Below are 229,441 nucleotides of genomic sequence, written 5' to 3' on the forward strand. Positions count from 1 at the left end.
GCAGGACGGCTTCGACCTCTATCTGCACGGCTTCTTCGTCACCGCCGACGGCAAATGGACCGTGGTGCAGCAGGGCATGAATGGCGACGCCCGCCAGGCCCGGCGCTATCACTGGCATTCGCAACAGCTCGCGAGCTTCGTCGACGCTCCGCACAGCGCCATCGACGGTCCCGTCCAGGGCGAGATCGTCAACCTCACCGACAAGCGCGCCGCGCCGTCGCGCGACGCCCAGCTCGAGCTGCTCACCGAGCTCGGCCCCGACCGCGTCGTCGCCGAGTTCGCGCGGCTGAGCACGCCAGAGCCGGCGCAGGGCCTGCTGCCGCATCTCGTCATGCCGTCGCATCACGACGTCAGGCCGAAGGACGTATTCGCCCGCCGGCTGCATGGCACGCTGGCGGCTGCCGCCGAGCGCGGCCCGGTCGACTTCCCCGACCTGCTGCTGACGCCGGGCGTTGGCGCCCGCACCGTGCGCTCGCTCGCCATGGTCGCCGAGGTCGTGCATGGCGCGCCGTATCGATTCGGCGACCCGGCGCGGTTCTCGCTGGCGCATGGCGGCAAGGACCGGCATCCCTATCCGGTGCCGATCAAGGTCTATGACGAGACCATCCGCGTGCTCAAATCGGCCGTCGGCAACGCCAAGCTCGGCCGCGACGAGGCGCTGTCGGCGCTGAAGCGGCTCGACGACCAGGCCCGCCGGCTGGAGCGCAGCGCGACCGGCCCCTCGCTCGATGCCTACATCGCGACCGAGCGCGCCGCCTCGCCAGAGCTCGACGGCCGTTCGGTGTTCGGCTGGGAGCGTGACCTCATCCAGCGCACCGGCGAGGCGTAGCGGCATGCCGGCGCGCAGCGCGGGCGTGCTCGCCTTTCGCCGCACCGCCGATGGACTCGAGGTGCTGCTGGTGCATCCCGGCGGCCCGTTCTGGCGCAACAAGGATCTCGGCGCCTGGTCGATCCCGAAGGGCGAGTTCGGTGCCGGCGAGGCGGCCGAGGCGGTGGCGCGGCGCGAATTCGCCGAGGAGCTCGGCACGACGCTGACGGCGCCGCTCGTGCCGCTCGGCGAGATCAAGCAGCGCGGCGGCAAGGTGGTCGAGGCATTCGCCGCCGAAATCGATCTCGATGCCGACAGCATCACCAGCAACGCGTTCGAGCTCGAATGGCCGCCGCGTAGCGGCCACGTCAGGCGCTTTCCCGAGGTGGACCGCGCCGCCTGGTTCGATCTCGCCGAGGCGAGGGTCCGGATCAATCCAGCCCAGGCCGCGCTGCTCGACCGTGTCGTGGCGATCGGCGGAGGGTGAACTGTCACCATCCGCCGCCGACGTCACGCCGCGCGGACGTTGCCGAGGAATCGCCCGGTCTGGGTCTTGAGCTGATCCGACTGGCTGCCAAGCTGGGAGGCCGCGCTCAGCACCTGCGCCGCCGCGGCGCCGACCTGGCCGGACGCCTCGCGCACGCCGACGATGTGCTGCATGACCCCCTGGGTGCCCTGCGCCGCCTGCTGGACGCTGCGGGCAATTTCCTTGGTCGCGGCACCCTGCTCCTCGACCGCGGCTGCGATCGCGTCGGTGATCTCGTTCATCTGGCCGATGGTCGCGCCGATCTCGCGGATGGCGTTGACGGTGGAGCCGGTGGCGTCGCGGATGGCTTCGATCTGGCTGGTGATCTCCTCGGTTGCCTTGGCGGTCTGCGCCGACAGCGCCTTGACCTCGTTGGCGACCACCGCGAAGCCCTTGCCGGCCTCGCCGGCACGCGCCGATTCGATGGTGGCGTTCAGCGCCAGCAGGTTGGTCTGGCCGGCGATGGTCTGGATCAGCGCCATGACCTCGCCGATCTTCTGCGACGCGTGGACCAGCCGGTCGACCATCGCCTCCGTCCGCGTCGCCTGCCCGACCGCGTTCTGAGCGATCGAGGACGACTGCGTGACCTGCTTGGCGATCTCCTGGATCGATGACGACAGCTGCTCGGCGGAGGCCGACACCGTCTGCACGTTCTTGGCGGTCTGCTCGGCGGCCGCGGCCACCTTCGCGCTCTGGTCGGTCGTGCCGGCGACGATGCTCGACATCGATTGCGCCGAGGTCTGCAGCTCGCCGGCGGCGGTCGCGGTGGTCTGGATCACGCCGCCGATCGAGCGCTCGAACTCGTCGGCGATCCGCACCAGCACCGTGCGGCGCTCCTCGGCGGCCTGCTGCTTGGACTGCTCCTGCTCGGCCCGGAGACGCTCGCTCTCGGCGAGATGGTCCTTGAAGATCTGCAGGCTGCGCGCCATGCGGCCGATCTCGTTCCTGCGATCCGTGAACGGCACCTCGAGGCCCAGATTGCCCTTGGTCAGCTCGTCCATCACGGCGCAGGTACGGTCGAGCGGAACGACGACGCTGCGTCCGAGCCAGAAGGCGACGACCGCGGCCACCAGCAGACCTGCGAGCGCGCCGAAGCCGGCCCACAGCGCGCGCTGATAGACGACCGCATCGACGTCGTCGACATACACGCCGGCCTGGATCGCCAGCATCTTGTCGCCGCTGCCATAGGCGCCGACGTAGGACATCTTCGGCAGCTCGGTCGTCCCCCCCGCGCGCGGCACCTTGTACTCGACGAAGCCGCCGCCGGCGCGCGCCATGCGCACGATGTCCTGGATCAGGAGCTTGCCGGTGGAATCCTTGAAGTCCCAGCGGTTGACGTTGATGTATTTCGGGTTGGCGTGGACATAGGTCACGCCCGCATCCGACGATCCGGTTCCGTAGACGCCGAGATAGTCGTTGTACTGGCCCCAGCGCATTGCGCCGATCGCGGCGTAGGCCTGCTGCCGCGCCTGCTCCGGCGCCATCTTGCCGGCGGTTGCCGCGGCGTCATAATAGCTCAGCACCTTGACGGCGGACTCGACGAGGTTGCGGACCATGGTCTGCCGCTCCTCGAGAACGGTTCCGCGCAGCATCAGGATCTGCATGGCGGAGACGGCGAACAGTGCGATCGACATCACGGCGATGATCGCCGCGAGACGCTGATAGACAGTCAGGTGTCGCATTTTCTGGTTCTCGTTGCGTGGACTGTATGCACGATACCAACCGTACATTAATGGTTTGCTATCCGTGCCGTCCGAACACTGGCGAACTAATTAGTTTTTGGACAGATCATGTCCACTCACGCGAACTCAAGCCTGAGAACAACCAACCCGAGCTGGGGTGGCGATCGTTCGAATAACATGCGATAATCGAGGTATCATCCAAGGGGACGGCGTGGTTCCCTGCGAAGTTCCAGTGGGTTAGGTGTCGAGTTCCCACGGAGTTTCGTCGTCGCGACGCGTCAGGCGCCCGAGCTTTGTGCAGCTCAGCCCTCACCTCATCGAGGGCGCAGGGAAGACCAGGCATCGGCTGATTCCTGCGGCCCCCGTGCGGAAAGGAATGCACGGGGCAGGAACCACAGGTTCAGCCGGGTTTGCCCGGCCTTCCCTGCGCAATGGTGTTACGGCTGCTTCGCACTCTCCCCGGGGACCGGCGTTCTTGCCCCCGTTTGCGACAACGCGCCAATGGCACGCCACGCAGGCATCAGCGTCGGGATGCCAGGACCATGCGACTTGACCGTCCGTGCCGGCGCCGCTCGTCAGTCGGCGCCTGCCCGTCCATCACATCCCACCCCAACGCTCCTGACGATGCGCAGCGCCCCTCGTCGATGAGGCGGGACGGTGATAGAGAACCACGAATTCCGATAAAACGAAAGCTCAAAATTTGCGCAGGCGGGCGTGGCTGCGGCGATGCCGTTGAGGCAACGAACGAACTTCTTGTTTTTGCGCAGGACGGATGCGGCCTGTCCCCGCGGCCCGGCGCTCCCGCGAGCCCATGACCGGCCCGACGGGCGACTCGGTCGAACGCCTTAGGACGAGACCGGCGCGCGCGCCGGACGGCGCTGCCGCAGCAGCAGCAGGATGACCACGGCCGCGCACGAGCAGGCCAGGCTCAGCGCCAGCGGCGCGTTGCTGCCGTAGCGGGTCAGGAGCTCGACGAGGATGGGCGCCGACACCGCCGACAGCAGGTTGAGCGGCAGTCCGATCTGGGCGGACGCCTTGGCGAACGCCGCCTTGTCGTAGAACACCAGCGGCATCGTGGCTCGCGCCACGGCGAGCGCGCCACTGCCAAGGCCGTAGATCAGGATGAAGCCGCCGATCGCGGCGTGCGAGCCGTCGCTCAGCATCAGCAGCAGCATCGCCACCGGCAGCGCCAGCCCGGCGACGATCGCCGTGCTGATGCCGTCCCAGCGGCCGCCGCCGAGAAAATCGATGGCGCGGGCGCTGATCTGGATCACGCCCAGCATCGAGCCGAAGCCGACCGCCTCGGCCGCCGACAGGCCTTCGGCTTTCAGGAACTCGATCAGCACGGCCCCCATCCCGAACGCGACGAAGGCGTTGAGGCCGGAGGCGCCGACCAGCAGGAACTCAGGTCGCGATCCTACGTCCACCTGCAAATATCCAAAGTAACTGCTCCATAAAGTCGGCAAATATGGCTCGCCAGTCGCTCTTCCTTGTATGAGTTCTAAGGTCTGAAAGATGCCTGCCGTTGGATGCGATCTGATCGAAAATTTTGTCTCCGTATCCTTGAATTGATAGCTGGCCGATATCGAAGCCGATAAGCCTTAGTTTCGTTTCCAGCCAGTCTCTGTCATAGCCATTCGGGATGTTAGACAGGATCTCCTCCGAGATCCCTGCCTTCAAATCAACGAAAAGCCAAAAAGAGGTTACGCCTTCCTGACCCAGAGAGCGCTCTGCGTCGAAAATCTCAATAAAATGCTTGTTGCTTGAGTTTAGCTGTCCACTCTGAAGACCCATTACGACTTGCATTGGCAGGCAGTTCTCCGCCTCTCGACAAGGAGGAGAAAGAGCGAAAGCAAGAGGCCAATCCATTGCACCTGCAATTCGAACCATCGAGTCGCGCTTGGAGCACGAATTAGATAGCGGCGAATGTTGATCTGTATCAACAATACCGCACACGATCCGCCGGTTTTTAATCTGCTCGACAAAAACTGCCTTCAGATCTGCACCTCCCCCATGCATTGATTCACACGCCGGCTGAGGACAGCCATGCAAATCGAAATGCCCTCTCATCAGCTCGCTGTACAATAGTCCGTCGCGACGAACATTTTCAACCAAAAGCACAGACCTATCCAGGACGCGGGATTGAATTAGCTCGTCGAATGTAACAGATATTTCTCTCTGATTTTGCCCTACCTGCTTAGCAGGCGAGACAAGAACGAACCTGCTCGCGCGCCTTGGAAGATCAGCTCTCTGAGTAAACTCTAGTCCAATACGCTCCAAAATCGCTCTTTCCGCATTAGATAGGTCAGCACTATCAATCAAAAATTTACAGATCTTGCGTGGGATTACTATAGCGTGATCACCAAGCCGATAAGCTTTCAGCATTGCGCGCAAGGCTTCGTCGCGAGCAGATTGATCGCAACTTTCGAGACTCGGCAGATCGCAATTGAGATAGAATAACATTTACAGCATCGATGGCTGAAAGAATCCGTACGGCCAGTTAACTAGTTCTCCATCCTCGTTAAAGGAGGACGTCCGCACAGTAGTGACATGCTCTGAGGAGCCATCAGCTTCGAACAACACAATTTGTACATCAGAATGGCTGATCTTACCATTTCCAATCAACTCCCCCAGACGATTCACGAGTGTTTCGCTGTGAGTTTCTACCACAAAACGTATTCTTGAGTCCGGCGGGCGTCCATCAGGGGACGACTGAATTTCACCGACAAGAGCATCAGCCAAGAGAGCTTGATGAGCAGGATGCAAATGCAATTCTGGCTGCTCAATAGCCAACAAGGAGACCTGTCGCTGGCGCGATGCGGGCAACGGCGGCCGCGATCGCGCCCACCAGATCTGCCCGAGCACAGGCAGAATTTGCGAAACACCGTATCCGGTATCAACGATGTTTGATCTATGCCCATCAGACATAAGATCAATGCTTATATGACCGCCTTCTCTCCTAATGGAGATCCCATAACCAAATAGGCCCCTGATCCAATCGGACAACCTTTGTACTTGATAGTACGAAAGAGAGTTTAGGAACATCGGGAAGTTCTTCCCATCTGGATCGATCTCGGAAACAGAAAGATCCTGATATCGATAATATCTCTCGCTTCGAGCGCGGGCCGGCCCGATATACAGGACACCTGCGAGAATATTTCTTAGCTGCTGATCAACGCGACTGAGCAAGTCGGACAAAACGGCCACACCGATAAGGCTTCGCATCTTTTTATAGAAAATACTGTCTGCCTCATTAGAAATCATCGCATAAACGAAGTTTTTCCAACTTTTACTCTGCGACGCGACAGCCGATCGAATCTCTTCCTTTGTCAGAGACCTGCTCGCCAACAAGCTTAGGATTTGATCGGAGAGTTCAGATTCGTCTGCAACTCCCATTCTAGGAAGTATCAACTCCAGCAACGCACGACTAATTGTGCCATCACCCTTCCGTCTACGAGCAAAAGTACGAGACTCTTCTTCTTTCGTTACAAACAGAAGCTCGGGCAAGATTGTTCCTTGAGCAATTTGCAACGAAAGGCCCGGAAAATGCTCGATCACATCGAACCCATCGATACTGAGTTCCGTGATTCTTTGACGAGAATCGATAGACATCTCAAAGCTAATCTCCGGAACGACGCTCCTAAGAATAAGTCGCCTGACAGCGGTCCTCTCTGCCTCAGGTGGACGTGAAATTGTATGCTCAATCGGATTAGGCCCAATAACTATTTCAAATGAGACGCCTAAGTGCTCCCGCTCGGACGACTCATAATGACCATCCTCAGTCCAAAAGAACTCTGAATCAATTTTTACGCTATCAAGCTCAAACGAAAAAGACACTTCATTGGACTTCGAATTATTGGAGACAGCGGTCGAGTAGGTACCGAAATCGACAAGATCGCCGTACCAAAGTATCGGCGAACTTGTTCTTGTCATCAGAGATTGTCGCAGCAAAGGGAATAGACGGAGAAAGGAGCTCTTTCCGCTACTATTCCTGCCAACCAATAGAGTTATGGGCTTCAAATCGATTGGGGGAACATCGCGCAGACGGCGAACATTCTTGATACCGAACTTCACAATCAGCCCCGATTAAAAAATGGAGCTCGATTAATACGGGAATAACGACCTTCTCGCAATCGAGAATTTACGAGCACCATCAAAAGCAATGGTGAGAGCCGTTACGCTAAAGCTTGTCTCGATCCCTCAGACTAAACTACCAAGAACTGAATGCGGGAACTACCCGCCAGCCATCGCTCGGCCCGGACGGCGCCGCCGCAGCAGCAGCAGGATGACCACCGCCGCGCACGAGCAGGCCAGGCTCAGCGCCAGCGGCGCTTTGCTGCCGTAGCGGGTCAAGAGCTCGACGAGGATGGGCGCCGACACCGCCGACAGCAGGTTGAGCGGCAGTCCGATCTGGGCGGACGCCTTGGCGAACGCCGCCTTGTCGTAGAACACCAGCGGCATCGTGGCTCGCGCCACGGCGAGCGCGCCACTGCCAAGGCCGTAGATCAGGATGAAGCCGCCGATCGCGGCGTGCGAGCCGTCGCTCAGCATCAGCAGCAGCATCGCCACCGGCAGCGCCAGTCCGGCGACGATCGCGGTGGTGATGCCGTCCCAGCGGCCGCCGCCGAGAAAATCGATGGCGCGGGCGCTGATCTGGATCACCCCCAGCATCGAGCCGAAACCGACCGCCTCGGCCGCCGACAGGCCTTTGGCCTTCAGGAGCTCGATCAGCACGGCCCCCATCCCGAACGCGACGAAGGCGTTGAGGCCGGAGGCGCCGACCAGCAGATAGAACGTGCCGCGCGACGGCGTCGATGCGGGAGCCGACGCCGGCGGATCCGACGACGGCGGCAGATGATCATGGACGCGCCGCGGCAGCAGGAACACGAACAGCGGCAGCGAGACCAGCAGCAGCAGGCCGGCATAGACGAGACAGGTGCTGCGCCAGCCGATATGCGCGGAGAGGGCCGAGGTGACCGGCCAGAAGATGCTGCTCGACAGGCCCGTGACCAGCATCAGCGCGCCGATGGCGCTGCGCGCGCGCAGGCCCGCGATCTCGTTGAGCACGATGTAGGAGGCGGTCGAGAGGGTGGCGCTGCCGGCCACGCCGAGCAGCAGCCAGGCGGCATAATAAGAGAGCGGCCCCTGCGCCGCAGACAGCAGCGCGTAGCCCGGCGCCGCCAGCAGAGTGCCCGCGATCATCACCCGCCGCCCGCCATGCTTGACGAACGGTCGCGCCAGCAGCGGCGAGCACAGCCCCATCGACATGTACAGCACCGTCGTGCTGGCGAAGATCGCCGTCAGCTCCATCTCCAGATCCGCCGCCATGGCCCGGCCGATCACCGCCGGCAGGCTGAGCGTGCCCCAGGCGATCAGCTGGGTGATGGCGAGCACGATCAGGACGCGCAGGAGGGAGGGGTCGGCGATGACGGAGGGCATTTCGGACGGGGGCACTGCACGGAGGTGACGCGCGGCGCGCGTTGCAATCCTAATTCTAGAGCATTCGCGCCGAATCAGCCCCGCTGTTTCGGAATTGCGGCCCCGCCACCGGCGGGGTGCTCGTGCCAGTGCCGGCAACTGCACGCACGGCCGCCGGCCCGAGCAGGAACAGCATGAGCAGCGCCGCACGGGAGCAGCCGATCGTCAGCCCCCATGGGTCTCAAGGCGAAGCAAGAGCATCGCCTAACGCGCCGCAGAGCGGCGCTCCTCACCATGAGGGCCGCGAAAAAGACCCTCATCCCGAGAGGCCGCCTTAGGCGGCCATCGCGAAGGATGGCCGCGAAACGAGCGCTCGCCACAGCTTGTCGCCTCATATGCGATAGCCCCACCCTATCGGCGGAGCTCAAGCTTCGCGCGTCTGAAGGAGGTGTGATCGGAACCAGTCACGCGCAGCCGAGGATGATCGTTCGAAGTGCTCGACATAGGGCGCGAAATGCCCGCAAGGCAAACTGACAAACTGTTTTGGCTCGCCGGCGCGCGCGAACGCCTCCCGCGACGCCTCGATCGGCATCAGCATGTCGCCCTCGGCCGCGATCAACATCAGGGGCCGCGGCGCGATGCGATGCAAGAAGGCGACCGGCTCGAAGCTGAAGGTGAGCTCCAGGCTGCGCACGGTAACCTCGTTGCGCCACAGCGGCGAGATCTTCGCCGCCTCCATGCACCAGTCGTAGGCGTCCGATGTCCCCAGGATGCACGGCGTCGTCGCCGGATCCTGCGCCACAACCTGCATGGTCGTCGGCGGCTCGCCCGCGGCACGGGCCAATCGCTCGCCTACGAACAGCTGCGACAGCTGCGCCTTCGTCTCCGCCGGAATGTGGCTCCAGATCGCGCCGCCGCTGAGGAACGAGACCTGCACTGCCACGCAGCGGATGCGCTGATCGATCGCCGCCGCCTGGATGGCGACACCGCCGCCATAACTGGAGCCCCAAGCGCCGATCCTTCTGGGATCGACGCGCGGCAGGGTCATTGCGAAGGTGATGGCATCGCGGTAGTCGGCCAGCTGCTGCATCGGGTCGATCTCCTGCCGGACGCGCCCTTCGCTCTCGCCAAAATTGCGGGGATCATAGACCAGCGCGCCGAGACCGGCTGCGCTGAACGCGGCGGCATATTTGTCGAGATAGCTTTCCTTGAGCCCGCTGAAGCCGTGATGAAGCACGACGATGGGCGCTGTCGGCGCGTCCCCCTGCGGCGGCACGTGCCAGCCGCGCAGCACCGTACCATCGTCGGCCTTGAAGGCCACCTTCTCGAACCCAGCCCGCAGATCCGAACCGACCATTGCAACCTCCCTTTGCTCTCGTCTCTCCGCCTTGTCTGCACGGCGGTCACAGCCTAGGCTCTAGTCCAAGCGCGGCACCGACGTCCCGGACGGCAGCGAAAGCGAACCCGGACGACGGCGAAACGCGGGCGGACGCAGCCGCCGCAAGCGAGGGCCTCCGGGCGGCCAAGGGAAAGCGTTGCAGATGCCGAACGTGCAAGGGTTTGCCTCGCTGACCGCGCCCACGACGTCCCTCGACCCACTGCTCGGCTGGACCATTCACGAGGCCATCTCGCTCCGTCAGCAGTTGAGGCAGCTAGGCGATGCTCTCGTGATCGAAGCGCAGGTCGCACAGGGCTGCGCCGGGATGCGCCGCGCTTCCGATGCCGGTCTGGTGGTCGTGATGACCGTGATCGAAGGCCGGGAGCGCGGCGAGGACTCAACGGGCACGGTGCTGTTCGAAGCGGGCGACGTGATCGTCTGGAACACGCGCGAGACGCTCGCCTTCGCCACGCTCAGTCCGCTGCGCAAGATGATGATCGCCTGCCCTGAAGCCGTGATCCGGAATTTTCACCCCGACCTGATCGGACGCGGCCCCCTGCATCTGCCCGGCCGGCACGGCTTCGGCGCCGCCGTGTCCGGTTACTTCGAGGGCTTCGCCGGCACGCTGGCCGAGATGGACGACCGCGAGGCCCATGCCGCCGTCGATACCGGGCTCGAGATCGTCGCCAGGGCTGTGCGCCTCGTGCGCCGCGACGCTGCACCGCGCCGCTCATCCGCGCGGTTCGCGCGCATCATGAGCTACATCGACGCACAGCTGCACGACCCCGATCTCGACAGCGCCGAGATCGCCGCCCACTTCGGACTATCCGTCCGCTCCGTACAATTGTTGTTCGCCGAGCACGGCACCACGCCCTCGGAATGCATCCGCCAGCGCCGCCTCAACCGCTGCCGCCGCGACCTCCAAGCCGCGCGCCGAGCCGAGAGCATCACCGACATTGCCCTGCGCTGGGGCTTCAACGACCCCTCGCATTTTAGCCGCCTCTTCCGCCGTCGATATGGCGTGCCCCCGCGCACGCTCGTGCGGAAGAGGCCGGAGGGCTGACGGCCCGCAGCGATTTCATCTTCTCGCAACTGAACGGAATGGCTGGGATGGGTGACTGGCGGAGAGAGTGGGACTATCCGCCAATGCACGGCCAACCCCATGAAATTGCATGATTTCAGATGGTTATTGACTTGAAATTGGGGGACATATTGGGGGACAATTTGGGGGACACATCCCGAATCCTCCAAGGTACCGAATGCGCACCAAGCCCCGACTGGGAAGACACCTCGAATGGCACGGCAACCGTATTCGCGTGGTCGTAAGGGTACCCCCATCGCTTGTGCCGACGATTAAGCGGACCAAGTTGCGTGAGACGCTCGCGACCAACGACCCGCTGGAAGCCGAGCGCGAGAAGGTGGACGTGATCCGGCGGCTGAGAGGCGAACTGCGGGGCGAGCGCGTAACGATCGTCCAGAAACCACTTGCCGAAGAGGCACTGACGTGGAGGGAGGAGATACGGCGAGCGAAGGCAAGCGGTAGCGAAGGAACGATCGGATTCGCGCTGGATGCTCGTGTCGATCTCGTCAGGGCCGAGCACGGCCACGACGCTGCGGCGGCATTCGCATCCGTTGCGTCGGGCGCAGCTACGCCCGTTGCCGCGTTGCTGGACCGCATGTTTGCAGAGAAGAAGCTTTCGATCGGATACGAACAAGACATCCGCCGCTCTGTCGCTCGTCTGGAAACGTGGTGCCTCGGAGCCGCAAGGCCAGCCACCATCGAAGCGATAGGAACAGAGGTGGCTGGGTTATTCGTCCATGAGCACTATGTGCTGTCGGGAGCCGACGTCGGAACGGCCAACAAGGAAATCTCTTGTCTTCACTCGTACTGGAAATGGATGAAGAAGCGGGCAGGCATTCAAGAAAATCCTTGGATCGGACAGCGGCTCGCGGAAAAGAATTCGAGAGAGGCAGCGGAGCAGGATAGCGATAAGCGTCCGTTCACGGACGACGAGGTTCGGACCCTACTTGGCGGAATACGTCTTCGACGTGAGTGGGATATGTCGCTGTTGTCGGCGCTCAGCGGGCTGCGCGTTCATGAGATCGCTGCCCTCCGCGTCAAAGACTGCTCCGAGCGCAGGATCGCCGTGACCAAGTCCAAAACGCCGAGTGGCGTGCGAACCATCCCCGCACACCCTCTGTTGACCAAAATCATCGAGCGGCGCTCCGAGGGCAAGAAGCCCACTGATTACCTTTTTGATGAGTTGCCGGAGCAACGCCACGGCTCCAAGCGAGAGCGTTCAGCGCCGGTGAGCCAAGCATTCACCCGCGAACGACGACGACTCGGGATCGAGGAAAAGGGAAGCGAAAAGCAACGACAGTCCAATATCGACTTCCACAGCTGGCGGCGGTGGTTCGTTCGCCGGGCCGTTGAGGCCTTGGAGAGGGGCGGCGTCGGGTACACACCGTGGACCATCGCCCACGTTGTCGGCCACAAGGTGGAGGACGGCACGATCGAAGGTCAAGCGCTGCCGCTAGGGATGACGATGGGCGTCTACGCTGGGGCGGCTTCATGGGAGGCGATGACAGCATGCGTTCACGCCGTCACGCTGCCCAAGGATACCCTAGCGGAGCGGCACGACTTCGTCTTGGTCAAGCAAGGACGGCGCCGCCCCTCGACAAGCAGCGAGGGAAGGTCCCTCCCCCGTCCTGCAATTTCCATCGACGTGTAAGACGCGAGGGGCACAACCCTGATAAATAGGTTGCACTACTGCATATGCGCCCCCGGTTTACACCCTATAGGGTAACCGAAAGTGCAGGGTGGAGGGGGGTGATTGGTCGGTGAAGGCGATCTTGATGTCGGCCTAGATCATCATCCCCCATTAGAAGCCAAGCCAAGTAGATGCCCATCGAGAGACAACCCTCGAAGGGGTCTCGTAGAATGAGCGCCATCAGGGGCAACGCCTAGACCCCGACCTCCCCGACGCCGCTTCAGGGCCGCTGCATGCCCCCCACAGAGTCGCTGGGAAGCTCTCCCGAAGTAGCCGCCCGGTTTTGCCGCCGCTTAGTCTCTCCGCATCTACGGCCTTCGCAGCGCCTCTGAAGACGCCCGACTTTCTGACGAAAATCTTTGAAGGGGCACATCGACTGCAATTTCGGTCTAATGTCCCCCGCCCCGGCCGGTATCACACCGGTCTTGCTTCAGCTGGGTCGATCGACCTTCGTTATGCCCCGCCGTTGGCTGTTCGCACGAACCGCCCGATGGTCGTTGCCTCGTCCGACAATGCCGCAGCCCGAACAGGTGGCGCAGCCATGGCGGCGGTCGCAGAAGGCGCGGCTACGAGCCGCCGCCGATGAGTCCGATCTGTCGCTTTGCCGACGACAATCCTGAACATCGCCAGTCGGCGCTAGCTACCACGCTAGCCCGTCCAGCGCCTCCTGCAGTGGGGTCTGTCGCAGCTTGTCCGCTAGGGTTTAGGCTTGCGGACACAAACCAAGTTGGTCAAACCGCGTCCGATAGGGTTGACATACCTCAACGGACGCCCTATTCAACGGACATTACCCTATCGTACATGGAGGCCTGTAGTGGCTATCGTTCTCTACGCTCGTGTCTCGACCAAGGACCAGACCCTCGAACATCAGCGCATTCAGGCTGAGGCCGCAGGCTTTAAGATCGACCAAGAGTTGGCAGACCATGGGGTCTCGGGGATCAGCACCCGTCTTGCTGACCGCCCTGAAGGCAAGCGCCTGTTCGACATCCTGCGAAGCGGCGACACGTTGGTGGTGCGGTGGGTTGATCGGCTAGGCCGCAACTACAGCGATGTTTGCGATGCGATCCGCGAGTTTATGCGACGGGGCGTCATCATCCGCACGGTGATCAACAACATGACTTTCGACGGCGCGACCAAGGACCCTATGCAGATGGCCGTCAGAGACGCGCTGATTGCCTTCATGGCAGCAACGGCACAGGCCAATGCGGAGGCAATTAAGGAAGCCCAGCGGGGCGGGATCGCGCTCGCGAAGGCGACCGAGGCAGAGACCAAGTACCGGGGCCGGAAGCCGAGCTTCACAAGGGATCAGTTCCTAGCGGTCTGTGACATGCTCGACCTCTGCACAGGCATCGCAGCGATTGCAGCGGCGACCGGCCTGAGCCGCCAGACCATCTACAGGATCAGAGATGACCGAGCAGCGGCGGAGGCGTCTCTGTCGAACTGGGCGGCCTGAACACTCGCGCAACATTCCAATCCTTCGGTCCCGATCAGTGTTTTCTGTCGGCTGTGCTCGGTGCCCCGGCTATCATCTGAGATTGTAGCGATTCGGCATAACAACAAATAGCAGCAGACCGTGAACGCATCAGCGCCCCAAGCGGAAGCTTCTCCGAAGATCGACAAACCGTTCTGGTCAAGAGAACTCCCCACGTCTAACGACGTGATCAAGGGCGAACTCGCTGAACCCGGTGAATGGGTCGTCGCAAACATTCAGCCCGATGGCTCTTGGCCGGTCAATGCGCAGCGAGTTGAGTGGCGCGGGCATGCGATCTGGATCATCCCGCTGATGAAGAAGCACTATCCTGCCGTAGCGATGAAGGTAGTGCCGGGGGTTAGCCGATCTGATTGCGAAGAGTTGCTGATGCGCTTCGTAAGCAATCTGTCCTGGGTCGAGAGCTGTGGTCACATTGTCGTCGAGCTTTCACGCAGCAACCTGCCTGCTCCACTTGTCCTGCTTAGGGAAAAGGGCATGGTGACCTGCGAGAGCTTCGATCTTTCCTATTTCCCGACCCCGACCGACAGCCGGGCCCCGTTGGCGCTGGCCTTAATGCGTGAGGGGCGGGGCTTGAATCACCCTGCCTATTCCTTCCTGTCGTTCTTCCGTGTCCTTGAAGTCGTCTTCGGCCGCCACAAGTGGAAGAGATGGGTTGAAGCAGCCATTGACACCGTGAACGGCTACGGTGCCCAGGAGGTCGTGCGGATGCTCCGCGCGAAAGGCATTCAGGACATAGGCAACCACCTCTACAAGTCAGGAAGGTGCGCGATTGCCCATGCGAGCGAGCAGCCGATCGTAGACCCGGATAAGCCCGACGACTTTAGACGCTTGACCTCCGAAGCCCCTCTCATTCGCGCCCTGGCACAGAAGGCCATCGAAGAGGGACTAGGCGTCGAAACGCGCAACACGGTCTATCGCAATCACCTACACGAGCTTGCTGGGTTCAAGAAGATACTCGGCGCCGAGGTGATCGAATTGCTGCAGAAGAACAAGGAAGACGCTGTGCAGCGGATGATCGACATTCCCGACATCAACGTCGAGCTGTTCGACAAGCCACCTTACGAGCCGCTCAAGAAATTGACCCCGCGCGTCATGGAGCGTGACGACAAGTCGAGGCTCTACATCCTGTTCAGCTCCGCTGACGAGACGGTTCGGTTCCGCCTGGGTCTGGATTTCGCAGAAGAACGGCTGCTGTTCTCGCCATTCACCGATGTTGGCATCATGGACACCGGAAGTGCGGCATCAGCACGACGTGTGCGTGAGGTGCGACGATTCGAGCAAGAGCTATTCGGGAACGGGCGGCTTCGGATCGTGAATTCCGATACGGGCGAGATCATCAGTTGGAAGGGCGCCTACATCCCCGTTAACATGTTCCAAGATCTAGAGGGCTGCGCAGCCCAGCTCGCGATGTGGGACCGGACAGCAGCAAGGCGCCAGGACTACGAAGACCGCTATGGTGCTCGGCTCGCGTGGTACGCGCAGGGTTATACCATACAGGTCGTCCCGAAGGTGTAGCCGCCTGCGTCCTGGGGGACACATTGGGACTGAGCCTGGGGGACGCCACAATGCGACAGCCGACAACCCCCTGATTTGCTCGCCATCCAGGTCACACGCCTCCTGACGGTGCCTAAGCACCTCTTTCCGCCTTGGACCTAGCTTCCTTCTATTGGAACTAAAACCGTGACTTAGATCATCATCCGGCTGTACAAGAGCCTTAACTTGGAATTAACCTTTAATTAACCATATTTCCTCCCCGAACCTTTACCCATCCTCGGACATTCTAACGGTGCAACAATGCGGCTGATCTCGATGTCTGGCAAAGACGATTCGATGCTCCCCGGCGTACACACCCTTAGGTTTGTGGCGTCCTTTGCGCTGCTCGGCGCGGTTGTCAGCGGCATCGGAGTCGGCTGGATGGATCATTTGCCATTTGACCCGCGAATCTTTGGGGCACTCGGCGGAGCCGCATTAGCTATCGCCGCTAAGGCCGTGCATCGTGCCTGAACGTGGCTGCGTGGTGGGCTGACCTCGTAGGTGTATTTGACGGCAACTGGGTTGACGTGTTGACCCTACTTGTTGCCGTCGCTTACGCTGCCTATGAGTGTCACCGTGAGCCCGGTCAACGATATATCTCGAGAGAGACCGGTCAGGCTGTAGCTCATGGGGCCGCCCTGTTTCCTTTGGTGCTCCTCATGGGGGCTAGCGTATCGAGTCACGCCCTAGACGCGCTTCTCCACTCTCACAAGATCATACTCTCGGTGGCCGGCGCGGTCGCACTCCTTTCCATCTTGGAAGAAAGCCCGCCCTCCTAGGTACACGCCTCCCATTTAAAGCTGACGCACGACCATAATTCTTGCTCAACAATGCTCGCGTAGGAGTAGGCTCGACTTCCGAGGAAGCAGGTCATGAGCACTGAGTATCGCCTTCGCATCGACGGTGACTTGACGCCTGCCACCTTCCCGATGGAACGGCTGGGCGAGTATCTGTCCGCACTGGCCAAGTTGCTCGGAGAACCCCCCAACGTCCATTTCTCGGACCTAATCACTGGCTCCGCGATAGTCGCGGTCAAAGTCGATGACGCCGCCACCAAAACGGTTGTCGAGCGGGTTCGAGCGGTTCACGCGGGGCACGGCCCTTCCGATGCCCTGAAGGCTTACGGGCAGCTCGACGCCTTGCTGTGGCAGGACGGTGCAACAGCCACCCTCGTCAGCGAGGAGATGGGCATTGTGATCCCGTTCCGGGGGAAGGACCGGCCCGAGCCAGTCGTCTTCGGCCCCTTTAAGCAGGACGGCACTGTAGACGGACAGGTCATCCGGGTCGGAGGAACGGGCGACACGATACCTGTTCACCTGCGCGACGGCGACACGATCCATTCGCACCTCTACGGCTCCACCGACGTCGCTCGCAGGATCGCGCAGCACCTGTTCGGGCCTACAGTGCGGGTTCACGGAACAGGCACTTGGTTTCGGACTGCAGAGGGCATCTGGGAACTGAGGTCGTTTCGGATCACAGAGTTCGAGGTGCTCGGTGACGAGCCGCTCGCCGATGTCATTCGCAACATTCGAGCGGAGAGCGGCAGCAAGTGGAATGAACTGCCCGATCCCGTGCGGCTCTTGATGGAGCAGCGCCGCGACGAGGGCGACCTTCAATGACTGTTGTCTTCGACGCTTCCGTCCTGATCTACATCATTGACCCGAACGCCCCTGCCCCTATCGACACCGCTACAGGGCAGAGTGTGCCGCAGTGTAAGGAACGGGTTGAGCATCTCATCAACGAGCTGCAGAAGGATGGCGCGAAGATCATCATTCCGACACCGGCCCTCGGTGAGGTTCTGGTGCGTGCTGCAAACGCCTCCAAGATACTGACCCAGCTCACCTCCTCGAAGCACTTCAAGGTCGTTCCATTCGACGAGAAGGCCGCTGTCGAATTTTCGCTGATGCAATCCACGCGGACGACAAAGTCTACTGCAAGTCGGACTAAGGCCAAGTTCGATGACCAGATCGTCGCCATTGCCCGAGTTGAGAGGGCATCGGTCATCTACTCGGACGATGCCGACATCGCGAAGATGTCAGGCTCTTCAGTCGCAGTCATCGGGATCGCGGCTCTTCCGTTGCCTCCAGCCCCGAAGCCCCGAGACCCAGACCTATTCGATTTGGAGCAGCGCGATCAGCCGCAACCGGGTTCATAGCGGTCGCCGTGGGGGACACATTGGGGGGCTCCATGGGGGACACATCGATCCCGCGCCCACCTAAGTTATTGATTTTGTTAAGTGAGATAGCCATCTGGCGGAGTGGCGGAGAGAGTGGGATTCGAACCCACGGTACGGTTTCCCGCACACACGCTTTCCAAGCGTGCGCCTTAAGCCACTCGGCCATCTCTCCGGCGGCCCTCTCTTGGCGGGGTCGGCGCCGTTTTGCAAGCCGGGCGGGGGCCTCGGCGGCAAATTTCCCCCAAATCGCTGATAAAAATCATCAATCCGCCCTGGTTGCGGGCTCGGCCGGGGGCCGCCGCCGCTCGCCGGCCGATCGATGAACCGGCCGGCCGGGCGGCACGACCACTGATTTGCAGCCCGTCGGTCCGGCTGCGCACGAGGGACCTCGCGATGCCGTCATCCACCCCTGCCCGTCTCGCCGTGCTGCTGGCGGCAGCATTCAGCCTGACTGCCGCCGGCCCGGCGCGCGCCGATCAATGCACCAAGCAGGGCGTCGACGTGACCTGCGACGACGGCCGCAAGGGGATCTGGCAGGGCGATGCGATCCTGTGGCCGGACGGGACCAAGTCCAGCCTGAAGCCGCACCCGTCCGTCATCGTCGGCAACAAGGCATCGGTGGTGGTGGGACCCGGCGTGTTCGTCGGACAGGGCAACGGGATGGTGCCGATGGACAATCCGAGTTCGCCGAACAAGCTGCGCTGCGCCGTGCTCGACGGCGTCTCCTACTGCCATTGAGCCTCGCCGCCGTGCGGCGGCGAGGTGTAACGCCCGGTTCAGTGATAGCGCGCGCCGGGCGACAGCATGCGGCCGGCCAGAAAACCCGCCGGCGCTGCAGGCAGAGGCTCGATCTCGACCTCGGCCGAGTCACCGTCCTGCAGGGTCTCGACGAAGTCGGCAAACCATTGCTGGATCGAATGGCGGCGCAGCTTCGTCATCATGATCTCATAGCGCATGCGGCGCTCGTTGAGCGGCATCGACAGCGCCATCGCGATCGTCCGCGCCATGCCGTCGATGTCATGCGGATTGACGATCAGCGCCGCGTCGAGCTCGTTGGCGGCGCCGGCGAATTTCGACAGCACCAGCACGCCGGGATCGACCGGGCTCTGCGCGGCGACATACTCCTTCGCCACCAGGTTCATGCCGTCGTGCAGCGGCGTGACGACGCCGACCTGGGCGCTGCGATAGAGGCCGGCCAGCACGCCCTGACCATAGCCCTTGTTGAGGTAGCGGATCGGCGTCCAGTCGACCTCGCCGTGGCGGCCATTGACCTCGCTGACGAGGCGCGCGACCTCGCTCTGCAGATTGCCATAGGCCTCGATCGATTCGCGCGACGGCGTTGCGATCTGCAGCAGCGACACGGCGCGCAGCAGGCTCGGGTGCATCGTCCACATCCGGTCGAACGCGTTGATGCGGTTGACGAGGCCCTTGGAGTAGTCGAGCCGATCGACGCCGATGGCGAGCTTCTCGCCGTGCAGGCTGCGGCGCAGCCGCGACACGTCCGGATGCGCCACCGCCTTCGCCGCCTGCTGCGCAAACTTGTCGGCATCGATGCCGATCGGGAACACCGCCAGACGGGTGCGGCCGTGCAGCGACCTGACCACGCCGTCACGCACCTGCAAGCCGAGATCGGCGCGGATGCAGGCGGTGAAGTTCTCGCGATCGTCCTCGGTCTGGAAGCCGATCAGATCATAGGCGAGCATCGCGGTGACGAGATCGCGGTGATTCGGCACGCTGTCGATGACGCTGCGCGCGGGCCACGGCGTGTGAAGGAAGAAACCGATCGGGCTCTTGACACCGAGCGTGCGCAACTCCGCGCCGAGCGACAGGAAGTGATAGTCCTGGATCCAGAACAAGGTGTCCGGCTTCTGGAACCGGAGCAGCGCGCGCGCCACGAAGGCGTTGACCTCGCGATAGGACCGATAGTCATCATGCGAGACGCTGATCAGATCGCTGCGTGAATGCAGCGCCGGCCACAGCGCCGAATTGGCGAAGCCTTCGTAGTAGCCGGCATAGTGCGCAGCCGGCAGATCCAGCAGCGCGAGCGCGCCTTCACCGATCTGCTCGATCTCCGCGATCGGTTCCGTCTGCGCGCCGTCGCGCACACGTCCCGAAGATCCCACCCATACTGCCCCCGATTTCTCCACGATGGGCAGCAATGCTGCCGCAAGTCCGCCGGTCATTGGCTCGTTGGCTTTGCCACGTGCCACCCGATTCGAAACCACGACGAGGTTCACAGCTCCCTCCTGTTGGTCATGTCGGTTAACAGCTGTTCATCAATATGGTTCCAGGCCACCCTTTCAACCAAATGAAACCAAATTCGGGCATTCGCGCGGTGTAATCACAGCGTCAATCAAGTCAGAACGTTTCTAATCAAGAGCGACGCATGCAACATGCGAATGCATGGCGGATGGAACTAATAACGCGGCGATACCGAGCCACTGCGCGGACCGCTAGGTCGATGAATTAGTTCCGCCGTCGGCGAGGCGCGCCAGGAACGCGCGCACGTCGTCCGGAGCGTCGAAATGTCCGTCGACACCGAGCGCCCGACGGCCGACCGAGAACGACAGGCCGGCGAAATCCGGCATGATCGCGAACACCGTCTCGTCGGTGACGTCGTCGCCGATGAAGAACGGCTTGCGTCCCTTGAAGGGCGCGTGCCGCATCAGCTCGCGCACGCCGCTCGCCTTGGTGAAGCCGGCATGCTTGATCTCGCACACACATTTTCCGGGCAGCACCTCGATCGGCGCCTCCGGCAACTCGGCGCGGATGCGCGACACCTCCTCGTAGATCGCCTTCTCCGCCTGCGGCGCGAGGCGATAATGCAGCGCCAGCGAGTACCCCTTGTCCTCGAGCAGAATGCCGGGGCTGAGCTTGGCGATCGCAGCGAGCCTGCGCTTCAGCTCCTTGTCCAGCGGCGGCGCCTTGATCGCATCCGCCTCACCGCCGCCGCCGAGCCGCATCTCCGCGCCATGACCGCCGACGGCGGGGTAGACCTCCGGCGCGAAGATGAGATCGATGTCGTTGAGTGAGCGGCCCGAGACCAGCGCCAGCGCGCCGGAGGTTCGTTGCAGCAACGCGTTGAGTGCCTCGGCAAGGCCCGGCGGGACCCACACCTCGCGCGGTGTCGGCGCGAGATCGAGCAGGGTGCCGTCGATATCGAGCAGGATCGCCACCTCGCGAAGATGCGGCACGAGACTCACCGGCGTCGGAACGATCTCGGCGGGCTCCGCCGCAGGAGAACCGATCAGATCGGAGTTGTCGGACATCATCATCTACTCCATGACAGCGAGCGGGCGCGCCACCTGCTCGAGCGATTTGCGCTCGGCCGCGATGGCATAGCGCCAAGCGACGAGCGCCGCCACCAGCATCAGCGCGGCACCGAACAGATAGCCGCCGAACACCGCGCCGCGCGCCCCGCTGTCGAGCAGCGCGCCGAACAGCGCGGGTCCCGCCACGCCGCCGATCCCGGTGCCGATGGCGTAGAACAGCGCGATCGCGAGCGCGCGCACTTCCAGCGGAAAATTCTCCGACACGGTGAGATAGGCGGCGCTCGCCGCCGGTGACGCGAAGAAGAAGATCACCATCCAGGCCGCGGTCTGCGTCGCGGCGCTCAGCACTCCGATCGAGAACAGATAGCCGGTGAGCGCGAGCAGCACGCCGGAGACGCCATAGGTGAAGGTGATCATGGCGCGGCGCCCGAGCGTGTCGAATAGACGGCCGAGCAGCAGCGGTCCGAGCACGTTGCCGGCCGCGAAGGGCAGGATGTACCAGCCGACATGATCGGACTTGATGCCGTAGAAGTCGGTCAGCACCAGCGCGAAGGTGAAGAAGATCGCGTTGTAGAAGAACGCCTGGGCGATCATCAGCGTCAACCCGACCAGCGAGCGCTGACGATAGACCGAGAACAGCGTATGCGCGACCTCTCGTAACGGCGTGTGGCTACGCATCCGCAGCCGCATCCTCGGCAATTCCTTAGCGCGCGCCTCGCGGTCGTGGCCGGTGACGTCGCGTTCGATCTCCGCCACGATCCGATGCGCCTCTTCGGGATGGCCGTGAATCATCAGCCAGCGCGGACTTTCCGGAATCCACATCCGCATGACCAGCACGACCAGGCCGAGACAGGCGCCGATGCCGTAGGCCAGCCGCCAGCCGACATCCGGGCCGGCGACATCAGGATCAAGCAGCACGATGGCGCCGACGGCGCCGAGCGCGGCCCCCAGCCAGAAGCTGCCGTTGATCATGAGATCGGTCCAGCCGCGATAGCGCGCCGGCACCAGCTCCTGGATCGTCGAATTGATCGCGGTATACTCGCCGCCGATGCCGGCGCCGGTCAGGAAGCGAAACAGCGCGTAGGTCGCGACATTCCACGACAAGGCGGTGGCGGCCGTCGCGGACAGATAGAGCGCGAGCGTGATGAAGAACAGCTTCCGGCGGCCGATGCGGTCGGTCAGCCAGCCGAAGCCGAGCGCGCCGAGCACGGCGCCGGCGAGATAGGCGCTGTTGGCAAGCCCGATCTCGAGATTGGAGAAATGCAGCGCCGGGCTCTGCTTGAGTGCGCCCGACAAGGCGCCGGCGAGCGTCACCTCGAGCCCATCGAGCACCCAGGTGATGCCGAGCGCCAGCACGACGCGGGTGTGAAAGGCGCTCCAGCGGAGGTCGTCGAGCCGGGCGGGGATGTTGGTTTCGATGATTCGATCCTGGCCAGCCGTGTCGCCCGGCGGCGCGCTGGATTGCGGCGCTGACGTGATGACGCGGAGGTGCGGAAAGGATGCCTGTCGGGGTGCCATGGAATCCCAATGCGACGGCGCGGGTCGCACCGCATGCTCGACCGAGAGGATGAAGCAAATGCGGCAATGAAACCCTGCCGCTGCGACCCAACGTCTCGCCGCGCGCTGGGTTCCCGGAAGTGGGGCGGGGTTCGGCGCTCGACCCGCCCCGGGGGGGCGCAGCGTTTCCGGGGTGAGGCCCAGGCGCGCCTCATTTCAGGTGTCGTCCCGGGCAAGCGGGCGGAGCGAGCGCGATCCGGGATCCATACCGCGTGGTGCAAGATTGGGGCACGCGATCGATACCGCCCGCGACACATCTGCCGCGGCGTATGGATCCCGGCGTTCGCCGGGATGACAGCGGAGGGGTTGGCCGCGGGCTCGCCAACGCATCTGCGAGCGGCGTGAAGACCAGCCTGTCGCCGCAAAACTCACGCCGCGCGGATGTTCGCCATGAAGCGGTTGAGCTCCGCGCGCAGGCGGGCGCTTTCCGAGGACAGCGACTGGGCCGAGCGCAGCACCTCCTCCGAGGCCTCGCCGGTCTGGGTCGCGCCGCGATTGACCTGGGTGATATCGGCTGCCGCGGCCTGCGTGCCTGCCGCGACGCTCTGCACGTTCCTGGCGATCTCCTGGGTCGCGCCGCCCTGCTGCTCGACCGCGGTCGCGATCGACGAGGCGATGGTCGAGATCTGGCGGATGGTGCCGCCGATCTGCTTGATCGCCGTCACCGACTCCTGGGTCGCCGCCTGCATGCCGGAGATGTGGTTGGAGATGTCGTCGGTCGCCTTGGCGGTCTGCTCGGCCAACGACTTGACCTCGGAAGCCACCACCGCAAACCCGCGGCCGGCATCGCCGGCGCGGGCGGCCTCGATGGTCGCGTTCAGCGCCAGCAGGTTGGTCTGCTCGGCGATCGCGGTGATCAGCTTGACGACGTCGCCGATCTCCTGCGCTGCACGCGACAGCTTGCCGATGCGCCCGTCGGTCTCCTCGGCCTGGGCCACGGCTGACTCCGCGATGCGGCTGGACTCGCGGACCTGGCGGCCGATCTCGTCGACCGAGGCCGACAGCTCGTCGGTCGCGCTCGCCACCGAGTGGATGCGGCCCGTGGCCTGGTCGGAGGTGCCGCTCACGCGGCTCGCCAGCGACTGCGTGGTCTCGGCGGTGCGCGTCAGGGTCGAAGCCGCCTGCTCGAGGTGCTCGGCCGAGCTCGAGACGTTGGACACGATCGAGCCGACGGCGGTCTCGAACTCGTCGGCGAAGCGGATGAGCTCGGCCCGGCGCGCGGCGCCCGCAGCCTTGTTCTGGGCGTCCTGCGTCGCGGCGTCGCGCTCGGCCTTGGCCACCGCCTGGACCTTGAACTCCTCGACGGCGGCCGCCATCTCGCCGATCTCATCGGCGCGCCCGAGGCCGGGCAGCCGGACGTCGAAATTGCCCGAGGCGAGCTCGCGCATCGCCTTGCACATCGTGATCATCGGCCTGGAAATGCCGTTGCCGAGCATCAGCGCCAGCACGGCGCCGAGCGTCAGCCCGCCGATCGCCAGCATCGCGATCAGCCGTTCGATGTCCGCGATGGTGGTGTTGGCGGCGGCCTCGATGCGCTGCTGGTCGGAGGCGACCTCGGATTTCAGCCCGTTCGACAGCGCGATGATCTCGGTCCCGACGACGCCCATCTCCTGTTCGAGCTTGCCGAGCGCTTTCATGTTCTCCGACAGCTTGATGAAGGCGGCGCGGTACTGCTTGATCAGGTCGCCGAGCTCGGCGACGCGCTGGGTGATCTTCTCGTCATTGGCATAGATCGTCACCAGCGAGGTTTCCAGGAAGCGCGTGCGCGCGATGGCGCCGTCGGCCGTCTTGGCATCGGGCTTGGCGATGTAGGTCCCGACCAGCGCGGACACGGTCAGGTACTGGCCGGTGAGGTCCTTGGCCGTCGTCTGCACGGACGGCAGGCCGGCGAGCGCGGCGGTGTCCGCCAGATCATCGAACTTGAAGCGGATCTTGTTGCCGATGATGCCGATCTGGTCGGTCGCCAGCTTCGCGTTCTCGCGGGTCAGGGCAACGATGCTCGAGAATGTCTTGGCGAAGGCCTGAAACTGCGCCTGCAGCTTGCCGACCTGCGCCCGCCGCTCGGCGCCGGTCGCGGCCATCGATTTGTCGATCGCGGCCTGGAGCGCCTGCTGGGCAGCGGTGGCCGCCGCCTCGTCGTCGGCTTTGCCGGTCAGGGCATAGTAACGGGCGAGAGCCTGGTACGAGACCAGCTCGCGATCGATGGTGCGGGTGGTGTCGGCTTCCGCAACGCTGCTGCGATAGGCCGCCACCGCCGCGGCGACCCGCTCGAACCCCAGATAGGAGAAGCCGATGCTGACGGCGGAGATGGCCAGCACCACGGCAAAGCCCAGGAAGATCTTGCCGCGAAATCGCAGGGTCAGAAAATTGGCACGCCGCGACTGCGGCGCAAGCTGCGCAGACATTCCCACCCCCGACACGCCATTCTTTATATTGGCCAGAAACCAACCGCCCGGCAGCAACGCACCAGAGCGTGATCAAAACTACGTCACAATGGCTAAGGGGCGGTAAATGGGCGGCATCGGCCTGCGGCCTGCGCTCACCCGCGCCGGTGCCGCCTCGCGTGGCGTGCCACATGCGACCGAATCGCCGAGGCCGCGCGCAAGACGTCGCAATGACATCAGAGACGAAAATTCGAGTTGCAAAGTCCTGAGGGCGCTGTTTCTAATCAGAATAAGAAAAATTCATCGGGAGGTTACTCGTGTCGACAGTCAAACTGACGGTGAACGGCAAGGCGGTCTCGGTCGAGGCCGAGGATCGCACCCTGCTCGTTCACCTCCTGCGGGATCATCTGAACCTCACCGGCACCCATGTCGGCTGTGACACCAGCCAATGCGGCGCCTGCGTCGTCCATATCGACGGCCGTGCCGTGAAATCCTGCACCGTGCTGGCCGGCCAGGCCGCGGGCGCCAACGTCACCACCATCGAAGGCATCGCCAAGGGTGACGAGCTGCACCCGATGCAGGCGGCCTTCCGCGACAATCACGGCCTGCAATGCGGTTATTGCACGCCGGGGATGATCATGTCGGCCATCGACATTGTGCACCGCCACGGAGGCGAGCTCGACGAGAGCACGGTGCGTGAGGAGCTGGAAGGCAACATCTGCCGCTGCACCGGCTATCACAACATCGTCAAGGCCGTGCTCGACGCTGCCGGACGGATGAAGGTCGCGCAAGCTGCCGAATAAGGCCGGCGAGAGCCGCCGTTTACCGCAATACCGAGACCACGACCGCTGCGCGCGATGGCCGCGGCGGGACAATAGAACTCCGGTAGGGGAGAGATTCGCATGGGTATGGAAGGCATTGGCGCCAGCGTCGTCCGCAAGGAGGACAAGCGTTTCATCACCGGCAAGGGCCGTTACGTCGACGACGTCAAGCTGTTGGGCATGACCTTTGCCCATTTCATCCGCAGCCCGCACGCGCACGCAAAGGTCAAGAGCATCGACTCCTCGGCCGCCGAGGCAATGCCCGGCGTGGTCGCGGTGCTCACGGGCAGGCAGATCGTCGACGACAAGGTCGGCAATCTGATCTGCGGCTGGGCCATCACCTCGAAGGACGGCTCGCCGATGAGGATGGGCGCATGGCCGGCGATGGCGCCGGAGACCGTGCGATTCGTCGGCCAGGCCGTGGCGGTCGTGATCGCCGAGAGCAAGAACCTCGCCCGTGACGCCGCCGAGGCCGTCGTGGTCGAATATGAGGAGCTGCCGGCGGTCGCCGACATGCCCTCCGCGCTGAAGCCCGGCGCGCCGCAGCTTCACCCGGAGGCCCCCGGCAACGTCGTCTATGACTGGCATATTGGCGACGAGGGGGCGGTCAACGCCGCCTTCGCCAAGGCCGCCAACGTCGTCACCCTGGAATTGACCAACAACCGGCTGGCGCCGAACGCGATGGAGCCGCGCGCGGCGATCGCCGAGTACGATGCGGCCGAGGAGCATTTCACGCTCTATACGACGTCGCAGAACCCGCACGTCGCTCGCCTGGTGCTGTCGGCGTTCTACAACATCGCACCAGAACACAAGCTGCGCGTCATCGCGCCCGACGTCGGCGGCGGCTTCGGCTCCAAGATCTTCATCTATCCCGAGGAGATGGTGGCGCTGTGGGCCTCCAAGAAGGTCGGCCGTCCGGTGAAGTGGACCGGCGATCGCACCGAGGCGTTCCTGACCGACGCGCACGGCCGCGACCACATCTCCAAGGCCGAGATGGCGCTCGATGCCGACAACAAGATCCTGGGGCTGCGGGTCAAGACCCACGCCAATTTCGGCGCCTACATGTCGCTGTTCTCGTCCTCGGTGCCGACCTATCTGTACGCGACCCTGCTGTCGGGCCAGTACAACATCCCGGCGATCTATGCCGAGGTGATGGGCGTCTACACCAACACCACGCCGGTCGACGCCTATCGTGGCGCCGGACGCCCTGAGGCGAGCTACCTGCTGGAGCGGCTGATGGAGACCGCAGCGCGGCAGCTCAAGGTCGATCCGGCCGAGCTGCGGCGCAAGAACTTCATCACCCAGTTCCCGCACCAGACCCCGGTGATCATGGCCTACGACACCGGCGACTTCAACGCCTCGCTCGACGCGGCGATGAAGGCGATCGACTACGCCGGCTTCCCGGCGCGCAAGGCGGCCGCCAAGGCGCAGGGCAAGCTGCGCGGCCTCGGCTTCTCCTGCTACATCGAGGCCTGCGGCATCGCGCCGTCAAAGGCAGTCGGCAGCCTTGGCGCCGGCGTCGGTCTGTGGGAATCGGCCGAGATCCGCGTCAACCCGGTCGGCACCATCGAGGTGCTCACCGGATCACACAGCCACGGCCAGGGCCACGAGACCACCTTCTGCCAGCTGATCGCCGAGCGCCTGGGCGTGCCGATCAGCCAAGTCTCGATCGTTCATGGCGACACCGACAAGGTGCAGTTCGGCATGGGCACCTACGGCTCGCGCTCGGCCGCAGTCGGCCTCACCGCGATCCTCAAGGCGATGGAGAAGGTCGAGGCCAAGGCCAAGAAGATCGCAGCCCACGCGCTGGAGGCCTCGGAAGGCGACATCGTCATCGAGAACGGCGAGTTCAAGGTGACCGGCACTGACAAGTCGATCGCGCTGCCGATGGTCGCGCTCGCTGCCTACACCGCGCACAACCTGCCGGACGGCATGGAGCCCGGATTGAAGGAGACTGCTTTCTACGATCCGACCAACTTCACCTTCCCCGCCGGCACCTATATCTGCGAGCTCGAGGTCGACGAGGCCACCGGCAAGACGTCGTTCGTCAACTTCGTCGCGGCGGACGATTTCGGCCGGCTGATCAACCCGATGATCGTCGAGGGCCAGGTCCATGGCGGTCTGGTCCAGGGCATTGGCCAGGCGCTGCTCGAGCACGCAATCTATGACAGCAACGGCCAGCCGGTGACGGCATCGTTCATGGACTACGCGATGCCGCGCGCCGACGACGTGCCGTCCTTCAAGCTGAGCCACACCACGACCCTGTGCCCGGGTAATCCGCTCGGCGTGAAGGGCTGCGGTGAGGCCGGCGCGATCGGCGCATCCGCCGCCGTGATCAACGCGATCACGGATGCGATCGGCAACAACAAGCTGGAAATGCCGGCGACGCCAGACCGCGTCTGGCACGCGATCCACGGCAACGCCTGATCGAACGGAGGAGCAACCATGTATCAGACGACTTATCATCGTGCCTCCTCGGTCGACGAGGCGGCGGCGCTGTTCGCCAAGGGCAGCGAAGCCAAGTTCCTTGCCGGCGGTCACACCTTGATCCCGGTGATGAAGCAGCGCCTTGCTGCTCCGTCCGATGTCATCGACATCGGCAAGATCAAGGACCTGATCGGGGTGCAGTTGTCGGGCGACACGCTCGTCATCAAGGCCGCGACGACCTACTACGACATCATGACCAATGCCGATGTGAAGAAGGCGATCCCAGCGATCGCCCATCTCACCTCGGTGCTCGGCGATCCCGCGGTGCGCGCCCGCGGCACGATTGGCGGCTCGATCGCGAACAACGATCCGGCGGCGGATTTCCCGGCGGCGCTGATCTCGCTCGGCGCCACCGTGAAGACGAACAAGCGGTCGATCTCGGCGGATGATTTCTTCAAGGGCCTGTTCACGACGGCGCTGGAGGACGGCGAGATCATCACCCAGGTGTCGTTCCCGGTGCCGGAAAAGGCCGGCTACGCCAAGATGCGCCACCCGGCGTCGCGTTTCGCGCTCACTGGCGTGTTCGTCACAAAGACGAAGGGCGGCGACGTCCGCGTTGCGGCCACCGGCGCTTCGCAGAGCGGCGTGATGCGCGTGCCGGCGATCGAGGCGGCGCTGAAGTCGAACTGGTCGGCCTCGGCGATCGACGGGGTCACGGTGTCGGCGTCAGGTCTCTTGAGCGACATCCACGGCTCCGCCGATTACCGTGCCAATCTGGTGAAGGTGATGGCGCAGCGCGCGGTGCAAGCCGCGGGCTGACCTCACGACGCGGATCATTCCGCGCAACGGCACGACAAATTCCATGCGGCGCGCAGCGATGCGCGCCGTTTTGCTTTGCGGCATACGGCGTGCTTGCGTTGGCCTGATGCACGCGGGACAATCAAAGGATCAGGAAACGCATCGCGCGCGATGATGTTTGATTGATGCGGACAGCAGCCAAGCACACCCACCCTCCCCTGGAGGCGGAGGGGTGAAGGTCACGGCGACCACCGCTGTCCGATCGACCTCATCACGCGCGAAGCACCGCAGGGACAAGACAACGTGCTCGACAAGACCGCACCACAGACCGAGACCCGCGCCACCGGACCGCTCGCGGGCTTCCGCATCGTCGAGTTCGCCGGCATTGGACCGGGTCCGTTCGCCTGTATGCTGCTGGCCGACATGGGCGCGGAGGTGGTGACGCTCGATCGCGTCGGTGCGCGCAAGACCATGAAGTCGGTCGCCGGCCGCGGCCGCAAGGTGATCGAGCTGGATCTCAAGGACAAGGGGGTCATCCCCCAGGTGCTCGATCTGCTCGCCGGCGCCGACGCGCTGATCGAGGGTTTCCGGCCCGGCGTGATGGAGCGGCTCGGCCTCGGCCCCGAGGTCGTGCTCGCGCGTAATCCGAAGCTCGTCTACGGTCGCATGACGGGCTGGGGCCAGGACGGACCGCTGGCGCATGCGGCCGGTCACGACATCAACTACATCTCGATTACCGGCGCGCTGGCCGCGATCGGACCCAGGGAGCGGCCGGTGCCGCCGCTCAACCTGGTCGGGGATTTCGGCGGCGGTGCGCTCTATCTGGTCGTCGGTGTGCTTGCCGCACTGCTCGAAGCCTCGAAGTCCGGTAAGGGGCAGGTGGTGGATACCGCGATGTGCGACGGCGCGGCCTCGCTGCTCGCGATGTTCTTCGACCTCACCGCGATGGGCCGCTGGACCGAGGGGCGCGAGCGCAACTTCCTCGACGGCGGCGCGCACTTCTACGGCGTCTACGAATGCGCCTGTGGCAACTTCATCTCCATCGGCTCGATCGAGCCGCAGTTCTACGCGCTGCTGCGGCAGCATGCCGACCTCTCCGATCCCGCCTTCGACGCGCAGATGGACCCGCGCGCCTGGCCGGCGCTGAAGGAGAAGCTGGTCGCGGTGTTCAAGAGCAAGACGCGCGAGCAATGGTGCGCGATCATGGAGGGCACCGACATCTGCTTCGCGCCGGTGCTGACGATGTCGGAGGCACCGAAGCATGCGCACATGGCCGCGCGTGGCGTGTTCGTCGAGCGGCACGGCGTGACGCAGCCCGCGCCGGCGCCAAGGTTCTCGCGGACGCCGTCGAATATCCGCGAGCCGGAGGTGACGGAGATCGGCGCTGTGGTGAGCGCTTGGCAGGCAGGGCGGTAAAGCTCGATCGCTGCAGCAGCGCCGATCGAGCGCTGCTCGACTGTTCCGATGTCAACGAGTTGGCTACGCCGTCGCCTCAATCTCAGTGTCGTCCCCGCGAACGCGGGGACCCATAACCACCGGCCGTCCTGAAACGACGATTATCTGTCGCCGTGCCTCATCGACGCACCCTGCGGTATGGGTCCCGAGTCGGTGCCCAACGCCGCTTACGCGCCGTCGGGCTGGCCCGGGACGACAGTTGAGAGTTTGGCGGCAAACTGCCTCCAATCACGCCGTCATTGCCAGCGAAGCCAAGCATTCCAGGGACAGACGGAAGTCTGGATTGCTCGTCGCTCCGCTTCCCGCAATGACGGCCTGCTTCCTTCGCCTACTCCGCCGCCTCCACCTTCAGCACGCCGCGGCGGATCTGGTCTTCCTCGATCGACTCGAACAGCGCCTTGAAGTTGCCTTCGCCAAAACCGTCGTCGCCCTTGCGCTGGATGAACTCGAAGAAGATCGGCCCGATCGCATTGGCCGAGAAGATCTGCAGCAACACCTTGGTGTGACCGCCAGCGACGACTCCCTCGCCATCGATCAGGATGCCGTTTCTCTGCAGGCGGGTGAGGTCCTCGCCATGTTTGGGCAGGCGAGACTCGATGCGCTCGAAATAGGTGTCGGGCGGCGACGGCATGAACGGCAGGCCTGATGCGCGCAGGCCCTCGACGGTGGCGTAGATGTCGCGGGCGCCGCAAGCAATGTGCTGGATGCCTTCACCGCAATAGATCTTGAGATACTCCTCGATCTGCCCGGAATCGCCGGCATCCTCGTTGATCGGAATCCGAATCTTGCCGTCGGGGCTGGTCAGCGCGCGCGAGAACAGGCCGGAGGCGCGGCCCTCGATGTCGAAGAAGCGGATCTGGCGGAAGTTGAACAGTTTCTCGTAGAAGCCGGCCCAGACATCCATTCGGCCGCGGTGCACGTTGTGGGTCAGGTGATCGATGTAGTACAGGCCGGAGCCTACGGGGCGCGGGTCGCGCGCGCCGGTCCACTCGAATTCGAGATCATAGGCCGAGCCCTTGGCGCCGTAGCGATCGACCAGATACAGCAGGCTGCCGCCGATGCCCTTGATGACAGGAACGTCCAAGGTCTTCTGCGATGCAGGCAGGTCGGCCGGCTCGGCACCGAGCGCGATCGCGCGGTCGTAAGCCTTGTTGGCGTCGACCACGCGGAACGCCATCGACGGTGCACACGGCCCGTGCGCGGCGACGAAGTCGTGGCCGTGGCTGCCCGGCTCCTCGTTGACGAGGTAGTTGATGTCACCCTGGCGGTACAGCGTGATCGCCTTGGTCTTGTGGCGCGCGACCGCGGCGAAGCCCATCAGCTTGAACAGCGCGTGCAGCTCGCTTGCTTCGGGGTGCGCATATTCGACGAACTCGAAGCCGTCCGTGCCCATCGGGTTGTCGGCGGAGATGGTGGCAGGAGGCGCATCGTGCGGAAATGGACCCATCGGGGGAAGCTCCTTCAGCTTGATGTGCCGATCATCTCCCGAATTCCGCGCACAGGGCATGCAAACCATTGTCATTTTCGCCTGGATATGCACGATCCATGCACGACCAGAGGAAATGGCGCATGATTTCGGTCGACAGCTTCGATCTCCGTATCCTGGCCGCGCTGCAGGACGACGGCCGGCTCACAAACCAGGAGCTGGCCGACATCGCCGGCCTGTCGGCCTCGCAGTGCTCGCGGCGCCGGATGCGGCTGGAGCAGGACGGCGTGATCGCGGGGTATCGCGCGCAGCTCGCCAGCCAGGCGCTCGGCTTCGAGCTGATTGCCTTCATCCAGATCACCCTGGCGACGCATTCGCCCGACAATGCGCAGAAGTTTCGCGCGCTGGTCAACCGCGTCGACGACATCCAGGAGGCCTACGCGCTGACCGGCGATTCCGACTATTTGCTCAAGGTCGTGCTGCGCGATCTCAAGAGCCTGTCCGACATCGTCAACAACGTGCTGATGCCGCACCAGAGCGTGGCGCATGTCCGCTCGTCGATCGTACTCGACCGTCTCAAGGAGAGCACCAGGCTGCCGCTGGCGTTGCTGCCATCGAGCTGATCCGGCCTGGCGCAAATCGAGGGAAATCCGCCATTCAACATCGCTGGCACCTCTGCGACACTCACCTGTTTCAATCACCCGGCGAGACGACCATGGCCCTGCAGCTTCGTCCCAACTGCGAGTACTGCGACAAGGACCTGCCGCCACAGGCGCAGGACGCGCGCATCTGCTCCTATGAATGCACCTTCTGCGCCAACTGCGTCGAGACGAAGCTATTCAACGTCTGCCCGAATTGCGGTGGCGGCTTCGCGCCGCGGCCGATCCGCCCCGAACACGAATGGCGGCCGGGCGTCTGCGCGGTGAAACAAGTGCCGTCGGACAAGCGCGTGCATCTGAAATATTCGGCCGAGGATGTAACTGCCTTCGTCGCTGGCGTGAAGGACGTGCCGCCGGTGGAGCGCTAGGCCCTTCCCCCCGTCATTCCGGGGCGCGCGTAGCGCGAGCGCGGAATCCATACTCACAAGCGAACGTGTAGCTCGAGCTATTCGTGGCTATGCCCTCCATCCACACTCTCGATCGTGATTATGGATTCCGGGCTCGGCCCTGCGGGCCGCCCCGGAATGACTGCGGAGGGTATGGCGGCTATTCGGCTACGACGATCGTCCCTTCCACCTCGCCGAAGCCGACGCGATAGCCCTCGCCCTGACACCAGCCGCGCATCACCAACGAATCGCCATCCTCCAGGAATGTGCGCTTGATTCCACCCGCGAGCTCGACCGGCTCGGTGCCGTTCCAACTGATCTCCAGCAGGCTGCCGCGCTGGTGCTTTTCCGGACCGGAGATGGTGCCGCTCCCCAGGAGATCGCCGACACTCATGGCGCAGCCGGACGAGGCATGGTGCATCAGCTGCTGCACGCTCGACCAGTACATGTACTTGAAATTGGTCTGCGCGATGGTCTGCGCGGCGTTGCTGCCGGAGGCGCGCAAGGCCACGTCGAGGGAGAGATCGTAGTTCTGCGCCTCCTTCTGCCGCAGGTAGGGCAGCGGCGTCGGATCCTGCGTTGGCCCCGACACGCGGAACGGCTCCAGCGCCTCCCGCGTCACCACCCACGGGCTGATCGACGTCGCAAACGCCTTGGCCTGGAACGGGCCGAGGGGCACATATTCCCATTGCTGGATGTCGCGCGCGCTCCAGTCGTTGAGCAGCACGAAGCCGAAGATCATCGCCTCCGCCTGCGCCTCGGTCAGCATCTCGCCGAGCGGCGAGGACTGGCCGATGACGACGCCCATCTCCAGCTCGAAATCGAGCCGCTTGCATGGCCCGAAGCTCGGCACGTCAGCGCCCGGCGGCTTCAGCTGTCCGCGCGGCCGACGCACTCGGGTGCCCGACACGACCACGGTCGACGCGCGGCCGTTATAGCCGATCGGCATGTGCAGCCAGTTCGGCTGCAGCGCATTGTCCTTGCCGCGGAACATGACGCCGACATTGGTGGCGTGCTCCTTCGACGAATAGAAATCCGTGTAGCCGGCGACATGGAACGGCAGATGCAGCGTAACGTCGGAGCGCGGCAGCAGCGCCCGGCTACGCAACGGCTTGTCGTCGCGCAGCCGCGGATTGTCCTGGCGCAAGAGGGCGCTGATCGCAGCCCGCGTCTTCGACCACACGGCGGGGCCGAGCGCCATGAAGGCATTCAGCGAGGATTGCGCGAACACCTCATAGGCCGGCGCCAGATCGAGCAGGCCTTCGTCCTCGAGCACCGCGAGGTCGAGGACGACGTCGCCGATCGCCACGCCGACGCGCGGCTTCGGCGAGTCGGCGGCGGAGAACACGCCGTAGGGCAGGTTCTGGATCGGGAAGTCCGAGGCCGGATCGACCGGGATGAAGGAGCGGAGCGAGGGATCGTTGGGGTGGGGCACAGTTGTCTTCCTGAGTTCGGACCATGTCTCCGCTCGTCATTCCGGGGCGCGCGCAGCGCGAGCCCGGAATCCATAGCAACGGGCAGATGTGTGGGGCACAGTGGTTGTGGCCGAGCTTTGCATCCCCACGGCCGATCGTGGTTATGGATTCCGGGCTCGCCGCTGCGCGGCGCCCCGGAATGACGGCGGAGGTCGTGGCTACGGCCGGTTCGGATCGAAGCGCTTTTCGAGCCCGTTCCAGCAATCGGCATAGTCCGGCTGCAAGGTGCCGGACTCCGCCGCATGCTTCGTGATGCGCTGGGGAAAGCGCGTCTCGAACATGAAGGCCATGGTGCCTGTGAGCTTGACCGGCTTCAACTCGCCATTGCTGGCGTGATCGAACGCCTCGCGATCCGGCCCGTGCGGCAGCATGCAGTTGTGCAGGCTCATGCCACCCGGCACAAAGCCCTGCGGCTTGGCGTCGTAGACGCCGTAGATCAGCCCCATGAACTCCGACATGATGTTCATGTGATACCACGGCGGACGGAAGGTGTTGTCGGCCACCATCCAGCGCTCGGGGAAGATCACGAAGTCGATGTTGGCGGTGCCGGCCGTCTCCGACGGCGAGGTCAGCACGGTGAAGATGGACGGATCGGGATGGTCGAAGCCGATGGCGCCGACCGGCGAGAAGGTGCGCAGGTCGTATTTGTAGGGCGCGTAGTTGCCGTGCCAGGCGACGACGTCGATCGGAGAATGTTCGAGCTCGGTCTTGAACAGCGCGCCGCCCCACTTGACGTAGAGCTCGGTCGGGGTGTCCTTGTCCTCGTAGGAGGCGACCGGCGTCAGGAAGTCGCGGGCATTGGCGAGGCAGTTGGCGCCGATCGGTCCGCGCTCCGGCAGCGTGAAGGCGCCGCCATAGTTCTCGCAGAGATAGCCGCGCGCCGGCCCCGCCGGGATCTCGACTCGGAACTTGACGCCGCGCGGGATCACGACGATCTCGCCGGGCTCCGCATCGATGCGGCCGAACTCGGTGACGAGCTTGAGGCGCCCCTGCTGCAGGACGAACATCAGCTCGCCGTCGGCATTGTAGAAATGCTGGTCGACCATCGACTTGGTGATGACGTAGACATGCGCGGCCATGCCGGCCTGCGTCGCGGCGTCGCCGGCCGTCGTCATGGTCTGCACGCCCTGCAGGAACGTCACATCGCCCGATGGCAATGGTGTCGGATCCCAGCGCAGTTGCTGCACCGTGATCTCCTGCTCGTGGCAGGGCGCGGTGCGCCACAGCCCGGCATCGACCTTGGCGAAGCGGCCGGAATGCTTCACCGACGGACGGATGCGATACAGCCAGGAGCGCTCGTTGGACCCGCGCGGCGCGGTGAACGGCGAACCCGAGAGTTGCTCGGCATAGAGCCCGTAGGCGCAGCGCTGCGGCGAGTTGCGCCCGATCGGCAGCGCGCCGGGCAGCGCCTCGGTCTCGAACGAATTGCCGAAGCCGGACATGTAGCCCGGCGTCACCTGCCCGGTGGCGCGGTTGAGCTGGTCAGGCGATGTGTTGACGTTCATCATCCTTCTCCTTGCAAGCGGGCCCACATCTCGCGGTCGCGCTCGGCGGTCCAGATCACGGGATCGTCGATGCCGCTGGCCTCGTCATAGGCGCGCGACACGTTGAACGGCAGGCAGTGCTCGTAGATGGCGAAGCTCGAGAATTTCGGATCCATCACCTCGCGCGTCGCCGCCATCGACTCCTTCAGGCTGCGTCCCTTCGCGACCGACATCTCGGCCGCGCCATACAGCGACGTGACGAAGTCGCGCGTCATGGCGATCGCCTCGCGCACGGTGGCCTCGCCCTTCAGCGCATCGCCGCGACCGGGCGCGATCGCCTTGGGATTGAAGTCGCGGATCTCGTTCAAGGTCGACGGCCATTCGCGCAAATAGGCGTCGCCGCAATAGCAGGCCGAGTGATATTCGATCAGGTCGCCGGAGAACATCACCTCGGCGTCCGGCACCCAGGCGACGATGTCGCCGGAGGTGTGGCCGGCGCCGAGTTGGATCAGCTGCACCTCGCGCTTGCCGAGATGGATCGTCATCTCGCCCTCGAAGGTCAGCGTCGGCCAGGTCAGGCCGGGAATGCTCTCGGCGTCCTGGAACAGGCGCGGGAAGCGGCCGTATTCGGAGTCCCAATCCTGCTGGCCGCGCTCGACGATCAGCCGGCGCGTCTCCTGCGAGGCGACGATGCCCTGCGCATGATAGGCCGAGGCGCCGAGCACGCGCACGGCGTGATAGTGCGACAGCACGACATATTTGATCGGCTTGTCGGTCACGGTCCTGACCCGCTCGATCACCTTGTTCGCCATCGCCGGCGTCGCCTGCGCGTCGAACACGATGCAGCCGTCGTCGCCGACGATCACCGCAGAGTTCGGATCGCCCTCCGCCGTGAAAGCATAGAGATCCGGGCCGATCTCCGAGAAGGTGACCTTCTTCTCGGCGAGATCCGTGGTCGATGCGAAACCCTTCGCCATCACTTCATTCCTTGTGTGTGCAGCAGCCTATTGCTGCTGCTGTTGTTGCTGTTGGCCGGCATCCGCCATGCTGCGTTTCGCCAGCGCGATCGCCTCGCCCAGCACACCGATGTCACCGATGTGATTGGCGAGGATCAGGACCAACGCCGCATCGAGATCGGCGCTTTCGAGGTCCGAGAGGCCGCGATGCGCTTCGACAATGGCGCGGAAGGCATCGTCGGGCTTGGCGAAATTGGAAGCGGTCGAGAGCGTCATCGTTGCGGCTTCCTCAGTTCAGGCCGGAGGCGCGTGCGACCGCCGCCGCGATCGCGGCGCGGCTCGGGTGCCGGAAGCGCGCCGCGACATAGCCATCCGGACGCAGCAGATAGGAGGTGCCGGGTTCGGCCCCGTAACGCTTGCCCGCGAAACCCTCGCCATCGGCAAGTCCATTCGGACCGCCGATGCTGACGACACCGACATCGTCGGGTACATCGATCGCCTCACCATTGGCAAAAGACAGCAGGGTGAAACGCCGGCCCTGAGCATTGAATGCATCGGTAAGGTGAAGGTGCCGTCCGTCTGCCGTCTCGAGGGGCGCATCCGGCATCGATGTTCCCGGACGAGGGCCACTGTGCCAGGCCTCGTCGTCTTCGGTCGACAACGGCGTCTGGTAGACCGAGGGAACCGACAGCCGGCCGCCATTGACCATGCGCTTGCCGAATTCGGTGTCCCTGGCGAGCGCGAGCACCACCTTGCGCAGCCGCGCTTCCTGGTGCGAATTCGGCGCCATGAAATCCGTCGCCCGCGTGGATTCGCGAATGTTTTCGTCGGCGGCCGCGCTTCGCTCCAGATGGTAGGTTTCGAGCAGCGTCGCGGGCGAGGTTCCGCGCAGCACGCGATCGAGCTTCCAGGCCAGATTCTCGGCATCCTCCAGCCCCGAATTGGCACCGCGTGCGCCGAACGGCGAGACCTGATGGGCGGAATCGCCAGCGAAGACGACGCGACCATGAATGAAGCGCTCCATGCGCCGGCACTGGAATTTGTAGAGCGAGATCCATTCGAATTCGAACTGATCATGGCCGAGCATGCGCGCGATCCGGGGCCGCACATTCTCCGGCTGCTTCTCGACGTTGGGATCGGCATAGCGGCTGAGCTGCAGGTCGATGCGCCAGACATTGTCCGGCTGCCGGTGCAACAGCGCCGAGCGCCCGGCATGGAACGGCGGATCGAACCAGAACCAGCGCTCGGTGGGGAATTCGGCCGTCATCCTGACGTCGGCGATCAGGAACTGATCCTCGAACACCTTGCCGGAAAAACCCGCGCCGACCATCTGGCGCAGCGACGAGCGCGCGCCGTCGCAGGCGATCACATATTGCGCCGACAGCCGATAGGGGCCGTCCGGCGTCTCGATCGTCAGCACGACATGATCGTTGCGCTGTTCGAGCGCGCTGACCTTGTTGCGCCAGCGCAGCGAGATCGCCGGCAGCGCGTTGACGCGATCGACGAGATAGGCCTCGGCGTAGAACTGCTGCAGGTTGATGAAGGCCGGCCGCTTGTGCCCGGGCTCCGGCAGCAGGTTGAACTGATAGAGCTCGGACGGACCGTGGAAGATGCGGCCGACGTTCCACACCACGCCCTTGTCGACCATCCGGTCGCCAACGCCGAGGCGATCCCAATATTCCAGCGAGCGCTTGGAGAAGCAGATCGCGCGCGAGCCCTCGCCGATCCGGTCGGCATCATCGAGCACCACGACCGTATGGCCGCGCTGCGCAAGATCGATGGCAAACGACAGCCCGACGGGACCCGCACCCACGACGACGACCGGATGCGCGGCCGGCGTGGCCTGATCCTGGTCTTCGTGCCGATGATAGCCGAACTGAACCTTCGCCTGGCTCGCGCCCTGCCCCGGATTGGCCTGCACCATGGCTTGCTCGCCTTGTGGTTTTCTTGGACTTTCGAAGCGACGACTTTCGAAGCGACCGACATTTCCTCGGGCGAGGCATCTGGCCGTCTTGCCAGATAGTCTCACCTGCAACTATTCTAAAGCCGACGGCTTCGGCCGCGTCAACTCAAAAATCGGAGCGCGATCTTGGCGAAGCCATCTACCGCGGCGTCCAGGCGGCAGGCGAAGCCGGTCGAGGATGACCGAAATGCGGCAGTGCCGCAGGACGACGAGCGGCTCGACCTGTTCAAGTTCGCGCCATTTCGGCTCAACCGTCTGGCCGCCGAGGTGAGCGCGGCGCTCGCCGTCGAGTATCGGAAGCGCTACGGGCTCGACATTCCGGAATGGCGCGTGCTGGCGACGCTCGGCTTCCGCCGCGAGGCCTGCAGCGCGCAATATGTCGCAGCGTGCACCCGCACGCACAAATCGACCATCAGCCGGGCCGTGACGTCGTTGCTGGAGCGGCGGCTGATCGAGCGCGTCGAGAACGCCGAGGATCGCCGCGAGTTCCGTCTGCGCCTGACACGTAAGGGCAAGACGCTGTACGAGGAGCTGATCCCGCGTTTGCAGCAGCGCGAGCGCGAAATCATGGCATGCCTGTCCGCCGACGAGCGCAAGACGTTCGACCGCCTGATCGGCAAGATCGAGGCAAGCCTCGATCTGATCCAGACCAGCGAGGAGGCCGATGCGAAGCAGGCCTATTGAGCCGAGCTTCGTCGGGTGGCCAAAGCGCCGAAGGCGACCGGTGCCCACCACCCTTCGTCAAATGACAGCGATGGGCACGGGGGCGCGCGAGACTGCCGTCGACGACGAGCAAGGCGCCACGCGCCTTTGCCCGCCCTACTTGTTAGTCGCCGACGATCGCCGCCGCTCCTCGACTTCGACCACGTCGGCGCCCTCCCCCCGCCAGCGCAAGATCTCCATCGCCAGCACCGGGTGATTGAAGCCCTTGAGATGCAGGTCATCGATCGGCCTGGCATCGACCGACTGTTCGACGACGCCGAACACCCGGCGCGACACGATCACTTGGCCTGCCTTTGCCTCGTCGCACAGCCGCGAGGCGAGATTGGTGACGCTGCCGATCGCGGCGTATTCGAGCCGGTGCTCGAAGCCGACCTGGCCGAGCGTCGCATATCCCAGTGCGATGCCGACGCCGAACCCCAGGCTGTGGCCGCGATTTTTCCAGCGCTCCGTCAATTGGCCGATCTCGTCGCGCATTTCGAGCGCCATCTTCACCGCGCGCGTCGTGTGGTCCTCGAACGGGATTGGCGCATTGAACAGGATCATCACGCCGTCGCCGGCATAGCGATCGAGCGTGCCCTCATATTTGAAGATGAGCTTGCCGAGCGCGGCGTGATATTCACGGAGCACGTTCATCGCCTCTTCGGGCTCGGTCGTCTCGGTAAACGCTGTGAAGCCGCGCAGATCGCAGAACACCACCGTGACCTCGCGGCGGTGGCTTTCCAGCAGCGCATCATGGCCGTCCGACGACGCGATGATCTGCGCCACCTGCGGCGCCAGGAAGCGCTCCAGCCGCCTGATCCGCTCGATCTCCGCCAGTTGCTTCTCGACGCGCTCCTCGAGCGACTTGTTCCATTCGCGCAGCTGCTCGGTCTGCTCGGTGAGCTTTTCGGCCTGCTGCTGCACCGTCGCGTGGGTCAGCGCGAGCTCGCGGCCCTTCTGATCGACCTCGGTGAACAGTCGTGCGTTGCGCATCGCCAGCACGGCCTGGTTGGCGAACGTTCGCATCAGTCCGATCAGGTTCGGCGGGAACGTACCGGCCGACCGGCGGAGCACCACGAGCGCGCCGAGCACGCCCTGCTGATCGACCAGCGGCGTGAACAGCACGGCGTGAAAGCCGGCGGCAACCGCGACGTCGCGCAGCGGGTGATCGGGCGCGTTTTCCAGCTCGGCGATCGCGATCGGCTCGCCGCTGCGCACGGAGTCGGAGAGCAGGCTCGTCCGCTCGTCCAGCACATTGTGCGGGCCGTCCCGGTCGACGCCCTTGGCCTCCACCAGCCTGAAGCGGCGTTCGGCGGCCTCATAGGAATAGATCAGCACGGCGTCGGTCTTGGTGATCTCCAGTGCCCGGGCCGCCACCGTCGGCAGCACCGCATTGAGATCGAGCGAGGAGGCCACCGCGCGGCCAACCTCCTCGAGCACCTTCAGCTCATTGATCGACTGGGCCAGATCCCGCGTGCGTTCCTCGACCTTGGCTTCCAGCACGGCATAGGACTGCGCGAGCTGGCCGGCCATGCTGTTGAACTGATCGGCGAGCTCCTCCAGTTCGTCATGCGTCCTCACCTCGATGCGCTGGGCGAAATCGCCGGCGCCGAGCTTGCGCGCGCCGGCGCGCAACGCGGTGATCGGGACGAGCATGCGTCGCGCCAGCACCGAGCCCGCGAGGATCGCAACCGCAAGGCCGAGCGCGATCAACAGCGCACCGCGCAACAGCTGATCGCGGATCGGCGCCAGCGCGTGAGCCGTGGACTGCTCGAAGAACACGGCCCAGCCGAGCTTGGGCAGCGTCGCGGCCGCCGAGAGCACCGCGTGCCCCTCGCCGTCGGTGCCGGAGGCCAGCGGCTCGCCATCCGGCGTGAGCACCGCCGCGACCTGCGGCAGCTCGGAGAGGTCCTGACCGACCGCCGGTCCCCTCGCCGAGCTCGCCAACACCTGGCCCCGCGGATCGATCACGTAGGCGGTGCCGACCTTGCCGATCTGCGCCTCGGTCATGAAGTCTTCGAGAAAGTCGAGGTCGATGTCGGCCACAGTCACACCGGCATTGAAGCCGGAATGCGCGACCGAGATCGACATCATCGGCTGCGCGCCCTTGAAGGTCACGGCGGAGAAATTGCTTCCGTGCGTGACGGTGTCGGTGAAGCGCAGATCGCGTGACAAGTCGTTGCCCGAGGCAAACGAGATCGAGGTGCGCGACACGCGGAGCTGTTCCCGGCCCTGGCCGTCGAGCTGATACAGCTGCCGCACAGCCGGCGCCTGACTCAGCAGTTGTACATAGTCGGCGCGGCGGAGCTCCAGCGTATTGGCGCTCGCCCGCGTCACCCAGCTGATCTGTCGCTGCAGATCCGAGAGCGCCTGATCGATCCGCCGGGCGCTGGCGTTGGCCTTTTCGGCCATGGCGGCGGTCAGGCTCGCCTTGGTGGACTGATAGCTGATCCAGGTTTCGGTCGCGCCATTCACGGCCAGGACGAACACGACGAGCCCGACCAGCGACACGACGTATTTGGCGAACAGGCCCTGCCGCAACGACCAGCCTCTGTTCTCGACCTCGTTCATCCGGACCCCTCACGCGCATCATCGCCGAGGTCAGCCTCGGACAAGCGCGTCCGCTGCCGTCCTCGCGGCAGCAACACTTTGGAGGCGGGGCCGCTCGGGTGCGAGACGCTCCGTCGCCGGCACCCGTTTAGCACAGAATGGCATGCACAGCGGCGCCCATGCCGGGCGCCCCCGCGCCAACTCGTTATTGCTCGGCTGGCCCTGAATCGCATCCACCGCTCGGGGAGGTCCTCCGCGGGCTCGGTCGATCGCGGCTATATATTACCTATTGAAGATGCGCTTCAGAACGTCGTTCATCGGCTGGCTGTCCTGCGCACCGTCCTGCACGGGCTCGGCGGGAGCGGCCTCTGCCGCGCCCCGGCCGGCGTCGCCCGGAGGCCGAGAAACAGCGCCGTCCTGGGGCGCAACCAGCGTACGGCCGCGGCTCTTGGCTTGCGGCTGCGCGGCCTGCAGTCCTTGCTGAATCAGATTGCCGATCGCCGATCCGAGATCGCCGCCGAGCAGGTCGGATTGGCCGGCCGCCGGGGCCTGCGCATTCGGGGCTGCCGTTGACGGCGCGCCGTTCGGACCAGCAGCACCGGTGGGCGCAGAATTTCCGATGAGGCCGCCGATGCCGTTGATCAAATTGTTCAGCCCGACCCCGTCCTTGCCGAACAGGCCCTGGCCCATCTGCTTGAGCCTGGCGTAGGCAGCATCCGGATTGTCGAGGATGCCGGCCATGTCGGGGTAGAAGCGCGGCTGACTCCAGGGGCCGTCGATGACGACGGGAATCCCGAGGCCTATCGGCTCCGAGGTGCGGCCCTGCCCCTCGGTCGTCATCACGAGCTTCGGCTCGACCCGCATCGCCAGCGCCCGATTCCCCAGATCGATCGTCCCCGTACCGGCGACCTTGACCAGCGGTCCGACCAGGTTGAGGTCACTGGTGGCGGCCTGTCCCCGCTCGACCTGAAACGAGGCCGAGAGCTGCGTGAGATCGGTCGTCAGTTCCTTCGAATCCTGCCATCCCGACAGCGGATTGGACGTCAGTGAGCGGATCATCTGCGCAACGTTGATGCCGCGGATCGCGCCGTCCTGGAACAGCAGGAACGCCGAGCCGCTCAGGTTGCTCATGAGAGCCTGCTGGCTGGCGCCGCTGGAGCGCAAGGCCAGCTTGCCCTGCATCCGCGCTTCGAGCTTGTCGAATCCGGCGACGCTCGAGAGCAGCGGCAGCGCCCGGATGCCGACGAGATCACAGTGCATCGCATAGGCCGGATTGCCCGTGGAGGCGTCGATCACGACCTCGCCACTGGCCTGCCCCTCATAGGCGCCGAGATTGGCGACGGTCGCCTTCAGCAGGCCGCCGGCCAGCGAGGCTTCGAGATCGAGCGGACCGAGGCGAGCCCCGGAGAGAACGACATCCGTCGCCGACAGCTTCACGCGCGCATCGACGTAGTTCAGACCCCGCAAGTCGATTGCCGCCGTGCTCCATCCCGACGCGGCGGCAGAGCCCTGCGCGGCAGGCGCTCCCAAGTCGAGCCGGCGAACGTCGAGATCGACCTTCACCAGCGGCTTGCTCGCCAGATCGACCGAGGCCCAGCCGTTGAAATCGCCGTCGCCAAGCGTGCCGCTGAGGCCGTTGATCATCACCACCGGGCCATTCAGCCGAACGTCGGCGCGGCCGGCAAGACTCCCGCGGAATGCAGAAGCCATGTCGATCTTGAAATCGACCGGCAGCGTCTGGCGCTCAATAGGCAGCGCGGGCGCGGCCGCTGTGAGGTCGAAGGTCACCGGACGGTCGCCGGCCCGGGCCGTACCCGTGATCTTGACCTTGCCATCGGACAGAAACGCCGTCGCGCCGATGCCCTCGAGTCGATTCTCGACGCGGTCGCGCGGGTTGGAGAGGATGACGGCGCCGTCCCTGACGGTGATCCGTTCGATCCGGGCCGCAGGCGCCGCTTCCGACTTCGCCGAGGCACGACTGCGCGGCGCATTGTCCCGCAGCCGTTCGCGCAGCAGCGGCAGATAAAGTGTGGGCTTGTCGATGATGATCTCGCCGATGTCGGGCCGGCCGGACCACAGGCTCGACAGCGCCATGTCGGCCTGCAGCTTGCCGATCGTCAGCCGATTGTTGCCGTCCCGCTCCTTCGGATCCTGCAGGGTGATGTCCGTCAGGGTCGCATGCAGCGACGGCCACAGGCTGACGCTCGCCGAGCCGGCGATGCTCAGGCGATAGCCGGTGTCACGCTCGACGCGGTCCTGGATGGCCACCGTGAGGAAGCTCGCCGGAAGTCCAAAAGCCAGCGCCAGAGCCAGCACGACGATGACGGCGCCAATCAAACCGCCTGCGATCTTCAATGCCTTCATGTCGATGTCCCAAGCGCGAGGCGCGAGCGGTCTCCACGGGTTAGCGTGCGGCAATGCCGACCCGGTTCAATCCGAAATTTTCTCGGAACGAAGACCGCTCCCAGCGCGACCAAAATAGTCGGAAGCCCGTGCGTCATTATGTGACTTATGACACACTTCCGCCCGGGGGGTTTCTGTAACTGAGGCTTTGAACCGTTGCCGAAGGTATAGTGATGAGCAAGCAGGCCGAATTTGCGGTCATTCTGAAGATGAACCCGATGTTCGCCGACCTCGGCGCGGACGAGCTGCAGCGAATCTCGAGCCTCTGCCACACCCAGCATCTGTCGGCGGGCGAGGTGCTGTTCCAGAAGGGCGACCCCGGCAATGCCCTGTTCGGGGTGCGGCGCGGCCAGATTCGCATCGAGACCGGTGCCACCGACGGCAGCCGGCTGACGCTTAACTTCATGGGGCCCGGCGATCTGTTCGGCGAGGTCGCCGTGCTGGACGGGCAGGAGCGCACGGCCGACGCCACCGCCGGTGAAGCGACCGAACTGTTCGTGCTTCGCCGCGAGGATTTCCTCAGCTTCCTGGAACGTGAGCCCAAGGTGGCGATCAGGATCATTCAGCTGCTGTGCCAGCGCATCCGCTGGCAGAGCGAGCGAATGGAGGAATCGGTGCTGCAGCCGCTGCCGGTCCGGCTGGCACGCCGGCTGTGCGCCCTGGCGGAGGATTTCGGCTCCGAGGTTCATATCTCGCAGGAACAGCTTGGCATCTTCGTCGGCGCGGCGCGTGAAAGCGTGAACCGCCAGTTGCAGGCCTGGCGCAAGGACAAGATCCTGGATCTGCAACGCGGCCGCATCCTTCTGCATGACCTGACCAAGCTGAACACGATCGCACGCAACGACTAATTGGCCGAGCGCGCAGCGTCGCTCACCGCAAATTTGTCGATTGCGGGTCCGGTCCATGGCGGGAACCGCCCGCCATGCATCGTTTCGTATCAGCATCGGCCAAACATGATCGCAATTGGGCCACCACGCCTCACAATTTGCGACATGAACTCTTTTTAACAATTCTAACAGGGTTCAATCCGGCAGCGGAGAGTTCCATTTGCTCGCGCGCGGCGGCGCGCGGGGTGGAGCTTTGCGCGCCAGGCAAGCGTGGTTGGAAGTGACGTCATGAGTCTTGCGTTGCCGGCAATCGCCATCGAGGCCAGTGGTTCTGTTGGCCGTTGGCGCAGAGCTCTCGCGGTCTGGATCGACGCCGTGGAGGACGGCTGGGCCGTTCCGGCCTTGATCATCGGGTTCGTCGCGGTCTGGATGGTGTATTTCTCGATCGCCTATCTCGGGGGCGATCTCCACCAGGACGTGATCGAGACCTGGTCGCTTGGACGCAGCTTCGACTGGGGTTCGACCAAGCATCCGCCGCTGATGGGCTGGGCGGCGTGGGCCTGGACCACCGTGTTTCCGCTGACCAACTGGTCGTTCAACCTGCTGGCGCTGACCAACGCAGCCGTCGGCCTCTTCGCCGTCGACCTCATCACCCGGCGTTTCGCGCGCGGTGACAAGCGGCTGGTCGTACTGCTGTTGCTCATGCTGCTGCCGGTCTATCAACTGCATGCGCAGCGCTTCAACGCCAACGCCGTGCTGCTGTCGAGCTGGCCGCTCTCGACGTGGTGTTTCCTGCGCTCGTTCGAGACGCGTCACGTCGGCTGGGCCATCGCGGTCGGCCTGACCGGGGCGCTCGCGATGCTCGGCAAGTACTACTCGGTCTTCCTGATCGCGAGCTTTGCGGTCGCAGCGTTGTGCCACGGCGAGCGTCGGGCCTATTTCACCTCGCCCGCGCCGTGGATCGCGGCGCTGTCCGGCCTGGTCGCGCTGGCGCCTCATATCTATTGGCTGGCCACGACCGGCGCCCAGCCGTTCTCGCATGCAATCGAGCATCACGTCGGCAAGACCGCCGTGGCCGCCCTGGTCGAGGGCAGCGGCTTCCTGTTGGCGATGGCCGGCATCGCCGGTATCCCCGGCCTCATATGGCTCGCCATGACGCGGCCTCGCCCCACCCGCGTGCTGAACGATGCGCTCAGCCTCGACTCCGGACTCCGGCTGCTGGCGATGATCAGCATCGGGACCGTGGTGTTCCCCGCACTGGTCTCGATCGTGTTCGGCACCGACATGCCGCCGCTGTGGGGCCTGCAGGGCGTCTTCCTGTTCGTCATCGTGATCGTGTGTGGCGCGAGCTATCACGCCCCCCGCGACATCACTATCAATCTCGCCGTGGCGACGATCGCGATCGCCGCATTCGCGGCCACCGTCGTGGCGCCCCTCCATGCAGTGTACCGGAACTACGTTCCGTTGAACGAGGGTCGCAACTTCTATGAGCCGGCCGTGACCGAGCTGGACCGCCTGTGGCAGACGGCATCGAACGGCGTCCTTCCCGCCGTCGGCGGCGATGACGGCCTCGCCTTTGCCGCAGCGTTCTACAGTCCCGACCATCCGCACTATGAAATGGCGCTGGTGCACCCGCATGAGCTGCAACCTCCGTCCGAAGCGCTGACTGCGCAGGGCTGGGCGGCGCTGTGCTACGACACCGACATCTCCTGCATCTCCGGCATGCAAGCCGCGGCGGCGCAGGCGCGGCGTTCGGTGCGGGCCGATTTCACGCTCCGGACCAAGCTGTTCGGCCTGGAAGGCGCCAGCCAGGGCTTCGTTGCCCTGATCGTGCCGCCTGAGACCGCCGCGCCAGTCGACGGCGCCCCGAGCGGGGGTCTCGATCTCAGCGCACGCCGCCGCATGCCCTCGACCGCGAACTGAAACAGCTCGTTCTGGTACGTCATCTCATTCCGCTGCCGGCGACATCGCCGGCGGCGGCTTTGGCTGATGCGCCGGCTCCGACCCATGGCCGGACTGCGCCTCGTCGGCGGCATCGCCGGAAGAGACGATCAGCTTGCGGCCAAGGCGGGCGAACAACGCGCCGACATCGTCCATCACCAGGAACATCGCCGGCACGAACAACAGCGACAGCACGGTCGAGAACACCAGGCCGCCGATCACGGCGAGCGCCATCGGCGAGCGGAACTCGCCGCCGGCACCGACCGCGAGCGCGCTCGGCATCATGCCGGCGACCATCGCGATCGTGGTCATCACGATCGGACGGGCCCGCTTCATGCCGGCATCGATGATCGCCTCATCACGCCTGACGCCGGCATGAATCGCCTCGACCGCGAATTCCACCAGCATGATCGCGTTCTTGGTGACGATGCCCATCAGCATCATCATGCCGATATAGACCGGGATGGTGAGCTGCTTGCCCGTCAGCATCAGCGCGGCGATCGCGCCGCCGATCGACAGCGGCAGCGAGAACAGGATCGTGATCGGCTGCAGGAAGGTGCCGAACAGCAGCACCAGCACGGCGTAGACGATCATCAGGCCCGCCGTGATCGCCGTGATGAAGCCCGACGCCAGCTCGTTCAGGCTCTCGGCATCATCGGACGGGATCAGCTTGACGCTGGCCGGCATGCTCTTTCTGACCGGCAGCTCGTCGATCTGCTTGGTTGCATCGCCGAGCGCCGCAAGTCCGACGAGGTCGGCGGCGACGGTTGCCTGCCGCCCGCGATCGTAGCGGCTGATGCTGGTCGGGCCCTGGTCGAGCTTGATGTCGGCGACGACGGCCAGCGGCACGCCGCCCTTTTCGCCGTACTGCCCGAGCGGCACCCGCAACTGTTCGAGGATCTTCACGTCGCTGCGCGCCGCGTCCTCGAGCTGCACCCGGATCGGGACCAGCCGGCCGCCGGCGTCATACTTCGCCAGCGCAGGTCCAACATCTCCGATCGTGGCGACGCGGATCGTCTGCGACAGGCTTTCGGTCGACACGCCCAGACGTGCCGCCAGATCCGCGCGCGGCTGCACCCGCAACTCCGGCCGGTCGAGCGAAGTGTCCGACACCACGTTGGAGATAATCGGAATCCGCTTCATCTGCGAGGCGAGCTCGCTCGCAACGTTGTCGACCAGCTTGGGATCCGAGCCCGTCAGCACCAGCTTGATCGGGCGCAGACCATTTTCGTCGGTGAACCAGAAACGGATGTCCGGAATGGTTTCGAGATCCTTGGTGATCTCGAGCTCGAGCTCTTTCTGGGTAATCTTGCGCTCGGTCTTCGGCGTGTAGTTGACGATCATTCCGGCGCGACGAACCTCCATCGCGCCCTGAAGCCGGCCGCCGTCGACGAACACGCTGCGGACCTCGGGCCGCTTGCGCAGGCGCGCGACGATGTCCTCGGTGACCTTCTCGGTGTAGGCGAGCTGCGCGCCTGGCGGCAGCTCGATCGCGAGCAGCGATCGCGCCGCGTCCTGCGCCGGCAAGAACCCTTGCGACAGCAGCGTCGTGCTCCAGATCGAGGCAGCGAAGATCCCGATGCCGAGCAGCACCGTGACAAAGTAGTGCTTTACCGACCACGTCACGATGCGCTGATAGGCACGCAGGATGAACCCCGGCGGCGGATCGTCGTGCTTGTGGTCCTTGAGGAAGTAGGCCGCCAGCATCGGCGTGACGAAGCGCGCCGCCAGCAGCGAGAAGAACACCTGCACCGAGACGGTGATGCCGAACTGCTTGAAGAACTGTCCGGCGATGCCGGACATGAAGCTCGCCGGCGCAAAGATCGCGATGATGGTGAGGCTGATCGCGATGACCGCGAGCCCGATCTCGTCGGCGGCATCGAGCGCCGCGCGATAGGGCGACTTCCCCATCCGCATGTGGCGCACGATGTTCTCGATCTCGACGATGGCGTCGTCGACGAGAATACCGGTCGACAACGTGATCGCCAGGAACGACACCATGTTCAGCGAGAAGCCGAGAATATCCATCGCCCAGAAGGCCGGAAAGATCGACAGCGGCAGCGAGATCGCCGCGATCACCGTGGCCCTGAAGTCGCGCAGGAACAAGAGCACGATGATGACGGCCAGGATCGCGCCCTCGAACAGGGTCGAGATCGCCGCTTCGTAATTGCCCTTGGTGAAATCGACCGACGTATCGATCAGCTTCAGCTCGACGTCGGGATGGGCGGCCCTGACCTGGTCGATGCGCTTCTGGACCGCGGCGGCGACGACCACATCGCTGGCGCCCTTGGCGCGCTTGATGCCAAGCGCGACCACCGGCTCGCCGTTGAAGCGCGCAAAGGTGCGCCGATCGGCAATCGTGTCGGTGACCGTCCCGAGATCGGCGAGCCGGACCTCGCCGCCGCCGAACAAGGGAATCATCGTGTTGGACAGCTCGTTCAGCGTCTTGGCGCCGGCAAGCGTGCGGATCGCCTGGTCGTTCTTGCCGATCTCGGCGCGGCCGCCGGCGACGTCCACATTGGTGCCGCGCAGACTCTGGCTGACATTGACGGCGGTGAGACCCATGGCCTGCAGCCGGTCGGGATCGAGCGAGACCAGAATCTCGCGCTCGACGCCGCCGATGCGCTCGACCTGGCTGACGCCGCGCACGCCCTGCAGCTCGCGCTTGACGACGTCGTCGACGAAGAACGACAGCTGCTCCGGGGTCTTGCCCGGTGAGATCGCCGCATAGGTGACGATCGGCAGGCCGATCTTGTCGACGCGCGAGATCAGCGGCTCGGTGACGTTCTGCGGCAGGTCGGAACGAACCCGGGTGACGGCGTCCTTGACGTCGTTGATGGCGCGATCGGTGTTGGTCTCGAGCGCGAACGTAATCGTCGTCACCGACAGGCCGTCGGTGATCAGCGACTGGATGTGGCGCGCGCCCTCGACGCCGGAGACGCCGTCCTCGATGATCTTGGTGACCTGGGATTCAAGCTCCGACGGCGCCGCGCCGAACTGCGCCACCGCGACCGAGATCACCGGAATGTCGGCGTTCGGCAGCCGGGTGACCGCGAGCTTGGTGAAGCTCATCCAGCCCAGGATCAGCAGGATGATGGAGAAGAGGATCGACGGCAGCGGGTTCCTGATCGACCATGCCGAAATGTTCAGTGCCATCAGCGTACCCGCGTGCGATCGATGTCTTCGGCAAACATGGTCTTGATCTGGTCGCCATCGTGCAGCGAGCTGCCGGCGTCGGCCACCACGATTTCTCCCTCTGTCAGCCCGTCGAGGATCTCGCTCGCCGTATCCGACACCAGGCCGACCCGCACCCGGCGGGTCTCGATCGTGTTGCCCTTCACGACCTGGATGGTGAGATGATCGATCGCCGTATTGGGCACGGCGACGCCACAGCTTCGCCGGGCATCGATATTGGCGCGCGCGAACATGCCGGGCTTGAGCGACGGATTGCTGGTCAGCGCGATGCGCACATGGCCCAGCTGGGTGGTCCGGTCGACCTGCGGCGCCACCACGCGCAGGCGGCCGACAATGTCGGGTAGGTTGTCGCGAGTGATGCGCACCGGCGCGCCCGTGCCGAGCTTCAGGAGATGAACGCTCGGAACCTCGGCGTCGAGCTCCAGCTCGTTGTTCACGGCGATGCGGAACATCGGACCGGCCTGCGGCGAGGCCGGCGCACCGGCGATCGTGCGGACCTCGGTGACGAGTCCTGCGGCCGGCGCGCGCAGCGACACCGGCCGGTTCGCGGCCGCCGCCGGCGCTCCCGGCTGTGGCGGTGACGGCGTCAGGCGCGCCAGCTCCTGGTTCTCGGTAACGGTGTCGCCCTCCTTGACCAGGACGTCGATGACCCGCGAGCTTTCCTGATCGGCGCCGACCACCGCCTCACGGCGGGCCACGACGAAGCCGGTGACGCGCACCAGATCTGAGAAGCAGGCCTTCACCGCCTTGGTCACCAGCACCTGGGCCTGCATCGGCGGCTCCTCGGCGGTGTGATGGGGACGATGCTCATACCAGTAATAGCCGGCGAACAGGGCCACGAAGACGACCGCACTGGCCGCGGACTTGAGGGATTTTGGCAGCTTCATCGGCAGGGTGATCCGGTCGGCGCGAGATGCGGGTTATGGATGCTGCGAATTTGGCACGGGGCGCCCCGACAAGGCGATGCGCCCCGCAATCCTGCGGGACGCATCCGGCCACCTCGATCTCCGGCCACGCGACCTCCGACGGCGCTTGATGGACGCGACGCTACTTGGCCGCCGCCGTCTTGCTCTGCATGTTGACGACCTGAACGCGGCGATTCACCTCGGCGAGCGGCTGGCTCGGATCCTTCAGCTTGCTCTTGCCATAGCCCACCGTCACCAGGTCGGCGCCGGCGATGCCGAACTTCTCGACCAGATAGCGCTTGATCGAATCGGCGCGGCGCTCGGAGAGATCCTGATTGTAGGCCTCGCCACCGGCGGCATCGGTATGACCGGCGACGACGAAGGTCGACCCTTTCAGCTCGGCGTTGGTCAGCGCCCGGCCGAGCGCCTGCACCGACGGCAGCGACTTCTGGCTGATGTTGGCGGAGTTGTAGTCGAAGGTGATCTCGAGGTCGATGTTCGGCTTGGTCTTGGCGACCGCCGCGATCTCCTCGCGCTCGGCAGTGGACAGCGACCGCGTCGAGCGGCCGCGAATGCTCTGCAGGAACTTGTCCTGCTCCGGCGCGACCGCGGGTGTGGCCTCCGACGGCGGCGACATCGACAGTCCCCGCGTCAGCGGCTTCTTCTGCCCGGCCAGGGCGCGGACGATCTGATCCTCACTGACATCATCGGCCGCGAAAGCCGGCATCGTGCCGAACAAAGCGGCCGCGCTCAGGACCGTCGCGGCCAGGAGAGCCGTCAGGCCGGCGGTCATGGTCGAATTCGTTTTCGGTGCGGTCATTGCCAATCCCTCCTCACGCGAACTGATCGTCCCGGTCTCCGCCGCGCCCGGCGCGACACCCGGCTGTTCGCTGTTATGTCGGTCCGGCCTGCCGCATGGTTCGAGCCGGCCGGCCGACGCGCGCAACAAATCAGCGCACGCCGTAGGCTTCGAACTCGCGGACGATGTTGGGGTCCATCGCCTTGGCGTTGGCGATGTCGAGCGCGCCCTCCTGCGCGGCGCCGTTACGCTGCTTGGCGAGACCGCGGCCATACAATGATGACGTCAGGCGCGGATTGATCTTCAGCGCCGCATCGAAATCGGCGATGGCGTTCTTGACCGCGCCGCTCTTGAGGTTGACCAGCCCGCGGCTATCGAGCGCGTCCACGAAATTCGGCCGCAGCCGCAGCGCCTCGTTGCAGTCGCGCAGCGCAGGTTGCAGCTCGCCGACGACGGTGCGCGCCCAGCAGCGGTTGTTGAGCGCCTCGACGTCCTTTGGATTGATTCGGATGGTGTCGTCGAAATCGCGGATCGCCTGCGCGTAGGCGCCCTTGCTCGCATACACCTGGCCGCGTCGGTACAGCGCGCCGGCATCCTCCGGATTGGCCGCGATCTTGGCGCTCAGGCTCTTGATCGTCGGATCGTCGGCGAACGGATCCTGCGCGGGCGCTGCTGGGGCCGCGGGCGCAGCAGGCGCGGCGGGCGCGACGTTCGCGATCACGGGAGATGGCGCGGGCGCCGGCGGCGCCGGAGCAACCGGCGCGGGCGACGGGGTATCCACCTTCTGCACCGGCGTCGGCTGCGGCGCGGGCGGAGCCGGCGGCAGCGGTGACGGCACCGGCGGCGCCACCACGACCTGCGTCGGGGTCGGCGCAGGTACAGGTGCAGGCGCCGGCGCCGGCGCGGCATTGCTCTCGGCCGGCGGCGGCCTGACGCCATTGCCCGGCACGAAGGAGAAGTCCTCCGCCAACGACGACGAGATCCACGGCACCTGCTCGCTGCGCGAGGCGCGGGTGACGCCGACGCGGGTGCGGTTCAGCGTCTCCTCGGCGGTGAGGTCGGGAACGCGGATCTCCTTCAGGAGCTCCTGCACGAACAGGCTGCGATCGCGCCCGCCATCCGTCACGACAGCGGACAGCGCCGCCGAGTACATCACCAAAGTACCGCTCGGTGCGATGACCGGCGCGAGGCCGGCCGAGGCGGTGCGGAACCTGCGCTCATAGGGATTGCGCCGGGAAGCATCGAGCAGCGCGATCTTCACGCCGGCGCCGCGGCTGTTGATCTCCTGCAGCACCTGCTCGAGGCTGATGCCGTCGCGCCGCACGTCGGCCTCCTGCCAGATCTGCGCATCGACCGGGATCATGTAGCTCTGCCGGCTCGACTGGATGCCGTAGCCGGAGAAGAACAGCAGCGCCACCGAGCCCGGCTTGATCTTGCCATAGAGCCGATCGAGGCCGCGGCGCATCGCGTCGCCGCCGGCATTTTCCAGCGTCTCGACGCTGAAACCGTCACGCTTCAACTCGTCGGTGAGATCGCGGGCATCGTTGACCGGTTCCTTGAGCGGCGCGTCAGCATCCGGATATTTCGCATTGCCGATCACCAGGGCGAAGCGGTCGCCGGCCGCGTGCGCGGGCCAGGAGACAACGGCCGAGAACGCGACGGAGAACATCAGGCCGAGCGGCAACAGCAGGCGGAAAGTCATCACGATGGCGGTCCAGCGGTCAGCAATCAGGCGCCGTCCAGCTTGCGCCGCGGCGACCATATCCCACGCGTCAGGCATTATCAAATCGCCGTGACGGCACGTCAACCGCTTGCAGAGGTTGACGAATCGTCTGAGGCGGCGACCGCCCGCAGGAGCCTCTTGCGAGCTGCGGGCCATGACACGAGCGGACCATGCAACGATCCCGATGTCCTGCAATGTGAGATGCCTCACGCTGTGTCGCGGCAGCGCACCGTCCGGTTCGACCGCCACCGCGATTGGCGTCGATGCGATTGACCTCGATCCCCGCCGATGGCTCGATGACAGCCGCGCTCAACCAACGAGAAGGCCATCATGGGGAACGCCGCCGAGATCTACGCGCTGCGCTATGCGACGATGTCGCCGCGCACGCCGCATATGAACTTCCTGCAGCCCGATCCGCACGACAGCACGGCGCAGGACCTCGACTATTTCGTGTGGCTGATCCGCCGTGACGGGCGTGACATCCTGGTCGACACCGGCTTCAACGCCGCGGAGGCCGAGATTCGCCATCGTACCCTGACGCGCGATCCGATCGATGCGCTCGCTTCCTTCGGCGTTGCGGCGGCCGACATCCGCGACATCATCGTGACCCATCTGCACTACGATCACGCCGGCAATCTCGACCGCTTCCCGAACGCGCGCTTTCACCTGCAGGAGCGCGAGATGGCGTATGCGACCGGACGCTGCATGTGCAACGGCATGCTGCGCTACCCGTTCACGGTCGAGCACGTCACCACGATGGTGCGCCACGTCTATGGCGAGCGCGTCACCTTCCACAACGGCGACGGCGAGGTCGCGCCGGGCGTCACCGTGCACCGGGTCGGCGGCCATTCCGACGGGCTGCAGGTGGTGCGCGTCGACACCGCGCGCGGCCCGGTCGTGCTCGCCTCCGACGCCGCGCATTACTACGCCAACCTGCAGCGCCGCAGCCCGTTTCCGATCGTGCTCAACATCGGCGACATGATCCAGGGCTGGGAGATCATCGAGCGCCTCGCCGGGCATCCGGATCGATTCATTCCGGGCCACGATCCGCTGGTGACCGAACTCTATCCGCGCGTGAGCGAGGCGGCCGATGCCTACGCACTGCATGTGGCGCCGTCTCGGTCGTTTGCGAGATAGCGGCGCGGCAGGACCAAGTGACGTGACAGGAATGAGCATCGTTTCCGCCATCCCGAGGCGGTGCTGATTTTCTTCGCCGTCATCGCCCGGCTCGAACGGGCGATCCAGGACTCCGAGACGGACAGGCTCAATCACCACGGCCGCGGCGTACTGGACCACCCGCCTGCGCGGGTGATCGACGAAGCGCCGCGCGAACATGACACTTCGGTCTCGCGGCGCGTTTCGCGTCCGAGCTTTACTCATCGAGACACCCTCTTCTGAACAGAGGGCGCAGGGAGAGCCAGGCCTCGGCTGAGGCCTGCGGTCCGCCTGCGAGAAAAAATGCAGGCGGCAGAACCACAGGTACAGCCGAATGACCCGGCGGGCTCAAGCGGTGGTCGCAACACCAAGTGTTTTCATTCGTGACAGCAGCTCGTCAAGCGCTTCTGCTGGAGTTTTCCATCCTAGCGTCTTTCTCGGTCGGGAATTGAGCGCTGCGGCCACGGCGGCGATCTCGTCAGCATCGTAGACGCTCAGATCGGTACCTTTCGGGAAGTACTGCCGCAGCAGGCCATTCGTGTTCTCGTTCGTGCCACGTTGCCAGGGGCTTCTTGGATCGCAGAAGTAGATCTGAAGGTCTGTATCGATCTTGAGGTCACTGTGTTGAGCCATTTCGGTCCCCTGATCCCAGGTTAGCGAGCGGCGGAGTTCTTTGGGCAAGGTGACGATGGTGCGCGTGATCGCATCGCGTACCGCTTCAGCTCCGTGTCCGGAGAGCGCAGGCCCATCCTTCGTACGTGGGCCATCGTCAAACCCCGGCAGCCGTGGAAGGTGCAGGAGCATTGTAAACCGCGTGCTGCGTTCGACCAGCGTGCCGATTGCCGAGCTGGCGGAGCCGACGATCAGATCTCCTTCCCAATGTCCCGGCACAGCTCGATCCGCGACTTCGGCCGGACGCTCACTGATCATGATCTCTGGCGATATGAAGCCTTTGCTGCGCTTCCGCGTACGCGCTCGGGGCACGCGCAGCGCACGTCCCGTTCGCAAACAGGACGACAACTCGCGTTTCAGCGCTCCTCGGCCCTGAACAAAAAGCGCCTGGTAAATGGCTTCGTGGCTGATGCGCATCGCCTCGTCATCCGGGAAGTCGATCGGTAAGCGCCGGGCAATCTGCTCGGGACTCCACGCTTTCGTCCACCCCTGATCCTGGCTAGAGCCCGCACGACCGGCCTTCCGCCGAACGCCGCCTGGAGGTGCGACAAACCCTGCAAGCCGCTCTTCAACATAAGCGCGCAAGGCGGCGTTGCTTGCAAGCTTGCTCGGCTTAGGACGCCGGGCCGATCGATCTGCATGCCACTGGGCGGCCGTCGCCCGATAGGCCATCTTGCCGCCGTGCGTGGCCGCATTGCGATCGAGTTCACGGGAGATGGTCGAGGGAGATCGATTGAGACGCCGCGCTATCTCTCGTACAGAATGGCGCTGCGCATTCAGCAGCGCAATCTCTTCGCGCTCAGAAAAAGAGAGGTGCCGTCCGGAGAGCGGCTTCGCTGAAGGTCGGAACATTGCCGGTGCCACGCCGCCCGCTTTTCGAAATAATCGGGGGCCGACAGCATCCGATAATCCAGCAGCCAGCGCAGCATTCTCGCTGTTCAACCCAGCGGCAATCCCACGCCAAAATTTCTGCTGTTCCGCACGCCCCGCAACTGGTGGGCGCCCCAATGATCCCAGCTTGCCCCGCGTTGACCGTTTCTTTCGAATGCCCATCGCAACCTCCTCATCGAGTGTTGCGACGACCAATTGAATCCACCCCCGGCCCTCCCTGCGCGATGGCTTTACGATTTATACGCAGTCTCCTCGGTGACCGGCTTGTTTGTCACCGTGGCGACGACGCGCGCATCACGCGCGCCGCGCGGACCTCAGCGTCGGGAGGCCAGGACCCTGCGACTTCACCGTCCGCAGCATGGCGTACGTCCGCGTGCTCTCACGCTGCGCCCCGCCGCGGCCATCGCATCCCACCTCAACGCGTCGTGACGTTCGCGAAAGCGCCCCTCTTCAATGAGGCGGGACGGGCGGAAGTCTCCACCTGATTTGCCCGACGGCACAAGCGATTTCTTTTTTACCGAACATCTGGACAGCCCAGATCAAGTTGAGATGACTGAATAAATTGGCCGCTACGCGCAGATGCAGCTTGACGTGCTCCGTCATTGCGAGGAGCGAAGCGACGAAGCAATCCAACCGCCCCGGAATGATTGTGAACATTCAATGCAGCTCCACCTTCGCCTTCTTCGCCAGGTGGTCACCGAGGAATCGCACGTCCCAGTTGGTCAGCCGCACGCAGCCATGCGACTCCGACTTGCCGACCTTGGACGGCTCGGCCGTGCCGTGGATGCCGTAGCCGTTGCCGACCGACAGGCCGATCCAATAGGCGCCGACCGGGTTGTTCGGGCCGGGCTTGATGGTGAACGGCTTGCGCGACTTGACGCCCTTGAACTCGTAGTCCGGATTGTAGCGGTAGTTGGGATCGGCATCCCGCGAGGTGACCTTGAAGGTGCCGTCGGGCGTCGGCTTTTCGTCGCTGCCGACCGTGGCGGGAAACACCGCCACCAGCTTGCCGTCGCGGTCGAACGCCTGCACCGTGCCGGCGTCCTTGCTGATGTCGAGCCGCATGATGTCCGGCGACTTCTCGTCCGGCCTGATCACATTGGCGACGGCGATCTGCTCGCCCTCCTTGTCGAAGCTGGCCTTCGGATTGAGCGCCGACAGCAGCGCCTCGCTCATGTGGAATTTCTCGGCCAGCGCCTCGCGCGGCGAGGTGTAGCCGAGCGCCGGCAGGTCCTTCATATCCTCCATGTGCTGTGGCAGCTTCTTCAGGAACGGCCCTTTCACATCGTCGCGGGTGATCGTGTAGGAGACGATCGCCGGCGCCTGGTCGCCGCGCAGCAGCGCCTCCCACAGCTCGGGCGTCAGCTTCGCATCACCGGCAAGCTCCTTGGCGCGCGCGAACGCGGCGAGCGCCTTGCGCGCATTGTCGCCGAAGCGGCCGTCGATCTCGCCGGGAGAGACATGCGCGCGATCGAGCAGCACCTGGACGCGGATCGCCACCGGATCCATCTTCTCCTCGGCAGGCGGCCGCTTGCGCAGCTCGGCGCTGTTGACGGCGTCGGCGGTGAGCTCGGCGGAGAGCGCAGGCGTGACGACGACGGCGCAGAGCAGAAGCGGTATCCAGAGCCGAAGCATGGTCGTGAGTCCCAAGTGAAAGACGGCTGACATTCGGCAGCGTCAACGGCGACCCGGCCGAGAAGTTCGGCACCATCGGCTGAACGTCGCGGCATCCTGGCGCGACTACCAGGGACGCGGGTCGGCTGGCCCGGCGGCGGTGCGTCTGCTATCCCGGCGACAGCCGTGCAATGAATTGGGTTCGCGAGGATCGGTTTCGGATGGGACATGCCGCAATTGCCGCCACGATGCGCCGGATGCCGATGCTCGCCGCCGCCGGCCTGCTGGCGATGATCCAGGCTGCGGCAGCCGATGACGGCGCGCCGAAGGGCGCCGCGGTCAGCGTGCTCAAGGCGACCAAGGCCTGCTTCGACAACACGGTCGAGGTGTCCGGCATGGTGCTGGCGCGCGACGAGACCGCCGTCAGGCCAGATCGTCCCGGCCTGAAGGTCGCGGAGGTGCTGGTCGATGCCGGCGACACCGTCACGGCCGGACAGAACCTGGCGCGGCTGACGCCGCCGGAGGGCGGCACGATCATGATCCAGGCGCCGGTCGCGGGCACCATCCTGTCGTCGAGCGCCACCATCGGGGCGTTCGCCTCCGGTCGCGGCGAGGCGCTGTTCTCGATTCTCGCCCGCAACGAATATGATCTCGTCGGCCTGGTGCCGAGCGCCCAGCTCGGCAAGCTCGCAGTCAACCAGACGGCGCGGATCCGCATCGTCGGGGCCGGCGAGGTCGAGGGCAAGATCCGAAGGGTGGCGCCGACCGTCGAGCCGAACAGCCAGCTCGGCCAGGCCTTCATCGGCATCACCGGCACGGCGCGGTTGCTGGTCAATTCGTTCGGCCGCGCCGTGATCAAGATCGGCCAGAGCTGCGGCGTCGCGGTGCCGCTGACCGCCGTGCTGTACGATCCCGACGGCACGGTGGTGCAGGTGGTCCGGGCTCAGCGGATCGAGACCAAGCGGGTCGAGATCGGCCTGATGGCCGGCGGCCAGGTCGAGATCCGCGACGGCCTCGCCGAGGGCGACGTCGTCGTCACCCGCGCCGGCGCGCTGCTGCGCGAGGGCGACCCGGTGCGGCCGGTGATGGCGAGCAATTGAAAGACGCGACGCCGCAGGGGTCTGAGGGGCACGCGGCCCCACCCTCCCCCGGAGGGGGAGGGTCGTCGCGCGGCGCGCCAGCGTCGTGCGGCGGGGGGTGGAGCCAGGGATGACGGTGCAAGTGGAGAGATCACCCCACCCCGCCCCACGGTTCGCTTCGCTCGCCGTGAGGCGACCCTCCCCCTCCAGGGGAGGGTGGGAGGCCGCCGAGAGGGCGGAGCATCTCAGGCGCGGGACAGGCTAAGCTCAGCTGCCGGCGTTCGCGACGTCGGCGCTGAAGCGGATGTCCTCGACCAGCGAGGATGACACGGTCGGCACCTGCTCGCCGTCGGAGCTGCGGGCGATGGCGTTGCGGGTCTTGTTGAACACGGTCTCGGCGCTCGGGCTCTTGCCGAGCTGGTTCAGCAGCTCGCCGACCAGCACGCTGTTCTGGCCCTTCGGATCGTCCAGCACCTTGCCCGGTGTCGCCGACGACAGGATCAGGGCGTTGGCCGGCGCATTGATCGGCGCCAGGCCGTGCGAATAGGCGCGGAAGCGGCGCTCATAGGGATTGCGGCGGGCGGCGTCGATCACCACCAGCTTGGCGCGCGCGCCCTGCTCGCGGACGGTATCGAGCAGGCGCTCGATGCTGGTGCCGTCGCGACGCACGTCGGCTTCCCGCCAGATCTTGGCGTCGACCGGGATCATGTAGCTCTCGCGTCCGGCCTGGATGGCGTAGCCGCCGAAGAACAGCATCACGACCGAGTCGGGCTTGATCCTGGCCTTCAGGCGCTCGACCGCGCGGGCCATGTCGTCCTTGTTGGCATCCTCGACGACATCGACGTCGAAGCCGTCGCGGCGCAGCGCGCCGGTCAGCGCACGGGCATCGTTGATCGGCTGGACGAGCGGCGCGTTCGCGTCGGGATAGTGACCATTGCCGATCACGAGCGCGAGGCGCGCGCCGTTGCCGGTCGCCACGCTGCTCTGCTCGGAGGCCGCGGCCTTGGGCGCCTCGAGCGAACGCTTGTTCAGGGCAGCATGCGCGCCGATCGCGAGCGACACCGTGCAGAGAAGCGCGGCGGCGATCACGGCCGATCGGCGGGAAAGAGAAGGCTGCCTTGCGGTCATCACGTCAATCCTGGTCCGAGCCTGCCCATCGATGCCAAAGGGGTGCACCCTTTGGTCGCGCTGGCGCCTCTGAGGTTTGAGGGGTTGCGAGACGATGTGTCGTCTCAATGCGCGCAAATTGCGGCGCCGCAACGAAGAAAGGCTTAACCCGAACCCGCGTCCCAAGCAACATCGGAACACCATTGACTTTTCAAGCACTTGAAGAGAAACGCAAATTTAACCATGACGGCGATCTCCAAACGGCCCCGGACGGACCGCCGGGAGACCACATTGCCGCCAAATCCGCCTCCCGCGCCGTGACCGCCGTCACGTTGTCTTTGGCCGTCCAGCGTGTCAGTTTGCCCAATGCATGCGCGTGACGCGCCGTTTCCCGGGCGTCTCGAGCAACGCATGCCGCTCGTCCCGCCTTCGACAACCCGCGAGTCCTCGCTTGAGTTTCCAGTATTTCGCCGGCGCGGCCTGTCGCGCACTGACGGCCCGGAAGGATGGGCCCTCGCTGTACGAGGTCTGCGATCCCATCCTGCGCCGGCCCGGCAGCGGCGACCCGCATCTGTCGAAATTCTACCGGACCGCGCTCGGGAACCCGGCGCTGCGCGCATTGCTGCGCCGTGCCGGCCTGCCCGAGTTGAACGATCCCGCTGTTCTCAATGCGCTGCGCGACGCGCTGGTCCTTGCCCGCGACAATCCGACGCCGGACTGGGAGCAGGTCGGCCGCCCCGTCGCCGATCTGGTCGACAGCGTCGCCTTGCACCACCCTGCCCCGCCGCGCCGGACTGCGGCGGCGGCCATGCCGCCGGCCGGCGAGGTCGATCGCGTGATCCGGGCCTGCGGCGCCGACCTGCTCGGCTCGTTCAGGCGCAATGGCTTCATCCCGACCTATGCCGCCTTCAACCTGATCGGCGATCCCGACATGAAGGGCCGCGAGGTCAAGATGGCGCTGCAGGGGCTCGACGCCCGCGGCTACAAGAACTCGACCTTGCTGTTCAACCTCGCCCGCGTCTTCATCGCGCGATCGCCGGCGGCCGCGGTGATCAATCCGCCGTGGCGCGGCATCGCCGAGCCGATGTGGGAGCCGGTGCAGATCCGCCACCGCTCGGCCTATTACGACGCGTTCTTCACCGAGGCGCTGCTGAGCTATCTGGAGACGGGCCTCGCGTCATCGGAGCAGACAAGCGCGGCGCGCAGCGCCATCGCCGCCATGGTCGAGTTCTGCCTGACCATCAGCCGCGAGGAGGTGCGCGGCGCCGACGGCAAGAGCTACAATGTCGTCACCGCGCTGGCGCCGCCGCCGCATCCGCGCTTCTCGCGCTTCTTCACCCAGATCAAGCAGGACCTCGGCTTCGGCATCTACGTGCCGGATTGCGACACCACGGCGTGCTCGTTCTCGGCGGCGACGCAGGCCGGCTCGGACGATCCGATGTTGAGCCAGCCGCTGCTGGATTTCTATGCGGGCTACCAGGTGCGCGCCGGCGGCAACGAGCCGCGCGTGACGGTGCCGATCAACGACAACATCGACTATGAAGGCGGTGTCGCGACCTGGATCGACAGCCTGGCCGGCGAGCGGCCCTACGGCAATGATCTCGATCCGACGTTGAACCTCGACGTGCTCGAGGTATCGTTCCGCAATCTCGGGCGCTGGCAGATCCTGGAGACGCAAGCCCGGCTCGACGTCGTCAGGCGGATCGTCGGCTTCCAGCAGCGGCTGGTGCTGAGCGGGGCCTTCGCCGACCCCCGCTCGCACATCTATTATCTGCCGGAGCTGTACTGCGCCTATTTCGGCCGCTGCTACCACGCCTTCATGGCGCTGCCGCCGGCGGCGCGGCAGGCGATCGATCCCGACGGCGCGTTCGAGCTCATTCGCCTGCGCGTGCTGGCCTATGTCGAGGACGAGCTGATCGGCCGCGAGATGAACCCGTTCGACGCCGCGCTGGCGCTGATCGCGCTCGGCCATCTCGGCGGCGCTGCGGCGAGCTTCGCGCCCGCAGTGCATTGCATCGTGACGTCGTTCGGCGAGGGTGGCCGGCGGCATCCGTACCGCGCCTATGAGTGGAACAAGATGAAGACCCCGACCCGCATCCTCGTCGGCGGCCCCGAGGTCACCTCGGCCTTCGTGCTGATGGGCCTGGCGCTGGCAAAGCGGGTGGCGGTGAACTGATCGAGCGATATGTCAGCGGCCCCGGCGGTGCACTCCCCTCCCCCTTGCGGGGAGGGGAGCACAGCGACGCCCTGGCAATAGCTCGGCTCCTCCTTTCAGCCGCCATCGCGCGAAGTTGAGCGGCTCAGCCAATCACGGCGCTGGAACCGCGGGCCGATCCGCCGCACAATTGCTCCAGCCTTCCCATCCCCAAGGACGACCCGCGCCCGTTGATGTCGATGAAACCAGCTCTGCTCGCGCTCCTCCTGCTGCTGCCCTCCGTCGCGTCCGCGGCCGACATCACCGGGATTCCCAAGATCCGTGAGGCCGATGGGATCACGATCGGGACCACCCGCATCCGGCTCGGCGGCATCGACGCGCCCTCCGTGGATCAGCTCTGCCTCAACAAGAACGGCGAGCGCTGGACCTGCGGCGTGGCGGCGCGTGACGAGCTGATCAAGTACGTCGACGGCAAGAGCTGGACCTGCCATCCGCGCTCGATCGACCGCCGCGGCCGCCAGGTCGCGCGCTGCGACGTCGATGGCGAGGACATCCAGAAATGGCTGGTGCGCAGCGGCTGGGCGCTGGCCTATCGCACCCTCTCGCATGACTACGAGCCCGACGAGGCGGAGGCGCGCGCAGCCAAGGCCGGCATGTGGCAGGGCGCGTTCATCGCGCCATGGGACTGGCGCGTGCGCAACAAGAAGACTGCGATCCTCGGGGCCACCAACCCGCCGGAGGGCGCGCGCAAAATCCTGCTCGCCTCGGCCTCGGGCCCGGTCGCGCCCTCGCCGGACTGCACCATCAAGGGCAATGTCAACGGCGCCGGCGAGTGCATCTATCACACGCCGCAGAGCCGCTGGTACGCGCAGATCAAGATGCACGTCGCCAAGGGCACCCGCTGGTTCTGCTCGGTCGAGGAGGCCGAGGCCGCCGGCTGCCGCGAAACGAGGCGCTGACGGCCCGACCCGCCGGCCTGCCGGGGGCATGCCAGCCCCCCGGCTTCTCCGGCTTTTCTTAATGCGCCGCGCCACGTAAAACGACCATGGGCCGGCCGTGTGCGAGAGCCCGTCACCACCCTCAACCGCCAAACCACATCGCCGAGGACACTGACAATGACCGTTCGCGCGGGCCGGGAGTTTCTGGCCATCCCGGGACCCACCACGATGCCCGACGAGGTGCTGCAGGCGATGCACCGCCCGGCGCTCGACATCTACTCCAAGCAGATGGTCGAGCTGACCGACGGCATCATGTCCGATCTCGGCAGGCTGTTCGCCACCAAGGGCAAGACCTACATCTACATCGCCAACGGTCACGGCGCCTGGGAGGCGGTGCTCTCCAACGTGCTGGCGCGCGGCGACAAGGTGCTGGTGCTGGAGAGCGGCCGCTTCGCGATCGGCTGGGGCAATGCGGCGCGCGCGATGGGCGCCGAGGTCGAAGTGCTCCGCGGCGACTGGCGCCGCGCGGTGCGGCCGGCCGAGGTCGAGGCGCGGCTGCGCGCCGACAAGGAGCACAGCATCAAGGCGATCGTGGTGGCGCAGATCGATACGGCGTCCGGCGTCGTCAACGACGTCGAGGCGATCGGCCGCGCCATCAAGGCCGCGGGCCATCCAGCACTGTACATGGTCGACACCGTGGCCTCGCTCGGCTGCATGCCGTTCGAGATGGATGCCTGGGGCATCGACGTCGCGATGTCCGGCTCGCAGAAAGGCCTGATGACGCCGCCGGGTCTCGGCTTCGTCGCCGCCAATGACCGCGCACTCGAGGCGCACAAGCGCGCCAACATGCGCACGCCCTATTGGGACTGGAGCGAGCGCGAGGGCACCGAGCACTATCGCAAATATGGCGGCACCGCGCCGGTGCATCTGCTGTTCGCACTGCGCCAGGCCATGGACATGCTGTTCGCCGAAGGACTGCCGCATGCCTTCCGCCGCCATGAGCTGTTGGCTGAGGCCGTGCGCCGCGCGGTGGCGAAGTGGAGCGAGGGCCAGGTGATCGGCTTCAACATCGCAGACGCCGCCGAGCGCTCCAACACCGTGACCACTGTGCTGGTCGGCGAAGGTTATGATCCGGCCGTGTTGCAGACCTACTGCAAGGAGCAGTGCGGCGTCGTGCTCGGCACCGGGATCGGCGATCTCCAGGGCCAGGCGTTCCGCATTGCCCATATGGGCCATGTCAACGCGCCGATGGTGCTGGGCACGCTCGGCGTGATCGAAATGGCGCTGGTGGCGTTGAAGATTCCGCACGGCCGCGGCGGCCTCGACGCCGCGATCCAATGGCTCGGCGAGAGCGTGACCCCGTAAAGGACGACATGACCGACTTGAGCACCAAGGCGCCGGTGGCGCCGCGCCATCCGCACAGCTTCACCCGTCACGGCATCACCGTAAGCGACGACTATGCGTGGCTGAAAGACGCGCGGTGGCAGGAGGTGCTGCACGATCCGTCGCTGCTGGATGCTGATATCCGCGCCTATCTCGAGGCCGAGAACGCCTATGCGGAATCCGTGCTCGGCCACACCTCACCGCTGCAGAAGAAGCTCGTCGCGGAGATGCGCGGCCGCATCAAGGAGGACGATTCCTCGGTGCCGTCGCCAGACGGGCCCTACGCCTATTTCCGCAAGTATCGCGAGGGCGGCCAGCACGAGCTGTTCTGCCGGACGCCGCGCAACGGCGGGGCGGAGACGATCGGGCTCGATGGCGATGCGCTGGCGCGAGGCCACGACTATTTCAAGTTCGGCGGCAGCAGGCATTCGCACGACCACAAGCGCGTCGCCTGGAGCGCCGACACCAAGGGCTCCGAATATTTCACCATCCGCGTCCGCGACTGGGATAGCGGCAACGATCTCGACGACGTGGTCGAGGAGACCGACGGCGGTGTGGTGTGGTCACGCGATTGCACGAGCTTCTTCTACGTCAAGCTCGACGACAATCACCGCCCGATGCAGGTGTGGCGGCATAAGCTCGGCACCAGGCAGGCCGATGACGCGCTGGTGTACGAGGAGAAGGACACCGGCTGGTTCACCCATGTGCACGAGTCGACGTCGGGCCGGTTCTGCGTCATCGCCGGCGGCGACCACGAGACATCAGAACAACGGTTGATCGATCTCGATGCTCCCGAGGCGCCGCCGCGCCTCGTGGCCGCGCGCGAGAACGGCGTGCAATATTCGATCGCCGACCGCGGCGATGAGCTGTTCATCCTGACCAATGCCGACGGCGCCATCGACTTCAAGATCGTCACCGCGCCGCTGTCCGCGCCCGAGCGCGCCAACTGGCGCGACCTCATTCCGCACCGCGCCGGCATCTACGTACTGGACCACGATCTGTATGCCGGGCACCTCGTGCGGCTGGAGCGCGCCAATGCGCTTCCGTCGATCGTCATCCGCGATCTCGCATCCGGCGAGGAGCACGCGATCGCCTTCGACGAAGGCGCCTATTCGCTCGACGCGATGGGCTCCTACGAGTTCGACACCACCAATCTGCGCTTTGCCTATTCGTCGATGACGACGCCGTCGGAGGTGTGGGACTACGACATGGTGACGCGCGCAAAAACCTTGCGCAAGCGCCAGGAGATTCCGTCCGGGCACAATCCGGCCGACTACGTCACCACGCGCATCATGGCCAAGGCGGAGGACGGCGCCGAGGTGCCGGTGTCGCTGCTGCACCGGCGCGACCTCAGGGCCGATGGCTCAGCGCCGCTGCTGCTCTATGGCTACGGCTCCTATGGCCATGCGATGCCGGCCTCGTTCTCGGCCAACCGGCTGTCGCTGGTCGACCGCGGCTTCGTCTACGCCATCGCCCATATCCGCGGCGGCACCGACAAGGGCTGGGGCTGGTATCTCGACGGCAAGCGCGAGAAGAAGACCAACAGCTTTGACGATTTCGCGGCCTGCGCACGGGCGCTGATCGCGGCGAACTACACCAGCGCCAGGCGCATCGTCGGCCATGGCGGCAGCGCCGGTGGCATGCTGATGGGCGCGGTCGCCAACCGCGCGGGCGAGCTGTTCGCCGGCATCGTCGCCGAGGTGCCGTTCGTCGACGTGCTGAACACGATGCTCGACGATACCCTGCCGCTGACGCCGCCGGAATGGCCCGAATGGGGCAACCCGATCGAGAGCGAAAAGGACTTCCGCACCATCCTGTCCTACTCGCCCTACGACAACGTCGCGGCCAAGGAGTATCCCGCGATCCTCGCGATGGCCGGACTGACCGACCCGCGCGTCACCTATTGGGAGCCTGCAAAGTGGATCGCGCGGCTGCGCGCGACGATGACCGGCGGCGGGCCGGTCCTCCTGCGCACCAACATGGGCGCCGGCCACGGCGGCGCCTCCGGCCGCTTCAACCGGCTGGATGAGGTCGCGATCGTCTACGCGTTCGCGCTATGGGCGGTGGGTCTGGCAGATCGGAGCGTTTGAGCCATGATCGCGCCTGAACACCAATGTCGTCCCTGCGAACGCAGGGACCCATAACCACCGGCGGCAATTGTTGAGCGCGCTGGAGCTACGTCCCTCGTCATCACAACCGCCTGTGGTTATGGGTCCCTGTGTCTGGAAAGTCTGCCATGATGATGGTGGGCGGGAAGCCGTTGGGTCCTTGGCGCTAGACGCCGTGAGCCGGCTCGGTCTCCCGCCCGTTCCATTTATCAACCTGAACAGTTGCACGAGGCTGCGCCAACAGACCTCGCATCACAGGGACAGGCACCGTGATCGTACCTTTTCGTTGCGTCGGAATCGACGTTTGCAAACCCTATCTCGATATTTTTGATGAAGCCGTGGGGGCGCCGGAGCGCATCGCCAACGGGCCACAGGCCATCACACAGCTGGTGGCGCGTTGGGGATGCGATGTTCTGGTGGTCTTTGAGGCCACGGGTGTCTACGACCTCGAACTGCGCGAGGCCCTGCGTCGGGCGGGCATCCGCTTTGCGCGGATCAACCCGGCTCGAGCTCGCGATTTCGCCCGCGCCAGCGGCCAACTCGCCAAGACCGATCCGATCGACGCGCGAACGCTGGCAGCCTTTGGGCGCGCCATGCAGCCAGCCACCGAGCAGGCCATGACGCCTGCCCAAAGCGCCCTCGCCAGGCTTGCAAAACGGCGGGATCAACTGGTTGCCATGCGCGCCCAGGAAAAGAACCGCCGCAGCGAGGCCGAGGACCGCGCCATGGCCGAACGCATCAGCCGCCTGATCGAGGTCCTCAATGACGAGATCGTCGAGATCGAGGCCGAGATCAACGCGCTCATCAAAGCCGAGCCGGTGCTTGCGGAGCAGGCACAGCTGATGCGCTCCGTGCCCGGTGTGGGACCCGTCGCCTGCATGCAACTCATCACCCAGATGCCGGAACTCGGCCATCTCGGGCCAAAGGAGGTAGCCGCTCTTGCGGGCCTGGCTCCCTTCAATCGCGATAGCGGGGCGTATCGTGGCAAGCGCAAGATCGGCGGCGGCCGGAAGCGTGTCCGCGACGCCCTCTACATGGCCGCCCTCAACGCCGTCCGCCGCGCCGATCGCTTCAAGATCTTTTACAACCGTCTGCGCCAAGCCGGTAAACCCGCCAAGCTCGCCCTCATCGCCGTCGCCAGGAAGCTTCTAACCATCCTGAATGCCATGATGCGCGACCGAAAACCTTATGCGATCACTCCATCAACATAACAGTTGCCGGCTCAAGGCCGGGACGACAGCGGAGTATGGGGCCAATCTCGCCTCGCAATCGGCGTCGCATCCGCAACGACAGCCGAGGACGTAGCGGCTACCGGTTGTTCTTCGCGCGCCACGCCGCGAAGTCGGCGGGCGTCTGCGGATCGGTCGCCGGATAGAGGCCGAGGATCGAGCGGCCCTTGGCAACTTCCTCGGCAACGAAATCCTCGAACGCGGTCATCTCGAACGTCTCGTCCGCGATCTCGTCGGCGAGATGGGCGGGGATGACGATGACGCCGTCGGAATCGCCGAGGATGACGTCACCGGGAAACACCGGCGCGTCGCCGCAGGCGATCGGGCCGTTGATCTCGATCGCATGATGCAGGGTGAGATTGGTCGGCGCGCTCGGACGCTGGTGGAAGGCGGGGATGCCGAGCTTGGCAATCTCGGCGGCGTCACGGAAGCCGCCGTCGGTGACGACGCCGGCGACGCCGCGCTGCTGCAGGCGGCTCACGAGAATTGCGCCGGCCGAAGCGGCGCGCGCGTCCTTGCGGCTGTCCATCACCAGCACGGCGCCGGGCGGACAATCCTCGACGGCCTTGCGCTGCGGATGGCCGCGGTCGCGAAACACCTCGATGGTGTTGAGATCCTCGCGCGCTGGGATGTAGCGCAAGGTGAAGGCTTCGCCGACCATGGTCGGCTGCGCCGGGCTGAGCGGATGGACGTTCTCGATGCACTGGATGCGCAGGCCGCGCTTGAACAGCGCGGTAGCGACCGTGGCCGTCGAGACGGTCTTGAGCTTGTTGCGGGTGGCGGTGCTGAGTCTGGTCATGCGGTGCTCGTCGTTCTCCCCTCCCCCTTGCGGGGAGGGGTTGGGGGTGGGGGTCCACATCAACGGTGTCGCTTTGGGTACCCCCCTCCCCCGCAAGGGGGGAGGGAGCGCACCTCGATCGCGGAAACAGCGCGGGCTAACGCGGCGCTATGAACTAATAAATCGCGGGTTCCCCGACCGGCGCGCCGAAGCCGGTCTCCAGGAAGTCGAAGTCGCAACCGTCATTGGCTTGGCGGATGTGGCGGGCGAACATCCAGCCATAGCCGCGCTCGAAACGCGGCGCCGGCGGTGTCCAGGCGGCGCGGCGGCGCGCCAGCTCCTCCTCGGGCACGTCGAGATTGATGGTGCGCGCGGCGACGTCGAGCGTGATCAGGTCGCCATTCTTCACCAGCGCCAGCGGGCCGCCGACATAGGCCTCCGGCGCCACATGCAGGATGCAGGCGCCATAGCTCGTGCCGCTCATGCGCGCGTCGGACAGCCGGACCATGTCGCGCACGCCCTCGCGCACGAGCTTGGTCGGGATCGGCAGCATGCCCCATTCCGGCATCCCCGGCCCGCCCTGGGGCCCGGCATTGCGCAGGATCAGCACATGGTCGGCGGTGACGTCGAGATCGGGATCGTCGATCGCCTTCTTCATCGAGGGATAGTCGTCGAACACCAGCGCCGGGCCGGTGTGCCTGAGGAAGCGCGGATCGCAGGCAGAGGGCTTGATGACGCAGCCGTCCGGCGCAAGGTTGCCCTTGAGCACGGCGAGCGCGCCCTCGCGGTAGATCGGGTTCGACTGCGGACGGATGACGTCGTCATTGTAGACGCCGGCGTCAGCGATGTTGTCGCCGAGCGTACGGCCGTTGACAGTGAGGCAGTCGAGATGGAGATGCTCTTTCATCCGGCTCATCAGCCCGGGCAGGCCGCCGGCGTAGTAGAAATCCTCCATCAGATAGGCGTCGCCGCTCGGCCGGACATTGGCGAGCACCGGCACCTTGCGGCTGGCGGCCTCGAAATCGTCGAGGCCTATATCGGCGCCGGCGCGGCGCGCCTGCGCGATCACATGGATGATGGCGTTGGTCGAGCAGCCCATCGCCATGGCGACCGCGATCGCATTCTCGAACGCTGCGTGGGTCTGGATCTTCGATGGCGTCAGGTCCTCCCACACCATCTCGACGACGCGGCGGCCGCATTCCGAGCTCATGCGGATGTGCTCGGCATCGGCAGCCGGAATCGACGAGGCGCCGGGCAAGGTCATGCCGATCGCTTCCGCGATCGCGGTCATGGTCGAGGCCGTCCCCATGGTCATGCAGGTGCCGTGGCTGCGGGCGATGCCGGCCTCCATGGCATTCCAATCGGCGTCCGACAGCTTGCCGGCGCGGCGTTCATCCCAGTACTTCCAGGCGTCGGACCCGGAGCCGAGCGTCTTGCCCTTCCAGTTGCCGCGCAGCATCGGCCCGGCCGGGAGATAGATCGCCGGCAGGTTCATGCTGGTGGCGCCGAGCAGCAGCGCCGGCGTGGTCTTGTCGCAGCCGCCCATCAGCACGACGCCATCGACGGGGTGGCCGCGCAAGAGCTCCTCGACATCCATCGCCAGCATGTTGCGATAGAGCATCGTGGTCGGCTTCAACAGCGACTCCGACAGCGACAGCGCCGGCAGCTCGATCGGGAAACCGCCGGCCATCAGCACGCCGCGCTTGACGTCGTCGACGCGCTGCTTGAAGTGCATGTGGCAGGGCTGCGCGTCGGACCAGGTGTTGACGATGGCGATGACCGGACGGCCCTTCCACTCCTCCTGGGCATAGCCCATCTGCATCACGCGCGAACGATGGCCGAAGGAACGGAGATCGTCGGGCGCGAACCAGCGCGCGCTGCGCAGCTGATCGGGGCTCTTCTTGTGGCTCATGATTGCGTTCCCCAGGTCAGCACGGTCTTGCGCTCGATGGTGCGGAAGATCAGGTTCTCGACCACGACGCCGATCAGGATCACGGTCAGGAGGCCGGCAAACACCGCGGGGATCTCGAGCAGATTGCGGTTCTCGAAGATGAACCAGCCGAGGCCGCCCTGCCCCGAGGAGACACCGAACACCAGCTCGGCCGCGATCAGGGTGCGCCAGGCGAAGGCCCAGCCGATCTTCAAACCCGTGAGGATGGCGCCGAACGCCGCCGGAATCAGGATTCGGATCACATAGGAGAAGCCGCTGAGACCGTAGTTGCGCCCGACCATGCGCAGCGTGTTCGAGACGCTTTTGAAGCCGGAATGGGTGTTGAGCGCGACGGGCCACAGCACCGAATGGATCAGCACGAAGACGAGACTGCCGCTGCCGAGCCCGAACCAGATCAGCGCCAGCGGCAGCAGCGCGATCGCCGGCAAGGGATTGAACATCGCCGTGATCGTCTCGAGGAAATCGGTGCCGATGCGGGTCGAGATCGCGAGCACAGTCAGGATCGCCGCGAGAACGATGCCTGCGGCATAGCCCATGAACAGCACCTTCAGCGAGGTCCAGACGCGCATCGGGATGGTGCCGTCGCGGACCTTCTCCCACAGCGCCGCGATGGTGTCGGAGAAGGTCGGGAACAGCAGGGGATTGTCGAGATAGCTGCCATAGGCCTGCCAGATCGCGGCGAGCAAGACGATGATCAGGCTCTTGCGCACGAAGCCGTCGTTCCACAGCAGCTCGAGCACGCCGAGCTTGCGCGCGACATCTGCAGGCGCGGCGCTCGCGGCCGACGTATCGCGCAGGATGATCTTGGCTTCAGCCATGGGCGCCGTCCTCAATGCGTCGTTGCAGGTTCGGAGAACAAGAGATCATGGATCTGCTTCTCCAGGCGCGCCGCGCTGCCGTCCTCGGCCGAGACCTTGTCGACGTCGACCACCTCGGCCTTGACGCGGCCGGGATGCGGCGACAGCAGCAGAATGCGGTTGCCGATCTTGATGGCTTCGGCGATCGAATGCGTCACGAACAAGACGGTGAATTTCGTCTCGTTCCACAACTGCAGCAGCTCGTCCTGGCAGGTGCGCCGCGTCAGCGCATCGAGCGCGGCGAACGGCTCGTCCATCAGCAGGATGTCCGGCTCCATCGCCATGCCCCGGGCGATCGCGACGCGCTGCTTCATGCCGCCCGACAGCGTGTGCGGATAGGCATCGACGACGCGCGTCAGCCCGACTTTCTCGATATAGGTGCGGGCGCGGCTCTCGGCCTCCTCGCGCGGCATGCGCCGCGCCGTCAGCAGCGGGAACATCACGTTGGCGAGCACGGTCTTCCACGGCAGCAGCTGGTCGAACTCCTGGAAGATCATCATGCGATCGGCGCCAGGACCGGTGATCTCGCGGCCGCTGATGCGCATCCGGCCCTCGCTCGGCTTGATGTAGCCACCGACCGCCTTCAGCAAGGTCGACTTGCCGCAACCGGACGGTCCCAGCAGCACGAAGCGATCGGAGCGGTCGACGGAGAAGCCGACCCGCTCCGTCGCGGTGATTACCGCGCTGGAGGTCTTGTAGCGCAGGGTGACGCCATCGACGTCGAGCAGCGCGGACATCAGTTGCCCTTCAGATCATGCGCGACCGGCAGATAATAGTCGGTCCAGGCCTTGGGCTGGGTCTTGATGGTACCGATCTTGGCGAGATGGGCCGCGAACTTCATGGTGCCCTGCGGCTCCAGATTCCATTCCATCATGCCGGGCTCCTTGAGCCAGGCGAGCAGGTCATCGACCGAGGTCTTGTCGCCGGTGATCTCCTTGTAGATCTCGACCGCCGTCCTGGTATCGCTGCGGATCAGGTCCTGCGCTTCCTTGGTCGCATCGCGCACCGCCTGGATGATCTTCGGATTGGCGTCGGCGAACTTCGTGGTGGTGAAGAACTGCGCCTGGCTCAGCGGTCCGCCCATGACGTCGGGCGAATTCATCACGACATGCGCGCCGGGCACGTTCTTCAATTCGAGGAACGTGTAGGGCGGGATCGAGAAATGATTGTGCACCTCGTGCTGCGGGTTCGACAGCGCCGTATAGGCGTCGGGGTGACCGAGCTGCACGGTGTTGGCGTCGAGCTTGTTCCACTGATCGGCGCCGAACGCTTCGGCGGCCGCGATCTGCAGCACGATGGCCTGGGTCGAGACCTTGACGGTCGGCACGGCGATCTTGTCACTGGGACCGAAGTCCTTGATCGACTTGATGTTGGGATCGCGGCTGATCAGGGTCATCGGCTGCGCCGAGGTGGCGACGATGCCCTTCACGCCACCGCGGGTACGATCCCACAACAGCAGCAGATTGCCGGTGCCGGTGTTGAGGATGTCGACGCTGCCCGACAACAGCGCATCGGTCTGCGCGCCGCCGCCGGAGAAGGTCAGCCATTTGGTGGTGACGCCGGGCACGCCGAGCGCGGCCGCATGCTTCTCGATCAGCTTGTTCTTCTCGATGATGTGGCTCGGCATGTAGAAGATGCCAGGCTGGCGCGACAGCGAGATTTCGGTCTTCTGCTGGGCCTGCGCGGCGTCATTCCAGGCCGCCGCGACCAGCAGCGTGGCCAGCAGGCCGGCGGCTCGTGCGCCCGAGCGCGCGAACTTCTCGAACATGGGACATCCCTCCTCGCGTGCCGGCTCCTTCTTGACGGCCGGCGGAGAGATGCACTAATGCATTAGTGCATCTCTGACAAGGGCTGTTCTCCCCCTGCGACATTCGAGCCGGACGTCCCACCAAATGGCATTGCCCGCGACGCCTGCTGCGGTTCTCCCGCCCGAACGGCTCGATCCGAGCCGGCGCGCGGCACCGCAGGTCTTCGAGCGGTTGCGCGACCAGATCATCGCCCTCGCGCTCCCACCGGGAGCGCCATTGTCGCGGCCGGCGCTGCAGGCCGAGTTCGGCCTCAGCTCGACGCCGATCCGCGACGCGCTGATGCGCCTCGCCGAGGAAGGCCTCGTCGACGTGTTCCCGCAGCACGCGACCCTGGTCAGCCGCATCGATGTTGGTCGGGCGCAGCAGGCGCAGTTCCTGCGCCAGGCGCTGGAGCTCGAGATCGTGCGCCTGCTCGCGCTGCGGCCTGCGGCGGCGCCGATCGACGAACTCCATGCTCTGATCGCCCAGCAGCGGCGATTCGCCAGGGACGGCGACTTCGCGTCATTCACGGTGGTCGACAACGCATTCCACGAGCGGCTCTACACTGCCGCGGACAAGCACGAGCTGTGGACCCTGGTGCGCAGCCGCAGCGGTCACATCGACCGGTTGCGCCGGCTGCATCTGCCCTCACCCGGCAAGGCGCAGACGATCCTGCGCCATCACAAGCAGATCGTCGATGCGATCGCCGCGGGCCGGCCGAACGACGCGCAGACGCATCTGCGCGAGCACCTGACCGGGACGCTGAGCGACCTCGCGACCATTCGCGGCCGCTGGCCGGACTATCTCAGTGGCTAGCAGCCCCGCCCAATCGGAGGACGTGAGCGGTGTCACGCCGCACGCCGGCATGTCGTCTGTGGCCACTCCGTCCCGTGCTGGTCCGCACCGTCTGTCGCGCCGCCTGGGATCGCAAATCCTCAGACATGTGCTCAAATATTGTGCATTCGGCGCGAGGACGAGGCGATTATGGAGCGCTCCGTGCCATGCAACTACGGCGCGAGCGCCCCGAATGCAGGCCCGGCGCCCGGATAGTCCACCCTTGTCCCGTACAGGACATCGATCACCGCGCCCCATCCTGCATGTGACTTGCCCGGCGAAACGCTTGCGGCGCGCCGCGAATTGGGCAAAACCTTACAACTGACCGTTGGTCTTGCTGCCAGCCAATCGGGAGATGCGGAGCGTGGCGAAGATTCTGGTCGTGGACGACGATCCGCTCATGCAGCTGACAATTCAGCGCGTGCTCGAACGGGCCGGTCACGTCGTCGGCATCGCGGGCGACGGCCAGAAGGCGCTCGTCCGCTTCACGAGCGAGAGCTTTGACTTGGTGATCCTGGACATCTTCATGCCGGGCATGGACGGGCTGGAGGCGATGCGCTTGATCCTCAAGCACACGCCCGGCGTTCCGATCATCATGACCTCGGGACGTGCCCACAGCCCGACCTCAGTGATAGAGCCCGATTATCTTACCATGGCCACGAGGCTGGGAGCGGTGTCCGCATTGCCCAAGCCGTTCAAACCGGCAGCTCTCCTGACGATGGTTTCCGAATGCCTGGCATCGGCAGGCGATCGGGCTGCTCGACCCCGGCCAGGCCAAGATGCTGTTCCGAAATCCTGACGGCCGAACCGAAGGGCTCCTGCTCAGCGGCGCGCAGCGCGCGAGCGAGACGCCGCGGTTCGGCGGCCGCCTCACGCTGACGACGCGGCTGGCGATCGCGATGATCCTGCTGGTCGCGATCGCGGTGTTCGCCGTCGGCTGGCTCGGCTATCGCAGCCTCGAGCGGGCGCTGTTGCCGCGCGCGCTCGATCGAATCGAGTCGCATTCGCGCCTGATGGCGACCGAGCTCGAAAACTATGTCGGCGGCGCCCGGAACGACATCAACGGCTATCGCGCCTCGCCGAATCTGGCAACGTTGATACGCACACTGAAGACGGGAGCTCCCGATCCCCGCGAAGGGCTGCCGGCGCAGTCGTGGCGCGAGCGGGTCGCAACGCGCTACTTCGCCGAGCTACAGGCCAAGCCGACCTACGCGATGATCCGCCTGGTCGGGATCGAGAACGATTATCGCGAGCTGATCCGGGTCGACCGGCTCGGGCCGGGCAACACGGTTCGGATCGTTCCGGAGAACGAGCTGATCACGCGCGGCGAGCGCAACTACATCAAGGAGACGCTGAGCCTGCCGCCCGGCGGCATCCGGCTCTCGCCGATCATTCTCGACGGCAACACGACGGACCCCAAGACAGGCGTGCCGATGCTGTGCGTCGGCACGCCGGTGTTCGCGCCGGACGGCAAGCCGTACGCGATCCTGATGGTCGATCTCGACATGCGCCCGATCTTCGCGCATCTGCGCACGGCGGCCCGCCCGGGCGCGCAGCTCTATGTCGTGAACGCCCGCGGCGACTATCTCTTCCATCCCGAATCAGACCGGGAATTCGCCTCGAAACGCGGCCGATCGACGCGATGGCAGGACGATTTTCCGACGCTCGCAGGCGCGACCGGCAGCGCCGAGGGTTTCGCGCAGATCCTGCACGACGAAGCCGATCGCCCCGGCGGTGTCGCCTTCGCGCCGGCGCTGCTCGCGGGACAGGAATGGGTGGCGGTGATCGAGACGATCCCGAACACCGCCTTCATGGCGCCCGCCCTCGCCATCCGCAAGACGGCGATCGAGGTCGGCCTGATCGCGATGCTGTGCGCGGCCGCGCTCGCCTTCGTGGTCGCGCGCTCGCTGACGCGGCCGATCAACCAACTGACCCAGGCCGTCGAGGGCGTGGGGCGCGGCGAGGCGGTGAATATCCCGCTCGATGCGGTCGGCGAGACCGGCGTGCTGGCGCGCGCCTTCGCCCGCGTGCTGGACGAGGTTCGCACCAAGACCGCCGAGCTCGAGCGCGAGGTCCAGGAGCATTACCTGACCGAAGCAGCGCGCGACCATTTCGCCGCCCGCGAACGGCTCTACAGTGCCGCGGTGGAATCGTCGAACGACGCGATCGTGACGCTGTCGCTGGACGGCACCATCACCGCCTGGAATCCGGCAGCCGAGGCCATGCTGGGCTACTCCGCCGAGGAGGCCGTGGGCCGCCTTGCGGATTTCCTCGTGCCGCCCGAGCGCATGGCCGAGGCCCAGGACCTTCTGGCGCGCATGGCCCGCGGCGAGCGGATCCAGCATTTCGAGACGGTGCGGATCCGCAAGGACGGTGAGCTGGTCCAGGTCTCGCTCAGTGTCTCGCCGATCAAATCACCGACGGGCCAGATCATCGGCGCCTCCAAGATCGCACGCGACATCACCGAGAGCCGCCGGACCGAACTGGCGCTGCGCCAGCAGACCGAGGAACGGCGGCGCATCTTCGAGACGTCGCAGGACCTGATCCTCATCACCGACCGCAATGGCATCCTGGTTCAGGTCTCACCGAGCGTGGAGGCGATTCTCGGCTATACGCCGGCGGAGATGATCGGCCGCAGCGGCGCGGAGTTCATCCACCCGGACGATCTACCCAAAGCACGCGAGGAGCTTCGCGCCTCGCGCCTCGGCCTTCGGGCGCGCACCTCCGACTGCCGCTACGTCCACAAGGACGGCCGCGTGGTGACGCTGTCCTGGACCTCGAACTGGTCGGAGCCGGTGCAGCGCCACTTCTTCATCGGCCGCGACATGACCGAGAGCCGGCTGGCGCAGGAGACGCTGCGGGAAAGCGAACAGCTCGCCCGCAACATCGTCGAGACCGCGCTCGATGCCTTCGTCCAGGTCGACGACAACGGCGCCATTCTCAACTGGAACTCCCAGGCCGAGAAGATCTTCGGCTGGTCGCGCGCCGAGATCATCGGCAAGGACGTCTTCGACGTGATCACGGTCGGGGATGTCGGCGAGGAGCTGCGCGCCGCGCTCGGCCGCATCCTGATGACCGGACAAGCGAGCGCACTCGGGGGCGGCCGCCGACGCGAGGTCATGGTGAAGCGGCGCGACGGCCGCGAGTTCAAGGCCGAGCTCAGCGTGACCGCGCTGAAGACCCGCAACGGCTTCGTGCTGAACGGCTTCTTCCGCGACCTCACCGACAAGATCGCGACCGAGGAGCGGATCCGCCAGTCCGAGAAGATGGAGGCGATCGGCCAGCTCACCGGTGGCATCGCACACGACTTCAACAACATCCTCACCGTGATCACCGGCACGATCGAGATTCTCGCCGCGGCCGTGGCCAAGGAGCCGCAGCTCGCCGCGATCACCAGGATGATCGACGAGGCCGCCGCGCGCGGGGCCGATCTCACCCAGCATCTGCTCGCCTTTGCGCGCCGGCAGCCGCTGCAGCCGCGCGAGGTCGACGTCAACACGCTGATGATCGACACGGCCAAGCTGCTGCGGCCGACGCTCGGAGAGCAGATCGAGATCGAGTCCGTCTTCCAGGACGAGACCTGCGTGGCGCATGTCGATCCGAACCAGCTCGCCACGGCGGTCATCAACCTCGCGCTCAATGCCCGCGACGCGATGCCGAATGGCGGCAAGCTCATCCTGGAGACCGGCTGGGCCGACCTCGACGAGAACTACGCAAGTCTCTACGACGACGTGCGGCCCGGTCGCTACGCGATGATCGCGGTGAGCGACAGTGGCAGCGGCATTCCCGCCGCCATCATCGACAAGGTGTTCAATCCGTTCTTCACCTCGAAGGGGCCGGGCAAGGGGACGGGGCTCGGATTGTCGATGGTGTACGGCTTCGTGAAGCAATCGGCCGGCCACATCAGGATCTACAGCGAAGAGGGCCACGGCACCACGATCCGGATGTACCTGCCGCCGGGCAGCGAAGAAGCGATCACGCAGCCCTCGGGCGACGCGCCGGCGATCCAGGGCGGCCAGGAGACGATCCTGGTGGTGGAGGACGACCGGCTGGTGCGCGGCTACGTTCTCGCCCAGCTCCATGCACTGGGCTATGCGACGCTGGAGGCGGCCAATGCCGCCGAAGCGCTGGCGATCACCAATGCCGGAGAGCCGTTCGATCTGCTCTTCACCGACATCATCATGCCGGGGACGATGAACGGCCGCCAGCTCGCATCCGAGATCCAGCGGATTCGTCCGACGCAGCGGGTCCTGTTCACCTCCGGCTACACCGAGAATGCCGTGGTGCATCACGGCCGGCTCGACGAAGGAATTCTTCTGCTGCCGAAGCCGTACCGCAAATCCGAGCTCGCCAAGATGATCCGCAAGGCGCTCGCCGCGACCGAGGCTTGAAAAACGAGACTTGGCCAAGGCGGCCCGACCAACGCGGCCTGGCGCTTGCGGTTGCCGCTACTCCAGCTTGAGGCCACGTGCGGGCGGCCCGGCCATCGGCTCAATTGGCGCGCGACGCCGTCATCACGATGCGGATCAGATCGGCCGCGTTGCGCGCGCCGAGCTTCTTCATGATGTTGGCGCGGTGATCCTCGATCGTGCGCGGGCTGATGCCCAGCGTGCGCCCCGCCTCCTTGTTCGAGGCCCCCGCCGTGAATTGTTCCAGGACCTCGCGCTCGCGCCGCGTCAGCGGCTCGCGGCCGGGGAAATGCAGCGAGCCGATCTTCGGCGAGGCATTCTCCTTCTGCCGCCGCGCGAACGCGCCGATCGCCTCGTTCAGACGGGCCACGATCTCACTGCCGCGGAACGGCTTCTCGATGAAGTCGAGCGCCCCGTTCTTGATCGCATTGACGGCCATCGGGATGTCGCCCTGGCCCGAGATCATGAAGATCGGAGCCGGATAGTCCTCGCCGTGCAGTTCCCTGAGAATGTCGAGACCGGACTTTCCGGGGATGTGCACGTCGAGCAGGATACAGGCCGGTGTCCTGCTCCGCGCCACCGCCAGGAGCGCGGCGCCGTCCGCAAAACAGATCACTTCATACCCACCTGCCGACAAGACCATCGAGAGGGTGTCGCGCACGGCTGGGTCGTCATCGACGACAAAAATCTCACCGCGGGAAGCTGTTTGTTCGGCCATGGGCGATTGCTCTTGCAAAGGAGAAGAAACAATGAAAGCGCGTCTTATGATACCATACTCGTCGGGTGCTTTGGGCACCCGTATTTGTACGGTTTATGATCCTAACCCACAAGTAGTAGCTGCAGATCGGTGATCGCCTTCACGAGACCATGATCTGGACACGATCTCAAGGCAGTCGTCTCGGGCAGCATGCTGCCTTGCAAAAACACATCAACGCCGACAGCGTCATGATCGACATCAAACTCTGATCGCATCGGCGTTGCCCACGTGCACCACGCCCACAGACATGCTCGGCGGCGGACGCGTGCACGGCCCTCAGCCCACGAAAATCTGCACGGCATTTGACACAAGACGTACAGCCGTCAGCCGGCCTTGCCCTCGTTTTGATCAGAGATCGGCGGGATTCGGACGTTGCATAGGATTGTGCGCCCTGGACCGCGGCTTGCGCCGATGCAGCTCTGTCAGGACCGATGCTTCGCGGCAACACTTTCGGCGGCGACGCCGCCCCAGGTGTGAACCACGGGCAGGCCGAGCACAGTCTTGCCGAGATTCGCCAGGCAGATGCGCAACGCTGCCAGATCGACTGGCTTCGGCAGGCTCTGCAGGTCGATCCCGAGCGAGCGCGCGAACAGCCGGGCCTCAATTCGCTTTGCCGCATCCATGCCGCTGATCACGATCACGGAACCGGCGAAGCGGGTATCTGCGATGACCTTGAGGACCTCGGTCCCCTCGCCATCCTCGAGCATGAGATCGAGCGTCACGCAGTCAAAGCGGTTGTTGCGCACCTCGCGGATCGCATCGCTGCACGTGGCCGCGACCGTCACGGCGTGGCCGGCCTGCTTGGCCGCCAGCGCGATCAGCGTCCGCTGCGCGGCGTCGTCGTCGACGACCAAGAGCTGCAGCGCGCGCCGTTCGCCATCATCGGCGCGCTCCGACCGGCTGGATGCAAGTTCCGAACTCATGACCGGCATTGGCCGTCCCTGGAAAATTTGACCGACGTCGTTGTCATACACGTCCGACCCTGCGGCGACGTAAAGCGGCTCTCGGAAAAAAGGCCACGCGTCTTAGGACTTGCGCAGGACCCGGGCTGGCGCGTCTCCTCGTCGCTCCGCGCGCGGAAGTTTCCCGAGCGGCGGGCGAGCAATGCGCCGTGCTGCCGCAAGGCGAACTAGTTGACGGTCGTTTCCTGGCCGGCGGAAGCGTTGCCACGTTTCTTCTTGTTCTTTCCCTTGATGAACTGGATGTCCATCTCGGAGCCGTTGACCCGGACCAGCTCGCAGCGGCGGTAGGCGAGCCCCGTCGAGGACAGCAGCAGAAAGAACTCTTTCAGATTCAATCCCTGGATCGATCCCTCGACCGTCAGCACCGCGTCGGTGTCCGAGATGGCGTTGAGCTGGCAGTCCCTGCGCCAGGTCCCGTCGATGCCCATGATGCAGACATCGTAACCACGGCTGAAGGTGACGCGCTCCGTACCTTTGTTGTCGTCAGACATCTTCGCGTCCTGCTCTATTGGGCTGCGGGAACATCTAGTTGCCCGCGGCCGCGATCCTGGGCATTCCCGGAGCGGACGCCTTCGCCGCGGAAGCGATCCCGCTCGGGCGATACAGGCCACGCCGGTCCGCGAGCGGCTTGAACACGTCGGTGAGGCCGACGACGGTCTCCGCCGCACCGAGTACGAGGAAGCCGTCCGGCTCCATCTGCTTGGCGAGCCGGCCGAAGATGTTGATCTTGGTGTCCTGATCGAAATAGATCAGCACGTTGCGGCAGAACACGACGTCGAACGTGCCGAGCTGTGAGAAGTCGTGCAGCAGATTGAGCTGGCGATGCTGGACCATGCCGCGCACGTCGGAATTGATCTGCCAGAGTTCGCCTGCCTGCTTGAAATATTTGACCAGAAGCTGGATCGGCAGCCCGCGCTGCACCTCGAACTGGCTGTAGAGGCCGGCCTTCGATTTCTCCAGCACCTCCTGCGACAGATCGGTGGCGATGATCTCGATGCGCCATCCACTGAGCGCAGATCCCATCTCCTTGAGCGACATCGCCAGCGAATACGGCTCCTGGCCGGTCGAGCAAGCAGCGCACCAGATCCGGATCGACTTGCGGTTGGCGCGCGCCTTGAGGAGCTCCGGCATGATCACGTCGCGAAAATGATCGAACGGGACCTTGTCGCGGAAGAAGAACGTCTCGTTGGTCGTCATCGCTTCGACGACCTGGCTGATCAAGGCGCTCGACCCGTCCTTCAGCTTCTGGACGAGATCGCTGATGCTGGCCAGGCCGGCCTTGCGCGCGAGCGGAAGCAGGCGGCTCTCGATCAGATATTGCTTGTCGGCAGACAGATCGAGACCGGACTTGTCTCGAAGCAGCTTGCGCAGGAACTCATAATCAGGCTGGTTCACGGGCGGCCTCTTCTGGGCAGACGAAGGGATCAGGCGGATTCGGCTGACAGCGCCTGGATGAGACCAACTTCCTGGAATTTGGCGGCCACAATCTCTTTGTCGAACGGCTTCATGATGTATTCGTTGGCGCCGGCGTTCAGCGCGCGCGAAATGTGATCGATGTCGTTTTCGGTGGTGCAGAACACCACCTTGGGGCCTTCGCCGCCCGGCAGCCGGCGCAGGCGCCCGAGGAAATCATAACCGTCCATGACGGGCATGTTCCAGTCGAGCAGAATGGCGTCCGGCAGGCTCTTGGTGCAGATCTCGAGCGCCCGCTCGCCATCCTCCGCCTCGACGACGGAGAAGCCCAACTCCTCCAGGATACGCCGTGCGATCTTGCGCACGACGCTGGAGTCATCCACGACCAGACAGCTCTTCATTGTTGTCTCCCCTATGGGACGGTTGACGGGCTAGGCGGCGATTGCTGCCTTCGGCAGGAGTTCGAGCACGCGATCGACGTCGAGAATGACCATCAGCTGGCCGTCGAGGCGGTGCACGCCGCCGGCGAATTTCGCCATGCGCGGGTCGAGATTGACGGGGTTCTCCTCCCGGCCCTCCTCGGGCAGCCGCAGCACCTCGCCGATCTGGTCGATCAGGAGACCGTAGGACTCGCCGCGCAGATCGACGCCGACCGCCATCGGCGGCTTGCCGTCCTCGGCGCGGGCAAGGCCGAGCCGCGCCCGCATGTCGACGACGGTCACGATGCGGCCGCGCAGGTTCAGGACCCCGGCGATCTCCGCCGATGACAGCGGCACCCGCGTCACCCGCTCCGGCATGAACACGTCCTGTACCCGGGAGATCGGCAGGCCGAACAGCTGGCCGCCGATCATCGCAGTGACGTATTCGACGGCGGCGCCCTCGGTGGTTTCGATCTTGCTGCTCATCGCACGCTACTCCTGTCCGCTTGCTGTCACGCGGCCCGCCGGTTGGCTTCGGCGCGGGCCCGTTCCTCGATCTGTTCCTTCAGCGCCGCGATCAGGCCTGGCCGGTCGAACTTGGCGATGTAGTCGTAGAGGCCCGCCTGGCGGCCGCGCTCGATCGCCGCCGGCGACACCAGCGACGACACCGCGATGACCGGCATCTGGCTCAGGTTCTGGTCGGCGCGGATCGCCTCGGTGAACTCGAAGCCGTTCATCTCCGGCATCTCGATGTCGGTGACGACGATGTCGAAGCTGTGCCCGGAGCGCAGCGTGGCCAGGCCCTCGATCGCCGAGGCCGCCGTGCGCACCTTGTAGCCGGCCGACTTCAACACCGGCGCCAGCATGTTGCGGAAGAACGGCGAGTCGTCGACCAGCAGCACCGACTGCGTCTGCGCGTCGGTGTGCATCTCCTTGCGGATGAACCAGTCGGCGAAGGCCATCGGCAGGAAGTGGCCGACGTCGATCACCTCGGTCGCCTGGCCCTTGATCACCGCCGAGCCGAGGATGCCGTCCTTGGCGCCGGAGACCTGGATGTTGAGCCGCTCCTCGACGATGTCGATGATCTCGTCGACCACGAGGCCCATCGCGCGGGTCTCGTCGGCGAACACCAGGATCGGCTGCGAGCCCGACGTCTGCACCGACACGCCTTCCATCTGCACCAGGGGCATCAGCTGGTCGCGGTACTGCACCATGTAGCGGCCGTTGGAGATCTCGATCTTGTCGGCCGCGATCTCCTCCAGGCGCGTGACCAGCGCCAGCGGCACCGCCTTGGGCTGCGCCGTGCCGGCGCGGAACACCAGCAGCGAGGTGAGCTGCTCGCCGCCGATGGCGTGATGCGCGGCGTGCTCGTCGGACACCGCCTGCGAGGCCGAGCCGGCGGCGCCGAGCGCTTTCGCAATGCCGTTCGGATCGATGATCATGATCACGGCGCCGTCGCCCAGGATGGTGTTGCCCGAGAACATGTCGATGTGACGCAGCTTGGTCGACATCGGCTTGACCACGATTTCCTCGGTGTGGAACACGCAGTCGACCACGATGCCGAAGGTCTGGTTGCCGACCTGCGTCACCACGATGAAGCCGTTCTCCGGATCGGTCGACGAGCCGTCGTCGATCTTCAGGAGCTTCTTCAGATGCATCAGCGGCAGCAGCTTGTTGCGCAAGCGCAAGACCGCGGTGTCCTTGATGCGCTCGATGCGATGCTCGGAGTTGGCGCGCGCACGCACCAACTCGACGACCGACAATTGCGGGATCGCGAAGCGGTCGCCGCCGGCTTCGACGATCAGCGCCGAGACGATCGCGAGCGTCAGCGGGATCTTGATGGTGACCGAGGTGCCCTCGCCGAGCACCGACTTGATGTCGATGGTGCCGCCGATCTGGTCGATGTTGGTGCGCACCACGTCCATGCCGACGCCGCGGCCCGAGACCGAGGTGACGGCGGCCGCGGTCGAGAAGCCCGGCTCGAAGATGAACTTGTGGATCTGCGCTTCCGTCATCTTCTCGAGCTCGGCCTCGGTGACGAGGCCGTTCGCCAAGGCCTTGGCCTTGATGCGCTCGGTGTTGAGGCCGCGGCCGTTGTCGGCGATGCAGATGATGATATGGCCGCCTTCGTGATAGGCGGACAGCCGGATGGTGCCCTGCTCGGCCTTGCCGGCCGCGGCGCGCTCGGCCATCGTCTCCAGGCCGTGATCGGCGGAGTTGCGCACCATGTGGGTGAGCGGGTCCTTGATCAGGTCGAGCACCTGGCGGTCGAGCTCGGTGTCGGCGCCGTGCATCTCGAGCTCGATCTGCTTGCCGAGTTCGGTGGCGAGGTCGCGGACGATGCGCGGCAGCTTCTGCCAGGCATTGCCGATCGGCTGCATGCGCGTCTTCATGACGCCCTCCTGCAGCTCGGCGGTGACGTTGGACAGCCGCTGCAGCGGCACCTTGAACTCGGTGTCCTCGTTGCGGCGGGCGATCTCCAGGAGCTGGTTGCGCGTCAGCACCAGCTCCGAGACCATCGTCATCAGATGTTCGAGCGTGTCGACGTTGACGCGGATCGACTGGTTGGCGACCTTGTCGTTCTCGTGCACCTCGCCGTCGGCATTGACCTTCGGCCGCGCCGCCTTCTTCGGCTCGGCCTTGGCCTCTGCTTCCGCCTTGGCAGGCCCGGCCTTGGCGACCGGCGCCGGGGCAGCGGCCTTGGGCTCAGGCGCCTTCTCATGCGCGGGCGGCAACTCGATCGCGGTCTCGCGGAAGGCCCGCTCGAGCTCGTCGAGCGACACTTCGCCCGGACGCAGCGGACGCTCCAGCGTCTGGTCGATCAGCGAGCCGTGCGTCACCGCGGGGGCGGGCGGCGCGGCCGGCACCAGCGGCGGGGCCGCTTCGCCGGCGGCCATGGCCGCCATGCCGCGCTCGACCATGGCCTCGAGCTCGCTGATGAGGTCGCGGTCCTCGCCCTCGGGCTCGGCCTCGTTGGCCTCGAGCTGTCCCAGGATGTCCTTGATGCGGTCGATCGTGGTCAGGATCAGCGTGACGGCCTCGCCGGTCACCGGCATGCCGTCGCGGAATTTGCCCATCAATGTTTCGGCGGCATGCGCCAGTGCTTCGAGCCGCGGCAGGCCGAGGAAGCCGCAGGTCCCCTTGATCGTGTGCACCAGCCGGAAGATGTTATCGAGGATCTTGGCGTTGTTCGGCTCCTGCTCGAACCGCACCAATTGATTGTCGACGGTGTCCAGGCTCTCGCTGGTCTCCGTCAGGAACTCACGCAACAGATCGTCCATGAAACTGGCCTTCCAAGAATTGGCGCCGCGGTCACGGGGCGACCGCTGATCCTGTCAGAGCGACGGTCGGTCACGGCCTTCACCAGCAGCGCGGATCGATACCCGGCCCTCGGCGACTCCGGCTGAACAGACTTTTGTCCACGCCATCGTTAGGTGGGGCTTTTATCCGTCCCGTTAATTTTATTGTCCGTGCTAATACGGACGTAGTACCAACCTCTCAGGCTGTGGCGAGCCCGGCTCCTTCCGCGGCCGGAATGTCAAGGCATCGCTTCGGCCGGCGCGACTGCGCGATCCTCTCGCTCGATCAGCGCCCTGATCTCCTTCAGAGCCTTGTACAGCGCTCCTTCCGTGACATGGCGATCCACCGTCTCGGCTTGGCCGGCGGCTTCCGGAATCGCCCTGCGCAACTCGTTCATACAGGCGAGATAGGACGCGCGATAACGGATCGCGTCGTTCTTCAGATACATCGTCTGGACGCAGAGATAGAGGCGCTTGGCCGGCGTATCGGCGGTCTCGGCGGTGACGGTGTCACGCTCGCGGAGGATGGGCGCGTCGCCTTCGACGATGAAGCGGGCGCGCGTATTCGAATTAACGATGACGCTGTCGCCGATCACGATGCGCTCGAAAGGCTTCAGCTCGACCCGCAGGGGCATGGCCCAGTCTCCTCTCAGAAGGCTCCTCTCGGGAGTCTCCTCTCGGGAGCGGCGTCGTCGGCAGGCTGCATTCGCGTCGACACGACGTTGCTCTCGTGCTCGCTGTCCGGCTGATCCGGCGCCGCAGCCGAGCGGCGTCAATTTGCGAATAGTCTAGAGCCGAAAACGGCGGGGCAAGCCCCGCCGCCTCCGATATTCGTGGGTGCCGCCCGCGCCTTAGCGCAGGAGCTGCAGCACGCTCGCCTGCGACTGGTTGGCGAGCGACAGCGCGGACACCGCGATCGACTGGCGGGTCGACAGCGCCTGGCTGTTGGCCGCTTCCTCGTTGGTGTCGGCCAGCGTCAGGTTCGACGAGCCGGTCTGCAGCACGTTGATCAGGTTCTTGTTGAAGTCCTGACGAACCTGCACCACCGAGAGGTTCGAACCCAGCGTGGAGGCCTCGTTGCGCAGCGTGGAGCTCGCCGAGTTGAGGACGCCGATGACCTTGTTCGCCGAGTTGTTGTCGAGGAAGTCGGTGCCCGAGGTCAGGTTCGACAGGCCGAGGCCAGCCGAGTTGAACGTGACACCGGTGATCGACAGCGTCGACTTACCCGTTTCGTTGAAGGTCAACTTCAGCGTGTCGCCGTTCAGCAGGTTGATGCCGTTGAACGAAGCGTCAGCCGCGGTCGTGTTGATCTGCGCCAGCACGTTGTTGTACTGGGAGACCAGGCTCGCGCGCTGCGTCTGCGCGGTCGCGTCCGCCACCGGAGCCGCCGCCGTCAGACCGTTGAAGGCCTGGCTGGATGCAGCCGACGTACCGCCGATCGCACCGATCGTGGCCGAAGCCGCGTCGTTGGTCGTGGTGATCGAGATCTTGCCGGTGGACGAGTCGACCGTGGCCTGCAGGTTGTTGGCTGCGAGCTTCGCGTTGAGATCGTTCAGCGACTTGACCTGTCCTGTCCCTAGACCGAACGTGATGCTTGTCGCCGTGCCACCTCCTGTGGCGCCGACCGTCAAGGTCTGACCTGACAAGCCGTCGCCGACAGCAGTCAGCCCGAGCTTGCCCAAGGTGCCGGTGCTGCCCGAGAGCGTCAATCCCGCCGCCGGCGGCGTCAGGGTGATCGCACCCGCGGTGATCGACGCGGTCACGCCGGTCTGGGTCTGGATCGCCGACAGCAGGTTGCTGACGCTGTCGCCGATGCCGATGTTGGTGCCCGTCGAGGACGTGCCGGTGATGAAGGTGAAGGTGGTGCCGTTGACGACCAGCGTCTCACCGGAGGTGATGCCGGTGGCGAGGTTGTTCGACGCGGTGCCCGCCGTACCCGACAGCTTGGTCGAGCCGGTGATCGCCACGGCGCTGGAGGTATTGTCGTTGTTCACGACCGAGCCGGTCACAGCCGTCGAGCTGGAGCCGAGCAGGTCGGTGGCGGTCGCGCCGGTCAGAGCCGCCGAGGTCACGCTCGACTTGGTGGAGTAGCCCACCGCGCTCTGCAGCACCTGGTTGGCGATCGACTTGGCGCTGTCGACGAGCTTCTGCAGCGAGGTGATGCCGGTGTTGGCGGCCTGCAGCACCTGCACGCCGTTGCCGATGCCGTCGAGCAGATTGGAGATGTCGGAAGCGCGGTTGTCGAGACCCTGGGCGGTGAAGAAGTTGGTCGGATTGTCGAGCGCCGAGTTGACCTTCTTGCCCGTGGAGAGGTTGTTCTGCGTGGTGGCGAGGAGCTGAGCCGTCGACTGGAGCGAGAGCAGGTTCTGGCGAACCGACGCAGAGAGTACGATACCTGACATTGTCATTCCCTTCTGGATGAACATGAGTAGACATCGCCGCACCGTTCTGTCGGCGATGGCGCAGACTGGTCCGCGGAATCCTACCCGTTCGTTAAATTGACTTCGGAACGGCCGCGCGCAGCCTCCGCCGCCGCCGTTAATCCTAATTGGCCGCTAATCAGTTTGATCAAATGCGTGCAGGCCGCCGCGATTCACGGTAAAATGGCGCACGGATCCGCGTCTGACGGTCGGCGCGCGCCGATACGCGGTGCGACCGTTAAGGCAGCGCTAACTATGAGCTTGCGGAAGAGCGGCCGGTTACGCGGGGGCGCGGTCCGCGTGCGGGAGGACGATCTCGACGCTGGCGGTCCGGCCGCGCGGCTCCTGGAGCTCCAGACGTCCGTTCGAGCGCCTGACGAAATCCTCGACCAGCCGGATCTCCGAGAACACGGGATCGGCTGGACCGGCCTCCGCCGCACTCACCGACGCCGTCAACACGATCTGCACGTCGGAGGAGATGCCGCCGGCGCCCGAGGCGTCCGCACTCATGCGCCTGGCCTGGATGTCGATGCGGCCGCCGTGCTCCAGTCGATGTCGGGCCCCGATCGCAAGACACAGCAATGCCGCCATCAACTGGCCCGGATCAGCGAAGACGGCCGGCACGTCCGCGCCCACCGACGTCGTCACCTCGACCTCGGTGCCCAATGTCGGACGAAGCAGGCGAGCGACGTCGACCAGGAGCTCGTTCAACTCCACCGCACATGGCTGCGGCGGCCGGCCCCTTGCGAACGACAGAAGCTGCGACGTCAATCGAGCGCCCCGGGTCGCGGCCTCGTCGATCAGACGCGCGACGGCCGCCAGTTCAGGCTTGTCCTCGACCGCTTCGGCGAGAATGTCGATGGTCCCCGTGATCACGGTGAGAATGTTGTTGAAGTCGTGCAGCAGGCCACCGGCAACCTGACCCACGATGGCCATCCCGGGGTGGATGTCCGGCGTCGCTGCAGCCGGAATGTCTGCGCCCGGGCTCGGTAGCGACTGTTTGGACCGCTGGTAGGTGGAAGAGGCCATGAATCCTGCAATACCTGTTGGGGGGGGGAGGACGGCGGGGCTATCGGGACGCAAACGCACGGACGCCGCTGCGATGTTCAGCTTCGTCTTGATGCTCAGCCTTGGCGCTCAGTCTCACCGCTGACCATCGATCGCGCTCCGGCTGGATGCAGCATCAGTCGGACTCCTGCTCCTGCCAGGACGACAACCTCGACACGCCAGTCGCAGGACACCGGCCGATGCCTCCACTCGCGACGAGAGTTGCATCCGACAGAAAAAGATCCGTCAACGAATCAGCGCGCTTATTAGCGATTTTGGCCTCAAGATGTCCGCTGTCAATTGCGGCGCTTGCTACGTGGCGTCCGTGCACATCGGAGCTGCCGCGGCCGGAGCAACGAGACGTTCGCCGCAAGCGTGCTGCGCTGCTTTCACGAGCCGAGGCGGAGGCCGGATGCGTGCCGACTGTATACAACCGCGCGCGATCAGATCAGCACATCGCACACACGTTGATGGCCCAAATCCGCAACGCGCATTCGCGCCTGTCTGCACGACAACGCACACAGCAGGAACGAATGGCCTTTACTGGGAATATTACCCGTGATTCTTCTTGTCAGCGGATGGGACGCAGTTCTATGGAACCATGAGGGCATTGAGATCTGCGAGGCTCCGATACTGCAATGCAGGAGATGGCTTTGGACCCCAGCTTGCGTTCTCCGAACGGTTTCCTGTCGTCGTTGACCGACGATGATTTCGAGCTGATCCGACCCTATCTGCGGACCGTGGATCTGGTGCAAGACTCCATTCTCGCCGAGGTCGGCGAAAAGCTTTCGCGCATCTACTTTCCTCATCGCGGCGTGATCTCGCTGGTCGTGAACCTCGCGCGCGGAGAGCGCGTTCAGGTGGCGATGATCGGTCGCGATAGCTTCTTCGGAAGCATGTCCCTGCTCGCGGGCGGCGATCCGGTGGTGCTGAACAGCGCGGTGGTCCTCGTTCCCGGTGCTGCATCGGTCGTCGACATCGACAGGGTACGGGCAGCCGCCGAACAGAGCCCCTCGTTTCGCGCGCTGATGTTGCGCCACGCACTCGCCATCTACGTGCAGAGTCAGCAGACCGCCGGTTGCAACGCCGCCCACACCGTCGAGTCGCGTCTCGCCCGTTGCCTGCTGCAGACGCATGACCTTTCAGGCGGCAACAAGCTCTACATCACCCAGGAGTCCCTGGCGCAGATGATCGGCGCCCGACGCAACAGCGTTTCGCTGGTGGCGAGCACGCTGCAGCAGGCGGACTTCATCCACTATAGCCGCGGCCATATCGAGATCATCGATCTGGAGGGGCTGAAGAAGACGGCGTGTGAGTGCTACGGCGCCGTGAAGGCCCACTACGAGAATCTGGTCCGGCCGCGCAGCCTGCCGTAAGCAGGCGTCGTTCCGGCCGTCGCGCGCCGGCGCCTCGCCGAACGCCCTTGCCTCCGTACAACTACGGCCCATTGCATGATCCCCATCACCGCTGCGGACGGAATTAACGCGCTGTTCAACGGGCGCTGATAATTGTCGACGTGCTGACGAGCGCGAGTTCCAAGAAGCGTCGAATTATCTTCGTGCTGATATATCTCGCCCGTGTTCGGCTTTTGACCAGACGCGCGGAGTAATGACATGGCCTTTGATCTGTCGATGCCGATCCTGGTGGTCGATGACTACGCCACTATGATCCGGATCATCCGCAACCTGCTGAAGCAGCTCGGATTCGAGAACGTCGACGACGCCAGCGACGGATCGGCCGCGCTCTCCAAGATGCAGGCGAAGAAGTATGGCCTCGTGATCTCCGACTGGAACATGGAGCCGATGACCGGCTACGACCTGCTGCGCGAGGTGCGCGCCAGCCCGGAACTGTCGAAGACGCCGTTCATCATGATCACGGCCGAATCGAAGACCGAGAACGTCATCGCCGCCAAGAAGGCCGGCGTGAGCAACTACATCGTCAAGCCGTTCAATGCTGCGACGCTCAAGACCAAGATGGAAGCCGTGTTCGGCCCGGCCGAATAGCCGAGCTCCCCGGGAATGCCCTGCGCGGCGGCCGGACCGGTGTCCGGCCGCTTTCTCTTTGGCGGACGAACTCCGCGCGGTTGACGACGGCAGGACGCACACATCGCCGCACCCTCCCCGTAGTCGTACGGAAACCAAAATTTACGAGGGGGTCAGAGCCGGCCGGTAGACATGATCCTGCTTGCCGATGACCGTGTCAGGGTGGCAACGGGACAGGGAATTCATGCGCAACGAACTCCTCGTGATCGAAGATGCCGCCGTGCATCTTTCAATCTTGCGAAAGATTGCAGCACAGGCCGGCTTCAACACGACGGACGTGAGCTCGGTCGACGCCGCCTCGATCGTCCTGCAGAAGAGGAGCTTGGACTGCACCATGCTGGACCTCTCGCTGGGCAACCGCCCCGGCACCGAGGTTCTCGAGCTCAACATAGATCCCCCCTTCTCGAAGCCGATCGACCTGATGCGGCCCCGGCAAACTCTGAAGCAGATCGCGCAGCAGACCGATCGCCGGCGGCTGGTCCGAGCGGCGGGCTGGTAGCAGGCGATGAGCAAAAAGAAGCGCTTTCTGGGAGCGCCTGCAGCGATCGCGCTGATCCTCATCTGCGTCATTGCCGGCAGCAACCTCTTCTTCCTCACCAATCTGCGCGAGAACGCGCTTCAGCACGCCGAGGAAGATCTCAGCCGCCATAGCCTCACGCTTGCCGAGAACGCCGACCGTTCGGTGAAGTCCGTCGACCTCGTGCTCACGAGCGTGCGCGACTACCTGGTGCGCGGCGGCGCCATCGACGCTGCGGCGTATCGCAAGGTCGCGTCAGACCATCAGACCCACCTCCTGCTCAAGGAAAAGATCGCGGGACTGCCGCAGATCGATGCGGTGACGCTGATCGACGCGCAAGGCAGGCTCCTGAACTTCTCGCGCTACTGGCCGATCCCGGACGTCAACATCGCCGACCGCGACTACTTCAAGGCGCTGAAGGCCGACCCTGCACCGCACACGTTCCTCAGCACGCCGGTTCAGAATCGCGGCGACGGCACCTGGAACATCTATTTTGCCCGCCGGCTCGACGATTCCAATGGCGAGTTCATGGGCATGATGCTCGGCGCCATGTCGGTGCCCTATCTGGAGAACTTCTTCGGCTCCACCGCGCAGGGTCTCGATGCCGCGGTGTCGCTGATCCGCGAGGACGGGACGCTGCTCGCGCATTTTCCGCCCACGAGCGAGATCGGCAGGCCGACCTCCGGCTTCGGTCAGCGCGCGCTGTCGGCCGGCGGCGTGCTGCGCGAGCCCTCCGCACGAACCGGCGAGATGCGCCTGCGGGCGGCAAAGATGCTGCCCAATTATCCCGCGATGATCGTGGTGTCGGTATTCGAGCACGACGTCCTGAAGGCCTGGCGCGACATGGCGACGCTTCTGGTCATCGTGTCGCTGGTGAGCGCGATGGCCGTGCTCGCGGCCGCGGTCCTGATCTCCCGCTGGTGGGAACGCCACGAGCACCTGATCGAGGCCGCCGAGGCCGCGAATGCGGCGAAGTCCACCTTCGTCGCGATGATGAGCCACGAGATCCGCACGCCGATGAACGCGGTGCTCGGCCTCGCCACGACGCTGCTGGAAACCAATCTCGATCCCGAGCAGCGCCGTTCGGTGGTGGCGATCCACAATGCCGGCGACAATCTGCTCGAGATCCTCAACGACATTCTCGACTTCTCCAAGCTCGAATCCGGCCAGCTCTCGCTCGAGGACATCGCGTTCTCCGCCGAGGCCCTGGTCCACAACACGCTCAGCATCATCGGGCCGCGGGCTTCCGCCAAGGACCTGAAGCTGAGGAGCGTCGGCGACCCGGCCGTGCCGCCGGCGCTGGTCGGCGACGCCGGCCGCATTCGCCAGATCCTGCTCAACCTGGTGTCCAACGCGGTCAAGTTCACCTCGTCCGGCGAAGTGGTCGTCACGACGCGCTGCATCGAGAAGCATGACGAGAAGGCGACCGTGGAATGGACGGTGACCGACACCGGCATCGGCATTGCCGCCGACAAGATCGGCTCGCTGTTCGCGAACTTCGTCCAGGCCGACAATTCGATCAGCCGCCGGTTCGGGGGCTCCGGACTCGGACTCGCGATCTGCAAGCGACTGATCGAGCAGATGGGGGGCGATATCAGGGTCACCTCGACGCTGGGCAGAGGGTCCACCTTCTCGTTTCGCCTGACGCTGCCGATTGCCGAGACCATCGCGGTGCCAGAGCAGAACGACGACGGCATCTACACCTCGCTGCAGAACCGGATCGCGGCGTTCGGCCGGCCGCTGCGCGTCCTCGTGGTGGACGACAATCCGACCAACCGCCTGGTCGCGACCAAGATGCTCAAGGATTTCGACATCCAGACCGACACGGCCTGCGACGGCGCCGAGGCCGTCACCGCCGCCAGCCGCTTCAACTACGACCTCATCCTGATGGACGTCCGCATGCCGGAGATGGACGGCTTCCAGGCGACCCGGATCATTCGCGCGCGAGGCGAGCGCCGCTCCAACGTGCCGATCATCGCCTTCACGGCGAACGCCTTCATGGAGGATATCCGAGCCTGCCGGGAAGCCGGGATGAACGATTTCGTCGTCAAGCCCGCCCGCAAGAAGGCGCTCGTGGAGGCCATCCTGCGCGTGCTGCCCCTGCCCGTTCCGGTGCCGGAAACCGCGGCGTCAGACGCCCCGCTGGTGCCGGCTCAGGCGGATGCCGCGGCCGCCGACATTGGCGCCGATACCGAAATTGCTCCCGAAGCTGCGCTGGACCGCGAAGCCTACGCCGAGCTGGTCGGCGAGATCGGAGACGAGGCGGCGCAGGAGATCCGCGACGTGTTCTTCAGCGAGACGGATGCGCGGCTGAAGCAGCTCCGCCAGCTGACGCTCGACGGCGAGCGCATCAAGATCGGCCGCGAGGCGCATTCGCTGAAGAGCGCAGCCGGAACCTTCGGGTACCGCCGGCTTGCAACCTACGCGCTGGCGCTGGAGAAGAGCGCACCACGCCTGTCCGCCAAGGAGTATGCCGAGCTGCTCGACAACATCGAGGCCGCCTACGCCGCCGCCCGCGCCCAGGAGCTGCAATATTGAAGCGGGGAGGCCGCAGGCCTCCCTGGCGCATGCCGATCCGCGCGACGTCCCCGCACGGCGCGCCGCGGCGACGAGGACGGGCTCCGACGATCGAGATGGCAAACGAGACGTTCACGAACGCGGATTCGCCGAACCTGACCTTCATAATCCCTTACAATGGGTTGACGCCGTACTTCTACGGCTCACGATTTTCACAATCAACTAATCATGAGCTGCGAGACTCGGGGTCACATAGGAGATGTGTCCCATGTTTACTTTTGAAACCGCCGACCAGAAGGAAGTCAGGCGTTTCCGAATTGCGCAGTTCAACGGCCGGACCGCGACCGTGAAATCCGGCGGATCGACGATCACCGGCCACGTCCGTTCAGTCATGGAAAAGGAAGCGAGCGTACCGCCGCGCTGGACCATTACGATCGTGCCGACGCCGCCCAAGGCGCAAGCGCCGCTGCGCCCGACCTCCCGGGTTCGTCCCTTCGCCGAGGATTATTTCTGACAGCACGGACATCCGCGTCCGCAATCAGCGCGTTCGACCGAGCCGGTCGGACGCCGATTGTCGTTGTCTGCATCGCAGGGCCCACCTCGAAGGCACGAGCGCGGCATTCGCGCTCGTTCGCCGTCATCCGATCTGATTGAGGAGTGCTGCGCGGACGAGTTCGGCGGTATTGCGCGCGCCAACCTTGCGCATGGCTTCGGCGCGATGGCTCTCGAAGGTGCGGGGGCTGATGCCCATGCGCAAGGCGCCCTCCTTGTTCGAGTGCCCCTCACTGATCAGCTTGAGGACCTCGTATTCGCGCGGGGTCAGCGACTTGCTGGCCCGGCCGGGTGGCCGCCCGGGCACCGCGCCCTCCTCGAGAGCCGGCGCCGCCCGTGACAGCGGTCCGAACTGCCCGTGCGCGCCGGACATCTGGTTGACCAGGGCGCAGATCCGCTCGGTCTGCAGCAACGCGTTGTCGACGACGAGCTGGACATGCCGGCGCTCGCCGGGCGTCCTGGCAATCTCGTCACTGCGCTGCTTGATTTCCTCCATGTAGAGCATCAGGGCGGTGAGCGAACCGTTCAGCTGACGCGCCAAAGCGAGCCTGCCCTGGTCGTCGTGACGTCCCATCGCGAGCGGCGCAGACATGCCGGAACGGGTCGCCAGGAGATCCGGGTCGTTAACCCCTTGGCCGCCCGGAGCAGGTGCGGCGTGAGCGTCGGAAAGGCTGTTGTTCAGCTGTGCCATGCCTCATTCTGACGCGAGGGCGGCTTTAACATGGTTAATTATGTCGTCCGTAGCAATACGGGATTGTTCCGGCAACTCGCGCAACCGTCGATCATTTCCCCAAAAAGTTGCAAGCTGCAATGGTTAAGCCGGGGCGTGATGCCACCCTTCAAGGAGACGTCCGCGGCGCGTGCGGCGGCGGCTGTCCACGATGCCGCGCATTACTACGATTGTTTACTGACATTAATTTCGCACCAACTGTTTCGTGCTTCCATGCGTTCCGTGCCCGTCCGTGGAGACGAGCGACCTTGAGATATAGCTGACAGCCTGACGCCAATGGGACCGGTCGACCGGATCTGGGAATTCCTGCAGCGGTTGTCACCGCTGACACGAAGCTGTCTGCTCAGCGAGCTCGAACGGCTGGAGCTGAGCGGCGTCGACATGCCGGGATCCGCCGACCTCCAGGCCCGGCTGCGCGCCGAGATCCGCAACAACAATGGCGCCGGCGGCCACCGCACCATCAATCCTTCGCGCTACTTCTTCATGCCGGTCGAGCAGCTTCTCATCGACGGTTCGCCGGAGCATGCCAATGAGGGCCGCATTGCCCGCGGCTCCCTCACGCCGATCTGGGAATGGATCTCGCGCGATCTGCTGCCGACCATGGCGCGCGACTATAATGCACAGATGAAGGACCTGATCGCGGCGGACAAGCAGCGCGAGATCCGCCAGACGGCGAGCGCGTTCCAGACCAAGGTGACGAAGTCGCTGGAAGGCACGTTGGCGCGCGCCGAGGGCATCGAGCAGGTCCGCAGCAAGCTGAAGGCCTATACGGCCTCGCCGTCGGTGTTCGACGATGTCGTCAAGCTGATGAAGGCGCTGCGCGCCCGCGAGGAACTCGCGAAGTTCGCCGATTCGCTGCCGGACCGGATCGCGGAGTTCGACGATCCGCAGGTGAAGAAGATGGTGCTGCTGCTCGATGCCCTGCGCAAGAGGCAGCCGGAAGCCGTGCCCTTTGCGTTGACGCTCGTCGCCAAGCGTCTGAAGGAGCCGTGGCAGGTGATGCGGCTGGCGACGAAGGCGGCGCGCTCGAAGAACATTGCCGACGTCATCGCGGCACCCTACGCGATGACCGTGCCGATGGTGCTCGACCAGTTGGAGGACAAGCGGCTCGCGCTCCGGATCGCGTTGAAGAACAACCGCGTCGTGACCGCCAAGGAAATCCTGACCAGCATCTATGACATCGAATATGCGATCCAGGTCCGCATCGATCGCATCGAGGACTCGGACTGGGGTACGCGCCTGAGCACCATCATGGCCAATACCGACAGAATGGTGCAGGCCGAGGTCAAGCGCTTCCCCGAAGAGGTCGGACACGTGCTCGGCTCGAACAGGCTGCGCAGCCATCGCTCGTTCGGCGGCCGCCTCACCTATTTCGCCTGGAAGGGCCGCGACGCGATCAAGACGGTGCTGCGGTCTGCAACCGGTTGACGGCGGCGCGTCGAGACGGCCTTCCGGCCATCCTATCCCTGGGCCATGCGTTCGCGCGCCGACTTGAAGCCCGCCACGAAGCGCGCCAGCGTGTCCGAGGTCTTGCCGCGCGGCAGCATCACTTCGATCAGCGAGAAGCGTCCGCGCCGATGCACTGCGCGCTCCAGCGCGGCGACGAGCTCGCTGCGGGTGGCGACGCGCTCGCCGGTGCCGCCGATGGAATTGGCGATGTCGGCATAGTGCCAGTCGTCGAGATCGTTGAACCGCGATTCCGGCTGGAACACACGCAGCATCTCCCAGCTGCAATTGTTGAACAGCACGACGATCGGATCGAGCCCGTAGCGGCGGCAGTTGCCGAGCTCCCATCCGGTCATCTGGAACGCGCCGTCGCCGACCAGGATCAGCGGACGAAGTCCGGTCGCGGCCACGCCGATGCCCGCCGGCACGCCGAAGCCCATCCCCGCGTAGTAGCCCGGCGCGGCCAGCGCGGTATTGTCGATCTCCATCGCGGTGAACAGGCAATCGCCGATATCGGAGGTCATCGGCATCCGGCCGTGGCGGTCGAACATGTCGTTGACCGCGGTCGCGATGTCCGAAGGCGCAATCGGCGCGCCATCGGCAGCGAGGCCGCGCGGATAGGCCGAGCGCTGCCGCGGCAGGCCGGGAGCTGCGGCCCGGGGTGCCGCGCGCTCGTCGAGCGCATCGATCAGATCGCCGAGCGGCATGTCGCGATAGGCGTGATGACCGATCTGCACCTCACGGCTGGCGGCCAGGATCATGCGGCGCGGGTCTGGCGCCCGGTTCGACAACGCGAAATTGGTATCCGACAGGATGACGCCCAGCATCAGCACGAGATCGGCATTCTCGACCAGCTCCGTGATCGCCGGATTGCCCGCGGCGCCGAGATAGGTGCCGGCGACGACATCGTCGGCCCTGTCGAGCAGGCCGCGGCCCATGAAGGTCGTCACCAGCGGGAGACCCAGCTTGCGCGCCAGCGCGGCGATCCTGTCCTCGACACCGTAGCGGCGGATTTCGACGTCGACGACGATCACGGGACGCTCTGCCTGCGCGATGCGGGCGAGGATCTCCTCGACGCATTCGTCGAGCGCCTCGCGGCTGGCCCGCCGCGGCGGCAGCGGCACCACCGGCTCGACCTCGGCATCGACCATGTCGCGCGGAAATTCGAGATACACCGGCAGCGACATCTCCTTCGCGCTGCGCAGCACGCGCGCAATCTGGGCCGGGGCGGTGGCCGGATCGCTCAGCACCGCCTGATCGCAGGTGATCTCCTTGAACACCGCGAGCTGCGTGTCGACGGTGCGGGCCTGGTGGTGCAGCAGAAAGCCGGAGACGCGCTCACGCGCGCCGGGCGCGCCCGCGATCACCACGACGGGCGAGCGTTCGGCATAGGCGCCGGCGACCGCGTTCACGACGTTGAAGGCGCCGGCGCCGTAGGTGACGACGGCGACGCCGAGGCCGCCATGATAGCGCGCGGCCGCATCCGCGGCGAAGCCGACCGCCGGCTCATGGCTCAGCGTGACGCTCGGCAGGATGTTGCTCTCCTCGATGACCTTGAACAGCGGCAGCACGAAGTCGCCGGGAATGCCGAAGATCTCGCGGGCGCCATGGTCCTTCAGGGCGGCGAGCAGCGCATGGGCAAGAGCAGGCATCCGGATCCCCTGAGCGTGGCGTGAGGTTCAGCCGGTGCTACACGATGAGGGGCGGACTGCCAACCGGCGGCCGTTCGATCTGCGAGCCGTCCCGTCTGGATCGCCCCGTCCAAACATCATGCTCGAGCGGCAAGGCCGGAGCTCACCCGCGCCACATCAGTTTGCCGTCAGCACCAGGGCGTGGGCGGATGGTGCGCCGCCATGCGGGACGGCCAGCGTAACCGTGAACAGGATGGCGACGACCATGATCATGCAGAGCTTCATCATGACCGTCCTGCGATCGGTGATCGGCAGGAACAGGAAGAACAGCAGCATCGCCGCCAGCGCGAGTTCGAAAACGTAAGACATGGATGACCTCCTCCGTTGCCAGGAGGATGGCGCATGCCGGAAGCCCAGACTGTGCGTGCCGTCACACCGGTCCCATAGACCACGCGAGCGAGTATCCCGGCCGCCGCAGCGGGACCATGCAACCCAATCGATTGCCACCTCTCAGCCGTCGAACAGCGCGGCTTCGGTGAAGGCGAGATCGCCGAGATGCGGCGGATGCGGACCTTTGGCATATTTGCGTCCGCGCTTGTCCGAGTACCAGCCGGCCAGCCCTGCGATGGGCCCATTGGCATCGAGCCGCACCAGCAGGCCGCCGCGCCGCAGCAGCAGCCAGCCGATGTTGCCGGCCAGCCGCACGAGGTCAGCGACATCCCGGCAATACAGCAGGCGATACACCGGCAGCGCATTCATCACCCGGTGCTTCTGAAACACGAACGGATACGCCGCATCGGCCTCGCGCGCGACGAGACCGAGACACCCCCATTGCGCATGCTGCCGCAACAGATCCGCCTCATCGGGAGAGAGCCCGTGCACATCGTCCTCGGAGAATTCTTCGATACGGACATCCGAGCGCGGTCGCGACAGGGCCAGCGCGGCGTAGACCTGTCCCTTGCAGTAGACCGAAAAGCCCTGAGCCTCGACCTGTGGCCAAGTGTGCGGGGCCGGCGTGATGTTGAAATAGGTCACCGTCTTGTCGCGCGTCGCCGCGCGCACCAGCATCGAGCTGAAGGCACGGAACGCCGGCTCGACATACCAGCTCGAGACATTGGCCCTGACGATCGGCTCACCGCCGATGTGGAGCTCGGAGAACAGCAGCAGGATCACGCCGACAGGCACCCCGGCTTGGTCGAGACAATAGCCGAATGCCGGATAGCCGGCCGGCCGCGGGCGCGCCGCGTGGCGTTCGAGTCCGCGCAACCAATAGGCCTCGCTGCGAAAGGCGAATCCGCGCGTCAGCAGTGCGGCGACCGCCGGCAGATCCGCCGCGCCGATCTCTCGGATGCGAACGCCGGTCACGGCCTGCGCGGGAGCCGGCCTGTCATTTGCAATCTCAGCCTTTTTGATTGGCTGCATTCCAGCATCACCCGAGAGAGATCCGGCGCGCCACCCATGGCGCGGCGGGATCGTCATGACGGCAATTATCGTAAAAAGCTTTGGCGGCAGTGAACCACGTCGTGCTGGCCTTACTTTTCAGTTAATGGAACATGCGAGCCACACCCGACAGGCTTCGATCAGCGCCGACATGATCTTCGCGATCCGAGCCGCCGCTCACGGCCGCGGCACGCGAAACATGTAGGTTTCATCGGCATTGAGGCCGTCGACGAAGAAACGTCCGGGCTTTGCCTCGATCCGGCGCCGCAGCCCATCCCAGCCCCAGACCTCGAGGCTGCGCGTCCCTGCGGGCAGCTCGAGCTCGACCGCGCGGCCCGGCCGCTCGGTCCAGCCGGCAATGTTCTGCCACACGATCAAATCGGCATCCGATCCGCGCAGCGTGTACAGCGCCAGCCGCCGGTCGATGGACACGATCCTCATGTGACCGGCGAGCTGCAGCACCGTCTTCACCACGAGGCTGCGCGCCTCCGGGGTCCAGGGATCCTTGCCCGTCGCCATCGCATAGGCCAGGCCGTCGACATCGGGCGTGTCGCCAAGATTCCAAGGAAACGCCAGCATGGACACCGGCATGCTGCCATCCTTGCCAACCACCGCAAGCTGGTCCCACATCGCATTGAGAAACAATCTCGCCGCGTCCGTATCGCTGTCCCACGCGCCGGCGCGCGCGACGTTGAACTCGGTTGCGTAGAAGTTGATGTCGCGGCTCAGCCCCATCGCCTGCTTGATACGGTCGAAGCAGGTCTGCACCGAGAACTCGCGGCCGCGGGTCATCGGATACCATTTATCATTGTAGTAGGTATGCAGGTCGATGCCGTCGAGACGGCCGTCCTCGAGCAGATCGGCGATCGCCGGACCGTAGCCGCGCAACGTCGCGTCGCCATGCGAGTTGCAGGTGGCAAAGCCGCCGGGAACGACCCGCAGCTTGGGGTCGACGCTGTGAACACCGTCGGCAAGCCCGGCCAGCGCGTCGTGATAGTCCTGGCGCGGGATCGTGGCCTGCACATCGGGCTCGTTGATGGCGGTGAAGACGGTAGCACCCCAATCGGGAATACCGTTTTCGCGGCCCCATTCGCCGCCGGGGCGGAAACGTCTCGCCATCGCCTGCCCAGCCGCGAACCAGTCCTGATAGGACCCGATCGGCTGCGGCGGAGCCAGGCTCTGATAGCTGCCTTCATACTCCAGCAGGATCAGCGGCATGATACCGTTCTTGTGCGCCTCCAGCATCGCGGCATCGAAATCGTGCGGCGTCGGTACCCGCGCCAACGTCCGCCAGCCGTAGGAATCCATTCGGCCCATCCTGGCACCGACGCCGTGCAGTGCCTGATAGATCTGCGCGCTCTTGCCGGCCAGATGCGTGACCAAATTGCCGCCGCCGATGCGCTCGTCGATCCGCAGCGCCGAGGCGTTCGTTTCGCCGGCGTGGACAGCGCTTAGCCATGGCGACGTGACAAACGTTAACAGGGCTGTGCTAATGACCAGCAGATTGGAACGAAGTCGCAATGTCTGATCCCTTAGATTTCCGCTATGACGTTTGAGATCGTCCAGGTCGTTCAAGAGATAAGCAATGCCGGCGGCGTGGAAACAGTCGCTATCGAGCTGGCGCGCGTTTTCGGCCGGAATGGTTTATCGAACATCGTGCTTGCGAGCACCGTCGCGGACAATCTCGAACACACGATCCGAGTCGAGCGCGTTGCGCCATGGCTGGCGCGGATTCCGACTCGCGGACTGTTCCGGCACATCGGCCGCGCCATTGTCGTGCCGCTGTTCACGCTGGCCGCGACACGGGCGCTGGCGCGTCACCCCGACGCCGTCGTCATCAGCCACGGCGACAGCCTCAAGGGTGACGTGCTGATCGTGCATGCCGTCAATGCGCAGAGCCTCGCCGAGAAACGCGCCGCCGGCAGTCGGCGCTGGATGCTCAACCCTATGCATCTGTGGGTCGCGCTGCGCGACCGGTTCATGATCGGAGGCCTGCGGTATCGGGCGTTCGTGGCGGTGTCCTCCCGCGTCACCGCGGAGCTGCAGCGCTTCTTCCGCGTGCCGGCCGCCCGCATCCACGTCATCTCCAACGGCATTGATCTCGCGCGCTTCAAGCGCGACGCCGTCGGCGGCCAGGCGATCCGGCGTGAGTTCGGCATCCCGGAGAACGCGCGCCTGCTGCTGTTCGTCGGCCACGAATTCAACCGCAAGGGACTGGCGCATGCGATCGGCGCGCTCGATCGGCTCGGCAACGACGTCTGGCTGCTGGTCGTCGGCTCGGACAATCCCGCGCCCTACCGCAGACTGACGCGCAACGCCCAGCAACGACTGATCTTCGCCGGCCCACGCTCGGACCTGCCGGCGCTGTACTCGGCGGCCGATGCCTTCGTGCTCCCCACGAGTTATGAGACCTTCTCGCTGGTCTGCATGGAGGCCATGGCCTGCGGGGTGCCGGTGTTCGCAACGCCGGTCGGCGGCATCGAGGACTATCTGCGCGACGGCGTCAACGGCTTCCGCATTTCAGCAGACGCCGATGACATCGCGGCCAAGCTCGCGGCCGTCTTCGCCGACCCCGCACTGATGCGCCGGCTGCAGGACGGCGCCCAGGCGACCGCGCAGATCTATGGCTGGGACCAGATCGGGCTGCAATACATCGAACTGCTCAAGCAGATCGATGCCGCCAAGCGCCAGTCCGGCCGCGCAGCGATGGCGCTGCCGGTGAAGGCCTAGCTAATTCGTCTGCAGCCGCTGTGGGCGGGCGAGGCCGGATGCGGTTCTCGACTGATGCGCCGCGCGGCATGCCGTTTCAATCGCCGCCGCGACCGCATCATAGGTGAAGCGCCGAAGCACGTTCGCACGGGCCGCCTCACTGCGAACAGCGAGCTCCGCCCGCTGGCCGCTGAGCTCATCGATGAGCCGACACAGGCTGCCGGGATCCTGCTCCGGCACGATCCAGCCGCCGTCGCCGACGACATCCGGAATCGCTCCGCAGGTCGATCCGATCACCGGGATGGCGCAGGCCTGGGCCTCGATGATCACCCGGCCGAACTGCTCGCGCACCGCGTCCGTGGTTCGCGTCAGCAGCAGCAATGCGTCCAGGCGGCGCAGAAAAGCCGCGACTGCAGCGGATGAAGCCCAGCCCTGGATGGTGACGCGCCCGCCCAAACCAAGTTCGGCCACGCGCCGGCGCAGATGCGGCTCGTGCGGACCTTCGCCCATGATGCTCAGCGTCGCCACCGACTTGCTGCGCGCGAGCGCTTCGAGCGCATCGTCGAGGCCCTTCTCGACCACCAGCCGGCCGACATAGCCGAGCCGCAGCGGCGAGCCGGCCGTCGCATTCGATCGATCATCCGCCGGCATGAAGGTCGCGAGATCGACACCATAGCCGATCGGCGTCACCGGACCCGTGTAGCCGCACGCCCTCACGACCTCAGTCGCATCGGGACTGCGCGACAGGATGTGGGCGGTGCGGCCGAGGACGAATTTGCGGATCGCCTCGAATGGTGGCGGCAGCCGTTTCAGGATGTTCTGGTCGACCTCGAGCACGAGCGCCGCACGGCCGCGCAGCATCTGCGCCTGCAGCGCGACGATGCTCCAGGGCTCTTCCCAAAGGTGAATCACGTCGGGATCGAGCTCGCGCAGCAGGCGGCGCAGCGCCGGATAGAAGTGCAGGTACCATTTCATCGGACCCGCGTCCGGGAGTCGGATCGGGAGCCGATGGATGGGAAAGGCTTCGTTGGAGTGAGCCGCGGTGATGGTGCGGCCGAATTCCTTCCACACCTCGGGCGTCACGAGATGCAGATCGACGTCGGGCCGGGACGCGAGATGGCGGTAGCGCAGCCGGCCGGCCTCGCTGCTGGTGGCCGGATGCGCAATCGAGACGATTCGCAAGCGCCCCCTGCTAGACACGGCCCATCACCTTCGCTGCAGTCCCGCTGAAGCCCGTGAGATGCAGCTCCATCGCCGCAAGCGTACGATGCGCGCCATTCATGGTGTTGCGCGGAATCGAGAACGCATCCTGCCCTGCTTTGACAAGGCCCTTGCGCGTGGTCGCGGCACTGGCGAATCCGGCCTGCCGCGCCAGCGCAAAGTCCCGCGGTCCGCAATCGGCGGCGCGCCCGTAAGGAAACGCGAAGTGCCGGACGTCGATGCCGAGCCGCTCGTTCAATCGCAGCCGCGCGCCGGCCAGCTCGCGAAGGGCGTCTTCGGAAGACAGCGACGAGATGCGCGCATGCGAGACGGTGTGGGCTCCGATCTCGATGAGCGGATCCCCCGCCAGCACTTCCAGCATGTCCCAGGAGATCGCATGCTTCCAGTGCATTGCCTCGATGTCGATGGCGTTGGCGGCACAGAACGCGGCGTAACGATCCGCCGCCTGCGGGCCATCCCAGCGCGAGGCGATCTGCGCGAACACCGCGCGGCGCTGCTCGGCGCTCGACGGCGCGATCCGCTCATCGTCGACCGTGACATGGCCCCTGTGCAGCAGCGCATCCTCCAAGCCAGCGCCCCACAGCGGCAAGGTGCCGTCGGGAATGCCGGTCGTCACGAACAGCGTCACCGGCACCTTGCGCCTGCGGAACACCGGCACAAGCAGATCGAACGTATCGCGGTAGCAGTCGTCGATCGAGAAGTTGACGTAGCGGCCGGACGGCTCGGCGCTTGCCGTCCGGCGCAGCGCCTCGCTGATCGTCACGACATCCCAACCCTGGTCGAGGACATAGCCGAGGAAGCGATCGAGAAAGTCGGCATCGACGTAGAAGTCGCGATTGGGCAGACGCTCCCACTGCTCTGCCGGCGCGGTGCGATGGAACGTCAAACAGCAGCCGCGCGGGCCGAGCACACGATCGATCACTTTGGCGACGGGAAGGACGAAGGCGCCGGATGCCATCATCGCTTTGGCAGCAGCGAGGGCCAGCAGGGTCAACTCAGCTCTCCCTTCATCTTGAACGTACGACGAACATGACGGAGCGCCGTGCCGACCACGGCCGGCAGCAGGATGCCGATCGCGAAGGCCAGGCAGAGGAGATACGCCAATCCGCCGGCGAACAGGCGCGGCAGCAGGCCCGGCACGGAGGTCTGAATCATCAGGCCGAGCACGACCATCAATGCGGTCGGCAGCAGGGCCAGGCCGATCACGAGCAGGAGCTTTCGCGCATCACCGAGCACGAACACCACGCCCGACAGCAGCACGAGGCTGCGGATCGCTTCGCCGATGCCGAGCAACTGCATGCCGGCCGCCGGCGACGGATCGAACAGCGGCATCAGCAGGTTGAAGCCCATGTTGGCGAGATAGGCCGAGACGATGATGACCGCAGCGACGCCGTTGCGCCCCGCGCCATTGAGCAGACGGATCAGGATCCAGCCGAGGGTCGCGGCCCAGACGCCGCAGGCGATGCCCTTGAGCGCATGCGAGGTCAGCAGCAGGGCCTCGTCGCCGAACGCGCCGCGGAAATAGATCAGGCGGACGATGTCGGTCGAGAAGACCAGCAGGAACGCCGAGGCCGGCAAGGTCAGCGCGAGCAGCGGCCGCAGCAGCGCCTCGGTCTGCGCACGCGGATCGCGTGGGGCATGCTGCGACAGCACCGCCATGCCGAGCGGTTGGCTGATCAGCAGCAGCGCGCTCTCGGTCAGCGAGCGCGCGTAGTCCAGCGACGCGACGGCGCCGGTCGTCAGCCGCGATGCCGTGAAGCGCTCGATCCAGACATTGCCCTGCTCGGCCAACGGCAACGCCAGCAGGACGCGCAGCCGGCGGAAGAATTCGATACCCTTGTCGATCACCATGCCGGCGGTCAGGCCGGAGACGCTCAGCGCGCCCTCGCGCCACAGCGTGAACAGACCCCAGGCGGCGAGGCCATTGAAGGCGACGGTGAAGGCGCAGGCGAGCATGTAAGCGTCGCCGGTCAGCACCAGCAGGCCGATGCCGCCGATCACCGCGACGTTGAGCAGGCTGGCACGGACATTGGTCAGCCGCGTGCGGCCGAGCGCGATCTCGCCGGCGGCAAGCACATTGAGCACCGCCGACGCCGGCATGCCGAACGCCATCATGCGCACGAAGTGCAAGGTCAGCTCGCGCCCCTCCGCCGAGAAGCCGCCGACGACGGCGTTCACCCAGAGCTCACCGAGCAGCAGGATGATCGCGGTCACCAGGCTCGAGACGACGGCAATGACGATCGTCAGCGCACCGAGGCTACGCGCGGCATCCGGCCGCTGCAGCGCCTCGCGATGCATCGGGATCATGATCGCCGGCACGCTCTCGTTCTGCAGGAACGCAAGCGGGATGAGCACGGCCGCCATGGCGGCCCGGAATCCGTCGGCGATGAGCGAGGCGCCGAGCACATGCGCCATCAACACTTCGCGGCCGAAGCCGAGCATCTTGCTCGCCAGCGCACCGCTGATCAGCAGCGCACTGAAGCGCTTGAGCGAAGGACCGGAGGCGCTCATGCGGCATCCTCCGACACGGCCGGCGGCCCTTTCCATCGCGCAGGGACTTGTCCGTCCTCGAGCAGTTTCGACCACGACGGCACCGGCGCGAGAATGGCGAACGGCGGATCGCAGTCCGCGACGAGATCGACCATACGCCGCTCGGAGGACGGGGCAGGTGTGACGATCGTGCTCACACCGCCGCTCCCGCACCGACATTGCGGATCAGCAGCCCGATCGAGTCCAGCATGCGTGCAAGACTGTAATGGGTGCGCGCGCGGCGCGACGCGTAGTCGAGCTGGGGCGCGAGGAACTCGGGTTGAGCCAGCACCGCGTCCAGAGCCTCGGACAGCGCACGCGCGTCACCAGGCGGCACGAGCAGGCCGGCCCGGCCATGTTCGAGGATGTCCGGCGCAGCGCCGGCGTCAGTGGCAATCACCGGCACGCCGGCGAGCATCGCTTCGACCAGGGTGCGGCCGAACGGCTCGGGATCGATCGACGGATGCACCATCGCGTCCACCGCCTGCATCAGCAGCGGCACGTCGCTGCGATGCCCAAGGAAGTGAACGCGATCGCCGAGGCAAAGCTCCGTGACCAGCCGTCTCAGCTCAGCCGCGTAGTCCTGCTCGCCGAACAACGCGTCGCCAACGATGATACCGTGCACGTCCGGCAATTCGGCCAGCGCCTCGATCAGAACGTGCTGCCCCTTCCACCGCGCGAGCCGGCTGAACACGCCGACCAGCGGTCCCGACGGCAGGCCGAGCCGTTGCCTCAGCTCCTCGCGCGACACGGGCACGGGTTCGACGGCGAGACCATTGGGCACGACCTCGACGAGCGAGCGTCGACCTCCGGCCTCGATGAAGGCGGCTGCGGCAGCTTCGGAGGGGACGACGACCTTCGCCGCGAAGCGGTTGGCGAGGAAGATCTGCATGCGACGCTGCAGCGCGCCGAAATGAGCCGGGCTGATGATGTCGTGCAGATGCCAGATCAACGGCCGCCGTGCCGCGATGTTGGCGATGGCCGACAGGACAAAGGCCTTCTGCGAATTGGCATAGAGGACGTCATGCTTGCGTGCGACATGCGCGAGCTCCGCGGTGATCGCCGCGAGTCTGCCGAACAGCGGCAGCGCCTCGAGCCACGAACTGTCACGTCTGAACTGCCCCAGGCCGTGGCCCCGGCGCGACGTGACGACCGACATCCCGCGCTCAGCCAGCACCTGGCCGAGCGGGCCCGGCTCGAACAGGAACACCGACGAATCCTTGCGGCCCTGGACGACATCGAGCAGGATCAACTCGGCGCCGCCGATCTGCCCGGTGTGATCGACGAACAGGACACGCTCGGTCGACATCACCCGGCTCCGGCGTAGGCCGCCACGGGCGCGGTCTGGACCACAGGCGCGCTGCGGTGCTCGACGTCGGTCATGGTGACGACGATGCCGACATCGCGGGCTCCGAGTGCCCTGCTCCTGCTCACCGTCGCGACCGCCGGCTCGATCAACGACCGGTCACTGCGCACGCAGACGATCGCCCAGTCCGTACCGGCAAGGAAGTCGTTCCGTTGCGACGGCAATGGTGTGTCGACGATCACGGCATCATAGCCATCGAGACCAGCGAGGAGACGGTCGAGGCTGATCGCGTCGAGAATGTCGCCGACCGGACCGGTCGCCTCACCAACCGGCAGCACGTCGAGCGAGGGATGCGCGGTGGGCAGAACCATATCCCGGAGCGGCGTCCCGCGCTCCAGCGCGCCGAGCCATCCGGGGCTTGCCGGCAGCGCCATGATCTCTGCAAAGGCGGGATGCGAGACGTCGCACTCGACGACCAGCACGCGCCAGCCTGCGGCCGCGAGGTGCTCTGCCAGCGCACAGGTCGTGGTCGTCTTGCCATCTGCTGCATCGGGAGAGGTCACGACGATGCGCTGCGATCGGCCGGACCGCTTCAAACCGAGTTCGTGGACGAGATCATGCAGCGTGTGCTGAAAATCAGTGTCCTCGGAGGCGAGGCGCAAGACGCGCGGGATCGCCAGCGGTTGGTGGCCTTGCAGGATCGCGCCGAGCGCCGACATCTCACGCAGGCTCTTCAGGCGCGGCAGGCAGGCCAGGATCGAAACGTCGGCGACGCTCGGGAGATGAGACCTTCGTTCGGGCGCTGCCGGTGGCGTCGCCGCTTGCGGTGCGGTCACACGCTCGGGCAATTCAGGGACGATGGCCGGAGCTTCGTCGACAGCGGGCGCCTCGACCTGCTCGGCCGGCGCTTCGGGGGTGACGGGCAAGGGCGGCCTGATCAGGCGCGCGCCGAGCTTGTCGGCGAGCAGCGCAGCGCCGACACCGAAGATCAACGCGAGCGTCATGCCAGCGGCGAGGAACGGGATCTTCTTCGGGAAGAACGGCTTGCTCGGCAGCTCAGCGAGGCTGACGAGACGCGTGCTGCCGCGCAGGACACGCCGTTCGGTCTCGAGCTCGCTCGCCTTCTTGTAGAGCTCGGCATATTGCTGCCGCTTGATCTCGGTGTCGCGCACCATGCTCTCGATGGAGGCCTCGTCCAGCGTGGCCGAGCCGGCCTCCGCCTTCGCCGTCTCCATCTGCTTCTTCAGCGAGTTCACCAGCGCGGTGTTGGCGTCGTACGTCTTCTGCGCGCTCGCCGCGATGCTCTGCATCTCGGCGACCAGCCGCTGCTGGATGATCGCCTGCTCGCGCGTCAGCGCCAGGATCGAGGGGTGCTTCGGCCCGAGCACACCGGCCGCACTGGCGAGCTGCGCGCTCACGGTCGTCAGTTGCTGCTTGAGGTCGGCGATGGTGCGGCTCTGCAGCACCGACGGGGCGTCGGTCGGCCCGCGCTCCTGCTCCGACTTGATCTCCTGCAGCCGCGCCGCGGCGTCGGCGCGCGCGGCCTCCGCCTGCGACAGCTGCTGGCCGATGCTGGTCAGCCGCTCCGAGGAGATCGGCGCATTGGCGCCACGCATCAGGCCCTTGGTGCGGCGGAACTTCTGGATCTTGTCGTCGGCCTCGCGCAGTTGCTGGTCGAGCTGCTTCAATTCCTTCCAGAGCCAGGAGCTCGCGACCTCGCGGCTGTTGGCGCCTTCGGTGCGCTGGTCCTCGAGAAAGGTCTGCGTCAACGCGTTGGCGAGCGTCTTCGCAGCCTCGGGACTGCTCGACTGATAGGAGATGTTGATGACGCGCGAGCGGCCGGCCGAAGCAACGCTGAAGCGACTGTCGACGTGATCGATGAACGCGCCCGGATCGGTCTTGAGGCGCTGGCACGCATCGCCCGAACCCATGAGACGGCCGCGCTCGCATTCGCCGACCACGGCGTCGACCACGCCGGGCGACGACATGATCTGACGCAGCAGGCGCGGCGAGCGAATAACCAGGAGCTGGCTTTCCATGTCGGCGGGATCGCCGATCTTCTGCGCCCACGCCGCCGAGGTGTTGGCACCCGGCTCCTGCTCGGCGATGATCACGGAAGCGGTGGCGAGATAGCGCACCGGCAGCAGCACGAGCGCGGCCACGGCAAGCGCGAGAACGGCGCCGGCCACGATGGCGAACACGCCGCGGCGGCGCCAGATCCGGGCGACGGCGTCAATGCCGGACAAGGCCTCGCCGAGAGCCGCCTGCCTCATGATCTGCACCCGTACCACATCCAATATTACGCAATCAGCCGCGTCGCGCGGCCCTGATGTCCCGCACGGAAACTGTCGATCTCCTCGTTGACCGCCGCGACGAACTGGCTGCGGAAACGCTCGGCCGAGAAGAAGCCGGCGCGCTGGCGGCAGTCGAGCCGCGAGATCGATTTCTCCTTGGCCACGAACGATCGCACGCAGGCCGCGATCGCCTCGGGCTCGGGCGAGCCGAAGAACATGCCGGTCGGCCGCGGCCCCGTGGTGAGGATCGACTCGCGTGCACCGCCGCGGCCGAGCGCCAGCACCGGTGCGCCTTCGGACTGCGCCTCGACCGGGATGATGCCGAAATCCTCTTCCGCCGCAAACACGAAGGCGCGGGCGGTTGTCATGAGGTCACGCAGCTGCTTGTCGGGCACGAAGCCGGCGAACTTGACGTTCGGCCCCGCGATCGACTTCAGCCGCGCGGCTTCCGGACCGTCGCCGGCCACGACCAGCTCGAGGTCCGGCATGGTGTTGAAGGCGCGCACGATCGGCTCGATGCGCTTGTAGGGCACGAGCCGGCTCGCGGCGAGGAAGTGGCTGCCGACCGGCAGGATCGCATCGCGCTGCGCGATGGTCACCGGCGGATAGATCACCTTGGCGTCGCGGCCGTAGATCTTCTTGATGCGGCGGGCGACGAACTGCGAATTGGTAAAGATGGCGTCGGGACCGTGCGCGGTGCGCGCATCCCAGATCCGCATCTTGTGCAACAAGGCGCGAGCGATCAGGCCCTTGACGCCGGTGGCGTAGCCGCTCTCCTGCAGATACTGGTGCTGCAGATCCCAGGCATAGCGCATCGGCGAATGCACATAGGCGATGTGCAGCTGCTCCGGCCCGGTCAGAACGCCCTTCGCCACCGCGCAGCTGGAGGAGATTACCAGGTCGTAGCTCGACAGATCGAGCTGCTCGATCGCGAGCGGCATCAGCGGCAGATAGGAGCGGTGATACTTCCGCAAGAGCGGCATCTTCTGCAGGAAGCTGGTGTGCGACTTCTCGAATCCCAGCTTGGCGCGGTCCTCGGGACGCAGCAGGTCGAACAGCGTGAAGACGTCGGCGCCGGGATAGCAGCGCAGGATCTCCTGAAGGACCTTCTCGGCGCCGCCAAGAACGTAAAGCCAATCGTGGACGATCGCGACGCGCACCGCACTCTCCCAATTCCCGGGGTATTTAATAAAACCCTTAAGGGAGGCGTTCACGCGCACAAACCCAATCCTAAACTTCTAGTTAATCGCCCTTGTCGTCCGACCCGTCGAATCCGCTGCTATCGGGTAAGGATCGATTAAGGATATGCCAGCCGCATTGCGTCTCATGCCGTGACATGGTGTGCCGGACCAGAACGCGAAACGAGGCCATGGTCCCGCTTCGGCACACTCCGGCACGATAGGCCGCCTTGCTTAACAGGCCCTTGCGGATCGCAACGCCTGCGCGAATGCAGCCATGCATGGCGACGGCCGCGACGACACGCCGCGGCCTGATCGTTAGCGCATTCCGCCGCACGCGAACGTGATCGCGCGCCGCCTCAGCCGGCGATGGCGAGCTGCTCGATCGCGTAGCCGTGGCGGATGGCGCGGTTCAGCACGGGATCGACCAGCTCGAAGTCGAAGCGGTCGGCGGGGCGGATGCCGCCCCTGGCGGCAAAGGTGCCGCCGAACATCGCGGTGCCCTCGGGCAGGCCGGCGTCACCATAGCGGCGCGCGATCAGGTCGAAAGGCGCCAGCATGCCGCTCAGCGCACCCTCCTGATACAGCACACGCTCGCCGTCGATGGTCGCGTAGGCGCGCAGCATCAATTGGTCCCAATGCGCGGCGAGGTCGTCGACCAGCCACAGCTCGGGCGCCACCGGCTTGTCGCACATCTGCTTGGAGACGGTGATGTTGTAGGTCTCGACCTTGCGGTCGGTATGATCGGAGCCGACGCCGACGAACAGCCTTCCGCCCGCTTGCACCAGCACGAACTCGACCTCGCCGGAGGAGTCGCCGCCGCTGACCTCGATGCTGTCCGACGTCGTCAGCCGGCTGGCCGCGACCTCGTAATAGATCGGCGTCGTCGCCGGCCGGGGAATGCCGAGCTCTTCCAGTTCGGCGATGTGCTTGTCGCGGGCGACCGGATCGCGCCCGGTCCAGCCGGCGATGACGAGGCGGCTCAGCGTGATCCGCTGCCGCGTCGCCGCACCATCCGCGTGAACCAGGAAATCGATCGTCGCACCGCTCATCGTCTCATTGCCTCTTGCTGACCAGCCCGCCGCTTAGCCGTCCGGCCGCACGCTGGCAAGGCGCCCGGCCGTTCACTCCTGCTCGGCCTTCTCCGCCTCGTGGTCCTCCTTGAGATGCCGCTTGCGGATCTGGTGGGTCGTGAACCAGATCAGCGCGATCGCGGCCGGCACGAAGGCGGCGGTAGCCAGCGTCGGCTCGACCGGCAGGCCGGTGTCATGCGCGCCCTTGGCGAGATAGCCGAACAGGCTGACGACGTAATAGCCGATCGCGGCCACCGACAGCCCCTCGACCGTGCTCTGCAGGCGCAGCTGCAGCTTGGTGCGCTCGTTCATCGAGCGCAGGAGATCGCGGTTCTGCTGCTCCAGCTCGACATTGACGCGGGTGCGCAGCAGGTCGGCGGCGCGCGCCAGCTTGAGCGACAGGTTCGACTGCCGTCCTTCCAGCGCGTTGCAGGTGCGCATCGCCGGCGCGGTGCGCCGCGCCAGGAACGACGACCAGCTCGAATACGGCGCGACCGGCTCACCCTCGATCACCGTCAGACGGGCCTGCACCAGGTCGTAATAGGCGCGGCTCGCGCCGAACCGGAACAGGCTGCCGGTGGCGCCGCGCTCCAGCAGCGCCTCGAGCTCGGTCAGCTCGCGCAGCAGGTGGTTGTTGAGCTTGAACGACTGCGCGCCTTGCATCTCCGCGAGCACCTCGACCAGCCGCCGCTCGATGCGGTCGACGTCCGGCGCCAGCGCCAACGCAGCCGGCAGGCCGAGCAGCGCCAAAGTGCGGTAGGTCTCGAGCTCCAGCACGCGCTGCACCAGCGCCCCGAGCCGCTCCGGCGTCGGACCGTCGGCGCAGACCAGGATGCGGGTGAAGCCGTCGTCGTCGAGGCGGAAGTCGGAGGCGACCGCGCCGGCGCTGCCCTTGATCGTCACGATGGCGAGGCTGCTCTTGTCGAAGATCTCCTCCGCGCGCGCCACCGGATCGGGCGCATTCTCGACCTCGAGCTTGACCGCGACCAGCAGCTCGCCGGCCTGCGGCAGCGCCGCGATCAGCGCCTGCAGCTCGGGCGCGATGGCCCCGAAGCGGCGCGGGCCTGAGTCCGCGGGCGGGCTCCAGATCCAGGTGAGGGTGGCGAATTCCGAATGCTGCTCGAAGCGCAGCCTGACAGGGCCGAGATCGACCTGGTGATGCTTGACGCCCGGCTCCGGCGGCGGCGCACCGCGCTGCGCGCAAAACGCGGCGAGGCTGGCGCGGTCGGTCGTGGCGCTGTCGCCTTTCGCCATGAAGGCGAAGCGGATCACCAGCACCGGCTGCGTCAGCGGCGTGAACGGCCGCGCATGCACCTCGTTCAGCACGCTCTCGCGCAGGGCATGCGGCGTGAAGGCGGACTTGTCGAGCGACGTCATCGGGAGAGTCCGCGCGTGAGAGCGACACCTGACGCAGACGATCGCGCTGCGCCTGAATTGATCACCCCCGTCATGCCGTGCATCCCCCTGACTTCCATTGTCGTCCGGCCGGCCAACGCGCCGCCGGCGTGTGACACCAGTGTAGCGCAATTCGATGACGGCGCCACGGCTGCGGCGACATTGTGCGCGCTGGCGGCTCTCTCAGCGCCACGGCAACTCGATCATGATGCACGCAGACACACCAACACCTCCCGCGGAGCGATCGCGCCCGAGATTGATCTCATCAAAACCCTCCGGAAATGCCGAGGGCGCAGGGAAGGCCGGACCTCGACTGAGGCCCGTGGCCCCCGTGCGGAAAAATTGCACGGGGCAGGAACCACAGGTTCAGCCGGACAGACCCGGCCCTCCCTGCGCGATGGGTTTAACGTCTGCTCCGAGCTCTCCCCGGGGACCGGCTTGTTTGCCCCCGTCGCCTGATGACACGTCATGTCATCCAGACTTGGCGCCAGCATCGGGGCGCCAGGACCACACGGCTTGAACGTCCGCGAGCTGCCAATCGTCCAGCGCATCAGCACCTGACAACACTCGCGGCCACCGCTCCCCGCCTCAACGTATCGTGACGACGCGTACGCCCCTCTGCATGAGGACGGGATGAAGGGAGTAGAGCATGATTTCGGAAAAATAGCAAGGAAGAATTTTGACGAGATGGGCTGGCCGAGGATGATGCGGGGCGACCGCATTTCGGGAAGATCGTGCCTGTCTCTTTCCTCATCGTCATGGCCGAGCTCGTCCCGGCCATCCTCGTCGTTCGTCGGGGAGAGACGTGGATGCCCGGAACAAGCCCGGCATGACGGGCAACCGATCTGCGCGCTTCAGCGTCGCAACGACCCATTTCGTTGCGAGCAATGGCGCCGATATAGTTGGGCTTGACCAAGCCACGCCAATTGCCGATCGGCACTGCACGATCAACCGCAGCGCCCCGCATGCCAGACGCCGCCGGAGGTTGGCTCTGATACGTGAATGCGTGCCAGGTGAAAGCCCCGGGTTCCGCAGCCCCGATCCGCGACCCATGCAATTGTCACGGTGGGCGTGGTAGATCATAACAGATTGGCCCTTTGCCATCGCTCGATGGTCCCTCGCCCATCAGATCCCATTTGCATCAAAGCCCTCACAGGACTCCCATGACAACCCTCTCCTCGATCGTTGCGCGCGGTGTCGCGCTGGTTGGCAATGCGGCGCTGCAGTGGCGCAAATTGCAGGGGGAGACGCCGCAGCCGGCCTGGGGCGCGCAGCCGCAGATTCCCCTGGCGAAGCCGCAGGGCCTGCTGCCGACCTTGAAGATGCCGACGGCGCGCGGCTGGCGCGACGGCGAAAAGCCGGTGGCGGCGGCGGGGCTGAAGGTGAATGCGTTCGCCACCGGGCTCGATCATCCGCGCTGGATCTATGTGATGCCGGACAAGTCGGTGCTGATCGCCGAGGCGACGCAGATTCCGAGCCCGGTGCGCAACATGTTCGGCTATGCGATGCAGGCGACGATGCGCCGCGCCGCAGCGCTGGGCGTCAGCGCCAACCGCATCACAAGGCTGGTCGATGCCGACGGCGACGGAAAGGCCGAGCGCCGCAACGCCTTCATGGAGAATCTCAGCCAGCCGTTCGGCATGGCGCTGGTCCGCGACACCTTCTATGTCGGCAACACCGACGGCATCGTCGCCTTCCCGTACAGCGCGGGCGCCGAGCGCATCACCGCGCAGGGCAAGCGTCTCACCACGTTCAAGCCGGGCGGACACTGGACGCGCAGCCTGCTGGTCAGCCCCGACGGCAGCAAGGTCTATGCCGGCGTCGGCTCGCTCACCAACATCGCCGAACTTGGCTTCGAGGTCGAGGAGGGCCGCGCCTGCATCTATGAGCTGGACATCGCAAGCGGCGCGAGCCGCATCTTCGCATCAGGCCTGCGCAATGCGGTGGGGCTGGCGTTCGAGCCGTCGACAAAGGTGCTGTGGACCGTCGTCAACGAGCGCGACGGGCTCGGCGACGAGACGCCGCCGGATTACCTCACCTCGGTGCGCGAGGGCGGCTTCTATGGCTGGCCCTATTGCTACTGGGGCAGGACGGTCGACGACCGCGTGCCGCAGGATCCGGCCCTGGTCGCGACCGCGCTGACGCCGGACTACGCGCTCGGCGGCCACACCGCCTCGCTCGGGCTGTGCTGGCTGCCCGCGGGCACCCTGCCCGGCTTCCCCCAGGGCATGGTGATCGGCCAGCACGGCTCGTGGAACCGCAGCAAGCTGTCCGGCTACAAGGTCGTGTTCATCCCGTTCGAGAACGGCAAGCCGTCCGGCCCGGCGCGCGACATCCTCTCCGGCTTCCTGGCGCCCGACGAGAGCTTCTCCTATGGCCGCCCGGTCGGCGTGACGCTCGGCCCGGACGGCTCGCTGCTGGTGGCCGACGACGTCGGCAACTGCATCTGGCGCGTGACGGGCGCGTGAGGCAGCAGGCTGCGACGATCGAGGCGGCGCGCGGCCTCGATCGTGCCTGCAACTGTCATCTTCAATCGTGGCCGTAGTACTGGCGGTTGCAGTAGCGGCGGCCGGCTTCGTGCTTGGCCGCGCGCTGGGCCGGGGTGGCGTTTGCCGGCATCAGGAAGTTGCCGCTCGCGAACAGTTGCAGGCAGTTGATGTAGTTCTTGTTTCCCAGCCATTCCCAGCCGGCAGACGCCGGCGATGTCGATGCGGATGCGAGCAGGCCCGCGCCGGCGACGATGGCGGCGGCGAAAAGACGAATGCTGGACGTCATGACCTTGTCCCTCGTTGCTTGCGGCTGCCCCTGCAGCCCATGCGAGGATCATGACGGTCAGGGCGCGCTGCTTCCGTGATGGTCCGCACAGAGAGGGGTGATGCCGCATGAACGGCGCCGCGGCGCTCGGCCGCGGAACAAGCATCACGCCCGCGACGTTGTCCGGCACAGCGACAGGAGAGTTTCATGGCCGACAACGTCAATCCCGAGCAGAATCAGCCGGGCGAGCATCACGAAGGCAAGTTCCACTACAATCCAGGCAACCAGGCTGGCAAGACGGTCGAGGTCGGCAAGCCGGAGAACGAGCAGGTCAACAACAAGGACCGCATCGAGAACCGCGAGAAACCGCAGTCGCGGTGAGGCGGACACCATTTTAGTTTTTCGTCATGCCCGGGCTTGACCCGGGCATCCATCTTCTGAAGCACCGAGGAGATGGATGGCCGGGTCAAGCCCGGCCATGACGGCGGAGAGAGGGCGGCCCGCCCTACTCCTCCAGCAGAAACGCCAGCGCCTCGTCGCACGGCGCTTCCACCTTCAGCGACAAGAGGTCATCCGCGCGGGTGCGGCCGAGATTGACGGCGGCGATGGGGATGTTGCGGTCCGCGGCGGCGCGGACGAAGCGGAAGCCGGAATAGACCATCAGCGAGGTGCCGACGACGAGCATGGCGTCGGCCTGCTCGACATGCTCGCGCGCGGTGGCGACGACCTCGCGCGGGACGGTTTCGCCGAAGAACACGACGTCGGGCTTGAGGATGCCGCCGCAGGCGCGACAGGCCGGCACATTGAAGTCCGCGAAATCGACGCCGTCGAGATCTGCATCGCCATCGGGCGCGGCGGCCGCATCATGCGCCAGCCAGCGCGGATTGGCGCCGGCCAGTTCGTCCTGAAAGTCGGCCCGCGACAGCACGGCGCCGCATCCCAGGCAGCGGACGCGATCGAGCCGGCCGTGCAGATCGATGACGTTGCTGGTCCCGGCGGCCTGGTGCAGCCGGTCGACATTCTGCGTCACCAGCAGCGAGCTCTTGCCCTGCGCCTCCAGCCGCGCCAGCGCATGATGCGCGCCGTTCGGCTGGGCGCGGCCGAACCGCCGCCAGCCGACCATGCTGCGCGCCCAATAGCGGCGGCGCGTATCGTCGCTGCCGACGAAGGCCTGATAGGTCACCGGCGGCGTGCGCTTCCACTGCCCGTCGGTGTCGCGATAGTCGGGAATGCCGGAGTTGGTGCTGCAGCCGGCGCCGGTGAGCACGACGATGCGGTGGTGATTATCGAGAAAGGATTTCAGCGCGGTGGGATCAGCCATGGCGCAGATGTAGTCGCCGGAACCGGCCTGCGCCAGTCCGCCACACCCCGGCCGGATCGCATGAACCATTGCGCACGCCCGGTCTTATCCCGGCGGGAGGACCTGCCATGACACCACGCAACGGGCATGATCGCGGATTGTGGCCGCTCGACGCGGACGAACGGGATGGCGAGCCGATCGATGACGAGCGCGACCTCGCGACCGGCGAGGGCGGCACCATCGAGGTGCCGCTGACCGACGAGGACATCGCCAACGACGATTGACCGCGCTCAGGATTCCGGCGGCACCGTCGCCAGCCAGTGCCGGGCGATGTCGGCGCGCGGCGCGATCCACGCCGCACCGTTGCCTGTGATGTGATTGAGGATGCGGTCGAGCGCGCCGATCCGGCCGGGGCGGCCGATCATGCGCAGATGCAGCCCGATCGACAGCATCTTCGGCGCCGTCGCGCCCTCGCGCACCAGCCAGTCGAAGGCGTCGATGACGTAGTCGGCGAAGTCCGCGCCGCGGAAGCGCGAGCCGTTGAAGAACTGCATGTCGTTGCTGTCGAAGGCGTAAGGCAGCACCAGATGCGGGCGGCCGGCGACGGCGACATAATACGGCAGGTCGTCATTGTAGGCGTCGCTGTCGTAGAGGAAGCCGCCCTGCTCGACCAGCAGCCGCCGCGTGTTGGGCGAGCTCGCCGAGCGCGTGTGCCATCCCAACGGCGGCCTGCCGGTGACGCGCTGGATCGTCTCCACCGTGCGCGCGATCACGCGGCGCTCCTCGGTCTCGCCCATGCCGGCGTGGCTCTGCCAGCGCCAGCCATGCGCAGAGATCTCATGGTCGCGCGCCACGGCATCGCGGGCGAGCTCCGGCGAACGCTCCACCGCGCGGCCGCAGGCGCTGACGGTGACCTTGACGCCATGGCTGTCGAACAGGTCCATGATGCGCCACCACGCCGCCCGCGTGCCGTATTCGAAATGGCTGTCGATGCAGGGGTCGGGGCCGTCGAGCCGGTGCACGACCTCGTAGATCGCCTCGTTGCTCGTATCGCCGTCGCACATCGAGAATTCAGAGCCCTCCTCGAAATTCACCACCAGCGACACCGCGACGCGTGCGTCGTGGGGCCAACGCGGATGCGGCGGCCTGCCGGCATAGCCCGTGAGATCGCGGCGGAAGGCAGGCTGTGAGGTCATCGTGTCAATCCGCGGTTCCGGCCATGCGGTGCAGGCCGACCAGGCGATCGCTGATCAGCAGCAGCACCAGGGTGCCGGCAAGAATGAGGGTGGAGAGCGCGGCCAACGTCGGATCGGGCGCCTCCTCGATATATTGCAGCATGCGGATCGGCAGCGTCTTGGAGCGGACGTCGGTGAGGAAGATCGAGACCGGATAATTGTCGAACGAGGCCAGCAGGCTGAACAGACCTGCGATCAGGAACGACGGCGCCAAAGCCGGCACCATCACCCTCATCACGCTGCCGGCATAGGTGCAGCCGAGCGTGCGCGCGGCTTCTATCAGGGTGAAGTCGAAGCGAGAGAGCCCGGCGATCATGGTGCGCGCGACGTAAGGCAGCGTGACCACGAGATGCGCCACCAGCAGCGCGCTCCAGGTCGCGGTGAAGCCGATCATGCGGAAATATTGCAGGAGCGCGATGCCGAGCACGAGGCCGGGCATCATCAAGGGCGACACCAGCAGCGTGCCGAGCGCCGTCGCGCCGGGCAGCCGGCCACGCGCGATCGCGATGGCGGCGAGCGTGCCGGCGACCAGCGACAACGCGGTCGACAGAACCGCGATCTGCAGCGACAAGAACAGCGACGGCCAGAAGCCGTCGAGCCGGCCGATGCGGCCATACCAGCGCAGCGATGCGCCCGACAGCGGCAGGTCGAACACCGGCGTCGGCGAGAAGCTGGCCGCGACGATCACGACCAGCGGCAGCAGCAGGAACAATGCGAGCCCGATCGCGAGCACCCAGCAGACGATGATGGCAAGCCGCGACATCATTTGGGCTCCCGCGACAGCGTCGCGCTGAGCGCGACGACGATGACGGCGATCGCCAGCAGCACCACGCCCGCGGCGGCGCCGAAGCCGGGCTCGCGCGCCAGCAGATAGGCCTTGGCGATGGTGGTGGCGAGCGTCGGATATTTCTCGCCGACGAGCAGCGTCGGCACCACATAGGCCGACACCGACAGCGAGAACACCAGCGCCACGCCGGCGATGATGCCCGGCAGGGTCAGCGGCAGGATGACACGGAAGAACACGACCAGCGGCGAGGCGCCGAGCGTCGCGGCGGCTTCCGCATAGCGCCCGTCGAGCTGTGCCACCACCGCGTAGATCGGCAGCGCCATGAACGGCAGGAAGATGTTGACGGCGCCGACGATCAGCGCGGTCTGGGTGAAGATCATGCGGATGGGGTCCTCGATGATCCCCACCGCGATCAGCACCGCGTTGATGAGGCCGTCGCTGCGCAGCAGGATGGTCCAGGCGAAGGCCTTGACGATGACGGAGGCGGCGAGCGGCAGGAACAAGGTCGCCAGCAGGATCGAGCGCAGCGGCCCGCGCGCGCGCGCCAGCGCGAACGCCGCGGGATAGGAGACGAGGAAGGCGATCAGGGTCGTCAGCAGGCCGAGCCGCAGCGAGTTCCAGATCACGCCGAGGTAATAGGGCGTGCCGAGCAGCCGGACGTAATGCGCCGAGGTGACGCCGCCCTTGGGGTCGAGCACGCTGACGCCGAGCAGCAGCGCCAGCGGCAGCACGAACACCAGCGCGATGATCAGCAGCGATGGCGCGACGAAGCCGAACGCCGCGAGCCGCTCGCGATCCGGCGCGGGCTTGACGATCGGCGCTGATAGCACGGCGTCGGTCATGGTCAGGCCTCGGCGGCGAAGGCGAAGGTTTCGGCGATGGGCCAGGCGAAGCGGACCTCGTCATGCACGCGCGGCAGCTCGGCCTCGCGGCCCGACAGCTCGGCGAGCAGGCTCGCGCCAGCGCCGGCATCGACGTCCACCAGGGTCCGCGAGCCCTGGAACACGACCGACCGAACGCGGCCGGTCGCGGAGTTGGCACCGTCACCAGCGCCCAGCCGCAACTGCTCCGGCCGCGTCGCCACGATCACCGAGGCGCCCGGCTGGAACGCGCCGCGCGCCGACAGACGGCCGACCGGCGTCACCACCTCCACGGTGCCGTCCTGCGCGCCGACAACCTGGCCGGCGATGCGCGTCGACAGCCCGACGAAGTTGAGCGCGAACAGGCTGGCCGGCCGGGCATACAGCTCGCGCGGCTCGGCGAGCTGCTCGATGCGGCCCTTGTTCATGACCGCAACCCGGTCCGACATCGTCAGCGCCTCGTCCTGGTCATGAGTGACGAAGATCGCGGTCGCCTTGACCTCCTGCAGCAGGCGGCGCAGCTCGACCTGCATCTCCTCGCGCAGCTTGCGATCGAGCGCCGACAGCGCCTCGTCGAACAGCAGCACGTCCGGCTCGACCGCGATCGCCCGCGCCAGCGCGACGCGCTGCTGCTGGCCGCCCGACAGCGCCGAGATGCGGCGGCCGCCGAGATGGCTGAGCTTGACCAGCGCGAGCGCGCGCTCGACCGCGCGGTCGGTCTCGGCCTTGGGCGTGCCGCGCACCTTCAGTCCGAAGGCGACGTTGCCGGCGACGGTGAGATGCGGAAACAGCGCATAGCTCTGGAACACGACGCCGACATTGCGCCGGTGCGGCGGCACATGGGTGACGTCGCGCCCGGCGAGCGCGATCGTCCCGGTGTCGGGCGGCGCGAGGCCGGCGATCGCACGCAGCAAGGTGGTCTTGCCGCAGCCGGATGGGCCGAGCAGGGTCACCAGCTCGCCGCGGCGGATCGTGAGATCGACGCGATCGAGCACGGTCGCCGCGCCAAACCGCTTCGAGACCCCGCTGATGACGAGATGCGGAGCGGCGCTCATGTCATCTCCTTGCTCCAGCGATCGACCCAGCCGGCGCGGTTCTTCGCGATGAAGGCCCAGTCGGGCGCGAACAATGTCGCGGGATCGGGATAACCGGCCGGCAGCGGCGTGGCCTGATTGGTCGGCGCGATGAACGCCGTCTTGGCGAGGATGCTCTGCGCCTCCGGGCTGAGATAGAAGTCGATCGCGGCGTCGGCGAGGTCGCCGGCCGGCGCGCCGCTCACCTTGGCGATGCCCGACGGCATCGAGAAGCCGCCATCCCTCGGGATTGCGAGATCGACCGGCGAGCCGTCCGCTTTCCGGATCAGCGTGTAGGCCGAGAACTGGCCGCCGATCATCCAGGCCTCGCCCTGCTCCAGCAGATTGATGGCCTGCGGTGCGTTGGTATAGACGTTCAGCAGATTGGCCTTCAGGCTCTTGATCTTCTTGAAGCCGGCGTCGATTTCGTACTGCGCCTCCTTGTAGGGCTTGCCGGTCTCGAGATGCGCGGCGGCGAGCAGCGTCCAGAACCCTTCGGTGTTGGACAGCGACGGCACGACGATCTTGGAGTCGTATTTCGCGTCCCACAGCTCGGCCCAACTGACGGGCGGCGTCTTCATGCGCCTGGTGGAATAGGCGATGCCCACCCACGGCTTCTGGTAATTGGCCCACATGCCGTCCTGGTGCACGGCGTCGTCGACCAGCTTGCCGAGATTGGGAATCGCCGACGCCGACATCTTGGTGATCAGCCCTTCGGCCGCGGCCGGCAGCATCACCGGGTCGTCCATGATCACCACCGAGATCTTCGGGCTCGCCTTGTCGGCCTGCATCTTCTGCAGATTGGTCAGCGAGTTGGTGCCCTCATAGAGCACCTTGCAGTCGAGCTTCTTCTCCAGCACCGGAAACAGGTCGGAGTTGAAATATTTGGCGGCGCCGGCCGGGCCGCCGATCACGATCTCTTTCGGGGCGGCGCGCACCAGGGCTGGCGCGGCGAGCGTGGCGGCGAAGGCCGCACTGGTCTTCAGAAGGCTGCGTCGGGAGAAGGGGTGCATGACGAGGATCCCGTGTGAGCTGTCGCGTGGCGTGTCACCCGCGATCAGCAAGCGCCGTGCCAAATGTGCACATTCTTGATTCATCAATGAGATCAGCGTTCCGGGCTATGTCTCGATCCGCAGCGCGCCCGGCCGCGGACAGAATGTGCACATTTTTTGGAGGTGACGTGCCGCGGCTTTGGGCCTAGCTAAAACCTCATGGCGATGCGAGCGCAGCGAATCGGGAAGGCCAATCCCGCCGAGGACGAGGCGGTGTACCAGGCCATCCTGCGCGCGCTGCTGGAGGGCAAGCTCAAGGCCGGCACCAAGCTCGCCGAGACGCCGCTCGCCGCGATCTTCGGTGTCTCGCGCGAGCGCATCCGAAAAGTTCTGCACCGGCTCGGCGCCGAGCGGCGGCTGGAGATGATCCCGAACCGTGGCGCGCGGGTGCCGCGGCCGACGCTCGATGATATCAGACGGGTCTATGAGGCACATCGCGTACTCGAGGCCGGCGTGCTCAGCCAGCTGGTGCTGCGGGTCGATGATCTCCTGCTCGCGCGGCTCGATGCGCATCTGGCCGAGGAGCGCGCCGCTGCACAGCGCGGCGATCGCGCGACCTCGGTGCGGCTGTCCGGCGCCTTCCACGTCCATCTCGTCGACTCCATCGGCAATCCCGAGCTGTCGCGCATGCTCGCCGATCTGCTCAGCCGCTCCTCGGTGATGGTGTCGGTATACGAGCCGGCGGCGCAGTCGATCTGCGCGGTCGACGAGCACGGCGCGATCGTCGCGGCGCTACGCGACCGCGATCTGCTGCGCGCGATCGCGGTGTCGCGCGAGCACTTCCTGCATGTCGAGGGCCGGCTGCGGCTCGACGAGGACGCGGCGACGCCGTCTCAGGATCTCGCCGCCGTGTTCGCCGGACGGCGGCCGCTGCGCGGCAAGCTGCGGTCGGCTTAGTCGGACCGGCCACGTTACTTCGTCGTCAGCGCCGTCACCGGATGCCAATGATGATCCGCCCGCGTGCCTGCCAGGGGCCTGCAGCGCGCGATCATGACCTCGGCGGCGCGATCGCCGGGCTTGAGCGCAAGGACTGCTTCAAACGCCGCGATGGCTGCCTCGAAGTGCTGCGCGCGATAGTCCTGAAGTCCGCACGCGTAGTGTGCGATCCAGCGCACGTCCTGCGCGGCGACATTCTCCGCAAGCCCGACCAGCTCGTGGACGCGCAGGCCCTCTTCGCGGCCATAGACGGCGATGCGGTCGATCTCGCGGGTGAGAAACGCATCGCCCGCCAGCCGCGCGGTGCCCTCGCCGATCAGGATATCGGTGCCGTAGCTCTTGTTGGCGCCCTCCAGCCGGCTCGCGACGTTCACGGCATCGCCGATCACCGTATAGTTGAGACGCACCTCGGAGCCGATGTTGCCGACCAGCATGGGGCCGGAGTTGATGCCGATGCGGATGGCGAGCGGCCGGCCGTCATCGTCGCACAGGCCGCTGGCCTCCACCGCGTCTCGGCACGCCAGCGCGGCGCGGCAGCACAGAACCGCATGATCCGGCTGCGCGGCCGGCGCGCCCCAGAACGCCATCACCGCATCGCCGATGAATTTGTCGATGGTGCCGCCGTGGTCGACGATGACGGTCGAGATCAGGTCGAGATAGCGCGACAGCAGCGGCACGACACGGTCGCCCATGCGCTCCGACAACCCGGTGAAGCCGGCGATGTCGATGAACATCACGCTGAGCTCCTGGACATGGCCGCCCGGCCTGGCGTCGACGCCCTGCCGCAGCAATTGCCGGACGAGATCGGCGGGAATGAACTTGCCGAATGACGACAGCCCGCCGGCCATGTCATGAATGGCGCCGGACAGGCTCGCGATCTCGCGAAGCCGCGAGGGATGACGTCGCACCTGCTCGAGCGCGAAGGCCTCGACGTGACGCAGTTCGGCCACCACACGCCCGAGCGGGGCGGCGATGACGGCACGCGCCAGCGCGGCGGAGGCCAGCGCCGCGAGCACGGCGCCGATGCCGAGACCGATGATCACGCGCCGCAGCGCCGCGTCGACCGGACCGAGAAACTCCGCTTCCGGAATCACCGTGACCAGCGACCAGCCGGGAAACGGCAGCGCCGTGCGCGCGACCTCGAAGGCGCCGTCGCCCAATAGCACGCGCCCGCGCCAGGCCTCGTCGCCTTCGCGCGAGGACCGCATCGCCTGCTGCGCGATCGGCAGCAGCGGCTGGCGGCCCTGCCCGGCATTGACCTCGTCGGCGGTCTCGTCGGGCGCCGCGACCACGCCGCCATCAAGCGCCAGGATGAAGGCGGTGCCGGTGCGGCCGACCTGAAGCTGGGCGAGAAAGCGCGAGATGCGCGCGTGCTCGATGATGATGGCGAGCACGCCCTGCCGCTCCTGATAGACATCGATCGGGCCGGCCAGCGCGATCGCCGGGCGATCTCCGCTCGGATGATGATCGACGCTGAACCAGCGCGGTTCGTCCGCTGCGAGGCTCTCCTTGAACCAGGGCTGGTCGGCGACCTTGAAACGGGTCGGCTCGAAGCGGCGTGTCGCGAACTCGATGTCGCCGGGCACGACGTCGTATTCATCGACACGGCGCTGGCCGGGATGATCGGTCAGGGAGATCTCCATCATCTCCAGGCGCCGGTCGCCGAGCTTGTGGGCGGCGAAGAACGAGCCGTCCGGCCAGCCGAACGCCGCCGATGAGATCGTCGCCTGCGACTGCAGCTGCGACAGGAACACGAATTCGCGCTTGTCCGCCTCGCGGGTGTCGAGCACGTTCTGCAGGAACAGCGTGCGGATGGCGGTGTGCGCGGCGCGCGCCTCGCTGACGATCGCGCTCACCTCCTTGCGCACGGCGCCCGCGATCTGCGCGTTGATGGTGCTCGCGAGCTGACGGCTGATCGCCTCCGAGGTGCGCCACCACAACAGACTCGAGGCAAGGGCCGTCAGCAGGATCGCGGTCAGCACCAGGGCCGACACGGCGAAGCGGATGCTGACGGTCAACCGCTCGTCGGCGGCGCCTCGGCGCGGCACTCGGCTCTTTGCGCTCGCCATCATCGCAGGTGGATCTCCGATCGGACCGATCGGCGCGCGGGGCGGCACGCGAGCGGGAGCGGCCAGACTGCGCTCCGATGGCGTGAACCGCCAATGCCGGCCGGCTAAGTCGATGATGCCTGCAAAGCATTGGCACTTCGAGTCGGCTTGCGCTCGACTAGGGCAGCTCCCAAGCACGCAATACCGCTCACAGGGTCGTGAGCGGAGTCGCCGCGTAACATTGTCGTGGCGGCGGGCGAAGGAGAGATGCGCGTCGCCAAGCGAGCGACGCAGAACACGAGAGGAATTGTCATGTCCGCCAAGAGAACCGTCACCACGCTGGCGCTCGCCGGCGCCGTCAGCACCGCGCTTGCAAGCCTCGCAATGGCCGGGCCACTGACCAAGGCCGAAGCGGAAGCCGCAATGGCCGCCAAGAAGGAGAAATGCTTCGGCGTTGCCCTGAAGGGCCAGAACGATTGCGCCGCCGGTCCCGGCACGACCTGCCAGGGTACCTCAACGATCGACTTCCAGGGCAACGCGTGGAAATTCGTCCAGGGCGGCACCTGCACCAGCATCGACGTCCCCGGCGGCCGCAAGGGCTCGCTCAAGCCGATCTGATCGCTCTCGTTCACCCCAAGCGGAAAGCGGAGACGCAGCATGCGCACCGATGCCCCCCCTGCACCGGGCCCCACCATGCCGCTTCGCTTTCCGCCACCTCTCGGCGGCGTCGCCGGGACCAGCTTCAAGCCGTCGCACCTGGCCGCCATCCTGGCCGAGGCGCCGCGGCCCGGCTTCTTCGAGGTCCATGCCGAGAACTACATGGGCGCCGGCGGTCCGCCACACCATCAGCTCGAGGCGATCCGCAGGGATCATCCGCTGTCGATCCACGGCGTCTGCATGTCGATCGGCGGCCCGCAGCCGCTCGATCGCGACCACCTCGCGCGCTTCCGCAAGCTCGTCGCCCGCTATCAGCCGAGCCTCGTCTCCGAGCATCTTGCATGGTCGACGCACGATGCGACGTTCTTCAACGACCTGCTGCCATTGCCCTACACGGCCGCCACGCTGGCACGGGTCTGCGACCATATCGATGAGGTGCAGACCGCGATCCGCCGGCCGATCCTGCTGGAAAATCCGTCGACCTACGTCGCCTTTCACGACTCGACGATGAGCGAGACCGACTTCATCCGCGCCATCGTCCGCCGCACCGGCTGCGGGCTCCTGCTCGACCTCAACAACGTGTTCGTCTCCGCGATCAATCATGGCTTCTCGCCACAGGACTATCTGGCCGACGTTCCGCTCGCCGCTGTCGGCGAGATCCATCTCGCCGGTCACGCCGTGCAGGCCGACGATGAAGGCGAGCCGCTGCTGATCGACAGCCATGACGGCCCCGTCGCCTATGATGTGTGGGCCCTGTTCGCCAGCGTGGTCGCGCGCAACGGTCCGATGCCGACGCTGATCGAATGGGACAGCAACATTCCGGATTGGCCGGTGCTGAAGGCAGAGGCCGCGGCCGCGCAGGCGATTCTCGATGACCACGCACCCGACTGCTCGCAAGAGGTGCGCGATGCCGCAGCCTGAGCATATGTCCGACTATGCCGCTCAGTTCGCCGCGGCGCTGCTGACGCCGGATCGCGCGACGCCTGTCGCCGTCAGGGGTCCGCTGGCCAAGGCGGCCGGGCGCCGGTTCAACGTCTACCGCAACAACGTCACGGTCAGCCTGATCGAGTCGCTCATCGCGATCTATCCGGCGGTGCAGCGCATCACCGGGCCCGACTTCTTCCGCGCGATGGCGCGGGCGCATGTACGCGAAACGCCGCCGACGTCGCCGCTGCTCGTTGACTATGGACGCGACTTCCCCGCTTTCATCGCAGCTTACGAGCACGCTCGGACGATGCCGTTCCTGACGGACGTCGCACAGATCGAGCGGGCCTGGCTCGACGCCTATCACGCGGCAGACGCCGCGCCGCTCGACGGTGCCACGCTGGCGACGGTGCCGCCCGAGCGGTTGCCCGAGCTGCGCTTCGCCGTTCATCCCGCCACCCGCATCGTGCGCTCGGATTTCGCGGCGGTGACGATCTTCTCGGCCAATCGCGGCGATGCGCCGGTGCCGCGCATCGACGGCTCGGTCCCGGAGGACGCGCTGATCACGCGGCCCGCGTTCGACGTCGCCGTGCGCCACCTGCCGCGGGGCGGCGCGATCTTCGCAAGCCTGCTGATCACGCGGCAGCCGCTCGGCGTGGCCGCGGAAGCCGCGTTCGAGGCAGCGCCGGAGTTCGATCTCGCCACCAACATTGCCGGCCTGATCGAGGCCGGCGCCTTCACGGACATCAGTTTCGAGGACGCATGATGACGACGGACCACTCCATGGCGCCGACCGCGACACTGTCGCTGCTTTCCCTCGTCGGCCAGACTGTGCGGCTGCTGCAGAGCGCGACCCCGCTCACCCTGGTCCAGCTCGTCACTCGCATTGCGCTGGCGGTGCCGTTCTGGCGCTCGGGCATTCTCAAATGGGACGGCTTTCTCAGGCTGAGCGACACCGCCGTGACGCTGTTCAGCGACGAGTTCATGCTGCATCTGCCTGGCGGGCCATACCACTTTCCCATGCCGACGGTGATGGCGTTCCTGTCGGGCTGCGGCGAGGTCACCTTCCCCGTCCTGCTCATTCTCGGCCTCGGTACCCGCTTCGCGGCACTCGGCCTGCTGTTCATGACATGCATCGTCGAGCTCACGGTGCCCGACGGCTGGCCGATCCATCTGACCTGGGCCGCGATGGCGCTGGGCCTCATTGCCCATGGCGGCGGAAAGATCTCGCTCGATCACATCCTCGGCGGGCTGTTCGGCGGCGCGCACCAGGGCAGCGCGAGCCGTGGCATGTAGTAGCCGCGCCACTCGCAGACCTCCTCGGGCCCCTTGCGCTTGAGCGCCATCTTGACCGGCTCGGCCTGGCTGATGCCGACATGGAGCGCGAGCAGCACCGCGCCGATCGGATAGGCGAACCGGGAAAAGCGCAGGTCCGCCAGACGATCGAGCAGGACCATGCCGGCGATGATGATCAGGGGATCGGTGAAGACGAAGTACTCGACCTTCAGCCCGCGGCGGACGCCGAGCGTGTCGATACCGATGGCCGCCAGCATCAGGAGGACGGCTTGGATGGCCGCCTGCCGCTCACCGCGGCGCCAGGCCATGACAATGCCGGGGATGATCAGCCAGGTCAGGAACACGGCGGGGCGGGCCGACGATTGCAGCACGAAGGTGTAGCGCCGGATGACCCCGAGGACGCCGGACAGCAACAGGCCGATCGCACCGCCCAGGCTGCCGGCGGCCTCGGGCGCGTCGACATAGGTGATCATCTTCTCGAGCGGATTGAGCACGACCACGACATCGTTGATGTCGTAGCTCAACTTCAGTGCCAGCAGGCCGAGGCTTGCGCCGGCCACCACCGCCAGCAGCGCCGCGACGGTCTCGGCCGCGCTCACGCGCCATAACCATGCGAAGGCGGCCATGCAGACCGCGACCACGCCGAGCAGCGCGAACTGATAGAGGCCGAAGCGGCCGAGCAGCATCGGCTTGAGGCCGGCAGCCGTCGCATTGACGGGGTCGAAGCCGGCGGCGACCAGCGGCCAGGCGGCGATCGCGGCGACGATCGCCGCCACGGCCGCGACCATGACGGCCGCCCACGCGCGCGAGCTTTGCCAGAACGCCACGCTTGCGCTCGTCGCCGTCCCGAACGGCAACACCAGCACGGGAATGGCGGCGATCAGCAGGATCGCATGCACCTTGTTCTCCAGGCCGAGCATGCAGAGCAGCGCGGCGAGTCCGACGGCGAGCGGCCGCGTCAGGCTGGCGCGGCGCGCGACCGCGATCAGGATCATCAGCGCGAGGATGCAGAACGACGCCGCGATCATCTCGCTGCGCAGGATGCGCAGATGCATCTGCACGCCGCCGGAGAAGGCGAAGGCGGTGACGGCGAGCATGGCGATGCGCCAATCCGACACCAGCCGGCGCGCGGCCCAAGCAAAGGCGAGGATGATGCCGGCGGCCGTCAGCAGCGCGGCGACGCGTCCGGCATGGACGGCGCCGGTCATCGCGACATCGAAGGCGGCGCGATCGGCGGGGATCGCCGACAATGTCCAGGCGTCGAGCAGGCCGAGCCGATGCAGCAGCGCGAACCAGGTCTCGACCGAGAGGATGGTGAGATAGGCCGGGTGATCGAAGAAGGCCTGTGCACCGCCATCGTTCATGGCGAGCGCATTGTAGATCACCATGAAGTCCATGTCGGCATTGCGCCAATAGACCGTGAAATAGCCGACGAGAAGGAACGAGACGAATGACAGCAGCAATGCGACGGCAACGCCGCCGCGCCAGCCGAACGGGGTCAGGCGATCGAGCGCGTCGACGCCTCTGGTCATGCGGACATCGCGAAAGTGGCGCAGTCGTCACCTCGCCCCGCTTGCGGGGAGAGGTCGGATTGCATCGAAGATGCAATCCGGGTGAGGGGGACTCTCCACGATCTCAGTGCGTGGAAGGTCCCCCTCACCCCGACCCTCTCCCCGCAAGCGGGGCGAGGGAGCGCACCGCGAGCGGCGCTCGATCCGCGGTCCCACACCCACATCCTCAGATCGCCTTGATCTTGAAGAACGCGAACACGACCATCTTCAGCAGCATCCAGCCGTGGCGGAAGCGGGAGATCTGGGTTTCGCCATAGCTGCGCGCGGCGTAGCGGATCGGCAGGTCGATCGATTTCAGGTTCAGCTTGGAGGCGCCGAAGATCAGGTCGAAATCGCCGAACGGATCGAAATCGCCGAAATAGGCCTTGCCGGCCTTGAGCCTGACATAGTCGCTGCGGCGGAGCACCTTGGTGCCGCAGAGCGTATCGGTGTAGCGCTGGTTCAGGAGCCACGAGAACAGATAGGAGAAGGTCTTGTTGGCGATGAGGTTGAGAAACCGCATCGCGCCCTCGTCCATCGGATAGACCAGGCGCGAGCCGTTGATGAACTCGCCCTTGCCGGAACGCAGCGCCTCGAAGAATTTCGGCAGTTGCTCCGGCGGCATGGTGAGGTCGGCATCGAGGATCATCAGCACGTCGCCGCGCGCGGCGTCGAACGCGGTGAACACCGCGTCGGCCTTGCCCTTGCCGGGCTGGCGCATCAGCTTGATGTCGTGATCGGGGAATGCCGCGCGCACCCGCTCCATCTCCTCATAGGTACCGTCCTGGCTGTGGCCCTCGACGAAGATGATCTCGACATCGTTGCAGAACGCCGCGATGCGCCGGACCGCCGGCTCGATGTTGCCGCGCTCGTTGCGCGCGGGGATGACGACGGTGGCCGAGCGGACGTCGTCGCTCACGCAGCGCAGCGAACGCGACACCAGATAGTGCCGCAGCGCCAGCGCGCGCAGGCCCGGCAGCACGCTGAGGAAGCGGTTGGCGAAACGGCCGAAGCCGTAGAGCCGCAGCGGCGAGAGCACGCGCTGCTCTGATTTGACGGGGTCGAAATCGGCCAGGTGCGCCAGGCTGCGCAGGTCGGCTGGCGACAGCACGTTCTGCTCCGGCTGCGGCATCCGCAGGCCCAGTGCTTCCGCAGCCTTCAGCAGCGGATACCAGAGGTGCGAGAAGTAGCCGATGACGAGTCGCGTCTCGCGCGTGCACAGCGGGTGCAATTGCTCGATGAACTGCTGGCAGTCGTCGAGCGAACCGATGGTGTCGAGCACCAGAATGACATCGAACGGGCCGGTGGCGGCGGCGAGCGTGGCCGGATCCTCCGCGTCGCCCAGAATGAAGGTCAGCTCAGGATGCCGGCTGCGGGCGATCTTGATCTGCTTTTCGCTGAAGTCGATGCCGACGCCGTAGGACGGCGCGAGCGATGCCAGGGTATCGCCGAGGCCGCAGCCGATCTCGAGCACGCGGCTGCCCGGCGGGATCAGGAAGCGCAGATAGCACTCGTCCTCGCTGTGAAAGAACGCCGCCTTGTCGCGCCAGCCGGCGCGCGCATCGGCGAAATCGTTGGCATGGTCGAGGATGGCCGCCTTGCGCGGTGACAGCGCCTTCGTTGCCGACGACGGGGTTGCGGCAACCTGCGACCGCTCGCATTCGTCCTGCCGGACCTGCTCGTCCAACTCCGCCACCTGATACCACCCCTGTTAGGAACTACGTCCTTCTAGGCCAGCCCGGTTGGGCGGAGTCAAGGCGGCGGCAGAGAAGTCCTCCGCTCTATCGGCATCGTGGCGCCCCCGCTCTGACGCGCGACGGAAACGAGCAGACATCGGCCAGCCACAATGAGGCCGCCGCGATCGTTCGGGCCGCATGCGTCCGATCTTTGCATCTCATTCGCGCTCGCAACTAAGCGGGCGCGGGAAGACCGGCGACGCTGGACCGTCGTTGCCAGATTGGCGCCGGCACCAACGGCTTGAGCGCCCGCGCCTGCCTTCGCGGGGCACGGAAGCACCTGACGAGCCCGCCGTCGCGGCTCCCTCTCCTATCAACACAGCCGACGCACCGCGATCGAGAAATGCCGCTGCGCTCACCGCCCGCAGCAGAACTTGTATTTCTTGCCGCTAGCGCACGGGCATGGATCATTGCGGCCGACCTTCGCGGTGGCAGCCGCCCGCTTCGGCTCCGTGACGACGGCTCGCGCGTCACCCTCGACGAAGCGCCAGGCACTGTCGGCGTCGCGGCGGAACTGCGAGACCTCGTGGTGCTCGATGGTCTTGCCGGCCTCGCGATAGCTGGCGACGAAGCTGACGACGCCGTCGGCGTCGCCGGGCTGGCCGCGGACCGACGAGACGATGCGCAGGCCGAGCCATGTGGCGCGTGTCGCCCAATCCTTCGCGGCTACCGCATCGAACGCACCGCGCCGGTCGGCGGCGAGCGTCGCTTCGACATAGCCGATGTCGCCGCGCGTATAGGCCGTGTAGCGCGAGCGCATCAGCGCCTCGGCGGTCGGCGGCTGATCGTCACCATCGAGATAGGGACCGCAGCAGCGATCATGGGGAAGACCCGATCCGCAGGCACATTGCATGAGACGACGACAGAGCTCCTTTTCCGAGATCCCACCATAGCCCGTTGACCAGCGCGCGGCACCCTGCGTTCGTCCACCGAACAAAGAGCTCGTCACCTCCGGTTGTGACCGCAAAGACGCAGTTCTCCGTTGCCGGCGAGCTGACATCCCGACGACGGCCCGGCGTGGTTTCGAAACCGGCGAATCCGTGTTAACCATTGGTTAAGAACAAGGGTGTTGGGCGCACGGCTGACCGGCCCGGCCCCGCGCGGACCAGAACCTTCCGGGCGCCGCCTCATTACGTGGCGCTTGTGACCGCAAGCCCTCCGCATCATCGGCGGATCAGGGCGCGTGAGACGCCAACGATTTCTTCGCGCGACGCCAGCCCGGCCGCAAGAACGAAGGCCCGCCTCGAGGCGGGCCGCTGCCCGATTCCCGATCAGACGTGCACCCGATGCCGGCGCGAGACGCGCTGCGTGCAAACGCAGCGTCGCGCCCATCACCACCGATTGGAGCAGCCCCGATGGCTGATGAGTCCGTAGTCGCATCCATCATTCCCTGGCAGCAGCCGAAGACGGCCAAGCCGCGTCCAAAGCGGGCCAAGGTGGTCAAGCCACGCCCACGGCCCCGAGCCGACAAGGCCGAGAAGGCCAAGATGGCGGCGCTCGATGACGAGATGCTCGCGTCCGAGACACTGATCATGCCGGACTTCCTGGAGCTCGTGAACGAGCCGGCGAAGTCCTCGGCCGCAGCCGAGCAGCCGCGCACGGAAGCAGCCGCGAGCGCCGCCGCAGCGGCGATCCCGGCTCCAGCCACGCCGGCGACGATGCCACCGCGGGAAACGCCAGCGGTGATCGAAGGCGAGGTCGTCGCGACAACCGCGCCGGCTGCTTTGGCCAAGGCCGCGACCGGGCGCATCACCGCCTCGTCGGTCCTGCTGCAGCTGGCCGCACTGGCGCTGGCCGCGGTCGGCATGGCCATGAACGGCTGGTTCGCACACTCGCTCGGCTCGAACAGCACCGCGGGCTACATGTTTCTGGCGGTCGGCGTCACCGCCGACCTCGTCGCGCTGGTGATGCCGACCTGCGCCGCACGGCTGTGGCAGGCGCGCCACCGCGCCTCGGCACTGACCGGCTGGACGGTGTGGCTGATGACCTTCGTGTTCGCGGTCACCGCCGGCATCGGCTTCGCCTCCACCAACATCAGCGACGTCACCTTGGCGCGCGCCTCGCGCGTGACGCCCGCGGTGCAGGTCGCGCAGACGGCGCTCGCGGATGCAATGACCGCGCGCGACCGCGAGTGCAAGGGCGGCGTCGGCAAGTTCTGTCGGGAGCGCGAGGCTGCGGTCGCCGAGCGTCGCCTGGCGCTGGACGCGGCGATGTCCACGGTCAGCCAGACCGCCGATCCGCAAACCGAGGCCGCGATCAAGCTGGTGGCGTGGGTGTCGCGCGGCGTGGTGAAGCCCTCCGCCGACGACTTCGTCATGCTCCGCCTGATCCTGCTGGCGCTCCTGCCGCAGATCGGCGGCGTCCTGCTGATGGTCGGGCGGAGGGTATGAGAGTCCTTGTCGACGCCGGCGATTGTTTCGCCGGGGTCGGCTCAGCGCTTGCTGCGGCCGCGTGAACGCTGCGGACGATGCGCGGCGCGCCACGCGCTCTCGAGCACGCCGCGCAGGCGAGCGGCGTCGACATCGGCGAGCGACACGGTGGTCCAACCCTGATCACCCCATTTGTTCGGGACCCGGCGAAACACGCCGGGCTGCAGGCCGGCATGGTGCTCCTGCTCGTCGGGCGTGAGCAGGACGTTGGCGGATGCGCCATCGGCGGCGAGGGTCGCGAAGGTCCGGTGCAGCTTGAACGCGGTGCGATCGAAGTGAGGCGCCGCGGTCGTTCCGGCGAACGACAGGGCGAGAGCACGAAATTCGTCACCGGTCATCTCGACGCGCCTCGTGTGATCGTATTCGAACGATAGGACTAGCATCGGCCATGGCGGTCCGCCATACGGCGGACGTCGCGCCCTGCACGCAAACGTGAAGCCCCGGCATCCCGGGGCCTTGATGCAGGTCAAAACTATACGACCTCGTTTCTATATGGCTTGTCGCAGGATGGATCAGAGGAGAGCAACCATGCCGGCACAGAGCACGATGCAGGTCTACCTGAACTGGGCCAGGGAGCGCCTCCACGAGATGGATGCCGCGCTGGAGTCGCTGGGGGTCAAGGCAGCCGAGGTCGAAGCAGCATCCAAGGTGAAGACCGAGGAGATCATGGCGGACTTGAAGAAGCGCCGCAGCGACCTCGAAGCCCTGCTCAAGACGCAGGCAGCGGCCGGCGAAGCCGCGATGGCCAGCGCGAAGACTGAGCTGGACGCGCACTGGGCCGGATTCGAGGCGCAGATGAAGGCCTATTTCGACGCCGCCGGCAAGCAGGCCGCCCAGCAGCAGGCGACCTTCAAGGACATCGCCGCCGCGCAGGCGACGGCATGGCGGGAATCGGCTGACAGGTTTCGCGAGGCGGCGACCAAGGTGACGACGGTCGGCACGACCGATCTGGACGCCGTGCTGAAGCAGCTCAAATCCGACGCGGCAGAGGCCGGCGCCCATCTCGAGAAACTGAAACAGACAGGCAGCGAATCCTGGTCGGTGCTCAGCGCCGCCCTGAGCGAATCCCGCAAGGCGTTCGATCAGGCCAATCAGGCAGCTTGGAATGCGTTGAAGGGGCCGGGCGGGAAGAGCTGAGGGCGGTACGGCCAGAACGCCGCGATCCATCATGGGGCGGCGTCGCGAAACGCGACGCGCCCCGCAGTCAACGGATGGACGAAATGTGACGGGGTCGGGGGAAGCCGCAGCACCGCCCCCAGGGCAAGCCTACCAGCGCGAGCGGACAGCGCCGCTCGGACTCACTCCCTGATCGAGTCACTGCCCTGCGCGCGGCCGAGATATTGTTTGGGAAGTGGTACTGCTCCGCCGGACTATCGTCGTAGATCGAATCAGTCCGATGCATGAAGACGCAGTAGCTCATGCAGGAAGCTTAACTGAGCGACTCGGATGGAAGCAAATGTCGCAGCCAGCCGAGATCGCCGTGTCGCTGTACTTAGGAGTACGACGCTGGACGTCGATGCACGGCGCCTGCAACCGGCTTGGGCCGTGCTTGAAGGGCCCATAGCCGACGTCGAACCAGGCGTCCGTCAGCCTCGCTTCGAACTACCTGGCGGTGGCGCGCCGCTCACGCCCGGACTGATCGCGAGCGTGGTGCCGGCGGCACCTCCCGCTTCATAGGCCGCCGTCGACACCATCCGGCTCGTGCTGCGCGCCGACCGCAGCTTCAGATCGAGCTTGTCGAACTCGGCATCGACCACCGAGGTCTTGAGCACGACCAGGCCGCGGCCGCTGCTCTGGTTGACCTGATCCCGGGCTGCCTTCATCGCCACCAGGCGGTCGGCGATCGACACCACCATGCCGAGGGCGAAGGAGGCATTGGCGAGATGCCGGTCCTGGTGCCGGAACCGGCGGTACTCGGCCGAGGTCTTGTAGCGGCCGAGTTCGGCGCGCACGGCGTTGTCGATCAGTTCCGCCAGGTAGTGCGCAACCTCGACATCCGCGGGGAGACCGAAGAACACATAGCTCGCTTCGCCGGCCGGATTCTTCTCGCGCCAGACCCGGCAATCGCAGAAATGCGCGATCGCGCCGATGCAGTCATCGAGCGGAATGCGCTTCTTGCGATGGGTCTCATAGACCTTGCGCTCGCACGCTGACGCGCGCAGCTCGAGGTCGGACAGCGACAGGTCGTGGCGATCGAGCAGTTCGGCGACCTTGGCGGCCGCGGACAGCGCCTCGTCCTCGGTGCAGCCATTGGCGATGGTCTTGGCGCGCAGCGCCTGAATGCGGGATTTCAGCTTGTCGAGCGCAACAGGATCAGAAGCGGCAGGATCGAACGTCTGGCTCACCGCTCAAGGCCCATGACAAGCCCCGCCGGGAGGTGGCCGAGGGAGGAACTGGCGGAGAGGGAGGGATTCGAACCCCCGATAGGCTTGCACCTATGCCGCATTTCGAGTGCGGTGCATTCAACCACTCTGCCACCTCTCCAGGCGCAAATCAGGGGCGAGCCCCCGGGTCGGGCGTCGTTCTAGGGCACGATGCGGGGGGTGACAAGGCAGCCGGTCGAAATTTTCCCGGGGCTTCGCGCATGCGCGCGCCATTGCGGTCCGCTCGGGGAAGCGGATCGCACGCGGCGGCTGAACGGCTATACCGCTCGGCCCCGCGCTCCGAAGGCCCAGACTGACGCGGGCCTTCGAACCCGCTGGTCTGCGCCGCGCTCGTCAGCGGAACAGGTCGAAATGGTAGTTCAAGCCGACCCGCACGGAGTGAATCTTGGCCGCTCGCCAGTCCGGCAGGTCGTCGTGCTTGAGGTCGGTGTAGAGGTATTCGAGCTTGGCCGACCATTTCGGCAGGAACGCCCATTCGGCGCCGCCGCCCGCGGTCCAGCCCATCTTCATCTTGTGGGTCGGCCCGTCCTTCAACTCGCCCGCCGCAAGACCCGCCGTACCATACAGCCACAGGCGCTGGTCGAGCACCGCGACGCCGGCGCGCGCGCGGCCGGAGGTGAGCCAGGGCATGCTGACGGCCGGATTGACGAGGTCGGCCTTGCGCGAGAGGCCGGTGAATTCGAGATCGTTCTCGATGCCGACCACGAACATGGGCGAGATCTGGTAGTTGTAGCCGGCCTGCAGGCCGCCGATCACGCCGGACAGCTTACCGCCATTGGCGCCGGCGGCGTTCTTGAAGGAGTCGTTTCCGGTGAAGGCGCCGCCGACATTGGCGCCGGCATAGAAGCCGGTCCAGGAAAACGGTGCCGGTGCGGCGGCAAAGGCCGGCGCCTTGTAGGTGGTCGCCGCCAGGTCGGCTGCCTCTGCCCCGCCGAGGCCCAGCGCCGCCGCCGCCACCGCCACCGCAGCCATCCAGCCTCTCGCCCGTCTGATCATCATGTCCTCACACTCCATCCGGCGCGAGATTGCGCCGTCAAATCCCACCCCATTTGGGATGTCCATTTATAAACCGACTAGACGGTTTGTAAATGGACCTGATTGATACCGACGACGATTTCTCCTGTCGTTGCGGACGCGGCGGCTGGCGACGGAGGCCAGGAGACAAAGGTGGGACCGCCGTACGCTGACACATACCGGCGGTCCCGTGTCGCTACATCTTGGGGAACCGACGGAAGAGACGGGGGTCAATCCGGCCGGCCTGAGCGACGCCGGCGACCCTGGGCCATCTGCGCGTGCATCGCAATGCGAACCGTTCCTTAACCTAACCAGTCAAGGTTACCGGGTTCCAGGCCATCCGACTGGTTGTACGGCGGTTTTCCGCACGTATGGGAGCGCGGAGGCGTCCTGTTGCAGTGCGGCATGCCCTCCCCTCCGGACCACCGAGAGACATGGCGCGGCCGCGCCAATGCTCAATCCTTCTTCTTCTTGGCCGCCTTCTTGTCGTCGGCCTTGTCCTCCTTGGCCTTGTCGTCCTTGTCCCTGCGGCCGTTCTCCTTGCGGCGGTTGGTAAAGCGGGCATTGCCCAGGCCGGTGCCGATGGTCAGCACGCCCCAGCGCTCGAACTCCTGCATGAACGGCACCTCGGAGAGGCCCTGCACGACGCCGTCATTGTGCATCAGCACCGCGGTGTCGTGATCGCCGATCATCGGGATCGCCTCGACCAGGCTGGCCGGCAGGTTGAACTTGCTGCTCTCCCAATTGCCCGGCAGGTTCTGCGCGCCCTTCTCGATCGAGCCGTCCTCGTTGATGACGCCGGGACAGGCGATGCCGATGAAGGGCGCCAGCCGCAGGTCCTCGGCGTTCGCCTCCTCGATCAGCTCCTTCAGCATCTTGGCGAGCCGCTTGACCGCACCTTCCCGCGTGGGTTCGTCATCGGCATGACGCCAGAGATCGGACTTCCACACCGACGCTTTCGACAGGTCCGGGGCCTTCTTGCGCGCGGTCTCGACCACGCCGCAGCGGATGTTGGTGCCGCCGATATCGACCGCCAGGATGCTGTCATGGGCCTCGAAGATCCAGGACGGCGCCAGATGCAGCGCGCCGATCAGGCCGGCATCGTCGGGATGATAGCGGATCGGCTCCAGCTCGACGCCAAAACCCTCGTCCTTGAGGATGATCTCGGTGCGCGCGATCGCCAGCTCGCCGAGGCGAGAGTCGCGAAAGCCGCCGCCGACCACGATGCATTCGGTCTTGGCCCAGGCCCTGGTGCGCAGGAAGCGCCGAGTGACATGGGCGAGCTCCTGGGCGAATTCCTCGATCGCGGAGTGCACCACGGCCGAGGCCTCGGTGTCGTCGCCGACCAGGATCTCATCCAGCGCCTTCTTGCTGATGGTCTCGCTGTCCTCGTCGCCGAACGGATCCTTGCCGGATTTGCGCAACGGCTTGCGCCAGCGCTCCAGGATCTTGCGAAAGGCGCCCTTGGAGGCGCGGTCGCCGAGGAAGCCGTCCTCGTCCTTGAGCTCGATGTTGAAGCTGTCGATCTCGACCGTCGGCAGCCGCGCGGCGCCGTGGCGGGCGATGCCCGTGGTGGTCATGACGTCGTCGGCCATGCGATCCTGCCCTGTTGTGCGTTGGGCTCGGACAACGGCGGAGGGAACAGTTGGTTGCGGGTCCGGTGCGCCGGGTCGAGCGAATGGCGGCAGGGATCGGCGGGATCCGGGCATCCCGTCCGACCGGCAACCGGCCATTCACCTTGACTCGCCGGCTCACCCCGCTATAAGCGCCCGATCGACCGGCGCGGGCGTTCCTGCGCCGTTTGTCGTTGCGCCCTTTCTCGAGGCCTCAAAGCCTAGGGCGCGACTTCCGGCTCCAATCGGGCCGGACCACATGAACCATAACGACTGAACAAGAAGCCGACCCGGGGCCATCGCGCTCTGAGGCCGGGATCGAACACGAAGGATGAGAACGATGTTCGCAGTCATCAAGACCGGCGGCAAGCAATACCGCGTCGCCCCGGATGATGTGCTCGAGATTGGCAAGATCGACGGTGAGCCCGGAACGATCGTGCAGCTGAACGAGGTGCTGGTGGTCGGCGGTGATACGCCGGTGCTGGGCATCCCCGCGGTGGCCGGCGCGTCCGTGGCCGTCGAGGTGCTGGACCACAAGCGCGGCCCCAAGGTGATCGCGTTCAAGAAGCGCCGCCGCAAGAATTCGCGCCGCAAGCGCGGCTACCGGGACGAGCTGACCTTGATCCGCGTCTCGGAGATCCTGACCGACAACGCCAAGCCGACCAAGGGCCCGCGCCCGAAGAAGGTCAAGGCGGAAGCCCCGGCGGCCGACGCCGCCGAGTAAGCGTGCCGGCGCGCGTCTCGCGCGCCGCACCGGCTTGAACCTCATCGCGCGTGGATTTTTCGTCCGCGCAGGTTGCAAATGTGAATGATCCCTTAGCGGAATCGCGCTAAAGGTGATCGCAAGAGATCGGAGACGAGCGATGGCTCATAAAAAGGCAGGCGGTTCATCCCGCAACGGACGCGACTCCAAGGGCAAGCGCCTCGGCATCAAGGCGTTCGGCGGCGAGCGCGTGATTCCCGGCAACATCATTGCGCGTCAGCGCGGCACCACCTGGCATCCCGGCCTCAACGTCGGCATGGGCACGGACCACACGATCTTCGCGAAAATCGAGGGCGTCGTCGAGTTCCATGACCGTGCCAACCGCACGTTCATCTCGGTACGTCCGGTACTCGCCGAGGCTGCTGAGTAGAATACGGTGGAACAATTCGCGTCCGCCGGGTCCTGACAAACCGGCGGAGCGCCAGATGGCTCCAGGGGAGGCGGGACAACCGGCCTCCCCTTTTCATTTTCGCTGATCAGTTGATCCCGAAGCGTCGATGGAGCCCGACATGCTGCAGGACATCACCACTCCCACCTTGCGCGAGGCGAGACCTTGCGTCCTCGAAACCTCCCGGCTGACGCTGCGTGCGCCGGTGCTCGCGGACGTGACAGCCATCGCCCGGCTCGCCGACGACCGTGTTATCGCCGAGAATACCCGCCGCCTGCCGCATCCCTATTCGGAGGTCGATGCCGCTCGCTTCGTTCGCGCGCTGGAACAGACGGGTGAGACCGCCTTCCTGATCGAGCATCTGGACACGCCGATCGGCATGGTCGGGATCAATCGAGCAGCAACGGGCCGTGCCGAGCTCGGCTACTGGCTGGGCGTTGCGCATTGGGGCCGCGGCTTCGGCACCGAAGCCGCGCGCGCCGCGATCGACCATTTCTTCGAGACGAGCGAGGACAATTCGCTGATCGGGCACGCCCGCGTCAGCAACCCAGCCTCGCGCAACATCCTGGAAAAGTGCGGCTTCCAATGGACCGGCGTCGAGCTGCACCGCTTCGAGGTGATCGGCTCCTCCGCCCCGGTCGACGCCTTCCGCCTGACCCGCGGCGTCTGGTCCTCGCTGAAGGCCTGGGCCAATGCGGGGCGGCGGAGTTAGGCCGGGCCACCCTCCCCGCCTCACGTGTCGCTTCGCTCCGCGTGAGGCGACCCTCCCCCTCCAGGGGAGGGTCGCATCTCAGGCCGGCGGATTCACCGCACCCTGGCCCTGCCCCAGGCTGCGCTCGCGCAGATAGATGTACAGCCCCGCGCCGATGATGATGGTGGCGCCGATGATGGTGGCGGGATGCGGCACGTCACCGAACACGACGAAGCCGAACAGCACGGCCCAGACGATCATCGTGTACTGATAGGGCACGACCACCGAGGCCGGCGCCAGCTTGAGCGAGCGGTTGACGCAGAACAGCGCGGTCACCGAGATGAGGCCGGCGGCGGCGAACAGCACCAGGCTGCCGGGCGTCGGCGTCACCCAGCCGAACGAGGACATCGCGGCGCCGAGCAGGAAGGTCCCGACGAACTGCGACGACGCCATCACGATGTCCGGCGTCGCGCGCAGACTGCGCGTGATCAGCATCAGCACCGCGAACGACAGACTGCCGCCGAGCGCGATCAAGGCCGGCAGGCTGAAGGTCTGCGCCGAGGGCCGCAGCGCGATCAGCACGCCGCAGAAGCCGATCAGGATCGCGGTCCAGCGCCGCCAGCCGACATGCTCGCGCAGCACCAGCGCCGACAGCGCGGTGACGAAGATGGGCCCGGCGAGATAGTAGGTGATGACGTCGGCGAGCGGCAGATAGACGGTGGCGAGGAAGAACGCCGCGACCTCCAACGTCGACAGGATCACGCGCACGAGCTGCAGCCAGGGGCGCTCGAGCTGCAGGAACGCGGCGCGGTTGCGCCAGATGAACGGTGCGAGCAAGAGCAGCGCCGCACAGGCGCGCAGCCACAGGAGTTGGCCGACGGCATAGGTCGACACCAGGAACTTGCCGAGGGCGTCGCCGAACGAGAACATCGCAATCGACAGCAGCATCAGGCCGATGCCGGCCAGCCGCGCCGAGCGCTCATCGTTGGCGGTGGAGATTCGGGACAGCACGCTCATGATGGGGCTGCCTTATCAGGCACGCCGCCGCGGCTCCAGCCCTTCCGCATGGCGCGTCATGCAGCCCTGCTGCAACCCCTGCGCACGCCTTGTCCACGTGCTGCGCAGCGCGGCTTTACCGCTCGAAATTAAGGCTTCGGGCCGAATTAAACCCATTCCGCGGTTGCCGTGGGGACCCGCCTCGCCTACGTAGGGCGCATCATGAAATTCCTCGATGAAGCCAAGGTCTATGTGCGCTCCGGCGACGGCGGCAACGGTTGCGTTGCGTTCCGGCGCGAGAAGTTCATCGAGTTCGGTGGGCCGAACGGCGGCAATGGCGGCCGCGGCGGCGACGTGATCATCGAGGCCGTCGACGGCCTCAACACCCTGATCGACTACCGCTACCAGCAGCATTTCAAGGCCCAGAAGGGCGAGAACGGCATGGGCAAGGACCGCCATGGCGCCGGCGGCAAGTCCGTGGTGCTCAAGGTTCCCGTCGGCACCCAGATCTTCGACGAGGATCGCGAGACGCTGATCCACGACTTTACCGCGGTGGGCGAGCGCTTCGTGCTGGCCGAGGGCGGCAATGGCGGCTTCGGCAACGCCCATTTCAAGTCGCCGACCAACCGGGCGCCGCGCAACGCCAATCCCGGCCAGCCCGGCGAGGAGCGCTGGATCTGGCTGCGCATGAAGCTGATCGCCGATGCCGGCCTGGTCGGCCTGCCCAATGCCGGCAAGTCGACCTTCCTGTCCAAGGTCTCCGCCGCCAAGCCGAAGATCGCCGACTATCCGTTCACCACGCTGCATCCGCAGCTCGGCGTCGTGAACGCCGACGGCCGCGAGTTCGTGCTGGCGGACATTCCCGGCCTGATCGAGGGCGCGCATGAGGGCGCCGGCCTCGGCGACCGTTTCCTCGGCCATGTCGAGCGCTGCCGTGTGCTGCTGCACCTGGTCGATGCCACCTGCGAGCACGCCGGCAAGGCCTACAAGACCGTGCGGCACGAGCTCGAAGCCTATGGCGGCGAGCTGACCGACAAGGTCGAGATCGTCGCGCTGAACAAGATCGACGCGGTCGATCCGGACGAGCTGAAGAAGCAGAGGGACCGGCTGAAGCGCGCCGCCAAGAAGACGCCGCTGCTGATTTCCGGCGCCACGGGCGAAGGCGTCAAGGAAGCTTTGCGCAAGCTCGCCGACGTGGTCGGCGAACAGCCTGTGTCCCTCAAGGCCAAGAGCACGACCGAGAGCGCCGCGACCGAGGAGCCGTGGGCGGCCCCAACGTCACCGCAGGGTTGAACTGAAGCCAACCTTGCCTCGCAGGCCCTCGCTTGCGACACTCGCCGCCATCCATCAACACTTGAGCCCCGTCCCGTGCGGACCGCGTGTCAGCCACGCACCTCTCATCACGATGCGAGGGCTCGAACCGACCCCGTTCACGCCATGGCACCCCGTCTCGAAAATTTCCGCCGCATCGTCGTCAAGGTCGGCTCGTCGCTGCTGGTCGATTCCGAGGCCGGCGAGGTCCGCGCCTCCTGGCTCGCCGCGCTGGCGGCCGACATCGCCCGGCTCCACAGCCGCGGCTGCGAGCTGCTGGTCGTATCCTCGGGCTCGATCGCGCTCGGCCGGAGCCGATTGAAGCTGCCGCGCGGACCGCTGAAGCTGGAGGAGAGCCAGGCGGCCGCCGCGGTCGGCCAGATCGCGCTGGCGCGGACCTGGTCGGAGGTGCTCGGCGCTCATGGCGTCAGTGCCGGCCAGATCCTGGTGACGCTGCAGGACACCGAGGAGCGCCGGCGTTATCTCAACGCCCGTTCGACCATCGCCAAGCTCCTGGAATGGCGCGCGGTGCCGGTCATCAATGAGAACGACACGGTCGCGACCGCCGAGATCCGCTATGGCGACAATGATCGCCTCGCCGCCCGTGTCGCGACCATGGCGAGCGCCGATCTGCTGGTGCTGCTGTCCGATATCGACGGCCTCTACACCGCGCCGCCCGCGCAGGATCCGAATGCGCGGCTGATCCCCGTGGTCGAGAGCGTCACCGCCGACATCGAGGCCATGGCCGGCAGCGCGGCTTCCGAGTTTTCGCGCGGCGGCATGCGCACGAAGATCGAAGCCGCCAAGATCGCCACCACTGGCGGCACCCACATGCTGATCGCCTCCGGCAAGATCGAGCACCCGCTGGCCGCGATCGCCAATGGCGGCCGTTGCACCTGGTTCCTGACGCCGGCAAACCCCGTCACCGCGCGCAAACGCTGGATCGCGGGTTCACTGGAGCCGAAGGGCACGCTGACGATCGACGCCGGCGCCGTGACCGCGCTGCGGGCGGGCAAAAGCCTCTTGCCGGCCGGCGTCATCCGTGTCGATGGCCAGTTCGCCCGCGGCGATGCCGTGGTGGTGCGCGGCCCCGACACCCATGAGATCGGCCGCGGCCTCGTTGCCTATGACGCCGACGATGCCGAGCGGATCAAGGGCCGTTCGTCGCCGGACGTGGCCGTCATCCTCGGCATCTCCGGCCGCGCCGAGATGATCCATCGCGACGATCTGGTGATCGGCCCGGCAGGTGCCGGTCAGGTCTGAGACCGCGGCACCAGCGTTCGCAAACGGCCGAATTCCGTGCTACTGGAGAGCCTTAATTCAAGGTTGAAACGCCCATGACCGCGCCTTTGAAAGCCATCGACGGCAGCGCCGATCTGCCTGCGCTGATGAACGACCTCGCCAAGCAGGCGCGCGCCGCCGCGCGCGTGCTGTCGCTGGCGCCGGCCGCGCAGAAGAACCGGGCGCTGGAGGCGATGGAGCGGCTGATCCGGGCCCGCGCGGACACGATCATCGCCGCCAATGCCGAGGACGTGGTCGAGGCCAAGGCCGCCGGCATCACTTCCTCCTTCCTCGATCGCCTGACCTTGACCCCGGCCCGCGTCGCCGCGATGGCCGACGGCATCGCCGCTGTGCGCGAGGTCGCCGATCCCATCGGCATCGTCACCGAGAGCTGGCAGCGGCCGAACGGCATGACCATCGAGCGCGTGCGGGTGCCGCTCGGCGTGATCGGCGTGATCTTCGAGAGCCGCCCCAACGTGGCGGCCGATGCCGGCGTGCTGTGCCTGAAGTCCGGCAATGCGGTGATCCTGCGCGGCGGCTCGGACTCGTTCCGCTCCTGCCGCGCCATTCACGAATGCCTGGTCGAAGGCCTGCGCGAGGCGGGCCTGCCAGACGCGGCGATCACGCTGGTGCCGACGCGCGATCGTGCCGCCGTCGGCCTGCTGCTGTCCGGCCTGAACGGCGGCGTCGACGTCATCGTGCCGCGCGGCGGCAAGAGCCTCGTCGCCCGCGTCGAGGCCGAGGCACGTGTGCCGGTGTTCGCGCATCTCGAAGGCGTCAACCACGTCTATGTCGACGGCGCCGCCGACCTGGAGATGGCCAAGTCGATCGTGCTGAACGCCAAGATGCGCCGCACCGGCGTCTGCGGCGCGGCAGAGACGCTGCTGGTCGATCGCGCGGCCGCCGACAAGATCAAGCCGCTGGTCGACATGCTAATTGGCGCCGGCTGCGAGGTGCGGGGCGATGAGGTCGTGTGCGCGGCCGATGCGCGGGTGAAGCCGGCCAGCAACGAGGACTGGGACACCGAATATCTCGACGCGATCATCGCCGCGAAGGTCGTCGACGGCGTGGAGGGCGCGATCGCCCACATCCACGCGCACGGCTCACACCACACCGACGCGATCGTCACCGATGACAATGCGGCCGCCGACAAGTTCCTCAACGAGGTCGACTCTGCGATCGTGCTGCACAACGCCTCGACCCAGTTCGCCGACGGCGGCGAGTTCGGTTTCGGCGCCGAGATCGGCATCGCCACGGGCAAGTTCCATGCGCGCGGCCCCGTCGGCGTCGAGCAGCTCACCAGCTTCAAATATCGCATCCACGGCACCGGGCAGACGCGGCCATGACGGCCGCATCCTGTGGTTGAGTTGCACGAGCAGCAGGCGGGGGCAGCCGTGACCGACGCCACAGCCATGCGCCTTGCGATCCGCCAGGCGCTGCCGCCCCACAGTGATGGCATGCGCATCGGCCTGCTCGGCGGCTCGTTCAATCCGCCGCACCAGGCGCACCGCGCGATCAGCCTGTTCGCGCTGAAGCGGCTGCAGCTGGACCGTGTCTGGTGGCTGGTGACACCGGGCAATCCGCTCAAGAACAATGGCGGGCTGCATGCGCTGGCCGAACGCGCCGAGGCGGCGCGCAAGGTGGCCGCCGATCCGCGCATCGAGATCAGCTGTCTCGAATCCGTCATCGGCACCCGCTACACTGCCGACACGATCGATTATCTGCGCCGGCGTGCATCGCGCTTGCGCTTCGTGTGGATCATGGGCGCTGACAATCTCGCGCAGTTCCATCGCTGGCAGAAGTGGCGGCACATCGCGGCCCAGGTTCCGATGGCCGTGGTCGATCGTCCGCCCCGCAGCTTCCGCGCCCTGAACGCGCCCGCCGCACGCGCCCTGGCGCGGTATCGCATTCCCGAAGCGCAAGCCAGCCGTCTGGCCGACCGCGCCGCTCCAGCCTGGGTCTACCTCACCGGCCTCAAGCTCAGCCTGTCCTCGACGGGCCTGAGGAACCCGGACGGCAGTTGGAAGTCGTTCTGAAAGGCCGCGCGTTCGCCATCGCGCGCGGCATCGGATATGCATGGAACTTGCCGTCTCCGCTACGGTCCGAAGCGGGGACGGCCTGGACGCTGTCGGGCCGGACGACCGGGTACTGGATTGTTGAAACCCTTAACCCCACATGCCTAATATGGTCAGCAGGCCGGGTTGGATTCGGCCTGCGATACAGTGAAAGGAATGGTCCCTGACCACATCTGTATTGTCCCAGTCGGCCTTACCGAAGACGAAGGCAACGACTACCAAGTCGGCGACTGCCAAGTCAGCGCGTAAGACGTCGACCCAAGATGCGGCCTTGCAGGCGCAACCCGACGCCGACAAGACCCTGCGCACGATCCTCTCCCGCCTCGAAGATATGAAGGCGGAGGAGACGGTCACGATCGATCTTCACGGCAAATCGGCGTATTCCGACTACATGGTCATTACTACGGGCCGCTCGAACCGGCACGTCGGATCGATCGCGGAAAACGTCGCCAAGGGCCTGAAGGAAGCCGGCACCAAGAAACTCCACATCGAGGGCCTGCCCAATTGCGATTGGGTGCTGATCGATTCCGGCGACGTGATCGTGCACGTGTTTCGACCCGAGGTTCGCGAGTTCTACAATCTCGAGCGATTGTGGACTCAAGGGCCGAACCCGGCCAAGGCGGTCTAGGCGGTCCCACGCCGCGACGGATGCGAATCGTGCGGCGCACGTGCTAGTCGGGTGCGCATGCGCCTGATCGTGGTCGCCATCGGCCGGTTGAAGCAGGGTCCCGAGCGGGAGCTCGCGGAGCGCTACCGCGAGCGTTTCGACGACATCGGCCGCAAGCTCGGCTTTCGCGGCCTCGACATCCATGAAATCCCGGAAAGCCGCGGGCGCGATGCGGCGACGCGCATGACCGAGGAGGCCTCCGCGATATCGGCGGCGATCCCCGACAAGTCCGTGCTCGTCTGTCTCGACGAGCGTGGCCGGAACGTCGACAGTACAACTTTTGCGGGTTATCTTGGGCGCTGGCGGGACGAAGGCATTCCGGCTGCCGTCTTCGCAATCGGCGGCGCCGACGGACTTTCGCCCGATTTGCGGCGCAGAGCCAAGCTTGGGGTTGCGTTTGGCGCCGCCACCTGGCCGCACCAGATCGTCCGCGTCCTGCTGCTCGAGCAGATTTACCGTACTGCTACGATCCTTGCCGGTCACCCCTATCACCGCGCTTGAACAAGGGACGATGGGAGCACAATAAGGACCTCGATGTTCGCTGCGCGGCCCCTCTCCTGCTTCCCAAGACCTGTCCGCAGCGGCCGGTCCTGCCGCGCGTCGCTCATCGCGCTCGTGGTGGTCTTTTCCGGATGTCCGGCGCTGGCGCAGAGCGGACTCCGGCCATCCATCCCCGGCACCGCGTCACCGACGCCGGTCACCCCGGAGCAGTTGAAGCAGCGCGAACAGGAGCTCGAGGCCGCCCGCGCGGCCCAGAAGGCCGCCGCCGAGGCCCAGGAGCGGCTGAAGGCCGACATCGCCGCGCTCGGCGAGGACCGCGGCAAGCTCAATCAGCAGCTGATCGACGTCGCGGCGCAGGTGCGTAGCGTCGAAGTGCGGGTTGGCGAGGCCGAAACGCGGCTGCGCGGGCTCGACGGCCGCGAGCAGGATCTGCGGACGTCGCTGGAAGCCCGGCGGACCGAGATCATCGAGGTTCTGGCCGCTCTGCAGCGCGCCGGCCGCCGCACCCCGCCGGCCCTGCTGGTCCGTCCCGAGGACGCGCTGCAGTCATTGCGCACGGCGATGCTGCTGGGTTCGGTGATCCCCGAGATGCGCAGCCGCGCCGAAAAGCTCTCGACCGATCTCGGCGAGCTCGTCGCCATCCGCAAGACGATCGCCAGCGAACGCGACAAGCTCGCCGGCGACCGCGACAGGCTGCGCACCGATCAGACCCGTCTCGCCGCCTTGGTGGAGGAACGCCAGCGCAAGCAGAGTTCGGCCGAGAAGGACATGGAAGCCGAAAGCGCGCGCGCCGCCGTGCTGGCGCAGCAGATCGACTCGCTGCAGGGACTGATCACGACGATGGAGCTGGACCTCAAGAGCGCGGCCAAGGCTGCCTCGACGGCGAGCCTGCAGGGGGTGCCGGTCAACAGCAAGCCGGACGCGAATGCGCTGCGCAACCCGGGCCGCAAGGCGCCCGCGATCGCGTTCGCCTCGACCAAGGGCATGCTGACGTTTCCTGTCAACGGCACCAAGATCCGCGAATTTGGCGCATCGGACGGTGCGGGCGGCTCGGATAAAGGCATTTCTTTGGCAACCCGGCCAGGGGCTCAGGTCACAACCCCGTGTGATGGCTGGGTTGTGTATGCGGGTCCCTTCCGTAGCTACGGACAACTCTTGATCCTCAACGCCGGTGGCGGGTATCATGTCCTGATCGCCGGGATGGAGCGCATTTCCGTCAACATCGGGCAGTTTGTTCAGACGGGAGAGCCGGTCGCGATCATGGGTAACAGCTCCCAGGTTGCCTCCATTCTCGCTACCAACGCGAGTCAACCAGTGCTCTATGTCGAGTTCCGTAAGGACGGCACTCCAATCGATCCAGGCCCATGGTGGGCCGCAAATGAAGGCGAAAAGGTACGCGGATGATGCGTAAGACTTCGGTAATTCTCCTGAGCGCGGCCACCGGTGCGGCATTGACCCTGTTCGTCTCGCAACCGCGCGCGGTGTTGATGGGATCGACGGCGCGCGCCGCGACCGCCGATACCTATCGCCAGCTCAACCTGTTCGGCGACGTGTTCGAGCGGGTGCGCAGCGATTATGTCGAGAAGCCCGACGATTCGAAGCTGGTCGAGTCCGCGATCAGCGGCATGCTCTCGGGCCTCGATCCGCATTCGAGCTACATGGATGCGAAGAGCTTCCGCGACATGCAGGTGCAGACCCGCGGCGAGTTCGGCGGCCTCGGCATCGAGGTGACGATGGAAGACGGCCTGATCAAGGTGGTGTCGCCGATCGACGATACGCCGGCCTCGAAGGCGGGCATCCAGGCTAACGACATCATCACCAATCTCGACGACGAAGCCGTGCAGGGCCTGACCCTCAACCAGGCGGTCGAGAAGATGCGCGGCCCGGTCGGCACCAAGATCAAGCTGAAGGTCGTGCGCAAGGGCGCCGACAATCCGCTCGACGTGACATTGACCCGCGACAACATCCGCGTCCGCTCGGTGCGCTCGCGCACCGAGAGCGACGACATCGCCTATATCCGCATCACCACCTTCAACGAGCAGACCACCGAGGGCCTGAAGAAGAGCATCGCCGACCTGCAGAACCAGATCGGTGACAAGCTGAAGGGCTACATCATCGACCTGCGCAACAACCCGGGCGGCCTGCTCGAGGAGGCGGTCACCGTCTCCGACGCGTTCCTGGAGCGCGGCGAGATCGTCTCGACCCGCGGCCGCAATGCCGAGGAGACGCAGCGCCGCGCGGCACATGCGGGCGACCTCACCAAGGGCAAGCCGGTCATCGTGCTGATCAATGGCGGCTCGGCGTCGGCGTCGGAGATCGTGGCTGGCGCGCTGCAGGACCACAAGCGCGCGACGCTGGTCGGCACCCGCTCGTTCGGCAAGGGCTCGGTGCAGACCATCATCCCGCTCGGCGCCGGCAACGGCGCGCTGCGACTGACCACCGCGCGCTACTACACGCCGTCGGGCAAGTCGATCCAGGCCAAGGGCATCGTGCCCGACATCGAGGTGCTGCAGGACGTGCCGGATGAGCTGAAGTCGCGCACCGACACCAAGGGCGAGGCGTCGCTGCGCGGCCATCTGAAGAACGACGGCGACGAGAAGACCGGCTCGCAGTCCTACGTGCCGCCGGACACCAAGGACGACAAGGCGCTCAAAATGGCCGCCGACCTGCTCCACGGCATCAAGAACAGCGCCAACACCCCGGCGCCGACCGAGAAGGCCGCGGCCGACAAGCCGGCCAAGGCGGCAAACTGAGGTCGCCAACTGAGCGGCAGCCGACCGACGCGAATCAGGTTTGAAGGGCGGCCTCCGGGCCGCCCTTCTTTTTTGGACGGCTTCTTGGTTTGCCGCTCCGCCGATCTACGGGCTTGCGGACACCGGCCCTGCGTCCGAATCCCCGCCGTGGTATCGTCGACCCGATTGATTCGGGAATTTCGATGACAGAGACGGCCGACGAGCTGAGCGCCCCGCTCGGGCAGACGGAAAAGCGTCGCAGGCGCCGCATTCGGCTTCCCTTCACGGCCCTGCAGGCCCTCGCGATGCTGCTGGCGCTGTTCCTGGTCGTGTTTGCCGGCTTTGCGATGTTCAACGACAATCCACTCGGTGGCGAGCCGGTCGCCCGCGTCGCGATCAACGAGGGCGCAAAACCCACCGACGACAAGCCCGCCGCCAAGCCGGATGGCAAGCCAGACGCAAAGGCCGACCACGGCGCGGCCCCCGCGGCCAAGCAGGAGGGCGGCGAGCGCAAGACGGTCACCATCATCGACGGCTCCAGCGGCGCCCGCCAGGAGGTCGCGATCGGTGCCGGTGGCGAGACGGCAGAGCCTGGATCGGCCGCGCCCGCGAGCCAGATGCCCGGCGTGGACCCGCGGCTGCTGGAGAAGTCGCGCTACGGCATGATCCCGGTGATGGCCGACGGGCTGAAGCCATTCACTGCCTATGCGGCCGAGGCCGACCGCGCCAAGGCGGCGCGCATGCCGGCCGTCGCGATCGTGATCGGCGGTCTCGGCGTCGGCGCCGCCAAGACGGCGGACGCGATCATGAAGCTGCCGCCGGCGGTCACCCTGGCCTTCACGCCCTATGGCTCCGATCCGACCAAGCTCGCCGAGCGCGCCCGGGCGCAGCGCCACGAGATCCTGCTGCAGGTCCCGATGGAGCCCTACGACTATCCCGACAACGATCCGGGTCCGCAGACGCTGCTCGCAACACTCGGACCGGACCAGAACATCGACCGGCTGTTCTGGCACATGAGCCGGCTGCAGGGTTACGTCGGCATCGGCAACTTCATGGGTGCGCGCTTCGTCGCAACGGAAGCGGCGATGCAGCCGATCGTGAACGAGGCCGCCAAGCGCGGTCTGGCCCTGTTCGACGATGGCGCAGCCCCGCGCAGCGTGGCAGCCTCGCTGGCCACGGGGCTCGCGATGCCGTTCGCGAAGGGCGACGTCGCCATCGACGCGGTGCCGACCCCGGTCGAGATCGACAATGCGCTCGCCAAGCTCGAAAGCCTGGCCAAGGAACGTGGCGTCGCCGTCGGGACCGCCTCGGCGCTGCCGGCCTCGATCGACCGCATCGGCACCTGGATCAAGGGGCTCGACCGCAAGGGCATTCTGCTGGTGCCATTGACAACCGCGATGCTGAAATCAAAATCGAACTGAACGAACGTGCGCCGGCCCGACTGGCGACGTGACAGCGGGAGGCCTGCGCAGCGAGGCGCAGGGGTCCCCGCAGGAAGGCCGAGACCGGAATGACGCGCTACGAGGACCTGCCTTACCGCACCTGCGTCGGCATCATGCTGATCAATTCGGAGGGGCTGGTTTTCATCGGTCGCCGCGCCGGCGGAATCGAGCATGTCGACGACACCCATGTCTGGCAGATGCCGCAGGGCGGCGTCGATCCCGGCGAGGATGCCTGGGAGGCGGCCAAGCGCGAGCTGTATGAAGAGACCAGCGTGCGCTCCGTCGAGAAGCTGGCCGAGGTCGGCGACTGGCTGACCTACGATATTCCGCGCACGGTCGCAGGCCGTGCCTGGAAGGGGCGCTATCGCGGCCAGCGCCAGAAATGGTTCGCGCTGCGCTTCACCGGGGCCGATGCCGAGATCGATGTCGAGCGCCCCGGCGGCGGCCACCACAAGGCGGAATTCGTCAGCTGGCGCTGGGAGCCGATGAAGAACCTGCCGGGGCTGATCGTGCCGTTCAAGCGGCCGGTCTATGAGCGCGTGGTCAAGGAATTCGCTCCGCTCGCAGGCGATTGAATCGCGATCCCCGCCCTCGACGCGGTACCCGACATCCGCTAGTCCGCTTCTGCGCAGGAGCTGCAGGGAATCTCTGCAGATGCGTCGCGACGATGCCGTCATGATGCACTGCCATGCGAACGACAGCTCATGGATTCGAGGATGACCGAGACCAGACCCTATCGTCCGAATGTCGGCATCGCGCTGCTCAACGCCGAAGGGCTCGTCTTCCTTGGACGCCGCTTTCGCGACGACGGGCCGGAGATCGTGCTGCCCGGGCTCGAATGGCAGATGCCGCAGGGCGGCGTCGACCCCGGCGAGGATCTTCAGGCGGCAGCGCGGCGCGAGCTGTGGGAGGAGACCGGCATTCGCGACGCCGACATCCTCGGCGAGACCGACTGGCTGACTTACGAATTTCCGCCATTCGAGGATCCGAACCACCGGCTCGCGCGCTTTCGCGGCCAGCGTCAGAAATGGTTCGCGATGCGCTTCACCGGGCGCGACGCCGACATCGATCCGGTGACGCCGCGCAACGGCCAGCCGGCCGAGTTCGACGCCTGGCGCTGGGACCGCCTGGCGCGCGTCCCGGAGCTGGTGGTGCCGTTTCGCCGCGAGGTCTATCGCGCGGTGGCGCAGGCTTTTGCGCATCTCGCCAACGTTGGCGACTGATCTACGTCGAAGCGCGGGGCTCTTCGTCATTCAAGGGCCGACGCTCCGCGCGCCTCGGAAAGGCGATGTCGCGAGAGTTCGCCGGCCTAATTGTCCTCGACCGTGAACGGCCCGATCGCAATCACCCGGCAGTCGTTGTCGCGTGTGGCGCAGTCGGCCAGCGCGCCGCCGATCGCCGTCTCCTCACGGTCGCCATTGAGGCCGAAGCCGGGGTGGCCGGCCGTTCCGACCGCGACTGCATTCCAGCCCGACGTCGCGGCCTCGAGACGTCGCGCCACCTCCTCGCGCGCCTCCGGGGCGATCGCCTGATGGATGGCCGCGCGGAAGAAGCCGGTGGCTTTCATCACCGTCGGTATCGGCACCACGAAGGCATCGTCGAGCGCAACGATGATGCAGGCGGTGCCCGCCTGGGCACCGCAGGCTTCCAGATTGCGGCGAACCACATCGTCGACGAGGTCGCCGCCGACGCTGTAGAAGAACTGCCCGCCGGGCCCGAGCGCGATGGCCTTGGTCCGACGCGCCGTGCCGTAGTTCGCTTCGAGCCGGGCCCGGCCTGTATCGCGCACCAGCGGCATCTCTGCCGCGCTGAAGGCGCGCTCGGTCATCGGGTCGTGGCGCACCCAGGGCTGCGGCGGCAACGGCGGTTTGCTGTGCACGTAAACGACATTGTCGCCGACGGCATAGAGTTCGCATTTGCGCGGGCCGTTCGCGCTCTCCGCGCGTTGCTGACATTGCTCCAGCGCGGCCGATTTCGCCGCCTCATCGCTCGCCTGTCCGGTGACATAGGCGCTGACGCCGTTGATCGTGGTCGCGAACGCCTTGTGATCCGGTGCCGGCACGTAGTCGCGCGCCAGCGCAATGCGGGTCCGCTCGCTCACGAACGGCACGGCTTCAGGTGCAAACTTCTCGGCGGCGACAGAGGATGAAGGCGAGGGCGACTGTTGCGGCTGCGGCGAGTCGGCCGTCTGCCTGGCGACGGATGACTGCGTCGGCGCGGGGGATGGGGATGCAGACGGGACCGAGGACGGCGAAGCCGGCGTGGCCGACAGCCGGGCCAGCGCTTCCGCGGCCGCCTTGGCGGCATCGCGCTGCGCGGGGTGCGGATCGCGATAATCCAGATAGAGCTCGGTCCCGACCCCGACGGCTCCGAGCGCAACCACGGCGGCCACAATTCGCCAGATCAGGCGGAGCCCGCCGCCGCGGGCGACTTTCTTTTCTTCCGGCGGCGCGTAGGTGCCGTCCTCGCGGCGCATCGCCACGCGATAGGCGTGAACCGGGGTCGGGATGTTCTTGACCTCCCGCGCGCCCATGTCGGCGAACTGCACCGACAGCTTGTTGGCGACCTGCTCATGAACGGCGCGCGAGATGCAGATGCCGCCGACGTCGGCGAGGCCCTCGAGGCGTGCTGCGATGTTGACGCCGTCGCCGAGCAGATCGCCGTCGCGCTCGACGACGTCGCCGATGGTGATGCCGATGCGGTAGCTCATCTGCCGGCTCGGCGGATAGGCCATGTTGCGCGTGCGCAGGCTCTCCTGGATGTCGATCGCGCAACGCACCGCTTCGACCGCGCTGGGAAATTCCGCGAGCACCGCATCGCCAGCGGTGTTGAAGATGCGGCCGCCGGCTCGCGCGATGAAGTCGTCAACGACCTCGCGATAGGCCGCCAGTCGCCGTAGCGTCTCTTCTTCATCCTCCGCGACGAGGCGCGAATAGCCGGCGATATCGGCGGCGAAAATCGCCGCGATCTTGCGTTTCAAGACGATCTGTCCTGCCATGTCACCGCGCCCGCTGGATTGGCCGGGAGCATGCCGTCAGATCGGTGAGCATGCAACCGGCCTCCCTTGAAGTAGTCATCGACCGGCGCACGACGTTCGAGCCCCAAACGAAAATGGCCGGGCAGAGCCCGGCCATGAACGTTCATTCATACGTCGTGCGGTGGGATCAATGCAGCGCAGTCGTATTGAGCTGCTGCTGGATCGTCTTGAAGTGATCGAGCCGCTCGATCGCGCGATCGAGCTCGTTGCCTTGCTTCTCGTTCAGCTTGGATTCCATGCCGGCGATCTCGGCCGCGAAAGCTGTCTGGTCGAGCTCCTTCAGCGACGTGGCGACGTCGGCGAGAACCGTCAGACCCTTGTCCGAGATCTCGGCAAGGCCGCCGAGCACGATGATCTTCTGCTGCGATCCGCCTGATGTCACCGTCAGGATACCCGGCCGCAGCGTCGCCACGAACGGCGCATGCCCGGCGAGCACGCCGAAATCACCCTCCTGGCCGGGAACGTCGACCTGGTCGACCTCGCCCGAGAAGGCGATCTTTTCCGGCGAGACGAGATCGAAATGGAAAGTAGCCATTGGGAAACCTGCGAATAGCGAATAGCGAATGGCGAGTAGTGAAGGAGGAAGCAGCGAACAGCTCGTCTATTCGCTACTCCTTATCCGCTAATCGCCCTTAGGCCGCCTCGGCGGCCAGCTTCTTGCCCTTCTCGACCGCCTCGTCGATGTTGCCGACCATGTAGAAGGCGGCCTCCGGCAGGTGGTCGTACTTGCCTTCACACAGGCCCTTGAAGCCCTTGATGGTGTCGGCGAGGTCGACGAACTTGCCCGGCGATCCCGTGAAGATTTCGGCGACGTGGAACGGCTGCGACAGGAAGCGCTCGATCTTGCGGGCGCGGGCCACGGTCAGCTTGTCCTCTTCCGACAGCTCGTCCATGCCCAGGATGGCGATGATATCCTGCAGCGACTTGTAGCGCTGCAGAATCTGCTGGACCTGACGCGCGGTCTGATAGTGCTCCTCGCCGACGACCAGCGGGGAGAGCATGCGCGAGGTCGAGTCGAGCGGGTCCACCGCCGGGTAGATGCCCTTTTCCGAGATCGCGCGGTTGAGCACGGTGGTGGCGTCCAAATGCGCGAACGAGGTCGCCGGCGCCGGGTCGGTCAAGTCGTCGGCCGGCACGTAGATGGCCTGCACCGAGGTGATCGAGCCCTTGTTGGTGGTGGTGATGCGCTCCTGCAGCGCGCCCATGTCGGTGGCGAGCGTCGGCTGATAACCCACCGCCGAGGGGATGCGGCCGAGCAGCGCCGACACTTCCGAGCCGGCCTGGGTGAACCGGAAGATGTTGTCGACGAAGAACAGCACGTCCTGGCCCTGGTCGCGGAAGTGCTCGGCGACGGTGAGGCCGGTCAGGCCGACGCGGGCGCGGGCGCCGGGCGGCTCGTTCATCTGGCCGAACACCAGCGCGCACTTCGACTTGACGCTCGGATCGGGATTGTGCGGATCGGCGTTGACCTTGGATTCGATGAACTCGTGATAGAGGTCGTTGCCTTCACGGGTACGCTCGCCGACGCCGGCGAACACCGAATAACCACCGTGCGCCTTGGCGACGTTGTTGATGAGCTCCTGGATCAGCACGGTCTTGCCGACGCCGGCGCCGCCGAACAGACCGATCTTGCCGCCCTTGGCGTAGGGAGCCAAGAGGTCGACGACCTTGATGCCGGTGACGAGAATCTCGGCTTCGGTCGACTGGTCGGTGTAGCTCGGCGCGTCCGCGTGGATCGGACGCAGGCCCTCGGCCTCGACCGGACCGGCCTCGTCGATCGGCTCGCCGATCACGTTCATGATGCGGCCGAGCGTGCCGACGCCCACCGGCACCTGGATCGGCGAACCGGTGTCGGTCACCTCCTGGCCGCGGACCAGACCTTCGGTGGTGTCCATCGCGATGGTGCGCACGGTGGATTCGCCGAGATGCTGGGCCACTTCGAGCACCAGGCGGTTGCCGGCGTTCTTGGTTTCGAGCGAATTGAGAATGGCCGGCAGGTGACCTTCGAACTGCACGTCGACGACGGCGCCGATGACCTGGGTGATGCGACCGATCTGGTTGGCTGCGGTAGCCATTGAGTGTCTCTCCTTACGATCCGTATACGAAACCACGGTCGGCTCGACCGGGATATGTTCCTGGGTTGCGCTTCAACGGGCGCTGCGCGATCCGGCTAGACCGCCTCGGCGCCCGAAATGATTTCGATCAGTTCCTTGGTGATCATCGCCTGACGCGTGCGGTTGTAGATCAGCGTCTGCTTGCGGATCATCTCGCCGGCGTTGCGCGTGGCGTTGTCCATGGCCGACATCTGCGCACCGTAGAACGAGGCGTTGTTTTCGAGCAGTGCGCGGAAGATCTGCACCGCGAGATTGCGCGGCAGCAATCCAGCCAGGATCTCGTCCTCTTCCGGCTCGTATTCGTAAGGCGCCAGCGGCGCCGCATTGGCCGGGCGCGCTTCGACCACCAGCGGAATGATCTGCTGAGCGGTCGGGATCTGCGCGATCACCGAGCGGAAGCGCGAGTAGAACAGGGTGCAGACGTCGAATTCGCCGGCCTCGAAGCGGGCAATCACCTTCTTGGCGATCTCGTCGGCATTGGCGAAGCCGATCTGGCGCACGGAGCGCAGGTCCATGTGCTCGACGATCTGCTTGTCGAACTGGCGGCGAAGCTGCTCATAACCCTTGCGGCCAACGCAGAAGAACTTCACCTCCTTGCCCTGGTTCATCAGGGCGAGCGCACGCTCGCGCGCCAGGCGGACGATCGAGGAGTTGAACGCGCCAGACAGGCCGCGCTCGCCGGTGCAGACCAGCAGCAGGTGCACCTGATCGCGACCGGTGCCCGCCAACAGCTTCGGGCCGCCGGCGGAGGCGATGGTGGCGCTCGCGATGTTGGAGATCACGGCGTCCATCTTCTCGGCATAGGGACGCGCCGCTTCGGCCGCCTGCTGCGCGCGGCGCAGCTTGGAGGCGGCGACCATCTGCATGGCCTTGGTGATCTTCTGCGTCGCCTTGGTCGAGGCGATGCGGACCCGCATGTCTTTCAGTGACGCCATTGTTCGTCTAGCTCACCCCGGCGGCCGATCCGTTGAAGACCCGACCGCTCAACCCTGAGATTGGTCATGCCCGGCCTGGCGCCGGGCATGAGATGTCACGTTGTCCCACCCCGAAGGGCGTGGATCGCCGGCCGGAGCCGGCCACGACCTCGCGATCAGGCGAAGGTCTTGGCGAAGCCCTCGACAACCGCCTTCAGCTTGGCGGCGCTGTCGTCGGACAGATCCTTGCTGTCGCGGATCGCGTTGAGCAGGTCGGCATTCTTGCCGCGCAGCAGCGACAGCAGGCCGTCCTCGAAGGCGCGCACCTTGTTGAGCGGCAGCGGATCGAGATAGCCGTTGGTGCCGGCCCAGATCACGCAGACCTGCTCTTCCATCTTCAGCGGCGAGAACTGCGGCTGCTTCAGGAGCTCGGTCAGGCGCGCGCCGCGATTGAGCAGGCGCTGGGTCGAGGCGTCCAAGTCGGAGCCGAACTGCGCGAAGGCCGCCATCTCGCGGTACTGCGCCAGCTCGCCCTTGATCTTGCCGGCGACCTTCTTCATCGCCTTGGTCTGGGCCGAGGAGCCGACGCGCGACACCGACAGACCGACGTTCACGGCGGGACGGATGCCCTGGAAGAACAGATCGGTCTCCAGGAAGATCTGGCCGTCGGTGATCGAAATGACGTTGGTCGGAATGTAGGCCGACACGTCGTTGGCCTGGGTCTCGATGACGGGCAACGCGGTCAGCGACCCCAGACCATGGTCCTTGCTGAGCTTGGCGGCGCGCTCGAGCAGGCGGGAGTGCAGATAGAACACGTCGCCCGGATAGGCCTCGCGGCCCGGCGGACGGCGCAGCAGCAGCGACATCTGGCGATAGGCGACGGCCTGCTTCGACAGATCGTCATAGATGATGACGGCGTGCATGCCGTTGTCGCGGAAGTACTCGCCCATGGTGCAGCCGGTGAACGGGGCCAGATATTGCATCGGGGCCGGATCGGACGCGGTGGCGGCGATGACGATCGAATACTCCAGCGCGCCCTGCTCTTCGAGCACCTTCACGAACTGAGCGACGGTGGAGCGCTTCTGGCCGATCGCGACATAGACGCAGTACAGCTTCTGGCTCTCGGGAGCGCCAGCGACGTTCAGCGGCTTCTGGTTCAAGATGGTGTCGAGCGCGATCGCGGTCTTGCCGGTCTGACGGTCACCGATGATCAGCTCGCGCTGACCACGGCCGACCGGGATCAGGGCGTCGATCGCCTTGAGGCCGGTCGACATCGGCTCGTTCACCGACTTGCGCGGAATGATGCCGGGGGCCTTGACGTCGACGCGCTTGCGCTCGGTGGCCTGGATCGGGCCCTTGCCGTCGATCGGATTGCCGAGCGCGTCAACGACGCGGCCGAGCAGACCCTTGCCGACCGGAGCGTCGACGATGGCGCGGGTGCGCTTGACGGTCTGGCCTTCCTTGATCTCGCGGTCGGCGCCGAAGATGACGACGCCGACATTGTCGGTCTCGAGGTTCAGCGCCATGCCGCGGGTGCCGTTCTCGAACTCGACCATCTCGCCGGCCTGGACGTTGTCGAGACCGTAGACGCGGGCGATACCGTCACCGACGGACAGCACCTGTCCGACTTCGGTGACTTCGGCTTCCTGCCCGAAATTCTTGATCTGGTCCTTGAGGATCGCGGAAATTTCCGCGGCGCGGATGTCCATCAGCCTGCCTCTTTCATCGCGTGCTTGATCGAGTTGAGTTTGGTGCGAAGCGAACTATCGATCATGCGGCTGCCGAGCTTGACGACGAGCCCGCCGATAATCGCTGGATCGACTTTCACGTTGAGCGCGACGTCCTTGCCGGTCACCGTCTTCAGTGAGGCCTTCAAGGCGTCGAGATTCTTGTCGGAGAGCGGCTCGGCGACGACGACGTCGGCCGTGGCCTCTCCCTTGTATTTGGCGACCAGCGCGTTGAAGGCGCGGATCACGTCGGTCACCGCGAACAGGCGGCGGTTGGCGGTCAGCACGCGCAGCACGTTGGCGGCGACACCGGCGATGCCGGCCTTGTCCAGCACGGCATTCAGCGCCTTGAGCTGCACGTCCGCACCGAACACCGGACTGCGGACGAGGCGCTTGAGATCGGCGCTCTCATCGAGGAGGGCATTGAACCTGTCGAGATCGGCCTTGACCGCATCGACGGACTTTTCGTCACGGGCCAGTTCAAACAGGGCCGTCGCGTAACGACCGGACACACCGGATACGGAGGGATCTTCAGCAGCCACAGACGTGCTCTTTTTATATGCGCCCAACCCACAAGAGGGACACCGGCGCGCCGCTGCGGCGCAAACCAGCTAAGCCCTTGGAATTCAAGCAGGACTTTGATTTTCGATCGCCGCGAGAGCAGCTTGATCACGAAAAGCGGCGCTTTGCTAACATAGCGTACGCGCAGCCGCAACAAGCGGCGGCCCGCTATTCGGCACCTTGTTGCCGCGCCGCGGTCGGAGCCTACGCGCGGTCCAACGGACTCGCTTGATGGCCGCCCGCGCGCGCCCGCCCCCGATACCAGTCACTCAGCGCAAGGTTCCAGCTGTTGCTGCATGGCCGCCATGCTGGTTTGGCCTTGACTCCCGTCGGCGGTGCCCGGCGGCCGCCGACCAGCCCGCACCGACATTACTTGCTGACATCTTGGCATCCTAAGTGAGAACTTAACTCAACAGTATTTTGAAGTATTTGATCGTTAATAAACCGTTAACGCGGTGGATTACGGAATTTTCCGTGATGAGTAGACCGCGATGCAAGATGTTTCGATCAGAGCGGAACAATTTCTACTGCCCCATTCACGCCTCATTGCCCCACCAAACGGCGCGCGCCTCAACACCTGACGGGGGTCCACTGGCCGCAGAACGCGGCAATACTGTTCGAGGGACATAGATGCTGAAACTGAAGAACCTCTCGGCTGGCAAGATCGCCGGCTCGCGCACCGCGCTCGCCGTTGCCGTGACGCTGATCGTCGGCGGCAGCGCCACCGAAGCCTCGGCCCGGTCCAGGCACCACCATCACCACGCTCGCCACCACCATCATCACATGGCGCGCCATGCTGCTCAGCCCGCGGCCGACTCGTTTTCGAACGGATGGTCGTCCAACGGCTCCTCGTGGATGAACTCCAACGCAGCGGTCACGCCGTCGTCCGGCACCGGCCGCACTTTCTCCGGCATGGCGTCGTACTACGGCAACGAGTCCGGCAGCCGCACCGCCTCCGGCCAGCGCATGAACGCCAACGCGATGACCTGCGCTCACCGCTCGCTGCCGTTCGGCACCAAGCTGCGCGTGACCCATGGCGGCAACAGCGTCATCGTCACCGTCAACGACCGCGGCCCGTTCATCCGCGGCCGGGTGCTCGACCTGTCGACCGGCGCAGCCCGCGCCATCGGCCTGACCCGCGCCGGCGTCGGCCGCGTCACCGCCGAAGTCGTGTCGTAAGATACCCGATCTTTCCGCGCGTCATTGCGAGGAGCGAAGCGACGAAGCAATCCAGAGTCCCAACCCGGCCCTGGATTGCTTCGCTGCGCTCGCAATGACGGTGGAGAGAGCGCTACAAGAAGCTCTGCGGGTCGACGTCGACCTCGAGCTTGAGATTGCCCTTGGGCTTCTCGGCATGCGCCAGCCAGTGGCGCAGATAATCCGACAGGTCGAAATTGCGCGCCGACTTGAGCAGCAGCCGGAAGCGGTAGCGGCCCTTGATCACCGCGAGCGGCGCCTCAGCCGGGCCGAGCAGCAGCACACCCTCCTCACGCGGCGCTGACGCGACCAGCCGGCGGGCGAAGCCTTCGGCAGTAGGCCGATCCCCCGCCGAGATGATCAGGCTCGCCAGCCTGCCGAACGGCGGATAGCCGGTGCGCTCGCGCGCGTCGATCTCGCTGGTGTAGAACGCCTCGCGGTCGCAGGCGACCAGCGCCTTCATGACGGGGTGCTCGGGCTGGTGGGTCTGCAGATAGCCGCGACCCCGCCCCTGCTCGCGGCCGGCGCGGCCGATCACCTGGTTCAAGAGCTGCCAGGTGCGCTCGGCGGCGCGCGGATCGCCATTGCCGAGGCCGAGATCGGCATCGACCACCCCGACCAGATTGAGCCGCGGAAAGTTGTGGCCCTTGGCGACGAGCTGGGTGCCGATGATGAGGTCGACGCGGCCTTCGGCGATCTCGGTCAGCTCGGCGCGCATGGTTTCGATCGAGGTGATCAGGTCGCTCGACAGCACCATGCTGCGCGCCTCAGGAAACAGCGCCGCCGCCTCCTCCTGCAGCCGCTCCACGCCGGGCCCCACCGCGACCAGCGATTCCTCGGCCGCGCAATGCGGGCAGGTCGGCGGCCGCGGCATCGAGAACCCGCAATGGTGACAGACCAGCCGCTGACGGAAACGATGATCGACCAGCCACGCGTCGCAGATGGTGCAGGCGAAGCGATGGCCGCAGGCGCGGCACAGGGTCAGCGGCGCATAGCCGCGGCGGTTCAGGAACAGCAGCGCCTGCTCGCCGCGCTCGATCGCGGTGCGGATCTCACCCGCCAGCCGCGGCGAGATGTAGCGGCCGCGCGGCGGCGGCTCGCGCCGGAGATCAATGGCCTCGATATGCGGCATGTGCTGGCCGCCGAACCGCGACGGCAGCGCGACGCGCTGATAGCGGCCCTTGCGAGCATTGACCTCGGTCTCGACCGAGGGGGTGGCCGAGGCCAGCACCACCGGAAATTTGGCGATGTGGCCGCGCACCACCGCCATGTCGCGGGCGTGGTAATGCGCGCCCTCGTCCTGCTTGTAGGCCTGATCGTGCTCCTCATCGACGACGATCAGGCCGAGATCGGCATAGGGCAGGAACAACGCCGAGCGGGCGCCGACCACGACCGGCGCCTCGCCGGCGGCGATCGCCGCCCAGTTGCGCTGGCGCGTGCGCGGGGTCAGCTCGGAATGCCATTCCAGCGGCCGCACGCCGAAGCGGCGCGAGAAGCGGTCGAGGAACTGGCCGGTGAGCGAAATCTCAGGCATCAGGATCAGCGACTGCCGGCCGCGGCGGACGGTCTCGGCGACCGCCTCGAAATAGACTTCGGTCTTGCCGGAGCCGGTGACGCCGTCGAGCAGCGCGACCTGGAAGCCGCCATCGGCGGCCAGCGCCCGCATCGCCGCGACGCCGGCCAGCTGCGCGTCGAAGAACTCGGGCTGCGCGAACGACGGATCGGGCGCCGGCGGCGGCAGCGCACGCGGCATCGCCTCGACCGTGAGGGTCCTCTCGTCGACCAGGCCGTCGATCACGCTGCTGGAGACGCCGATCTCGCGGACGAGGTCGGACTTTCCATGCAGCAGACCGTCTGACACCGCCTCGATGACCCGCCGCCGCGCCGGCGTCAGCCGCTTGGGCGGCTCGCCGACCAGGCGGACGCCGAGCCGGACACGCTCCGGGCCAAGATGCTCGCCCATGCGCAGGCACATCCGCAGCACCATGCCACGCGGCGACAGCGTGTAATTCGCGACCCAGTCGACCAGCGAGCGCAGCTCCGGCTTGAGGGGCGGCACCTCGAGCTTCTCGCTGACGTCCTTGAGCCGGTTGTGCAGCCGCGGATCCGGATTGGCATTCTCCGCCCACACCACCGCCAGTACCTCGCGCGGCCCGAGCGGCACGCCGACGATATCGCCCGGCTTCAGATCCATGCCGCGCGGCACGCGGTAGGAATAGGTGTGGTCGAGCGCGACCGGAACCAGCACGTCGACCACGCCGGTCGTGCTGGCTGCACCTGGAAAGAGGTCGGTCGCGCGGTCCATGAGGGCGGAGATAGCCTTGCTCTGGCTGAAGCGAAAGCCGTCCGGCAAAGTTAGCGAACGGTAAAGGACGACAGTGCGATATACATGACTCGACGAGATGAGATCGAGCTGTTCCCGCGAGCGCCATTGCACTCCCTCTTCCCGATCTTGCGGGGAGAGGCGCAAACCGAGTTCGCGGCGATCGACAACGCTTCACAGCGACCCATCCGTGGGCACGGACGCCATGACAAAGCAAACAGAGCCGACTCACGCGGACACGGACGAAGAGTCTGAGGCCACCGCCCTCCTCGGCGCCGACGAGGGCGTCGTCCAGGCCATGATGCAGTGGCTGGCGCATCTGCGTAGCGAGCGCCGGCTATCTCCGAAGACCGTGGAGGCTTATGCCCGCGACCTCCGGCAGTGCCTGCAATTCCTCTGCATCCATTGGGGCGAGCCGGTGACGCTGGTGCGCTTCGCGGGGCTGGAGGCCGCCGACATCCGCGCTTTCATGGCGATGCGCCGCGCCGACGACATCGCCGGACGTTCCCTGATGCGATCCTTGGCGGGCCTGCGCTCGTTCGGGCGCTTTCTGGAGCGCGAGGGCAAGGGCAAGGTCGGCGCCCTCTCAGGAATCCGCGCGCCAAAGATCGCCAAGAGCCTGCCGAAGCCGCTGCCGATGGACGCCGCCAAGCGCCTCGCCGATGCCGACGAGCGCGCCGGCGAGACCCGCGAGACCTGGGTGCTGGCACGCGACGCCGCGGTGATGGCGCTGCTGTATGGCTCCGGCCTGCGCATCTCCGAGGCGCTCGGGCTGAAACGCCGCGAAGTGCCGCGCCCCGGCGAAGGCGACGTGCTGGTGGTGACCGGCAAGGGCAACAAGACCCGGATGGTGCCGGTGCTGCAGAACGTGCTGCAGCTGATCGACGAGTATGCCAGGCTTTGCCCGTACCCGCTGCCTGCGGAGGGGCCGATGTTTCTCGGCGCCAAGGGCGGTCCGTTGAGCCCGCGCATCATCCAGCTCGCGATGGAGCGGCTGCGCGGCGCGCTGGGCCTGCCGGACAGCGCCACGCCGCACGCGCTGCGCCATTCCTTCGCGACGCACCTGTTGTCGCGCGGCGGCGATCTGCGCGCGATCCAGGAGCTGCTCGGCCACGCCTCGCTGTCGACGACGCAGATCTATACCGGCATCGATTCGGAGCGCCTGCTGCAGGTCTACGCGTCAGCGCATCCGCGACGGTGACATTTTTCGTTCATATCGTTTCGCTTGCGCTGTCCCCCCGGTTCCGGCAATCGTCTTGGCAGCTTGATCCGGAGGGGAACAGATGAGCGCACATGAGAGCATGGAGCATGCGGAGCATGCCGAGCATGCGTCCGGCGAAAACAAGAAGATCGCGCTGCTGATCGCCGTCATCGCCCTGTTCCTGGCCCTGTCCGAAACGCTCGGCAAGGGCGCGCAGACCGAATCGATCAGCAAGAACGTCGAGGCCTCGAATCTCTGGGCCTTCTTCCAGGCCAAGACCGTTCGCCGCACCGTGGTGCAGACCGCCGCCGAGCAGGGCAAACTGAGCTTGCCGGCGCTGCCTGACGAGGCGGCCAAGGCGGCGTTGCAGAAGCAGATCGACGATTGGCAGAAGAATGCCGCGCGCTATCGCTCCGAGCCCGAGACCGGCGAAGGCAGCGAGCAGTTGGCGGAGCGCGCCAAGCATGCCGAGCATGAGCGCGACGAGGCGACGGCGAAGTACCACCACTATGAGCTGGCGTCGGCTGCCTTCCAGATCGGCATCGTGCTGGCGTCGGCGACGATCATCACGGGAATGATCGTTCTGGCCTGGGCCTCCGGAGGGCTCGCGCTGATCGGTATTGCCATGACGCTGCTCGGCCTGTTCCAGCCGCATCTCTTGCATCTGCACTGAGGTCAGCGACAGCAACTGGCTTGCGACGTCGCGACCACCACTACCGCGCCTGCTGCACGCTCCTGCGGAAGCGCATGATCACGCGCAGCACGCGCGATGACCAGCCATCGGCATTGCCGTGGATGATCTCGCGGATGCGCTGCTTGATAGGATCGACCAGCGCCGCGGCTTTCCTGCGCAGCGCGAGCACGGCCTCGTAGAGCCACGCGAACCAGGACATCTGCAGCAGCTTGCTGCGCGTCACATCGAAGATGAAGGCGGTGACGCCGACACCGACGATCTTGCCGAACACGATCGTGGCCAGCGCAAACTTCCACTGCTGGTGCATCAAAAGCCACATGCCGATCAGCTTGAGCGGAAACAGCAGCACGACCGGCACGACGAAGACGATCAGGGTCAGCGCCGGCGACAGGGTCTCGATGCGCGCGGCCAGCCAGTGCTTGAAGCTACGCAGCGGTATCGCGGCGACGATGCGCGCCACGATCGGCTCGAGATGGTCCCACAGCCAGGCTTCGATCAGGAAGATGATCGCAAGCAGAACCCAGAACGGCTGAAGCAGGCGGCGCAGCATCGGACTCCATCTCCGCCAGGCCTCGCGGGTTGAGGCCGCTATGACGATACGACCTCGCGCCTTGCCGTTCGGTTCAGCGTCAAAAGCGGGCGTTTTGTCGCACCCACCGAAGGCGCCTCCGGGCGTCCATCACATATGGATGGCCCGCTTACCCACCGCAAGCGCGGCTTCCTTCACGGCCTCCGACCGTGTCGGATGCGCGTGGCAGGTGCGCGCGAGATCCTCGGCAGAGCCACCGAACTCCATCAATACGGCGGCCTCGTGAATGATTTCCCCGGCCTCGCGGCCGATGATATGGGCGCCGAGCACGCGATCCGTCTTCGCATCGGCTAGGATCTTCACGAAACCGTCAGTGGTCTGGTTGACCTTGGAACGGCCATTCGCGGTAAACGGAAACTTCCCGACGGTATAGGCGACGCCGGCCTGCTTCAGCTCGTCCTCGGTCTTGCCGACGGAGGCCACTTCGGGCGTCGTGTAGACCACGCCTGGAATGACGTCGTAGTTCACGTGCCCGGCCTGGCCCGCGAGGATCTCGGCCACCGCGACGCCCTCGTCCTCCGCCTTGTGCGCGAGCATCGGCCCTGCAACGACGTCGCCGATGGCGTAGACACCGGGCACGCTGGTCGCGAAATGATGGTCGATCTGGACGCGGCCGCGGTTGTCGAGCGCGACGCCCGCTTCCTGCAGCCCGAGTCCCTCGGTGTAGGGCACGCGGCCGATCGCCACGAGCACCACGTCGGCTTCGATCTTCTCGGCCGCGCCGCCGGCCGCCGGCTCGATCATGGCCGAGAGCGTCGTGCCAGAGGTGTCGACACCGGTCACCTTGGCGCCGAGCTTGAACGCAAAGCCCTGCTTCTCGAGGATGCGCTGAAACTGTTTTGCGATCTCGCCATCCATGCCGGGCAGGATGCGGTCGAGGAATTCGACCACGGTGACCTTGGCGCCGAGGCGGCGCCACACCGAGCCGAGTTCGAGCCCGATCACGCCGGCGCCGACCACCAAGAGCGTCGAAGGTACCTTGTCCAGCGACAGCGCTCCGGTCGAGGACACGATGCGCTTCTCATCGATCTCGATGCCCTTGAGCCGCGCGATGTCCGAGCCCGTTGCGATCACGATGTTCTTGGTCTCGACGGTCTGCACGGCGCCGTCATTTCCGGTGACCTGCAGCTTGCCGGTGCCGAGGATCTTGCCCCTGCCCACGAGCACGTCGATCTTGTTCTTCTTCATCAGGAACTCGACGCCCTTGACGTTGCCGTCAATGCCCTGCTGCTTGAAGTTCATCATCGCCGGCAGATCGATCTCGGGCTGGGGCACCTTGATGCCCATCTTGGCGAAGGAGTGCCCGGCTTCCTCGAACAGCTCCGAGGCGTGCAGCAGCGCCTTCGACGGCATGCAGCCGACATTGAGACAGGTGCCGCCGAGGGTGGCGTTCTTCTCGACCACGGCCACCTTCATGCCGAGCTGTGCTGCGCGGATGGCGCAAACATAACCACCGGGTCCGGTGCCGATGACGACGAGATCGTAGGATGCCATGATCGAATGTTCCGTAAGCTTGCAAGTCAGAGATAGCGACGGTCGTCAGCGTCCGCCCGACACGTCGAGAATGGCCGAAGTGACATAGGAAGCCTCGTCCGACAGCAGCCAGACGATGGCATTGGCGATTTCCTCCGCGGTGCCGACGCGCTTCATCGGCACCAGCGGGGCGAGACGATGGGCGCGATCGGGCTCGCCGCCGGAGGCGTGGATATCAGTGTCGATCAGCCCTGGGCGAATGGCGGCGACGCGGATGCCTTCATTGGCGACCTCATGACCGAGTCCGACGGTGAAGGAATCGATCGCGCCCTTCGACGCCGCATAATCGACGTAGGTATTCGGCGAGCCGAGCTTGGCGGCGACCGAGGACAGGTTGATGATCACGCCGCCCTGTCCGCCATGCCGCGTCGACATGCGCTTCACCGCCTCACGTGCGCACAGGATGCTGCCGGTGACGTTGACCGCCATCAAACGCTCGATGCGCTCCGCGCTCATCTCGTCGACGCGCGTGGTCGGACCGACGATGCCGGCATTGTTGATGAGCGCGCCGAGCGTGCCGAACTTGTCCGCCGCCTTGAACAGAGCGAGGATGTCGTGCTCGCGGCCGACGTCGCATTTGACTGCGATGGCCTTGCCGTTCTTGGCCTCGATCGCGGCCACCGTGCTCTGCGCGGCGGCCTCGTTGGAGGCGTAGCCGACAACGATCTTGAAGCCGCGCGATGCGGCGGCGATGGCGGTGGCGCGGCCGATGCCGCGGCTGCCGCCGGTGATCACTGCAACCCTGTCGGTCATGATGGCCCCCGTTAGGTCTGAGGCGCGCTCATGAAGCGCGCCTCATGTCTTCAGGTCGTCGCGTGCCCTCAGAGATCCAGCACGAGCCGTGCCGGATCCTCCAGGCTTTCCTTGACGCGCACCAGGAACGTCACGGCTTCCTTGCCGTCGATGACGCGGTGATCGTAGGACAGCGCCAGATACATCATCGGGCGGACTTCGATCTTGCCGCCGACCACCACCGGGCGCTCCTGGATCTTGTGCATGCCGAGGATGCCGGACTGCGGCGCGTTCAGGATCGGGGTCGACATCAGGGAGCCGTAGATGCCGCCATTGGTGATGGTGAAGGTGCCGCCCTGCATCTCGTCGATCTTGAGCTGGCCGTCACGGGCGCGGCGGCCGAAATCGGCGATGCCCTTCTCGATGTCGGCGATCGACTTGTGGTCGCAGTCGCGCACGACGGGCACGACCAGGCCCTTGTCGGTGCCGACGGCGACGCCGATGTGATAGTAGTTCTTGTAGATCAGGTCGGTGCCGTCGATCTCGGCGTTGACCGCCGGGATGTCCTTGAGCGCCTGCACCACGGCCTTGGTGAAGAAGCCCATGAAGCCGAGCTTGGAGCCGTGCTTCTTCTCGAACACGTCCTTGTACTGGCTGCGCAGCGCCATGACGTTGGTCATGTCGACCTCGTTGAAGGTCGTCAGCATCGCCGCGGTGTTCTGCACGTCCTTGAGGCGGCGCGCGATGGTCTGGCGCAGCCGCGTCATCTTCACGCGCTCCTCGCGCGCGGCGTCGTCGGCCGGCGACGGCGCACGCACCTGGACCGAGGCGGCGGGCTGATTGACCGGGGTCGGCGCGGACGCTGCGCGCTCGATGGCGGCCAGCATGTCGCCCTTGGTGACGCGGCCGTCCTTGCCGGAGCCCGGCACGGTGGTCGCATCGACGCCGCTCTCGGCCGAGAGCTTGCGAACCGACGGCGCCTGCGGGGTATCGGCGGGCAGCGCCTTGGCAGGGGCGGGAGCCGCAGCCGGCGGCGCAGCGGCAGCCGGCTTCGCCGGAGCCGGAGCAGCAGCGGCGGGCTTGGCAGCCACGGCGCCATCCGTGATCTGGCCGAGCAGCGCGCCGACGGCGACCGTCTCGCCATCCTTGGCGATGATCTCGCCCAAGGTGCCGGCCGAAGGCGCGGGCACCTCGATCGTGACCTTGTCGGTCTCGAGCTCGACGAGGGGCTCGTCGACCGCCACGGCGTCGCCTGCCTTCTTGAACCAGCGGCCGATGGTGGCTTCGGTGACGGATTCACCCAGCGTCGGAACGCGAATTTCAGTCATGGTCTTTATCCTCAATAACCCGTGCGGTCATAAAGCCGGTCCGCCATCGCCTTGCGGCGAGCAAGCGATGCGGGACGGACGATCAACGCGATGTACTTGCGCCCCGCAGATTGCGGGGCGCGTCAAAAAAGGCAGGTTCAGTTCAGGGCTTCGTCGAGCAGCGCCTTCAACTGGGCGAGATGCTTGGACATCAGGCCCGTGGCGGTCGCGGCCGACGCAGCACGGCCGGCATAGCGCGGACGCTTGCTCTTGCCGCCGGTCTGGTTCAGCACCCACTCGAGATACGGCTCGATGAAGTGCCACGCGCCCATGTTGCGCGGCTCTTCCTGACACCACACGACTTCTGCGTTCTTGAAGCGGCCGAGCTCGGCGACCAGCGCCTTGAGTGGCACCGGATAGAGCTGCTCGACGCGCATCAGGTAGACGTCGTTGAGCCCGCGCTTCTCGCGCTCGTCGTAGAGATCGTAATACACCTTGCCCGAGCACAGCACGATGCGGCGGATCTGGTCGTCCGGCACCAGCTTGGTCTTGTCGTCCGCCTGCATCTGGGCGTCATCGTACAGGATGCGGTGGAACGTGGTGCCCTTGGCGAGCTCCTCGAGCCGCGACACCGCGCGCTTGTGGCGCAGCAGCGATTTCGGCGTCATCACGATCAGCGGCTTGCGGATCTCGCGATGCAGCTGCCGGCGCAGCACGTGGAAGTAGTTTGCCGGCGTGGTCGGATAGACCACCTGCATGTTGTCCTCGGCGCACATCTGCAGATAGCGCTCGAGGCGTGCCGAGGAATGCTCGGGGCCCTGGCCCTCATAGCCGTGCGGCAGCAGGCAGACCAGGCCGGACATGCGCAACCATTTGCGCTCGCCCGACGAGATGAACTGGTCGAACAACACCTGAGCGCCGTTGGCGAAGTCGCCGAACTGCGCCTCCCACAGGGTCAGCGCGGTCGGCTCTGCGAGCGAATAGCCGTATTCGAAGCCGAGCACGGCTTCTTCGGACAGCAGCGAGTTGATGACCTCGAAGTGGCCCTGCTCCGGAGCCAGATGGTTGAACGGCGTGTAGCGGCTCTCGTCCTCCTGATCGATCAGCACCGAATGGCGCTGCGAGAAGGTGCCGCGCTCGCTGTCCTGGCCGGAGAGGCGAACCTTGTGGCCTTCGAGCAGCAGCGAGCAGTACGCCAGCGCCTCGCCGGTCGCCCAGTCGAGCCCGATGCCGCTCTCGATCGCCTTGGCGCGGTTCTCGAGGAAACGCTGGATCGTCCGATGCACGCGGAAGCCGTCCGGCACCTTGGTGATCTTGCGGCCGATCTCCTTGAGGCGGTCGATCTCGACGCCGGTGACGCCGCGGCGCGCCTCCTCCTCCTGGTCGGCGGACTTGAAACCCGCCCACTTGCCGTCGAGCCAGTCGGCCTTGTTCGGACGATAGCTCGTGCCGGCCTCGAACTCGGCGTCGAGACGGGCGCGCCAGTCGGCCTTGGCCTTGTCGACCTCGCCCTCGGTCATCACGCCTTCGGCGACCAGCCGCTTGGAGTAGATCTCCAAGGTCGACGGATGGCCGGCGATCTTCTTGTACATCACCGGCTGGGTGAAAGCCGGCTCGTCACCTTCGTTGTGGCCATGCCTGCGGTAGCAGAACATGTCGATGACGACCGGCTTGTGGAACTTCTGCCGGAACTCGGTCGCGACCTTGGCCGCGAACACGACGGCTTCCGGATCGTCACCGTTCACGTGGAAGATCGGCGCGTCGATCATCTTGGCGACATCGGACGGGTAGGGCGACGAGCGCGAATAGCGCGGATAGGTCGTGAAGCCGATCTGGTTGTTGACGATGAAATGAATCGAGCCACCGGTCCGGTAGCCTTTCAGATCCGATAGCGCGAAGCACTCCGCCACCACGCCCTGGCCGGCGAACGCAGCGTCGCCATGCATCAAGAGCGGCAGCACCGAGATGCGCATGTCGGGCGGATCGCCGTGCTGGTCCTGCTTGGCGCGGACCTTGCCGAGCACCACGGGGTCGACGATCTCGAGATGCGAGGGGTTGGCGGTCAGCGACAGGTGGATGCGATTGCCGTCGAACTCGCGGTCCGAGGAGGCGCCGAGGTGGTACTTGACGTCGCCGGAGCCTTCGACCGCGTCGGGATTGGCCGAGCCGCCCTTGAACTCGTGGAACAGCGCGCGATGCGGCTTGCCCATGACCTGGGTCAGCACGTTGAGGCGGCCGCGATGCGGCATGCCCAGCACGATCTCCTTCACGCCGAGATTGCCGCCGCGCTTGATGATCTGCTCCAGCGCCGGGATCAGCGACTCGCCGCCGTCGAGACCGAAGCGCTTGGTGCCGGTGAACTTGACGTCGCAGAACTTCTCGAAGCCTTCGGATTCGATCAGCTTCTGCAGAATCGCGCGACGGCCCTCACGGGTGAACGAGATCTCCTTGTCCGGCCCCTCGATGCGCTCCTGGATCCAGGCCTTCTGCGCCGCGTTCGTGATGTGCATGAACTCGACGCCAAGCGTCTGGCAATAGGTGCGCTCGCAGATCGCGACGATCTCGCGCAAGCTGCCATATTCGAGGCCGAGCACGTGATCGAGGAAGATCTTGCGGTCGTAGTCGGCCTCGGTGAAACCGTAGGAACGCGGGTCCAGCTCCTCGCGGTTGCGCGGCGCCTCGATGCCGAGCGGATCGAGCTTGGCGTGGAAGTGGCCGCGCATGCGGTAGGCGCGGATCAGCATCAACGCGCGGACGGAGTCGCGGGTGGCCTGGTTGACGTCGGCCGCCGACAATTCGACGCCCTTGGCCTGAGCCTTCTGCGCAATCTTCTCGCCGACCTTCTTCTCGACGACGGCCCAGTTGCCGTCCAGCGCCGAGGTCAATTCGTCCCGGGGGGAGACCGGCCAGTTGCTGCGCGCCCAGGAGGGGCCCGACGCATTCTTCTGCACGTCGGCCGGCGCATCCTTCAGGCTCTTGAAGAACTCCTGCCATTCCGGGTCGACCGAAGCGGGATCCTTCTCGTAGCGGGCGTAGATCTCATCGATGTAGGTGGCATTGGTGCCCTGCAGAAAAGACGACAGGGCGAAGGCGGCGTTCGCATCTTGGCGAGACATGGTGGCGTCCTGGTAATTTCGATGCGCCCAATCAAAACGGCGCAATGCCTGACCCGCGGGGGACGCGGATCAGGCTCGGGTTAGGACCGTTTACCTTATTTATTGTAAATATTCGCGCCGAAAAGCACTAAGCCCTGAATCAGGATTTCAACTTTTCGACAAGCGTCTTTCCGAGCCGCGCAGGCGACGGCGACACGGTAATACCAGCCGCTTCCATCGCGGCCGTCTTCGAGCCGGCATCGCCCTTGCCGCCGGAGATGATCGCGCCGGCATGACCCATGCGACGGCCGGGAGGCGCGGTGACGCCGGCGATGAATCCCACCATCGGTTTCTTGCGACCGCGCTTGGCTTCGTCCTTGATGAACTGCGCCGCGTCCTCCTCGGCCGAGCCACCGATCTCACCGATCATGATGATCGAGGTGGTCTTGGGGTCAGCCAGGAACATCTCGAGCATGTCGATGAACTCGGTGCCCTTGACCGGATCACCGCCGATGCCGACCGCCGTGGTCTGGCCGAGACCTTCCGAGGTGGTCTGGAACACCGCCTCGTAGGTCAGCGTGCCGGAGCGCGACACGATGCCGACCGAACCGGGCTTGAAGATGTTGGCCGGCATGATGCCGATCTTGCACTCGCCGGCGGTCATCACGCCCGGGCAGTTCGGCCCGATCAGGCGCGACTTGGAGCCCTGCAGCGAGCGCTTGACGCGGACCATGTCCAGCACCGGGATGCCCTCGGTGATGCAGACGATCAGCGGGACCTCGGCGTCGATCGCCTCGCAGATCGCGTCGGCGGCGCCCGGCGGCGGGACGTAGATCACCGAGGCGTCGGCCCCGGTGGCCTCGCGGGCCTCCTTGACGGTGTCGAACACGGGCAGGCCGAGGTGGGTCGAGCCGCCTTTGCCCGGCGACGTGCCGCCGACCATCTTGGTGCCGTAGGCGATCGCCGCCTCGGAGTGGAAGGTGCCGTTCTTGCCAGTGAAGCCCTGGCAGATGACCTTGGTGTTCTTGTCGATGAGGATGGACATCGTGCTTTCTCTAAAAGCGTTGCGGTGAGGAATGAGCGAGCGCCTGGACCGGCGCTCAGCCTCCCTTGACGGCCTTGACGATCTTCTGCGCGGCGTCGTCGAGATTGTCGGCGGGCAACACGTTCAGACCGGACTCGCTGATGATCTTCTTGCCGAGATCGACATTGGTGCCTTCGAGGCGCACCACGAGCGGCACCTTCAGGCCGACTTCCTTGACCGCGGCCACGACGCCCTCGGCGATGACATCGCACTTCATGATGCCGCCGAAGATGTTGACCAGGATGCCCTTCACGTTCGGGTCGGCGGTGATGATCTTGAACGCCGCCGCGACCTTCTCCTTGCTGGCGCCACCGCCGACGTCGAGGAAGTTGGCGGGCTCCATGCCGTAGAGCTTGATGATGTCCATCGTCGCCATGGCAAGGCCGGCGCCGTTGACCATGCAGCCGATGGTGCCGTCGAGCGCAACGTAGTTGAGGTCGTATTTGGAGGCCTCGATCTCCTTGGCATCTTCCTCGGTCTCGTCACGCAGCGCGACGACTTCCGGGTGCTTGAACAGCGCGTTGGAGTCGAACGACACCTTGGCGTCGAGCACGCGCAGCTGGCCCTGCTTGGTGACGACCAGCGGGTTGATCTCGAGCATCGCCATGTCCTTGGCGACGAACGCATTGTAGAGTTGGGTGGTGAGCTTCTCGGCCTGCTTGGCGAGGTCGCCGGAGAGCTTCAGCGCCTTGGCGACGGCGCGGCCGTGATGGCCCATGACGCCGGTGGCCGGGTCGACCGAGAAGGTCACGATCTTCTCGGGGGTCTCGTGGGCGACGTCCTCGATGTTGACGCCGCCTTCGGTCGACACCACGAAGGCGACCCTCGAGGTCTCGCGGTCGACCAGCAGCGACAGATAGAACTCCTTGTCGATATCCGAGCCGTCCTCGATGTAGAGGCGATTGACCTGCTTGCCGTCGGGGCCGGTCTGCACGGTCACCAGCGTCGCGCCCAGCATCTGCTTGGCGAAAGTGTTGACCTCGTCGATCGACTTGGCGAGGCGGACGCCACCCTTGTCGCCGGCCGAGGCCTCCTTGAACTTGCCCTTGCCACGGCCACCGGCGTGGATCTGGCTCTTCACGACCCAGACCGGGCCACCGAGCGTCTTCGCCGCCGCATCCGCGTCCTCCGGACGGAGAACCGGCACGCCCTTGGAAATCGGCACGCCGAACTCGTGCAGCAGTGCCTTGGCCTGATATTCGTGAATGTTCATAAGCGCTTGCTCCCCGAACCCGCGATGGGGTGACGACCAGAATTGTTGTTAGGATGTCTGGTATACCATATACCAAACATCCTGCAACTCGATGTGGGCGAGATTACGCCCCGTGAATGACCCCTGATCAGCGGCCGAGCAGGTCGGGCGCGATCTTCTTGCAGGCGTCGACCAGGCCCTGCACGGCGGCGACCGACTTGTCGAACGCCTCGCGGTCCTTGCCGGCGAGCTCGATCTCGACGATGCGCTCGACACCCTTGGAGCCGATCACGACGGGCACGCCGACATACATGTCCTTGACGCCGAACTCGCCGTTGAGATGCGCCGCGCAGGGCAGCACGCGCTTCTTGTCGCGCAGATAGCTCTCGGCCATTGCGATCGCCGACGCCGCCGGAGCGTAGTAGGCGGAGCCGGTCTTCAGCAGGTTGACGATCTCGGCGCCGCCGTTGCGGGTGCGATCGACGATCTCGTCGATGCGGGCCTGCGACGTCCAGCCCATCTTGACGAGGTCGGGCAGCGGAATGCCGGCAACGGTCGAGTACTTGGTCAGCGGAACCATGGTGTCGCCATGACCGCCGAGCACGAAGGCGGTGACGTCCTCGACCGAGACGTTGAACTCATCAGCCAGAAAGTAGCGGAAACGCGCCGAGTCGAGCACGCCGGCCATGCCGACGACCTTCTTGGCCGGAAGCCCCGAGGCCTTCTGCAGCGCCCAGACCATCGCGTCGAGCGGATTGGTGATGCAGATGACGAAGGCGTCGGGCGCGTACTTCTTGATGCCGGCGCCGACCTGCTCCATCACCTTCAGGTTGATCGACAAGAGGTCGTCGCGGCTCATGCCCGGCTTGCGCGGTACGCCCGCCGTAACGATGCACACCTTGGCGTTGTCGAGCGCCTCATAGGAGTTGGCGCCGGTGTAGTGCGCGTCGAAGCCGTCGACCGGCGATGACTGGGCGATGTCGAGCGCCTTGCCCTGCGGAACGCCTTCGGCAATGTCGAACATCACGACGTCGCCGAGCTCCTTGAGGCCGACGAGGTGAGCCAGCGTTCCGCCGATCTGACCGGAGCCAATCAAAGCAATCTTGTCGCGCGCCATGGCAAATTTTCCTTTGAACCCGAAGGAGTGAGGGAGGTTGAAAAGTCGACTGGTGGTTATCCCTTTCGCCCCGGCCGTTCAAGTCAAGCTATGGCCAATTGACGGGCCTGCCTTGATTTCGATCAGGACCGGGCGACGGCTGCTGATGATCCTTTCAGCATGATTGGCGTGGCCTTTTCGCGGCTGTGTGCCCGGCGGCTGGCGTTCGCCAAAACTCCAGTATTTGTCAGGTTTCGACCAACCCCGTGGAAGTCCCAGATGCCGCCGAGTCCTTCCGCCCGTGCGGCAGGGCCAGATAGGAGTCCGAACCCATCTCGATCAGGCGCGAGGTGGTCCGCTTGAACTCCATGGCCTCGATGCCCTCGGTCGCGACGTAGAGCGAAATCGGGTCGGCTTCGGCGGAGGCGATCAGCTTCACGGCGTTGTCGTAGAGCGTATCGATCAGGGTGATGAACCGCTTGGCGGCATTGCGCTCGGCCAGATCCATGACCGGAACGTGATCGATCAGGATCGTATGATAGTCGTGCGCGAGCCGCAGATAGTCCGAGGCCGCCAGCGGCTTCTCGCAGAGATCGGCAAAATCGAAGCGGGCGACGCCGTTGGCGGAGCACGGGACGTGCAGGATGCGCCCCTTGATCGTCATGTCGCGCGGCTTGCACTTGGCATGGCCCGTGAGCCGCGCCCAGGCCTTGTCGAGCGCCGCTCGCGCGTCGACATCGGCCGGCACCAGCCACATCTTCACGCCGGCCAGCTTCTCCAGCCGGAAATCGGTGCGCGCGTCCAGCCGCATCACGTCCATGTGGTCGGCAATCTGCTTGATGAAGGGCAGGAACAGCGCGCGGTTGAGGCCGCCTTTGTAGAGGTCTTCAGGCGCGACGTTGGAGGTCGCCACCACCACCGTGCCGAGCTCGAACAGCCTGGCGAACAGACGTCCCAGGATCATCGCGTCGGCGATGTCGGTGACATGGAATTCGTCGAAACAGAGCAGCCAGGCCTGATCGAAGATCGCCTGCGCCGTGAGACCGATCACATCGGCATCGGCGAGCTCGCCGCGCGCGATGTTCTGGCGGTAGCCGTAGATGCGCTCATGCACCTCGGCCATGAATTCGTGAAAATGCGCGCGGCGCTTGTGCTCGACGGGACAGTTCTGGAAGAACAGGTCCATCAGCATGGTCTTGCCGCGCCCGACCTCGCCGTGGACATAGAGGCCGTTCGGCGGCTCGCTCTTGTCGGCAAAAAGGCGGCCCAACAAGCCTTGCTTGCGCGTGGGCTTGTAGGTGGAGAGCCGGCGCTCCAGCGCCGCCAGGGCGTCGGCGACCTCGGCCTGGGCGAGGTCGGCCTCGATCGCACCGGTATCGACCAAAGACTGATATTGCGCGCGGAACGCGTCTGACGGAGTGGACAGCATGAGCCCACTCTAGGTCATGAGACTTACGCAAAATGCAATCCGCAAATGGTGGAAGCCGCCATGCGTCGGAGCCGTGTGGTCGTGGTATATGGCACGCAAACGCCGCCGTGATCGTTAGTCCGGGGCTAACGACGTTCGTCTTCGCTCCCGGCCTCAGCGAACGGCTGGCTTGAACGACCCCGCTGCAGACCTCACCCCCGGCGAGAGGTCGTAGGCGTCCTCGACCACATAGGGCCCGCCGCCGGTCGAGGCACGCGACGAAAACAGCACGAAGCGCTCGGCCATGAACACGCGGCTCGGGAAATAGCCGCGGACGGAGAGATAGTCGGCGACGTCCTGGCTCGACGCATCGTGCAGCCGCGCCAGCGTGACGTGGGGCACGAATTTGCGGCCCTCCGGATCGAGCCCGATCCGCTGCATGAGCCGCTCGAGCTCGGCCTGCAGCTCGATCAGGGGGCGGCTCGGCGCGACGTTGGCAACGACGGCGCGCGGCTTGCGGCCGCCGAAGCTGGAGAGACCCTGCACCGTCACTTCGAACGGCTTGCGGTTCACCCGCCACAGCATCGAGGCGATCTCGTTGGCGGAGGCGCCGTCAATGTCACCGATGAAACGCAACGTCACATGGTAATTTTCGGGATCGATCCAGCGGGCGCCGGGGAGGCCACCCCGCAAACCGGAAAGCGTGTGGCCAACCTCGGCCGGGATTTCCAGTCCAGTAAACAAACGCGGCATCGTTTCAGGACTCCCGATGCTGGAGGCTGATCTCGAAAATTGACGAGATCATGCCTTCGAGAAATGATCGACGACGAATCGCCAATGCATCATTCCTACCGAACTTATATGACTCCGCGACGGAAGGCGGGTTAACGCCGGTAAAAGCTGCGGAAAACCCGGTCCTTAAGGTTATCGCAAATGATCGACGCGGCGCTTCGTTCCGTCATTGCCCACGAAGCGGACGCAGGAATGCTTCCGCCGTAGGCAACAGCCTGGACACGATGATGTCGACGCCCGCCGCAGTGGGGTGGATGCCGTCGGCCTGGTTCAGCTTGGCGTCGGCGGCGACGCCATCGAGGAAAAATGGATACAGCGGCACGTCGAACTGCTTGGCGAGATCGGGGTAGATCGCGTTGAATTTCGCGGCGTAGTCGCTGCCGAAATTCGGCGGCGCCAGCATGCCGCACAGCATCATGGCGATGCCCCTGGCCTTCAGCCGGGTCACGATTTCGCTCAAAGCCTTGCGCGTCACGGCGGGATCGATGCCGCGCAGCGCGTCATTGGCGCCGAGCTCGACGATGACCGCTTCGGTCCCCTCCGGCACCGACCAGTCGAGCCGGTCGCGGCCGCCGGACGAGGTGTCCCCGGACACGCCGGCATTGGTGAGGTCGATCGGCAGCCCCTTGGCCTGCAACGCCTTCTGCAGCTTGGCTGGAAACGCATCCGAGGCGGACAGGCCGAGTCCCGCGCTCAAGGAATCGCCGAGAACGACGAGCTTGATCGGCTTGACGGCCTCGGCACCCGCGAACGCGGGCCCGACTGTCATCAAGGCGAGCATCAACACGAGTATGTGCACGAAGATATGTCCGCGCCTCTCGACCCGGCTTGCGGAGTTGCCATATGACCGAGCCATGGACAGTCTCATCGAAACCTCGCCTTTGGCCGGCCTTGCGCCGGACACCATTACCATCTCGAACGTCAACCTCTCGCTCGGCACCGGCGCGGCGCGGGTCCATATCCTCAAGGACATCAGCCTGCGGGTGGGACAGGGCGAGACGATCGGTCTGATCGGACCGTCGGGCTCTGGCAAGTCCACATTGCTGATGGTGATGGCGGGGCTGGAACGTCCTGATGGGGGTGAGGTGGTGGTCAACGGGACCGCTTTCAATGCCCTGGACGAGGACGCTCTGGCGCGGTTCCGCGGCCGCCAGGTCGGCATCGTCTTCCAGTCCTTCCATCTGATCCCGACCATGACGGCGCTGGAGAATGTCGCGGTGCCGCTGGAGCTGGCGGGCCATTCCGGCGCCGCCGAGCGCGCCGCCCGCGAGCTGGATTCGGTCGGACTCGGACACCGGCTGCACCACTATCCGACCCAGCTCTCGGGCGGCGAGCAGCAGCGCGTGGCGCTGGCGCGGGCACTTGCGCCGGACCCGGCCATTCTGGTGGCCGACGAGCCGACCGGCAATCTCGACGAGACCACCGGACGGCAGATCGTGGACCTGCTGTTCACCAAGCATGCCGAGCGCGGCATGACGCTGGTGCTGGTGACCCATGACAGCGGGCTTGCGCATCGTTGCGACCGCGTGGTCCGGCTGCGCTCGGGGCGGATCGAAGCCGACGGCGGCGCGCACGAGCCGGCCCTCGCATGACCACCGTCGCTGAACCGATCGCCGGCGGCCGCATGGCCGCACTGCCCGTGCGCTACGCGCTGCGCGAGCTGCGGGGAGGCCTGCGCGGCTTCTACGTCTTCATCGCCTGCATCGCGCTCGGCGTGCTCGCCATTGCCGGTGTCGGCTCGGTGGCGGCGAGCCTCAACGACGGCCTGGTTCGCGAAGGACGTACGCTGCTCGGCGGCGACGTCGCCTTTTCACTGTTCCAGCGCGAGGCCAAGCCGGAGGAGATCGACTTCCTGCGCTCGCGTGGAAAGCTGTCGCTGGCAGCGACCCTGCGCGCCATGGTGCGCTCGGGCGACGCCAAGCTGGCGCTGGTCGAGCTGAAGGCGGTCGACAACGCCTATCCGCTGCTCGGCAAGGCTGAGCTCCAGCCAGATCTGCCGATGGCCGACATCCTGGCCGAGCGCGACGGCGTCTACGGAGCTGCGGCGGATCCGGCGCTGCTGGCTCGGCTCGATCTGAGGATCGGCGACACCGTCACCATCGACACGGTCCGCTTCCAGATTCGCAGCGCGCTGCAGGCCGAGCCCGACAAATTGTCCGGCGGCATCGGCCTCGGGCCACGCTTCCTGATCAGCGAGGCGGGCCTGCGGGCCACACCGCTGCTGCAGCCGGGCAGCCTGGTGCGCTGGACCTACCGGGTCCGGCTGCCCGACAATGCCAAGGACGACCACGCCGCGGCGTCCTTCATCGCCGATACCCGCCTGACGCTGCCCTCGGCCGGATGGGAGATCCGCAGCCGCAGCAACGCCTCGCCGCAACTGGAGCGGACGATCGGCCGCTTCACCCAGTTCCTCACCCTGGTCGGTCTCGCCGCCCTACTGGTCGGCGGCGTCGGCGTCGCCAATGCGGTCAAGAGCCATGTCGACCGCCGTACCGAGGTGATCGCGGCCTTCAAGGCCCTCGGCGCCACCAGCCGCGACGTGTTCGGCATCTACCTCGTGCAGGTGATGGTGCTCGCCACGATCGGTTCGATCATCGGCCTCAGCGCCGGGGCGGCCCTGCCGTTTGCCATCGTCGGGCTGTTCGGCAACATCCTGCCGCTGCCCGTGATCCCGGCCATTCATTCGGATGAGCTGGCGCTGTCCTTCGTCTATGGTCTGCTCACCGCACTGGCGTTCGGTCTGTGGCCGCTCGGGCGCGTACGCGACGTGCCGGTGGCGGCGTTGTTCCGCGAGGCGGTCATCGCCGAATGGCACCGTCCGCGCTGGAGCTATCTGGTGCTGATCGCGGGCACCGTCGCGTTGCTGATCGCGGTCGTGATCGGCCTGTCCTACGACAAGCGCATCGCAGCCGTGTTCGTCGTCGCCGCCGCGCTGGTGTTCGTGCTGTTGCGCGGCATTGCCGCCGCGGTGATGGCGATTGCGCGCGCCCTGCCGCGCAGCCGCTTCCCGATGCTGCGGCTGGCGGTCAGCAATATCTATCGCCCGGGCGCGCTGACACCGTCCGTGGTGCTGTCGCTCGGGCTGGGACTCGCCGTGCTGGTCACGATTACCCAGATCGACGGCAATCTGCGACGCCAGTTCCTGGCTCAACTGCCGGAACAGGCGCCGTCGTTTTTCTTCATCGACGTCCCCTCCGGCGAGGCCGACCGCTTCCGCGACTTCCTCAGGGACCTCGCCCCTCAATCCACTGTCGAAGACGTGCCGATGCTGCGCGGGCGCATCGTCTCCGCCCGCGGCGTGCGCGCCGAGGACCTCAAGGCGACGACGGACACCGAATGGGTGCTGCAGAGCGACCGGGGCCTGACCTATACCGCCGAAGTTCCCAAAGGATCCAAGGTCGTCGAGGGCGAGTGGTGGGGCGAGACCTACAGCGGCCCGCCGCTGGTTTCGATCGAGAAGCGGATCGCCGACGGTCTCGGCCTCAAGCTCGGTGACGACATCGTTGTCAACGTGCTCGGACGCGACATCACGGCGCGGATCGGCAACATGCGCACCATCGACTGGCAGGGGCTCGGCATCAATTTCGTGCTGGTGTTCTCCCCGAATGCCTTCAAGGGAGCGCCGCACACCCATGTCGCCACCCTCACCGAGGCGCGCTCCGATACCGCCGAGGATGCCCGTGTCATCCGCAAGGTGGCCGACGCCTTCCCGATGGTGACCAGCGTGCGGGTCCGCGAGGTGATGGAGACGGTGGGCTCGGTGGTCTCCAACCTCGCGCTCGCCATCCGCGGCGCCAGTGCGGTGACGCTGATCTCGGCCATCCTGGTGCTGGGCGGCGCGCTGGCAGCCGGCCACCGCCACCGGGTCTACGATGCCGTCATCCTGAAGACCCTGGGCGCGACAAGGCTGCGGCTGCTCGGCGCCTACGCGCTGGAATATCTGATGATCGGGTTTGCCACCGCCGCGTTCGGCGTCATCGCCGGCTCGGTGTCCGCCTGGCTGATCGTGACCCGGCTGATGACGTTGAGCTTCGCCTGGCAGGCCGGCAGCGCCGCGCTGGTGGTCGTGGCCGCACTGATCGTGACGGTCGGCCTCGGCCTGGCCGGCACGCTGCTGGCGCTCAACCAGAAGCCCGCGACGGTTCTTCGGAATCTGTAGCGGCTTGCGCGCTCATGCCGCACGGTTAACGCGATTTCTGCGGCTGGGACGCGCGCGGAGCGACATTCAGCCGCGCGTGGAAGCTTGCGGCAGATATGCTAGTTTCCCATCTAGGGAATGGGCTCAGAGACCTGCCAAAAGATGGCGAATTTGCCGATGACGCAAATTTAATATCTGCAGCAGTGGGTATGAGATAGGGTTTTTCGAGAACCGGCCAAAGGTCCTGTCAGGACCGGGCTGCCGGGCAACCAACGGGAATCGACCATGTCGGACCTAGACCGCAACTATGCTTCACCCTTTGGCCGGGTGGCCGGGCGCGCCGATGCCGCGACCGTCGACGCCGGTCTGCGCGCCTACATGCTGCGCATCTACAATTACATGAGCATCGGCCTGGCCATCACCGGCCTTGCGGCACTGGGCGTCTACATGGCGTCGGTGACCGGCGATCCGGCGGCCGGCGTGTTCAAGTTCGGTAACGCCTATCTGACGCAGTTCGGCTACGCGATGTTCGTGAGCCCGCTGAAGTGGCTGTTCATCCTGGCCCCCCTGGTCATGGTGTTCGCGATCTCGGCCGGCATCAACCGCTTGGCGCCGTCGACCGCACAGATCCTGTTCTGGGTGTTCTCGGCCTTGATGGGCATCTCGCTGTCGTCGATCTTCTTGGTGTACACCCACACCTCGATCGTGCGGGTGTTCTTCATCACCGCGGCGACGTTCGGCGCGCTGAGCCTCTACGGCTACACGACCAAGCGTGACATGACGGGCATGGGCTCGTTCCTGTTCATGGGCCTGATCGGCATCGTGCTGGCGAGCCTCGTGAACCTGTTCCTGGCGAGCTCGATGCTGCAGTTCATCGTCTCGGTGATCGGCGTGTTCGTGTTCGCCGGCCTGACCGCCTGGGACACGCAGCGTCTGAAGAACGAGTACATCTACGGCTACGCTTCCGCGGGCGGCGACATCGCGGAGCGCGCGGCAATCACCGGCGCCCTGTCGCTGTACTTGAACTTCATCAACCTGTTCACGCTGCTGCTGCAGTTGCTCGGACAGCGCGACTGATATCCAACCGCTCGAACGAGCGACCTTCGAAGCCCCGGCCTCACCGCCGGGGCTTTTCGTTTGCACAAACCCCGATTGCGACCGGCGCAAAGCCGCAGCGGCAGCCATGCCGCGAGGCCGGATTGATCGCCGCGTCCGCCTGGGTATGCTTCCCCCCCATGTCCGACATTGAAATCCGGCCCACCCAGGAGGCCGACCTTCCCGCCATCACCGCCATCTACGGCCAAGCCGTCCGCGAGGGCACGGCCACCTTCGAGCTCGACCCTCCGGATCTGGCGGAGATGACGCGCCGCTTCCGGGCGCTCCGCGACGGCGGCTTCCCCTATTTCGCTGCCCTGCTGGACGGAGAGGTGGTGGGCTATGCCTATGCCGGGCCCTACCGGCCCCGCCCTGCCTATCGCTTCACGGTGGAGAACTCGGTCTATCTCGCTCCGGCCAGCCAGCGTCGCGGCATCGGGATGCGCCTGATGCGGCGGCTGATCGACGCCTGTGAGGAGGGAGGCTTTCGCCAGATGATCGCCGTCATCGGCGACTCCGCCAATTCCGGCTCGGTCGGGCTGCATACCGCCTGCGGCTTCCAGATGATCGGCACCCACCCGAGCGTCGGCCTGAAATTCGGCCGCTGGCTCGATACTGTGATGATGCAGCGCCCGCTCGGGGCCGGGAGCAGCGACGTCCCGGCGTAAGGCAGCGCCAGTCGGAAGGTCATGATCAACCCGGAGCGCGTGGGATCAGACCAGGGCTGGTTTCGGCGCGATCACCAGCAGCACGCGCTCGAGCTCGTGGCCGCGGCGCAGGATCAGCCCGGTGGCCGAGATCACGCTGTACATGCCCTGCTTGCGTGCGAGACGCGGATCCTTCTCGATGCGGTAGATCGGCACCTCGGACGCCCGGCGAAACACGGAGAAGACGGCCCGGTCACGCAGGAAGTCGATTGAATAGTCGCGCCACTCACCGTCGGCGACCATGCGGCCGTAGAGGTTCAGGATGCGGTTCAGCTCCAGGCGGTCGAACGTCACCCGGCTCGGCGCTGCGGCCGCACTGCGCGCCGCCGCGCGGTTCTCGCTGGGGTCGGCGTCCTCCGGCGTGAGGTTCATTGGCGTCCTCCTGTCATCGGTGCGACATGATCGCGCCATCCGGCAGAAGCCGCAAGGGGCCGTTTTCGTTGTTGAAGTTCGACCGAGCCTGCGAGGCCGTCGGTTCCGCGAACACGCAAGCGTCACGGGATCGTTAGCAGAATCATAATCGCGCCGTCTTTCCGCCCACCGACCGCCCCCGACCTTCGGCATAAGATTCGTGTGCGTTGGCCCGGTCCTTTCGGTTCCGGATTCCTCAGCCCCCAGCCCCCCGGGGTCGTCAGGATCGGGTCTATTCACAAGTAAGGCAAAGGGCCAACGCAAGTTGGTCCTTTTGCTTTTCTGGCGTGAGCTGCACGTAAGATTGTCGGGACGCGCCGTCGCACGGACGTGACGCGCCTAACGCACGTCAGCGAAAACGAAGATCAGGACGACGGAAGATCAGCGCTCGGGACCGCGCGCTGTTGCTGAAGCCCGTCCGCCCAACGGCAACTCGGAAAAGGCGGCCCCGAGCATCGGCCCAGGGCGGTCGCGACTGCCGTCCTGCACATAGACGACGGTGCCATCGACGCCCTCGCGGGCGATCTTCTCCAGCGGCACGCTCCATCTGACCGGCGACCCATTCCAGTCACCCAGCTTCTGAAGACCGCGAACGACGTTGTAATAGGTCAGATCACGGCCGCTGTTCTCGCCGCGGCCGACCGAGATCGGGACCACCCGCGAGATCGAGCAGACCCAGACCTCGCCGTGCTTGCGCGGCATCTGGTCGTTGGCCGCGGCCACGGAGACAGTAAGGTCCTGGCCGTCGACCGACAGCCTCACCGGCACCGACATCACGCTGCCACCCTGGACGGTCTCCTCGATGGCGCCCTCGATCGCCTCGCGGTCGCTGCCGATCACATGCACGGAGCCGTTGACCACCGCCTGCGGCGTATAGACCTCGCGGTCGCCGCGCGCACGAGAATAGGCCCGCTGCCGGGCCGTGAAGCGGGAGTCGGCCAGCGTGTCCTTCCAGCCGAGATAGTCCCAGTAGTCTATCGGCAGGGACAGCGCGATCACCGAAGGATCTCTGGCGAGCTCGCCGAGGATCTTGTCAGCCGGCGGGCAGGACGAACAGCCTTGCGAGGTGAAGAGTTCGATCACCGCACGGGGATCGGACGCAGCGGGCCGGACGAAAGCGATGACCGCACAGACACTCAGCGCTGCGCGCGACCACCACGACATCTGTCCACTCATCGCCACTGTCCCGTCTGGACCACCGTCCGCTGCGCCCTGTGCATCACTGCATCCGCGATGCCGTCCTCGTAGTTAACAAACCGAAAATGCAAAAGAGGCGGCCTTTGTCATAGGCCGCCTCCTTCATCACCCGCTACTCACTTCAGAGTGAGCCAAACTGTCGCATCGCGCGTTGGTTAAGCGGCGAGCTTGCGCAGCACGTAGTGCAGGATGCCGCCGTTGCGGTAGTAGTCGAGCTCGTCGAGCGTATCGATCCGGCAGAGCAGCGGCACCTGCTGCGCCGCACCGTCGGCCGAGACGATCTCGGCGGTCAGGGTTTGGCGCGGCTTCAGGTCGCCTTGCAGGCCCTTGATGGTAACCTTCTCGTCGCCCTTGAGGCCGAGCGAGGACCAGGACGTGCCTTCTTGGAAGGTGAGCGGCAGCACGCCCATACCCACCAGATTGGAGCGATGGATGCGCTCGAAGCTCTGGCAGATCACGGCACGGACGCCCAGCAGCCGGGTACCTTTGGCGGCCCAGTCGCGCGACGAACCGTTGCCGTATTCGGCGCCGGCGAACACCACCAGCGGCACGCCCTCTTCCTGATACTTCATCGCGGCGTCGTAGATCGACATCTGCTCGCCGTCGGGCCAGTGCTTGGTCAGGCCGCCCTCGGGAATGTTGCCGTCGGCACCCTTGAGCATGAAGTTCTTGATGCGGATGTTGGCGAAGGTGCCGCGCATCATGATCTCGTGATTGCCGCGGCGCGTGCCATACTGGTTGAAGTCGGCCGGGCGGACCTGGTGCTCGCTGAGGAACTTGCCGGCAGGCGAAGTCAGCTTGATCGAACCGGCCGGCGAGATGTGGTCGGTCGTGATCTTGTCGCCGAACAGCGCCAGCACGCGGGCCTCGACGATGTCCTTGATCGGCTCGGGCTCCTTCTTCATGCCCTCGAAATACGGCGGGTTCTGCACGTAGGTCGACGACATGTTCCAGCGATAGGTCTCGCTCTCGACCGTCTTGATCTTGCGCCAGTTGGTGTCGCCCTTGAACACGTCGGCGTAGCGCTTCTTGAAGATCGACGCCTTGACGAACTTCTTGACGAAGTCGTTGACCTCCTTGGTCGTCGGCCAGATGTCCTTCAGGTAGACCGGCTTCTTGTCCTTGCCGATGCCGATCGGCTCGACCGAAAGATCCTTGGTCACGGTGCCGGCCAGCGCATAGGCCACGACCAGCGGCGGCGAGGCCAGATAGTTGGCCTGCACGTCCGGCGAGACGCGGCCTTCGAAGTTGCGGTTACCCGACAACACGGCCGCCGCGACCACGCCGTTGTCGTTGATCGACTTCGAGATCTCCTCCGGCAGCGGGCCGGAATTGCCGATGCAGGTGGTGCAGCCGAATCCGACGAGGTTGAAGCCGACCTTGTCGAGGTCCTTCTGCAGGCCCGAATTGGCAAGGTATTCGGCAACCACCTGACTGCCGGGAGCGAGGGAGGTCTTCACCCACGGCTTGGCCTTGAGGCCCTTGGCGGCGGCGTTGCGGGCCAAGAGGCCGGCGCCGATCAGCACGCTCGGATTCGAGGTGTTGGTGCAGGAGGTGATGGCGGCGATGACGACGTCGCCATGGCCGATGTCGAAGTCCTTGCCCTCGACCGCGAAGCGCTGATCGGCGGCATCGGGCTTCTTGTATTCACCGGCTAACGCGGTCGCAAAACCTTCGGCCACCGCCGGCAGCGCGATGCGGCCTTCGGGACGCTTCGGACCGGCCATCGACGGCACGACGTCGGCGAGATCGAGGGTCAGCGTCTGCGTGAACACCGGGTCCGGCGACTTGGCAGTGCGGAACAGACCCTGCGCCTTGGCATAGGCCTCGACCAGCGCGACGCGCGGCGCCTTGCGACCCGAGGTCTTCAGATAGTCGATGGTGGCGGCGTCAACCGGGAAGAAGCCGCAGGTCGCGCCGTATTCGGGAGCCATGTTGGCAATGGTCGACTTGTCGGCGACCGAGAGATGGTCGAGGCCGGGGCCGAAGAACTCGACGAACTTGCCGACCACGCCGAGCTTGCGCAGCATCTGGGTGACGGTCAGCACCAGGTCGGTCGCGGTGACGCCTTCCTTCAGCGCGCCGGTCAGCTTGAAGCCGACGACGTCGGGCAGCAGCATCGACAGCGGCTGGCCGAGCATGCAGGCCTCGGCCTCGATGCCGCCAACGCCCCAGCCGAGCACGGCGAGACCATTGACCATGGTGGTGTGGGAGTCAGTGCCGACCAGCGAATCCGGATAGGCGACCTCGAAGGTGCCCTTGGTGCGGCCGATCGTCATCTTCTCCTTCTTGGTCCAGACCGTCTGCGCCAGGTATTCGAGGTTGACCTGGTGGCAGATGCCGGTGCCGGGCGGCACGACGGAGAAGTTCGAGAACGCCTTCTGGCCCCACTTCAGGAATTCGTAACGCTCCTGGTTCTGCTTGTACTCCTCGGCGACGTTCTTGCCGAACGCCTTGTTGTCACCGAAGTAGTTCACGATCACCGAGTGGTCGATGACGAGATCGACCGGCACCAGCGGGTTGATCTTCTCGGCATCGCCGCCGAGCTTCTGCATTGCGTTGCGCATCGCCGCGAGGTCGACCACCGCCGGCACGCCGGTGAAATCCTGCATCAGCACGCGCGCCGGGCGGAAGGCGATCTCATGCTCCAGCGACTTCTTGCGCAGCCATTTGGACACCGCGACGATGTCGTCCTTGGTGACGGTGCGGCCGTCCTCGTTGCGCAGCAGGTTCTCGAGCAGCACCTTCATCGAATACGGCAGCTTGGAGATGTCCTTGAGACCGTTCTTCTCGGCTGTGGGCAAGCTGTAATAGATGTAGCTCTTCGTTCCGACCTTGAGGGTCTTGCGACACTTGAAGCTGTCGAGCGAGGTCATGCGTGGAAATCCCAATTGATCTGTATACCCGGAGGGGGTATTTAAGAACCGTCAGCGCGAGGCGCCGGATGGCTTGCAGCGGGCGATTGTGTGCTGCATCAAGGTCGGGCTTATAGAAGCTTTCTAACTGCGCCGCCACAGAGACAAGCAAGTCCCGACGTGGCATCACCCACAAATTCTCACGCGCTAGCCATCAATTCCCTAGGGGCTGTCACGACGGGCCATGCAGGCGACTTCAACACTGTCTCCGAAGCTGTTCGGCCGCGACGTCAGGTGCGTGCGCGGCGGCCGCGAGGTGTTCGCAGGACTAGCCTTCGAAGCGGTCGCGGGCGAGGCGCTGGCGGTGACCGGACACAATGGTGCGGGCAAGACATCACTGCTGCGGTTGATTGCCGGTCTGCTGCTGCCGGCGGGCGGCTCCATCGCGATCGAGGGCGGTGAGAGCGAGCTCACGGTGCCCGAGCAGGCGCATTATCTCGGCCACCGCGACGCGCTGAAGCCGGCGCTCAGCGTGCGCGAAAACCTGACCTTCTGGGCCGAATTCCTCGGCGGCGGCATCACGCGGCCGATCCCCGACTGCCTCGCGGCCGTCGGCATCGCCCACGCCATCGACCTGCCCGCCGCCTATCTGTCCGCCGGCCAGCGCCGCCGGCTGTCGCTGGCCCGCCTGCTCGCGGTGCCCCGCCTGCTCTGGCTGCTCGATGAACCGACCGCGGCGCTCGACGTCGCCGGGCAGGCGATGTTCGCGGGGCTGATGCGGGAGCATCTCGCCGGGGGTGGGCTGATTGTCGCGGCGACGCACGGCCCGCTCGGCATCGACACACGCGAGCTGCGGATCGGGGAGGCTCGATGATTCCCTCTCGCCTCTTCGCAGTCCCACCCACCGCTCTCTCCGTTCCCGCCCCCCTTGTGGGGGAGGATCAGGGACGGGGGTGCCCCACGACGCGCTCTAACTTGTTTGACGAGATTCGGTTGCACCAACCAACGTCCCATCGGCGCGCCGACCCCTCCCCCCTGCGGGGAGGAGCCGGCGGTCCGCAACGGCAGCGTCACCTGGAGCCACCCCCCTCCCCAGCCCTCCCCCATCTCCCCCACAAGGGGGGACGGAGCGCAGTTTGCGGGTCGAGGGAGCGCGGCTCACCATCTGCCATCAAGCAATCAGCCGAGGCCCTATCCGCATGACCGCCCTCGGTGCCCTCATCCGCCGCGACATCAAGATCGCGCTGCGTATCGGCGGCGGCGCGTTGATCGGCGTGCTGTTCTTTCTTACCGTCGTGGTGCTGATGCCATTCGCGGTCGGGCCGGATCTGGCGCTGCTGACCCGGCTCGGCCCCGCCATCCTCTGGCTCGGTGCCCTGCTCTCCAGCCTGCTCACCCTGGACCGGCTGTTCACCGCCGACCACGAGGACGGCTCGCTCGACCTGGTCGTGATGAGCCGGACACCGCTGGAGCTGGCCTGCGCCGCCAAGGCGCTGGCGCATTGGCTCGCCGCCGGCCTGCCGCTGGTGATCGCGACGCCCGTGCTCGGCCTGCTGCTCAACCTCGACGCCACAGCGACCGGCGCCGTCGCGCTGACGTTATTGGCGGGCACGCCTGCCCTGACCTTCATCGGCATGATCGGTGCAGCACTGGCTGTGACGATGCACCGCGGCGGGCTGCTGCTGGCGGTCTTGGTGCTGCCACTTTCGATCCCAGTGCTGATCTTCGGCGTCGCGGCGTCGCAGGCGGCCATCGTCGGCCCGCTGCCGTTCGGGGCGCCGTTCTCGATCCTGTGCGCATTGTCGCTGGTGAGTTTCGTGATCGGCCCGTTCGCCGCTGCGACAAGCTTGCGGAACGGGCTGGATTGACCCGCCGCCCGCCGGGGTTTGACCATGATCAACTCTTATCTAGCGGCGCCGTGCTGATTGCCTGCAACCGCTTCCGCCTTTAACAAGGGTCTCATGTCGCTGATCGACCTCGCCAATCCCACCCGGTTCCTTGCGCTGGCGGCGCGGCTGCTGCCGTGGCTGGCGCTGGTCACGGCCGCGCTGCTGGCTGCCGGCCTGTACCTCTCCGCGCTGGCGCCCGACGACTATCAGCAGGGCGCGACCGTCAAGATCATGTTCATCCACGTGCCCAATGCCTGGCTGTCGATGTTCGTCTGGAGCATCATGAGCATCGCCTCGCTCGGCACCTTGGTGTGGCGGCATCCGCTCGCCGACGTCGCTGCCAAGGCCGCCGCCCCGATCGGCGCCAGCTTCACGTTCCTCGCTCTCCTCACCGGCTCGCTGTGGGGCCGGCCGATGTGGGGCACCTATTGGGAGTGGGATGCGCGGCTGACCTCGGTGCTGATTCTGTTCCTGATGTATCTCGGCCTGATGGCGCTGTGGCGCGCGGTCGAGGATCCGACCCGCGCCGCCCGTGCTGCCGCCGTGCTGACGCTGGTTGGCGCGATCAACCTGCCGATCATCAAGTTCTCCGTCGACTGGTGGAACACGCTGCATCAACCGGCGTCGGTGATGCGGATGGGCGGTCCGGCGCTCGACAAATCATTCCTGATCCCGCTGCTGGTGATGGCCGTCGGGTTCTCGTTCCTGTTCATTACCCTGCATGTCGCGGCGATGCGCAACGAGATCCTGCGCCGGCGCGTCCGCAGCCTGCAGATGATGCAGGCCCGCGCCTACACCACGGCCGCACCAGCCGACGATGCGGCAGGCCAGATCGCGGGAGCGGCTTGACATGGACCTCGGCCCCTATACCTCCTTCATCGCCACCTCCTATCTTGCGGCGGCGCTGGTCGTGATGCTGCTGATCGGCTGGATCGCCATCGACTACCGCACCCAGAAGGCGCGCTTGCGCGCGCTCGACGACAGCGGCATCAGCCGCCGTTCCGGCCGCGCCGCGACGGATATCCAATGACCGAACAGGCTGCGACAGAGCCGGCGCCGCGGCGCCGCTCATTCCTCATGCTGCTGCCGCTCGTGGTGTTCCTCGGGCTGGCGGCGCTGTTCTGGTCGCGCCTCGGCAACGGCGACCCGTCGCGCATTCCATCCGCGCTGATCGGCCGCCCCGCGCCGGCCACGCCGCTGCCGGCGCTGGCGGAACTGGCGAGGGACGGCACGCCGGTGCCCGGCCTCGACCCGGCTGCGCTCAAGGGCAAGGTCAGTATCATCAATGTCTGGGCATCGTGGTGCGTGCCCTGCCACGACGAGGCGCCGCTGCTGGTCGAGCTCGGCCGCGACAAGCGCTTCCAGATCATCGGCATCAACTACAAGGACGGCGCCGACAACGCCCGCCGCTTCCTCGGCCGCTACGGCAACCCTTATGACGTCGTCGGCGTCGACGGCAACGGCCGCGCCGGCATCGAATGGGGTGTCTATGGCGTGCCCGAGACCTTCGTCGTCGGCCGCGAGGGCACCATCGTCTACAAGCTGGTCGGCCCGATCACGGCGCAGAACATCGATGCGGTGTTGAAACCGGAAATCGAGAAGGCGCTGAAGGCGGGTTCGTAAGCCTCGCGCAGCCATCGGAGCTTCAGCGGCAAACACGCTCCTCTCTCTGCGTCGTCATTCCGGGGCGGCGCGAAGCGACGAGCCCGGAATCCATACTCACGAGCGGTCGTTTGGCGAAGACGGGCGCCACGGCCATCTCGCGTCACACGCCTTGTCGTGGTTATGGATTCCGGGCTCACGCCGCTGCGCGGCGCGCCCCGGAATGACGGCGCGGAGAACCTCGAAGCGAAGCGATCCGGAGCATCTACGGGCCTTGGATTGCTTCGTCGGTACGCTCCTCGCGATGACCGCGTTCGGGGCTGCTACCCCTTGCTCACATCCCCTTCCGCCGCATCGCTGGCTTCGAGCGACGCCGGGTCCTGGTGGTAGCGCTTGATCAGCGGCATCTGGGCGATGGCGAAGATCATGGTCAGCGGCACGACGCCGAACGCCTTGAAGCCGACCCAGAAATCGGTGCTCTGCGTGCGCCAGATGATCTCGTTCAGCACCGCCATCGCGGCAAAGAACAGCGCCCAGCGAAACGTGAGGATGCGCCAGCCCGCGGGCGTCAGATTGAACATCTGATCGAACATGATCGCGATGAAGGAGCGATTGAACAGCAGCCCGCCACCAAGCACGGCCGCGAACAGTCCGTAGATGATGGTCGGCTTGACCTTGATGAAGGTCTCGTCGTGCAGCACCAGGGTCAGCGTGCCGAACACGATGACGACGACGGCGGTCACCAGCGCCATCAGCGGGACGTGCCGCGTCACCACGTAGGACGCGATCAGCGCCGCGATGATCGCGACCATGAACGCGCCGGTCGCCGCGAACAGGTTGAACTTGGCATTGACCACGAAGAAGATGATCAGCGGGCCGAGCTCGGTCGCGAGCTTGAACAGCGGGTGCGGCTGGGTCTTGTCCATTCCATGTCCTGTTGGCTGCAGCCACGGCAGCGGTTGATCCGGTCGTCTCGATCTGGCGGTGGGCCGGAGCCCGAGCGTGGCGACGTCAATCCTCGATGCCGGCGATCGCCCGCGCAAAATCTCTCGCGGCGAACGGTGAGAGATCATCGACCCCCTCGCCGACGCCGATGAAGTGCACCGGCAGCTTGAACTTCTCCGACAGCGCCACGAGGATGCCGCCGCGCGCCGTACCGTCGAGCTTGGTCATCACGAGGCCGGTGACGCCTGCCGTACGATGAAACGCCTCGACCTGCGACAGCGCATTTTGTCCCACCGTCGCGTCGAGCACGAGCAGCACCGCATGCGGCGCCGACGCGTCGACCTTGCGAATGACACGCACCACCTTTTCGAGCTCGTTCATCAGCTCGGCCTTGTTCTGCAAACGGCCGGCAGTATCGATCAGCAGGATGTCGCGGCCCTGCTCCTTTGCCGCGGTGATGGCGGTGAACGCAAGGCTGGCGGAGTCCGAGCCCTGCGCGCCGGCGATCACCGGCGCCTTGGTGCGCTCGCCCCAGACCTTGAGCTGCTCGATCGCGGCGGCACGGAACGTGTCGCCCGCGGCCAGCATCACCTGCCTGCCTTCGGAGGCGAATTTCTGCGCCAGCTTGCCGATCGTGGTCGTCTTGCCGGAGCCGTTGACGCCGACGACGAGAATGACGAACGGTTTGTGGCCCGGCGCGATCTCGAGCGGCTTCGCCACCGGCGACAGCACCTTCTCGACCTCGGTCGCGACGACCGCCTTGACCTCGTCGGCGCTGATCGTCTTGTCGTAGCGGCCGGTCCCGACGGCGTCGGCGATTCGCGCGGCGACCTGGGTGCCGAGATCGGCGCGCAGCAGCACGTCCTCGATGTCGTCGAGCATCGCGCGGTCGAGCTTGCGCTTGGTGACGAGATCGGCGACGGCCGTGCCGAGCGCGCCGGACGTGCGTTTCAGGCCGGCCGACAGCCGCCGCCACCACGACAGCTTGGGTGTTTCGGAGGTGGTATCGTTCATGGCGTGGTGTTAGCCCTTTCCATTCGCAAACGAAAGCTCACACCCGCGTTACGGTTTCCATGGACATTAACCAACCAACCGACGAGGAAATGCTCGCCCGTGTGCTCCACCGCGACGGGCTGATGCTGGTGATCGACAAGCCGGCCGGCATTCCCGTGCACAAGGGACCGAAGGGCGGACCGAACCTCGAAGCCTCCTTCGACGCGCTGCGCTTCGGCCTGCCGCGCCCGCCGGTGCTGGCGCATCGGCTGGACAAGGAAACCTCGGGCTGTCTGGTGCTCGGCCGTCATCGCAAGGCAACCGCGTCGCTCGGGCTTTTGTTCAAGCATGGCAAGATTTCGAAGACCTATTGGGCCGTCGTCGAGGGCGGACCTGACGCTGACGAGGGCGTGATCGAGCTCCCGCTCGGCAAGCTGAACGCCGAGCGCGGCTGGTGGCAGAAGCCGGATCGGAACGGGCAGCCAGCGGTGACGAAATGGCGGGTGCTGGGGAGGTCGTACTCTCTTGCCAGTCTATCCCTGAACTCCCCTCCCACTCGTGGCAACGACTCCCCTCCCCCTTGCGGGGAGGGGTCGGGGGTGGGGGTCCCCACGGGCAGTGTCGCTTGGAGCCACCCCCCTCCCCAACCCTCCCCCACAAGGAGGGAGGGAGCGCAGCTGCCAACCGGAGAGGGAGAGTCGGTGCACTCCAATCGCAGTCCGCGACTCACTTGGCTGGCGATGGAACCGGTCACCGGCCGCACGCATCAACTGCGCGTGCATTCGGCAGCGTCGGGATGGCCGATCGTCGGTGACAACATCTATGGCAACGGCCCGCGCTTCGGCGAGCCGCGGCTGCATCTGCACGCACGCGAGATTTCGATTCCGCTGTCGAAAAACAAGCCGCCGGTACACGTGGTGGCGCCGGCGCCGGTGCACATGCATGAGCGGCTGAGGATGTGCGGGTGGAACGGGGCGTGAGCCCATCTCTTTCCGCACCGTCATGGCCGGGCGAAGTCCCGGCCATCCACGTCTTAGTTCTTGGGGACAGCGTGGATGCCCGGGTCAAGCCCGGGCATGACGGAATTCTGGACTAACAGCCGGGCCCCATGATGCCCCGTGATCGTGAGCCGCTGCACGGTGCCTGGCAACGCAGTGGTCGTGGCGACCGGCAGATAATGCTCCGTCCGTCCCTGGGTCTCACTCTCGATCAGCACCTCACGCTGACAGCCGATCTCCTGCTCCAACCGCCGCCGCAACGCCGCCTCTCCCGCGGCCCGCAGCCGCCGGGCCCGATCACGGATGACGGCGCCGTCCACCTGCGGCATGCGCGCCGCCGGCGTGCCCGGCCGCGGCGAATAGGGAAAGACGTGCAGGAAGGTTAGCCCGCATTCCTCGACGAGATCGAGCGAGCGCGCGAACATCTCCTCGGTCTCGGTCGGAAATCCCGCGATCAGATCGGCGCCAAGCGCGATGTCCGGCCGCAGCCGGCGCACCTGAGCACAGAATGCGATGGCATCGGCGCGCGCATGCCGTCGCTTCATGCGCTTCAGGATCAGATCGTCACCCGCCTGCAGCGACAGATGCAGATGCGGCATCAGCCTGGCATCATCCGCGAGCGCATCGAGCAGGTCGGCATCGGCCTCGATCGAATCGATCGAGGAGATGCGCAGGCGTCTCAACTCCGGCACGTGGCGCAGGATCTGCTTCACAAGCCGGCCGAGCTTCGGCGTGCCGGGCAGGCCGGCGCCATAGCTCGTCAGGTCGACGCCGGTGAGCACGATCTCGGCATGGCCACGATCGGCCAGCGCGCGGACCTGATCCACCACAGCGCCCATCGGCACCGAGCGCGAATTGCCGCGACCGAACGGGATGATGCAGAAGGTGCAGCGATGATCGCAGCCGTTCTGCACCTGCACGAACACGCGCGGCAGGCCGCGCTGGAAGCCGTCGACCAGATGCGGCGCCATCTCCATCACCGCCATGATGTCGGAGACGGCCACCTTCTCGGACGCATCGATGCCGAACCGTGGCACCGCCAACGCCCGTGTGGTCGCACGCCACGCATCGGGCCGCAGCTTGTCGTCATTGCCGATGACGCGGTCGACCTCGGGCATGGCAGCGAACATGCCGGCCTGCGTCTGCGCGGCGCAGCCGGTCACGACGATGCGAGCCGCGGGGCGCTCGCGCTTCAATTTGCGGATCGACTGCCGGGCCTGCGCCACCGCCTCGTTGGTGACGGCACAGCTGTTGATGACGATGGTGTCGTCGGCACCGGCCGCCTCGGCATGTTTCGCGATCAGCTCGGATTCGAACGCGTTGAGGCGGCAGCCGAAGGTAACGACGTCGACGCTCATGCGACGCTGGCGAACATCGACGGCTCGAACCGTCCCTCGAACTCGAACGTCGCGGTGCCCGTCATCAGCACGTGATCGTCGCGCTCGCGCCACTCGATCGTGAGCTCGCCGCCGGGCAGCGTCATCTGCACGATCCGGTTGGCACGCTTCAGCCTGACGGCCGCGACCGCTGTCGCACAGGCCGCCGAACCGCAGGCCTTGGTCAGCCCCGCGCCGCGCTCCCAGGTGCGCATCGTGATGTGGTCGCGATCGACGATGTGGGCGAGTGTGATGTTGGCCCGCTCCGGGAAGATCGGATGGTTCTCCAGCAGCGGCCCGAAGCGCTCCAGATCATAGGCGTTGACGTCCTCGACCCAGAACACCGCGTGCGGATTGCCCATGTTGACGACCGAGGGCGAATGCAGGATCGGCGCGTCGATCGGTCCGATCTGCAGCTCGATGTAGCGGGTGTCGCGGAACTCCTCGGCGAGAGGAATGTCCTGCCAGCCGAACTTCGGCGCGCCCATGTCGACGGTGTAGAGGTCGGGCGCCGGCCCCTGCCAGCAGTTCAACAACCCGGCGCGGGTCTCGAATGTCGCGCTGGTCTGGCCCGTCTTGCCGAACACCTGGCGCACCACGCAGCGCATGCCGTTGCCGCAGGCGCCGGACTCCGATCCGTCATTGTTGTAGATGCGGATGAACGCTTCGGTGCCGTCGAGCCGCGGCGGCTGCAGCACCATCAGCTGATCGTAGGGCACCCGGGATGCCACCGCCCGCGCCTCGTCCGGCGTGACGACATGCTTCACGTCGCGCAGATCGACCACGACGATCTCGTTGCCGATCCCGTTCATCTTGACGAAGCTGTGGTTGGCCAGCGCGCTCATGAAAATATCCAAATTGTGTCCGCCTTATATGGCGAATGGCGCGGCATTGACCAGCCTGCAGAGCGACATGACGCATCTGTCATGGGACGCCGCGCCGCCGAGCATGTTAGGACCGGTTCATTCGCCGGCACGAACCGGGCAAAGCAGCACGGCCACTGGAGAATAGTCGAATGAATCTCAGCACTTTCCGCCTCGTTCTGGCCGTGAGCTCGGTCGCGCTCCTGCTCGGCGGCACGTTCGCCCGGGCCCAGGCGCCGTCGGCCTCGCCGGCTCCGGCGGCCTCAGCCACGCCCGCACCGGCCCCGAGCGCGCTACCGGCGCCGGTGGCGCCGGCCTCTCCTGCGCCTGCCGCGTCGGCCAGTCCGGCGCCCGCGACCAGCCCGACGCCGGCCGCCAGCGCGAGCCCCTCGCCGTCGTCATCTCCGACCGCGGCCCAGTCCCCGGCCACGACGCCGCCGCAAGCCGCGGCGCCGGCCCAGGCGGCCGACGCCTTCGGCGACGAGATCAAGCTCGAGGCGAAGAAGGTCGTCCTCGTCAAGGGCACCGCGAATTGGGACAATGCGTTCGACACGCTGATCGACTCCTTCAAATCGCTGTCGGCCACGCTGGACAAGCAGGGCATCAAGCCCGCCGGCAACGGCATGATCGTCTACACCTCGACCGACGACACCGGCTTCACCTTCCTGGCCGAGATGCCGGTCGAGCAGGAGCCGAAGACGCTCGGCAAGGGGATGAGCATCGGCCAGTCGCCCGAGGGCAAGGCGCTGAAGTTCGTCCATCGCGGCTCCTACGACAACATGGACAACACCTACGAGGCGATCACCAACCACCTCGACGAGCGCCGGCTGGAGGCCAAGGACACCTTCATCGAGGAGTACCTGACCGACCCCTTGAAGACGGCCGAGGACAAGCTCGTCATCAACGTCTACGTGCCGCTGAAGTGAGCACCATGATCATCAGACCCATCCTCGCGGTCGCGCTCGCGACCAGCTTCGCAATGCCCGCCCTCGCGGATGACATCGCCCGGCAGGACACGCCGGCGATCACCGTCAGCGGCGAGGCCAGCGTGTCGGCGCCGCCGGATCTGGCGCAGATCGACGCCGGCGTGGCATCCGACGCCAAGACCGCGCGCGAGGCCGCCGAGGCCAACAACGCCGCCATGGCCAAGGTGCTGCAGGCGCTGAAGGCGGCCGGGATCGCCGACAAGGACTATCAGACATCGCGGCTGTCGCTGCAGCCGCAATATGCGCAGAACCGGCCGGCCCAGCCGGCGGTGACCGGCTATCGCGCCAGCAATCGCGTCACCATCAAGCTGCACGACGTCGCCAAGGTCGCCAGCGTGATCGATACGCTGGTCGCGGCCGGCGCCAACGATGTCGGCAACATCTATTTCAGCGTCGCCGAGCCATCCAAGCTGCTCGACCAGGCGCGCGAGAAGGCCGTCGCAGACGCCCGCCGCAAGGCCGAGATCTATGCCAAGGCCGCCGGCGTGACGCTGGGTCAGCCGCTCAGCATCTCCGAGGACGGCGCGCCCGCCCCGGTGTTCCGCGCCAAGACCTTCGCCGCACCGATGGCCGCGACGCCGACACCGGTGGCGCAGGGCGAGGAGACGCTGTCGATCACGGTCAACGTGACCTGGGCGATCAAGCCGGGGCAGTAGGTCGGCCTCACGCCCACGCGACGCATTGTGCGTCGTGGCAGCCGACAACGTAGCTACAAACTCGGTGTCGTCCCGGCCTTGATCCGGCAACTGTTATGTTGATGGAGTGATCGCATAAGGTTTTCGGTCGCGCATCATGGCATTCAGGATGGTTAGAAGCTTCCTGGCGACGGCGATGAGGGCGAGCTTGGCGGGTTTACCGGCTTGGCGCAGACGGTTGTAAAAGATCTTGAAGCGATCGGCGCGGCGGACGGCGTTGAGGGCGGCCATGTAGAGGGCGTCGCGGACACGCTTCCGGCCGCCGCCGATCTTGCGCTTGCCACGATACGCCCCGCTATCGCGATTGAAGGGAGCCAGGCCCGCAAGAGCGGCTACCTCCTTTGGCCCGAGATGGCCGAGTTCCGGCATCTGGGTGATGAGTTGCATGCAGGCGACGGGTCCCACACCGGGCACGGAGCGCATCAGCTGTGCCTGCTCCGCAAGCACCGGCTCGGCTTTGATGAGCGCGTTGATCTCGGCCTCGATCTCGACGATCTCGTCATTGAGGACCTCGATCAGGCGGCTGATGCGTTCGGCCATGGCGCGGTCCTCGGCCTCGCTGCGGCGGTTCTTTTCCTGGGCGCGCATGGCAACCAGTTGATCCCGCCGTTTTGCAAGCCTGGCGAGGGCGCTTTGGGCAGGCGTCATGGCCTGCTCGGTGGCTGGCTGCATGGCGCGCCCAAAGGCTGCCAGCGTTCGCGCGTCGATCGGATCGGTCTTGGCGAGTTGGCCGCTGGCGCGGGCGAAATCGCGAGCTCGAGCCGGGTTGATCCGCGCAAAGCGGATGCCCGCCCGACGCAGGGCCTCGCGCAGTTCGAGGTCGTAGACACCCGTGGCCTCAAAGACCACCAGAACATCGCATCCCCAACGCGCCACCAGCTGTGTGATGGCCTGTGGCCCGTTGGCGATGCGCTCCGGCGCCCCCACGGCTTCATCAAAAATATCGAGATAGGGTTTGCAAACGTCGATTCCGACGCAACGAAAAGGTACGATCACGGTGCCTGTCCCTGTGATGCGAGGTCTGTTGGCGCAGCCTCGTGCAACTGTTCAGGTTGATAAATGGAACGGGCGGGAGACCGAGCCGGCTCACGGCGTCTAGCGCCAAGGACCCAACGGCTTCCCGCCCACCATCATCATGGCAGACTTTCCAGACACAGGGACCCATACTCCGCGGCGGTAATTGTCGCGCGAGATGGAGCTGCCAGCCTTCACAACATTGAATTCGGTGTTTATGGGTCCCGGCTCAAGTCCAGGACGACATCTGTTTTGTGGCGGCGGCCTGCTTAGATCTCCACCACCTGTCCTGGCTTGAGCACACCAAACCGCTCGCGCGGGATGCCGGCCTGGTCGAGCGCGGCGTGCAGGGCGCGCACCGGCGCGTCGATCGCCTCGTCCGTCAGTTGGAACGTGCCGTGGTGATGCGCCAGCGCGGCCTCCGCGCCGCAGTCCTGCAGCGCCTGCACGGCATCCTCCGGGTTCATGTGCTGGTCGCGCATGAACCAGCGCGGCTCGTAGGCGCCGATCGGCAGGATCGCGAGCCTGATCGGCGCGTGCTGCTCCGCCACGCGGCGGAAATGCTTGCCCGTGCCGTAACCGGAATCGCAGACGATGTAGACCCTGCCGCGCGGCGTCTCCAGCACGAAGCTCGCCCACAGCGCCTTGTTGCGGTCGAACAGGCCGCGCGCCGTCCAGTGCCGCGTCGGCACCAGGGTCACGGCGACCTCCTCGTTCAGCGTCACGCGATCGTGCCAGTCATAGGCCTCGGCGCGGATCTTGGAGTCAGCGTCGATCATCGTAAGGTCGTTGCCCAGCGGCGTGACGACCCGCGGCGAAAATCGCGCGGTCAGCTTCGACAACGTCCGGATGTCGAGATGATCGTAATGCCCATGCGACACCAGCACGACGTCGATATGCGGCAGCCCCTCAAAGGCGATGCCGGGATCATTGTGCCGCCGGGGACCGGCGAACGCGAATGGCGACACCCGCTCCGACCAGACAGGATCGACCAGGATGTTGAGCCCGCCGGTCTGGACCAGCCAGCTGGCGTGGCCGATGAAGGACAGCCGCACTGTCTCGCCGTCGATCCGGTGCGGCGGCGTGTCGGCGTGCGGGCTCGCCGCCCAGGACGGCCAGCGGGAACGCTTGCGGTTGCGGTCGAACTGCCAGCGCAGCACCTGGGACAGGGATTTGGGCGGAACGCCGTCGGGATCGTAGAAGCGCTTGCCGTCGAAATGGTCGGTGACGGGGCCGGAATAGGTCCTGGAACGGCGCAGCAAGGTCGTCCTCGCAAGGGAAAGCTGAACTGGCGCAAGAGGTAAGCGCCCCCACAGGGTCCGGCAACGGGACGGCGAGAAGCAAGTTTCCTTGACTTTTGCGGCTGCTGAGGGTTTAACCCGGCCGAATTTCGGAAAGTTTCGTCTTTTCGAGCCACCGCCCGGCCCTGGAGGCCGGAGGTCACCGCCCGACAGCGCTGTGCGCCCTCGGGCGCAAACGTGTTTGGACTGACGGTTTCGGCCGACGGGCCGAGGTTTATATGGTCGTCATGGGCCGCAGCAAGCGGCGATGACGGGCGGCAATGAAGCGAGCGCCCGCAAGGGCAAAGGATAACGGCATTGTTCGACAATCTGTCGGAAAGGCTTGGCGGCATTCTCGATCGGCTGACGGGGCGTGGTTCGCTCTCGGAAGCCGATGTCGACGCCGCGATGCGCGAAGTCCGCCGGGCGCTGCTCGAGGCCGACGTCGCGCTGGAGGTTGTCCGCAGCTTCACCGAGCGCGTGCGCGAGCAGGCGATCGGCGCCACCGTCGTCAAGTCGGTCACCCCCGGCCAGATGGTCGTCAAGATCGTCCATGACGAGCTGGTCAAGACGCTCGGCGACGACGGCCAGACCATCGACCTCAACGCCGTGCCGCCGGTGCCGATCATGATGGTCGGCCTGCAGGGCTCCGGCAAGACGACCACCACCGCCAAGCTCGCGCGCCGCATGGTCCAGCGCGACAAGCGCAAGGTGCTGATGGCCTCGCTCGACGTCTACCGTCCGGCCGCCATGGAGCAGCTCGCGGTGCTCGGCCGCGACCTGGACATCCCGACGCTGCCGATCGTGGCCGGCCAGATGCCGCCGCAGATCGCACGCCGCGCCATCGAGGCCGCCAAGCTCGGCGGCTACGACGTGGTGCTGCTCGACACCGCCGGCCGCACCACGCTGGACGAGGACATGATGAAGGAGGCCGCCGAGATCAAGGCGGTCGCCAACCCGCACGAGGTGCTGCTGGTCGCGGATTCGCTGACCGGCCAGGACGCCGTCAATCTCGCCCGCGCCTTCGACCAGCGCGTCGGCCTCACCGGCATCGCGCTGACCCGTATCGACGGCGACGGACGCGGCGGTGCGGCGCTGTCGATGCGCGCGGTCACCGGCAAGCCGATCAAGCTGCTCGGCACCGGCGAAAAGACCGACGCGCTGGAAGACTTCTATCCCTCGCGCATTGCCGGCCGCATCCTCGGCATGGGCGACATCGTCTCGCTGGTCGAGAAGGCCGCGGCGAACATCGACGCCGAGAAGGCCGCGCGCGCCGCCGAGCGGATGCGCAAGGGCCAGTTCGACCTCAACGACATGCGCGAGCAACTGCAGCAGATGGCGCAGATGGGCGGCATCGGCGGGCTGATGGGCATGATGCCCGGCATCTCGAAGATGAAGAACCAGATCGCGGCCGCCGGCATCGACGACAAGATCCTCAAGCGCCAGGTCGCGATCATCGATTCGATGACGCGCGAGGAGCGCAAGCATCCCGACCTGCTCAAGGCCAGCCGCAAAAAGCGCATCGCGGCCGGCTCCGGCCAGAGCGTCGAGCACGTCAACAAGCTGCTCAAGATGCACCGGAACATGGCCGACGTGATGAAGGCCATGGGCTCAGGCAAGCGCGGCCCGCTGGCCGGCATCGCCCAGGCGATGGGTTTTGGCGGCGGTGGCGGCATGCCCTCGCCGGATCAGCTCAAGGCGCTTGCGGAAAAGATGCCGGGTGGCATGCCCGGCGGACTGCCGAATTTGCCGAAGGATCTGCCCGCCGGCCTGCGCGGCGGCCTACCGAACCTCCCCGGCCTCACCGGTCTCAGCGGCAAGCCGACTCTGCCGGGCCTCGGCCTTCCTCCGGGGAAGAAGAAATAATGAGGATCATCCGCTCCTCTTTCCATTCGTCATTCCGGGCGCGCGCAGCGCGAGCCCGGAATCCATACGCACGATCGTGGTTATGGATTCCGGGCTCACCGCTTCGCGGTGCCCCGGAATGACGGCTTAGCTGACATCAACTCATCAGAAGACACTCAGGAGAACCTACATGTCCGTCGTCATCCGTCTCGCCCGTGCCGGCACCAAGAAGCGCCCGGTCTATCACGTCGTCGTCGCCGACTCGCGCTTCCCGCGTGACGGCCGCTTCATCGAACGTCTCGGCTACTTCAATCCGCTGATGCCGAAGGACAACGAGGCACGCCTCAAGCTGGACATGGAGAAGGTGAAGGGCTGGCTCGCCAAGGGCGCGCAGCCGTCCGACCGCGTCGCCCGCTTCCTCGACGCCGCCGGCGTCAAGAAGCGCGAAGCCCGCCAGAACCCGATCAAGGCCGTGCCGCGCAAGGAGCGCAAGGCGCAGGCCGAAGCCGCCGCCAAGGGCTAAGGTCGTTGACGAGCGCGGCCTCATGCTTCGAGATGCACGGCTTGCGCCGTGCTCCCTTGCATGAGGAACTGGCTCCTCCTCCTGAGGAGCGCGCGTTCGAGCGCGTCTCGAAGGACGAGGCACGCTGATGTCCAAGCTCATCTGTGTCGCCAGAATCGGCGCCGCGCATGGCGTGCGCGGCGAGGTTCGCTTATGGACCTTCACCGAGGATCCGCTGGCCGTGCTGCATTACGGCCCGCTCACGACCAAGGACGGCAGCCGTTCGTTCGAGGTCGCGAAGGCGCGCGAGGCCAAGGACCATCTGGTCGCAGCCATCAAGGGCGTCACCGACCGCAATGCGGCCGAACGCCTCAACGGGCTCGAGCTCTACGTGCCCAGAGACCGCCTGCCCGAGACGGCTGACGACGAATACTACCACGCCGACCTGATCGGCCTCGCCGCGGAGACCGCTGACGGCGCGCAGCTCGGCCGCGTGCTCACGATCCATAATTTCGGCGCCGGCGACATCATCGAGATCGCCCCGCCCTCGGGCAGCACGTTGCTGCTGCCGTTCACCAATGCAGTGGTGCCGACGGTCGATCTTGCCGGCGGCCGCGTGATCATCGAGCTGCCGGCGGAGATCGAGGGCGAGGATGAAGCCGCGGATGAACCGGCTTCCGCTGAAGATGACGCTGCCGCCGCACCCTCCGCTCGTCGTCCCCGCGAAAGCGGGGACCCATAGCCACCGCAGCTGATTGGCTTGCGCGGGACTGGCCGCATGCCTCGTTTCGACATCACGCGGTATGGGTCCCGAATCGGCGCCGCGACGCGCTGACGCGCGTCACGCTTGTCCGGGACGACACCGGTGTCGAGGTCGCAAGAGCCGGCAATGCATCCAGGGCTCGATCTCGCAACCTGGGTACCTTAACACAGAGCATCATGACGACTTCGCCCCCATCCCCAGTCGCACCTTGGCGCGCCACCGTGCTGACGCTGTTCCCGGAGATGTTTCCCGGGCCGCTCGGCGTCAGCCTGGCCGGCCGCGCGCTGGCCTCCGGCATCTGGTCGTTGGAGGCGCGCGACATCAGGGCCTCCGCCACCGACAAGCACCGTAGCGTCGATGACACGCCGGCCGGCGGTGGCCCCGGCATGGTGCTGCGCGCGGACGTGCTGGCAGCCGCGATCGACGCGGCGGCGATCGATCCCGAGCGGCCGAAGCTGCTGATGAGCCCGCGTGGCCGGCCGTTGACCCAGGCCTTCGTCCGCGAGCTCGCGGCCGGTCCGGGCCCGCTGATCGTCTGCGGTCGCTTCGAAGGCGTCGACCAGCGCGTCATCGATGCCCGCTCGCTGACCGAGGTCTCGATCGGCGACTACGTGCTGTCGGGCGGCGAGATCGCCGCCCTGGTGCTGATCGACGCCTGCGTCCGGCTGCTTCCGGGCGTGATGGGCAAGCTCGAATCGGGCACCGACGAGAGTTTTTCCGATGGCCTACTTGAATACCCGCAATACACCCGGCCCCAACTATTCGAAGGCCGGACCATTCCGGATGTGCTCACCTCGGGTGACCACGCCAAGGTCGCCGCTTGGCGCCGCGCCCAGGCCGAGGCGCTGACTGAAGCGCGAAGGCCGGATTTGTGGGCCGAATGGCAGGGGCGCGACGGCCGAGAACAAAGAGGGACCGGCCAAAAAGAGCCAAAAAGCACGACAGACGGGTGACAAGCCTCGCGCTTTGGCTTATAGGAGCGCCCAATTCCGCAAGTGACGGCAGGAACAAGCGCAGCCCCCGCGTGACCCGGCTGGGCGCGCCGCCGATGGAGATTTACCCGTGAACCTGATTCAGCAGCTCGAAAAAGAGCAGTTCGACAAGCTGTCCGCCAACAAGACCATTCCGGAGTTCGGCCCGGGCGACACCGTGATCGTCAACGTGAAGGTGGTCGAAGGCGAGCGCACGCGCGTGCAGGCCTATGAGGGCGTCTGCATCGGCCGGTCCGGCGGCGGCATCAACGAGAGCTTCACCGTGCGCAAGATCTCCTATGGCGAGGGCGTGGAGCGCGTGTTCCCGATCCTCTCCCCGATGATCGATTCGATCAAGGTCGTGCGCCGCGGCAAGGTGCGTCGCGCCAAGCTGTATTACCTGCGCCAGCTGCGCGGCAAGTCGGCCCGCATCGTCGAGAAGCAGGACCGGCAGCAGACCGCCGTCAACGAGTAGTCGTTGCTTTCATTGGATTGACGAAGAGCGCGGGCTGGCCCCGCGCTTTTTTGTTTTTGCGCTGCCGTCATTGCGAGCGAAGCGAAGCAATCCAGAGTCCTTGCCCCGGCCCCTGGATTGCTTCGTCGCTTCGCTCCTCGCAATGACGGCGGGCGCAAACGCATCTCGCACTCCACGGCACGCGTGCTATATACCCCCTGAAATGGTTCTAGATCGCACCAGCATGGCCTGTCGCCGCGTCGTCATCGACGATCGCCGCCGGCTGCCCGGGCGGTTCTTCGGACGCTTCGCCACCTCGGCAACATCTGAGCTTAGGCGCGCGCTGTAAGCCGCAGCGCCTCATTGCTGATTGTTCACGCGTGCCCGGCACGCGCTCAGTTTCCAACCTTCAATTCCCGGGAGCATTCGCTCATGTCGAAGCCGACCACCCTGTACGACAAGATCTGGAACGACCATCTGGTCCACGAAGCCGAGGACGGCACCTGCCTGCTCTACATCGACCGCCATCTGGTCCATGAAGTGACCTCGCCGCAGGCCTTCGAAGGCCTGCGCATGACCGGCCGCAAGGTGCACGCGCCTGAGAAGACGCTGGCCGTGGTCGATCACAACGTGCCGACCACCGACCGCTCCAAGCCGAATCCGGATCCGGAGAGCATCGAGCAGATCAAGACGCTGGCCGAGAACGCCAAGGAATTCGGCATCGAATATTACAACGAGTTCGACCGCCGCCAGGGCATCGTCCACGTGATCGGCCCGGAGCAGGGCTTCACCCTGCCCGGCACCACCATCGTCTGCGGTGACAGCCACACCTCGACGCATGGCGCGTTCGGTGCGCTGGCGCACGGCATCGGCACCTCCGAGGTCGAGCACGTGCTGGCGACACAGACGCTGATCCAGAAGAAAGCGAAGAACATGCGCGTCACGGTCGACGGCGTGCTGCCGGACGGCGTGACGGGGAAGGACATCATCCTCGCCATCATCGGCGAGATCGGCACCGCCGGCGGCACCGGCTACGTGCTGGAATATGCCGGCGAGGCGATCCGCGCGCTGTCGATGGAAGGCCGCATGACCGTGTGCAACATGTCGATCGAGGGCGGCGCCCGTGCTGGCCTTGTGGCGCCCGACCAGAAGGCGTTCGACTTCCTGCGCGGCCGTCCCAAGGCGCCGAAGGGCGCGGCCTGGGATGCGGCGATGCGCTACTGGGAGACGCTGCGCTCCGACGAGGGCGCGCATTTCGACCACGAGCTGCGTCTCGACGCCGCCAAGCTGCCGCCGATCGTGACCTGGGGCACCTCGCCCGAGGACGTGATCTCGGTGACCGGCGTGGTGCCCGATCCGGACCAGATCGCGGACGAGGCCAAGCGCATCTCCAAGCATCGCGCGTTGAAGTACATGGGCCTGACCGCGGGCACGAAGATCACCGAGATCAAGCTCGACCGCGTCTTCATCGGCTCGTGCACCAACGGTCGCATCGAGGATCTGCGCGCCGCAGCCAAGATCGCCGAAGGCAAGACCGTCAGCGGCCACGTCAATGCGATGGTCGTCCCGGGCTCGGGCATCGTCAAGGAGCAGGCGGAGGCCGAAGGCCTCGACAAGATCTTCATCAAGGCCGGCTTCGAATGGCGCGAGCCGGGCTGCTCGATGTGCCTCGCCATGAACCCGGACAAGTTGGCGCCAGAAGAGCGCTGCGCCTCGACCTCGAACCGCAACTTCGAGGGACGCCAGGGCTTCAAGGGCCGCACCCACCTGGTGTCGCCAGCGATGGCCGCGGCGGCCGCAATCGCAGGACACTTCGTCGACGTACGCGACTGGCGCTGACGTCATCTCGCTGCTTCACATCCGGCACGGCGGCCGGTCTACAAACGAACGCGATGGCTTCACCCAAGCCATCGCGTTTTTCATTTCACCTCAACGTCGACACAGTTCGGCAAGGGCTTCTTAAGTCTCGTCGCGCACAATCCTACCGCCGGACGCGCTGCGTCTGCAGAGGAACGTGCCGAGGAGCCTGACATGGCCGACAAGCCGGAATACGTCGACCTCATCCGTGATGCGACGCGCCAACGCCGCAAGACACCGCCCGCCAAGATCATTGCCCAGCCCGAGGCTCCGAAGGAGGAGCGGCGGTTGTCGAACTGGCCGCCCGGCCGCTTTGCCAAATGGCGCCTGGAGACGCTGGTGCCTTGGAAGCTGAGTGTGAGGAATTGGCAGTTCAAGGATTGGCTCTGACCGCCGCGCCCCACTCCATCCCCTTGAAATGAGAGAAGGACGCCGTTGGGCGCCCTTCCTGCTTTGTCGAACTTCAGGTCCCGTCAGTAGTAGCGCCAATGGTGGCGGTGGCGATGATGCCACCGGTGATAATGGCGCCAGTGATGACCCCGCCAATGCCGATAGTGGCAGATGCGGCGCGGCCCGTAATGGGTCCAGACGACGCGGCAGCGGCGATAGGGATAGTAGTAGCCCGAGGTATAGACCGGCGCGTAATAACTGCGATAGCCGTAGAAGTGCCGGCGGTGATGGTGGAAGTACGGCCGGTAGGCATAGTACGGACGATGATGATAGCCGCCGCCATGGAACACCGGCCGCGGGCCGAATCCGCCATGGAATGCGGGGCCGCCACCGTGGAAGACAGGACGCGGGCCACCGCCGCCGAAGGCATGTCCTCCCCCATGAAACGCGGGGCTGCCGCCGCCATGGAACGCCGGGCCACCGCCTCCGCCGTGAAATCCACCACTGCCGGGATGCCCGCCACCACCGCCGCCATGGCCGCCGGGGCCTCGGACCTGAACGGTCAATACGTCCGAAGGCGTCTGCGTGGCGGAGCCGGCACCGGGACTCACCGGCGACATCGCAAGCGCAGGCCGTCCGGACGCGCCCGCCAAGACAAACAGTGTGGCCGCCGCAAGACTGAGGCGACGAGCAAGACCAGCGCGCTGGTCCTTCATCCTCATCATGGTCCCTTCTCCCTGAATGCTGTGCAACGATGGACCCATGCAGCGCCGATGCTGGTCGTCCGATCGGTGGATTGGCGCACCCCCAACATGAACGTAGAGATAGCGACGTGAATGCGGCATGAATGATGCTCGTCAGTGATGCACGGTGCACACGCATCTGCGGCGTGGCGTCGCGGCAGAGGAGATGCAAGTGAGCCTCTAAGTCGTCCTGCAACTCAGGATCACGGATGCCGACGCAACGGCTCACGTGCTGCTCGTGCGGGGACTTCGCAACTAACGACACGCAGGAAACGCAGCGCGCCTCGCGGACATGGCCTCAATGGTAGAACGGCGTGAACAGAACCAAGGGGCCCGGCGGATAGGCCGGCGTGTAGTCCGTGGGACGGTCGAGATAGTGCGGCACCTCTGCCGTCGAAACCACGAGCTTCGATCGGCGGCCCTGCCGACGCGGGCCAGCATCCGTTACGGTCTGACGCGCCTGCGTAACGGCTGGAGCTGCGGCCACAGGAGCGGTGGCGGCGGAACTTGCGAGCAGCATCGCCACCGTGACAACGCTGATCCCGAGCCAGGTTCTGTTGACTGATGGTTTCATGGCGAACCTCGTTGCCAGCCCCCCATCAACGTACAGGCCCGCAAAGCGGGCCTGTTTGATTTCGGTCATTGTCTCGGTCGGCCGGAAAGCGCGGCTTACCAGCGGCCGTGATGGCGATATCCGTAGTGATGCGGCCGCCAGTGATGACGCGGATGGTAGTAATGCCGAGGATAGTAGTGGCGCCGGGGATGCCAATGGCGGCGGCCGTGCCAATGCGCCTGCGTGGTCTCCTGCGCCGTGCCCTGCTGCACCGCGGTCGCAGCGCCCGGATTGATCAGTGACAGCGCCTGCGCGCGTTCGGCGGGGGCAGCCATCGCGAGAACGGCGCCAACCGCCGCGATGCCCAACAGCTTCATCACAGTCATGAACTTCTCCCTCGATCGCCTGACATCACGTCCGGCACCGTAACTTCCGCCTTGTCAGTTGCCTGAATGGCGGCCGCAGCAGCGCGACGCAGACCAGTCTCGAACGAGCGACGTGAATGGGACATGAAGACCTGCGCAGGAGCAGAATGCCGATATGTCGCGCATGGTTCCGCCGCAGTGCGCGACATATCGGCACTGTGTCCGGACGGTAACATCAGGCAACGTCGCGATCGCGACCGAATCACGTGCGCGCTTGCCGAGCCGATCAGTGCGCGGGACCCAGGAGTCAGCCGCGTCGCCAGACGCAACTCATATGCGGGACGATCACGGTGCCGCTCGGCCGATGCTCCGGAACATAGGTGGCATCGCATACACGAACTGCGTTCGGACCCGGGTTGAAGCGCGGCACCACGTCGGGCTGCCAATGACCCTCGTAGCGCGGATAGATCTGGATTCGTCGTTGCCGGCGCTGTGCGGAGAGATCCGTGCTCACCTCACCCTGCACGGCGCCGCGCGCGCCGGCGGGTTGCTCCGCTTGCGCTGTTGCCGAGATCGAGACCACGACCGCCGCAGCCAGCGCCGCTCCGGCCAGCACCATCGACATCTGCCTCATCTGTTCCCCAACCCCCAATTCGCGCGTCACGGTCGCCGGTTTCATCCCCTGCGTCAACCAGCTCCGCCACACATGTCATAGAACCAAGATGCAAGATGATCAAAGCCGGGCTAGAAGGCGGCAATGTGGACAGATCTGAAAGCCCCCTCGCTCGCCGACATGGAAGTCATGGCGCACGAGATGTTCGAGCGTCTGCCCGAGCATTTTCGCAGGATGTGCGAGGGCGTCATCATCCGGGTCGACGACTTTCCGACCGAGGAGGTGCTCGACGAGATGCAGTCCGAAAGCGAGTTCGACCTGCTCGGCCTGTTCCAGGGCACGGGACTGCCGTTTCGCAGCAACGACGACCTGCCGCGCCTGCCCAACATGATCTGGCTTTATCGCCGACCGATCCTCGACTACTGGGCCGAGCACGACGAGAGTCTTGGGCACATCGTCCGCCACGTCCTGATCCACGAGATCGGCCATCATTTCGGAATGTCCGACGACGACATGGAGGCGATCGAGGCGTCCGTCGACTGACGACCCGGCGAGAGCACCGGGATTTTGACTTTATCCGCCCTGCCGTTCGGGCTAAACAGCGGCCTGCCCGTATTCTCGAAGGTGCCCCGATGGACAAGTTCACCACGCTGGAAGGCGTCGCCGCTCCGCTGAAGATCATCAATGTCGACACCGACATGATCATCCCCAAGCAGTACCTGAAGACCATCAAGCGCACCGGCCTCGGCAAGGGCCTGTTCTCGGAGCAGCGCTACAAGGACGACGGCAGCGAGAACCCGGATTTCGTGCTCAACCAGCCGGCCTATCGCAACGCCAAGATCCTGGTCGCCGGCGACAATTTCGGCTGCGGCTCGAGCCGCGAGCATGCCCCCTGGGCGTTGCTCGATTTCGGCATCCGCTGCGTGATCTCGACCTCGTTCGGCGACATCTTCTACAACAACTGCTTCAAGAACGGCATTCTGCCGATCCGCGTGTCGCAGGCCGACCTCGACAAGCTGTTCGACGACGCCGAGCGCGGCGCCAACGCGACCTTGACGGTCGATCTCGCCAACCAGGAGATCCGCGGCCCCGACGGCGGCACCGTCAAGTTCGACATCGACCCGTTCCGCAAGCATTGCCTGCTCAACGGGCTCGACGACATCGGGCTGACGCTGGAGAAGAAGGCGTCGATCGACAGCTACGAGGCCAAGCTGGCCGAGCGCGCCTGGGCCTGAGGCCCGCCGAAGGATGGTGAGTTCGCGGGCCCCGGACCTCGTCCGGGGCCCTGTTTCGAGAGCAGCCCAGCAGGTCCGCCGTTGACGCGCGTATTGCCCGAGGTCGTCACCTTCTGGCGGGGGCCGCTCGACCGCCTGCGCCAGACCTGCCTGCGCTCGCAGCTCGCCGCCGGCCACAAGGTCACGGCCTACAGCTTCGATCCGCTGCCCGGCCTGCCCGACGGCGTCGGCAATGCCGAGGCCGAGGCGGTCCTGCCTTATGCGTTCTCCGAGCGTCTCAGGCCGCCGCAGCCGGACGGCGGCTGGCGCGATTGGACCACCTTGCAGTTCAGCGACTTCTTCCGGATGCGGCTGATGGCACAGCGCGCCGGCCTCTGGCTCGATGCCGACGTGCTGCTGCTCAGGCCGGTCGAGATCGACCCCGCCGTGCCCTATTTCGCCTGGGAGCGGCCGCGGCAGCTCGGCAACTCCGTGCTCTACCTGCCGCCGGAGGATCCGATCGTCGCCGAGTTCGCCGCGCTGATGGCGCAGGACGCGCTAACGCCGAACTGGCTTTCGCTGCGTCACCGCCTCACCTTTGCGCTGCGCCGCCTGCGCGGCGGCTCCGACCGCCTCTCGGACATCCGCGTCGCCATCTTCGGCCCTGCCGCGCTGACGGCGCTGGCCCGCCGCCATGGCTCGCTGCATCATGCGCTGCCGAAGCGCAGCTTCTACGCGGTGCATGCCGAGCCGAAGGCGTTCTTCGACCCTTCCGACTTCTCCGGATTGATCGCCGATCCCCAAATCATCGGCCTGCACATCTCGCCGAAGGGCCGCGGCGGCGAAGCGCCGATCCCGGGCAGCCTCTATGCCTGGGCGGCCGAGCGATTTGCCCCGCGCTGACCTTTGCAGCCTGCGCAGGACCGATTCGCTGCTTGATCTACCGCAACGTCCGCGCGTCCACCCGGTGATTGATTGCGGGCCATCATCGGAGACGTGTCATGACCGTAGACGCCAAGCCCTATCCGCGGGTTCAGTTCCTGATCGATACGTTCGCGCAATGGCTCCGGCACCGGCGTGAGCTGAGCGAGATCCGGCAGCTCGACCGTGACGATTTCGAGCGCATCGCGATGGACCTGCAGGTCACACCGGCGGATCTCGACGAGCTGGTCCGTCACGGCGAGCACGCCGCCGACGAGTTGCCGCAGATGCTGAAGGCGCTCGGCATCGACGAAGCCGCGCTGGGGCGCGCCGAGCCGCTGGTGCTGCGCGACATGGAGCGCGTCTGCGCCATGTGCAAGGACAAGCCGCGCTGCCATCGCGATCTTGCCGCCGGCACGAGTGCCGAGCACTACGAGGAATACTGCCTCAACGCCCCGACCATCGACCGCCTGGGCAGCGCCGCGGTCAAGCACTGATCGCCGCCTCCCTCCCACCCAGCGGAGCAATGCGATGAGCCTGCCGAATCTGCACCGCAATACCTGGCTCCATGTCGGCGCCGCGATCCTGCTCGCGCTCGGCGCGATGCTGCTGATCCGGCTGCACAATGCCGGCGGCGTGACGCCGGCCGCCGACAGCGTGCAGGCGGGACGCAAACTGGCGGAGGCCTGGTGCAGCACCTGCCACGCCATCGACACCAGCGGGGCGCGAGCCCAAACCACGACCGCCCCCGATTTCGTCGCGGTCGCCAACATGCCGTCGACGACCGAGCTATCGCTCAAGGTGTTCCTGCAGAGCAGCCACCCGACGATGCCGAACGTCATCCTGACCGCCGAGCAGCGCGGCGACCTCGTCAACTACATCCTCAGTCTCCGCCGCATCTGACGCCTCACTTCGCCACCGCCGCGATCGCATCGGCGATCGCGATCGTGCGTCGCGCCATCTCGGCATGCAGCCGCTCGACCATGCGGCCGTCGATCTGGATCGCGCCGCGCGAGGCATTCTCCGGCAGCTCGAACGCGGCGATGATCTTGCGTGCCGCAGCGACCTCGTCGGCGGGCGGTGTGAAGATCGCGTTGCAGGCGTCGATCTGGCCGGGATGGATCAGCGTCTTGCCATCGAAGCCGAGATCGCGGGCCTGGATGCATTCCTGAGCGAATCCGTCGGTGTTGGCGAAATCGCTGTAAGGCCCGTCCAGAATCTCCAGCCCATGGGCGCGCGTCGCCAGGATGCAGTGGCTGATCATCGGCAGCATCGTGAAGCGGCCCGGCAGCATCCGGATGCGAGTCTCACGCGAGATGTCGTTGGGTCCGAACACGAAGCCGGCGAGCCGCGAGCCTTCCTCGTGCACGGTGGCCGCGAGCAGATCGGCATCGAGCACGGCACGCGCCGTCTCGATCATCGCCCATACCTTCAGCGCGGGATCGGCGCCGACCTCGGCCAAGCGATCCGTGACCAGGCGAAGGTCCTCGACGGTCGACACCTTGGGAACGAGGATGCCGTCGGTCGCCGCCTGTCCGGCCATGGCGACGTCGTCGCGCCACCACGTCGTATCCAGGCTGTTGATCCGGATCAGCAGTTCCCGCTTGCCGTAGCCGTCGGCCGCCACCGCCTTGGCGATCTGGTCGCGGGCGGCGGCCTTGGCGTCCGGCGCCACCGAATCCTCGAGATCGAGGATCAGCCCGTCGGCCGGCAGGTTCCGCCCCTTCTCCAGCGCGCGCGCATTGGAGCCGGGCATGAACAGAAGACTGCGGCGCGGGCGGATCATTTCGGCGTTTCCCTTGGTTTATCGACGCGGCCCGCGATACCATTTCGGGGGCCGGCCCGAAAGGCTTGTTCCCGGAAGGCGCATGTGTTTAGGCAAGGCCCATGATCTCGTTTCCGCAACGCCTGCTCGAAGGCTATCGCGCCTTCGCCACCCAACGCCTGCCGACCGAACAGAGCCGTTACCTCGAGCTCTCGGAGCGCGGCCAGTCGCCCGAAGTAATGGTGATCGGTTGCTGCGACTCGCGCGTCTCGCCCGAGGTGATCTTCGACGTCGGTCCCGGCGAATTGTTCGTGCTGCGCAACATCGCCAACCTGGTGCCGATCTATCAGCCGGACGCCAACGCGCACGGCGTGTCCGCGGCGCTGGAATATGCCGTCACCGTGCTGAAGGTGAAGCACATCGTCATCCTGGGCCACGCCCAGTGCGGCGGCATCCGCGCCTTCGTCGACAAGGCGGCGCCGCTGTCCCCGGGCGACTTCATCGGCCGCTGGATGTCGATGTTCATCAAGCCCGGCGAGGTCGTCGAACAGCGCACGCATGAGAGTTTCCAGGACTTCGTCACCCGGATCGAGAAGGCCGCGGTGTTCCGCAGCCTCGAGAACCTGATGACCTTCCCATTCGTGCGCAGCCGCGTCGAGGCCGGTGATTTGCAGCTCCACGGCGCCTATTTCGGCGTCTCCGAGGGCTCGCTGTTCGTGCTCGACAAGGCCAGCAAGGAATTCAAGAGTGCGCGCATCGCCGAGTAGCGAAGAGGGGGCAGCGAATAGCTGGGATCTCCATTCGCGGCTCGCCATTCGCTACTCGCCTCTCGTCAATGGTCACCCGACCAGCGGTCCGACAGCGCCAACATCAGGGTCGACACCACGAAGGTCATGTGCACGCCGACCAGCCAGGCGAGCTTGGTCGAGTCGTAGCCGGCGTCGAGATTCATGAACGCCTTCAAGAGCTGGATCGCCGAGATCGCGACGATCGAGGCGAGCAGCTTCTGCTTCAGTCCGGCGAAGTCGACCTTGGTCATCCATTCCGGCCAGTCGGGATGGCCGCCGGGATCGATGCGCGAGACGAAGTTCTCATAGCCGGAGAACACCACGATCAGCACCAGGTTGCCGGTCAGGCAGACGTCGATCAGGCTGAGCACGCCTAGGATGATGTCGCTCTCCTTGGCGGTCGGCAGATGGACGATGTTCTCCCACAGCAGCAGCACGAACTTGAACAGCAGGACGACCAGGCTGACGACGAGGCCGACATAGAACGGCGCCATCAGCCAGCGGCTCTTGAACAGGAAGCCTTCGAGCCCGCGCTCGAGCGGACCCGGCGCGTGCCTGGCGGCGTCCGGCGTCGTCTTCTCGCTCATTGCGTTCCGCGCCTCACCCTGACGACGTCTCCGCTCAGGCCGCTTTCTTCTTGGCCGTGATCAGCTTGCGGTTGATCAGGACCTCCGCGATCTGGATCGCGTTCAGCGCCGCGCCCTTGCGCAGATTGTCGGACACGCACCAGAAGGCGAGGCCGTTCTCGACCGTGCCGTCCTCGCGGATGCGGCTGATATAGGTCGCGTCCTCGCCGGCCGCCTCATAGGGCGTCACGTAGCCGCCCGGCTCGTGCTTGTCGATGACGAGGCAGCCCGGCGCATTGCGCAGGATGTTGCGGGCCTCGTCCGCCGAGATCGGATTCTCGAACTCGACATTGACGGCTTCGGAGTGACCGACGAACACCGGCACGCGCACGCAGGTCGCGGTCAGCTTGATCTTCGGATCCAGGATCTTCTTGGTCTCCATCATCATCTTCCACTCTTCCTTGGTGAAGCCGTCTTCCATGAAGACGTCGATCTGCGGAATGACGTTGAAGGCGATGCGCTTAGGAAACTTCTTATTGACCAGCTCGTCGTTGGTGTAGACGGCCTTGGTCTGCGAGAACAATTCGTCCATCGCATCCTTGCCGGCGCCGGACACCGACTGATAGGTCGACACCACGACGCGCTTGATCTTGGCCTTGTCGTGCAGCGGCTTCAGCGCGACGACGAGCTGGGCGGTCGAGCAGTTCGGGTTGGCGATGATGTTCTTCTTGTTGAAGCCGGCGGCTGCGTCGGCATTCACCTCCGGCACGATCAGCGGCACGTCGGGATCCATGCGCCAAGCCGACGAGTTGTCGATCACGACAGCGCCGGCGGCGCCGATCTTGGGCGACCACTCCTTCGACACCGAACCGCCGGCCGACATCAGGCAGATGTCGACATCGGCAAAATCGTAGTGCTCGAGCGCTTTGACCTTCAACGTGCGGTCGCCATAGGACACCTCGACGCCGACGCTGCGGCGTGAGGCCAGCGCGACGACCTCGTCCGCCGGGAATTGCCGCTCGTCGAGAATATTGAGCATTTCCCGTCCGACATTGCCGGTCGCGCCGACCACTGCGACTTTGTAACCCATCGTTCACTCTCCGAAGAAATTTGGCCGGCCGCGCGTGTCAGCGGAAACCGAAGCGGCAGCGCTTCTATGCGAGAAACGTCCCTGACACAACGTTACCACGATGTCTCGCATCCGATGCAGTCCGATTCGGCCAGAACAGCCGCAGCGCCCCGATCCGCGTCCGTCCTGCAGGGGCTCCAGGGCTTCGCGGACGAGGTCTGCGGCACCTTTGCGCGCCTGTTCGCCTATGTGGGGGCTCTGGCGCTGATCGCCATGCTCGGGGTGGCCGGCTGGAATCATCTCGACGACGGCGACGCTTTGCCCGGCCGTGCCGGCTGGACCTTGGCCGACGCCGCAGTGCCGGCGTTCTCGCTTCGTCTCACCGACCAGCCCGACAGGACCGCCACCTACACCGTGCTCATCCACCCGGAAGGCGGCCGCAAGGACGTGTTGCGCTGGGGCGAACCCGCCGATCGCCCCGCTGCCGAGCTCGAGGTCTACCGGTTCGGACCGGAGCGCGATGCAAGGCGTGATCCCCGGGCCGATCTGGCGGCCCGGATGGGGCGCAACTCCGCCTCCGAGCTCGAGACCGCCGGCGTGATCGACAGCCGGTTCGGCCCCGTCAGTCTGGTTCGCCGGGCCGGGGCTCCCGAGGGCGCCGGAGCCTGCCTCGGCTTTCTCAAGACCATCGCCGAGCCGAGCTTGCGGATCTCCGGCTGGTCGTGCCAGGGCGTGACGATGCCGATGCGCCGCGCCATGGTCGGGTGCATGCTCAACCGGCTGACCCTGCTGGCGCCCGAGCAGCACCGGGCCCTGAGCCAGCTGTTCATGGGGTCCGATCAGCGGCGCGGCGGCTGCGACGAACCCGCCATCGCCACCGGCAGCGCTGATTGGGTGACGTCGACCGCCAATCCGAGGCTGCGCGGCGCCTTGTGAATGTCTGCCTGCGTCCGGATGTTGCTGGGCGTGACCGCATCCTATTCGACCCGTCAAACCCACGGGCAAGTGACGGATATTGATGCAACTTTCCCGCCACAGCAGGGATTTATCTTGCCCGTCGCCGCGGGAATGACCTTGTGATGCCACAGCCGACCCAGATATTGTGCGGGCCAAATCATGCGCATGGCGAGCGCCCGCCCCTTTTGGCGCGAGGAAGAGGACGTGATGATCGAATTTCCTGCTGCGACCCGGGTCATGGCCTTGGCGGTGATCGCCGCGACGGGCCTTGCCGTCACGTCTCTTGCCGCCACCTCGGCGGATGCCGCCACCACCAAGCGCCGCGTGACGACCACCTATAGCAGCGGCAATCCGAACTATTCCTACCAGTCCGGCCCGCGCACCCGCATCTACATCACCCGCCGCTCGTTCCTCGACGGCGGCACCGAGGTGCTCCCGGGCGACCGCAAGTTCTCGGATTACGCGTTCCCGCCGGCCGTCGGCTATCCGTCGTTCGCCCGCGAGAACCTGAACCGCCCGATCGACCGTCAGCCGCTGATGGCGCCGTCCGATCTCGGTGGCTATCCGACCCGGATTCCGATCCCCTACTGAGGGCGGCCGCATCGTCAGATCATCAAGGCCGGGCCCCGCCCGGCTTTTTGTTGTTTTGCCGCGCTGACGTTCCATCGCGTCGTCATCGATCATGAGCTGGTCACTGCTCGATTTCGAACGTGTGAGACGACCGTTCGGAGACATGGCTGACACATCGCTACACGCCGATGGAGGCCAGCCCGTTCCCACCCCTCAGTGTCACCCCGGCGAACGCCGGATCCATAACCACCGGCCGGCATGCCCCCCCGGTCTCATCGCTCCAGCGTGCCTCACACCCATGTCGGGGAGTCTGGGTCCCTGCGTTCACCGGGACGACACCGGAATTTTCGGCACGACTGGTCATCCTCGCACCCGCTTTCGCGTCCGAGTCTTTACTCGTCTGATCGCCCTCTCCTTGCAGAGGGCGCAGGGAAGGCCGGGCCTCGGCTGAGGCCCGTGGCCCCCGTGCGGAAAAAATGCACGGGGCAGGAACCACAGGTACAGCCGGATCGACCCGGCCTTCCCTGCGCGATGGTTTTCACGCTTACTCTACGCTCTCCCCGGTGTCCGGCCTGTTAGCCACCGTCGTCGTCGGGATCATCGCCCTTCCGACTTGGCGCCAGCATCGGGGCGCCAGGACCACGCAGCTTCACGTCCGCAAGAGCCTCGTTCGTCCGCATGTCCCTAGGACATGCTGCGAGCCCTCGCGGCCACCGCATTCCCGCCTCACGCCTCGTGACGATCGCGAAACGTCCCTCGCAAGCGAAGCGGGATGGAGGGAGAAGACCATGGATTCTGGAAAAACGAAAGTGGAATTCTTGGCGGAGGCCGACTGATCAAGCGGAGGAGATTGAAATCGCTGGCGAAATAAGTTCTTCGCCGCGGAGGGAATAGAGCCACGGGACGACCGGCAACCTCCGTCAATCGCCATCGATCGCACCCGAGAGCTGATCTGATTTGCCCGACGAGCAGTCGCGACAAGCAAGCGTGCGAGTTGGCTACTCCGTCATGCCCGGGCTTCTCCCAGGCATCCACGTCCTTCCCAGGATGCCTCGCGACGTGGATGGCCGGGACGAGCCCGGCCATGACGACGCGGAGATGGACCGCCGCAAACTCAGATCATCATATGCGATCGCCCGGCCCGACCTCGCACCGGTCTCAATCGTAAAGCACAGCCGCGATCTTCGGGTCGGTGATGTTGGACTTGTCGTACCAATAGAAGCCGGTGTCGGTGACCTTCGGCAGCTTCTCGCCCTTCAACGCCTTGACCGCTGACTCCACGGTGCAACTGCCGATGCCGATCGGGTTCTGGGTGATGGCGCCGGCCATCTCGCCCGACATGATCGCGGCCTTCTGCTGCTTGCCGGAATCGTAGCCGATCACGACGATCTTCTTCTTCATCTCCTTGACGCCGTTGAGCACGCCGATCGCCGAGCCCTCATTGGCGCCGAAGATGCCCTTGAGGTTCGGATTGGCCTGCAGGATCGACTTGGTGATCTCGGTCGATTTGAGCTGATCGCCGCCGCCATACTGCACGCTGACGATCTTGATGTTCGGATGCTTGTCCTTGATGCGCTTGAGGAAGCCGTCGCGACGGTCGATGCCGGTGCGGCTGGTCTGGTCGTGCACGACCACGGCGACGTCGCCGGCATCGCCGATCATGTCGGCCATCTTGTCAGCGGCGAGGCCCGCCGCGGCGAGGTTGTCGGTGGTGCAGGTGGTCAGCGGAATGTCGCTGTCGACGCCGGAGTCGAAGGCGATCACCGGGATCTTGGCGGCTTGCGCCTTCTTCAGGAGCGGAATGGCGGCCTTGGAATCGAGCGCGGCGAAGCCGATCGCCTGCGGCTTCTTGGCGAGCGCCGCGGAGAGCATGTCGATCTGCTTGTCGACCATGGCCTCGGTTTCCGGTCCTTCGAAGCTGATCTTGACGTTGGCGGCCTTCGCGGCCTGCTCGGCGCCGAGCTTCACCGCCTGCCAGAACTGGTGCTGGAAGCCCTTGGAGACGAGGGGGATGTAGACATCATCGGCACGCGCGCTCGCGGACACTCCCGCGACCATGAGGGCGCCGAGCGCGACGCCGAGGAGATGCTTGCTCAACATTGGTGCTTCCTCTGCTCTCTTCAGTGACCTTGTCGTTACAGTGATGATCGTGGTCGTCGCCGCTCGCTGTCGGCGGGCAGCGCAGTCTTCAGCGCGACGTCGGAGCGGTGCTGGTCGCTGGTCCTCCTTGAAGGGTCAGGCGCGGTTTCGACGGAGCATGTCGGCGTAAACAGCGAGAATGATGATGACCCCGGTGACGACGAATTGCCATTCCTGGGCCACCGAGAGGATGCGCAAGCCGTTGGTCAGAACGCTCATGATGAAGGCCCCGATGATGGTGCCGAGAATGGTGCCGGTGCCGCCGCTCAGCGACGTGCCGCCGATCACGACGGCAGCGATCGCATCGAGCTCATAGCCCTGGCCGAGCGCCGGCTGGGCGGAATTGATGCGCGACGCGATCAGCAGTCCCGCGACTCCGCAGATGGCGCCGCCGAGGCCGTAGATGATGATCTTCCAGCGGTCGACATTGACGCCGGAGAGCCGCACCGCCTCCTCGTTGCTGCCTATCGCGAAAGTGTAGCGGCCGAGCGCGGTGCGGTTGAGAACGACGGAGGCCAGCACCGCCATCACGAACAGGATCAGGGCTGCATTGGGAATCGGCAGCGCCGGCACGAGCGTGCCGAGCAGCGAGTCCTGCGAGATCATCGAGAAGTTCTCGGTGTTGGTGAAATAGATCGGCTTGCTGCCGGAGACGACCAGGGCCAGCCCCTTCAGCACCAGCATCATGCCGAGCGTCGCGATGAACGGCGGCACCTTCATCTTGGTGATGACCGTGCCCGACAGCGCGCCGCTGAGCGCGCCGGTCACGATCGCCGCGACGATGCCGGTCCACATCGGCAGCTCCCAATAGGTGAGGAACACGCCGGCCATCACCGCGCAGAAGGTCATCAGCGTGCCGACCGACAGATCGATGCCGGCGGTGATGATCACGAAGGTCGAGGCGATCGCCAGCACGCCGTTGACCGCGGTCGCCTGCAGGATGTTGATCATGTTGTCGGTCTGCATGAACGCCGGCGAGGCGAAGCTGAAATAGGCCAGCAGCAGCACGAGGCTCGCGAACGCCAGCAGCTTCTGCAGCGCTGCAGGCCCGAGCAGACGGCGCCGCAGCGCGGCCATCGCGCCGCTCGGCGCGAGGCCATCCTTGACCTGATCCTTGACCAATGCGGGGTCGCTCATGCCGTCAGCCTGCCTTCATGGTTTCGCGCTGGGTGGCCAGATGCATGATCCGCTCCTGCGTGGCCTCGTCCGGCGACAATTCGCCGGTGATGCGGCCCTCGCACATCACGACGATGCGATCGCTCATCCTGATCACCTCGGGAAGCTCCGAGGAAATCATGACGATCGCCTTGCCCTGGTCGGCCAGCGCGCGCAGCAGGCGGTAGATCTCGTTCTTGGCGCCGATGTCGATGCCGCGCGTCGGCTCGTCGAAGAACAGGATGTCGCAATCGCGATCGAGCCATTTGGCGATCACGATCTTCTGCTGGTTGCCGCCGGATAGCAGGCGAACCTGCTGCGACGCCGAAGGCGTGCGGATGTTCAGCATCCGGATGAAGCGGCCGGCGGTGTCGCGGATCGCGCGCTTCCTGAGCATGAACTTCATTGCAAGGTAGTTCGCGAGGTTCGACATCACGACGTTGGACTCGACGTCCATGCCGGTGGCGAGGCCGAAGCGCTTGCGGTCCTCGGAGAGATAGCCGATGCCGTGGGCGACCGCATGCGCCGGCGAGCGGATCGTCACCTTGCGATTGTCGACGAGAATATCCCCGGACGGAACGGCGTCGGCGCCGAAGATCGCGCGCGCGACCTCGGTGCGGCCGGCCCCCATCAGGCCGGCAAAGCCGAGGATCTCGCCCTTGCGCAGGGTGAAGCTGACGTCGCGGACCAGCGGCCCGCAGTTGAGCCCGCGCACCTCCAGCGCGATCGCGCCGACGGGCTGCGTGCCCGCGACGCGGGCGTCGCCCAAGGTGCGGCCCACCATCATGCCGATGATGGTCTCGATCGTGGTGGTCTCGGCCGGCACCGTCGCGACATACTCGCCGTCGCGCAGCACGGTGACGCGATCGGCGATCTGCTTCAGCTCGTCCATCTTGTGGGAGATGTAGACGATGCCGACGCCGCGTGCCTTCAAGGCGCGGATCATCTTGAACAGCTCGGCGATCTCGCGATCGTTCAGCGCGGCGGTCGGCTCGTCCATGATCAGGACGCGCGAGTTGAAGGACAGCGCCTTGGCGATCTCCACCATCTGCTGCCTGGCCACCGTCAGCCCGCCGACTGTCGTGCGCGGGTCGATCGACAGATTGAGCTGGGCAAGCAGCTCGGCCGCCTGCCGGTTGAGCCTGTCCTCATCGAGCAGCAGCCCGAACGCCTTCATCGGCTCGCGCCCGATGAAGATGTTCTGCGCCACCGTGAGGTGGTTCATCAGTTGCAGCTCCTGATGAATGATGCCGATGCCGGCGGCCTGCGCCTCGCGCGGTCCTGGAAAATCGACGCTGGCGCCGTCGTAGATGATCTCGCCGGAGTCCTTGCGGTAGACGCCGGCGAGGATCTTCATCAGGGTCGACTTGCCGGCGCCGTTCTCGCCCATCACGGCATGGACCTCGCCGGCGCGCAGCTCGAACCTGACATTGTGCAGCGCCCGGACGCCGGGGAAGCTCTTGCACAGCCCGTGAACGGAGATGAGCGGCGCAGTCATGCGTCAGCGTTTGTGGTGAGGGAGGTTGCGTACAATCGCCACGGGGCGGTGGTCGCGACATTGGCGACGACACCATGCACGGCGAGCGACATATCGCATCGCAAGCGCGATCACATTCATCCTCCCCAGCCTTCGCACGCATCATGTCGAACGCGTGCGAGCCCGCGTCCATTCAATGGCGCGGCGTTGGGGTCAGGCTATTCATCCGGGGATGAAAGTCTATAGGTAAAATCGACAGGCCTTGCGATGCGCCTGCAGGACGCGACCGCGGAATAGCGACGACGCGCCCGGTGGCGCGATCGAACACGTCGTGCGTTGAATTTGCGCTATCTCGACAACGACGGTGAGCCCCCCCTCCCCCTTGCGGGGAGGGGTCGGGGGTGGGGGTCCCCGGGCGATACTTGATGTGATGAGTTCGGGTCGAGACGTGCAACGACGAAAAGTAATCGTCTGGGCAGGTGAGACGGTGCCTCAAGCGGGGCTCACTGGGTGTGGACCCCCACCCCCGACCCCTCCCCGCAAGGGGGAGGGGAGTGCACCTTCGGCGCGGCGGAACCTCGGCTCCGACTACGCCGTGAGCTTCTCCAGCTCCTTGATGATCGCCTCACCCATCTGCGCGGTCGAGGCCGGGGTCGAGCCTTCGGCCTTGATGTCGGCGGTGCGCAGGCCCGAGGCGAGCACGGCGGCGATGGCGGCGTCGAGCTTGTCGGCGAGCGCGCCCATGTCGAAGGAGTAGCGCAGCGCCATGCCGAACGACGTCAGCATCGCGATCGGGTTGGCGAGACCCTTGCCGGCAATGTCCGGCGCCGAGCCGTGCACCGGCTCGTACAGCGCGCGGCGCTTGTGGGTCTTGGCGTCGACCTCGCCGAGCGAAGCCGACGGCAGCATGCCGAGCGATCCCGTCAGCATCGCCGCGATGTCCGAGAGCATGTCGCCGAACAGGTTGTCGGTGACGATGACGTCGAACATCTTCGGATACTTGACCAGATTCATGCCGCCGGAATCGGCGAGCTGGTGCTCGAGCGTGACGTCCTTGTATTCGCGATTGTGGACCGCGGTGACGACCTCGTTCCAGAGCACGCCCGACTTCATGACGTTGCGCTTCTCCATCGACGTCACCTTGTTGCGGCGCTTGCGCGCGAGGTCGAAGGCGACGCGGGCGATGCGCTCGATCTCATAGGTGTCGTAGACCTGGGTATCGACGGCGCGCTTCTGGCCATTGCCGAGATCGGTGATGGTCTTGGGCTCGCCGAAATACACGCCGCCGGTGAGCTCGCGCACGATCATGATGTCGAGGCCCTCGACGATCTCGCGCTTCAGGCTGGAGGCATCGGCGAGCGCCGGATAGCACACGGCCGGACGCAGATTGGCGAACAGACCGAGATCCTTGCGCAGGCGCAGCAGGCCCGCCTCGGGGCGGACCTCGTAGGGAACGCCGTCCCACTTCGGACCGCCGACGGCGCCGAAGATGATGGCATCCGCCGCCTTGGCCTTGTCCATGTCGGCTTCCGAGATCGACGCGCCGTGGGCGTCATAGGCGGCGCCGCCGACCAGACCCTCCTCGGTCTCGAACGAGGCCAGCCCCTTGGCGTTGAGCCAGCCGATCAGCCGCTTCACCTCGGCCATCACTTCAGGGCCGATGCCGTCGCCGGGCAGCAAAAGGAGCTTCTGGGTCGCCATGGTCGTTGTCCTCACGGGGCTTGTCATGCCGGGGCCTGAGCCCGGACATCCGTCATCTTTTGGTTGGATTGCCGGCTCGCCCCGATGGGTCGGGGACAGCAGCCCGGCAATGACGAGAGTTGCAAAATCGGCGGAGTGCTAAAGCGCTCCTGCGCGGTTGGCAAGCCACCATTGCCGCCGCCCGCCTTCTGTCGCGCCGGGCAAGGCTGTACTGTGCTCGAAACTGGCGGCCGAGCAGCATGATTTGCCGGATATGCGCCACGCCGGAGCATGTCTTGCCGATCTCCCGTTCCGATCCGCCGCCGGCCCACCCGGCGCTGACCAACCTCACGCTGTCGCTCGGTCCCATCATCGGTCTCGGCATCGGCCGCTTCGCCTATGCGCTGGTGCTGCCGGACATGCGCGACACGCTGCACTGGTCGTATTCGGCGGCGGGTTTCATGAACACGGTGAACGCCGCCGGCTATCTGATCGGGGCGTTGATCGCCGCGCAGACGGCCCGGCGGTTCGGCGGGCTGACCGCGGTGCGCGGCGGCACGCTGGCGGCTTTGGTCTCTCTCGTCGTCTGCGCCATGACGGGCGACTTCATTGCGCTCAGCCTGGCGCGGCTCGTGACCGGCATCGGCGCCGGCGTGGCGCTGGTGGCCGGCGGCGCGGTGGCGGCGCGGGTCGCCTTGGCGCGGCCGGCGCAGGCGAGCTTCGTGCTGAGCCTGTTCTATGCCGGGCCGCCGCTCGGCATCGTCATCTCAGGCCTGATCGCGCCGTTCGTGCTGCAGGCGTTCGGGCCCGGCTCATGGTGGATCGTGTGGGCGGTGCTCGCAGGCGCCGGCGCAATGCTGATCGTGCCGCTGCTGCTGATGCGGCTTCCAGCGAACGCCGCCATGCCGGAGACGCGCGCGGACCGCGTCTCGCTGCGGCCGATGGCGATCTATCTGTTCGGCTACTTCCTCTATGGCGCGGGCTACATCGCCTATCTTACCTTCATGATTGCCTATGTCCGCGACCTCGGCGGCGGCGCCGCGGCGCAATCCGGCTTCTGGTGCCTCATTGGCCTCGCCGGCTTCACCACGCCCTGGGTGTGGCGGCGCGTGCTGGCGCTCGATCGCGGCGGCTGGCCCACCGCCCTCATCCTCACCATCAACGCGATCGGCGCCGCCCTGCCCTCGCTCAGCCATTCGCCCGTCATGCTGACCTTGTCGGCCGCAGTGTTCGGCATCGCGTTCTCGACGGTCACGACCGCGACGACGGCCTTCGTGCGCTTCAACCTGCCGCAAGCCGCTTGGCCGCGCGCGATCGCGGCGCTGACCATCTCGTTCGGCGTCGGCCAGACGTTGGGTCCGTTCGCGGTCGGCGCGATCACCGATGCGATGGGGAGCCTGACCTATGCGTTGAATGTGTCGGCGGCGCTGTTGCTGTTGGGCGCGGCAATGGCGGCGCTGCAGGGTAAGTTGAAGCGCGCCGATCGAGCCTGATCGACGGTGTCGTCCCTGCGAACGCAGGGACCCCTACCGCGGACGCTATCGAGGGATCTGGCTGGTAGTTGCCTGCCTCATCACGGCCGGTGGTTATGGGTCCCTGCGTTCGCAGGGACGACAGCGGAGATTGCGGCCGCCATCCGGGCTCGATTGGCGGGAGATCAGCTCCCGCTGAACGAATTGTACCCCTGGTCCTCCCAGTAGCCGCCCTTGTAGTCGTTGGTGACTTCCATCGCGACGACGTATTTGGGGTTCTTGAAGCCGAGCTTGGTGGGCACGCGGATCTTCATCGGGTAGCCGTAGGCGCGCGGCAGGATCTGGTCGGCGAACTTGAAGGTCATCTGGGTCTGCGGATGCAGCGCGGTGCGCATGTCCAGAGGCGAGTTGTAGCCGTCCTTGTCGGCGCAGTTGAACCAGACATATTTCGCACTGATATCCGCGCCGATCAGCTTGAGGAAGTCGCGCAGCGGCGTGCCGGTCCAGGAGCCGATCGCGCTCCAGCCCTCGACGCAGATGTGGCGCGTGATCTGCGTCACCTGGGGCAGCGCGTGTAGCTCGTCGAGCGTCCACGACTTCTTGTTGTCGACGAGGCCGCGCACCTCGAGCTTCCAGTCGGCGGCGTCGATCTCCGGCGCCTCGTCGAGCGTGTAGTAGGCATTGAACGGGAACGGCTTGGTGATCGCGCTCTCCGGGAAGGTCGGCGCCAGCGCATCCGGATTGAACATCCAGGCCTGCACCGCGTCGTTGAACTTCGAGACCTTCTTGAGCAGCTCCTCGGCGGTGTCGCCGTCGACGACGTCGCAGCCGGCGAGCAAGGTCAGCGCGCCGAGGCTGGCGCCGCCGGTGATGAAGCGGCGCCGCGTGAGATCGGGCATCACCTTCAGCGAGTCCTTGATCAGGAGCCGCTTGTCGACGCCGGGGATGAGGAACGGACGTTTCGCCATGGTTGTCTCTCCTCTCAGCGGCCGATGATCATCGCGCGCAGGCTCTTCGGCACCAACAGCGCGAGCAGGATGTGGATCACCAGGAAGGCGCAGATCAGCGCCATGCAGACGAAATGGACGTAGCGCGCCGCCGGATAGTCGCCGAACAGGCTCACCAGCCAGTGCAGCTGCACCGGCTTCCACATCGACAGGCCCGTGAGCACGACGACGATGCCGACGCAGATGATGCCGAGATAGAGCAGCTTCTGCACCGCGTTGTAGACGGTGAGGTCGTCATGGGCGAGCTTGAAGGTCAGCGCGGCCTTGAGGTCGGCGACGACGGACGCCGGCGAAATCGGCAACAGCTTGCGGCGGAACCGGCCGGTGGCCAGACCGGTGACGAGATAGGCGAGGCCGTTCAGCATCAGCAGCCACATCGCCGCGAAATGCCACAGCAGCGCGCCGCCGAGCCAGCCGCCGAGCGTGAAGCTGCGGTCGAAGCGGAAGTCGAACAGCGGCGAGGCATTGTAGATCTGCCAGCCCGACATGATCATCATGATCATCGCGACGGCGTTGATCCAATGCATGACGCGCACCCAGGCCGGCTGAACGACCTTGGTCGCGACTCCGGTTACAGGTCCCCCGGTCGCCGCGAGGGTGGAGGGGGCGCTGGTGGTGGCGCTCGTCATGGCGGTCGGCTCCGTCGCTTGCATTCGTCACGCCAATTATACGCCGGCTCGGCGGGCTCCGTTACACCGCGGCGCCGATCAAAACGATACGCAGAAACTATCGCGTTCACAAAAAAGCGAGCCGGGGGGTGGCCCGGCTCGCTCCTGGTCACATCCGCGAGGAGGAGGAGGAAGAAACGGATGTGTCCGGTGTCGCGCCGGGCCTCAGGACGCCGGCATCAGCACGGTGTCGACCACGTGGATGACGCCGTTCGACTGGTTGACGTTCGGGATCGTCACCATCGAGGTGCCGCCCTTGGCGTCAACGATCATGACATTCTTGCCCTCGCGCTTGACGGTGAGCTGCTCGCCCTCGACCGTCTTCAGCATCTGGCCGTCCTTCAGGTCGGACGCCTCGAGCTTGCCGGGCACGACGTGATAGGTGAGGATCTTGGTCAGCGTCGCCTTGTTCTCCGGTTTGACGAGGCTGTCGACGGTGCCGGCCGGCAGCTTGCCGAACGCGGTATTGGTCGGCGCGAACACCGTGAACGGACCCTTGCCTTCCAGCGTCGGCACGAGGCCGGCGGCCTTCACCGCGGCGACCAGCGTCGTATGATCCTTCGAGTTGACCGCGTTCTGCACGATGTTCTTGGACGGATACATCGCCGCGCCTCCGACCATCACGGTCTTCTCCTCGGCGCTGGCGGGCGCGACAAAGGTCGAGGTCAGCGACAGCGCGCTGAAGGCGGCGGCAGCGAGAAAGGCAATGCGCTTGGACATGGGTAGCTCCCTATGAAAGGCGGCGGCAGAGCCGCGTGATGAGTTCGACTGCGACACCGATGCTGATCTTGAGCGGATGCGCTCTTGCATCGTGTCAGGCCGAGCTACGCCGCGTTCGGAAGCGAGTTTCGGCGCATAATTTAACGTGATCCGTGAAACCTGCGGCGATCGAGATCGTCTCGCCGACTCATTGAACGAGATCCGCGCCGCAATGTCGCAGCCTGCTGCGAACTGATCAGCTCTCTGTCGGTCATTGGCCGACGCCGATGACCGATCATCGTCGCCATTAACTACAATGCGAGCCGAGCTCGGCCGAACCTGCCGAAAACATTGCGAGTAAGACTTT

Annotated in this window: 202 protein-coding genes, 2 tRNA genes and 3 pseudogenes (1 of these 207 running past the window's edge); 92 read left to right on the top strand and 115 right to left on the bottom strand. The window is 65.9% G+C overall.

The genetic code is table 11. The features are described from left to right. A protein-coding gene (locus tag QX094_RS10470) for a DUF763 domain-containing protein (RefSeq protein ID WP_316187899.1) crosses the window boundary here: on the top strand, positions 1 to 829 show its 3' portion. Its footprint begins 413 nt before the window's first position; the window shows 829 of its 1,242 coding nt (coding positions 414-1,242); the start codon falls outside the window, past its left edge; its stop codon occupies positions 827 to 829. A gap of 4 nt (positions 830 to 833) precedes the next feature. Continuing rightward, on the top strand, positions 834 to 1,295 hold the full coding sequence (locus QX094_RS10475) for an NUDIX domain-containing protein (RefSeq protein ID WP_316169887.1): 462 nt from the start codon (positions 834 to 836) through the stop codon (positions 1,293 to 1,295). 23 nt (positions 1,296 to 1,318) lie between these two features. On the opposite strand, the gene QX094_RS10480 is transcribed toward QX094_RS10475, so the two are convergent. From QX094_RS10480 to QX094_RS10505, 7 genes and pseudogenes are all read right to left on the bottom strand, one after another. After that, positions 1,319 to 3,016 carry a methyl-accepting chemotaxis protein gene (locus tag QX094_RS10480; RefSeq protein WP_315827899.1) on the bottom strand — a complete coding sequence of 566 codons (1,698 nt, stop codon included), beginning with the start codon at positions 3,014 to 3,016 and terminating at the stop codon, positions 1,319 to 1,321. An 845-nt stretch (positions 3,017 to 3,861) separates the two neighbouring features. Further along, positions 3,862 to 4,419 (bottom strand): annotated as a pseudogene (locus QX094_RS10485) (MFS transporter); the annotation flags it as partial. Position 4,420: 1 nt separating this feature from the next. After that, complete coding sequence (locus tag QX094_RS10490; protein WP_316187900.1) at positions 4,421 to 5,479, bottom strand: hypothetical protein; 1,059 nt, start codon at positions 5,477 to 5,479, stop codon at positions 4,421 to 4,423. Then, positions 5,480 to 6,628 carry an AAA family ATPase gene (locus QX094_RS10495; protein ID WP_316187901.1) on the bottom strand — a complete coding sequence of 383 codons (1,149 nt, stop codon included), beginning with the start codon at positions 6,626 to 6,628 and terminating at the stop codon, positions 5,480 to 5,482. 252 nt (positions 6,629 to 6,880) lie between these two features. Beyond that, positions 6,881 to 7,090, bottom strand: a pseudogene (locus QX094_RS34540) (AAA family ATPase); the annotation flags it as partial. Positions 7,091 to 7,249: 159 nt separating this feature from the next. Next, positions 7,250 to 8,455 carry an MFS transporter gene (locus tag QX094_RS10500; protein WP_316187902.1) on the bottom strand — a complete coding sequence of 402 codons (1,206 nt, stop codon included), beginning with the start codon at positions 8,453 to 8,455 and terminating at the stop codon, positions 7,250 to 7,252. A 403-nt stretch (positions 8,456 to 8,858) separates the two neighbouring features. Continuing rightward, on the bottom strand, positions 8,859 to 9,791 hold the full coding sequence (locus QX094_RS10505) for an alpha/beta hydrolase (RefSeq protein ID WP_316187903.1): 933 nt from the start codon (positions 9,789 to 9,791) through the stop codon (positions 8,859 to 8,861). A 184-nt stretch (positions 9,792 to 9,975) separates the two neighbouring features. On the opposite strand from QX094_RS10505, the gene QX094_RS10510 reads away from it, so the two are divergent. The 7 genes from QX094_RS10510 to QX094_RS10540 all read left to right on the top strand — a co-directional run bounded on the left by QX094_RS10510 (position 9,976) and on the right by QX094_RS10540 (position 17,763). Then, a complete protein-coding gene (locus QX094_RS10510; protein WP_315750793.1) occupies positions 9,976 to 10,875 on the top strand; it encodes a helix-turn-helix domain-containing protein in 900 nt (299 codons plus the stop codon). Positions 10,876 to 11,071: 196 nt separating this feature from the next. After that, positions 11,072 to 12,544: a hypothetical protein gene (locus tag QX094_RS10515; RefSeq protein ID WP_316187904.1), complete on the top strand. Its 1,473-nt coding sequence runs from the start codon at positions 11,072 to 11,074 to the stop codon at positions 12,542 to 12,544. 853 nt (positions 12,545 to 13,397) lie between these two features. Then, the gene (locus tag QX094_RS10520; RefSeq protein ID WP_315757262.1) at positions 13,398 to 14,036 is read left to right on the top strand and encodes a recombinase family protein; all 639 of its coding nucleotides are present in this window, start codon (positions 13,398 to 13,400) and stop codon (positions 14,034 to 14,036) included. A 120-nt stretch (positions 14,037 to 14,156) separates the two neighbouring features. Beyond that, positions 14,157 to 15,590 carry a methylamine utilization protein MauJ gene (gene mauJ, locus QX094_RS10525; protein ID WP_316187905.1) on the top strand — a complete coding sequence of 478 codons (1,434 nt, stop codon included), beginning with the start codon at positions 14,157 to 14,159 and terminating at the stop codon, positions 15,588 to 15,590. 279 nt (positions 15,591 to 15,869) lie between these two features. Then, entirely contained in the window at positions 15,870 to 16,079 is a 210-nt protein-coding gene (locus QX094_RS10530) for a hypothetical protein (protein WP_315757260.1), read from the top strand. A 401-nt stretch (positions 16,080 to 16,480) separates the two neighbouring features. Then, the gene (locus QX094_RS10535) at positions 16,481 to 17,227 is read left to right on the top strand and encodes a hypothetical protein (protein ID WP_316187906.1); all 747 of its coding nucleotides are present in this window, start codon (positions 16,481 to 16,483) and stop codon (positions 17,225 to 17,227) included. Further along, the gene (locus QX094_RS10540; RefSeq protein WP_316187907.1) at positions 17,224 to 17,763 is read left to right on the top strand and encodes a type II toxin-antitoxin system VapC family toxin; all 540 of its coding nucleotides are present in this window, start codon (positions 17,224 to 17,226) and stop codon (positions 17,761 to 17,763) included. Before QX094_RS10535 ends, QX094_RS10540 begins: the two co-directional genes overlap by 4 nt. A gap of 103 nt (positions 17,764 to 17,866) precedes the next feature. Here the strand turns inward: QX094_RS10540 and QX094_RS10545 are convergent. Beyond that, a tRNA-Ser gene (locus tag QX094_RS10545) sits at positions 17,867 to 17,956 on the bottom strand. A gap of 221 nt (positions 17,957 to 18,177) precedes the next feature. Between QX094_RS10545 and QX094_RS10550 the strand changes: the two genes are divergently transcribed. Further along, positions 18,178 to 18,522 carry a hypothetical protein gene (locus QX094_RS10550; protein WP_315717023.1) on the top strand — a complete coding sequence of 115 codons (345 nt, stop codon included), beginning with the start codon at positions 18,178 to 18,180 and terminating at the stop codon, positions 18,520 to 18,522. 38 nt (positions 18,523 to 18,560) lie between these two features. On the opposite strand, the gene QX094_RS10555 is transcribed toward QX094_RS10550, so the two are convergent. From QX094_RS10555 to QX094_RS10570, 4 genes are all read right to left on the bottom strand, one after another. Further along, positions 18,561 to 20,021, bottom strand: coding sequence for a trehalose-6-phosphate synthase (locus tag QX094_RS10555; RefSeq protein ID WP_315750791.1), 1,461 nt, complete (start codon positions 20,019 to 20,021; stop codon positions 18,561 to 18,563). Positions 20,022 to 20,237: 216 nt separating this feature from the next. Then, entirely contained in the window at positions 20,238 to 21,059 is an 822-nt protein-coding gene (otsB, locus tag QX094_RS10560) for a trehalose-phosphatase (RefSeq protein WP_315750788.1), read from the bottom strand. After that, on the bottom strand, positions 21,060 to 22,574 hold the full coding sequence (locus QX094_RS10565) for an MFS transporter (RefSeq protein ID WP_316172903.1): 1,515 nt from the start codon (positions 22,572 to 22,574) through the stop codon (positions 21,060 to 21,062). 407 nt (positions 22,575 to 22,981) lie between these two features. Further along, entirely contained in the window at positions 22,982 to 25,018 is a 2,037-nt protein-coding gene (locus tag QX094_RS10570) for a HAMP domain-containing methyl-accepting chemotaxis protein (protein ID WP_316173285.1), read from the bottom strand. Between the two features lie 296 nt (positions 25,019 to 25,314). Here QX094_RS10570 and QX094_RS10575 point away from each other — a divergent pair, with 296 nt between their 5' ends. From QX094_RS10575 to QX094_RS10590, 4 genes are all read left to right on the top strand, one after another. Continuing rightward, complete coding sequence (locus QX094_RS10575; RefSeq protein ID WP_315717018.1) at positions 25,315 to 25,800, top strand: (2Fe-2S)-binding protein; 486 nt, start codon at positions 25,315 to 25,317, stop codon at positions 25,798 to 25,800. A 99-nt stretch (positions 25,801 to 25,899) separates the two neighbouring features. Beyond that, complete coding sequence (locus QX094_RS10580) at positions 25,900 to 28,245, top strand: xanthine dehydrogenase family protein molybdopterin-binding subunit (RefSeq protein WP_315717017.1); 2,346 nt, start codon at positions 25,900 to 25,902, stop codon at positions 28,243 to 28,245. 18 nt (positions 28,246 to 28,263) lie between these two features. After that, positions 28,264 to 29,064, top strand: a complete 801-nt coding sequence (locus tag QX094_RS10585) for a xanthine dehydrogenase family protein subunit M (RefSeq protein WP_316165695.1) — start codon at positions 28,264 to 28,266, stop codon at positions 29,062 to 29,064. 282 nt (positions 29,065 to 29,346) lie between these two features. Continuing rightward, positions 29,347 to 30,459 (top strand): CaiB/BaiF CoA-transferase family protein, encoded by a 1,113-nt coding sequence (locus QX094_RS10590; protein ID WP_316173287.1) that lies wholly within the window; start codon positions 29,347 to 29,349, stop codon positions 30,457 to 30,459. 367 nt (positions 30,460 to 30,826) lie between these two features. Here the strand turns inward: QX094_RS10590 and hppD are convergent, their stop codons facing one another. After that, complete coding sequence (gene hppD, locus QX094_RS10595; protein WP_315717013.1) at positions 30,827 to 31,945, bottom strand: 4-hydroxyphenylpyruvate dioxygenase; 1,119 nt, start codon at positions 31,943 to 31,945, stop codon at positions 30,827 to 30,829. A gap of 122 nt (positions 31,946 to 32,067) precedes the next feature. Here hppD and QX094_RS10600 point away from each other — a divergent pair, with 122 nt between their 5' ends. After that, entirely contained in the window at positions 32,068 to 32,547 is a 480-nt protein-coding gene (locus QX094_RS10600) for an Lrp/AsnC family transcriptional regulator (protein WP_315717012.1), read from the top strand. Positions 32,548 to 32,639: 92 nt separating this feature from the next. After that, the gene (locus QX094_RS10605) at positions 32,640 to 32,951 is read left to right on the top strand and encodes a DUF1272 domain-containing protein (protein WP_315717011.1); all 312 of its coding nucleotides are present in this window, start codon (positions 32,640 to 32,642) and stop codon (positions 32,949 to 32,951) included. Positions 32,952 to 33,129: 178 nt separating this feature from the next. Here QX094_RS10605 and fahA read toward each other — a convergent pair whose 3' ends face one another. The 5 genes from fahA to QX094_RS10630 all read right to left on the bottom strand — a co-directional run bounded on the left by fahA (position 33,130) and on the right by QX094_RS10630 (position 38,808). Beyond that, complete coding sequence (fahA, locus tag QX094_RS10610; protein ID WP_315717010.1) at positions 33,130 to 34,404, bottom strand: fumarylacetoacetase; 1,275 nt, start codon at positions 34,402 to 34,404, stop codon at positions 33,130 to 33,132. Positions 34,405 to 34,602: 198 nt separating this feature from the next. Next, positions 34,603 to 35,949: a homogentisate 1,2-dioxygenase gene (gene hmgA / locus QX094_RS10615; protein WP_315750768.1), complete on the bottom strand. Its 1,347-nt coding sequence runs from the start codon at positions 35,947 to 35,949 to the stop codon at positions 34,603 to 34,605. Beyond that, positions 35,949 to 36,905 (bottom strand): MBL fold metallo-hydrolase, encoded by a 957-nt coding sequence (locus tag QX094_RS10620; RefSeq protein ID WP_316187908.1) that lies wholly within the window; start codon positions 36,903 to 36,905, stop codon positions 35,949 to 35,951. The genes hmgA and QX094_RS10620 overlap by 1 nt, the downstream gene beginning before the upstream one ends. 27 nt (positions 36,906 to 36,932) lie before the next feature. Next, positions 36,933 to 37,160 (bottom strand): DUF2783 domain-containing protein, encoded by a 228-nt coding sequence (locus QX094_RS10625; RefSeq protein WP_315750764.1) that lies wholly within the window; start codon positions 37,158 to 37,160, stop codon positions 36,933 to 36,935. 13 nt (positions 37,161 to 37,173) lie between these two features. Beyond that, positions 37,174 to 38,808, bottom strand: coding sequence for an FAD-dependent oxidoreductase (locus tag QX094_RS10630; RefSeq protein ID WP_316187909.1), 1,635 nt, complete (start codon positions 38,806 to 38,808; stop codon positions 37,174 to 37,176). 165 nt (positions 38,809 to 38,973) lie between these two features. Between QX094_RS10630 and QX094_RS10635 the strand changes: the two genes are divergently transcribed. Beyond that, entirely contained in the window at positions 38,974 to 39,531 is a 558-nt protein-coding gene (locus QX094_RS10635; protein WP_316187910.1) for a MarR family transcriptional regulator, read from the top strand. A gap of 135 nt (positions 39,532 to 39,666) precedes the next feature. On the opposite strand, the gene QX094_RS10640 is transcribed toward QX094_RS10635, so the two are convergent. Together QX094_RS10640 and QX094_RS10645 are read right to left on the bottom strand one after the other, a co-directional pair. Then, positions 39,667 to 42,120, bottom strand: a complete 2,454-nt coding sequence (locus tag QX094_RS10640) for an adenylate/guanylate cyclase domain-containing protein (RefSeq protein WP_316173293.1) — start codon at positions 42,118 to 42,120, stop codon at positions 39,667 to 39,669. 261 nt (positions 42,121 to 42,381) lie between these two features. Beyond that, positions 42,382 to 44,463, bottom strand: coding sequence for an AsmA family protein (locus QX094_RS10645; RefSeq protein WP_316173294.1), 2,082 nt, complete (start codon positions 44,461 to 44,463; stop codon positions 42,382 to 42,384). A 212-nt stretch (positions 44,464 to 44,675) separates the two neighbouring features. Between QX094_RS10645 and QX094_RS10650 the strand changes: the two genes are divergently transcribed. Both QX094_RS10650 and QX094_RS10655 read left to right on the top strand, forming a co-directional pair. After that, positions 44,676 to 45,350 carry a Crp/Fnr family transcriptional regulator gene (locus QX094_RS10650; protein ID WP_316173295.1) on the top strand — a complete coding sequence of 225 codons (675 nt, stop codon included), beginning with the start codon at positions 44,676 to 44,678 and terminating at the stop codon, positions 45,348 to 45,350. Between the two features lie 267 nt (positions 45,351 to 45,617). After that, positions 45,618 to 47,252 carry a glycosyltransferase family 39 protein gene (locus QX094_RS10655; protein ID WP_316187911.1) on the top strand — a complete coding sequence of 545 codons (1,635 nt, stop codon included), beginning with the start codon at positions 45,618 to 45,620 and terminating at the stop codon, positions 47,250 to 47,252. Positions 47,253 to 47,276: 24 nt separating this feature from the next. Here QX094_RS10655 and QX094_RS10660 read toward each other — a convergent pair whose 3' ends face one another. The 4 genes from QX094_RS10660 to QX094_RS10675 all read right to left on the bottom strand — a co-directional run bounded on the left by QX094_RS10660 (position 47,277) and on the right by QX094_RS10675 (position 53,871). After that, on the bottom strand, positions 47,277 to 50,426 hold the full coding sequence (locus QX094_RS10660) for an efflux RND transporter permease subunit (protein ID WP_316173298.1): 3,150 nt from the start codon (positions 50,424 to 50,426) through the stop codon (positions 47,277 to 47,279). After that, positions 50,426 to 51,352 (bottom strand): efflux RND transporter periplasmic adaptor subunit, encoded by a 927-nt coding sequence (locus QX094_RS10665; RefSeq protein ID WP_316173299.1) that lies wholly within the window; start codon positions 51,350 to 51,352, stop codon positions 50,426 to 50,428. The genes QX094_RS10660 and QX094_RS10665 overlap by 1 nt, the downstream gene beginning before the upstream one ends. A 160-nt stretch (positions 51,353 to 51,512) precedes the next feature. Beyond that, positions 51,513 to 52,190 carry an OmpA family protein gene (locus QX094_RS10670; RefSeq protein ID WP_316173300.1) on the bottom strand — a complete coding sequence of 226 codons (678 nt, stop codon included), beginning with the start codon at positions 52,188 to 52,190 and terminating at the stop codon, positions 51,513 to 51,515. Positions 52,191 to 52,320: 130 nt separating this feature from the next. Further along, positions 52,321 to 53,871 (bottom strand): caspase family protein, encoded by a 1,551-nt coding sequence (locus QX094_RS10675; RefSeq protein ID WP_316173643.1) that lies wholly within the window; start codon positions 53,869 to 53,871, stop codon positions 52,321 to 52,323. Positions 53,872 to 54,222: 351 nt separating this feature from the next. On the opposite strand from QX094_RS10675, the gene QX094_RS10680 reads away from it, so the two are divergent. Both QX094_RS10680 and QX094_RS10685 read left to right on the top strand, forming a co-directional pair. Continuing rightward, entirely contained in the window at positions 54,223 to 55,029 is an 807-nt protein-coding gene (locus QX094_RS10680; protein WP_315750746.1) for an N-acyl homoserine lactonase family protein, read from the top strand. A gap of 60 nt (positions 55,030 to 55,089) precedes the next feature. Further along, entirely contained in the window at positions 55,090 to 55,290 is a 201-nt protein-coding gene (locus QX094_RS10685) for a hypothetical protein (protein WP_315828373.1), read from the top strand. Between the two features lie 105 nt (positions 55,291 to 55,395). On the opposite strand, the gene QX094_RS10690 is transcribed toward QX094_RS10685, so the two are convergent. Together QX094_RS10690 and QX094_RS10695 are read right to left on the bottom strand one after the other, a co-directional pair. Continuing rightward, on the bottom strand, positions 55,396 to 56,772 hold the full coding sequence (locus QX094_RS10690; protein WP_315715219.1) for an IS30 family transposase: 1,377 nt from the start codon (positions 56,770 to 56,772) through the stop codon (positions 55,396 to 55,398). A gap of 495 nt (positions 56,773 to 57,267) precedes the next feature. Then, a complete protein-coding gene (locus QX094_RS10695; RefSeq protein ID WP_316173302.1) occupies positions 57,268 to 58,245 on the bottom strand; it encodes a L,D-transpeptidase in 978 nt (325 codons plus the stop codon). Positions 58,246 to 58,445: 200 nt separating this feature from the next. Here QX094_RS10695 and QX094_RS10700 point away from each other — a divergent pair, with 200 nt between their 5' ends. Further along, positions 58,446 to 59,324, top strand: coding sequence for an efflux RND transporter periplasmic adaptor subunit (locus tag QX094_RS10700; RefSeq protein ID WP_315716991.1), 879 nt, complete (start codon positions 58,446 to 58,448; stop codon positions 59,322 to 59,324). 246 nt (positions 59,325 to 59,570) lie between these two features. Here the strand turns inward: QX094_RS10700 and QX094_RS10705 are convergent, their stop codons facing one another. Then, on the bottom strand, positions 59,571 to 60,431 hold the full coding sequence (locus tag QX094_RS10705; RefSeq protein WP_315716990.1) for a caspase family protein: 861 nt from the start codon (positions 60,429 to 60,431) through the stop codon (positions 59,571 to 59,573). 430 nt (positions 60,432 to 60,861) lie between these two features. Here QX094_RS10705 and QX094_RS10710 point away from each other — a divergent pair, with 430 nt between their 5' ends. The 5 genes from QX094_RS10710 (at position 60,862) to QX094_RS10730 (ending at position 68,205) form a co-directional block, all read left to right on the top strand. Beyond that, positions 60,862 to 62,586 carry a hypothetical protein gene (locus QX094_RS10710; protein ID WP_316173304.1) on the top strand — a complete coding sequence of 575 codons (1,725 nt, stop codon included), beginning with the start codon at positions 60,862 to 60,864 and terminating at the stop codon, positions 62,584 to 62,586. Positions 62,587 to 62,798: 212 nt separating this feature from the next. Beyond that, a complete protein-coding gene (locus tag QX094_RS10715; RefSeq protein WP_315716988.1) occupies positions 62,799 to 63,524 on the top strand; it encodes a thermonuclease family protein in 726 nt (241 codons plus the stop codon). 156 nt (positions 63,525 to 63,680) lie between these two features. Continuing rightward, entirely contained in the window at positions 63,681 to 64,868 is a 1,188-nt protein-coding gene (locus tag QX094_RS10720) for a pyridoxal-phosphate-dependent aminotransferase family protein (RefSeq protein WP_315716987.1), read from the top strand. Positions 64,869 to 64,876: 8 nt separating this feature from the next. After that, positions 64,877 to 66,976 (top strand): S9 family peptidase, encoded by a 2,100-nt coding sequence (locus QX094_RS10725; RefSeq protein ID WP_316187912.1) that lies wholly within the window; start codon positions 64,877 to 64,879, stop codon positions 66,974 to 66,976. A gap of 287 nt (positions 66,977 to 67,263) precedes the next feature. Continuing rightward, complete coding sequence (locus QX094_RS10730; protein ID WP_315751903.1) at positions 67,264 to 68,205, top strand: transposase; 942 nt, start codon at positions 67,264 to 67,266, stop codon at positions 68,203 to 68,205. Positions 68,206 to 68,302: 97 nt separating this feature from the next. Here the strand turns inward: QX094_RS10730 and QX094_RS10735 are convergent, their stop codons facing one another. From QX094_RS10735 to QX094_RS10755, 5 genes are all read right to left on the bottom strand, one after another. Continuing rightward, complete coding sequence (locus QX094_RS10735; RefSeq protein ID WP_315716983.1) at positions 68,303 to 69,022, bottom strand: ribonuclease activity regulator RraA; 720 nt, start codon at positions 69,020 to 69,022, stop codon at positions 68,303 to 68,305. Between the two features lie 154 nt (positions 69,023 to 69,176). Then, the gene (araD, locus tag QX094_RS10740) at positions 69,177 to 70,913 is read right to left on the bottom strand and encodes an L-arabinonate dehydratase (RefSeq protein WP_316187913.1); all 1,737 of its coding nucleotides are present in this window, start codon (positions 70,911 to 70,913) and stop codon (positions 69,177 to 69,179) included. Continuing rightward, positions 70,910 to 71,770, bottom strand: a complete 861-nt coding sequence (locus tag QX094_RS10745) for an ABC transporter permease (protein ID WP_316187914.1) — start codon at positions 71,768 to 71,770, stop codon at positions 70,910 to 70,912. The genes araD and QX094_RS10745 overlap by 4 nt, the downstream gene beginning before the upstream one ends. A gap of 11 nt (positions 71,771 to 71,781) precedes the next feature. Beyond that, positions 71,782 to 72,546, bottom strand: a complete 765-nt coding sequence (locus tag QX094_RS10750) for an ABC transporter ATP-binding protein (protein ID WP_315716980.1) — start codon at positions 72,544 to 72,546, stop codon at positions 71,782 to 71,784. Next, positions 72,546 to 73,577, bottom strand: coding sequence for an ABC transporter substrate-binding protein (locus tag QX094_RS10755; protein ID WP_316173307.1), 1,032 nt, complete (start codon positions 73,575 to 73,577; stop codon positions 72,546 to 72,548). The genes QX094_RS10750 and QX094_RS10755 overlap by 1 nt, the downstream gene beginning before the upstream one ends. A 124-nt stretch (positions 73,578 to 73,701) precedes the next feature. On the opposite strand from QX094_RS10755, the gene QX094_RS10760 reads away from it, so the two are divergent. The 3 genes from QX094_RS10760 to QX094_RS10770 all read left to right on the top strand — a co-directional run bounded on the left by QX094_RS10760 (position 73,702) and on the right by QX094_RS10770 (position 78,821). Beyond that, positions 73,702 to 74,412, top strand: a complete 711-nt coding sequence (locus QX094_RS10760) for a GntR family transcriptional regulator (RefSeq protein ID WP_316173309.1) — start codon at positions 73,702 to 73,704, stop codon at positions 74,410 to 74,412. Between the two features lie 382 nt (positions 74,413 to 74,794). Continuing rightward, entirely contained in the window at positions 74,795 to 75,229 is a 435-nt protein-coding gene (locus tag QX094_RS10765) for a response regulator (protein WP_316173311.1), read from the top strand. Continuing rightward, positions 75,210 to 78,821 (top strand): PAS domain S-box protein, encoded by a 3,612-nt coding sequence (locus QX094_RS10770; protein WP_316173312.1) that lies wholly within the window; start codon positions 75,210 to 75,212, stop codon positions 78,819 to 78,821. The genes QX094_RS10765 and QX094_RS10770 overlap by 20 nt, the downstream gene beginning before the upstream one ends. Before the next feature lie 100 nt (positions 78,822 to 78,921). Here QX094_RS10770 and QX094_RS10775 read toward each other — a convergent pair whose 3' ends face one another. The 10 genes from QX094_RS10775 to QX094_RS10820 all read right to left on the bottom strand — a co-directional run bounded on the left by QX094_RS10775 (position 78,922) and on the right by QX094_RS10820 (position 89,138). Then, the gene (locus QX094_RS10775) at positions 78,922 to 79,557 is read right to left on the bottom strand and encodes a response regulator transcription factor (RefSeq protein WP_315750719.1); all 636 of its coding nucleotides are present in this window, start codon (positions 79,555 to 79,557) and stop codon (positions 78,922 to 78,924) included. A gap of 461 nt (positions 79,558 to 80,018) precedes the next feature. Then, positions 80,019 to 80,528 carry a response regulator gene (locus tag QX094_RS10780; RefSeq protein ID WP_315750717.1) on the bottom strand — a complete coding sequence of 170 codons (510 nt, stop codon included), beginning with the start codon at positions 80,526 to 80,528 and terminating at the stop codon, positions 80,019 to 80,021. Between the two features lie 197 nt (positions 80,529 to 80,725). Beyond that, entirely contained in the window at positions 80,726 to 81,049 is a 324-nt protein-coding gene (locus QX094_RS10785; protein WP_315716973.1) for a PilZ domain-containing protein, read from the bottom strand. Positions 81,050 to 81,083: 34 nt separating this feature from the next. After that, positions 81,084 to 81,953 (bottom strand): protein-glutamate O-methyltransferase CheR, encoded by an 870-nt coding sequence (locus tag QX094_RS10790; RefSeq protein WP_315750716.1) that lies wholly within the window; start codon positions 81,951 to 81,953, stop codon positions 81,084 to 81,086. A gap of 29 nt (positions 81,954 to 81,982) precedes the next feature. Next, a complete protein-coding gene (locus QX094_RS10795; RefSeq protein WP_315716971.1) occupies positions 81,983 to 82,372 on the bottom strand; it encodes a response regulator in 390 nt (129 codons plus the stop codon). Positions 82,373 to 82,402: 30 nt separating this feature from the next. Then, positions 82,403 to 82,876 (bottom strand): chemotaxis protein CheW, encoded by a 474-nt coding sequence (locus QX094_RS10800; RefSeq protein WP_315800634.1) that lies wholly within the window; start codon positions 82,874 to 82,876, stop codon positions 82,403 to 82,405. Between the two features lie 26 nt (positions 82,877 to 82,902). Next, positions 82,903 to 85,671 (bottom strand): hybrid sensor histidine kinase/response regulator, encoded by a 2,769-nt coding sequence (locus QX094_RS10805; RefSeq protein WP_315714011.1) that lies wholly within the window; start codon positions 85,669 to 85,671, stop codon positions 82,903 to 82,905. A 257-nt stretch (positions 85,672 to 85,928) separates the two neighbouring features. Then, positions 85,929 to 86,324, bottom strand: coding sequence for a flagellar biosynthesis repressor FlbT (gene flbT / locus QX094_RS10810; RefSeq protein ID WP_315740791.1), 396 nt, complete (start codon positions 86,322 to 86,324; stop codon positions 85,929 to 85,931). A gap of 216 nt (positions 86,325 to 86,540) precedes the next feature. Continuing rightward, positions 86,541 to 88,091: a flagellin gene (locus tag QX094_RS10815; RefSeq protein WP_316187915.1), complete on the bottom strand. Its 1,551-nt coding sequence runs from the start codon at positions 88,089 to 88,091 to the stop codon at positions 86,541 to 86,543. A gap of 297 nt (positions 88,092 to 88,388) precedes the next feature. Further along, positions 88,389 to 89,138 (bottom strand): histidine kinase dimerization/phospho-acceptor domain-containing protein, encoded by a 750-nt coding sequence (locus tag QX094_RS10820; protein WP_410052892.1) that lies wholly within the window; start codon positions 89,136 to 89,138, stop codon positions 88,389 to 88,391. Positions 89,139 to 89,809: 671 nt separating this feature from the next. Between QX094_RS10820 and QX094_RS10825 the strand changes: the two genes are divergently transcribed. The 5 genes from QX094_RS10825 to QX094_RS10845 all read left to right on the top strand — a co-directional run bounded on the left by QX094_RS10825 (position 89,810) and on the right by QX094_RS10845 (position 94,746). After that, entirely contained in the window at positions 89,810 to 90,532 is a 723-nt protein-coding gene (locus QX094_RS10825; protein ID WP_315715994.1) for a Crp/Fnr family transcriptional regulator, read from the top strand. A 237-nt stretch (positions 90,533 to 90,769) separates the two neighbouring features. After that, positions 90,770 to 91,159 carry a response regulator gene (locus QX094_RS10830; RefSeq protein ID WP_008968243.1) on the top strand — a complete coding sequence of 130 codons (390 nt, stop codon included), beginning with the start codon at positions 90,770 to 90,772 and terminating at the stop codon, positions 91,157 to 91,159. A 223-nt stretch (positions 91,160 to 91,382) separates the two neighbouring features. After that, on the top strand, positions 91,383 to 91,697 hold the full coding sequence (locus QX094_RS10835; protein ID WP_316188209.1) for a response regulator: 315 nt from the start codon (positions 91,383 to 91,385) through the stop codon (positions 91,695 to 91,697). Between the two features lie 6 nt (positions 91,698 to 91,703). Further along, complete coding sequence (locus QX094_RS10840) at positions 91,704 to 94,253, top strand: hybrid sensor histidine kinase/response regulator (protein WP_316173315.1); 2,550 nt, start codon at positions 91,704 to 91,706, stop codon at positions 94,251 to 94,253. Positions 94,254 to 94,500: 247 nt separating this feature from the next. After that, the gene (locus QX094_RS10845; RefSeq protein WP_006614403.1) at positions 94,501 to 94,746 is read left to right on the top strand and encodes a hypothetical protein; all 246 of its coding nucleotides are present in this window, start codon (positions 94,501 to 94,503) and stop codon (positions 94,744 to 94,746) included. A gap of 123 nt (positions 94,747 to 94,869) precedes the next feature. Here QX094_RS10845 and QX094_RS10850 read toward each other — a convergent pair whose 3' ends face one another. Continuing rightward, positions 94,870 to 95,475 carry a helix-turn-helix transcriptional regulator gene (locus QX094_RS10850; RefSeq protein WP_315825808.1) on the bottom strand — a complete coding sequence of 202 codons (606 nt, stop codon included), beginning with the start codon at positions 95,473 to 95,475 and terminating at the stop codon, positions 94,870 to 94,872. Between the two features lie 315 nt (positions 95,476 to 95,790). Here QX094_RS10850 and QX094_RS10855 point away from each other — a divergent pair, with 315 nt between their 5' ends. Continuing rightward, on the top strand, positions 95,791 to 96,942 hold the full coding sequence (locus tag QX094_RS10855; protein WP_315750707.1) for a hypothetical protein: 1,152 nt from the start codon (positions 95,791 to 95,793) through the stop codon (positions 96,940 to 96,942). Between the two features lie 32 nt (positions 96,943 to 96,974). Here the strand turns inward: QX094_RS10855 and ipdC are convergent, their stop codons facing one another. The 4 genes from ipdC to QX094_RS10875 form a co-directional block, all read right to left on the bottom strand. Next, complete coding sequence (ipdC, locus tag QX094_RS10860) at positions 96,975 to 98,612, bottom strand: indolepyruvate/phenylpyruvate decarboxylase (protein WP_315715990.1); 1,638 nt, start codon at positions 98,610 to 98,612, stop codon at positions 96,975 to 96,977. A gap of 156 nt (positions 98,613 to 98,768) precedes the next feature. Next, positions 98,769 to 98,960 carry a hypothetical protein gene (locus QX094_RS10865; RefSeq protein ID WP_315715989.1) on the bottom strand — a complete coding sequence of 64 codons (192 nt, stop codon included), beginning with the start codon at positions 98,958 to 98,960 and terminating at the stop codon, positions 98,769 to 98,771. A 141-nt stretch (positions 98,961 to 99,101) separates the two neighbouring features. Next, a complete protein-coding gene (locus QX094_RS10870) occupies positions 99,102 to 100,013 on the bottom strand; it encodes an acyl-CoA acyltransferase (protein WP_316173317.1) in 912 nt (303 codons plus the stop codon). Between the two features lie 195 nt (positions 100,014 to 100,208). Beyond that, positions 100,209 to 101,414 (bottom strand): hypothetical protein, encoded by a 1,206-nt coding sequence (locus QX094_RS10875; protein WP_316187916.1) that lies wholly within the window; start codon positions 101,412 to 101,414, stop codon positions 100,209 to 100,211. Between the two features lie 162 nt (positions 101,415 to 101,576). Between QX094_RS10875 and QX094_RS10880 the strand changes: the two genes are divergently transcribed. Continuing rightward, on the top strand, positions 101,577 to 102,761 hold the full coding sequence (locus QX094_RS10880; RefSeq protein ID WP_316169913.1) for a glycosyltransferase family 4 protein: 1,185 nt from the start codon (positions 101,577 to 101,579) through the stop codon (positions 102,759 to 102,761). On the opposite strand, the gene QX094_RS10885 is transcribed toward QX094_RS10880, so the two are convergent. The 9 genes from QX094_RS10885 to QX094_RS10925 all read right to left on the bottom strand — a co-directional run bounded on the left by QX094_RS10885 (position 102,762) and on the right by QX094_RS10925 (position 113,718). After that, a complete protein-coding gene (locus QX094_RS10885) occupies positions 102,762 to 103,940 on the bottom strand; it encodes a glycosyltransferase (RefSeq protein WP_316173318.1) in 1,179 nt (392 codons plus the stop codon). After that, on the bottom strand, positions 103,933 to 104,955 hold the full coding sequence (locus QX094_RS10890; protein WP_316173320.1) for a polysaccharide deacetylase family protein: 1,023 nt from the start codon (positions 104,953 to 104,955) through the stop codon (positions 103,933 to 103,935). The genes QX094_RS10885 and QX094_RS10890 overlap by 8 nt, the downstream gene beginning before the upstream one ends. Beyond that, positions 104,952 to 106,472, bottom strand: coding sequence for a lipid II flippase MurJ (locus tag QX094_RS10895; RefSeq protein WP_316187917.1), 1,521 nt, complete (start codon positions 106,470 to 106,472; stop codon positions 104,952 to 104,954). Before QX094_RS10895 ends, QX094_RS10890 begins: the two co-directional genes overlap by 4 nt. After that, a complete protein-coding gene (locus QX094_RS10900) occupies positions 106,469 to 106,648 on the bottom strand; it encodes a hypothetical protein (protein WP_315750695.1) in 180 nt (59 codons plus the stop codon). The genes QX094_RS10895 and QX094_RS10900 overlap by 4 nt, the downstream gene beginning before the upstream one ends. After that, entirely contained in the window at positions 106,645 to 107,802 is a 1,158-nt protein-coding gene (locus QX094_RS10905) for a glycosyltransferase family 4 protein (protein ID WP_316187918.1), read from the bottom strand. Before QX094_RS10905 ends, QX094_RS10900 begins: the two co-directional genes overlap by 4 nt. After that, a complete protein-coding gene (locus tag QX094_RS10910; protein ID WP_316187919.1) occupies positions 107,799 to 110,069 on the bottom strand; it encodes an exopolysaccharide transport family protein in 2,271 nt (756 codons plus the stop codon). Before QX094_RS10910 ends, QX094_RS10905 begins: the two co-directional genes overlap by 4 nt. Before the next feature lie 26 nt (positions 110,070 to 110,095). Beyond that, positions 110,096 to 111,250, bottom strand: a complete 1,155-nt coding sequence (locus tag QX094_RS10915) for a glycosyltransferase (RefSeq protein ID WP_316187920.1) — start codon at positions 111,248 to 111,250, stop codon at positions 110,096 to 110,098. A 377-nt stretch (positions 111,251 to 111,627) separates the two neighbouring features. Continuing rightward, entirely contained in the window at positions 111,628 to 112,320 is a 693-nt protein-coding gene (locus QX094_RS10920; protein WP_316187921.1) for a DUF2848 domain-containing protein, read from the bottom strand. A 72-nt stretch (positions 112,321 to 112,392) separates the two neighbouring features. Next, a complete protein-coding gene (locus QX094_RS10925; protein WP_316187922.1) occupies positions 112,393 to 113,718 on the bottom strand; it encodes a DUF3422 domain-containing protein in 1,326 nt (441 codons plus the stop codon). Between the two features lie 1,181 nt (positions 113,719 to 114,899). On the opposite strand from QX094_RS10925, the gene QX094_RS10930 reads away from it, so the two are divergent. Then, positions 114,900 to 116,204 carry a sorbosone dehydrogenase family protein gene (locus tag QX094_RS10930; protein ID WP_316173330.1) on the top strand — a complete coding sequence of 435 codons (1,305 nt, stop codon included), beginning with the start codon at positions 114,900 to 114,902 and terminating at the stop codon, positions 116,202 to 116,204. 61 nt (positions 116,205 to 116,265) lie between these two features. On the opposite strand, the gene QX094_RS10935 is transcribed toward QX094_RS10930, so the two are convergent. Beyond that, entirely contained in the window at positions 116,266 to 116,511 is a 246-nt protein-coding gene (locus QX094_RS10935; RefSeq protein WP_315750682.1) for a hypothetical protein, read from the bottom strand. Between the two features lie 186 nt (positions 116,512 to 116,697). Here QX094_RS10935 and QX094_RS10940 point away from each other — a divergent pair, with 186 nt between their 5' ends. Beyond that, positions 116,698 to 116,871 carry a hypothetical protein gene (locus QX094_RS10940; protein WP_316173331.1) on the top strand — a complete coding sequence of 58 codons (174 nt, stop codon included), beginning with the start codon at positions 116,698 to 116,700 and terminating at the stop codon, positions 116,869 to 116,871. 124 nt (positions 116,872 to 116,995) lie between these two features. Here the strand turns inward: QX094_RS10940 and QX094_RS10945 are convergent, their stop codons facing one another. Continuing rightward, positions 116,996 to 117,811 carry an NAD-dependent protein deacetylase gene (locus QX094_RS10945; protein WP_315716187.1) on the bottom strand — a complete coding sequence of 272 codons (816 nt, stop codon included), beginning with the start codon at positions 117,809 to 117,811 and terminating at the stop codon, positions 116,996 to 116,998. 107 nt (positions 117,812 to 117,918) lie between these two features. On the opposite strand from QX094_RS10945, the gene QX094_RS10950 reads away from it, so the two are divergent. Further along, positions 117,919 to 118,074 (top strand): hypothetical protein, encoded by a 156-nt coding sequence (locus QX094_RS10950; protein WP_315715974.1) that lies wholly within the window; start codon positions 117,919 to 117,921, stop codon positions 118,072 to 118,074. A 6-nt stretch (positions 118,075 to 118,080) separates the two neighbouring features. On the opposite strand, the gene QX094_RS10955 is transcribed toward QX094_RS10950, so the two are convergent. Genes QX094_RS10955 through QX094_RS10975 form a run of 5 tightly spaced genes read right to left on the bottom strand, consistent with a single transcriptional unit; the run spans position 118,081 to position 122,758 of the window. Further along, the gene (locus QX094_RS10955) at positions 118,081 to 118,986 is read right to left on the bottom strand and encodes a polysaccharide deacetylase family protein (protein ID WP_315715973.1); all 906 of its coding nucleotides are present in this window, start codon (positions 118,984 to 118,986) and stop codon (positions 118,081 to 118,083) included. Between the two features lie 4 nt (positions 118,987 to 118,990). Beyond that, positions 118,991 to 119,791 carry an ABC transporter permease gene (locus QX094_RS10960; RefSeq protein ID WP_316187923.1) on the bottom strand — a complete coding sequence of 267 codons (801 nt, stop codon included), beginning with the start codon at positions 119,789 to 119,791 and terminating at the stop codon, positions 118,991 to 118,993. Then, a complete protein-coding gene (locus QX094_RS10965) occupies positions 119,788 to 120,654 on the bottom strand; it encodes an ABC transporter permease (protein WP_316173334.1) in 867 nt (288 codons plus the stop codon). The genes QX094_RS10960 and QX094_RS10965 overlap by 4 nt, the downstream gene beginning before the upstream one ends. A gap of 2 nt (positions 120,655 to 120,656) precedes the next feature. Continuing rightward, the gene (locus QX094_RS10970; RefSeq protein WP_316173336.1) at positions 120,657 to 121,727 is read right to left on the bottom strand and encodes an ABC transporter ATP-binding protein; all 1,071 of its coding nucleotides are present in this window, start codon (positions 121,725 to 121,727) and stop codon (positions 120,657 to 120,659) included. Next, positions 121,724 to 122,758, bottom strand: coding sequence for an extracellular solute-binding protein (locus QX094_RS10975; RefSeq protein ID WP_315715969.1), 1,035 nt, complete (start codon positions 122,756 to 122,758; stop codon positions 121,724 to 121,726). The genes QX094_RS10970 and QX094_RS10975 overlap by 4 nt, the downstream gene beginning before the upstream one ends. Positions 122,759 to 122,956: 198 nt before the next feature. Between QX094_RS10975 and QX094_RS10980 the strand changes: the two genes are divergently transcribed. Then, positions 122,957 to 123,694, top strand: coding sequence for a GntR family transcriptional regulator (locus tag QX094_RS10980; RefSeq protein ID WP_315825796.1), 738 nt, complete (start codon positions 122,957 to 122,959; stop codon positions 123,692 to 123,694). 14 nt (positions 123,695 to 123,708) lie between these two features. On the opposite strand, the gene QX094_RS10985 is transcribed toward QX094_RS10980, so the two are convergent. Then, positions 123,709 to 125,805: an adenylate/guanylate cyclase domain-containing protein gene (locus QX094_RS10985; RefSeq protein ID WP_316173338.1), complete on the bottom strand. Its 2,097-nt coding sequence runs from the start codon at positions 125,803 to 125,805 to the stop codon at positions 123,709 to 123,711. A 288-nt stretch (positions 125,806 to 126,093) separates the two neighbouring features. On the opposite strand from QX094_RS10985, the gene QX094_RS10990 reads away from it, so the two are divergent. From QX094_RS10990 to QX094_RS11005, 4 genes are read left to right on the top strand one after another with little or no spacing between them, the layout of a single operon-like run. Then, positions 126,094 to 126,399 (top strand): DUF2282 domain-containing protein, encoded by a 306-nt coding sequence (locus tag QX094_RS10990; RefSeq protein WP_315715966.1) that lies wholly within the window; start codon positions 126,094 to 126,096, stop codon positions 126,397 to 126,399. Between the two features lie 39 nt (positions 126,400 to 126,438). After that, the gene (locus tag QX094_RS10995) at positions 126,439 to 127,359 is read left to right on the top strand and encodes a DUF692 domain-containing protein (protein ID WP_316173340.1); all 921 of its coding nucleotides are present in this window, start codon (positions 126,439 to 126,441) and stop codon (positions 127,357 to 127,359) included. Beyond that, the gene (locus tag QX094_RS11000) at positions 127,346 to 128,128 is read left to right on the top strand and encodes a DNA-binding domain-containing protein (protein ID WP_316173341.1); all 783 of its coding nucleotides are present in this window, start codon (positions 127,346 to 127,348) and stop codon (positions 128,126 to 128,128) included. Before QX094_RS10995 ends, QX094_RS11000 begins: the two co-directional genes overlap by 14 nt. After that, positions 128,128 to 128,658: a DoxX family protein gene (locus tag QX094_RS11005; RefSeq protein ID WP_316173649.1), complete on the top strand. Its 531-nt coding sequence runs from the start codon at positions 128,128 to 128,130 to the stop codon at positions 128,656 to 128,658. The genes QX094_RS11000 and QX094_RS11005 overlap by 1 nt, the downstream gene beginning before the upstream one ends. Here the strand turns inward: QX094_RS11005 and QX094_RS11010 are convergent. From QX094_RS11010 to QX094_RS11020, 3 genes are all read right to left on the bottom strand, one after another. Further along, positions 128,598 to 130,190: a hypothetical protein gene (locus tag QX094_RS11010; RefSeq protein WP_316185616.1), complete on the bottom strand. Its 1,593-nt coding sequence runs from the start codon at positions 130,188 to 130,190 to the stop codon at positions 128,598 to 128,600. The genes QX094_RS11005 and QX094_RS11010 overlap by 61 nt on opposite strands. Before the next feature lie 205 nt (positions 130,191 to 130,395). Further along, entirely contained in the window at positions 130,396 to 131,904 is a 1,509-nt protein-coding gene (locus QX094_RS11015) for a bifunctional class I SAM-dependent methyltransferase/glycosyltransferase family 2 protein (RefSeq protein WP_315750661.1), read from the bottom strand. 395 nt (positions 131,905 to 132,299) lie between these two features. Further along, entirely contained in the window at positions 132,300 to 132,797 is a 498-nt protein-coding gene (locus QX094_RS11020) for a YchJ family protein (protein WP_316173345.1), read from the bottom strand. A 502-nt stretch (positions 132,798 to 133,299) separates the two neighbouring features. On the opposite strand from QX094_RS11020, the gene QX094_RS11025 reads away from it, so the two are divergent. Further along, on the top strand, positions 133,300 to 134,334 hold the full coding sequence (locus QX094_RS11025; protein WP_316187924.1) for a hypothetical protein: 1,035 nt from the start codon (positions 133,300 to 133,302) through the stop codon (positions 134,332 to 134,334). A 41-nt stretch (positions 134,335 to 134,375) separates the two neighbouring features. Here QX094_RS11025 and QX094_RS11030 read toward each other — a convergent pair whose 3' ends face one another. Then, positions 134,376 to 134,711, bottom strand: a complete 336-nt coding sequence (locus tag QX094_RS11030) for an MmcQ/YjbR family DNA-binding protein (RefSeq protein ID WP_316187925.1) — start codon at positions 134,709 to 134,711, stop codon at positions 134,376 to 134,378. 190 nt (positions 134,712 to 134,901) lie between these two features. Here QX094_RS11030 and QX094_RS11035 point away from each other — a divergent pair, with 190 nt between their 5' ends. Further along, positions 134,902 to 135,510, top strand: a complete 609-nt coding sequence (locus QX094_RS11035; protein WP_315716186.1) for a hypothetical protein — start codon at positions 134,902 to 134,904, stop codon at positions 135,508 to 135,510. A 185-nt stretch (positions 135,511 to 135,695) separates the two neighbouring features. Here the strand turns inward: QX094_RS11035 and QX094_RS11040 are convergent. The 5 genes and pseudogenes from QX094_RS11040 to QX094_RS11060 all read right to left on the bottom strand — a co-directional run. Further along, positions 135,696 to 135,793 (bottom strand): annotated as a pseudogene (locus tag QX094_RS11040) (restriction endonuclease); the annotation flags it as partial. 166 nt (positions 135,794 to 135,959) lie between these two features. Continuing rightward, entirely contained in the window at positions 135,960 to 136,718 is a 759-nt protein-coding gene (locus tag QX094_RS11045) for a DUF2786 domain-containing protein (protein ID WP_315715956.1), read from the bottom strand. Positions 136,719 to 136,767: 49 nt separating this feature from the next. Then, positions 136,768 to 136,857: transfer RNA gene (locus QX094_RS11050), tRNA-Ser, on the bottom strand. A gap of 233 nt (positions 136,858 to 137,090) precedes the next feature. Next, on the bottom strand, positions 137,091 to 137,756 hold the full coding sequence (locus tag QX094_RS11055; protein ID WP_316187926.1) for an outer membrane protein: 666 nt from the start codon (positions 137,754 to 137,756) through the stop codon (positions 137,091 to 137,093). Positions 137,757 to 138,226: 470 nt separating this feature from the next. Next, on the bottom strand, positions 138,227 to 139,366 hold the full coding sequence (locus QX094_RS11060) for an ROK family protein (protein WP_316187927.1): 1,140 nt from the start codon (positions 139,364 to 139,366) through the stop codon (positions 138,227 to 138,229). A 358-nt stretch (positions 139,367 to 139,724) separates the two neighbouring features. Here QX094_RS11060 and rplU point away from each other — a divergent pair, with 358 nt between their 5' ends. From rplU to QX094_RS11075, 3 genes are all read left to right on the top strand, one after another. After that, positions 139,725 to 140,108 carry a 50S ribosomal protein L21 gene (rplU, locus tag QX094_RS11065; protein WP_315715953.1) on the top strand — a complete coding sequence of 128 codons (384 nt, stop codon included), beginning with the start codon at positions 139,725 to 139,727 and terminating at the stop codon, positions 140,106 to 140,108. Positions 140,109 to 140,247: 139 nt separating this feature from the next. After that, the gene (gene rpmA, locus QX094_RS11070) at positions 140,248 to 140,517 is read left to right on the top strand and encodes a 50S ribosomal protein L27 (RefSeq protein WP_315750651.1); all 270 of its coding nucleotides are present in this window, start codon (positions 140,248 to 140,250) and stop codon (positions 140,515 to 140,517) included. Between the two features lie 139 nt (positions 140,518 to 140,656). Continuing rightward, complete coding sequence (locus tag QX094_RS11075) at positions 140,657 to 141,247, top strand: GNAT family N-acetyltransferase (protein ID WP_316173383.1); 591 nt, start codon at positions 140,657 to 140,659, stop codon at positions 141,245 to 141,247. A 78-nt stretch (positions 141,248 to 141,325) separates the two neighbouring features. Here the strand turns inward: QX094_RS11075 and QX094_RS11080 are convergent, their stop codons facing one another. Continuing rightward, positions 141,326 to 142,243, bottom strand: coding sequence for a DMT family transporter (locus QX094_RS11080; RefSeq protein ID WP_315825786.1), 918 nt, complete (start codon positions 142,241 to 142,243; stop codon positions 141,326 to 141,328). Positions 142,244 to 142,444: 201 nt separating this feature from the next. Here QX094_RS11080 and obgE point away from each other — a divergent pair, with 201 nt between their 5' ends. From obgE to QX094_RS11135, 11 genes are all read left to right on the top strand, one after another. Next, entirely contained in the window at positions 142,445 to 143,515 is a 1,071-nt protein-coding gene (gene obgE / locus QX094_RS11085; RefSeq protein WP_315715949.1) for a GTPase ObgE, read from the top strand. A gap of 144 nt (positions 143,516 to 143,659) precedes the next feature. Then, a complete protein-coding gene (gene proB / locus QX094_RS11090; RefSeq protein ID WP_316173384.1) occupies positions 143,660 to 144,796 on the top strand; it encodes a glutamate 5-kinase in 1,137 nt (378 codons plus the stop codon). A gap of 74 nt (positions 144,797 to 144,870) precedes the next feature. Continuing rightward, a complete protein-coding gene (locus QX094_RS11095) occupies positions 144,871 to 146,160 on the top strand; it encodes a glutamate-5-semialdehyde dehydrogenase (RefSeq protein WP_316173385.1) in 1,290 nt (429 codons plus the stop codon). Between the two features lie 66 nt (positions 146,161 to 146,226). After that, a complete protein-coding gene (locus tag QX094_RS11100; protein WP_315716185.1) occupies positions 146,227 to 146,850 on the top strand; it encodes a nicotinate-nucleotide adenylyltransferase in 624 nt (207 codons plus the stop codon). Positions 146,851 to 147,160: 310 nt separating this feature from the next. Continuing rightward, positions 147,161 to 147,517, top strand: a complete 357-nt coding sequence (rsfS, locus tag QX094_RS11105) for a ribosome silencing factor (RefSeq protein WP_315715946.1) — start codon at positions 147,161 to 147,163, stop codon at positions 147,515 to 147,517. Between the two features lie 57 nt (positions 147,518 to 147,574). Further along, positions 147,575 to 148,057, top strand: a complete 483-nt coding sequence (gene rlmH / locus QX094_RS11110) for a 23S rRNA (pseudouridine(1915)-N(3))-methyltransferase RlmH (RefSeq protein WP_316173387.1) — start codon at positions 147,575 to 147,577, stop codon at positions 148,055 to 148,057. A 33-nt stretch (positions 148,058 to 148,090) separates the two neighbouring features. Continuing rightward, positions 148,091 to 149,461, top strand: a complete 1,371-nt coding sequence (locus tag QX094_RS11115) for a murein hydrolase activator EnvC family protein (RefSeq protein WP_316173389.1) — start codon at positions 148,091 to 148,093, stop codon at positions 149,459 to 149,461. Further along, the gene (locus QX094_RS11120; protein WP_315715943.1) at positions 149,458 to 150,810 is read left to right on the top strand and encodes a S41 family peptidase; all 1,353 of its coding nucleotides are present in this window, start codon (positions 149,458 to 149,460) and stop codon (positions 150,808 to 150,810) included. Before QX094_RS11115 ends, QX094_RS11120 begins: the two co-directional genes overlap by 4 nt. A gap of 182 nt (positions 150,811 to 150,992) precedes the next feature. Then, entirely contained in the window at positions 150,993 to 152,210 is a 1,218-nt protein-coding gene (locus tag QX094_RS11125; protein ID WP_315715942.1) for a divergent polysaccharide deacetylase family protein, read from the top strand. 89 nt (positions 152,211 to 152,299) lie between these two features. Continuing rightward, positions 152,300 to 152,806, top strand: a complete 507-nt coding sequence (locus QX094_RS11130) for an RNA pyrophosphohydrolase (protein ID WP_315715941.1) — start codon at positions 152,300 to 152,302, stop codon at positions 152,804 to 152,806. A gap of 141 nt (positions 152,807 to 152,947) precedes the next feature. Beyond that, positions 152,948 to 153,454, top strand: a complete 507-nt coding sequence (locus tag QX094_RS11135; protein ID WP_315715940.1) for an RNA pyrophosphohydrolase — start codon at positions 152,948 to 152,950, stop codon at positions 153,452 to 153,454. An 86-nt stretch (positions 153,455 to 153,540) separates the two neighbouring features. Here QX094_RS11135 and QX094_RS11140 read toward each other — a convergent pair whose 3' ends face one another. The 6 genes from QX094_RS11140 to QX094_RS11165 form a co-directional block, all read right to left on the bottom strand. Then, positions 153,541 to 155,229: an adenylate/guanylate cyclase domain-containing protein gene (locus tag QX094_RS11140; protein ID WP_315715939.1), complete on the bottom strand. Its 1,689-nt coding sequence runs from the start codon at positions 155,227 to 155,229 to the stop codon at positions 153,541 to 153,543. 166 nt (positions 155,230 to 155,395) lie between these two features. Further along, positions 155,396 to 155,803, bottom strand: a complete 408-nt coding sequence (locus QX094_RS11145; protein ID WP_315715938.1) for a F0F1 ATP synthase subunit epsilon — start codon at positions 155,801 to 155,803, stop codon at positions 155,396 to 155,398. Between the two features lie 97 nt (positions 155,804 to 155,900). Next, a complete protein-coding gene (gene atpD / locus QX094_RS11150; protein ID WP_315715937.1) occupies positions 155,901 to 157,343 on the bottom strand; it encodes a F0F1 ATP synthase subunit beta in 1,443 nt (480 codons plus the stop codon). A gap of 95 nt (positions 157,344 to 157,438) precedes the next feature. Next, positions 157,439 to 158,317: a F0F1 ATP synthase subunit gamma gene (locus QX094_RS11155; protein ID WP_315715936.1), complete on the bottom strand. Its 879-nt coding sequence runs from the start codon at positions 158,315 to 158,317 to the stop codon at positions 157,439 to 157,441. Between the two features lie 155 nt (positions 158,318 to 158,472). Next, complete coding sequence (gene atpA, locus QX094_RS11160; protein ID WP_315715935.1) at positions 158,473 to 160,005, bottom strand: F0F1 ATP synthase subunit alpha; 1,533 nt, start codon at positions 160,003 to 160,005, stop codon at positions 158,473 to 158,475. Next, positions 160,005 to 160,565: a F0F1 ATP synthase subunit delta gene (locus QX094_RS11165; RefSeq protein ID WP_315715934.1), complete on the bottom strand. Its 561-nt coding sequence runs from the start codon at positions 160,563 to 160,565 to the stop codon at positions 160,005 to 160,007. The genes atpA and QX094_RS11165 overlap by 1 nt, the downstream gene beginning before the upstream one ends. A 649-nt stretch (positions 160,566 to 161,214) precedes the next feature. On the opposite strand from QX094_RS11165, the gene QX094_RS11170 reads away from it, so the two are divergent. Next, positions 161,215 to 161,763, top strand: coding sequence for a septal ring lytic transglycosylase RlpA family protein (locus tag QX094_RS11170; RefSeq protein ID WP_315715933.1), 549 nt, complete (start codon positions 161,215 to 161,217; stop codon positions 161,761 to 161,763). Between the two features lie 112 nt (positions 161,764 to 161,875). On the opposite strand, the gene QX094_RS11175 is transcribed toward QX094_RS11170, so the two are convergent. Next, positions 161,876 to 164,086 (bottom strand): primosomal protein N', encoded by a 2,211-nt coding sequence (locus QX094_RS11175; RefSeq protein ID WP_315715932.1) that lies wholly within the window; start codon positions 164,084 to 164,086, stop codon positions 161,876 to 161,878. Positions 164,087 to 164,402: 316 nt separating this feature from the next. On the opposite strand from QX094_RS11175, the gene QX094_RS11180 reads away from it, so the two are divergent. Next, entirely contained in the window at positions 164,403 to 165,305 is a 903-nt protein-coding gene (locus tag QX094_RS11180; RefSeq protein ID WP_315716184.1) for a tyrosine recombinase XerC, read from the top strand. An 82-nt stretch (positions 165,306 to 165,387) separates the two neighbouring features. Next, a complete protein-coding gene (locus QX094_RS11185; RefSeq protein WP_315715931.1) occupies positions 165,388 to 165,978 on the top strand; it encodes a DUF4337 domain-containing protein in 591 nt (196 codons plus the stop codon). 40 nt (positions 165,979 to 166,018) lie between these two features. On the opposite strand, the gene QX094_RS11190 is transcribed toward QX094_RS11185, so the two are convergent. From QX094_RS11190 to QX094_RS11240, 11 genes are all read right to left on the bottom strand, one after another. Beyond that, positions 166,019 to 166,549 carry a hypothetical protein gene (locus tag QX094_RS11190; RefSeq protein ID WP_315715930.1) on the bottom strand — a complete coding sequence of 177 codons (531 nt, stop codon included), beginning with the start codon at positions 166,547 to 166,549 and terminating at the stop codon, positions 166,019 to 166,021. A 129-nt stretch (positions 166,550 to 166,678) separates the two neighbouring features. Then, entirely contained in the window at positions 166,679 to 168,082 is a 1,404-nt protein-coding gene (lpdA, locus tag QX094_RS11195) for a dihydrolipoyl dehydrogenase (protein ID WP_316173392.1), read from the bottom strand. A gap of 45 nt (positions 168,083 to 168,127) precedes the next feature. Further along, on the bottom strand, positions 168,128 to 168,874 hold the full coding sequence (locus QX094_RS11200) for an SDR family oxidoreductase (protein ID WP_315715928.1): 747 nt from the start codon (positions 168,872 to 168,874) through the stop codon (positions 168,128 to 168,130). A gap of 68 nt (positions 168,875 to 168,942) precedes the next feature. Continuing rightward, positions 168,943 to 170,181: a 2-oxoglutarate dehydrogenase complex dihydrolipoyllysine-residue succinyltransferase gene (gene odhB / locus QX094_RS11205; protein ID WP_315715927.1), complete on the bottom strand. Its 1,239-nt coding sequence runs from the start codon at positions 170,179 to 170,181 to the stop codon at positions 168,943 to 168,945. A 137-nt stretch (positions 170,182 to 170,318) separates the two neighbouring features. Further along, positions 170,319 to 173,276: a 2-oxoglutarate dehydrogenase E1 component gene (locus QX094_RS11210; protein WP_316173394.1), complete on the bottom strand. Its 2,958-nt coding sequence runs from the start codon at positions 173,274 to 173,276 to the stop codon at positions 170,319 to 170,321. A 139-nt stretch (positions 173,277 to 173,415) separates the two neighbouring features. After that, positions 173,416 to 174,300, bottom strand: a complete 885-nt coding sequence (sucD, locus tag QX094_RS11215) for a succinate--CoA ligase subunit alpha (protein WP_172184319.1) — start codon at positions 174,298 to 174,300, stop codon at positions 173,416 to 173,418. Between the two features lie 55 nt (positions 174,301 to 174,355). After that, positions 174,356 to 175,552, bottom strand: a complete 1,197-nt coding sequence (sucC, locus tag QX094_RS11220) for an ADP-forming succinate--CoA ligase subunit beta (RefSeq protein ID WP_315715925.1) — start codon at positions 175,550 to 175,552, stop codon at positions 174,356 to 174,358. 127 nt (positions 175,553 to 175,679) lie between these two features. Continuing rightward, positions 175,680 to 176,648, bottom strand: a complete 969-nt coding sequence (gene mdh, locus QX094_RS11225; RefSeq protein WP_009031546.1) for a malate dehydrogenase — start codon at positions 176,646 to 176,648, stop codon at positions 175,680 to 175,682. A 226-nt stretch (positions 176,649 to 176,874) separates the two neighbouring features. Then, positions 176,875 to 178,056 carry a cell division protein ZapE gene (gene zapE / locus QX094_RS11230; protein ID WP_315715924.1) on the bottom strand — a complete coding sequence of 394 codons (1,182 nt, stop codon included), beginning with the start codon at positions 178,054 to 178,056 and terminating at the stop codon, positions 176,875 to 176,877. A gap of 153 nt (positions 178,057 to 178,209) precedes the next feature. Further along, positions 178,210 to 178,788 (bottom strand): RNA 2',3'-cyclic phosphodiesterase, encoded by a 579-nt coding sequence (gene thpR / locus QX094_RS11235; RefSeq protein ID WP_315715923.1) that lies wholly within the window; start codon positions 178,786 to 178,788, stop codon positions 178,210 to 178,212. A gap of 205 nt (positions 178,789 to 178,993) precedes the next feature. Then, positions 178,994 to 179,626, bottom strand: a complete 633-nt coding sequence (locus QX094_RS11240; protein WP_316173396.1) for an arylesterase — start codon at positions 179,624 to 179,626, stop codon at positions 178,994 to 178,996. A 55-nt stretch (positions 179,627 to 179,681) separates the two neighbouring features. On the opposite strand from QX094_RS11240, the gene QX094_RS11245 reads away from it, so the two are divergent. The 4 genes from QX094_RS11245 (at position 179,682) to QX094_RS11260 (ending at position 184,728) form a co-directional block, all read left to right on the top strand. Then, positions 179,682 to 180,419: an ABC transporter ATP-binding protein gene (locus tag QX094_RS11245; RefSeq protein WP_315750630.1), complete on the top strand. Its 738-nt coding sequence runs from the start codon at positions 179,682 to 179,684 to the stop codon at positions 180,417 to 180,419. Continuing rightward, complete coding sequence (locus tag QX094_RS11250) at positions 180,416 to 182,986, top strand: ABC transporter permease (RefSeq protein ID WP_315750629.1); 2,571 nt, start codon at positions 180,416 to 180,418, stop codon at positions 182,984 to 182,986. Before QX094_RS11245 ends, QX094_RS11250 begins: the two co-directional genes overlap by 4 nt. A gap of 264 nt (positions 182,987 to 183,250) precedes the next feature. Further along, on the top strand, positions 183,251 to 184,042 hold the full coding sequence (locus tag QX094_RS11255) for a Bax inhibitor-1/YccA family protein (protein ID WP_250172563.1): 792 nt from the start codon (positions 183,251 to 183,253) through the stop codon (positions 184,040 to 184,042). 158 nt (positions 184,043 to 184,200) lie between these two features. After that, complete coding sequence (locus tag QX094_RS11260) at positions 184,201 to 184,728, top strand: GNAT family N-acetyltransferase (RefSeq protein WP_315716183.1); 528 nt, start codon at positions 184,201 to 184,203, stop codon at positions 184,726 to 184,728. A 45-nt stretch (positions 184,729 to 184,773) separates the two neighbouring features. On the opposite strand, the gene QX094_RS11265 is transcribed toward QX094_RS11260, so the two are convergent. The 3 genes from QX094_RS11265 to acnA all read right to left on the bottom strand — a co-directional run bounded on the left by QX094_RS11265 (position 184,774) and on the right by acnA (position 189,251). Then, a complete protein-coding gene (locus QX094_RS11265; protein ID WP_315750627.1) occupies positions 184,774 to 185,139 on the bottom strand; it encodes a DUF2794 domain-containing protein in 366 nt (121 codons plus the stop codon). Positions 185,140 to 185,559: 420 nt separating this feature from the next. Then, positions 185,560 to 186,342: a DUF1223 domain-containing protein gene (locus QX094_RS11270; RefSeq protein ID WP_315716182.1), complete on the bottom strand. Its 783-nt coding sequence runs from the start codon at positions 186,340 to 186,342 to the stop codon at positions 185,560 to 185,562. 188 nt (positions 186,343 to 186,530) lie between these two features. Next, the gene (acnA, locus tag QX094_RS11275; protein WP_316173397.1) at positions 186,531 to 189,251 is read right to left on the bottom strand and encodes an aconitate hydratase AcnA; all 2,721 of its coding nucleotides are present in this window, start codon (positions 189,249 to 189,251) and stop codon (positions 186,531 to 186,533) included. A 223-nt stretch (positions 189,252 to 189,474) separates the two neighbouring features. Here acnA and ccmA point away from each other — a divergent pair, with 223 nt between their 5' ends. The 5 genes from ccmA to QX094_RS11300 all read left to right on the top strand — a co-directional run bounded on the left by ccmA (position 189,475) and on the right by QX094_RS11300 (position 192,742). After that, positions 189,475 to 190,104 carry a heme ABC exporter ATP-binding protein CcmA gene (gene ccmA / locus QX094_RS11280; RefSeq protein ID WP_315715916.1) on the top strand — a complete coding sequence of 210 codons (630 nt, stop codon included), beginning with the start codon at positions 189,475 to 189,477 and terminating at the stop codon, positions 190,102 to 190,104. 325 nt (positions 190,105 to 190,429) lie between these two features. Beyond that, complete coding sequence (ccmB, locus tag QX094_RS11285) at positions 190,430 to 191,098, top strand: heme exporter protein CcmB (protein WP_315715915.1); 669 nt, start codon at positions 190,430 to 190,432, stop codon at positions 191,096 to 191,098. Positions 191,099 to 191,191: 93 nt separating this feature from the next. Then, positions 191,192 to 191,968 (top strand): heme ABC transporter permease, encoded by a 777-nt coding sequence (locus QX094_RS11290; RefSeq protein ID WP_315750625.1) that lies wholly within the window; start codon positions 191,192 to 191,194, stop codon positions 191,966 to 191,968. A 1-nt stretch (position 191,969) separates the two neighbouring features. Further along, on the top strand, positions 191,970 to 192,149 hold the full coding sequence (ccmD, locus tag QX094_RS11295) for a heme exporter protein CcmD (RefSeq protein WP_315825771.1): 180 nt from the start codon (positions 191,970 to 191,972) through the stop codon (positions 192,147 to 192,149). Continuing rightward, a complete protein-coding gene (locus QX094_RS11300) occupies positions 192,146 to 192,742 on the top strand; it encodes a DsbE family thiol:disulfide interchange protein (RefSeq protein ID WP_316173398.1) in 597 nt (198 codons plus the stop codon). The genes ccmD and QX094_RS11300 overlap by 4 nt, the downstream gene beginning before the upstream one ends. 302 nt (positions 192,743 to 193,044) lie before the next feature. Here the strand turns inward: QX094_RS11300 and QX094_RS11305 are convergent, their stop codons facing one another. Both QX094_RS11305 and ftsY read right to left on the bottom strand, forming a co-directional pair. Then, positions 193,045 to 193,647, bottom strand: a complete 603-nt coding sequence (locus QX094_RS11305; protein WP_315750623.1) for a septation protein A — start codon at positions 193,645 to 193,647, stop codon at positions 193,045 to 193,047. A gap of 85 nt (positions 193,648 to 193,732) precedes the next feature. Further along, positions 193,733 to 194,680 (bottom strand): signal recognition particle-docking protein FtsY, encoded by a 948-nt coding sequence (gene ftsY, locus QX094_RS11310; protein WP_316169947.1) that lies wholly within the window; start codon positions 194,678 to 194,680, stop codon positions 193,733 to 193,735. 59 nt (positions 194,681 to 194,739) lie between these two features. Between ftsY and QX094_RS11315 the strand changes: the two genes are divergently transcribed. Continuing rightward, a complete protein-coding gene (locus QX094_RS11315; RefSeq protein WP_316173399.1) occupies positions 194,740 to 195,639 on the top strand; it encodes an RNA pseudouridine synthase in 900 nt (299 codons plus the stop codon). A 53-nt stretch (positions 195,640 to 195,692) separates the two neighbouring features. On the opposite strand, the gene mtaB is transcribed toward QX094_RS11315, so the two are convergent. Both mtaB and dapF read right to left on the bottom strand, forming a co-directional pair. After that, the gene (gene mtaB, locus QX094_RS11320) at positions 195,693 to 197,015 is read right to left on the bottom strand and encodes a tRNA (N(6)-L-threonylcarbamoyladenosine(37)-C(2))-methylthiotransferase MtaB (protein ID WP_316173401.1); all 1,323 of its coding nucleotides are present in this window, start codon (positions 197,013 to 197,015) and stop codon (positions 195,693 to 195,695) included. Continuing rightward, positions 197,012 to 197,878: a diaminopimelate epimerase gene (gene dapF / locus QX094_RS11325; RefSeq protein WP_316169949.1), complete on the bottom strand. Its 867-nt coding sequence runs from the start codon at positions 197,876 to 197,878 to the stop codon at positions 197,012 to 197,014. The genes mtaB and dapF overlap by 4 nt, the downstream gene beginning before the upstream one ends. 170 nt (positions 197,879 to 198,048) lie before the next feature. Here dapF and QX094_RS11330 point away from each other — a divergent pair, with 170 nt between their 5' ends. Then, complete coding sequence (locus QX094_RS11330) at positions 198,049 to 198,822, top strand: GyrI-like domain-containing protein (RefSeq protein ID WP_315715906.1); 774 nt, start codon at positions 198,049 to 198,051, stop codon at positions 198,820 to 198,822. A 5-nt stretch (positions 198,823 to 198,827) separates the two neighbouring features. Continuing rightward, entirely contained in the window at positions 198,828 to 199,538 is a 711-nt protein-coding gene (locus tag QX094_RS11335; RefSeq protein WP_316173402.1) for an SIMPL domain-containing protein, read from the top strand. A 93-nt stretch (positions 199,539 to 199,631) separates the two neighbouring features. Here the strand turns inward: QX094_RS11335 and QX094_RS11340 are convergent, their stop codons facing one another. Then, positions 199,632 to 200,573: a transposase gene (locus QX094_RS11340; protein ID WP_315751903.1), complete on the bottom strand. Its 942-nt coding sequence runs from the start codon at positions 200,571 to 200,573 to the stop codon at positions 199,632 to 199,634. Positions 200,574 to 200,860: 287 nt separating this feature from the next. Further along, positions 200,861 to 201,853, bottom strand: a complete 993-nt coding sequence (locus tag QX094_RS11345; RefSeq protein WP_315825766.1) for an MBL fold metallo-hydrolase — start codon at positions 201,851 to 201,853, stop codon at positions 200,861 to 200,863. 336 nt (positions 201,854 to 202,189) lie between these two features. Here QX094_RS11345 and ffh point away from each other — a divergent pair, with 336 nt between their 5' ends. The 7 genes from ffh to QX094_RS11380 all read left to right on the top strand — a co-directional run bounded on the left by ffh (position 202,190) and on the right by QX094_RS11380 (position 208,653). Then, positions 202,190 to 203,737 (top strand): signal recognition particle protein, encoded by a 1,548-nt coding sequence (gene ffh / locus QX094_RS11350; RefSeq protein WP_315715903.1) that lies wholly within the window; start codon positions 202,190 to 202,192, stop codon positions 203,735 to 203,737. 169 nt (positions 203,738 to 203,906) lie between these two features. Beyond that, complete coding sequence (rpsP, locus tag QX094_RS11355; protein WP_008964221.1) at positions 203,907 to 204,239, top strand: 30S ribosomal protein S16; 333 nt, start codon at positions 203,907 to 203,909, stop codon at positions 204,237 to 204,239. Between the two features lie 127 nt (positions 204,240 to 204,366). Then, on the top strand, positions 204,367 to 204,960 hold the full coding sequence (gene rimM, locus QX094_RS11360) for a ribosome maturation factor RimM (RefSeq protein ID WP_315750615.1): 594 nt from the start codon (positions 204,367 to 204,369) through the stop codon (positions 204,958 to 204,960). A 197-nt stretch (positions 204,961 to 205,157) separates the two neighbouring features. After that, the gene (gene trmD / locus QX094_RS11365) at positions 205,158 to 205,934 is read left to right on the top strand and encodes a tRNA (guanosine(37)-N1)-methyltransferase TrmD (RefSeq protein ID WP_315750614.1); all 777 of its coding nucleotides are present in this window, start codon (positions 205,158 to 205,160) and stop codon (positions 205,932 to 205,934) included. Positions 205,935 to 206,043: 109 nt separating this feature from the next. After that, a complete protein-coding gene (gene rplS / locus QX094_RS11370) occupies positions 206,044 to 206,427 on the top strand; it encodes a 50S ribosomal protein L19 (protein WP_015663536.1) in 384 nt (127 codons plus the stop codon). Positions 206,428 to 206,838: 411 nt separating this feature from the next. Beyond that, positions 206,839 to 208,245, top strand: a complete 1,407-nt coding sequence (gene leuC / locus QX094_RS11375; protein WP_315825763.1) for a 3-isopropylmalate dehydratase large subunit — start codon at positions 206,839 to 206,841, stop codon at positions 208,243 to 208,245. 192 nt (positions 208,246 to 208,437) lie between these two features. Further along, positions 208,438 to 208,653: a hypothetical protein gene (locus tag QX094_RS11380; protein WP_315715897.1), complete on the top strand. Its 216-nt coding sequence runs from the start codon at positions 208,438 to 208,440 to the stop codon at positions 208,651 to 208,653. An 83-nt stretch (positions 208,654 to 208,736) separates the two neighbouring features. Here the strand turns inward: QX094_RS11380 and QX094_RS11385 are convergent, their stop codons facing one another. From QX094_RS11385 to QX094_RS11400, 4 genes are all read right to left on the bottom strand, one after another. Further along, on the bottom strand, positions 208,737 to 209,378 hold the full coding sequence (locus QX094_RS11385; RefSeq protein ID WP_316169951.1) for a hypothetical protein: 642 nt from the start codon (positions 209,376 to 209,378) through the stop codon (positions 208,737 to 208,739). 316 nt (positions 209,379 to 209,694) lie between these two features. Then, positions 209,695 to 209,970, bottom strand: coding sequence for a hypothetical protein (locus QX094_RS11390; RefSeq protein ID WP_315715895.1), 276 nt, complete (start codon positions 209,968 to 209,970; stop codon positions 209,695 to 209,697). A gap of 95 nt (positions 209,971 to 210,065) precedes the next feature. Then, on the bottom strand, positions 210,066 to 210,335 hold the full coding sequence (locus QX094_RS11395; protein ID WP_315715894.1) for a hypothetical protein: 270 nt from the start codon (positions 210,333 to 210,335) through the stop codon (positions 210,066 to 210,068). A 286-nt stretch (positions 210,336 to 210,621) separates the two neighbouring features. Then, positions 210,622 to 210,930, bottom strand: coding sequence for a hypothetical protein (locus tag QX094_RS11400; protein WP_316173652.1), 309 nt, complete (start codon positions 210,928 to 210,930; stop codon positions 210,622 to 210,624). A gap of 141 nt (positions 210,931 to 211,071) precedes the next feature. On the opposite strand from QX094_RS11400, the gene QX094_RS11405 reads away from it, so the two are divergent. The 5 genes from QX094_RS11405 to QX094_RS11425 all read left to right on the top strand — a co-directional run bounded on the left by QX094_RS11405 (position 211,072) and on the right by QX094_RS11425 (position 213,965). Further along, the gene (locus QX094_RS11405) at positions 211,072 to 211,470 is read left to right on the top strand and encodes a metallopeptidase family protein (RefSeq protein WP_316173403.1); all 399 of its coding nucleotides are present in this window, start codon (positions 211,072 to 211,074) and stop codon (positions 211,468 to 211,470) included. Between the two features lie 89 nt (positions 211,471 to 211,559). Continuing rightward, positions 211,560 to 212,162 carry a 3-isopropylmalate dehydratase small subunit gene (leuD, locus tag QX094_RS11410; protein ID WP_315715892.1) on the top strand — a complete coding sequence of 201 codons (603 nt, stop codon included), beginning with the start codon at positions 211,560 to 211,562 and terminating at the stop codon, positions 212,160 to 212,162. An 81-nt stretch (positions 212,163 to 212,243) separates the two neighbouring features. Beyond that, positions 212,244 to 213,044, top strand: a complete 801-nt coding sequence (locus QX094_RS11415; protein WP_316173404.1) for a hypothetical protein — start codon at positions 212,244 to 212,246, stop codon at positions 213,042 to 213,044. 98 nt (positions 213,045 to 213,142) lie between these two features. Beyond that, positions 213,143 to 213,559 carry a DUF6455 family protein gene (locus QX094_RS11420; RefSeq protein ID WP_315715890.1) on the top strand — a complete coding sequence of 139 codons (417 nt, stop codon included), beginning with the start codon at positions 213,143 to 213,145 and terminating at the stop codon, positions 213,557 to 213,559. A 34-nt stretch (positions 213,560 to 213,593) separates the two neighbouring features. Next, positions 213,594 to 213,965, top strand: coding sequence for a cytochrome c (locus tag QX094_RS11425; RefSeq protein WP_315715889.1), 372 nt, complete (start codon positions 213,594 to 213,596; stop codon positions 213,963 to 213,965). A gap of 4 nt (positions 213,966 to 213,969) precedes the next feature. On the opposite strand, the gene QX094_RS11430 is transcribed toward QX094_RS11425, so the two are convergent. After that, positions 213,970 to 214,848, bottom strand: coding sequence for a CoA ester lyase (locus QX094_RS11430; RefSeq protein ID WP_316187928.1), 879 nt, complete (start codon positions 214,846 to 214,848; stop codon positions 213,970 to 213,972). A 101-nt stretch (positions 214,849 to 214,949) separates the two neighbouring features. Between QX094_RS11430 and QX094_RS11435 the strand changes: the two genes are divergently transcribed. Next, complete coding sequence (locus QX094_RS11435; RefSeq protein WP_316186216.1) at positions 214,950 to 215,594, top strand: carbonic anhydrase; 645 nt, start codon at positions 214,950 to 214,952, stop codon at positions 215,592 to 215,594. A 65-nt stretch (positions 215,595 to 215,659) separates the two neighbouring features. Here the strand turns inward: QX094_RS11435 and QX094_RS11440 are convergent, their stop codons facing one another. After that, complete coding sequence (locus QX094_RS11440) at positions 215,660 to 216,202, bottom strand: TIGR00645 family protein (protein ID WP_315715886.1); 543 nt, start codon at positions 216,200 to 216,202, stop codon at positions 215,660 to 215,662. A 34-nt stretch (positions 216,203 to 216,236) separates the two neighbouring features. Beyond that, a complete protein-coding gene (locus QX094_RS11445) occupies positions 216,237 to 217,271 on the bottom strand; it encodes an aspartate-semialdehyde dehydrogenase (RefSeq protein ID WP_316173406.1) in 1,035 nt (344 codons plus the stop codon). 114 nt (positions 217,272 to 217,385) lie between these two features. Between QX094_RS11445 and QX094_RS11450 the strand changes: the two genes are divergently transcribed. After that, a complete protein-coding gene (locus QX094_RS11450) occupies positions 217,386 to 218,186 on the top strand; it encodes a hypothetical protein (protein WP_316187929.1) in 801 nt (266 codons plus the stop codon). 228 nt (positions 218,187 to 218,414) lie between these two features. Then, positions 218,415 to 218,798 carry a hypothetical protein gene (locus QX094_RS11455; RefSeq protein ID WP_315715883.1) on the top strand — a complete coding sequence of 128 codons (384 nt, stop codon included), beginning with the start codon at positions 218,415 to 218,417 and terminating at the stop codon, positions 218,796 to 218,798. A gap of 1,137 nt (positions 218,799 to 219,935) precedes the next feature. Here the strand turns inward: QX094_RS11455 and QX094_RS11460 are convergent. The 4 genes from QX094_RS11460 to leuB form a co-directional block, all read right to left on the bottom strand. After that, positions 219,936 to 220,877: an ABC transporter substrate-binding protein gene (locus QX094_RS11460; RefSeq protein ID WP_316169954.1), complete on the bottom strand. Its 942-nt coding sequence runs from the start codon at positions 220,875 to 220,877 to the stop codon at positions 219,936 to 219,938. A gap of 135 nt (positions 220,878 to 221,012) precedes the next feature. Next, positions 221,013 to 222,053 (bottom strand): ABC transporter permease, encoded by a 1,041-nt coding sequence (locus QX094_RS11465; protein WP_315825755.1) that lies wholly within the window; start codon positions 222,051 to 222,053, stop codon positions 221,013 to 221,015. 4 nt (positions 222,054 to 222,057) lie between these two features. Further along, positions 222,058 to 223,569: a sugar ABC transporter ATP-binding protein gene (locus tag QX094_RS11470; protein ID WP_316187930.1), complete on the bottom strand. Its 1,512-nt coding sequence runs from the start codon at positions 223,567 to 223,569 to the stop codon at positions 222,058 to 222,060. Positions 223,570 to 224,136: 567 nt separating this feature from the next. Next, complete coding sequence (leuB, locus tag QX094_RS11475) at positions 224,137 to 225,249, bottom strand: 3-isopropylmalate dehydrogenase (protein WP_316169956.1); 1,113 nt, start codon at positions 225,247 to 225,249, stop codon at positions 224,137 to 224,139. Between the two features lie 275 nt (positions 225,250 to 225,524). On the opposite strand from leuB, the gene QX094_RS11480 reads away from it, so the two are divergent. After that, positions 225,525 to 226,721: a YbfB/YjiJ family MFS transporter gene (locus tag QX094_RS11480; RefSeq protein WP_315825753.1), complete on the top strand. Its 1,197-nt coding sequence runs from the start codon at positions 225,525 to 225,527 to the stop codon at positions 226,719 to 226,721. A gap of 164 nt (positions 226,722 to 226,885) precedes the next feature. Here the strand turns inward: QX094_RS11480 and QX094_RS11485 are convergent, their stop codons facing one another. From QX094_RS11485 to QX094_RS11495, 3 genes are all read right to left on the bottom strand, one after another. Then, positions 226,886 to 227,668 (bottom strand): molybdopterin-dependent oxidoreductase, encoded by a 783-nt coding sequence (locus tag QX094_RS11485; RefSeq protein WP_316187931.1) that lies wholly within the window; start codon positions 227,666 to 227,668, stop codon positions 226,886 to 226,888. Positions 227,669 to 227,682: 14 nt separating this feature from the next. Continuing rightward, positions 227,683 to 228,336, bottom strand: a complete 654-nt coding sequence (locus QX094_RS11490; RefSeq protein ID WP_316187932.1) for a cytochrome b/b6 domain-containing protein — start codon at positions 228,334 to 228,336, stop codon at positions 227,683 to 227,685. A 204-nt stretch (positions 228,337 to 228,540) separates the two neighbouring features. Continuing rightward, on the bottom strand, positions 228,541 to 229,095 hold the full coding sequence (locus QX094_RS11495; RefSeq protein WP_315715875.1) for a fasciclin domain-containing protein: 555 nt from the start codon (positions 229,093 to 229,095) through the stop codon (positions 228,541 to 228,543). Positions 229,096 to 229,441: the final 346 nt, after the last annotated feature.

It is taken from the genome of Bradyrhizobium sp. SZCCHNS1050, assembly GCF_032484785.1.
In the GTDB taxonomy this organism is placed as follows: domain Bacteria; phylum Pseudomonadota; class Alphaproteobacteria; order Rhizobiales; family Xanthobacteraceae; genus Bradyrhizobium.

What these genes read in the sequence shown, in the direction of transcription:
- QX094_RS10475 (WP_316169887.1), top strand. Translation starts at nt 834, where the DNA reads ATGCCGGCGCGCAGCGCGGGCGTGCTCGCCTTTCGCCGCACCGCCGAT.
- QX094_RS10480 (WP_315827899.1), bottom strand. Translation starts at nt 3,016, where the DNA reads ATGCGACACCTGACTGTCTATCAGCGTCTCGCGGCGATCATCGCCGTG.
- QX094_RS10490 (WP_316187900.1), bottom strand. Translation starts at nt 5,479, where the DNA reads ATGTTATTCTATCTCAATTGCGATCTGCCGAGTCTCGAAAGTTGCGAT.
- QX094_RS10495 (WP_316187901.1), bottom strand. Translation starts at nt 6,628, where the DNA reads ATGTCTATCGATTCTCGTCAAAGAATCACGGAACTCAGTATCGATGGG.
- QX094_RS10500 (WP_316187902.1), bottom strand. Translation starts at nt 8,455, where the DNA reads ATGCCCTCCGTCATCGCCGACCCCTCCCTCCTGCGCGTCCTGATCGTG.
- QX094_RS10505 (WP_316187903.1), bottom strand. Translation starts at nt 9,791, where the DNA reads ATGGTCGGTTCGGATCTGCGGGCTGGGTTCGAGAAGGTGGCCTTCAAG.
- QX094_RS10510 (WP_315750793.1), top strand. Translation starts at nt 9,976, where the DNA reads ATGCCGAACGTGCAAGGGTTTGCCTCGCTGACCGCGCCCACGACGTCC.
- QX094_RS10515 (WP_316187904.1), top strand. Translation starts at nt 11,072, where the DNA reads ATGCGCACCAAGCCCCGACTGGGAAGACACCTCGAATGGCACGGCAAC.
- QX094_RS10530 (WP_315757260.1), top strand. Translation starts at nt 15,870, where the DNA reads ATGCGGCTGATCTCGATGTCTGGCAAAGACGATTCGATGCTCCCCGGC.
- QX094_RS10535 (WP_316187906.1), top strand. Translation starts at nt 16,481, where the DNA reads ATGAGCACTGAGTATCGCCTTCGCATCGACGGTGACTTGACGCCTGCC.
- QX094_RS10540 (WP_316187907.1), top strand. Translation starts at nt 17,224, where the DNA reads ATGACTGTTGTCTTCGACGCTTCCGTCCTGATCTACATCATTGACCCG.
- QX094_RS10550 (WP_315717023.1), top strand. Translation starts at nt 18,178, where the DNA reads ATGCCGTCATCCACCCCTGCCCGTCTCGCCGTGCTGCTGGCGGCAGCA.
- otsB (WP_315750788.1), bottom strand. Translation starts at nt 21,059, where the DNA reads ATGATGATGTCCGACAACTCCGATCTGATCGGTTCTCCTGCGGCGGAG.
- QX094_RS10565 (WP_316172903.1), bottom strand. Translation starts at nt 22,574, where the DNA reads ATGGCACCCCGACAGGCATCCTTTCCGCACCTCCGCGTCATCACGTCA.
- QX094_RS10570 (WP_316173285.1), bottom strand. Translation starts at nt 25,018, where the DNA reads ATGTCTGCGCAGCTTGCGCCGCAGTCGCGGCGTGCCAATTTTCTGACC.
- QX094_RS10580 (WP_315717017.1), top strand. Translation starts at nt 25,900, where the DNA reads ATGGGTATGGAAGGCATTGGCGCCAGCGTCGTCCGCAAGGAGGACAAG.
- QX094_RS10585 (WP_316165695.1), top strand. Translation starts at nt 28,264, where the DNA reads ATGTATCAGACGACTTATCATCGTGCCTCCTCGGTCGACGAGGCGGCG.
- hppD (WP_315717013.1), bottom strand. Translation starts at nt 31,945, where the DNA reads ATGGGTCCATTTCCGCACGATGCGCCTCCTGCCACCATCTCCGCCGAC.
- QX094_RS10600 (WP_315717012.1), top strand. Translation starts at nt 32,068, where the DNA reads ATGATTTCGGTCGACAGCTTCGATCTCCGTATCCTGGCCGCGCTGCAG.
- QX094_RS10605 (WP_315717011.1), top strand. Translation starts at nt 32,640, where the DNA reads ATGGCCCTGCAGCTTCGTCCCAACTGCGAGTACTGCGACAAGGACCTG.
- hmgA (WP_315750768.1), bottom strand. Translation starts at nt 35,949, where the DNA reads ATGAACGTCAACACATCGCCTGACCAGCTCAACCGCGCCACCGGGCAG.
- QX094_RS10620 (WP_316187908.1), bottom strand. Translation starts at nt 36,905, where the DNA reads ATGGCGAAGGGTTTCGCATCGACCACGGATCTCGCCGAGAAGAAGGTC.
- QX094_RS10625 (WP_315750764.1), bottom strand. Translation starts at nt 37,160, where the DNA reads ATGACGCTCTCGACCGCTTCCAATTTCGCCAAGCCCGACGATGCCTTC.
- QX094_RS10630 (WP_316187909.1), bottom strand. Translation starts at nt 38,808, where the DNA reads ATGGTGCAGGCCAATCCGGGGCAGGGCGCGAGCCAGGCGAAGGTTCAG.
- QX094_RS10640 (WP_316173293.1), bottom strand. Translation starts at nt 42,120, where the DNA reads ATGAACGAGGTCGAGAACAGAGGCTGGTCGTTGCGGCAGGGCCTGTTC.
- QX094_RS10645 (WP_316173294.1), bottom strand. Translation starts at nt 44,463, where the DNA reads ATGAAGGCATTGAAGATCGCAGGCGGTTTGATTGGCGCCGTCATCGTC.
- QX094_RS10650 (WP_316173295.1), top strand. Translation starts at nt 44,676, where the DNA reads ATGAGCAAGCAGGCCGAATTTGCGGTCATTCTGAAGATGAACCCGATG.
- QX094_RS10655 (WP_316187911.1), top strand. Translation starts at nt 45,618, where the DNA reads ATGAGTCTTGCGTTGCCGGCAATCGCCATCGAGGCCAGTGGTTCTGTT.
- QX094_RS10660 (WP_316173298.1), bottom strand. Translation starts at nt 50,426, where the DNA reads ATGGCACTGAACATTTCGGCATGGTCGATCAGGAACCCGCTGCCGTCG.
- QX094_RS10665 (WP_316173299.1), bottom strand. Translation starts at nt 51,352, where the DNA reads ATGAAGCTGCCAAAATCCCTCAAGTCCGCGGCCAGTGCGGTCGTCTTC.
- QX094_RS10670 (WP_316173300.1), bottom strand. Translation starts at nt 52,190, where the DNA reads ATGACCGCACCGAAAACGAATTCGACCATGACCGCCGGCCTGACGGCT.
- QX094_RS10675 (WP_316173643.1), bottom strand. Translation starts at nt 53,871, where the DNA reads ATGACTTTCCGCCTGCTGTTGCCGCTCGGCCTGATGTTCTCCGTCGCG.
- QX094_RS10680 (WP_315750746.1), top strand. Translation starts at nt 54,223, where the DNA reads ATGGGGAACGCCGCCGAGATCTACGCGCTGCGCTATGCGACGATGTCG.
- QX094_RS10690 (WP_315715219.1), bottom strand. Translation starts at nt 56,772, where the DNA reads ATGGGCATTCGAAAGAAACGGTCAACGCGGGGCAAGCTGGGATCATTG.
- QX094_RS10695 (WP_316173302.1), bottom strand. Translation starts at nt 58,245, where the DNA reads ATGCTTCGGCTCTGGATACCGCTTCTGCTCTGCGCCGTCGTCGTCACG.
- QX094_RS10700 (WP_315716991.1), top strand. Translation starts at nt 58,446, where the DNA reads ATGGGACATGCCGCAATTGCCGCCACGATGCGCCGGATGCCGATGCTC.
- QX094_RS10705 (WP_315716990.1), bottom strand. Translation starts at nt 60,431, where the DNA reads ATGACCGCAAGGCAGCCTTCTCTTTCCCGCCGATCGGCCGTGATCGCC.
- QX094_RS10715 (WP_315716988.1), top strand. Translation starts at nt 62,799, where the DNA reads ATGTCGATGAAACCAGCTCTGCTCGCGCTCCTCCTGCTGCTGCCCTCC.
- QX094_RS10720 (WP_315716987.1), top strand. Translation starts at nt 63,681, where the DNA reads ATGACCGTTCGCGCGGGCCGGGAGTTTCTGGCCATCCCGGGACCCACC.
- QX094_RS10725 (WP_316187912.1), top strand. Translation starts at nt 64,877, where the DNA reads ATGACCGACTTGAGCACCAAGGCGCCGGTGGCGCCGCGCCATCCGCAC.
- QX094_RS10735 (WP_315716983.1), bottom strand. Translation starts at nt 69,022, where the DNA reads ATGACCAGACTCAGCACCGCCACCCGCAACAAGCTCAAGACCGTCTCG.
- araD (WP_316187913.1), bottom strand. Translation starts at nt 70,913, where the DNA reads ATGAGCCACAAGAAGAGCCCCGATCAGCTGCGCAGCGCGCGCTGGTTC.
- QX094_RS10745 (WP_316187914.1), bottom strand. Translation starts at nt 71,770, where the DNA reads ATGGCTGAAGCCAAGATCATCCTGCGCGATACGTCGGCCGCGAGCGCC.
- QX094_RS10750 (WP_315716980.1), bottom strand. Translation starts at nt 72,546, where the DNA reads ATGTCCGCGCTGCTCGACGTCGATGGCGTCACCCTGCGCTACAAGACC.
- QX094_RS10755 (WP_316173307.1), bottom strand. Translation starts at nt 73,577, where the DNA reads ATGTTCGAGAAGTTCGCGCGCTCGGGCGCACGAGCCGCCGGCCTGCTG.
- QX094_RS10760 (WP_316173309.1), top strand. Translation starts at nt 73,702, where the DNA reads ATGGCATTGCCCGCGACGCCTGCTGCGGTTCTCCCGCCCGAACGGCTC.
- QX094_RS10770 (WP_316173312.1), top strand. Translation starts at nt 75,210, where the DNA reads ATGCTGTTCCGAAATCCTGACGGCCGAACCGAAGGGCTCCTGCTCAGC.
- QX094_RS10775 (WP_315750719.1), bottom strand. Translation starts at nt 79,557, where the DNA reads ATGGCCGAACAAACAGCTTCCCGCGGTGAGATTTTTGTCGTCGATGAC.
- QX094_RS10780 (WP_315750717.1), bottom strand. Translation starts at nt 80,528, where the DNA reads ATGCCGGTCATGAGTTCGGAACTTGCATCCAGCCGGTCGGAGCGCGCC.
- QX094_RS10785 (WP_315716973.1), bottom strand. Translation starts at nt 81,049, where the DNA reads ATGTCTGACGACAACAAAGGTACGGAGCGCGTCACCTTCAGCCGTGGT.
- QX094_RS10795 (WP_315716971.1), bottom strand. Translation starts at nt 82,372, where the DNA reads ATGAAGAGCTGTCTGGTCGTGGATGACTCCAGCGTCGTGCGCAAGATC.
- QX094_RS10800 (WP_315800634.1), bottom strand. Translation starts at nt 82,876, where the DNA reads ATGAGCAGCAAGATCGAAACCACCGAGGGCGCCGCCGTCGAATACGTC.
- QX094_RS10805 (WP_315714011.1), bottom strand. Translation starts at nt 85,671, where the DNA reads ATGGACGATCTGTTGCGTGAGTTCCTGACGGAGACCAGCGAGAGCCTG.
- flbT (WP_315740791.1), bottom strand. Translation starts at nt 86,324, where the DNA reads ATGCCCCTGCGGGTCGAGCTGAAGCCTTTCGAGCGCATCGTGATCGGC.
- QX094_RS10815 (WP_316187915.1), bottom strand. Translation starts at nt 88,091, where the DNA reads ATGTCAGGTATCGTACTCTCTGCGTCGGTTCGCCAGAACCTGCTCTCG.
- QX094_RS10820 (WP_410052892.1), bottom strand. Translation starts at nt 89,138, where the DNA reads ATGGCCTCTTCCACCTACCAGCGGTCCAAACAGTCGCTACCGAGCCCG.
- QX094_RS10830 (WP_008968243.1), top strand. Translation starts at nt 90,770, where the DNA reads ATGGCCTTTGATCTGTCGATGCCGATCCTGGTGGTCGATGACTACGCC.
- QX094_RS10835 (WP_316188209.1), top strand. Translation starts at nt 91,383, where the DNA reads ATGCGCAACGAACTCCTCGTGATCGAAGATGCCGCCGTGCATCTTTCA.
- QX094_RS10840 (WP_316173315.1), top strand. Translation starts at nt 91,704, where the DNA reads ATGAGCAAAAAGAAGCGCTTTCTGGGAGCGCCTGCAGCGATCGCGCTG.
- QX094_RS10845 (WP_006614403.1), top strand. Translation starts at nt 94,501, where the DNA reads ATGTTTACTTTTGAAACCGCCGACCAGAAGGAAGTCAGGCGTTTCCGA.
- QX094_RS10850 (WP_315825808.1), bottom strand. Translation starts at nt 95,475, where the DNA reads ATGGCACAGCTGAACAACAGCCTTTCCGACGCTCACGCCGCACCTGCT.
- QX094_RS10855 (WP_315750707.1), top strand. Translation starts at nt 95,791, where the DNA reads ATGGGACCGGTCGACCGGATCTGGGAATTCCTGCAGCGGTTGTCACCG.
- ipdC (WP_315715990.1), bottom strand. Translation starts at nt 98,612, where the DNA reads ATGCCTGCTCTTGCCCATGCGCTGCTCGCCGCCCTGAAGGACCATGGC.
- QX094_RS10865 (WP_315715989.1), bottom strand. Translation starts at nt 98,960, where the DNA reads ATGTCTTACGTTTTCGAACTCGCGCTGGCGGCGATGCTGCTGTTCTTC.
- QX094_RS10870 (WP_316173317.1), bottom strand. Translation starts at nt 100,013, where the DNA reads ATGCAGCCAATCAAAAAGGCTGAGATTGCAAATGACAGGCCGGCTCCC.
- QX094_RS10880 (WP_316169913.1), top strand. Translation starts at nt 101,577, where the DNA reads ATGACGTTTGAGATCGTCCAGGTCGTTCAAGAGATAAGCAATGCCGGC.
- QX094_RS10895 (WP_316187917.1), bottom strand. Translation starts at nt 106,472, where the DNA reads ATGAGCGCCTCCGGTCCTTCGCTCAAGCGCTTCAGTGCGCTGCTGATC.
- QX094_RS10910 (WP_316187919.1), bottom strand. Translation starts at nt 110,069, where the DNA reads ATGAGGCAGGCGGCTCTCGGCGAGGCCTTGTCCGGCATTGACGCCGTC.
- QX094_RS10920 (WP_316187921.1), bottom strand. Translation starts at nt 112,320, where the DNA reads ATGAGCGGTGCGACGATCGATTTCCTGGTTCACGCGGATGGTGCGGCG.
- QX094_RS10925 (WP_316187922.1), bottom strand. Translation starts at nt 113,718, where the DNA reads ATGACGTCGCTCGACAAGTCCGCCTTCACGCCGCATGCCCTGCGCGAG.
- QX094_RS10930 (WP_316173330.1), top strand. Translation starts at nt 114,900, where the DNA reads ATGACAACCCTCTCCTCGATCGTTGCGCGCGGTGTCGCGCTGGTTGGC.
- QX094_RS10935 (WP_315750682.1), bottom strand. Translation starts at nt 116,511, where the DNA reads ATGACGTCCAGCATTCGTCTTTTCGCCGCCGCCATCGTCGCCGGCGCG.
- QX094_RS10940 (WP_316173331.1), top strand. Translation starts at nt 116,698, where the DNA reads ATGGCCGACAACGTCAATCCCGAGCAGAATCAGCCGGGCGAGCATCAC.
- QX094_RS10945 (WP_315716187.1), bottom strand. Translation starts at nt 117,811, where the DNA reads ATGGCTGATCCCACCGCGCTGAAATCCTTTCTCGATAATCACCACCGC.
- QX094_RS10950 (WP_315715974.1), top strand. Translation starts at nt 117,919, where the DNA reads ATGACACCACGCAACGGGCATGATCGCGGATTGTGGCCGCTCGACGCG.
- QX094_RS10955 (WP_315715973.1), bottom strand. Translation starts at nt 118,986, where the DNA reads ATGACCTCACAGCCTGCCTTCCGCCGCGATCTCACGGGCTATGCCGGC.
- QX094_RS10960 (WP_316187923.1), bottom strand. Translation starts at nt 119,791, where the DNA reads ATGATGTCGCGGCTTGCCATCATCGTCTGCTGGGTGCTCGCGATCGGG.
- QX094_RS10965 (WP_316173334.1), bottom strand. Translation starts at nt 120,654, where the DNA reads ATGACCGACGCCGTGCTATCAGCGCCGATCGTCAAGCCCGCGCCGGAT.
- QX094_RS10970 (WP_316173336.1), bottom strand. Translation starts at nt 121,727, where the DNA reads ATGAGCGCCGCTCCGCATCTCGTCATCAGCGGGGTCTCGAAGCGGTTT.
- QX094_RS10975 (WP_315715969.1), bottom strand. Translation starts at nt 122,758, where the DNA reads ATGCACCCCTTCTCCCGACGCAGCCTTCTGAAGACCAGTGCGGCCTTC.
- QX094_RS10980 (WP_315825796.1), top strand. Translation starts at nt 122,957, where the DNA reads ATGGCGATGCGAGCGCAGCGAATCGGGAAGGCCAATCCCGCCGAGGAC.
- QX094_RS10985 (WP_316173338.1), bottom strand. Translation starts at nt 125,805, where the DNA reads ATGATGGCGAGCGCAAAGAGCCGAGTGCCGCGCCGAGGCGCCGCCGAC.
- QX094_RS10990 (WP_315715966.1), top strand. Translation starts at nt 126,094, where the DNA reads ATGTCCGCCAAGAGAACCGTCACCACGCTGGCGCTCGCCGGCGCCGTC.
- QX094_RS10995 (WP_316173340.1), top strand. Translation starts at nt 126,439, where the DNA reads ATGCGCACCGATGCCCCCCCTGCACCGGGCCCCACCATGCCGCTTCGC.
- QX094_RS11000 (WP_316173341.1), top strand. Translation starts at nt 127,346, where the DNA reads ATGCCGCAGCCTGAGCATATGTCCGACTATGCCGCTCAGTTCGCCGCG.
- QX094_RS11005 (WP_316173649.1), top strand. Translation starts at nt 128,128, where the DNA reads ATGACGACGGACCACTCCATGGCGCCGACCGCGACACTGTCGCTGCTT.
- QX094_RS11010 (WP_316185616.1), bottom strand. Translation starts at nt 130,190, where the DNA reads ATGACCAGAGGCGTCGACGCGCTCGATCGCCTGACCCCGTTCGGCTGG.
- QX094_RS11020 (WP_316173345.1), bottom strand. Translation starts at nt 132,797, where the DNA reads ATGCAATGTGCCTGCGGATCGGGTCTTCCCCATGATCGCTGCTGCGGT.
- QX094_RS11025 (WP_316187924.1), top strand. Translation starts at nt 133,300, where the DNA reads ATGGCTGATGAGTCCGTAGTCGCATCCATCATTCCCTGGCAGCAGCCG.
- QX094_RS11030 (WP_316187925.1), bottom strand. Translation starts at nt 134,711, where the DNA reads ATGACCGGTGACGAATTTCGTGCTCTCGCCCTGTCGTTCGCCGGAACG.
- QX094_RS11035 (WP_315716186.1), top strand. Translation starts at nt 134,902, where the DNA reads ATGCCGGCACAGAGCACGATGCAGGTCTACCTGAACTGGGCCAGGGAG.
- QX094_RS11055 (WP_316187926.1), bottom strand. Translation starts at nt 137,756, where the DNA reads ATGATGATCAGACGGGCGAGAGGCTGGATGGCTGCGGTGGCGGTGGCG.
- QX094_RS11060 (WP_316187927.1), bottom strand. Translation starts at nt 139,366, where the DNA reads ATGGCCGACGACGTCATGACCACCACGGGCATCGCCCGCCACGGCGCC.
- rplU (WP_315715953.1), top strand. Translation starts at nt 139,725, where the DNA reads ATGTTCGCAGTCATCAAGACCGGCGGCAAGCAATACCGCGTCGCCCCG.
- rpmA (WP_315750651.1), top strand. Translation starts at nt 140,248, where the DNA reads ATGGCTCATAAAAAGGCAGGCGGTTCATCCCGCAACGGACGCGACTCC.
- QX094_RS11075 (WP_316173383.1), top strand. Translation starts at nt 140,657, where the DNA reads ATGCTGCAGGACATCACCACTCCCACCTTGCGCGAGGCGAGACCTTGC.
- QX094_RS11080 (WP_315825786.1), bottom strand. Translation starts at nt 142,243, where the DNA reads ATGAGCGTGCTGTCCCGAATCTCCACCGCCAACGATGAGCGCTCGGCG.
- obgE (WP_315715949.1), top strand. Translation starts at nt 142,445, where the DNA reads ATGAAATTCCTCGATGAAGCCAAGGTCTATGTGCGCTCCGGCGACGGC.
- proB (WP_316173384.1), top strand. Translation starts at nt 143,660, where the DNA reads ATGGCACCCCGTCTCGAAAATTTCCGCCGCATCGTCGTCAAGGTCGGC.
- QX094_RS11095 (WP_316173385.1), top strand. Translation starts at nt 144,871, where the DNA reads ATGACCGCGCCTTTGAAAGCCATCGACGGCAGCGCCGATCTGCCTGCG.
- QX094_RS11100 (WP_315716185.1), top strand. Translation starts at nt 146,227, where the DNA reads ATGCGCCTTGCGATCCGCCAGGCGCTGCCGCCCCACAGTGATGGCATG.
- rlmH (WP_316173387.1), top strand. Translation starts at nt 147,575, where the DNA reads ATGCGCCTGATCGTGGTCGCCATCGGCCGGTTGAAGCAGGGTCCCGAG.
- QX094_RS11115 (WP_316173389.1), top strand. Translation starts at nt 148,091, where the DNA reads ATGTTCGCTGCGCGGCCCCTCTCCTGCTTCCCAAGACCTGTCCGCAGC.
- QX094_RS11120 (WP_315715943.1), top strand. Translation starts at nt 149,458, where the DNA reads ATGATGCGTAAGACTTCGGTAATTCTCCTGAGCGCGGCCACCGGTGCG.
- QX094_RS11125 (WP_315715942.1), top strand. Translation starts at nt 150,993, where the DNA reads ATGACAGAGACGGCCGACGAGCTGAGCGCCCCGCTCGGGCAGACGGAA.
- QX094_RS11130 (WP_315715941.1), top strand. Translation starts at nt 152,300, where the DNA reads ATGACGCGCTACGAGGACCTGCCTTACCGCACCTGCGTCGGCATCATG.
- QX094_RS11135 (WP_315715940.1), top strand. Translation starts at nt 152,948, where the DNA reads ATGACCGAGACCAGACCCTATCGTCCGAATGTCGGCATCGCGCTGCTC.
- QX094_RS11140 (WP_315715939.1), bottom strand. Translation starts at nt 155,229, where the DNA reads ATGGCAGGACAGATCGTCTTGAAACGCAAGATCGCGGCGATTTTCGCC.
- QX094_RS11145 (WP_315715938.1), bottom strand. Translation starts at nt 155,803, where the DNA reads ATGGCTACTTTCCATTTCGATCTCGTCTCGCCGGAAAAGATCGCCTTC.
- atpD (WP_315715937.1), bottom strand. Translation starts at nt 157,343, where the DNA reads ATGGCTACCGCAGCCAACCAGATCGGTCGCATCACCCAGGTCATCGGC.
- QX094_RS11155 (WP_315715936.1), bottom strand. Translation starts at nt 158,317, where the DNA reads ATGGCGTCACTGAAAGACATGCGGGTCCGCATCGCCTCGACCAAGGCG.
- atpA (WP_315715935.1), bottom strand. Translation starts at nt 160,005, where the DNA reads ATGGACATCCGCGCCGCGGAAATTTCCGCGATCCTCAAGGACCAGATC.
- QX094_RS11170 (WP_315715933.1), top strand. Translation starts at nt 161,215, where the DNA reads ATGCTGAAACTGAAGAACCTCTCGGCTGGCAAGATCGCCGGCTCGCGC.
- QX094_RS11175 (WP_315715932.1), bottom strand. Translation starts at nt 164,086, where the DNA reads ATGGACCGCGCGACCGACCTCTTTCCAGGTGCAGCCAGCACGACCGGC.
- QX094_RS11180 (WP_315716184.1), top strand. Translation starts at nt 164,403, where the DNA reads ATGATGCAGTGGCTGGCGCATCTGCGTAGCGAGCGCCGGCTATCTCCG.
- QX094_RS11185 (WP_315715931.1), top strand. Translation starts at nt 165,388, where the DNA reads ATGAGCGCACATGAGAGCATGGAGCATGCGGAGCATGCCGAGCATGCG.
- QX094_RS11190 (WP_315715930.1), bottom strand. Translation starts at nt 166,549, where the DNA reads ATGCTGCGCCGCCTGCTTCAGCCGTTCTGGGTTCTGCTTGCGATCATC.
- lpdA (WP_316173392.1), bottom strand. Translation starts at nt 168,082, where the DNA reads ATGGCATCCTACGATCTCGTCGTCATCGGCACCGGACCCGGTGGTTAT.
- QX094_RS11200 (WP_315715928.1), bottom strand. Translation starts at nt 168,874, where the DNA reads ATGACCGACAGGGTTGCAGTGATCACCGGCGGCAGCCGCGGCATCGGC.
- odhB (WP_315715927.1), bottom strand. Translation starts at nt 170,181, where the DNA reads ATGACTGAAATTCGCGTTCCGACGCTGGGTGAATCCGTCACCGAAGCC.
- QX094_RS11210 (WP_316173394.1), bottom strand. Translation starts at nt 173,276, where the DNA reads ATGTCTCGCCAAGATGCGAACGCCGCCTTCGCCCTGTCGTCTTTTCTG.
- sucD (WP_172184319.1), bottom strand. Translation starts at nt 174,300, where the DNA reads ATGTCCATCCTCATCGACAAGAACACCAAGGTCATCTGCCAGGGCTTC.
- sucC (WP_315715925.1), bottom strand. Translation starts at nt 175,552, where the DNA reads ATGAACATTCACGAATATCAGGCCAAGGCACTGCTGCACGAGTTCGGC.
- mdh (WP_009031546.1), bottom strand. Translation starts at nt 176,648, where the DNA reads ATGGCGCGCGACAAGATTGCTTTGATTGGCTCCGGTCAGATCGGCGGA.
- zapE (WP_315715924.1), bottom strand. Translation starts at nt 178,056, where the DNA reads ATGCTGTCCACTCCGTCAGACGCGTTCCGCGCGCAATATCAGTCTTTG.
- thpR (WP_315715923.1), bottom strand. Translation starts at nt 178,788, where the DNA reads ATGCCGCGTTTGTTTACTGGACTGGAAATCCCGGCCGAGGTTGGCCAC.
- QX094_RS11245 (WP_315750630.1), top strand. Translation starts at nt 179,682, where the DNA reads ATGGACAGTCTCATCGAAACCTCGCCTTTGGCCGGCCTTGCGCCGGAC.
- QX094_RS11250 (WP_315750629.1), top strand. Translation starts at nt 180,416, where the DNA reads ATGACCACCGTCGCTGAACCGATCGCCGGCGGCCGCATGGCCGCACTG.
- QX094_RS11255 (WP_250172563.1), top strand. Translation starts at nt 183,251, where the DNA reads ATGTCGGACCTAGACCGCAACTATGCTTCACCCTTTGGCCGGGTGGCC.
- QX094_RS11260 (WP_315716183.1), top strand. Translation starts at nt 184,201, where the DNA reads ATGTCCGACATTGAAATCCGGCCCACCCAGGAGGCCGACCTTCCCGCC.
- QX094_RS11265 (WP_315750627.1), bottom strand. Translation starts at nt 185,139, where the DNA reads ATGAACCTCACGCCGGAGGACGCCGACCCCAGCGAGAACCGCGCGGCG.
- QX094_RS11270 (WP_315716182.1), bottom strand. Translation starts at nt 186,342, where the DNA reads ATGTCGTGGTGGTCGCGCGCAGCGCTGAGTGTCTGTGCGGTCATCGCT.
- acnA (WP_316173397.1), bottom strand. Translation starts at nt 189,251, where the DNA reads ATGACCTCGCTCGACAGCTTCAAGTGTCGCAAGACCCTCAAGGTCGGA.
- ccmA (WP_315715916.1), top strand. Translation starts at nt 189,475, where the DNA reads ATGCAGGCGACTTCAACACTGTCTCCGAAGCTGTTCGGCCGCGACGTC.
- ccmB (WP_315715915.1), top strand. Translation starts at nt 190,430, where the DNA reads ATGACCGCCCTCGGTGCCCTCATCCGCCGCGACATCAAGATCGCGCTG.
- QX094_RS11290 (WP_315750625.1), top strand. Translation starts at nt 191,192, where the DNA reads ATGTCGCTGATCGACCTCGCCAATCCCACCCGGTTCCTTGCGCTGGCG.
- ccmD (WP_315825771.1), top strand. Translation starts at nt 191,970, where the DNA reads ATGGACCTCGGCCCCTATACCTCCTTCATCGCCACCTCCTATCTTGCG.
- QX094_RS11300 (WP_316173398.1), top strand. Translation starts at nt 192,146, where the DNA reads ATGACCGAACAGGCTGCGACAGAGCCGGCGCCGCGGCGCCGCTCATTC.
- QX094_RS11305 (WP_315750623.1), bottom strand. Translation starts at nt 193,647, where the DNA reads ATGGACAAGACCCAGCCGCACCCGCTGTTCAAGCTCGCGACCGAGCTC.
- ftsY (WP_316169947.1), bottom strand. Translation starts at nt 194,680, where the DNA reads ATGAACGATACCACCTCCGAAACACCCAAGCTGTCGTGGTGGCGGCGG.
- QX094_RS11315 (WP_316173399.1), top strand. Translation starts at nt 194,740, where the DNA reads ATGGACATTAACCAACCAACCGACGAGGAAATGCTCGCCCGTGTGCTC.
- mtaB (WP_316173401.1), bottom strand. Translation starts at nt 197,015, where the DNA reads ATGAGCGTCGACGTCGTTACCTTCGGCTGCCGCCTCAACGCGTTCGAA.
- dapF (WP_316169949.1), bottom strand. Translation starts at nt 197,878, where the DNA reads ATGAGCGCGCTGGCCAACCACAGCTTCGTCAAGATGAACGGGATCGGC.
- QX094_RS11330 (WP_315715906.1), top strand. Translation starts at nt 198,049, where the DNA reads ATGAATCTCAGCACTTTCCGCCTCGTTCTGGCCGTGAGCTCGGTCGCG.
- QX094_RS11335 (WP_316173402.1), top strand. Translation starts at nt 198,828, where the DNA reads ATGATCATCAGACCCATCCTCGCGGTCGCGCTCGCGACCAGCTTCGCA.
- rpsP (WP_008964221.1), top strand. Translation starts at nt 203,907, where the DNA reads ATGTCCGTCGTCATCCGTCTCGCCCGTGCCGGCACCAAGAAGCGCCCG.
- rimM (WP_315750615.1), top strand. Translation starts at nt 204,367, where the DNA reads ATGTCCAAGCTCATCTGTGTCGCCAGAATCGGCGCCGCGCATGGCGTG.
- trmD (WP_315750614.1), top strand. Translation starts at nt 205,158, where the DNA reads ATGACGACTTCGCCCCCATCCCCAGTCGCACCTTGGCGCGCCACCGTG.
- leuC (WP_315825763.1), top strand. Translation starts at nt 206,839, where the DNA reads ATGTCGAAGCCGACCACCCTGTACGACAAGATCTGGAACGACCATCTG.
- QX094_RS11380 (WP_315715897.1), top strand. Translation starts at nt 208,438, where the DNA reads ATGGCCGACAAGCCGGAATACGTCGACCTCATCCGTGATGCGACGCGC.
- QX094_RS11385 (WP_316169951.1), bottom strand. Translation starts at nt 209,378, where the DNA reads ATGATGAGGATGAAGGACCAGCGCGCTGGTCTTGCTCGTCGCCTCAGT.
- QX094_RS11390 (WP_315715895.1), bottom strand. Translation starts at nt 209,970, where the DNA reads ATGAAACCATCAGTCAACAGAACCTGGCTCGGGATCAGCGTTGTCACG.
- QX094_RS11395 (WP_315715894.1), bottom strand. Translation starts at nt 210,335, where the DNA reads ATGACTGTGATGAAGCTGTTGGGCATCGCGGCGGTTGGCGCCGTTCTC.
- QX094_RS11405 (WP_316173403.1), top strand. Translation starts at nt 211,072, where the DNA reads ATGTGGACAGATCTGAAAGCCCCCTCGCTCGCCGACATGGAAGTCATG.
- leuD (WP_315715892.1), top strand. Translation starts at nt 211,560, where the DNA reads ATGGACAAGTTCACCACGCTGGAAGGCGTCGCCGCTCCGCTGAAGATC.
- QX094_RS11420 (WP_315715890.1), top strand. Translation starts at nt 213,143, where the DNA reads ATGACCGTAGACGCCAAGCCCTATCCGCGGGTTCAGTTCCTGATCGAT.
- QX094_RS11425 (WP_315715889.1), top strand. Translation starts at nt 213,594, where the DNA reads ATGAGCCTGCCGAATCTGCACCGCAATACCTGGCTCCATGTCGGCGCC.
- QX094_RS11430 (WP_316187928.1), bottom strand. Translation starts at nt 214,848, where the DNA reads ATGATCCGCCCGCGCCGCAGTCTTCTGTTCATGCCCGGCTCCAATGCG.
- QX094_RS11435 (WP_316186216.1), top strand. Translation starts at nt 214,950, where the DNA reads ATGATCTCGTTTCCGCAACGCCTGCTCGAAGGCTATCGCGCCTTCGCC.
- QX094_RS11440 (WP_315715886.1), bottom strand. Translation starts at nt 216,202, where the DNA reads ATGAGCGAGAAGACGACGCCGGACGCCGCCAGGCACGCGCCGGGTCCG.
- QX094_RS11445 (WP_316173406.1), bottom strand. Translation starts at nt 217,271, where the DNA reads ATGGGTTACAAAGTCGCAGTGGTCGGCGCGACCGGCAATGTCGGACGG.
- QX094_RS11450 (WP_316187929.1), top strand. Translation starts at nt 217,386, where the DNA reads ATGCAGTCCGATTCGGCCAGAACAGCCGCAGCGCCCCGATCCGCGTCC.
- QX094_RS11455 (WP_315715883.1), top strand. Translation starts at nt 218,415, where the DNA reads ATGATCGAATTTCCTGCTGCGACCCGGGTCATGGCCTTGGCGGTGATC.
- QX094_RS11460 (WP_316169954.1), bottom strand. Translation starts at nt 220,877, where the DNA reads ATGTTGAGCAAGCATCTCCTCGGCGTCGCGCTCGGCGCCCTCATGGTC.
- QX094_RS11465 (WP_315825755.1), bottom strand. Translation starts at nt 222,053, where the DNA reads ATGAGCGACCCCGCATTGGTCAAGGATCAGGTCAAGGATGGCCTCGCG.
- QX094_RS11470 (WP_316187930.1), bottom strand. Translation starts at nt 223,569, where the DNA reads ATGACTGCGCCGCTCATCTCCGTTCACGGGCTGTGCAAGAGCTTCCCC.
- leuB (WP_316169956.1), bottom strand. Translation starts at nt 225,249, where the DNA reads ATGGCGACCCAGAAGCTCCTTTTGCTGCCCGGCGACGGCATCGGCCCT.
- QX094_RS11485 (WP_316187931.1), bottom strand. Translation starts at nt 227,668, where the DNA reads ATGGCGAAACGTCCGTTCCTCATCCCCGGCGTCGACAAGCGGCTCCTG.
- QX094_RS11490 (WP_316187932.1), bottom strand. Translation starts at nt 228,336, where the DNA reads ATGACGAGCGCCACCACCAGCGCCCCCTCCACCCTCGCGGCGACCGGG.
- QX094_RS11495 (WP_315715875.1), bottom strand. Translation starts at nt 229,095, where the DNA reads ATGTCCAAGCGCATTGCCTTTCTCGCTGCCGCCGCCTTCAGCGCGCTG.